General features: G+C 57.5%; 209 protein-coding genes, 1 tRNA gene, 1 other RNA gene, 2 pseudogenes, 1 riboswitch and 1 other annotated feature (1 of these 215 running past the window's edge). Of the genes and pseudogenes, 99 read left to right on the top strand and 114 right to left on the bottom strand.

Annotated elements, in window-relative coordinates; all coding sequences use genetic code 11:
• Together ACEVJL_RS06100 and ACEVJL_RS06095 are read left to right on the top strand one after the other, a co-directional pair.
• On the top strand, positions 1-128 hold the 3' portion of the coding sequence (locus tag ACEVJL_RS06100) for an esterase family protein (RefSeq protein ID WP_110441486.1). The gene continues 739 nt to the left of window position 1, outside the view; 128 of the gene's 867 nt are visible here — the last part of the coding sequence; its start codon lies off the left edge, out of view; its stop codon occupies positions 126-128.
• A gap of 141 nt (positions 129-269) precedes the next feature.
• Entirely contained in the window at positions 270-1,799 is a 1,530-nt protein-coding gene (locus ACEVJL_RS06095) for a hypothetical protein (RefSeq protein WP_374737202.1), read from the top strand.
• On the opposite strand, the gene ACEVJL_RS06090 is transcribed toward ACEVJL_RS06095, so the two are convergent.
• From ACEVJL_RS06090 to ACEVJL_RS06070, 5 genes are all read right to left on the bottom strand, one after another.
• Positions 1,796-2,452, bottom strand: a complete 657-nt coding sequence (locus ACEVJL_RS06090; RefSeq protein WP_374737201.1) for an NUDIX hydrolase — start codon at positions 2,450-2,452, stop codon at positions 1,796-1,798. The two genes, ACEVJL_RS06095 and ACEVJL_RS06090, sit on opposite strands and share 4 nt — an antisense overlap.
• A 275-nt stretch (positions 2,453-2,727) precedes the next feature.
• Positions 2,728-4,152 (bottom strand): alanine/glycine:cation symporter family protein, encoded by a 1,425-nt coding sequence (locus ACEVJL_RS06085; RefSeq protein ID WP_235398723.1) that lies wholly within the window; start codon positions 4,150-4,152, stop codon positions 2,728-2,730.
• Between the two features lie 21 nt (positions 4,153-4,173).
• Positions 4,174-5,103, bottom strand: coding sequence for a glutaminase A (gene glsA, locus ACEVJL_RS06080; RefSeq protein ID WP_110441473.1), 930 nt, complete (start codon positions 5,101-5,103; stop codon positions 4,174-4,176).
• A gap of 133 nt (positions 5,104-5,236) precedes the next feature.
• A complete protein-coding gene (locus tag ACEVJL_RS06075) occupies positions 5,237-6,163 on the bottom strand; it encodes a LysR family transcriptional regulator (RefSeq protein ID WP_020989407.1) in 927 nt (308 codons plus the stop codon).
• A 108-nt stretch (positions 6,164-6,271) separates the two neighbouring features.
• Positions 6,272-7,420, bottom strand: coding sequence for a CdaR family transcriptional regulator (locus ACEVJL_RS06070; protein ID WP_374737200.1), 1,149 nt, complete (start codon positions 7,418-7,420; stop codon positions 6,272-6,274).
• A gap of 122 nt (positions 7,421-7,542) precedes the next feature.
• Here ACEVJL_RS06070 and ACEVJL_RS06065 point away from each other — a divergent pair, with 122 nt between their 5' ends.
• On the top strand, positions 7,543-8,508 hold the full coding sequence (locus ACEVJL_RS06065; RefSeq protein WP_374737199.1) for a D-2-hydroxyacid dehydrogenase: 966 nt from the start codon (positions 7,543-7,545) through the stop codon (positions 8,506-8,508).
• Positions 8,509-8,667: 159 nt separating this feature from the next.
• On the opposite strand, the gene ACEVJL_RS06060 is transcribed toward ACEVJL_RS06065, so the two are convergent.
• From ACEVJL_RS06060 to ACEVJL_RS06045, 4 genes are all read right to left on the bottom strand, one after another.
• On the bottom strand, positions 8,668-9,426 hold the full coding sequence (locus tag ACEVJL_RS06060; protein WP_020989405.1) for a LamB/YcsF family protein: 759 nt from the start codon (positions 9,424-9,426) through the stop codon (positions 8,668-8,670).
• Positions 9,427-9,444: 18 nt separating this feature from the next.
• The gene (locus ACEVJL_RS06055; protein ID WP_374737198.1) at positions 9,445-10,530 is read right to left on the bottom strand and encodes a 5-oxoprolinase subunit C family protein; all 1,086 of its coding nucleotides are present in this window, start codon (positions 10,528-10,530) and stop codon (positions 9,445-9,447) included.
• Between the two features lie 2 nt (positions 10,531-10,532).
• Complete coding sequence (pxpB, locus tag ACEVJL_RS06050; protein WP_235398728.1) at positions 10,533-11,255, bottom strand: 5-oxoprolinase subunit PxpB; 723 nt, start codon at positions 11,253-11,255, stop codon at positions 10,533-10,535.
• An 86-nt stretch (positions 11,256-11,341) separates the two neighbouring features.
• Positions 11,342-12,673 carry a dicarboxylate/amino acid:cation symporter gene (locus tag ACEVJL_RS06045; RefSeq protein ID WP_374737197.1) on the bottom strand — a complete coding sequence of 444 codons (1,332 nt, stop codon included), beginning with the start codon at positions 12,671-12,673 and terminating at the stop codon, positions 11,342-11,344.
• Between the two features lie 428 nt (positions 12,674-13,101).
• On the opposite strand from ACEVJL_RS06045, the gene ACEVJL_RS06040 reads away from it, so the two are divergent.
• Positions 13,102-14,283, top strand: coding sequence for a pyridoxal phosphate-dependent aminotransferase (locus ACEVJL_RS06040; RefSeq protein ID WP_374737196.1), 1,182 nt, complete (start codon positions 13,102-13,104; stop codon positions 14,281-14,283).
• Here ACEVJL_RS06040 and ACEVJL_RS06035 read toward each other — a convergent pair.
• On the bottom strand, positions 14,280-15,203 hold the full coding sequence (locus ACEVJL_RS06035) for a LysR family transcriptional regulator (RefSeq protein ID WP_008982141.1): 924 nt from the start codon (positions 15,201-15,203) through the stop codon (positions 14,280-14,282). The two genes, ACEVJL_RS06040 and ACEVJL_RS06035, sit on opposite strands and share 4 nt — an antisense overlap.
• A gap of 116 nt (positions 15,204-15,319) precedes the next feature.
• Here ACEVJL_RS06035 and ACEVJL_RS06030 point away from each other — a divergent pair, with 116 nt between their 5' ends.
• Entirely contained in the window at positions 15,320-16,000 is a 681-nt protein-coding gene (locus tag ACEVJL_RS06030) for an RraA family protein (protein ID WP_008982140.1), read from the top strand.
• A gap of 142 nt (positions 16,001-16,142) precedes the next feature.
• On the opposite strand, the gene rbr is transcribed toward ACEVJL_RS06030, so the two are convergent.
• The 7 genes from rbr to ACEVJL_RS05995 form a co-directional block, all read right to left on the bottom strand.
• Positions 16,143-18,233, bottom strand: a complete 2,091-nt coding sequence (gene rbr, locus ACEVJL_RS06025) for a rubrerythrin (RefSeq protein ID WP_374737195.1) — start codon at positions 18,231-18,233, stop codon at positions 16,143-16,145.
• A gap of 617 nt (positions 18,234-18,850) precedes the next feature.
• Positions 18,851-19,861 (bottom strand): NHL repeat-containing protein, encoded by a 1,011-nt coding sequence (locus ACEVJL_RS06020; protein ID WP_374737194.1) that lies wholly within the window; start codon positions 19,859-19,861, stop codon positions 18,851-18,853.
• Positions 19,862-19,876: 15 nt separating this feature from the next.
• The gene (locus ACEVJL_RS06015; RefSeq protein WP_374737193.1) at positions 19,877-20,743 is read right to left on the bottom strand and encodes an L-ribulose-5-phosphate 3-epimerase; all 867 of its coding nucleotides are present in this window, start codon (positions 20,741-20,743) and stop codon (positions 19,877-19,879) included.
• Complete coding sequence (locus ACEVJL_RS06010; RefSeq protein ID WP_374737192.1) at positions 20,740-21,780, bottom strand: hypothetical protein; 1,041 nt, start codon at positions 21,778-21,780, stop codon at positions 20,740-20,742. Before ACEVJL_RS06010 ends, ACEVJL_RS06015 begins: the two co-directional genes overlap by 4 nt.
• Before the next feature lie 20 nt (positions 21,781-21,800).
• A complete protein-coding gene (gene araD, locus ACEVJL_RS06005) occupies positions 21,801-22,499 on the bottom strand; it encodes an L-ribulose-5-phosphate 4-epimerase (protein WP_374737191.1) in 699 nt (232 codons plus the stop codon).
• A 24-nt stretch (positions 22,500-22,523) separates the two neighbouring features.
• The gene (locus ACEVJL_RS06000; RefSeq protein ID WP_374737235.1) at positions 22,524-24,035 is read right to left on the bottom strand and encodes an FGGY-family carbohydrate kinase; all 1,512 of its coding nucleotides are present in this window, start codon (positions 24,033-24,035) and stop codon (positions 22,524-22,526) included.
• Positions 24,036-24,141: 106 nt separating this feature from the next.
• Positions 24,142-25,134 carry a phosphoglycerate dehydrogenase gene (locus tag ACEVJL_RS05995; RefSeq protein ID WP_374737190.1) on the bottom strand — a complete coding sequence of 331 codons (993 nt, stop codon included), beginning with the start codon at positions 25,132-25,134 and terminating at the stop codon, positions 24,142-24,144.
• Between the two features lie 148 nt (positions 25,135-25,282).
• Between ACEVJL_RS05995 and ACEVJL_RS05990 the strand changes: the two genes are divergently transcribed.
• From ACEVJL_RS05990 to ACEVJL_RS05950, 9 genes are all read left to right on the top strand, one after another.
• On the top strand, positions 25,283-25,996 hold the full coding sequence (locus tag ACEVJL_RS05990; RefSeq protein WP_374737189.1) for a GntR family transcriptional regulator: 714 nt from the start codon (positions 25,283-25,285) through the stop codon (positions 25,994-25,996).
• Between the two features lie 566 nt (positions 25,997-26,562).
• Positions 26,563-27,354 carry a sugar phosphate isomerase/epimerase family protein gene (locus tag ACEVJL_RS05985; RefSeq protein WP_374737188.1) on the top strand — a complete coding sequence of 264 codons (792 nt, stop codon included), beginning with the start codon at positions 26,563-26,565 and terminating at the stop codon, positions 27,352-27,354.
• A 38-nt stretch (positions 27,355-27,392) separates the two neighbouring features.
• Complete coding sequence (allB, locus tag ACEVJL_RS05980) at positions 27,393-28,751, top strand: allantoinase AllB (RefSeq protein WP_374737187.1); 1,359 nt, start codon at positions 27,393-27,395, stop codon at positions 28,749-28,751.
• Positions 28,752-28,787: 36 nt separating this feature from the next.
• Positions 28,788-30,215, top strand: a complete 1,428-nt coding sequence (locus tag ACEVJL_RS05975; protein ID WP_374737186.1) for an amidohydrolase family protein — start codon at positions 28,788-28,790, stop codon at positions 30,213-30,215.
• A 129-nt stretch (positions 30,216-30,344) separates the two neighbouring features.
• Positions 30,345-31,538, top strand: coding sequence for an ABC transporter substrate-binding protein (locus ACEVJL_RS05970; RefSeq protein WP_374737185.1), 1,194 nt, complete (start codon positions 30,345-30,347; stop codon positions 31,536-31,538).
• 178 nt (positions 31,539-31,716) lie between these two features.
• Positions 31,717-32,595 (top strand): branched-chain amino acid ABC transporter permease, encoded by an 879-nt coding sequence (locus ACEVJL_RS05965; RefSeq protein WP_374737184.1) that lies wholly within the window; start codon positions 31,717-31,719, stop codon positions 32,593-32,595.
• A gap of 12 nt (positions 32,596-32,607) precedes the next feature.
• Positions 32,608-33,495, top strand: coding sequence for a branched-chain amino acid ABC transporter permease (locus ACEVJL_RS05960; protein WP_374737183.1), 888 nt, complete (start codon positions 32,608-32,610; stop codon positions 33,493-33,495).
• Positions 33,485-34,276, top strand: a complete 792-nt coding sequence (locus ACEVJL_RS05955) for an ABC transporter ATP-binding protein (RefSeq protein WP_374737182.1) — start codon at positions 33,485-33,487, stop codon at positions 34,274-34,276. The genes ACEVJL_RS05960 and ACEVJL_RS05955 overlap by 11 nt, the downstream gene beginning before the upstream one ends.
• Positions 34,277-34,283: 7 nt before the next feature.
• Positions 34,284-34,991, top strand: coding sequence for an ABC transporter ATP-binding protein (locus ACEVJL_RS05950; protein ID WP_374737181.1), 708 nt, complete (start codon positions 34,284-34,286; stop codon positions 34,989-34,991).
• Positions 34,992-35,174: 183 nt separating this feature from the next.
• Here the strand turns inward: ACEVJL_RS05950 and ACEVJL_RS05945 are convergent, their stop codons facing one another.
• Positions 35,175-35,375, bottom strand: a complete 201-nt coding sequence (locus ACEVJL_RS05945) for an IS3 family transposase (RefSeq protein WP_374737180.1) — start codon at positions 35,373-35,375, stop codon at positions 35,175-35,177.
• 14 nt (positions 35,376-35,389) lie between these two features.
• On the opposite strand from ACEVJL_RS05945, the pseudogene ACEVJL_RS16825 reads away from it, so the two are divergent.
• Positions 35,390-35,935: pseudogene (locus ACEVJL_RS16825) on the top strand (IS256 family transposase); the annotation flags it as partial.
• Between the two features lie 655 nt (positions 35,936-36,590).
• Here ACEVJL_RS16825 and ACEVJL_RS05935 read toward each other — a convergent pair.
• A tRNA-Ala gene (locus ACEVJL_RS05935) sits at positions 36,591-36,666 on the bottom strand.
• 269 nt (positions 36,667-36,935) lie between these two features.
• Here ACEVJL_RS05935 and ffs point away from each other — a divergent pair.
• The 5 genes from ffs (at position 36,936) to ACEVJL_RS05910 (ending at position 42,422) form a co-directional block, all read left to right on the top strand.
• Positions 36,936-37,200, top strand: an RNA gene (ffs, locus tag ACEVJL_RS05930) — signal recognition particle sRNA large type.
• 45 nt (positions 37,201-37,245) lie between these two features.
• On the top strand, positions 37,246-39,045 hold the full coding sequence (gene dnaX, locus ACEVJL_RS05925; RefSeq protein WP_374737178.1) for a DNA polymerase III subunit gamma/tau: 1,800 nt from the start codon (positions 37,246-37,248) through the stop codon (positions 39,043-39,045).
• A gap of 24 nt (positions 39,046-39,069) precedes the next feature.
• The gene (locus tag ACEVJL_RS05920) at positions 39,070-39,417 is read left to right on the top strand and encodes a YbaB/EbfC family nucleoid-associated protein (RefSeq protein ID WP_008982128.1); all 348 of its coding nucleotides are present in this window, start codon (positions 39,070-39,072) and stop codon (positions 39,415-39,417) included.
• A gap of 402 nt (positions 39,418-39,819) precedes the next feature.
• Complete coding sequence (gene rpsO / locus ACEVJL_RS05915) at positions 39,820-40,086, top strand: 30S ribosomal protein S15 (protein ID WP_008982127.1); 267 nt, start codon at positions 39,820-39,822, stop codon at positions 40,084-40,086.
• A gap of 185 nt (positions 40,087-40,271) precedes the next feature.
• Positions 40,272-42,422: a polyribonucleotide nucleotidyltransferase gene (locus tag ACEVJL_RS05910; protein WP_008982126.1), complete on the top strand. Its 2,151-nt coding sequence runs from the start codon at positions 40,272-40,274 to the stop codon at positions 42,420-42,422.
• 64 nt (positions 42,423-42,486) lie between these two features.
• Here the strand turns inward: ACEVJL_RS05910 and ACEVJL_RS05905 are convergent, their stop codons facing one another.
• Positions 42,487-42,708, bottom strand: coding sequence for a helix-turn-helix domain-containing protein (locus ACEVJL_RS05905; RefSeq protein WP_302667253.1), 222 nt, complete (start codon positions 42,706-42,708; stop codon positions 42,487-42,489).
• A gap of 90 nt (positions 42,709-42,798) precedes the next feature.
• Here ACEVJL_RS05905 and ACEVJL_RS05900 point away from each other — a divergent pair, with 90 nt between their 5' ends.
• From ACEVJL_RS05900 to ACEVJL_RS05875, 6 genes are all read left to right on the top strand, one after another.
• A complete protein-coding gene (locus ACEVJL_RS05900; protein ID WP_151075299.1) occupies positions 42,799-42,990 on the top strand; it encodes a hypothetical protein in 192 nt (63 codons plus the stop codon).
• A gap of 167 nt (positions 42,991-43,157) precedes the next feature.
• Positions 43,158-43,463: a YerC/YecD family TrpR-related protein gene (locus tag ACEVJL_RS05895; protein ID WP_008982125.1), complete on the top strand. Its 306-nt coding sequence runs from the start codon at positions 43,158-43,160 to the stop codon at positions 43,461-43,463.
• A gap of 24 nt (positions 43,464-43,487) precedes the next feature.
• Complete coding sequence (iorA, locus tag ACEVJL_RS05890; protein ID WP_302667255.1) at positions 43,488-45,227, top strand: indolepyruvate ferredoxin oxidoreductase subunit alpha; 1,740 nt, start codon at positions 43,488-43,490, stop codon at positions 45,225-45,227.
• A gap of 4 nt (positions 45,228-45,231) precedes the next feature.
• On the top strand, positions 45,232-45,804 hold the full coding sequence (locus tag ACEVJL_RS05885) for an indolepyruvate oxidoreductase subunit beta (protein WP_151075300.1): 573 nt from the start codon (positions 45,232-45,234) through the stop codon (positions 45,802-45,804).
• A gap of 168 nt (positions 45,805-45,972) precedes the next feature.
• Positions 45,973-47,274, top strand: a complete 1,302-nt coding sequence (locus tag ACEVJL_RS05880) for a phenylacetate--CoA ligase family protein (RefSeq protein ID WP_374737177.1) — start codon at positions 45,973-45,975, stop codon at positions 47,272-47,274.
• Between the two features lie 12 nt (positions 47,275-47,286).
• A complete protein-coding gene (locus ACEVJL_RS05875; protein WP_235398387.1) occupies positions 47,287-47,721 on the top strand; it encodes an ACT domain-containing protein in 435 nt (144 codons plus the stop codon).
• Between the two features lie 90 nt (positions 47,722-47,811).
• Here ACEVJL_RS05875 and pta read toward each other — a convergent pair whose 3' ends face one another.
• Complete coding sequence (pta, locus tag ACEVJL_RS05870; protein WP_374737176.1) at positions 47,812-48,792, bottom strand: phosphate acetyltransferase; 981 nt, start codon at positions 48,790-48,792, stop codon at positions 47,812-47,814.
• Positions 48,793-49,076: 284 nt separating this feature from the next.
• On the opposite strand from pta, the gene ACEVJL_RS05865 reads away from it, so the two are divergent.
• The 3 genes from ACEVJL_RS05865 to ACEVJL_RS05855 all read left to right on the top strand — a co-directional run bounded on the left by ACEVJL_RS05865 (position 49,077) and on the right by ACEVJL_RS05855 (position 52,276).
• A complete protein-coding gene (locus tag ACEVJL_RS05865) occupies positions 49,077-49,790 on the top strand; it encodes a helix-turn-helix domain-containing protein (protein ID WP_374737175.1) in 714 nt (237 codons plus the stop codon).
• Between the two features lie 45 nt (positions 49,791-49,835).
• Positions 49,836-51,644, top strand: a complete 1,809-nt coding sequence (gene lepA / locus ACEVJL_RS05860; RefSeq protein WP_008982116.1) for a translation elongation factor 4 — start codon at positions 49,836-49,838, stop codon at positions 51,642-51,644.
• Positions 51,645-51,907: 263 nt separating this feature from the next.
• Positions 51,908-52,276 carry a VOC family protein gene (locus tag ACEVJL_RS05855; protein ID WP_151075302.1) on the top strand — a complete coding sequence of 123 codons (369 nt, stop codon included), beginning with the start codon at positions 51,908-51,910 and terminating at the stop codon, positions 52,274-52,276.
• A 40-nt stretch (positions 52,277-52,316) separates the two neighbouring features.
• Here ACEVJL_RS05855 and ACEVJL_RS05850 read toward each other — a convergent pair whose 3' ends face one another.
• From ACEVJL_RS05850 to ACEVJL_RS05790, 13 genes are all read right to left on the bottom strand, one after another.
• Positions 52,317-53,012, bottom strand: coding sequence for an ABC transporter ATP-binding protein (locus ACEVJL_RS05850; RefSeq protein WP_008982114.1), 696 nt, complete (start codon positions 53,010-53,012; stop codon positions 52,317-52,319).
• Positions 52,999-53,850, bottom strand: coding sequence for an ABC transporter ATP-binding protein (locus tag ACEVJL_RS05845; RefSeq protein ID WP_302670967.1), 852 nt, complete (start codon positions 53,848-53,850; stop codon positions 52,999-53,001). Before ACEVJL_RS05845 ends, ACEVJL_RS05850 begins: the two co-directional genes overlap by 14 nt.
• The gene (locus ACEVJL_RS05840) at positions 53,847-54,998 is read right to left on the bottom strand and encodes a branched-chain amino acid ABC transporter permease (protein ID WP_110441431.1); all 1,152 of its coding nucleotides are present in this window, start codon (positions 54,996-54,998) and stop codon (positions 53,847-53,849) included. The genes ACEVJL_RS05845 and ACEVJL_RS05840 overlap by 4 nt, the downstream gene beginning before the upstream one ends.
• 12 nt (positions 54,999-55,010) lie before the next feature.
• The gene (locus ACEVJL_RS05835; RefSeq protein ID WP_374737174.1) at positions 55,011-55,895 is read right to left on the bottom strand and encodes a branched-chain amino acid ABC transporter permease; all 885 of its coding nucleotides are present in this window, start codon (positions 55,893-55,895) and stop codon (positions 55,011-55,013) included.
• A gap of 159 nt (positions 55,896-56,054) precedes the next feature.
• A complete protein-coding gene (locus tag ACEVJL_RS05830) occupies positions 56,055-57,257 on the bottom strand; it encodes an ABC transporter substrate-binding protein (protein WP_374737173.1) in 1,203 nt (400 codons plus the stop codon).
• A 240-nt stretch (positions 57,258-57,497) separates the two neighbouring features.
• Positions 57,498-57,938, bottom strand: a complete 441-nt coding sequence (locus ACEVJL_RS05825) for a hypothetical protein (RefSeq protein WP_374737172.1) — start codon at positions 57,936-57,938, stop codon at positions 57,498-57,500.
• Positions 57,939-58,045: 107 nt separating this feature from the next.
• Positions 58,046-60,466, bottom strand: coding sequence for a glycoside hydrolase family 3 C-terminal domain-containing protein (locus tag ACEVJL_RS05820; RefSeq protein WP_374737171.1), 2,421 nt, complete (start codon positions 60,464-60,466; stop codon positions 58,046-58,048).
• Positions 60,467-60,556: 90 nt separating this feature from the next.
• The gene (locus ACEVJL_RS05815; RefSeq protein ID WP_374737170.1) at positions 60,557-61,558 is read right to left on the bottom strand and encodes a glycoside hydrolase family 3 N-terminal domain-containing protein; all 1,002 of its coding nucleotides are present in this window, start codon (positions 61,556-61,558) and stop codon (positions 60,557-60,559) included.
• Positions 61,492-62,253 (bottom strand): glycoside hydrolase family 3 C-terminal domain-containing protein, encoded by a 762-nt coding sequence (locus tag ACEVJL_RS05810; protein ID WP_374737169.1) that lies wholly within the window; start codon positions 62,251-62,253, stop codon positions 61,492-61,494. Before ACEVJL_RS05810 ends, ACEVJL_RS05815 begins: the two co-directional genes overlap by 67 nt.
• Complete coding sequence (locus ACEVJL_RS05805) at positions 62,157-62,618, bottom strand: hypothetical protein (RefSeq protein ID WP_302667260.1); 462 nt, start codon at positions 62,616-62,618, stop codon at positions 62,157-62,159. Before ACEVJL_RS05805 ends, ACEVJL_RS05810 begins: the two co-directional genes overlap by 97 nt.
• Positions 62,619-62,847: 229 nt before the next feature.
• Positions 62,848-64,152, bottom strand: a complete 1,305-nt coding sequence (locus ACEVJL_RS05800) for a GHKL domain-containing protein (RefSeq protein WP_374737168.1) — start codon at positions 64,150-64,152, stop codon at positions 62,848-62,850.
• The gene (locus tag ACEVJL_RS05795) at positions 64,149-64,682 is read right to left on the bottom strand and encodes a LytR/AlgR family response regulator transcription factor (protein WP_325207696.1); all 534 of its coding nucleotides are present in this window, start codon (positions 64,680-64,682) and stop codon (positions 64,149-64,151) included. Before ACEVJL_RS05795 ends, ACEVJL_RS05800 begins: the two co-directional genes overlap by 4 nt.
• Positions 64,683-64,690: 8 nt before the next feature.
• The gene (locus ACEVJL_RS05790) at positions 64,691-64,858 is read right to left on the bottom strand and encodes a hypothetical protein (RefSeq protein WP_325207697.1); all 168 of its coding nucleotides are present in this window, start codon (positions 64,856-64,858) and stop codon (positions 64,691-64,693) included.
• Between the two features lie 203 nt (positions 64,859-65,061).
• Here ACEVJL_RS05790 and ACEVJL_RS05785 point away from each other — a divergent pair, with 203 nt between their 5' ends.
• Entirely contained in the window at positions 65,062-66,138 is a 1,077-nt protein-coding gene (locus tag ACEVJL_RS05785; RefSeq protein WP_008982103.1) for a 6-phosphofructokinase, read from the top strand.
• 115 nt (positions 66,139-66,253) lie between these two features.
• A complete protein-coding gene (locus ACEVJL_RS05780; RefSeq protein ID WP_235398396.1) occupies positions 66,254-67,888 on the top strand; it encodes a class I adenylate-forming enzyme family protein in 1,635 nt (544 codons plus the stop codon).
• 44 nt (positions 67,889-67,932) lie between these two features.
• Here the strand turns inward: ACEVJL_RS05780 and ACEVJL_RS05775 are convergent, their stop codons facing one another.
• Complete coding sequence (locus ACEVJL_RS05775; RefSeq protein ID WP_374737167.1) at positions 67,933-69,162, bottom strand: class I SAM-dependent rRNA methyltransferase; 1,230 nt, start codon at positions 69,160-69,162, stop codon at positions 67,933-67,935.
• Between the two features lie 101 nt (positions 69,163-69,263).
• On the opposite strand from ACEVJL_RS05775, the gene ACEVJL_RS05770 reads away from it, so the two are divergent.
• From ACEVJL_RS05770 to ACEVJL_RS05755, 4 genes are all read left to right on the top strand, one after another.
• Positions 69,264-69,755 carry a CYTH domain-containing protein gene (locus ACEVJL_RS05770; protein WP_374737166.1) on the top strand — a complete coding sequence of 164 codons (492 nt, stop codon included), beginning with the start codon at positions 69,264-69,266 and terminating at the stop codon, positions 69,753-69,755.
• A 112-nt stretch (positions 69,756-69,867) separates the two neighbouring features.
• Positions 69,868-71,013, top strand: a complete 1,146-nt coding sequence (locus tag ACEVJL_RS05765; RefSeq protein WP_374737165.1) for an LCP family protein — start codon at positions 69,868-69,870, stop codon at positions 71,011-71,013.
• A 197-nt stretch (positions 71,014-71,210) separates the two neighbouring features.
• Complete coding sequence (locus tag ACEVJL_RS05760) at positions 71,211-72,353, top strand: LCP family protein (protein WP_235398400.1); 1,143 nt, start codon at positions 71,211-71,213, stop codon at positions 72,351-72,353.
• 121 nt (positions 72,354-72,474) lie between these two features.
• On the top strand, positions 72,475-73,665 hold the full coding sequence (locus tag ACEVJL_RS05755; RefSeq protein WP_374737164.1) for a M20 metallopeptidase family protein: 1,191 nt from the start codon (positions 72,475-72,477) through the stop codon (positions 73,663-73,665).
• Between the two features lie 448 nt (positions 73,666-74,113).
• On the opposite strand, the gene ACEVJL_RS05750 is transcribed toward ACEVJL_RS05755, so the two are convergent.
• The 5 genes from ACEVJL_RS05750 to hemW form a co-directional block, all read right to left on the bottom strand.
• Positions 74,114-75,841 (bottom strand): phospho-sugar mutase, encoded by a 1,728-nt coding sequence (locus ACEVJL_RS05750; protein ID WP_110441421.1) that lies wholly within the window; start codon positions 75,839-75,841, stop codon positions 74,114-74,116.
• Positions 75,842-75,962: 121 nt separating this feature from the next.
• Complete coding sequence (gene rlmH / locus ACEVJL_RS05745; protein ID WP_151075312.1) at positions 75,963-76,445, bottom strand: 23S rRNA (pseudouridine(1915)-N(3))-methyltransferase RlmH; 483 nt, start codon at positions 76,443-76,445, stop codon at positions 75,963-75,965.
• On the bottom strand, positions 76,439-77,263 hold the full coding sequence (locus ACEVJL_RS05740; protein WP_374737163.1) for an MBL fold metallo-hydrolase: 825 nt from the start codon (positions 77,261-77,263) through the stop codon (positions 76,439-76,441). The genes rlmH and ACEVJL_RS05740 overlap by 7 nt, the downstream gene beginning before the upstream one ends.
• 92 nt (positions 77,264-77,355) lie before the next feature.
• Positions 77,356-78,648, bottom strand: a complete 1,293-nt coding sequence (locus tag ACEVJL_RS05735; RefSeq protein WP_040648674.1) for a UDP-N-acetylglucosamine 1-carboxyvinyltransferase — start codon at positions 78,646-78,648, stop codon at positions 77,356-77,358.
• 213 nt (positions 78,649-78,861) lie between these two features.
• Entirely contained in the window at positions 78,862-80,067 is a 1,206-nt protein-coding gene (gene hemW, locus ACEVJL_RS05730) for a radical SAM family heme chaperone HemW (RefSeq protein WP_374737162.1), read from the bottom strand.
• Between the two features lie 247 nt (positions 80,068-80,314).
• Here hemW and ACEVJL_RS05725 point away from each other — a divergent pair, with 247 nt between their 5' ends.
• Genes ACEVJL_RS05725 through ACEVJL_RS05705 form a run of 5 tightly spaced genes read left to right on the top strand, consistent with a single transcriptional unit; the run spans position 80,315 to position 82,780 of the window.
• Positions 80,315-80,518, top strand: a complete 204-nt coding sequence (locus tag ACEVJL_RS05725; protein WP_008982089.1) for a helix-turn-helix transcriptional regulator — start codon at positions 80,315-80,317, stop codon at positions 80,516-80,518.
• Complete coding sequence (locus ACEVJL_RS05720) at positions 80,515-80,946, top strand: hypothetical protein (protein WP_374737161.1); 432 nt, start codon at positions 80,515-80,517, stop codon at positions 80,944-80,946. The genes ACEVJL_RS05725 and ACEVJL_RS05720 overlap by 4 nt, the downstream gene beginning before the upstream one ends.
• A gap of 31 nt (positions 80,947-80,977) precedes the next feature.
• Positions 80,978-81,400, top strand: a complete 423-nt coding sequence (locus ACEVJL_RS05715) for a hypothetical protein (RefSeq protein ID WP_325207873.1) — start codon at positions 80,978-80,980, stop codon at positions 81,398-81,400.
• Between the two features lie 13 nt (positions 81,401-81,413).
• Positions 81,414-81,878 (top strand): hypothetical protein, encoded by a 465-nt coding sequence (locus ACEVJL_RS05710; RefSeq protein WP_302667270.1) that lies wholly within the window; start codon positions 81,414-81,416, stop codon positions 81,876-81,878.
• Positions 81,875-82,780: an RluA family pseudouridine synthase gene (locus ACEVJL_RS05705; protein ID WP_374737160.1), complete on the top strand. Its 906-nt coding sequence runs from the start codon at positions 81,875-81,877 to the stop codon at positions 82,778-82,780. Before ACEVJL_RS05710 ends, ACEVJL_RS05705 begins: the two co-directional genes overlap by 4 nt.
• Positions 82,781-82,827: 47 nt before the next feature.
• Here the strand turns inward: ACEVJL_RS05705 and ACEVJL_RS05700 are convergent, their stop codons facing one another.
• From ACEVJL_RS05700 to ACEVJL_RS05690, 3 genes are read right to left on the bottom strand one after another with little or no spacing between them, the layout of a single operon-like run.
• Complete coding sequence (locus ACEVJL_RS05700; protein ID WP_374737159.1) at positions 82,828-84,687, bottom strand: heavy metal translocating P-type ATPase; 1,860 nt, start codon at positions 84,685-84,687, stop codon at positions 82,828-82,830.
• 30 nt (positions 84,688-84,717) lie between these two features.
• Positions 84,718-84,939 (bottom strand): cation transporter, encoded by a 222-nt coding sequence (locus ACEVJL_RS05695; RefSeq protein ID WP_008982083.1) that lies wholly within the window; start codon positions 84,937-84,939, stop codon positions 84,718-84,720.
• A 3-nt stretch (positions 84,940-84,942) separates the two neighbouring features.
• Positions 84,943-85,311: an ArsR/SmtB family transcription factor gene (locus ACEVJL_RS05690; protein WP_374737158.1), complete on the bottom strand. Its 369-nt coding sequence runs from the start codon at positions 85,309-85,311 to the stop codon at positions 84,943-84,945.
• A 201-nt stretch (positions 85,312-85,512) separates the two neighbouring features.
• On the opposite strand from ACEVJL_RS05690, the gene ACEVJL_RS05685 reads away from it, so the two are divergent.
• The 3 genes from ACEVJL_RS05685 to ACEVJL_RS05675 all read left to right on the top strand — a co-directional run bounded on the left by ACEVJL_RS05685 (position 85,513) and on the right by ACEVJL_RS05675 (position 89,114).
• Positions 85,513-86,484 carry a DUF4358 domain-containing protein gene (locus ACEVJL_RS05685; RefSeq protein WP_374737157.1) on the top strand — a complete coding sequence of 324 codons (972 nt, stop codon included), beginning with the start codon at positions 85,513-85,515 and terminating at the stop codon, positions 86,482-86,484.
• A 93-nt stretch (positions 86,485-86,577) separates the two neighbouring features.
• Complete coding sequence (locus ACEVJL_RS05680) at positions 86,578-87,981, top strand: MBOAT family O-acyltransferase (RefSeq protein ID WP_374737156.1); 1,404 nt, start codon at positions 86,578-86,580, stop codon at positions 87,979-87,981.
• Between the two features lie 11 nt (positions 87,982-87,992).
• Positions 87,993-89,114: a DHHW family protein gene (locus ACEVJL_RS05675; protein WP_374737155.1), complete on the top strand. Its 1,122-nt coding sequence runs from the start codon at positions 87,993-87,995 to the stop codon at positions 89,112-89,114.
• A 117-nt stretch (positions 89,115-89,231) separates the two neighbouring features.
• Here the strand turns inward: ACEVJL_RS05675 and ACEVJL_RS05670 are convergent, their stop codons facing one another.
• From ACEVJL_RS05670 to ACEVJL_RS05555, 24 genes are all read right to left on the bottom strand, one after another.
• Positions 89,232-90,128, bottom strand: a complete 897-nt coding sequence (locus ACEVJL_RS05670) for a radical SAM protein (RefSeq protein ID WP_374737154.1) — start codon at positions 90,126-90,128, stop codon at positions 89,232-89,234.
• A gap of 12 nt (positions 90,129-90,140) precedes the next feature.
• A complete protein-coding gene (gene mutY, locus ACEVJL_RS05665) occupies positions 90,141-91,187 on the bottom strand; it encodes an A/G-specific adenine glycosylase (RefSeq protein WP_374737153.1) in 1,047 nt (348 codons plus the stop codon).
• A 301-nt stretch (positions 91,188-91,488) separates the two neighbouring features.
• Positions 91,489-91,884, bottom strand: a complete 396-nt coding sequence (locus ACEVJL_RS05660) for a C-GCAxxG-C-C family protein (protein WP_374737152.1) — start codon at positions 91,882-91,884, stop codon at positions 91,489-91,491.
• Between the two features lie 19 nt (positions 91,885-91,903).
• Positions 91,904-93,988, bottom strand: a complete 2,085-nt coding sequence (gene recG, locus ACEVJL_RS05655) for an ATP-dependent DNA helicase RecG (protein ID WP_374737151.1) — start codon at positions 93,986-93,988, stop codon at positions 91,904-91,906.
• Between the two features lie 120 nt (positions 93,989-94,108).
• On the bottom strand, positions 94,109-94,690 hold the full coding sequence (locus ACEVJL_RS05650; protein ID WP_235397355.1) for a DUF2313 domain-containing protein: 582 nt from the start codon (positions 94,688-94,690) through the stop codon (positions 94,109-94,111).
• Complete coding sequence (locus tag ACEVJL_RS05645) at positions 94,687-95,739, bottom strand: baseplate J/gp47 family protein (protein ID WP_374737150.1); 1,053 nt, start codon at positions 95,737-95,739, stop codon at positions 94,687-94,689. Before ACEVJL_RS05645 ends, ACEVJL_RS05650 begins: the two co-directional genes overlap by 4 nt.
• A 12-nt stretch (positions 95,740-95,751) precedes the next feature.
• The gene (locus tag ACEVJL_RS05640) at positions 95,752-96,108 is read right to left on the bottom strand and encodes a hypothetical protein (RefSeq protein WP_110441405.1); all 357 of its coding nucleotides are present in this window, start codon (positions 96,106-96,108) and stop codon (positions 95,752-95,754) included.
• 4 nt (positions 96,109-96,112) lie between these two features.
• Positions 96,113-96,520, bottom strand: coding sequence for a hypothetical protein (locus ACEVJL_RS05635; protein WP_151075328.1), 408 nt, complete (start codon positions 96,518-96,520; stop codon positions 96,113-96,115).
• A 10-nt stretch (positions 96,521-96,530) separates the two neighbouring features.
• The gene (locus ACEVJL_RS05630) at positions 96,531-97,481 is read right to left on the bottom strand and encodes a hypothetical protein (protein WP_302668226.1); all 951 of its coding nucleotides are present in this window, start codon (positions 97,479-97,481) and stop codon (positions 96,531-96,533) included.
• Complete coding sequence (locus ACEVJL_RS05625) at positions 97,478-98,038, bottom strand: LysM peptidoglycan-binding domain-containing protein (RefSeq protein WP_374737234.1); 561 nt, start codon at positions 98,036-98,038, stop codon at positions 97,478-97,480. The genes ACEVJL_RS05630 and ACEVJL_RS05625 overlap by 4 nt, the downstream gene beginning before the upstream one ends.
• Before the next feature lie 33 nt (positions 98,039-98,071).
• Positions 98,072-98,659: a hypothetical protein gene (locus ACEVJL_RS05620; protein WP_374737149.1), complete on the bottom strand. Its 588-nt coding sequence runs from the start codon at positions 98,657-98,659 to the stop codon at positions 98,072-98,074.
• Positions 98,656-98,913 carry a molybdopterin oxidoreductase gene (locus tag ACEVJL_RS05615; RefSeq protein WP_374737148.1) on the bottom strand — a complete coding sequence of 86 codons (258 nt, stop codon included), beginning with the start codon at positions 98,911-98,913 and terminating at the stop codon, positions 98,656-98,658. Before ACEVJL_RS05615 ends, ACEVJL_RS05620 begins: the two co-directional genes overlap by 4 nt.
• Positions 98,914-98,945: 32 nt before the next feature.
• The gene (locus tag ACEVJL_RS05610; protein ID WP_235397367.1) at positions 98,946-99,287 is read right to left on the bottom strand and encodes a hypothetical protein; all 342 of its coding nucleotides are present in this window, start codon (positions 99,285-99,287) and stop codon (positions 98,946-98,948) included.
• A 1-nt stretch (position 99,288) separates the two neighbouring features.
• Entirely contained in the window at positions 99,289-99,678 is a 390-nt protein-coding gene (locus tag ACEVJL_RS05605; protein WP_374737147.1) for a hypothetical protein, read from the bottom strand.
• A gap of 12 nt (positions 99,679-99,690) precedes the next feature.
• Positions 99,691-100,752: a phage tail sheath C-terminal domain-containing protein gene (locus ACEVJL_RS05600; protein WP_374737146.1), complete on the bottom strand. Its 1,062-nt coding sequence runs from the start codon at positions 100,750-100,752 to the stop codon at positions 99,691-99,693.
• A complete protein-coding gene (locus ACEVJL_RS05595) occupies positions 100,749-101,255 on the bottom strand; it encodes a hypothetical protein (protein ID WP_374737145.1) in 507 nt (168 codons plus the stop codon). The genes ACEVJL_RS05600 and ACEVJL_RS05595 overlap by 4 nt, the downstream gene beginning before the upstream one ends.
• Positions 101,252-101,590, bottom strand: a complete 339-nt coding sequence (locus ACEVJL_RS05590) for a hypothetical protein (RefSeq protein WP_374737144.1) — start codon at positions 101,588-101,590, stop codon at positions 101,252-101,254. Before ACEVJL_RS05590 ends, ACEVJL_RS05595 begins: the two co-directional genes overlap by 4 nt.
• Complete coding sequence (locus ACEVJL_RS05585) at positions 101,587-101,937, bottom strand: hypothetical protein (protein WP_374737143.1); 351 nt, start codon at positions 101,935-101,937, stop codon at positions 101,587-101,589. Before ACEVJL_RS05585 ends, ACEVJL_RS05590 begins: the two co-directional genes overlap by 4 nt.
• Positions 101,934-102,953, bottom strand: coding sequence for a phage major capsid protein (locus ACEVJL_RS05580; RefSeq protein WP_110441397.1), 1,020 nt, complete (start codon positions 102,951-102,953; stop codon positions 101,934-101,936). Before ACEVJL_RS05580 ends, ACEVJL_RS05585 begins: the two co-directional genes overlap by 4 nt.
• 24 nt (positions 102,954-102,977) lie before the next feature.
• Positions 102,978-103,319 carry a hypothetical protein gene (locus ACEVJL_RS05575; RefSeq protein WP_235397380.1) on the bottom strand — a complete coding sequence of 114 codons (342 nt, stop codon included), beginning with the start codon at positions 103,317-103,319 and terminating at the stop codon, positions 102,978-102,980.
• 33 nt (positions 103,320-103,352) lie between these two features.
• On the bottom strand, positions 103,353-104,285 hold the full coding sequence (locus ACEVJL_RS05570) for a hypothetical protein (RefSeq protein WP_302668217.1): 933 nt from the start codon (positions 104,283-104,285) through the stop codon (positions 103,353-103,355).
• Positions 104,282-105,424 (bottom strand): phage portal protein, encoded by a 1,143-nt coding sequence (locus ACEVJL_RS05565; RefSeq protein ID WP_235397384.1) that lies wholly within the window; start codon positions 105,422-105,424, stop codon positions 104,282-104,284. The genes ACEVJL_RS05570 and ACEVJL_RS05565 overlap by 4 nt, the downstream gene beginning before the upstream one ends.
• Before the next feature lie 67 nt (positions 105,425-105,491).
• On the bottom strand, positions 105,492-106,748 hold the full coding sequence (locus tag ACEVJL_RS05560) for a PBSX family phage terminase large subunit (RefSeq protein ID WP_374737142.1): 1,257 nt from the start codon (positions 106,746-106,748) through the stop codon (positions 105,492-105,494).
• Positions 106,745-107,044 carry a hypothetical protein gene (locus ACEVJL_RS05555; protein ID WP_020989389.1) on the bottom strand — a complete coding sequence of 100 codons (300 nt, stop codon included), beginning with the start codon at positions 107,042-107,044 and terminating at the stop codon, positions 106,745-106,747. The genes ACEVJL_RS05560 and ACEVJL_RS05555 overlap by 4 nt, the downstream gene beginning before the upstream one ends.
• A gap of 168 nt (positions 107,045-107,212) precedes the next feature.
• Here ACEVJL_RS05555 and ACEVJL_RS05550 point away from each other — a divergent pair, with 168 nt between their 5' ends.
• The 7 genes from ACEVJL_RS05550 to rpiB all read left to right on the top strand — a co-directional run bounded on the left by ACEVJL_RS05550 (position 107,213) and on the right by rpiB (position 117,876).
• Complete coding sequence (locus tag ACEVJL_RS05550; RefSeq protein ID WP_235397388.1) at positions 107,213-108,364, top strand: D-alanyl-D-alanine carboxypeptidase family protein; 1,152 nt, start codon at positions 107,213-107,215, stop codon at positions 108,362-108,364.
• Positions 108,365-108,564: 200 nt separating this feature from the next.
• Positions 108,565-110,622 (top strand): 1,4-alpha-glucan branching protein GlgB, encoded by a 2,058-nt coding sequence (gene glgB, locus ACEVJL_RS05545; protein ID WP_374737141.1) that lies wholly within the window; start codon positions 108,565-108,567, stop codon positions 110,620-110,622.
• A 65-nt stretch (positions 110,623-110,687) separates the two neighbouring features.
• The gene (locus ACEVJL_RS05540) at positions 110,688-111,896 is read left to right on the top strand and encodes a glucose-1-phosphate adenylyltransferase (RefSeq protein ID WP_235397392.1); all 1,209 of its coding nucleotides are present in this window, start codon (positions 110,688-110,690) and stop codon (positions 111,894-111,896) included.
• A complete protein-coding gene (gene glgD / locus ACEVJL_RS05535) occupies positions 111,893-113,005 on the top strand; it encodes a glucose-1-phosphate adenylyltransferase subunit GlgD (protein WP_235397394.1) in 1,113 nt (370 codons plus the stop codon). Before ACEVJL_RS05540 ends, glgD begins: the two co-directional genes overlap by 4 nt.
• Before the next feature lie 107 nt (positions 113,006-113,112).
• Entirely contained in the window at positions 113,113-114,549 is a 1,437-nt protein-coding gene (gene glgA / locus ACEVJL_RS05530) for a glycogen synthase GlgA (protein WP_008982050.1), read from the top strand.
• 293 nt (positions 114,550-114,842) lie between these two features.
• Complete coding sequence (locus tag ACEVJL_RS05525) at positions 114,843-117,278, top strand: glycogen/starch/alpha-glucan phosphorylase (RefSeq protein WP_008982049.1); 2,436 nt, start codon at positions 114,843-114,845, stop codon at positions 117,276-117,278.
• A 160-nt stretch (positions 117,279-117,438) separates the two neighbouring features.
• Positions 117,439-117,876: a ribose 5-phosphate isomerase B gene (rpiB, locus tag ACEVJL_RS05520; RefSeq protein ID WP_235397396.1), complete on the top strand. Its 438-nt coding sequence runs from the start codon at positions 117,439-117,441 to the stop codon at positions 117,874-117,876.
• A 69-nt stretch (positions 117,877-117,945) separates the two neighbouring features.
• Here rpiB and ACEVJL_RS05515 read toward each other — a convergent pair whose 3' ends face one another.
• The 4 genes from ACEVJL_RS05515 to ACEVJL_RS05500 all read right to left on the bottom strand — a co-directional run bounded on the left by ACEVJL_RS05515 (position 117,946) and on the right by ACEVJL_RS05500 (position 122,538).
• Positions 117,946-120,924: an S-layer homology domain-containing protein gene (locus tag ACEVJL_RS05515; RefSeq protein ID WP_374737140.1), complete on the bottom strand. Its 2,979-nt coding sequence runs from the start codon at positions 120,922-120,924 to the stop codon at positions 117,946-117,948.
• A gap of 275 nt (positions 120,925-121,199) precedes the next feature.
• Entirely contained in the window at positions 121,200-121,874 is a 675-nt protein-coding gene (locus tag ACEVJL_RS05510) for a response regulator transcription factor (RefSeq protein WP_325207528.1), read from the bottom strand.
• Between the two features lie 128 nt (positions 121,875-122,002).
• A complete protein-coding gene (locus ACEVJL_RS05505) occupies positions 122,003-122,335 on the bottom strand; it encodes an arsenate reductase family protein (protein ID WP_374737139.1) in 333 nt (110 codons plus the stop codon).
• On the bottom strand, positions 122,332-122,538 hold the full coding sequence (locus ACEVJL_RS05500; RefSeq protein WP_374737138.1) for a hypothetical protein: 207 nt from the start codon (positions 122,536-122,538) through the stop codon (positions 122,332-122,334). Before ACEVJL_RS05500 ends, ACEVJL_RS05505 begins: the two co-directional genes overlap by 4 nt.
• Positions 122,539-123,017: 479 nt before the next feature.
• On the opposite strand from ACEVJL_RS05500, the gene ACEVJL_RS05495 reads away from it, so the two are divergent.
• Both ACEVJL_RS05495 and ACEVJL_RS05490 read left to right on the top strand, forming a co-directional pair.
• Positions 123,018-124,676 (top strand): ribonuclease J, encoded by a 1,659-nt coding sequence (locus tag ACEVJL_RS05495; RefSeq protein WP_008981973.1) that lies wholly within the window; start codon positions 123,018-123,020, stop codon positions 124,674-124,676.
• 659 nt (positions 124,677-125,335) lie between these two features.
• Positions 125,336-128,110: an S-layer homology domain-containing protein gene (locus tag ACEVJL_RS05490; protein WP_374737137.1), complete on the top strand. Its 2,775-nt coding sequence runs from the start codon at positions 125,336-125,338 to the stop codon at positions 128,108-128,110.
• A 61-nt stretch (positions 128,111-128,171) separates the two neighbouring features.
• Here the strand turns inward: ACEVJL_RS05490 and ACEVJL_RS05485 are convergent, their stop codons facing one another.
• Positions 128,172-128,657: a hypothetical protein gene (locus ACEVJL_RS05485; protein WP_374737136.1), complete on the bottom strand. Its 486-nt coding sequence runs from the start codon at positions 128,655-128,657 to the stop codon at positions 128,172-128,174.
• Positions 128,658-129,155: 498 nt separating this feature from the next.
• Here ACEVJL_RS05485 and ACEVJL_RS05480 point away from each other — a divergent pair, with 498 nt between their 5' ends.
• The 5 genes from ACEVJL_RS05480 to ACEVJL_RS05460 all read left to right on the top strand — a co-directional run bounded on the left by ACEVJL_RS05480 (position 129,156) and on the right by ACEVJL_RS05460 (position 137,178).
• Complete coding sequence (locus ACEVJL_RS05480) at positions 129,156-130,331, top strand: cation diffusion facilitator family transporter (RefSeq protein WP_374737135.1); 1,176 nt, start codon at positions 129,156-129,158, stop codon at positions 130,329-130,331.
• Positions 130,332-130,417: 86 nt separating this feature from the next.
• Positions 130,418-131,119 (top strand): response regulator transcription factor, encoded by a 702-nt coding sequence (locus tag ACEVJL_RS05475; RefSeq protein WP_235397401.1) that lies wholly within the window; start codon positions 130,418-130,420, stop codon positions 131,117-131,119.
• Positions 131,120-131,137: 18 nt separating this feature from the next.
• Positions 131,138-132,592, top strand: coding sequence for a sensor histidine kinase (locus ACEVJL_RS05470; protein ID WP_020989379.1), 1,455 nt, complete (start codon positions 131,138-131,140; stop codon positions 132,590-132,592).
• Between the two features lie 20 nt (positions 132,593-132,612).
• Positions 132,613-133,830: a S1C family serine protease gene (locus ACEVJL_RS05465; protein WP_374737134.1), complete on the top strand. Its 1,218-nt coding sequence runs from the start codon at positions 132,613-132,615 to the stop codon at positions 133,828-133,830.
• A 294-nt stretch (positions 133,831-134,124) separates the two neighbouring features.
• Positions 134,125-137,178 carry an S-layer homology domain-containing protein gene (locus ACEVJL_RS05460; protein WP_374737133.1) on the top strand — a complete coding sequence of 1,018 codons (3,054 nt, stop codon included), beginning with the start codon at positions 134,125-134,127 and terminating at the stop codon, positions 137,176-137,178.
• A 108-nt stretch (positions 137,179-137,286) separates the two neighbouring features.
• On the opposite strand, the gene ACEVJL_RS05455 is transcribed toward ACEVJL_RS05460, so the two are convergent.
• Positions 137,287-137,832, bottom strand: coding sequence for a hypothetical protein (locus ACEVJL_RS05455; protein ID WP_374737132.1), 546 nt, complete (start codon positions 137,830-137,832; stop codon positions 137,287-137,289).
• Positions 137,833-138,119: 287 nt separating this feature from the next.
• Here ACEVJL_RS05455 and ACEVJL_RS05450 point away from each other — a divergent pair, with 287 nt between their 5' ends.
• From ACEVJL_RS05450 to ACEVJL_RS05440, 3 genes are all read left to right on the top strand, one after another.
• Positions 138,120-138,950, top strand: coding sequence for an AraC family transcriptional regulator (locus tag ACEVJL_RS05450; protein WP_374737131.1), 831 nt, complete (start codon positions 138,120-138,122; stop codon positions 138,948-138,950).
• A gap of 137 nt (positions 138,951-139,087) precedes the next feature.
• Positions 139,088-139,720, top strand: a complete 633-nt coding sequence (locus ACEVJL_RS05445; protein ID WP_008981969.1) for a cytidylate kinase-like family protein — start codon at positions 139,088-139,090, stop codon at positions 139,718-139,720.
• Positions 139,717-140,388 carry a gamma-glutamyl-gamma-aminobutyrate hydrolase family protein gene (locus ACEVJL_RS05440; protein ID WP_374737130.1) on the top strand — a complete coding sequence of 224 codons (672 nt, stop codon included), beginning with the start codon at positions 139,717-139,719 and terminating at the stop codon, positions 140,386-140,388. The genes ACEVJL_RS05445 and ACEVJL_RS05440 overlap by 4 nt, the downstream gene beginning before the upstream one ends.
• Positions 140,389-140,423: 35 nt before the next feature.
• On the opposite strand, the gene ACEVJL_RS05435 is transcribed toward ACEVJL_RS05440, so the two are convergent.
• The 7 genes from ACEVJL_RS05435 to feoB all read right to left on the bottom strand — a co-directional run bounded on the left by ACEVJL_RS05435 (position 140,424) and on the right by feoB (position 150,157).
• The gene (locus tag ACEVJL_RS05435; protein ID WP_374737129.1) at positions 140,424-142,295 is read right to left on the bottom strand and encodes an S-layer homology domain-containing protein; all 1,872 of its coding nucleotides are present in this window, start codon (positions 142,293-142,295) and stop codon (positions 140,424-140,426) included.
• A gap of 18 nt (positions 142,296-142,313) precedes the next feature.
• Entirely contained in the window at positions 142,314-143,561 is a 1,248-nt protein-coding gene (locus tag ACEVJL_RS05430; RefSeq protein WP_151075362.1) for an ABC transporter permease, read from the bottom strand.
• Positions 143,561-144,319 carry an ABC transporter ATP-binding protein gene (locus ACEVJL_RS05425; RefSeq protein WP_040648649.1) on the bottom strand — a complete coding sequence of 253 codons (759 nt, stop codon included), beginning with the start codon at positions 144,317-144,319 and terminating at the stop codon, positions 143,561-143,563. Before ACEVJL_RS05425 ends, ACEVJL_RS05430 begins: the two co-directional genes overlap by 1 nt.
• 3 nt (positions 144,320-144,322) lie before the next feature.
• Positions 144,323-145,978, bottom strand: coding sequence for an efflux RND transporter periplasmic adaptor subunit (locus tag ACEVJL_RS05420; protein WP_374737128.1), 1,656 nt, complete (start codon positions 145,976-145,978; stop codon positions 144,323-144,325).
• Between the two features lie 44 nt (positions 145,979-146,022).
• Positions 146,023-146,634, bottom strand: coding sequence for a TetR/AcrR family transcriptional regulator (locus ACEVJL_RS05415; protein ID WP_191905405.1), 612 nt, complete (start codon positions 146,632-146,634; stop codon positions 146,023-146,025).
• Positions 146,635-146,914: 280 nt separating this feature from the next.
• Positions 146,915-147,718, bottom strand: a complete 804-nt coding sequence (locus ACEVJL_RS05410) for a Cof-type HAD-IIB family hydrolase (protein WP_325208101.1) — start codon at positions 147,716-147,718, stop codon at positions 146,915-146,917.
• A 30-nt stretch (positions 147,719-147,748) separates the two neighbouring features.
• Entirely contained in the window at positions 147,749-150,157 is a 2,409-nt protein-coding gene (feoB, locus tag ACEVJL_RS05405) for a ferrous iron transport protein B (protein WP_235397427.1), read from the bottom strand.
• Positions 150,158-150,390: 233 nt separating this feature from the next.
• Between feoB and ACEVJL_RS05400 the strand changes: the two genes are divergently transcribed.
• Together ACEVJL_RS05400 and ACEVJL_RS05395 are read left to right on the top strand one after the other, a co-directional pair.
• Positions 150,391-150,780, top strand: coding sequence for a ribonuclease Z (locus ACEVJL_RS05400; RefSeq protein WP_374737127.1), 390 nt, complete (start codon positions 150,391-150,393; stop codon positions 150,778-150,780).
• Positions 150,777-151,700: a DNA/RNA non-specific endonuclease gene (locus tag ACEVJL_RS05395; protein WP_374737126.1), complete on the top strand. Its 924-nt coding sequence runs from the start codon at positions 150,777-150,779 to the stop codon at positions 151,698-151,700. The genes ACEVJL_RS05400 and ACEVJL_RS05395 overlap by 4 nt, the downstream gene beginning before the upstream one ends.
• A gap of 164 nt (positions 151,701-151,864) precedes the next feature.
• On the opposite strand, the gene ACEVJL_RS05390 is transcribed toward ACEVJL_RS05395, so the two are convergent.
• The 11 genes from ACEVJL_RS05390 to ACEVJL_RS05340 all read right to left on the bottom strand — a co-directional run bounded on the left by ACEVJL_RS05390 (position 151,865) and on the right by ACEVJL_RS05340 (position 162,950).
• Positions 151,865-152,512, bottom strand: a complete 648-nt coding sequence (locus tag ACEVJL_RS05390) for a precorrin-8X methylmutase (RefSeq protein WP_374737125.1) — start codon at positions 152,510-152,512, stop codon at positions 151,865-151,867.
• Positions 152,509-153,726, bottom strand: coding sequence for a precorrin-6y C5,15-methyltransferase (decarboxylating) subunit CbiE (gene cbiE / locus ACEVJL_RS05385; protein ID WP_302668075.1), 1,218 nt, complete (start codon positions 153,724-153,726; stop codon positions 152,509-152,511). Before cbiE ends, ACEVJL_RS05390 begins: the two co-directional genes overlap by 4 nt.
• A 19-nt stretch (positions 153,727-153,745) precedes the next feature.
• Positions 153,746-154,474 carry a precorrin-6A reductase gene (cobK, locus tag ACEVJL_RS05380; RefSeq protein WP_374737124.1) on the bottom strand — a complete coding sequence of 243 codons (729 nt, stop codon included), beginning with the start codon at positions 154,472-154,474 and terminating at the stop codon, positions 153,746-153,748.
• On the bottom strand, positions 154,471-155,205 hold the full coding sequence (gene cobJ, locus ACEVJL_RS05375) for a precorrin-3B C(17)-methyltransferase (protein WP_110441364.1): 735 nt from the start codon (positions 155,203-155,205) through the stop codon (positions 154,471-154,473). The genes cobK and cobJ overlap by 4 nt, the downstream gene beginning before the upstream one ends.
• Positions 155,202-156,200, bottom strand: coding sequence for a cobalt-precorrin 5A hydrolase (locus ACEVJL_RS05370; RefSeq protein WP_374737123.1), 999 nt, complete (start codon positions 156,198-156,200; stop codon positions 155,202-155,204). Before ACEVJL_RS05370 ends, cobJ begins: the two co-directional genes overlap by 4 nt.
• The gene (gene cobM, locus ACEVJL_RS05365) at positions 156,197-156,973 is read right to left on the bottom strand and encodes a precorrin-4 C(11)-methyltransferase (RefSeq protein ID WP_374737122.1); all 777 of its coding nucleotides are present in this window, start codon (positions 156,971-156,973) and stop codon (positions 156,197-156,199) included. Before cobM ends, ACEVJL_RS05370 begins: the two co-directional genes overlap by 4 nt.
• Before the next feature lie 12 nt (positions 156,974-156,985).
• The gene (cobI, locus tag ACEVJL_RS05360) at positions 156,986-157,678 is read right to left on the bottom strand and encodes a precorrin-2 C(20)-methyltransferase (protein WP_374737121.1); all 693 of its coding nucleotides are present in this window, start codon (positions 157,676-157,678) and stop codon (positions 156,986-156,988) included.
• Positions 157,660-158,802, bottom strand: coding sequence for a cobalt-precorrin-5B (C(1))-methyltransferase CbiD (gene cbiD / locus ACEVJL_RS05355; protein ID WP_374737120.1), 1,143 nt, complete (start codon positions 158,800-158,802; stop codon positions 157,660-157,662). Before cbiD ends, cobI begins: the two co-directional genes overlap by 19 nt.
• Positions 158,792-159,577 (bottom strand): sirohydrochlorin cobaltochelatase, encoded by a 786-nt coding sequence (locus ACEVJL_RS05350; protein ID WP_374737119.1) that lies wholly within the window; start codon positions 159,575-159,577, stop codon positions 158,792-158,794. The genes cbiD and ACEVJL_RS05350 overlap by 11 nt, the downstream gene beginning before the upstream one ends.
• 154 nt (positions 159,578-159,731) lie before the next feature.
• Positions 159,732-159,915: riboswitch (cobalamin riboswitch) on the bottom strand.
• A 72-nt stretch (positions 159,916-159,987) separates the two neighbouring features.
• Positions 159,988-160,839: an aminotransferase class IV gene (locus tag ACEVJL_RS05345; protein ID WP_302668068.1), complete on the bottom strand. Its 852-nt coding sequence runs from the start codon at positions 160,837-160,839 to the stop codon at positions 159,988-159,990.
• Between the two features lie 119 nt (positions 160,840-160,958).
• Entirely contained in the window at positions 160,959-162,950 is a 1,992-nt protein-coding gene (locus tag ACEVJL_RS05340; protein WP_110441358.1) for a fructose-1,6-bisphosphatase, read from the bottom strand.
• A 197-nt stretch (positions 162,951-163,147) separates the two neighbouring features.
• On the opposite strand from ACEVJL_RS05340, the gene ACEVJL_RS05335 reads away from it, so the two are divergent.
• Complete coding sequence (locus tag ACEVJL_RS05335; protein WP_008981951.1) at positions 163,148-164,515, top strand: MATE family efflux transporter; 1,368 nt, start codon at positions 163,148-163,150, stop codon at positions 164,513-164,515.
• A 30-nt stretch (positions 164,516-164,545) separates the two neighbouring features.
• Here the strand turns inward: ACEVJL_RS05335 and ACEVJL_RS05330 are convergent, their stop codons facing one another.
• The 4 genes from ACEVJL_RS05330 to ACEVJL_RS05315 are packed head-to-tail and all read right to left on the bottom strand — an operon-like array spanning position 164,546 to position 167,080.
• The gene (locus tag ACEVJL_RS05330) at positions 164,546-164,788 is read right to left on the bottom strand and encodes a hypothetical protein (RefSeq protein ID WP_008981950.1); all 243 of its coding nucleotides are present in this window, start codon (positions 164,786-164,788) and stop codon (positions 164,546-164,548) included.
• A 14-nt stretch (positions 164,789-164,802) separates the two neighbouring features.
• Positions 164,803-165,684: an aldose 1-epimerase family protein gene (locus ACEVJL_RS05325; protein WP_325208113.1), complete on the bottom strand. Its 882-nt coding sequence runs from the start codon at positions 165,682-165,684 to the stop codon at positions 164,803-164,805.
• Positions 165,681-166,166, bottom strand: coding sequence for an NUDIX hydrolase (locus tag ACEVJL_RS05320; protein ID WP_110441356.1), 486 nt, complete (start codon positions 166,164-166,166; stop codon positions 165,681-165,683). Before ACEVJL_RS05320 ends, ACEVJL_RS05325 begins: the two co-directional genes overlap by 4 nt.
• Positions 166,163-167,080: a ketopantoate reductase family protein gene (locus tag ACEVJL_RS05315; protein ID WP_374737118.1), complete on the bottom strand. Its 918-nt coding sequence runs from the start codon at positions 167,078-167,080 to the stop codon at positions 166,163-166,165. The genes ACEVJL_RS05320 and ACEVJL_RS05315 overlap by 4 nt, the downstream gene beginning before the upstream one ends.
• 153 nt (positions 167,081-167,233) lie before the next feature.
• Positions 167,234-167,471, top strand: a binding site (T-box leader).
• Positions 167,472-167,528: 57 nt separating this feature from the next.
• Here ACEVJL_RS05315 and ilvB (ACEVJL_RS05310) point away from each other — a divergent pair.
• The 5 genes from ilvB (ACEVJL_RS05310) to ilvC all read left to right on the top strand — a co-directional run bounded on the left by ilvB (ACEVJL_RS05310) (position 167,529) and on the right by ilvC (position 173,144).
• Complete coding sequence (gene ilvB / locus ACEVJL_RS05310; RefSeq protein ID WP_302668063.1) at positions 167,529-169,157, top strand: biosynthetic-type acetolactate synthase large subunit; 1,629 nt, start codon at positions 167,529-167,531, stop codon at positions 169,155-169,157.
• 16 nt (positions 169,158-169,173) lie between these two features.
• On the top strand, positions 169,174-169,659 hold the full coding sequence (gene ilvN, locus ACEVJL_RS05305) for an acetolactate synthase small subunit (RefSeq protein ID WP_008981945.1): 486 nt from the start codon (positions 169,174-169,176) through the stop codon (positions 169,657-169,659).
• A 110-nt stretch (positions 169,660-169,769) separates the two neighbouring features.
• Entirely contained in the window at positions 169,770-171,473 is a 1,704-nt protein-coding gene (gene ilvB / locus ACEVJL_RS05300) for a biosynthetic-type acetolactate synthase large subunit (protein ID WP_151075383.1), read from the top strand.
• 12 nt (positions 171,474-171,485) lie between these two features.
• Positions 171,486-172,052: an acetolactate synthase small subunit gene (gene ilvN / locus ACEVJL_RS05295; RefSeq protein WP_008981943.1), complete on the top strand. Its 567-nt coding sequence runs from the start codon at positions 171,486-171,488 to the stop codon at positions 172,050-172,052.
• Between the two features lie 72 nt (positions 172,053-172,124).
• A complete protein-coding gene (gene ilvC, locus ACEVJL_RS05290) occupies positions 172,125-173,144 on the top strand; it encodes a ketol-acid reductoisomerase (RefSeq protein WP_235397460.1) in 1,020 nt (339 codons plus the stop codon).
• 58 nt (positions 173,145-173,202) lie between these two features.
• Here ilvC and ACEVJL_RS05285 read toward each other — a convergent pair whose 3' ends face one another.
• Complete coding sequence (locus tag ACEVJL_RS05285; RefSeq protein WP_374737117.1) at positions 173,203-174,129, bottom strand: CPBP family intramembrane glutamic endopeptidase; 927 nt, start codon at positions 174,127-174,129, stop codon at positions 173,203-173,205.
• A 139-nt stretch (positions 174,130-174,268) separates the two neighbouring features.
• Positions 174,269-174,946, bottom strand: a complete 678-nt coding sequence (locus ACEVJL_RS05280; RefSeq protein WP_302668060.1) for a FadR/GntR family transcriptional regulator — start codon at positions 174,944-174,946, stop codon at positions 174,269-174,271.
• Between the two features lie 117 nt (positions 174,947-175,063).
• Between ACEVJL_RS05280 and ilvD the strand changes: the two genes are divergently transcribed.
• From ilvD to hpf, 7 genes and pseudogenes are all read left to right on the top strand, one after another.
• Entirely contained in the window at positions 175,064-176,725 is a 1,662-nt protein-coding gene (gene ilvD, locus ACEVJL_RS05275; RefSeq protein ID WP_110441350.1) for a dihydroxy-acid dehydratase, read from the top strand.
• Between the two features lie 116 nt (positions 176,726-176,841).
• Positions 176,842-177,126, top strand: coding sequence for a YabP/YqfC family sporulation protein (locus ACEVJL_RS05270; RefSeq protein ID WP_008981938.1), 285 nt, complete (start codon positions 176,842-176,844; stop codon positions 177,124-177,126).
• A pseudogene (gene yabQ, locus ACEVJL_RS05265) lies at positions 177,123-177,377 on the top strand (spore cortex biosynthesis protein YabQ); the annotation flags it as partial. The gene ACEVJL_RS05270 and the pseudogene yabQ, both read left to right, overlap by 4 nt.
• A gap of 238 nt (positions 177,378-177,615) precedes the next feature.
• Positions 177,616-177,891: a septum formation initiator family protein gene (locus ACEVJL_RS05260; protein WP_235397467.1), complete on the top strand. Its 276-nt coding sequence runs from the start codon at positions 177,616-177,618 to the stop codon at positions 177,889-177,891.
• An 89-nt stretch (positions 177,892-177,980) separates the two neighbouring features.
• Positions 177,981-178,448: a S1 RNA-binding domain-containing protein gene (locus tag ACEVJL_RS05255; RefSeq protein WP_008981936.1), complete on the top strand. Its 468-nt coding sequence runs from the start codon at positions 177,981-177,983 to the stop codon at positions 178,446-178,448.
• Between the two features lie 195 nt (positions 178,449-178,643).
• The gene (locus ACEVJL_RS05250) at positions 178,644-179,804 is read left to right on the top strand and encodes an amidohydrolase (protein ID WP_040648639.1); all 1,161 of its coding nucleotides are present in this window, start codon (positions 178,644-178,646) and stop codon (positions 179,802-179,804) included.
• Between the two features lie 151 nt (positions 179,805-179,955).
• Positions 179,956-180,504, top strand: a complete 549-nt coding sequence (gene hpf, locus ACEVJL_RS05245; RefSeq protein WP_302668058.1) for a ribosome hibernation-promoting factor, HPF/YfiA family — start codon at positions 179,956-179,958, stop codon at positions 180,502-180,504.
• A gap of 151 nt (positions 180,505-180,655) precedes the next feature.
• On the opposite strand, the gene ACEVJL_RS05240 is transcribed toward hpf, so the two are convergent.
• Positions 180,656-181,504, bottom strand: coding sequence for a helix-turn-helix domain-containing protein (locus ACEVJL_RS05240; RefSeq protein ID WP_374737116.1), 849 nt, complete (start codon positions 181,502-181,504; stop codon positions 180,656-180,658).
• A gap of 625 nt (positions 181,505-182,129) precedes the next feature.
• Between ACEVJL_RS05240 and ACEVJL_RS05235 the strand changes: the two genes are divergently transcribed.
• From ACEVJL_RS05235 to ACEVJL_RS05155, 17 genes are all read left to right on the top strand, one after another.
• The gene (locus ACEVJL_RS05235; protein ID WP_374737115.1) at positions 182,130-182,354 is read left to right on the top strand and encodes an LLM class flavin-dependent oxidoreductase; all 225 of its coding nucleotides are present in this window, start codon (positions 182,130-182,132) and stop codon (positions 182,352-182,354) included.
• On the top strand, positions 182,311-182,967 hold the full coding sequence (locus ACEVJL_RS05230; protein ID WP_374737114.1) for a recombinase family protein: 657 nt from the start codon (positions 182,311-182,313) through the stop codon (positions 182,965-182,967). The genes ACEVJL_RS05235 and ACEVJL_RS05230 overlap by 44 nt, the downstream gene beginning before the upstream one ends.
• Before the next feature lie 228 nt (positions 182,968-183,195).
• A complete protein-coding gene (locus tag ACEVJL_RS05225; RefSeq protein WP_331868082.1) occupies positions 183,196-183,585 on the top strand; it encodes a TM2 domain-containing protein in 390 nt (129 codons plus the stop codon).
• Between the two features lie 14 nt (positions 183,586-183,599).
• Positions 183,600-184,583 carry an SPFH domain-containing protein gene (locus ACEVJL_RS05220; RefSeq protein WP_374737113.1) on the top strand — a complete coding sequence of 328 codons (984 nt, stop codon included), beginning with the start codon at positions 183,600-183,602 and terminating at the stop codon, positions 184,581-184,583.
• Between the two features lie 23 nt (positions 184,584-184,606).
• Positions 184,607-185,227 carry a DUF6591 domain-containing protein gene (locus ACEVJL_RS05215; protein WP_374737112.1) on the top strand — a complete coding sequence of 207 codons (621 nt, stop codon included), beginning with the start codon at positions 184,607-184,609 and terminating at the stop codon, positions 185,225-185,227.
• A gap of 292 nt (positions 185,228-185,519) precedes the next feature.
• Positions 185,520-185,828, top strand: a complete 309-nt coding sequence (locus ACEVJL_RS05210) for a DUF3847 domain-containing protein (protein ID WP_374737111.1) — start codon at positions 185,520-185,522, stop codon at positions 185,826-185,828.
• Positions 185,829-185,830: 2 nt separating this feature from the next.
• Positions 185,831-187,303: a MobQ family relaxase gene (gene mobQ / locus ACEVJL_RS05205; protein WP_374737233.1), complete on the top strand. Its 1,473-nt coding sequence runs from the start codon at positions 185,831-185,833 to the stop codon at positions 187,301-187,303.
• A 14-nt stretch (positions 187,304-187,317) separates the two neighbouring features.
• Complete coding sequence (locus ACEVJL_RS05200) at positions 187,318-187,548, top strand: hypothetical protein (RefSeq protein WP_374737110.1); 231 nt, start codon at positions 187,318-187,320, stop codon at positions 187,546-187,548.
• Positions 187,549-187,611: 63 nt separating this feature from the next.
• A complete protein-coding gene (locus ACEVJL_RS05195; RefSeq protein ID WP_374737109.1) occupies positions 187,612-187,938 on the top strand; it encodes a hypothetical protein in 327 nt (108 codons plus the stop codon).
• 77 nt (positions 187,939-188,015) lie between these two features.
• Positions 188,016-189,653: a recombinase family protein gene (locus tag ACEVJL_RS05190; protein WP_374737108.1), complete on the top strand. Its 1,638-nt coding sequence runs from the start codon at positions 188,016-188,018 to the stop codon at positions 189,651-189,653.
• A gap of 140 nt (positions 189,654-189,793) precedes the next feature.
• Positions 189,794-190,786: a biotin--[acetyl-CoA-carboxylase] ligase gene (locus ACEVJL_RS05185; protein WP_235397469.1), complete on the top strand. Its 993-nt coding sequence runs from the start codon at positions 189,794-189,796 to the stop codon at positions 190,784-190,786.
• Positions 190,787-191,036: 250 nt separating this feature from the next.
• Complete coding sequence (locus ACEVJL_RS05180; RefSeq protein ID WP_008981932.1) at positions 191,037-192,431, top strand: amidohydrolase; 1,395 nt, start codon at positions 191,037-191,039, stop codon at positions 192,429-192,431.
• Positions 192,432-192,478: 47 nt separating this feature from the next.
• The gene (locus ACEVJL_RS05175) at positions 192,479-193,498 is read left to right on the top strand and encodes a BMP family protein (RefSeq protein ID WP_302668056.1); all 1,020 of its coding nucleotides are present in this window, start codon (positions 192,479-192,481) and stop codon (positions 193,496-193,498) included.
• Positions 193,499-193,574: 76 nt separating this feature from the next.
• Positions 193,575-195,101, top strand: a complete 1,527-nt coding sequence (locus ACEVJL_RS05170; protein WP_374737107.1) for an ABC transporter ATP-binding protein — start codon at positions 193,575-193,577, stop codon at positions 195,099-195,101.
• Complete coding sequence (locus ACEVJL_RS05165) at positions 195,098-196,135, top strand: ABC transporter permease (protein WP_374737106.1); 1,038 nt, start codon at positions 195,098-195,100, stop codon at positions 196,133-196,135. Before ACEVJL_RS05170 ends, ACEVJL_RS05165 begins: the two co-directional genes overlap by 4 nt.
• A gap of 12 nt (positions 196,136-196,147) precedes the next feature.
• On the top strand, positions 196,148-197,089 hold the full coding sequence (locus ACEVJL_RS05160; protein ID WP_008981928.1) for an ABC transporter permease: 942 nt from the start codon (positions 196,148-196,150) through the stop codon (positions 197,087-197,089).
• A gap of 114 nt (positions 197,090-197,203) precedes the next feature.
• Positions 197,204-197,974, top strand: coding sequence for a MerR family transcriptional regulator (locus ACEVJL_RS05155; protein ID WP_302668055.1), 771 nt, complete (start codon positions 197,204-197,206; stop codon positions 197,972-197,974).
• 50 nt (positions 197,975-198,024) lie between these two features.
• Here the strand turns inward: ACEVJL_RS05155 and ACEVJL_RS05150 are convergent, their stop codons facing one another.
• A complete protein-coding gene (locus ACEVJL_RS05150) occupies positions 198,025-198,933 on the bottom strand; it encodes a LysR family transcriptional regulator (RefSeq protein ID WP_008981926.1) in 909 nt (302 codons plus the stop codon).
• Between the two features lie 149 nt (positions 198,934-199,082).
• Here ACEVJL_RS05150 and ACEVJL_RS05145 point away from each other — a divergent pair, with 149 nt between their 5' ends.
• From ACEVJL_RS05145 to ACEVJL_RS05135, 3 genes are all read left to right on the top strand, one after another.
• Positions 199,083-200,498, top strand: a complete 1,416-nt coding sequence (locus ACEVJL_RS05145) for a YfcC family protein (protein WP_374737105.1) — start codon at positions 199,083-199,085, stop codon at positions 200,496-200,498.
• A 43-nt stretch (positions 200,499-200,541) separates the two neighbouring features.
• Positions 200,542-201,708 (top strand): M20 family metallopeptidase, encoded by a 1,167-nt coding sequence (locus ACEVJL_RS05140; protein WP_325208122.1) that lies wholly within the window; start codon positions 200,542-200,544, stop codon positions 201,706-201,708.
• A 562-nt stretch (positions 201,709-202,270) separates the two neighbouring features.
• Entirely contained in the window at positions 202,271-204,916 is a 2,646-nt protein-coding gene (locus ACEVJL_RS05135) for an S-layer homology domain-containing protein (RefSeq protein ID WP_374737104.1), read from the top strand.
• Positions 204,917-204,972: 56 nt separating this feature from the next.
• Here ACEVJL_RS05135 and ACEVJL_RS05130 read toward each other — a convergent pair whose 3' ends face one another.
• A complete protein-coding gene (locus ACEVJL_RS05130) occupies positions 204,973-205,800 on the bottom strand; it encodes a carbon-nitrogen hydrolase family protein (protein WP_020989367.1) in 828 nt (275 codons plus the stop codon).
• A gap of 338 nt (positions 205,801-206,138) precedes the next feature.
• Between ACEVJL_RS05130 and ACEVJL_RS05125 the strand changes: the two genes are divergently transcribed.
• From ACEVJL_RS05125 to glmM, 3 genes are all read left to right on the top strand, one after another.
• On the top strand, positions 206,139-207,227 hold the full coding sequence (locus ACEVJL_RS05125; RefSeq protein ID WP_374737103.1) for a phosphotransferase enzyme family protein: 1,089 nt from the start codon (positions 206,139-206,141) through the stop codon (positions 207,225-207,227).
• Between the two features lie 36 nt (positions 207,228-207,263).
• Positions 207,264-207,926, top strand: a complete 663-nt coding sequence (locus ACEVJL_RS05120) for an acyltransferase (protein ID WP_374737102.1) — start codon at positions 207,264-207,266, stop codon at positions 207,924-207,926.
• 74 nt (positions 207,927-208,000) lie between these two features.
• Positions 208,001-209,365 carry a phosphoglucosamine mutase gene (gene glmM, locus ACEVJL_RS05115; protein ID WP_374737101.1) on the top strand — a complete coding sequence of 455 codons (1,365 nt, stop codon included), beginning with the start codon at positions 208,001-208,003 and terminating at the stop codon, positions 209,363-209,365.
• Between the two features lie 45 nt (positions 209,366-209,410).
• On the opposite strand, the gene ACEVJL_RS05110 is transcribed toward glmM, so the two are convergent.
• Complete coding sequence (locus ACEVJL_RS05110) at positions 209,411-209,989, bottom strand: dipicolinate synthase subunit B (protein WP_008981918.1); 579 nt, start codon at positions 209,987-209,989, stop codon at positions 209,411-209,413.
• Positions 209,986-210,879, bottom strand: coding sequence for a dipicolinate synthase subunit DpsA (gene dpsA / locus ACEVJL_RS05105; RefSeq protein ID WP_374737100.1), 894 nt, complete (start codon positions 210,877-210,879; stop codon positions 209,986-209,988). Before dpsA ends, ACEVJL_RS05110 begins: the two co-directional genes overlap by 4 nt.
• Positions 210,880-211,132: 253 nt before the next feature.
• Between dpsA and ACEVJL_RS05100 the strand changes: the two genes are divergently transcribed.
• Positions 211,133-213,202, top strand: coding sequence for a gamma-glutamyl-gamma-aminobutyrate hydrolase family protein (locus ACEVJL_RS05100; RefSeq protein ID WP_374737099.1), 2,070 nt, complete (start codon positions 211,133-211,135; stop codon positions 213,200-213,202).
• Between the two features lie 103 nt (positions 213,203-213,305).
• On the opposite strand, the gene acrA is transcribed toward ACEVJL_RS05100, so the two are convergent.
• From acrA to metA, 12 genes are all read right to left on the bottom strand, one after another.
• The gene (gene acrA / locus ACEVJL_RS05095; protein WP_008981915.1) at positions 213,306-214,445 is read right to left on the bottom strand and encodes an acryloyl-CoA reductase electron transfer subunit beta; all 1,140 of its coding nucleotides are present in this window, start codon (positions 214,443-214,445) and stop codon (positions 213,306-213,308) included.
• 21 nt (positions 214,446-214,466) lie between these two features.
• The gene (acrB, locus tag ACEVJL_RS05090; protein ID WP_020989365.1) at positions 214,467-215,267 is read right to left on the bottom strand and encodes an acryloyl-CoA reductase electron transfer subunit gamma; all 801 of its coding nucleotides are present in this window, start codon (positions 215,265-215,267) and stop codon (positions 214,467-214,469) included.
• 18 nt (positions 215,268-215,285) lie between these two features.
• Entirely contained in the window at positions 215,286-216,428 is a 1,143-nt protein-coding gene (locus ACEVJL_RS05085; protein ID WP_008981913.1) for an acyl-CoA dehydrogenase, read from the bottom strand.
• A gap of 23 nt (positions 216,429-216,451) precedes the next feature.
• A complete protein-coding gene (locus tag ACEVJL_RS05080; RefSeq protein ID WP_008981912.1) occupies positions 216,452-217,288 on the bottom strand; it encodes a 3-hydroxyacyl-CoA dehydrogenase family protein in 837 nt (278 codons plus the stop codon).
• Positions 217,289-217,719: 431 nt separating this feature from the next.
• The gene (locus ACEVJL_RS05075; protein ID WP_374737098.1) at positions 217,720-219,192 is read right to left on the bottom strand and encodes a hypothetical protein; all 1,473 of its coding nucleotides are present in this window, start codon (positions 219,190-219,192) and stop codon (positions 217,720-217,722) included.
• A gap of 15 nt (positions 219,193-219,207) precedes the next feature.
• The gene (locus tag ACEVJL_RS05070) at positions 219,208-220,617 is read right to left on the bottom strand and encodes a hypothetical protein (RefSeq protein WP_374737096.1); all 1,410 of its coding nucleotides are present in this window, start codon (positions 220,615-220,617) and stop codon (positions 219,208-219,210) included.
• Between the two features lie 10 nt (positions 220,618-220,627).
• Positions 220,628-221,968, bottom strand: coding sequence for a hypothetical protein (locus ACEVJL_RS05065; protein WP_374737095.1), 1,341 nt, complete (start codon positions 221,966-221,968; stop codon positions 220,628-220,630).
• 40 nt (positions 221,969-222,008) lie between these two features.
• On the bottom strand, positions 222,009-223,133 hold the full coding sequence (locus ACEVJL_RS05060; RefSeq protein ID WP_325207654.1) for a hypothetical protein: 1,125 nt from the start codon (positions 223,131-223,133) through the stop codon (positions 222,009-222,011).
• 127 nt (positions 223,134-223,260) lie between these two features.
• On the bottom strand, positions 223,261-224,169 hold the full coding sequence (locus ACEVJL_RS05055; RefSeq protein WP_235397494.1) for a M56 family metallopeptidase: 909 nt from the start codon (positions 224,167-224,169) through the stop codon (positions 223,261-223,263).
• A complete protein-coding gene (locus ACEVJL_RS05050) occupies positions 224,166-224,540 on the bottom strand; it encodes a BlaI/MecI/CopY family transcriptional regulator (protein WP_008981907.1) in 375 nt (124 codons plus the stop codon). The genes ACEVJL_RS05055 and ACEVJL_RS05050 overlap by 4 nt, the downstream gene beginning before the upstream one ends.
• A gap of 140 nt (positions 224,541-224,680) precedes the next feature.
• Positions 224,681-225,343: an HD domain-containing protein gene (locus tag ACEVJL_RS05045; RefSeq protein WP_008981906.1), complete on the bottom strand. Its 663-nt coding sequence runs from the start codon at positions 225,341-225,343 to the stop codon at positions 224,681-224,683.
• A 13-nt stretch (positions 225,344-225,356) separates the two neighbouring features.
• Positions 225,357-226,271, bottom strand: coding sequence for a homoserine O-acetyltransferase MetA (metA, locus tag ACEVJL_RS05040; protein WP_374737094.1), 915 nt, complete (start codon positions 226,269-226,271; stop codon positions 225,357-225,359).
• Positions 226,272-226,847: the final 576 nt, after the last annotated feature.

Genomic DNA, 226,847 nt, shown 5'->3' with positions numbered 1-226,847 from the left:
AAGAGCCTTGGCCGCCCAGAGCCAGAGAGGACCGGGAGGAGCCGGAGCACGCCTATTATCCCTACTATCCTTACTCCCCCTTCCCGCCCAGGGAGCGGCTGCTCTACTTTGAAGAGGACTTTGATTAACGAAAAGCCTTCGTTTCCCGTTGGGAAACGAAGGCTTTTTTACGCTTCATGAGGTCGGGCCTGTCTGAGTCTGCGTTGGCAGAACAGGTGGGATATGGTATGATAGCATCAAACACTTTCTTCTTTGGGGAGGCGGGCCATATGGATGAACTGGTGTATCTGTTTGAGCTGGACTCCGTGCGCAACTCACCCCAGGAGATCCTTCGAGCGCAGTGGGCTATGTTTCGGGAGGTGGCGCTGAAAGGAAACCGGGTGGTGCTCTCCTTCAATCAGCTCACGGACTCAGAGGGCTTTTTGTGCGGCGTGCGGGCCCCCAAACTTTATCCCCATCTGGCGGCTTTGTTTGAGATGGGTGTGCTGAAGTACTCTCGTTTTGCTCCGGGGAGTTATGGAAAGCCGGTGGATGACGCTGCCCTGCGCAGAGAACTGTCCTCCTGCCGCAGCGAACATGCCCCATTGTTTCAAGCCGGTGTACTGAAAGCCTATGATCCGCTGCCCAGTCGTGCCCCGCAGCGCATTTTGCGCACGGCCTCCCACTACATTCAAAACGGGGTAGACCAATGCCTCAGTGATACCAAGGGACGGTTCCTTTTTTCCGCGATCCCGTTCCGCTCAGATAACAAAAGGATGCTTTCTGCCATTCATTATGCGCTGGAGTACAGTGATCCATCGATTCTGGATGAGGTACACCATGCAGCTGCCAACCACAATACCGATGGAGTGGGGGAGAAGGGTGAAGCCTTGAAGCGGGAGAGGCTGGATTTTGCCAAAACCTATGTGGAACTCATCCTTCGCCTGAGCCGGGAGCCGCTGGCAGCCAATCCGCCGCAGCTGGAACCCCATCCGCCTATGACGGAATTCTTGTCTCGTGTGCTGGCACGGTGTGAAGCGGCACAGCCGCCCCAGGCTTTTTCTCTCTGGCCTCAGCTGTGCCGAGGTGCACAAGTAGTTGGGCAGCTTTGGCCCATAGTACAGGAGCGGGGAGCACTGAACCAGCGCAGCGATTGGTACGCTGTTCTTCGTATAGCCCAGGCCAAAGGGTGGGATGTTTCCTCGCTGTGCATGGCCGAGGCCATTGTGGATCTGTGCTATAATTATACCATTGCTGAGAGTATTCAAGGACTGACTCGAAGCTTTCGGGACGAAGAGCTGTTTTGGCAGGATTTCCTTCAGCGTCTGCCGCCCTACTGGAAGGATGGCCAGCAGGGCATCCATAAGTTTCTTAAACCGGACAGTACCGCTCCGGCGCCTGCACCGCCCGCAGGCCGCCTGCCGCGTTGGGATACAGCGTCCCGGTTGGTCCGGCATGCCCCAGGTTGGCATCAGAAGGAAGCGGACGCTCCCGCAAAAGGCAGAAAAAGAGGCTGGGGGCGATATATCGCCCTCAGCCTGTGTCGCCAGATCATCATTGCGCTGTTTTATGGCCTGCTGTTCCTTTTGGTCTCTCGGCTTTTGGAATTGCCCGAGGATATGTTTCTGGATCTGGGGGCGCAGGGCCATGTGAATCCCCACGCCCTGACCGCACTTAGTATCGTGATTTTTGGTGTGGTGGGTTCCTTTATCTCCTGGAAGTTCAATTTGCTGGACATTCTGGAGATTTTTCGCCAGTTTGGTCTGTCCCTGTGGGACGGAGCAGTCTTGCTGCGAGCATGGCTGCGCAAGCCTGATTAAGAATGTTTCTTTCGGCACAGATACTGTAAATAGGCACCCAGAGTAATTCCGTCAGTAATGGTGCCGTCGGCCACCTGCTGAGCCATCTCCTCCGGTGTGACCCAGCGCAAACCGTGGATGCCCTCTCCGTTGTCGGCGGGGATGTCTACTTCCCCTACCTGGGCACAAAATACCTGTACCTTGCCTGCACTGATGCCGGTATCGGTCTGAATTTCCCCCAAAAACTCCAATTCCTCTGGGGCAATGCGGACACCCAGCTCTTCCCAAAGCTCCTTGGCTCCGTTTTCCGCCGGAGTCAGATCCTCCCCAAAGCCTCGGGGAAATTCTCCGCCGCTCTCCATACGGGGGGGATGACGGAAAATGGACAGAAGACCAAAACGGCCATTCCGGCAGGGAATCACGACCACACCATTACTCTTGTGGGGATAGACCACCCGGGCGTAGGTATATAGCTCCCCATTTTCCCGTATGCACAGATCAGCCAGGACAAAATAGTAGGGAGAGTTGTCGTAGACGACCCCTACCGGTTTGCCAGTAGAGGCAGAATAGTTTCGCAGTGTCTCCTCGTCCATGCAAAGAGGAATCTGGTCAGAGGGGGCGAAGAGCTCAGGCCGTCGGGCGGCCAGCTGAAAATACTGGGTGATCGAGTCCATACCGGTCTCCTTTCGCCAAAATATAAGGAAGAAATAAATCTAGATTTTCTATGCCAACATCATAATATATGCAGAAAAAAGCTGCAAGCCTTGTTTCATTTGGCTTGCAGCTTTTTGTGTTTCTCTCTCACACGAGCACCAGTGTAACAAAGCAATGTAAATCTGTCCTGCACAGCGTTGTAAAATGTAAATGAAGTTTCATTGCTGCTCCGCATGAACATAAAAGCGGGAGCGCCCCCGTAGGAGCGCCCCCTTTAGAAAGGAAGAGGAACTATTTAATTCCAGAAATCCACCTTTTCCTTCAGGCCGATGGAAGAGGCCTTGAACTCCGGATTCTTGCCGGACTTCTTTTGCTGAATGTAGTCGTCGAGGCAGCGCAGGGCGGGCTTGAGGAGCAGGACGATTACAGGCACATTGATGAGAGCCATCAGCCCCATGAGCACGTCGGCAGTATCCCAAACCACGGTGAGCTGCATGGTGGCGCCCAGGCACACCACCACGGTGGCGATGGCCCGCTGGACGTACACGGCGGTGCGGGAGGGAGCCTGGTTGAAGAGGTAGGACAGGCCGGTCTCTGCATAGTAGAAGTTGCCCAGCAGGGTGGTGAAGGCGAAGAGGAACAGGGCCACGGTGATGAAAATTACGCCGAACTGACCCAGAGTTCCGGCCATGGCCTGCTGCACGAAGGGCATGCCGGCGGCCTCCGCGGTGGGATCCACGCCGGAGCACAGCAGCAGCATAGCGGTAGCGGTGCAGACCACGATGGTGTCGATGAACACGGACAGAACCTGGACCAGGCCCTGCTTGGCGGGGTGGGACACGCCGGCGGAACCGGCGGCGCAGGCGGCGGCGCCGATGCCGGCCTCGTTTGAGAACAGGCCACGCTTGATGCCCTGCATCAGAGCGGAACCCACAAAGCCGCCGAAGATGGCCTGGAAGTTAAAGGCGTTGTGGAAGATGCTGGCAAACACGGCGGGGATGAGGGAGATGTGGGTAAAGACCACAAAGAGGGTGACGGCCAGGTACAGCACGCCCATCACAGGCACCAGCACGGCGGTGATGTTGGCGATCTGCTTGCCGCCGCCGCTGATGCACACCAGGAACACCACGGCCAGCACGATGCCCACGATCCAGGGGGTGAGGGTGGGATCATAGAAGCTGTAAGCCTTCAGGGAGTCGGCAATGTTGAAGGAGGCCACCAGGTTAAAGCCCACCATGTAGGTGAGGATCATCACCACGGCGAAGAGAACGCCCAGCCAGCGCTGCTTGAGAGCCTGCTCGATGTAGTAGGCGGGGCCGCCGTAGCAGCTGCCGTCCTTGGCACGCTTCTTATAAATCTGAGCCAAAGTACCTTCCACAAAGGCGGTGGCGCTGCCCAGCAGGGCGGTGACCCACATCCAGAACACCGCGCCGGTGCCGCCCAGGCAGATGGCGGTGGAGATGCCGGCGATGTTGCCGGTACCCACGCGGGAGGCGGTGGAGACCATCAGGGTCTTGAAGGCGGAGATGCTGTTCTGGTCCTCGCTGGGCTGCATGACGATGCGGATAGATTCGGGCAGGAACCGGAACTGGACGAACTTGGTGCGTACGGTAAAGTAGATGCCGCCAGCCACCAGCAGGACAATGAGAATGTAGGTATAGAGATAGTTGCTGATGCTGCCGATGAAACCGCTGTATGCGGCTGCGATGGTCTCTAACATGTCGAGGTACCTCCTGTTTGTTTAGTCTGTTTGGCTGTCCGTGTCAAAGATGTGCAGATGCAGCTGCTGGGACAGATGGCGCAGCACACGCTCTCCGGCCACGCTGTTGCCCTTGCCGTCCAGGGCAGGACCGAAGATGCCGATGCCCATTCGCCGGTCCACCACCGACAGGATGCCGCCGCCAACGCCGCTCTTGGAGGGGATGCCCACCTGGACGGCAAAGGTGCCCGAGCCGTCGTACATTCCGCAGGTGAGCATGATGGTCTTGACAACCCGGACGGTGTCGGGGGAGAGCAGGCGCTCTCCGGTAGCAGGGCAGATGCCGCCGCCGGCCAGCAGCAGGCCAAGTCCTGCCAGACTCTCCGCCGTCACGCTCAGAGAGCACATGCGTACGTAAAAGTCCAGTGTGCGTTCCACATCGCTGCGGATGACACCCTTGTTCTCCAGCAGGTAGGCGATGGCACGGTTGCGGGAGATATTGGACATCTCCGAGTGGTAGACCTTTTCGTCCAGAACGATCTCCGGGTCCATACACAGCTTTCGGGTAAAGGCCAGCATTTTGTCAAAGGAGATCTTGGGCTCCAGGTAGCTGTCCACAGCGATGGCTCCGGCGTTGATCATGGGATTGCTGGGGGAGCTGCCCGCCGCCTCCAGCTTGCCCATGGCGTTGAAGGCGTCCCCGGAGGGCTCCATGCCCACTTGAGCAAATACGGTCTCAAAGCCGCACAGCTCCAGGGCGGCGGCCAGGCTGATGACCTTGGAGATACTCTGGATGCTGAAGCGTACCTTGGTGTCGCCGGCGGAGAACCGCCCGCCGTCCGCGGTAAAGACGCAGGCACCCAGCTGGTGCTTGTCCACCTTGCTCAGCTCCGGAATGTACGATGCAGTCTGTCCCAGTTCCGCCGCAGGCCTGGCCGCGGCCACTGCCTGGGCAAGTACGGTCTGGATCATGGTGTTTTCCTCCTTGATGTTGACGCGTTGGCTTTCTGGGCTCAAGCATAGCAGGGACAGGCGCGTTTGTATAATACGAAACTGTTTTGGCGGATATAAATAAAACGGATAGCGGAGACCGCTATCCGTTTGGTTAATTTAGTCTGGCTTTTACATTTTCAATAAATTCCTGGGTGATGTCCGACAGCGGTTCCCCCTCCATTTTCACATAGCCGAACTCGAACATGAAGTCGCAGCCGCTGATGGGGACCGACATGGCCTTGTAGCCGGCATCCTGCATCTCGAAGTCGTGGATGCCGATGCTGTAAAAGTCGCTCACAGAAATCAGGCGCATGAGAGACTGCCGGTTGGAGAGGTAGATCACCTTGGAATTGTTGCTCTCCATGCCCTGGAGCTGCGTTTCAAACAGGTTGTGGGCCAGGTCGTCATACTGGCCAAGGTATCGGATCATGCCGTAGGGAGCCAGGGCCTGCAGGGTAATGGGCTTGTGCTGGCGCACCAGGGGGTGGTTTTTGGAGATGACGATGTGGGGCTCAACATAGGCCAGACTGCGGTAGACCATCCGCTGGGAGGAGAGCAGCTTTTCCATCTCCCGGCGGCGCTTGCTGTCAAAGTGAAATACCCCCACTGTGGCCCGGCCGGAGAGTACGTCGTCGATGACCTCCTCGGCGTTGCCCTCGTAGAGCCGGTGGGAGAAGGAGGGCTGGTCCTGGTGGTTGAGGACCACTTCGATAAAGCTCTCCATTACATGAGAAAACTTGGTCATAGACACGGAAAGATGGTTAAATTCCGCGGTTTTTATGCTGGGTCGCCGCAGACAGTTCATCTCCTCCAGCACCCGGGCGGCATGCTTTAAAAATTCCTCCCCCTCGGGCGTGAGGGTGACCCCCTGGTTGCTGCGGTTGAGCAGAAGATAGCCCATCTCGTTTTCCAGGTCATGGATGATCTTGCCCAGATGGGGCTGGGAAATAAACAGCGCCTGGGCCGCTTTGTTGATGGAGCCCAGCTGGGCCACCTTAATAAAGCACTCCAGATGCTTTAAATTGATATTGTACGGCATCTCGGTCTGACCCCCTTTAAAAAAGGATGACTTATGTTTTATCAGCGAAATTATATCACTTTCCAACAAAGAACTCCAGGTGCTCGCTATTGCTATTTGTGATAAGCGTCATTTCTGTGGGTTATTTCCCCCGGGAAAAGAATTGCGTTCTGCATCCAAAAACTGCATGGCGATATAGAGCATCGCGGCGTCTCTGGGGCGGCGCAGGTCGTAGCCGGTATACTGGGCCAGCTTGCCCATGCGGTAGCGGAAGGTGTTTTTGTGTACGTGGATGCTCTGGGCGGCCCGCTCCACATTGCCCTCACAGCGGAAATAGAGGACCAGACACTCCAGCAGCTCCTCCCGCTCGTCCTCCGGGACCGTTTCAAAAATGGCCCGGCACACATCCGCTTTCACCTTGGGCTCCAGATTCTGCAGCACAAAATCCAGGGAGATGCCGCTGTACTCCAGAATCGCATGATTTTTTGCCGCTGCCCGGGCGGCGATCTTGGCCTCGTTATAGCAGCGGCGGATATCCTCCGCGCCCCGAGACAGGGAGCTCAGCCCGCCGCTGAGGGTGACCTCATAAAAGCTCTCCGCTGCCTGCTGAAACTGTTTGAGTACCTCCAGGGCCTTCTGCTCGGGACCAAACACCAGCAGCAGACGGCGGTTGACCACGGCGCACAGGGTTTGCTCCCCCTGGACATAACGCTGGGCCATCTGCAGAAGCCGCCCGCCGTGAAGCTCCGGAGGCTGGGCGGTGCCGTGGGGCTCATACTCCAGAATGGCGATGCGCTTGGGCTCCCGGATGTCGATGTCCAGCAGCGCGCCCCGCTCGGCAAAGGCGGACCAGTCCAGGTCCTGGGCGAAGAGCCACTCCTCCAAAAACAGGCTCCGGGCCTGCTCCACCAGCAGGCTCTGCTCCTGCTGGCGCATGGTGGTCAGCAGGATCTCGGTCATTTTCTTCACAATGGCACCGAAATCCCGCACCGCATCGGGAGGACCGGTGATGCCGATGACCCCCTCGCAGTTTCCGTCTACATAGATGGGCAGGTTTACCCCCTGCTGAGCGCCCGGTCCCTCCTCTCCGGCGGCCACCTCCAGCACCGGAAGCTGCTGCTCCAGGATCTCCTTGGCGATGGTGTGCAGCTGACCGATCCGCTTGGGGTCAGTGCTGGCCAGAATGGTGCCCGTGCGGTCCATGATGTTCACATCCCGGCCGATGGTCTCCTTGATTTCCTCTACGATCCGCATTCCGTTTTCTTTGGTCAGGAACATGGCATTCGCCCCCGTGATTTGTATTTTATATAAAAATTTTAGCTTACTTTTGGCCCAAATACAAGTGCAGATTTGCTATATTGAGGACAACCAAACCGTATCAATACGAAGGAGGAATTCTTATGAAAATCGTAGTTCTGGATGGCTATACCGAGAACCCCGGCGATCTGAGCTGGGACGAGCTGGCCAAGCTGGGCGATGTGACCGTCTATGACCGTACCTCCTATGTGGAGGACCCCATCATTGCCGAGCGCATCGGCGAAGCCGAGGTGGTCATCACCAACAAGACCCCCATCTCCAAAGAAACCATTGACAAGTGCCCCAACATGAAGCTCATCGCTTTCCTGGCTACCGGCTACAACGTGGCCGACTACAACTACGCCAAGGAGAAGGGCGTGCTGGTGTGCAACGTGCCCACTTACGGCACCGCCTGCGTGGGTCAGTACGCCATCGCTCTGCTGCTGGAGGTGTGCCACCACATCGGCCACCACGATAAGACCGTCCACGAGGGCAAGTGGGCCAATCACATCGACTGGTGCTACTGGGATTACCCCCTCATCGAGCTGGACGGTAAGACTGCCGGTATCATCGGCTTTGGCCGCATCGGCCAGACCACCGGCCGCATTGCCAAGGCTCTGGGCATGAAGGTGCTGGCCTATGACCTGTACCCCAACGACTCTGGCAAGGCCATTGCCGAGTACGTGGATCTGGACACTCTGCTGGCCCAGTCCGACGTGGTCTTCCTGCACTGCAACCTCACTGCCGACAACGAGAAGATGATCAACAAGGCCAACATCGCCAAGATGAAGGACGGCGCCATTCTCATCAACAACTCCCGCGGTCAGCTCATTGACGAGCAGGACGTCACCGACGCTCTGAAGTCCGGCAAGCTGGGCGCCGCCGGCCTGGACGTGGTATACACCGAGCCCATCAAGGCGGACAATCCCCTACTCACCGCCCCCAACTGCATCATCACGCCCCACATGTCCTGGGGTGCCAAGGAAGCCCGCCAGCGTATCATGGATATCACCGTGGACAACGTGAAGGCCTACATCAATGGCAGCCCCATCAACGTGGTGAATAAATAAGCCAGTTTGTTTTCTCTTCCTACGGTACGCCCCCTGAGCCATTCGGCTCAGGGGGCGTACTGCGTTTGTCTAGGTTTGCATCTGGATATGACAGCAGCCCCATTGCAGTGCCGTTCTGCAATGGGGCTGCCGTCATGTTTTACTGGAAAGACCAAAGTGTCACTGGAAGTTGCGGATCTGGATGCCCTCAGCTTCAAACTCCTTGCGGATGCGCTCCACAAAGGCCAGAGCCTTGGCACCGTCGCCATGGACGCACAGGGTGTCGCCCTGGATAGCGACTTCCTTGCCGGTGATGGCGGTTACCTTGTGCTCCTTGATCATCTTGATGCAGCGCTCCACCGCCAGGTCCTCATCGGTGATCATGGAGCCGGGCTGCTTGCGGGGGACCAGGGACAGGTCCTCCATGTAGGCGCGGTCAGCGAAGATCTCAGCCGCGGTCTTCAGGCCGATCTTCTGAGCCTCCTGGCCCAGAACAGCGCCGGCGCAGTAGAAGATGCGGATGGAGGGGTCGATCTCATATACCGCCTCACAGATGGCGCGGGAGACCTCCCGGTCATACTGGCACAGGTTGCCCAGCGCGCCGTGGGGAGCCACATGCTGCAGCTTCAGGCCATAGCTCTGGGTGAAGGCCATCAGAGCGCCGATCTGATACTTCATGTAGTTTTTGACCTCGTCGGTGGACAGGACCATCTTCCGGCGGCCAAAGCCCATCAGATCGGGATAGCCGGGGTGAGCGCCCACGGCCACGCCCCGCTCCTTGGCCATGCGGACCACCTTATCCATGACCATGGGGTCGCCGGCGTGGTAGCCGCAGGCTACGTTGGTGGAGGTGATGTGCTGGATGATGCCCTCGTCGTTTCCGATGCGGTAAGCGCCGAAGCTTTCGCCCATGTCGCTGTTCAAATCGATGGTATACATGAAACGCACCTCTTTCTGTTACTGGGAGACCACCTGGATGGAGGTCTCATAGACTTTTCCGTTGACGGTAATGCGGTAACGGCGCACAGGACCAGGCAGGGTAGTCGCGGGGGAAACGGGAGACTGGTGAGCCTGGACCGAAGGCTGGGCCTGGGGCGCCGGAGCATTCAGATTTTGATCCAAGGTGTTGAGCCGCTGCTGCATCTCCCGCCACAGCTGGTGGGCCTGGGGGACGGTGACCGACTGGAAGCGGATGACGTCGCCGGGGCGGCACTGGCCGATGACGGGCAGGTCGGCGGTGATGACGGTGGCGATCTTGGTGTAGCCGCCCACCGTCTGGCGCTCAGCCAGCATGATAATAGGCAGGCCCGAGGTGGGCACCTGGATGGCGCCGGTGACCATGCCGTCGGAGATGATGTTGCCGTCCACCTTATGCTCGATGACCGGGCCGTCCAGACGGCAGCCCATGCGGTCAAAGTCGTTGGTCACATGGTAGGGCTGGCCCAGGAAGGTTTCGATGCCTTTGGGGGTGAAGGCGTCGTCCTGGGGACCGAGAATGACCCGCAGGACCCGCTCGTTTCCGGCGGGCATGGGGTGGTCGGTGCGGCGGGATTCCATGCGGGGCAGGGTTGTCTTGGGAGCCAGGAAGGAGATCTCATCCCCCTTGGCCAGCTTGCGGCCCTCCAGGCCGCCTACCTTATTCTGCACACCGGTGGCCCGGCTGCCCATCACCTCGGGGACGTCCAGTCCGCCGGCAAAGGCCACGTAGGTCCGGCAGCCGGTGCGGGCGGCCCGCAGCTTCAGCACCGAACCCGCCTTTACCAGAACCGCCTGGTTCATGGGCAGGGGCTTCTCGTCTAGCAGGGGCATCATATCCCCGCCGGTAACGGCGATGATGTTGTCCTGAGTAAAACGCAGGGTGGGACCCAGCATGGTAGCCTCCAGAGCGCTGAGATCTCTGGAATTGCCCACCAGAATATTGGCGATCTGGAAGAACTCCAGATCCATAGGGCCGGAGGGGGAGACGCCGAACTGCTCATAGCCGTACCGGCCTTTATCCTGAATGGTGGTCAGGACTCCGGGATTTTCTACTACGATGCCCATGTTCAGCCCTCCTTTTCATAGGTCTTGGGCTGGTAGCAGCCAAGCTCTACCTGCCGCTTGATATCCATGAATTCCGCCTTATCCACCGGGACATGGCGGATCCACTGGCCCGCCTTGAGCAGGAAGGGGTTCTTCTTGCGGTAGTCACAGGCCAGAATGGGAGTGGTGCCGATGATGTTCCAGCCGCAGGGCTGGTCGAAGGGGATGATGTCGCTCAGGCCCAGCTGCACCACGATGCTGCCGCCGGGAATGCGTACCCGGGGGGTCTCACGCCGCTTGAAGGAGAAGGGGTTCTCGAAGCGGGCGGTGTAGGGGTGGCCGGGCGCAAAGCCCAGCATATACACATAATAATCGCTCTGACTGTGGATGCGGATGATCTCTTCCTCGGTCTTGCCCTCGATGCGGGCGATCTCCTCCAGATCCAGGGCATATTCGCCTTCGTAGAGGACAGGGATCTCGGTGACAATGGACTTGGGGAGGCTGGACAGATCCAGGTGCTTGACGCCCTGGTCAATGGCCTGCTTCAACTGGTCCAGATCTGCGGTGAGAGGGTCATAATGGATGACCAGGGAACGGTAGGTGGGGATGAGTTCTCCGATCCCGGGGAGCCGCCGCTCCTCCAGAGCACGCTTCAGGGCCACCACCTTCCGGTTGACCTCCATGCTGATCTCATTTTCAAATTCCACCAACAGGGCCTGATCGCCCACGTCATGTAAGGTATACATAAAGGTTCCTCCACTTGTCCGGCCGGTCCATGGTTATGGACCGGCCGGATGGATTTATAGGTGCAGAATGACAGGGCGGCAAAGGATCAGCTGTTGTAGATCTCCTTGTCGAACTCCTTCTCGCTGGTGGAGACGATCACGGTGGTAGCCGCGTCGCCCACTACGTTCAGGGTGGTCAGGACCATCTCGCAGGGCTTGTTCATGGCAAGCACCAGAGAGTAGATGAGGGTACAAAGCTCGGTGTTGAAGCCGGCGCCGGTGAGAACCGCGTACAGCATAACAGAACCGGCGGCGGGGATCGCGGGGGTGCCCATAGAGGCGGCGATGGCCAGCAGGGTCATGGTCAGGTAGTTCATGGGGGTGACTTCCAGACCGGCGCAGGTAGCGATGAAGGCGGCGCCGATGATGTGCATGATGGCGGTGCCGTTCATGTTGATGGTCATGCCCACGGGCAGTACGAAGTCGGTGATCTCCTCAGAGCAGCCCAGCTCCTTTACACAGGTCTCGCGGTTGAGGGGCAGGGCGGGGGCAGAGGCGGCAGCGCCGAAGGCGATGATGGCCACCTTGACCATCTTCTTCATAAAGATGAAGGGGTTGCAGCGGGTGGCGGCACCAATGGCGATGGGATAGGCCACCAGCAGATAGATGATCAGGGTGATGATGGTGACGAGGATGTAAGAGAAGATGTTGCTGACTTGGTCGATACCGTAGATGGCGAAGGTGCGAGTGATCATGCAGAACACAGAGAAGGGGCTGCACACGATGATCAGGAAGTCCAGGAACTTCTGCACGATCTGGCTGCACTCGTCGCAGAAGGTCTTGAAGACCGTGATCTTGTCGCCCATGGCGGCGATGCTCACGCCGATGATGACGGAGCAGGTGATGACCGCCAGCATCTTGTTGTTGTTGCCCAGGGCGGAGATCATATTATCGGGCACCGCGTTGACGATGGTGACCAGGATGTTGCTGGTCTCGGCCTCGGTGACGTCGGCGGCCAGATTTTCCACCACGAACTCACGGTACAGGCCCATATTGATGACCAGCTCAGAGATCACAGCGGCGAAGAAGCAGGCCACCAGGTAGAACAGAACGAAGGTGATAATGGTCTTGCCGGCGATGCGGCCCAGCTTTCTCATGTCGTTCATGCCGCACACGGACATGATGATGGAGAAAAAGACCATGGGCACGATGGCCAGCTTCAGTGCGTTGGTAAATACGGTTTGAACAATGTAGAACAGGCCGATGGCGTTGCGCCCCTCGCTGACCGTGATGTCCTGGAAAAAGATCTTATTCAGGATATCCCACATGGCCGGGGACATGGAGGGTTTTAATAAGGAGATGACAATACCCACTATAACACCCAGAATGAGGGCTGTCACCATGCGCTTGACAAAGCTTTTCCGTTTCTTCTCAACCATGATTTCAACTCCCGTATACAACAATTATCAATTATCTCGTATCCCGCTCTTTATGGGATGCGCAAGAGTTGGTTTGGCAGCTATGTTTTGGGTCACCGGTGTCGACAGGAGAAATCCTATCTTAATTGCCCAAAAAACAACGGCCTCACCGTCTGAATTAAGGATAACATCTCCAAAGTTTTTCGACAAATAAATATTCCAAACGTCTTTTATTTATTTTCTTAATATTTAAACGGCGATATCCAGCGCAAAAGCCCGCAGAGTGTGCTCTGACGGGCTTTTATTGTATTTCTAAATAATTCTTATCACAAATATTCATTTTACAAATATAATTTCTGTGCGCTATAATGAGCCCACAAGCAAGAGAACAAGAAAAACTGATGGATCATACAAAAATCAACCTGGATATACAGGAAAGGAGAATCGGTATGTTTGAAACTGCTAAGCGTATGGAGATGCTCCCGTTTTCCGGCATCCGTGTCATGATGGAGAAGGCCACCCAGATGCAGAAGAAGGGTGAGGACGTCATTCATATGGAGATCGGCCGCCCCGACTTCGATACCCCCCAGGTCATTAAGGATGCCGCCTATGACAGCATCCGCCGGGGCAACGTGTTCTATACCTCTAACTATGGTACCCCTGAGCTGCGCAAGGCCATCGCCGAAAAGCTCAAGCGGGACAACAACGTGGACTACACCGCCGACGAGATCCTGGTGACCATCGGCGTGGGCGAGGGCACCTACGCCGCGGTAGCCGCCTTCCTTAACCCCGGCGACCAGGTTCTGGTTCCCGATCCCGTGTGGCTCAACTACATCCACGTGCCCAACTTCTTCGGCGCTGTTCCTGTCAGCTACAAGCTGCGGGAAGAGAACGACTTCCAGATCGACCTCAAGAAGCTGGAGAGCCTCATCACCGATAAGACCCGCATGCTGGTCATCAACACCCCCGGCAACCCCACCGGTGTGGTGCAGTCCTATGAGACCCTGAAGGGCCTGGCCGACATCGCCATCCGCCACGACCTGATCGTGGTCTCCGATGAGATCTATGAGAAGCTGGTCTACGGCGGCGAGAAGCACATCAGCATCGCCTCTCTGCCCGGCATGAAGGAGCGCACCATCACCCTCAACGGCTTCTCCAAGTGCTACTCCATGACCGGCTGGCGTCTGGGCTATGCCGCCGCTCCCGTGGACTTCATCAAGGCTATGGTCCGCGTCCACCAGTACATCAACACCTGCGCCGCTTCCTTTGTCCAGGAGGCCGGTATCACCGCTCTGGAAAAGGCTGAGCCCGACGTGCAGGAGATGGTGAAGGAGTATGCCCGCCGCAGAGACTACATGGTCTCCGCCATCAACAGCATGGACGGCGTGAGCTGCAAGACCCCCGGCGGCGCCTTCTATGTCTTTATGAACATCAAGTCCTTCGGCATGTCCTCCGCCGACATGGCCAACTACCTGCTGGAGGAGGCCAAGATCGCCACCGTGCCCGGCTCCGCCTTCGGTTCTCAGGGCGAGGGCTACGTCCGCTTCTCCTACGCCTGCAGCTATGAGCGCATCGTGGAGGGCATGGAGCGCATGCGCAAGGCTCTGGCCAAGCTGCCCAAGAAGGCTTAAAAACGCTGCCAGGTCTGGCCGATGTGCAGATCGAATTTCAGATTCTGCAGATATTGAGCCAGGTTTCGTTCAAAATAGTCCAGCGCTTTTTCCGTGGTGATCAGAGGATTGCGGTGCTTGATCTTGTAGCAGCAGCGGTTGGGGGGAGGATTCTCCAGCCGGCTGACATACAGGGCGTGGCTGCCGTAGAGCTCATGGATCACCGATTCCGGGGCGATCATCCAGTACTGTTCTCTGGGGTTCCACATTTTGGAGATCACCGTAATGGTGTCGGCGGACAGACAGGGGCGGGAATAACTGGTCAGCCACTGGTCGTGCCAGATCTGATAGGGATCGTCCCACTTTAAAAACAACTCTTTGGCGGGGTCAAGCTCCTCGGTGTGGACCAGGGGCTTCTCCACCGCCGGGTTGGAGGACTGGACCAGGTACATCTGCTCCTCAAAGACACACTCACAGAGAATGTTTTTGTAGTAGAGCTGATAGTACACAAAGGCCAGGTCGATGTCGTGGGCGTCCAGGATGCTGTACAGCTCCGAGGACTGATGGGTGCGGATGTTGAGATCCAGCACCGTCCCACTGTGGATGAGCTGCCGGTAAAAGGGCGCCAGTAGGGCCACGTTCACACTGTCGGTGCAGCCGATGGTGAGCAGTGTCCGCTCCCGCCGCCCCTGAAGCAGGCGGGTCTCCTTCCACAGAGACATCATCCGCTCCGCAATGGGAATAAAGTCGGCCCCCTCTGGGGTGAGCTCGATCTGTTTAAATCCCTTGCTGCGGAGAATCAGCGAGCAGTTCAGTTCCTTTTCCAGCAGCTTAAGCCGGTGGCTTACCGTAGGCTGGGAGAGAAAGAGAGCATCCGCTGTTTTGGAAATGCTCTTGGTACTGACAATGGAGAGAAACATCTCGATATCGGCCAGATCCATACAAACGCCTCCTTGGCACCCGGAAATGAGAGCGTAAAAAGTTACTGACAGTTTACCACACAATCCGCGGTTATTTCAATCGCTTTAAATCATTGTATTGAAAGAAGGATCTTATCATGGCAGTTGGATGCAGAATTAAAAAGAATATCGTTCGTCCCGATCGCAGCCTGGTGGAGGCTTTCCGCGGCATTCCCGTGGCCAACATCGACGACTGCATGAACCGTCTCTCCGCCGTTCAGGCTGAGCTTTGCCCCATGAACTCCTCTCCCCTGCTGGGCACCGCCTTTACCGTAAAGTGCCCCGCCGGTGATAACCTCATGTTCCACAAGGCCCTGGATCTGGCCCAGCCCGGCGACGTGCTGGTCATCGCTGCCGGCGGCAGCATGAGCCGCGCCCTGTGCGGTGAGATCATGGCCACCTATGCCCGCAGCCGCGGCATCGCCGGTTTCATCATCGACGGCTGTGTCCGTGACCGGGACGAGCTGGCTCAGTTCACCGACTTCCCTGTCTATGCCAAGGGCGTTATCCCCAACGGCCCCTATAAGAACGGCCCCGGCGAAATCAACTTCCCCGTCAGCGTGGGCGGCCAGGTCATCTGCCCGGGCGACATCCTGGTGGGCGACGGCGACAGCATCCTGGTGATCAAGCCTGAGGACGCGGAAGAGCTGGCCAAGGCCGCCAAGGCGGTCAAGGTCAAGGAGGAGGGCCAGCTGGAGGGCATCAAGACCGGCAAGGGCTTCCCCCGTCCCTTCGTGGACCAGATCCTGGAGCAGATCGGCGTAGAGTACGTGGACTGATTCCCCTCTCATCAACCATATACCCCCGGCGGCGAAGGACCGGCTTTATGCCGGCCCTTCGCCGCGTTTTTCAAGAATATATATAACAGCACCCCTGTGGGATGACCACAGGGGTGCTGTTGTTAACGGTTTTTTGAAAAAATCAGTAGTTCTCGCAGTGGATCTCGAAGAAGCTCTGGCTGTACCGGCAGGTGGGGCACACCTCGGGGGCAGCGGTGCCCACCACGATGTGGCCGCAGTTGCGGCACTCCCAAACCTTGACCTCGCTCTTCTCAAAGACCTGGGCGGTCTCCACATTGCGCAGCAGGGCGCGGTAGCGCTCCTCGTGGCGCTTCTCAATGGCAGCGACCAGGCGGAATTTGGCGGCCAGCTCGGGGAAACCCTCCTCCTCGGCGGTCTTGGCAAAGCCGTCATACATGTCCGTCCACTCGTAATTTTCACCCTCGGCGGCGTGGAGCAGATTGTGGGCGGTGTCTCCCAGGCCGCCCAGCTCCTCAAACCACAGCTTGGCGTGGGCCATCTCGTTTTCCGCGGTCTGCCGGAACAGGGCCGCGATCTGCTCATATCCCTCCTGCTGGGCTACCGTGGAGAAATAGGTGTACTTGTTGCGGGCCTGAGACTCTCCGGCAAAGGCGGCCTCCAGGTTTTTCTCAGTCTGAGTGCCGGCATACTTGCTGCCGCCCTTGGCAGGGGCCTGCTCCAGCTTTTCAAAGGAGGAGGCGGGCTGCTTGCACAGGGGGCAGGTAAAGTCCTCGGGCAGGGTCTCGCCCTCATAGATATAGCCGCAAATCTTACATTTCCACTTATTCATAGGTTTTTCGTCCTTTCTTTTTCTGATATCGCTGCGGTCGTAGTAGGTCGTATGCAGCATCTGTTCCGCCAGCTCGCTGAGGGGGTGACCATAGAAGGCCTCATAGACAGCCTTGATTTCCGGGTTTTCATGGCTGCTGCGCAGCGTCATGGAGCCGTCCCGCTGATACAGGGCCGAAATGCGGCTCTTGCGGGTCTCGTCGGCATTTTTCATCAGATCCTTGGGCTGTCCGCCGCCGCCGATGCAGCCTCCCGGACAGGCCATGACCTCCACAAAGTGGTACTGCTTTCCGCTTTCCTTCATGTGCTCCAGGAAGCGGCGGGCGTTGGCGGTGCCGTACACCACAGCCACCTGAAGGGTCAGATCACCGATGGTCACCTGAGCCTCACGAACGCCATCGTACCCGCGCACCGGGTCCAGCTGCAGCAGGGACTCCGGGGCGCTCTGGCCGGTGAGGTATGCGTAGGCGGTGCGCAGGGCAGCCTCCATCACGCCGCCGGTGTTGCCGAAGATCACGCCGGCTCCCGAGGCCTTGCCCATCAGGGAGTCGTAGGCGGAGTCCTCCAGAGCGGTCCAGTCGATGCCGGCGGCCTTGGCCCACCGGGCCAGCTCCCGGGTGGTGATGACCTGGTCGGTGTCCCGCATTTCCTGGATGCCGTGGTAGTCGCCGGCGGCGTGCATCTCCTCCCGCCGGACCTCGAATTTCTTGGCCGTACACGGAGTCAGAGTGACGTGGACGATCTGCCGGGGATCCAGTCCCATCTGTTTGGCAAAGTAGGTCTTAACCGTGGGACCCTGCATGCCGATGGGGCTTTTGGCAGTGGAGAGATGGGGCAGCAGTTCCGGGGCATAGATCTCAGTAAAGTGTACCCAGCCGGGACAGCAGCTGGTGAACTGGGGAAGGGGGCGATCCTTTTCCGTGATTCGGCGGATCAGCTCGCTGGCCTCCTCTACGATGGTCAGATCGGCGGCGAAGTTGGTGTCCAGCACATAGTCCACACCTAGAGCGCGGAGCAGGGCTACCATCTTGCCCTCCACAAAGGCGCCGGGTTCCATGCCGAATTCCTCGCCCAGAGCGGCGCGAACCGCCGGAGAGGTGCTGACCACCACCACCTTGTTGGGGTCGGCAATGGCCTGCTGTACCTGGGGACATTCGTCCCGCTCGGTGATGCTATCCACCGGGCAGACATTGGCGCACTGTCCGCAGTAGATACAGACCGCCTTCCCGCCGGTTTCCTCCAGCGAGTAGGTGCCCAGCACGCCCATCAGGTTGGTGCAGGCCTCCTTGCACATGCCGCAGCGGATACACTTTTCTTCCCAGCGCACGATGCTGGGGTTGTCCTCCTCAATGGGGACGCGGACGGATAAGGGTAGATGTTTCAGTTTCCTCACATTCCTTTCTGTTACGATAGGTCCCTGCATGGTTCCAACACGTCATGGGGGCATACCGCGGCTGAAATGCCGCACCCACGACGGATGGAGAACTTCTCTTTGATGTATTCAACAAGGAAATGCTTGTTTTTATAATTATTCTAATTCTATTATAAGAATAAACGATAAGAAGTCAAAACAAAATCAGACCAACCTAAAAAGGCATAGAGAAATTTGCTTCAAGGCTGCAGATTTATCTCAAACGTCTATGGGAAAAAATTATGTAAGCAGCCTTGGAAAACATTGTTCACCGGGGAAGGATGGTCGTTTGGATTCCTTTGTAAAACAGAGAGATAATTGGGCGTCGGGTACAGGCTTTGTATGGCCTGCAGAAAGCGCATAAGATGCTGTTTTAGATAGATGCCTCAGTATATCTAATTGATTCTGCGCGTGTCAATGAAATAGGCTTATCTTATGAAAACTTAAGGTAGAAGTGTCATAAAAGGATGGGATCAGAAAATTTGAAAGTGCTTGCGTATGCGCAGGTGTTTGTTGAGAAAAAATTAGGATAATATTTATACTAATAGACCCTCAAATAGCAAAATACGCGGCAATCAATTTCAATGATTGCCGCGTATTTTGTTGATAAGATGGTAGAAAATGAACGCTTACCGAATGCGAGCCAGCTTCATAAGATAATGGCGGTCGTATGTGGTCAAGGGCATCAAGAATAGGTCACCCTTAGAGTTCCCGCACATGCCATGGGCGCGGATTGGAGAATTATAAAATCCAATCTGTGCCTCTACTTCCAGATCCATATTGACAATGGTCACGCCGCCGCCTCGCTCGGCAATATAGACATAATCGTTGTCTGCCCAGATTTCAGTGGGCTGGTACAGGTTATCCTCCAAATAGGCAAGGAGCTCGCCATTTTCGTTGAACACATGGACTCGGTTCCCTTCACGATCGCCGACCCATAGACGGCCCAGGCGGTCGCACCAAATGCAGTGAGGGATAATAAATTTTCCGGGTTCGTCTCCATGGCCACCCCAGGTCTTTAGAAGAGTACCATCGGGAGAGAAACGATGAATGGAAGCATTTCCGTAGCCGTCGCTGACAAAAATATCACCCTGAGGCCCAACCACCACACCAGTGGGACGGTTAAAGGGTGGTGCGGCGCGCTTAATGCTTTGTAGTCCAAGGCTAAAGGCCCAGTTGTTATCAAACACGACGTCAGTGGGGATCAGCTTGCCTTGGCGCTGCAGCTTGCGCCAGATATTCGGATCATAGCCGCTGTCACTGGGGACGCCCAGGTTGCCCAGGTCTCGCAGCAGCTCTCCGTCCGTTGTCAGCTCCCGAACCACATGCAATGCTGTATCAGGACATAGGAGGGTGTTTTGGGGAGTTACGCAGATTCCATGAGTTTCTTGGAACAATCCTTTGCCAAAATCTTTTACGTAATTTCCCTGGGCATCCAGCATAACAATGGGATGTTGTAAATTGCGGGAGGTCAAAAATAGATTGTCTTCTTTGTCGCAACAGCCGCTGGGGTACATAGTAAATTCATAGCCTTCAGGAAAACGGCCATAATCGGGGATCAATTCATAGGTAAACGAGCCGGAAGTAAATACTGTTTTCGTAGATGCATCACGGTTTGCGATTCCGCGCATTTGTTTCATCAAATTGCCCTCCTTTTATACTAAACACGGCTGCAGTACAGGAGATTCCATATCCAGAGCGCTCCTTAAGAAGCGGTTGTTAGACCGCAAAATTTCTTTCCAATTTTCCTGCCCGGTATACCAAAACTCACCTACGAACATACATGCCCCTAAGCGATGTGTCAAGGGAGCGAGCGTATCGAAGTCTACGTGGCCTGTCCCGAAAGGAACTTCCCGGAACACACCTGGGGTCGTTTCCTTTAGATGAACAGCAATAATGTGACCTGCGCCAAATTGCAGATCCTGGCATACATCGCTTTCGTACTGAACGGCGGCGTTGGTCAGATTTCCAATGTCCGGGTAGACCTGCAAATAAGGAGAATGAATTTGATTGACCCAATACATGGCCTTGGTTACGGTGTTCATAAATGGGGTTTCCATGGTCTCAAAACCCAAGACCACCCCTTCGCGAGCAGCCATCTGAACACAGATATCTAAATTTTTAGCAAAATTTTCACGGGTCTGCGGACTGGAAGGCTCGTAATAGACATCATAACCCGCAAGTTGAATCAGTCGGATACCAAGACGGGAGGCAAGCTGAATGGCTTTTTCCATGATTTGAAGGCTTTGCTTTTGTACCTCGGGGTCAGGGTGGCCAAGAGGGTATTTCCGATGACCACTCAAGCAGATGGAGCCAATAGGGATTCCCTGTTCAATTTGAGCGTTGCAGAGAGCTTCAATTTCTTCCTGTCCCCAGTCCAAACGGGACAGCTTTTCGTCTGACTCGTCAATGGATAGCTCCAAGTAATCGAAGCCTGCTTTTTTTGCCTCTGCTAATTTTTCTGGCAGAGATAACGTATTTGGCATGCTCTTTTCATACAGTCCAAGACGGTAAGCCTTCATGATGTACGCTCCTCCTTTCGCACTGTAAATAAGGCACCCTCATCTTTTTGACGGTTCGCGGTTAGGACATAGTCTGTTTCTCCATCCCCAAAGACCGCGACATTACTGGGACCAAATCCGCGTTCAATGACTACTTCTTTTGGGCCTTGAGAAGTCCATCGGATTAAGAACAATTCCTTGTCCAGCGCCCGGCATCCGGCAAGAAAAACATTTTCTCCGCACAGAGACCCGCCCCAGATGGCGTGGAGAAAGTCAACGGGCGTGGGATAGCGATAAATTTCCTGATAGTGGCCATCGAATTTTTTATAAATAACGAACTCGTTGCCATGGAAGGGCTGAATGACAGCCAACTCCTCCTCGCCATCGTTGTCCAGGTCGCACACGGCTACATCGGAAGCGGGAACATCCAATAGCTTTTCTATTTCCCAAGGCTGGCCCGGATGTAGCGGAGGAGTAATTTGGAAGACGCCCTGATCACAGGCGGTGTAGCACATAGAGTAGTCCTCACGCTCTACACGGAAGTAGCCGTGATTGCGGCTCATACCCACAGCGATGGTTTCCAGTTGAGCCGGTGGAGTGAAATCAGTATTAATAGGAGCAGCGACCAGAGTTCCTGGTTTAGACCAGTCAGCCTGCTCTTGATCTGTGGTAGAAAGAATGCAGCCAAGGAAATAGTTTTGGCCTCCGCGTTGAAGAATGTCAAATCTATGTACATAGGGCAACTGCATCCAAAGCTGCTGCTGCCATTGTCCATTGATCCGCATGACACGCATAATTCTGGCGTGAAGTGCGGAAAAATTAGGAAGAAACAGTTGTGTGGCTAAAAAGTCTCCATTGGTCCCCGGCAGAGGAACGATAGACATGGTTCCACCAGGCTCCTGCCATACGGTTTCACATTCCATACTTTGAGCATCAATACAGTAGCAAGGCCCAATATCATCAGTAGCCAGTACATACTTCAAGCGGCCATCCTGCATCAGCGGCGACACAGCATAACAGCAAGGGAGATGACAAAGATGCTGCTTTTGAAATTTCATGGGTGTTTCCTCCTTGCAGATCAACGCTGTCCATAGTAGGCGCCGGGGCCGTGTTTGCGCAGATAGTGCTTGTCCAGCAGCTCCTGCTGCATGGGAGGCAGCCCGGGAGTCAGGGCCATGGCATGGAAATCCATGAACGCGCACTCCTCCAACACTACCGCATTATGTACCGCGTTGAAGGGATCCGTACCCCAGGTAAAAGGACCATGGCTGTGGACCAAGACCGCCGGAACCTGAGCCGGGTCAATATTTCGGGTATGGAAGGTCTCGATAATGACGTTGCCCGTCTCCAGCTCATACTTGCCGGCAATCTCCTCGGGAGTCATTTTCCGGGTGCAGGGAATCTCCCCATAGAAATAATCCCCCTGGGTGGTGCCCATAGCAGATACCCCCTTGCCTGCCTGGGCAAAGGAGGTAGCCCAGCGGCTGTGGGTGTGGACGATACCGCCCAGAGTGGGGAAGGCGTTATAGAGGGCCACGTGGGTATCGGTGTCGCTGGATGGCTTCCACTTGCCCTCCACCCGCTCGCCAGTTTCCAGACTGACTACCACCATGTCCTCCGGCTTCATGTTGTCGTACTCCACGCCGGAGGGCTTGATGACCATCAAACCCTTCTCCCGGTCTACACCGGACACATTGCCCCAGGTGAAGGTGACCAGGCCGTGCTTGGGCAGAAGCAAATTTGCCTCACACACCTGTTTTTTCAGTTCTTCCAGCATATAAACAACTCCTTATATTTCTAATCAGACAATAAAACGATCCCAAATGGTGTCCAAAGCGGAAGAGATTGCCTGATAAGTTTCAAATTTAGCCTGATAAATTGCATGTCGGTCCGGATCTGGAAGAATAGGTGTTCCCATGCGTACCATTGACTGAGCGGCTTGAGAGTAATCGATGTAGATACCTGCTGCAACTCCGGCGGCCATTGCACAGCCAAGAGCACCCAACTCCCGTACACCGGAAACCTGCTGAATAGGCAGGTTCAGAACATCGGCGAACATTTGAGACCAGACTGCAGAATTTGCTGCGCCGCCGCCCATGCGGATGAATGATGGCGCTTGACGAGCGGTCAGAAGACGATCGATGTGTACCTTGTGTGAGAAGGCAACCCCCTCGAACACAGCTCGCAGCATATGGGCGGCGGTGTGATAGGATGTCAGCCCTAAAAAGCTGGCTTTCGCAAGTGGATGGGCATTAGAACCATAAAGAAATGGAAGATAATAGACTTGGCAGTCCTCTGGCGAGATCGAATACACCAGATGATTAACGCCATCGTAAAGAGACTCTCCCTGGGGCAGATCAAGACCGGCGGCCAGTTGTTTCAGATTCCATTCCAGGTTACCCGCGCTGGTGGGACTACACTCTTCCAGCAGGTAGTAGCCGGGGATAGCGTACAGAGAATTCATGGCTACCTTTGTGCCGAGCTTGGGTTGTGTGGAAATGAATTCGTTGATGCTCCATGTGCCGGTAATGGTGCAGAGCTGATCTGGAGAGGTCACGGCCATAGCGATTGCGCAGGCGTCGATATCGAACATGCCGCCTGCTACTGGTGTGCCAGGGCAAAGGCCGGTCAGAGCGGCGGCCTCTGGCGTGACCTGGCCGCACAGATCAAAGGAGCGACATAGGGGAGGGATCATTTCTGCTGCCTCCTCAATGCCCAGTGTCCGCAGCAGTTGAGAGTCGATACATTGATTTTTTACATCCATCAGTCCGGAGCCGGAGAGATCGGTGCACTCACTTAGGGCGGTGCCGGTGAGACGGAAGCGAATGTAATCTTTAATAGAAAAGACCCATTGGATATTTTGATAAACTGTGGGTTCGTGATCTTTCAGCCAAGCCAGCAGGGCAGAAGGCTGGCAGGCTAATTGCTGCTGGCAGAGTTGGGGGTAAAGCTGGCTGAAAATACCGGATTCTTTCCAACGCCCTGGGTAGGACCATGCTCGGTTATCGGTAGAAGCGATTCCAGGATAGGCAGGGCGCCCATCTTTTCCCCAGAGATACAATCCTTTTCCGTGGCCGCACACAGCAAGGGCGGTTACTTCTTCTGGAGAGATGGCTGCTTGTTTCAAAACCTGGCGGATGCAGGCGCAGTTTTTCTGCCACACTTCTTCCATATCTCGCTGCTGATACCCAGGCTGAGGGGAAAATACAGGGGTGTGTTGGAAGGCGACAGCTATTTCCTTCCCATCCAGCCGGTAGAGAGCAGCTTTGATTACCGTCCCTCCATTATCAATCCCCATTAAATATCGAGCCATCAAATCACTCCTCATGTGAAATTGTTCTCATTGGGTGAGTGGGTATAGGGATTTGGGAACTTGGAAGGAGCTGTGCCCCTTCCAAGTCCACCAAAAGCCGGGAAGGTTACTTTTTAGCAGCCTTGTAGTCAGGGTTAAGAATATGAGGAGAATCCTTGCCATCATAGAAGTCGGCAGTAATGTCGATGGCCATTTTATAGGTGTTCCAGAGGGATTCTACGGTCTGGCTGGAGAAATGGGGACTGAGAATCAAATTATCCAGCTCCAGCAGTTTGCTGTCTGCGGGCAGCGGTTCGACTGCGTAAACATCCAAACCTGCACCGCGGATCTGTCCTGACTTCAGGGCATCGTACAGGGCGTCTTCATCGATGATGTTTCCGCGGGCTGTATTGACAATCACAGAAGTCGGTTTCATCTGAGCCAAACGCTCGGCATTGACCATGTGATGGGTTTCTGCACTATATGGGACATGTACACTGATGGCGTCAGCAGTAGTAAACAGTTCATCCAAATCTACCAGGCGCACACCAAGTTCACGGGCCAAAGCTTCATTGGGATAGGGATCGTAAGCGATTACCGTGCAGCCTAACCCCAGCATCAGTTTGGCCAGCAAGCGGCCGATGGCACCAAAACCAAGGATGCCGATAGTAGCGCCTGCGGTTTCGTTGGCAATATACTTATCCCAGTGGCCAGTTTCAATGCAGCGGTGGCGGTTAGGCTGGAGTTCACGGCGGCAGGCCAGAATCAGAGTCAAGGCCATTTCCGCCACGCCGCTGGCATTGGCACCTGTAGTCCGTGCAACCGCAATCCCATGGCGGCTGGCGGCGGCCAGATCTACCTTGTCAAAGCCGACACCAAAACGAACCAACAGAGGGCACTTGCCTTCAATGGCGCTAAAAATTTCTTCTCCATAGGGTTCGACATCAATAAGTCCCATGTCGGACTCCTGAAGGCAACGGATTACAGCGTCCTGGTCAAAAGGCTTTTGAGGGACCCAGCTGTAATCAAACCCTTTTTGTGCCGCATACTCCTTTGCTTGCTGGTTTAGAGCATCGAATACAGGGGAGGGTTCGCCGAAGAAGGACACAATTTTTTTCATGGTGATCTTCCTTTCTTTATTTCATGCTTTCTGCAAAAAAACTTGAAAAATATTGGAAAATTGCAGCAGAAGCAAATATTGACAAATTGTGTTTTATATTGAATACTATCTTAAGAAATGAACTAAAAGCTGCAGGGAGGTAATGGACATGGCACGGAGAAAAGGACCTCAGTCCAAGCAGGCTTATATATATATCAAATCGAAGATACTCAGCTTTGAACTTCCTCCGGGAGCTGCCGTATCGGACCATGCGCTGGCCCAGGAACTGAATATGAGCCGCTCACCAGTCCGAGAAGCAATTTTTATGCTGACCAGCGATGGCTTGATTGTTCCTACCGACACCGGTGCACAAGTGGCGCCAATGACTTTAACGGACATAGTTGAAATCTGTCAGGTAAGAAAGGCTGTAGAAATAGCGGCGGTCAATATTTTGCTGGATAATGGTGGAGGCACTGCAACTCAAAGAAATAAATTGACCGATATTTATAAAAAGCTGCAGAGCACAACGGATGCGCTTCAGAATTATCAGTACGATGATTTGTTCCATGGAGAGATTATGGAAATGGCTAACAATAGCCGTTTGGCTGAGATTTCAAATCGAATGAGACTTCAAATTTATCGTGCAAGATGGCTGAGCTTTATAGTGCCATCCCGTATGGAAGAGGCGCGGGAGGAGCATAAAAACATTTATCAAGCACTGATGGATAACGATCGTCAAGCCAGTGTGGAGAGTTTGACAATCCATCTGGACCGCAGTGAGAACAATTTCAAGGAAGTACTCTCCAGTCCTCAGTACAATCCGCAGTTTAATCTTGCTATGGCGCATATTACAAATATTTACAAGCAGGAACATCGACTGTGAATTTGTTAGATTTCTTGATTTTAATTTAAAAAAGCACTCACATATAAAATCACAACAAATAAACCTGAATTAGAACGAAATGTAGCTGTATTTAGGGCCGTATTTGCAAATATAACCTTTAAAATGAGGCGAATTTGCTGCGGCCCTAAATTAAACTCAAAATTGAATACAATTTAATATACAATTTTTTGGAGCGAAAAGCAAGAAACAAAGAGGGGACAAAAGCGCCAAATAAACAAGCTGCAATTTATTGAATCTGACATTTTTGGATTAAAGGAGCAATAAAAATATAAAAAGAGCTATGATTTTGTGTAAAGCGACGACAAAATAAAAAGAGGATTTTGCAACATATTTCGCTAAATTCTGCAAATAAAAAAGAAATTAAACGCGAATTTTCAATTTGATTTTCAAATTAGATCAAAAGAGTATATCGAAACCAACAAAAAAAGAAAAAGAGAATTGACATTTCTTATCATTCTGCTACAATGTGGATTGAAAACAAAATTGTATTCAATTAACAATACCGAACTGGAAGAATGTATAATCGTCATGAGGATGTGAGAGCAATGTATATTAGCTGCTGTGCATCCGCCTCCCTGTGTCAGCTTGTTGCAGAATGCGGATTTGACCGCGTGGTACTCTCGGCCAGTGAACTGGAACGCAGCTCACAAGAGCAGATACAGGGATTGTCCCGTACCTTGAATCATTTTCATTTAACTTGTCGGTCCCTAAATGACTTTTGTCCTCCGGAACTGAAGTTGTGTGGACCGGAATACAAACTGGGGCAGGTGGAGCAGTACGTTTCTAACTTGGCCCCACGAGCAGCAGAGCTTGGTATTACGCAAATTGGGATTGGGGCGCCTCTCTCCAGAAAGATTCCCTCTAAATTCCCAAGAAAGTTGGCTGACGAACAGCTGCTGGAATGCATGTGCCGTGCTGCAGAGATTTGCAAGCCGTATCAGATTCGAATTTTGATGGAGCCCATCTGCAGCCAGATGACAAATGTACTTAACAGCACAAAAGATACTTTCCAATTTATTCAGCTTTGCAATGACTTAGGTATGATTTATGATATCTATCATGCGTGGATGATGGGAGAGGATCCGGCAGCGGTGCTGCCTGCCATGGACAAGATAGAGATGGTTCATATTGCACATGCGAGTAACGGACGTTACCCACTGACGAGAGGGAATATCCACTACTATTTGCCCTACCTGCAGATGCTGCAGGAGTTAGGCTATCAAGGTGAGATTGCTATTGAGTGTGGTATGACTCAGATGATCCCAGCTCTGCTGGCGGAAAGTTACCATGTATTAAAGGAAGTCAGTGCACCGAACTATCAAGTTGCAATTTGCTGAGTACCATTTAGGAAGAGGAAAGAAGGAGGATAGCTCACATGGAATCACTTTGGATTCAAAATGGTAATGTTGTTTTACCAGATCGGGTAGTAAAAGCATCTTTGCTGATTCAAGAGGGAAAGATTGCTGGTATTTTTGAGGGCACACCGGCTCCGGAAGGATGCACGATAGTGGATGCAGAAGGGAAAATGGTTCTTCCTGGGCTGATTGATACCCATGTCCATATGACAGATCCAGGTCCCTTCAATTATCGGGAGGACTGGGCTCATGGTTCCCGATGTGCAGCTTCCGGAGGAATTACCACGATCGCAGATATGCCTCTTCCCAGTACTGCTGTGCTGGGGAAAGAGGGGTTTGAAGCAAAGTACAACACTGCGAATGAACACTCGGTGGTGGATTTCGCATTGTGGGGCGGTATTAACCCCAAAAATTTGGACAAGCTGCCTGAGCTGAATGAACTGGGTTGTGTTGGTTATAAGGGCTTTATGTGTTTTGCCACCGAGGAGTATCCCCAGATCACCGACGGGTATCTGGTGGAAGGAATGAAGCTGGTAAAAGAGTTTGACGGACTCATTGGTGTGCACGCAGAAAATGCGGAAGTGGCCGCTATGGGATGCGACCGGTTTTCCCAAATGGGCTGCCAGGATGAGGCGATGTTTGATGAAGCCAGACCTTGGTGGACGGAATATGAGGCAATCCAGCGGGCAGTTCTTTTTTCTAAGGTGACCGGTGCACGGTTGGAAGTGTGCCACACTACCATTCCGCAGGGCATGCAGTTTTTGAAGCAGGCCAAGAGTGAAGGTGTGCACGTCTATGTGGAGAGCTGTCCCCACTATCTGATTTTCGATAAGACGATTCTCAGAGAGAAAAAATCCTTTGCGAAATGCACACCTCCCTTCCGTAGCCGGGAATACGTGGATAAGCTCTGGGATTATGTGCTGGACGGAACGGTAGATGTGCTGGGCTCTGATCACGGACCGTTCACAGATGAAGAAAAGGTTCAGCAGGGTGATTTCTGGAAGGAGTTCTGCGGTTTTGGCTGCTTTGATGCAACGCTGGCGGCCATGATTACCGAGGGCGTACATAAGCGAGGCATGAGCTGGTGTCGTTTGGCGGAGCTTATGTCCACAAATGCCGCTAAAATGTTCCAGCTGTATCCTCGCAAGGGCAATCTGTTGCCTGGAGCAGATGCCGATATCGTTTTGGTAGATCCGAATGTCCAGTGGGTCTACGATGGAGCGAAGTCCTTCTCCAAAACAAAGAGTACGAAGGGCGTATACCAGGGGATGAACTTCCAGGGCAAGGTTGCTGCTACCTATGTGCGGGGGCAGTTGGTGTACAACGGCACAGAAATTGTGGTGCCGGATGGCTACGGAGAGTTTATCCGCCGCCGATAAAAACACCACCCTACAAAAGAAAGCAGGATGGTAGAAATGAATGTTGATGTAATTTTTCACGGTGGTTTTGTCATCACCATGGAAGGTCCGGGAACAGGGATTATCAACAATGGTGCAGTAGCAGTAAAGGGGAACAAGATCGTCGCAGTTGGAGAAAGCGAGGATGTGCTCAAAGAATACACTGCCCACCGATATATCAATGCTGCCGGAAAGGCTATTATGCCTGGGTTTGTAGATGCCCACATTCATACCGGTGATGTAATCGTTCGTAGTTGTGCGCAGGATATTCCGGGCGATATTTGGCGCATCCACGGCATATTGCCATTGCTTGGCCTGGCCCAGGATGAGGACTATGTTATCGGGTCGCGGCTGAATATTATTGAGGCGCTGAAAGCGGGTACTACGACCTTCGGTGATTTTTACAGCCCCATGTCCTCTATTGTTCAGAACTATATTGACTTGGGTGCAAGAGCCTGTGTCAGTGATATGATCAATGAGATGCCCAAGGATACCATTGGGATTTCTCCCGATGAACTGCTTCCGCTGGACAGCACAGTGGGAAATCAGAAGCTGGAAAGTAATATCAAACTGGTGGAACAGTACCATCAGAGCCATGAGGGACGTATCACCTGCAGATTTGGTATGCACACGGTGGAATACTGCACCGTGGAGCTGCTAAAGGAGATCAAGGCTTGTGCAGATAAGTACCAAGTCGGAATTAATACACACCTGTCCCAGAGTAATGGTGAAAACCGGCAGTGTATGATGCGCAACGGCTGCAGGCCGACTCAGTTGCTCCAAGAACTTGGATATCTGGGGCCCAAACTGATTGCCGCTCACCTGACTTGCGCCACCGATGATGAGATACGTACAGTGGCACAGTCTGGTACTGCCATGGTCTTGTGCATGGGAAGCAATATGCTGGTAGATGGCTCGCTGCCGCCGGCAAGAAAGTATGCTGAGTATGGCGGTACAGTTGCTCTGGCTACTGACCAGGCCAATAACAGCACCTGTATGTTCGGAGAAATGAAGTGCGCATCTTTGTCCACCAAGCACGCTACACAAGATGGCACACAGATGCCGGCCTGGAAGGTGCTTCGGATGGCCACCATTGAGGGTGCTAAAGCACTGATGATGGATGACAAAATTGGATCGCTAAAGGCAGGCAAGCTGGCTGACATTATTATGATTGACCTGTCCTATCCAAACTTGAACCCCATTTACACCTTCCCCATCCGCAATCTGATTCCCAATCTGGTGTATTCTGCTCGAGGGCACGAGGTGGAACTGGTCATGGTGAATGGTAAGGTAGTGGTAGAAAATCATGTTCTCTTGACCGAAGACGAAAAGACGGTAATTCAAAAGGCTAACCAGTCGGCGGAGCGCATATCCGGAGAATTGGCCCAAAACGAATGGTCCAAAGATCTTCCGCTGGCTAGGATGACTAGCGAAGGATACTATTAAGTGTTTTTACAGTAGCGGAAAATTCCCGTTACAAAGCAGAACAAAAACCAAATATAAGATCGGGAAATAAGGAACCCCCGCACCCCCGCCTCTCCCGATTTTATAGATACAAAAACAGGAGGGATAAAGATGAAAAAGATCCTAAGCACAGTTCTCGCTCTTGCAATGGTAGTTTCTTTAGGGGCCTGCGGTAGTTCCGGCGGTGGCAGCAGTAGCGGCAGCGGAAGTGGTTCCGGAGATACCATTAAAATCGGCTACTTCAGCGATATGTCCTCTGCCGATGGATACATTGGCATGGCTGGCCGTTACGCCATCGAGGACCGCATCGAAGAGCTGAACGCTCAGGGAGGCCTGCTGGGCAAGCAGCTGGAACTGGTTGCCTATGATAACGCGGGTAAAAACGAAGAGGTCGTTAATATTGTCAACCGGCTGTGCTACAGCGACAAAGTGAATGTTATTCTTGGTCCTACCTCTAGTGCGCACGCGATTGCTGCTGCTCCTGTGGTGAATGAGGCGGGCGTTCCTATGATCTCCCTGTCCGCCACCAACCAGGCGGTCACTGTGGATGACAATGGTAATGTACAGCCCTATGTGTTCCGTGTTTGCTTCATCGATCCGTATCAGGGTACTGCTCTGGCTGACTTCGCTTACAATGATTTGGGTGCTCCCGTAGTTGGTTCTCTGGCTCCTCTGGAAGACAGCTATGCTCAGGGCCTGTCCTCTTACTTTGCTGAGCAGTACGAGAGCCTGGGCGGCGAGATCGCCAAGCAGCTGGGCTACCGTGCTGGCGAGGTGGAGTTCCGTGCTCAGCTGACTGATCTGGCCAATGCCGGCGTAGAGGTCGTATTCGTCCCCTGTACTGCTTATAAGGATGCTGCCTTTATGGTGCAGCAGGCCAGCGATCTGGGGCTGGACTTTACCTGGCTGTTTGGTGATGCCGTGTACTCCAACGAGCTTCTGGAGAATGTGGGCGACCTGCTGGACGGCAAGTGCTATCTCTCCAACGGTGTAAACGACATGGGCGGCCAGTATGATGAGTACTACGCTTCCTTTAATAAGAAGCATACGGATCAGAGTGCTAACATCTATGCTCTGTACGGCATGGACGCCATGATGGCTGCCGAGTATGCCATCACTGCCGGCAACTCTGCAGATCCCGCTTCCATTCGCGATCAGCTGGAAAATATGAAGGATGCACCTCTGTTTACCTTCACGATGACCATGGAGCCTGAAACTCACAACCCCCACAACAAGCCGGTCTCCATCCTGACCATTCAGGACGGTGAGTATCAGTTCTACAAGGAGTACACTCCCGAGGGTTGATTTTGAGACCACATACCCATTGGTAAGTGTCGAGACATGATGAGATGTGCTGCCCTTCCAACGTGGAAGGGCAGCACACTTAAAAAGGAAATTAGACCGATAATGTGTGGAATTTTGTCGTTATACCACAAATCCTGTTTTTGCTGATGAATTTCTTGTCCGGGAGGGGGCTTCTGCAATGGCTTCAATTATACAGCAGCTGATCACCGGTATATCCATTGGCAGTATCTATGCATTGCTGGCCGTAGGATATGCACTGATCTACAGTATTTTCGACTTTACAAACTTTGCATTTGGCTCTTTGATGATGTGCTGTGCCTATGCATCGTTCTTTGCGATTTCTTATTTTGGCTTACCGCTTCCTGTAGCGCTGGCTATTATTTTGGTCTGCGGTATCGTTATTTCTGTCGTAACCGAGTTGGTTGCTTATCGTCCCATGAGAAATAAAAACGCATCCCGGCTGTTTCTGATGATTGCAGCCATGGGTGTGGATTTGATCCTTACCTATACATGCGTCAATCTGTTCAGCACCAACGTTCGTCCGTTGAGTGTTGAGTTCTTGGTAGGATCCGTTAAATTTGGAAATGTGTCCATTGCTAAGCTGGATATCTGCTCCGCGATCGTAGCACTGATCCTGTTGCTTCTGTTGTGGACTCTGCTATACAAGTCCAAGTATGGTATTGCGATTCGAGCTTCTTCTGTGGATACCAAAACTGCTGGGCTGATGGGTATTAACGTAAATGTGATCTCTCTGATTGTATTTGCTTTGTCTGGCGTGATGGCTGCTTTTGCGGGAATGTTTTTCGGACTGAAATATGCCGTATACCCCACATTGGGAACGATCTCCAACAAAGCGTTTATCTCCAGCGTGATCGGCGGCCTGGGAAGCCTGCCCGGTGCCGTAATCGGCGCTTTGCTGCTGGGTGTCCTGGAAACGATGATTACTGGCTTTGTGTCTTCCGCCTGGCGTGATGTGTTTTCCTTCTCCCTGATGATCGTGATTTTGATTTTCCGTCCGTTCGGTCTGATGGGTAAGAGTAAGGGCGAAAAGATTTAAGGGGGGACTGGAATGTATTACGCACTGAGTATTGCCACAGTTGCTGGCATCAATGTTATCTGCGTGTCCGGTCTGACGCTTCTGACTGGCTTTACAGGGATGTTCTCTATGGGACACGCAGGATTTATGGCGGTAGGCGGCTATGTGTCTGCATGCCTAAGCATTTACTTAAATGTTCCCTTTGTGCTGGCTGTATTCCTGGGTGGTGTTGCAGCAGCCCTGTCCAGTTTGATTGTAGGTATTCCTACACTGAGAAACCGACTGACCGGCGACTGTTTTGCCATTGCCATGCTGGGATTCGGTGAAGTGATTCGCCTTTTGTCCAGTAATATCTATCCGTTTATCAACGGTGCCTTAGGTTTGACTGGTATTCCCAAAAAGACCACGTTCACAGTGGTTGTCGTGGCTGTGATTATTGTGATTTATCTGCTGAGAAATTACACCAAGTCACAGTACGGCAAAAACCTGGTTGCCATTCAGCAGCAGGAAGTAGCCGCTGAGATGATGGGAATCAATGTAGTGAACTCCAAGCTGTGGTCTTTGGCGTTGAGTGCGTTCTTCACCGGCGTAGGTGGTGCACTGTTTGGATTCTACATGACTTGTTTGTATCCCTCCAACTTCACCTCCACAAAGTCTACTGACCTGACTGCTGCTGTGGTCTTTGGCGGAACCAACTCCATTACTGGCCCCACGATTGCGGCAATTCTGCTGATTGTATTCCCCGAGGTGCTTCGAGCATTTGATACATGGCGTTTCGTGATTTATGGACTGCTGTTTGTAGTCATTATGCTGTTTAAGCCCGAAGGTCTGCTGGGATATAAGGAATTTTCTTTCCGTGGGATTATTCGTTGGTGCAAAAATTTGCCCAGCAAGTTAGGAGGGAAAAAACATGTCGGATAAAGTTCTTTTTGAACTGAAAGATATTTCTGTACAGTTCGGTGGTTTGCGGGCATCTGATCATGTATCCTTCCAGGTAAAAGAGGGGGAAATTTTTGGCCTGATTGGACCCAATGGCGCTGGTAAGACCACGATCTTCAATGTAATTACCGGAAATGTAACGCCGGTAGAGGGCGATGTTCTGTTGGATGGGAAATCCCTGCTGTCTATGGCACCGGATAAAATTGCGCGTACAGGTATTAGCCGTACATTTCAGAATATCCGGCTTTTTCCCAAGATGACGGTAGCGGAGAATATTTCCATTGGATTTCATTGTGTTCCGATGTATTCTCGCTTGGAGGCGTTGCTGGGACTGCCCAGTGTACGCAGAGCGGAGCGGGAAGTGAATCGGAAGGTAGAAGAAATGCTGGAGATTTTTGGCCTGACTCAATACGCGAACATGCGGGCCGGAAACCTGGCCTATGGCTTGCAGCGAAAGTTGGAAATTGCCCGTGCGTTGGCGACTTCTCCTAAGCTGCTGTTGTTGGATGAGCCGGCGGCTGGTATGAACAATGACGAGTGCGTGGAGCTGGATAAGCTGCTGCGCCAGGTGCAGGAACGTTTCAAAGTAACTATGATCGTGATTGAACACCACATTGATTTGGTCTTTGGCCTGTGTGATCGAATCTGTGTGTTGAATCTGGGCAAAGTGCTGAAAACGGATATTCCTGAGAATATTCAGAATGATGAGCAGGTGATCCAGTCTTATCTGGGCAGCAGAATGGAGATGAGTAACGATGAGTAGTACAAATATGTTAGACGTTGAAAATCTGCATGTATACTACGGCGGAATTCATGCTATCCAAGGTATCTCCATGCACATCAAACCCGGCGAGATTGTGGCCGTAATTGGAAGTAATGGAGCGGGAAAGTCTACCACCATGCGCACCATTGCCGCTGATAAGGAGTATAAAAGCGGAACTATTAACTTCATGGGTGAGCCGTTGCCTACCAAATCCTATTTGGCTGTGGCTAAGGGTATTTCATTGGTTCCTGAAGGGAGACGAATTTTCCCGAACTTAACTGTCCATGAAAACCTGCAGCTGGGTGCTTATCTTCAGAAGTCCAAAACAGAGATCCAGGCGAGCATGGATGAGGTTATGGAACTTTTTCCCCGCTTGAAGGAACGTATTGGACAAATGGCAGGTACCTTATCTGGCGGTGAACAGCAGATGCTGGCGATTGGCCGTGCCTTGATGGCGAAGCCGAAACTGTTGTGTCTGGATGAGCCTTCTCTGGGACTGGCCCCAATCATTATCAATGAAGTGTTCCAAATGATTACTCGAATCAACAAGGAGCTGGGACAGACAATCCTGTTGGTAGAGCAAAACGCTTATTTGGCTCTGGAGGTGTCGGACCGGGCTTATGTTATGAAGACCGGAACGATTATCCGTGAGGGCATCAGCAAGGAACTTCTTGATGATCCGGCAATTCAGGAAGACTATTTGGGAGCTACGTAATTTAATTTTAAGAGGAAGCATAAAATGAGCCGTGGAGGAACCTTATTTTGAAGCTGCGCAGCGGGCTCTTTGTTTGCTCCTTCAGACTAGCGAAAATAGGAAAACACCCCCTGATGTAGTATGGAGTGCCCCAGATTGTACGGACAGCACAAAAAAGCCCCTTGGTAGGAAAATATTGAAGTTTTAAGCGGAGTGGCGCAGCATGAGCGGTGCCACTCCAGTTTTTAACTGGATGCGCTGGTTGTTGTAGAAATAGATGTAGTTATCAATCAGTGTCCTGGCTTCATCGAAGGTAGCCGGAAGATGTCGGTAAATACATTCTGTTTGAGGCTGACCCAAACTTTGTGTAAACCTGCTGTGTGGTGTAGAATAGAAGCAGCACACAGGAGGATTACCATATGGCCAGAAAGAATCGCACCCCGGAAGAAAATGCGCGTCGGGAAAAGATCCGTGAGTTGCTGCAGATGACAAACATCGGCAGCATGGATAACATCCAGAATTTGTTCAAAGAGACCATTGCTGAGTTCATGGAGAATGGTTTGGAGGCAGAGCTGGATGAAGAGCTGGGCTACAGCAGGTACGATTACAAGAACAAAGAAACAGACAACAGCCGCAACGGCTACAGCAGCAAAACGCTGCGCACCAGCTTTGGCGATGTGGATGTGTCGGTCCCTCGAGACCGGAAAGGTGAATTTGAGCCCCAGGTACTGAAAAAGAACCAGACCAGCATCAGCCAGGACATTGAGGAGAAAATCCTGTCCATGTACGCCAAAGGGATGAGTACCGGTGACATCGAGGCCCACATCCAGGACATTTACGGCATTTCCGTTTCAGACAGCACAGTCAGCCGGATCACAGACAAGATCTTGCCCATCGCCAAAGAGTGGCAGCAGCGGCCTCTGGAGTCCATCTACGCTGTGGTTTTTCTGGATGCTATCCGCTATGCCTGCCACTACAAGATCCGCCATCCTCAGAACTGTGATGGTCAGACCGGATACTCCGGCGAGAAATTGGACGGCATTATTGATAAGATCGTCATCCAACTCTTTGAGCGGATGAAGACTGCACCCAGGAGCCAGCTCATTCAAAAGCAGCGGGAAAAAGAACTCCAACTGGCAAACAGTTCGGTGGCGAATCTGGAGAAACTCCATGCCTCCGCAGAACGGGAGCTGGAGAGTTACAAGAAAGAGATCATCAAGACCATCAATGGGACTGGCAGTTTTGGAGCGGACATCCTCAGCGAGATGATAGAGGACACCCGAAGCAAGCTGGCGGCGCTGGCCCAGGAGTTGGAACAGGCCAAGGAAAAAGCGGCTGATCTGAAGAGCTCTGCCGTTGCCGTCCAAAAGGAGTATGACAAGATTATGTCCTGGGCCGACCTGTATGCGGGGAGTAGTATCGAGAGAAAGAAGATGATCCTGCGGCAGCTCATTGAGCGGGTGAATATCGGGAAGAACTTTGAAATCGAAGTGGAATTCAAAATCACTGTCACACAGTTCTTTGACTTCCTGTATCCGGAAGGGGACAAGAGTGTGTACTATCGCGCATCCTGAAGGCATGAAAAAACTCGGGAGATCTCAAAACGAGATCTCCCGAGTGTGGTGGACCTAATCGGGATCGAACCGACGACCTTACGGATGCGAACCGTACGCTCTCCCAGCTGAGCTATAGGCCCAAATCAACAGTTCCAAAAGCGGAACAGAAGAATAAAGCAATATGAAATTATAGATGTGGCAGAAAACCGAACCCTTTGCGCTCCCAACTGCGCTACAGGCCCAGATATTCAATTCAGCTTTTGTATTATACCAGATTTTTAAAAAATGTAAAGCCCAATTTTGAAGATATCTATGAGAAGCGGCCAGATTTGGAAAAATAGGTTGCCATTTTGGGGGAAGTATAGTAAAATACAGTCTAGCTTGTTTTGCACTTCGGCGCAAAGCAAGGCCGCACTAGTTGGGGAGATAGCGGTGCCCTGTACCTGCAACCCGCTACAGCAGGGATGAATCCCGGCCCCCGGACGTGCGATGTGTCGTCTGACCTGGAAAAGCAGTGATGATAGACCGGTCCCGCGCAACGTGGCCCCGTGAACCGTGTCAGGCGGGGAACCGAGCAGCACTAAGCGGCAAGCCGCGTGTGCCGTGGGGTTACTGTTCTTGAGCCGGCTGTCCAGGTAACGGGCATACCGCGCGCTTCAAAGGCCGGTGTGCGGCCTTGCTTTTCGCCGAAGTTTTCTTTTTTTCGAGGTGATTTTAACGTGTATCAGGCCCTGTACCGCAAGTGGCGCCCCCGCACCTTTGACGACGTGGTGGGGCAGGAGCATATCACCCAGACCCTGAAGCAGCAGGTGTCCGGCGGACGGCTGAGCCACGCCTATCTGTTCACCGGAACCCGGGGAACCGGAAAGACCACCTGCGCCAAGATCCTGTCCCGGGCGGTGAACTGCCAAAGCCCGGTCAATGGCAACCCCTGCAACCAGTGCCCGGCCTGCCTGGGTATTGAGAACGGGTCTATCCTGGACGTGCTGGAGCTGGACGCCGCCTCCAACAACGGCGTGGATCAGGTCCGAGCCCTGCGGGACGAGGCGGTATACACCCCCGCGGCGGTGAAAAAGCGGGTCTACATCGTGGACGAGGTGCATATGCTCTCCACCCCCGCCTTCAACGCCTTGCTGAAGATCCTGGAGGAGCCCCCGGCCCACCTGATGTTTATCCTGGCCACCACCGAGCTTCACAAGGTGCCCGCCACCATCAAGTCCCGGTGCCAGCAGTTCTCGTTCAAGCGCATCCTGCCCGGTCAGATTGCCCAGCGTCTGGGCTATGTGGCCCAGCAGGAGGGCATCGACCTGACGGAAGAGGGAGCCGCGCTGCTCTCCCGCCTGGCCGACGGCGGCCTGCGGGATGCCTTGTCCCTGCTGGACCAGTGCGCCGGAGGCGGACAGCGGGTGGACGAGCAGGAGATTCTGGACACCCTGGGCCTGGCAGGCAATCTGGAGACCGCCAAGCTCATGGGCCAGCTGGCCCAGCGGGATACCGCCGCAGCGTTGGAGACCCTGTCCCGCCTGTACCGCAACGGAAAGGATGTAGGCTCGGTGCTCTCCGAGCTGTCCGGCCTGGCCCGGGATCTGCTGCTGCGCAAGACCGCACCCCGGGGTGGAGCCGCCCTGCTTACCGGCGGATATGATGAGTCCACCATGCGAGCCCTGGGCGAACAGTTTACTGCCCAGCGGCTGCTGCAGATTTTGAAAACCTTACAGGAGACACTGCCCGAGCTGAGCCGCAGTGTCAACCGCCGTACCGATGCGGAACTGTGTCTCATTCGGCTCAGTGACGAGGGACTGGACGAGTCCTTTGCAGGCCTGTCCGCCAGGGTAGCCCGGCTGGAGGAACAGCTGGCCAAGGGAGTGCCTGTCCAGGCACAGCCGGTCCAGAGTGCTCCGTCCGCGCCCGCGGCACAGCGGCCTGTCGCCGCTGCTGCGCCTGTGCAGGCGCCGGTCAAGCCGGCGGTTGAGGATACGCCTCCCTGGGAGGAGGAACGTCCGCCTCTGCCTCCGGAACCGGAAGAGGAACCCTCCTGGCCTGAGCCGGAGGTTGTTCCGGCCAGTGCACCCATACCCCAGACCCCGGCTCCCACAGCCCAGGTGCCCCCTGCTCAGGCAGCTCCGGCTGGGGGAATGCAGGGCGGAACCTCTGCCTTCTGGCCCTCCTTTGTGGCCGGACTGCGGGGCAAGGTGCCTGCTTCGGTGCTGCCTTACCTCAATAACCCCGCCAAGGTCACCGGCGTGTGGAAAAACAAGGCGCTGACCCTGTGGACGGATACCGAGTTCACCCGGGCCATGCTGAATAAACCCCCGGTCCTTCAGGGCCTGGCCCAGGCAGCTGATGTCTGCTTTGGTGTAACCGGCGCCCGGGTATCGGTGATCGCAGGAAAACCCCCGGCAGAGGACCTGGCCGCTCCGGCGCCTGCTGCGCAGGCTGTTCCGGCACAGGGGAGCGGGGACGCTCTGGATGCCCTGCTGGCCTTTGGGGAAAAGTTTGACAACATTAAAATACAGTAACACAGAATAAGGAGTGTTTTGGCTATGGCAAAGGGATTTAACAGCCGCGGACTGGGCGGCATGGGCGGCGGCATGAACATGAACATGATCAAGCAGGCCCAGAAGATGCAGCAGGACATGATGAAGATGCAGCAGGAGCTGCAGGAGAAGGAGTACACCGCGGCTGCCGGCGGCGGCGTGGTCACTGCCACCGTCAACGGCAAGCACGAGCTGAAGAATCTGGAGATCGACCCCGAGGCCGTGGATCCCGATGATGTGGAGATGCTCCAGGACCTCATCGTGGCCGCCGTGAACGAGGCCATGCGCAGCGCCGATAACGACGCCTCCAGCTCCATGCAGAAGCTGACCGGCGGACTGGGCCTGCCCTTCTGAAAATGGATCAACAAACGGGACGGTTTCCTTGCTGGGGAGCCGTTCCGTTTTGTATTAAACATACAAAATGTTTAAAAGGGCAGAGAAATTCAAAAAAAGGTGACTTTTTTCTTTACAGACTGGGAAAAATGTGATATAGTATCCCAGCGTAAAATCACGCGCGCCCATCCGCTTCGTTGCGGGGTACGGCCTGTCCAAGAGGACAGGGCTTCACCCGCCCGTTACGCAGCTCTTTGGGCAGAACAGAAGCGCGTAGGATAGGCACACAGGGGAGCTTGGACCGGAGCGACGGATACAAACCAAGCGGGGCAAAGCCCGGCTGTTTGTGTCCGGAGTCGCAGGGAAAGCGACCCGGCCGTGCGCCCAATCCGTAGCGTGACAAAAAGAAAGGTGGAAATTCCCATGATTCGTAAGGACGAAAAGACTGCCGTTATTGAGGCCAACCGCACTCACCCCACTGACACCGGTTCTCCCGAGGTTCAGATCGCCATTCTGACCGCTCGCATCAACGAGCTGACCGAGCACCTGAAGGTCCACAAGCAGGACAACCACTCCCGTCGTGGCCTGCTGAAGATGGTCGGTAAGCGCCGCAAGATGCTGGACTATCTGATGGCTAAGGACATCGAGCGTTACCGTGCTATCATCGCCAAGCTGGGCATCCGTAAGTAATTGTTTCAATATAGGGTGGTGTGGAATTCCATGCCACCCTATCTTCCCATCTGGAAGCTTTCCGTTTTTTGCCTTCCCGCCGCTTTTTTAGCAGTTGAAATTGGGCTTGAGTGCCGCTCAAACCCGGCTTCAAGTGCTAAAAGGCTGGCGGGCGAAAACCAAATTTATTGAAAAGGAGTATCGCAATGTCAACCGTTATTAAGCACAAGCAGTTTAACAACTACAAGAGCTGGACCATGGACCTGTGCGGCCGTCCCCTGACCATCGAGGTGGGCAAGGTGGCCGAGCTGGCCAGCGCTTCCGCTATGGTCAAGTACGGCGAGACCACCGTGCTGGTGGCCGTTACCGTCTCTCCCCGTCCCCGTGACGGCATCGACTTCTTCCCCCTCTCTGTTGAGTTTGAGGAGAAGCTGTACGCTGTGGGCCGCATCCCCGGCTCCTTTATGCGCCGTGAGGGCCGTCCCTCCCTGCCCGCCGTTCTGGCTTCCCGCCTGATCGACCGGCCCATGCGCCCCCTGTTCCCCTACGACTTCCGCAACGACGTGTGCATCCAGTGCACTGTCATGAGCGTGGACTATGACTGCTCCCCCGAGGTGGCTGCCATGATCGGCGCCTCCGCCTGCGTGAGCTACTCCGAGATCCCCTTCGCCGGCCCCATCGGCTGCCTGGAGGTGGGTTACTGCGATGGCCAGATCGTCCTTAACCCCAACCAGGAGCAGCGCAAGACCTCCCGCATGGACGTGACCGTGGCCGCTACCGCTGAGAAGGTGGTCATGATCGAGGCCGGCGCCGACGAGATCCCCGACGAGATCATGTATGCCGGTATCGTGAAGGCTCACGAGGAGATTAAGAAGCAGATCGACTTCATCAACCAGATCGTTGCCGAGATCGGCAAGCCCAAGATGGAGTACGAGCACGCTCAGTTCAACCAGGAGCTGTTTGACAAGATCGTGGACGAGTTCATGGACGAGGCCAAGGCCGCCATGGACACCGACGACAAGAACGTGCGTGAGACCCGCTGGAACGCCATGATCGACAAGTGGCACGAGAAGTATCTGGAAGAGTACCCCGACATGGACCAGTACCTGGAGGAGTTCACCTACAAGTTCCAGAAGAAGATCGTCAAGGCTTGGCTGCTGGAAGGCCACCGCGTGGATGGCCGCGCCAAGAACGAGATCCGTCCTCTGGCTGCCGAGGTTGGCGTGCTGCCCCGCGTCCACGGTTCCGGCCTGTTCACCCGTGGCCAGACTCAGGTTCTGTCCGTGTGTACCCTGAACACCCTGGCTGCCTGCCAGAAGCTGGACACCATCTGGGAAGAGGACGAGAAGCGCTATATGCACCACTACAACTTCCCCCCCTACTCTGTGGGTGAGGCCCGCGCTCCCCGTTCCACCAACCGCCGCGAGTACGGCCACGGCGCTCTGGCTGAGCGCGCTCTGGTGCCCGTGCTGCCCTCCGTGGAGGAGTTCCCCTACGCCATCCGGGTCGTGTCTGAGGTTCTGTCCTCCAACGGTTCTACCTCTCAGGGCTCCATCTGCGGCTCCACTCTGGCTCTAATGGACGCCGGTGTGCCCATCAAGGCCCCCGTGGCCGGCATTTCCTGCGGCCTCATTCAGGACGACAACGGCGGCTTCACCACCTTCATCGACATCCAGGGCGTGGAGGACTTCCACGGCGAGATGGACTTCAAGGTTGCCGGTACCAAGGCCGGTATCACCGCCATCCAGATGGACCTGAAGAACGACGGTCTGACCCACGAGATCATCAAGGAGGCCCTGGAGATTACCCGGGATGCCCGTTACGCCATCCTGGACGAGATCATGCTGCCCTGCATCTCCGCGCCCCGCGCTGAGGTGAGCAAGTATGCTCCCAAGATGATCACCATGAAGATCGATCCCGACAAGATCCGCGAGGTCATTGGTAAGGGCGGCTCCGTGATCCAGAAGATCACCGCCGAGTCCGGCGCTACCGTGGACATCGAGGACGACGGCACCATCCACATCGCCTCCCCCAACGCCGAGGCCTGCGACGCTGCCAAGAAGATGATCGAGACCATCGTGTTCGTTCCCCAGGTGGGCGAGCTGTACTACGGCAAGGTCGTTCGCATCCTGCAGTTCGGCGCCTTCGTGGAGCTGGCTCCCGGCAAGGACGGCATGGTCCACATCTCCAAGCTGGCTGACCGCCGCGTGGAGAAGGTGGAGGACGTGGTCAACATCGGCGATATGATCTGGGTCAAGGTCACCGACATCGACGACAAGGGCCGCGTGAACCTGAGCTACCGCGACGCCATCAAGGAGATCAAGGCCAAGAAGGCCGCCGGCGAGAGCGTGAAGTAAGGTTTTTGCCTGAATAAGAAATATAAAGTGGCTGCCTGTGAGGCAGCCACTTTTTTATGTCGCTTTATTTGGCGGTAGGATAAGGGGAGGAAACTGGGGTCAAGCCCAGAAGATAATCCACACTGGTATGATAGAATGTGGATAATTTGATCAGGACAGCGGTGGGAATATCATTTTCCCCTGTCTCGTATTTGGAATAGCCGGTTTGGGACATACCCAGCATTTCAGCCACCTGCCGCTGGCTCAGGTCATGGTCCTCACGCAGGGCGCGGATTCTGGGATACATATTGCATCACCTCGGACTCAGTATAGGTTAACCTAAAACAGAGTATTTACTTTCAACCTGAAACAGGTTAAAATATAGGGGGTGAGAGGCATGGATAGACAAAAAAGAAAAATCTTGCGGATTTCAATTCCGGAAAAAGAGTATGAGCAGCTGCGCATATTGGCGGAGCAGGGCATACGCACCGTGCCAGCATATAGCCAACAAATTATTCTGCGATATTTAAGAAAAGTAAAGCGCGGCGAATTAGAAGATGGCTGGGGACTGAATGAAAGAATCGATTGAGCGAATGCTCTATATGGATAAAGTAGCGGCTGTCCGTTAGGACAGCCGCTTCAATTGTGTAAACCGTAAAATTTTTTTGAAAAACCTGTTTACCTTCACACTTTAATGTGTTAATATAATTGGAAAGCCGGGAACTTCCGTCCGTCCCGGAGGAAAGGAGATGCCCTATGGCGAAAACGGAGCGTAAAGAGCGCAGCCAGGCCCTGTATGAGACCATTTTGAAGTTGAAGGACCTGGACGAGTGCCGGAAATTTTTTGAGGATCTCTGTACCCCCACGGAGCTGCAGTCTATGGAGCAGCGCTTTGATGTGGCCGTCTACCTCCAGCAGGGTCTGGTCTATCTGGACATCCTGGAGAAGACCGGAGCCAGCAGCGCTACCATCAGCCGGGTCCGCCGGTCCATGCTGGAAGGCGGCGCGGGCGGTGTGGTACGGGACATCATCATCCGGGAAGGCCTGGACAAAAAAGACTGAATCAGGAAGAAAGCAGGGAAGACTATGAAACAACTGATGTTGGGCAACGCGGCTGTTGCCCGTGGACTGTATGAGGCGGGGTGCTCTGTGGCCTCCAGCTACCCCGGTACCCCCAGTACCGAGATCACCGAAGAGGCCGCCAAGTACGACGCCATCTACTGTGAGTGGGCTCCCAATGAGAAGGTGGCTATGGAGACCGCCTTTGGCGCTTGTCTGGCCGGCAAGCGCTCCTTCTGCGGTATGAAGCACGTGGGCCTCAACGTGGCTGCCGACCCGCTGTTCACCATTTCCTACACCGGTGTGAATGCGGGCATGGTCATCGCCGTGGCCGACGATGCGGGCATGCACTCCTCTCAGAACGAGCAGGACTCCCGCCACTATGCCATTGCCGCCAAGGTGCCTATGCTGGAGCCCTCTGACTCCGCCGAGGCCCTGGCCTTTGCCAAGCGGGCCTATGAGATTTCCGAGGAGTTTGACACCCCGGTCATCCTGAAGATGTGTACCCGCGTGTCCCACTCCCAGTCGCTGGTGGAGCTGGGGGAGCGCACCGAGGTGGAGAAGCCCTATGAGAAGAACATCGCCAAGTACGTGATGATGCCGGGCAACGCCATCCGCCGCCACCCTGTGGTAGAGGAGCGCACCCGCAAGCTCACCGAGTTTGCCGAGACCTGTGACCTCAACCGGGTAGAGATGGGTGGCACTTCCATGGGCGTGATCACCTCTTCCACCTCCTATCAGTATGTGAAGGAGGTCTTTGGGGACAGCGTTTCGGTGCTCAAGCTGGGCATGGTCAATCCCCTGCCTGTAAAGCTGATTCTGGACTTTGCCAGCAAGGTGGACAAGCTGGTGGTGGTTGAGGAGCTGGACTCCATCATCGAGGACCACTGCCGTAAGCTGGGCCTGAAGGTGTGGGGCAAGAACGTGCTGCCTCTGGAGGGCGAGTTCTCCCAGAACCTGGTGGCCTCCAAGCTGGGCGGCACCGTACATACCGGCAAGGCGCTGGAGGATGTCATTCCTCCCCGTCCCCCTGTTATGTGCGCCGGCTGTCCCCACCGCGGCCTGTTCTACACCCTGAACAAGAATAAGTGCACTGTCTTGGGCGACATCGGCTGCTACACCCTGGGTGCGGTGGCTCCCCTGTCCGCCATGGACATGACCCTGTGCATGGGCGGCTCCATCTCCGGCATCCACGGCTTCAACAAGGCCCGTGGGGAGGAGACTGAGGGCAAGACCGTGGCCGTCATCGGCGACTCCACCTTCATGCACTCTGGTATGACTGGTCTGGCCAACATCGCCTACAACCAGTCCAATTCTACCGTCATCATCCTGGACAACTCCATCACCGGCATGACCGGCCACCAGCAGAACCCCACCACCGGCTACAACATTAAGGGCGACCCCGCCGGTAAGATCGATCTGGAGTCCCTGTGCAAGGCCATGGGCTTCAACCGCGTCCGGGTAGTGGATCCCTACGACCTGAAGGCCTGTGACCAGGCGGTGAAGGAGGAGCTGGCCGCCAAAGAGCCCTCCGTCATCATCTCCCGCCGTCCCTGCGCTCTCTTGAAGTACGTCAAGCACAACGCGCCTCTGGCGGTGAACAAGGACAAGTGCATCGGCTGTAAGAGCTGCATGAAGATCGGCTGCCCCGCCATCTCAATCAAGGAGGGCAAGGCCTGGGTGGACAACACCCTGTGCGTGGGCTGCGGCGTGTGCGAGCAGCTGTGCCCCGTGGGGGCCTTTGAGAGCACCGGCAAGGAGGGTTAAGGCAATGGAAACCAAGAATATTATGATCGTAGGCGTGGGTGGCCAGGGCTCCCTGCTGGCCAGTAAGCTGCTGGGCCACCTGCTCATGGAGCAGGGATATGACGTGAAGGTGTCCGAGGTCCACGGCATGTCCCAGCGCGGCGGCAGCGTGGTTACCTATGTGCGCTACGGCGACAAGGTAAATTCTCCTGTCATTGATAAGGGCGAGGCGGACTTTATTGTCTCCTTCGAGCTGCTGGAGGCCGCCCGTTGGCTGGAGTATCTCAAGCCCGACGGACAGATCGTCACCTCCACTCAGCAGATCGATCCCATGCCTGTTATTACCGGGGCCGCCAAGTACCCCGAGAATCTGGTGGAGAAGATGAAGGCCACCGGAGCCAAGGTGGACGCGCTGGACTGTCTGGCTCTGGCTGAGCAGGCTGGCTCCTCTAAGGCAGTGAATATTGTGCTCATGGGCCGGCTGTCTCACTACTTTGACTTGCCGGAGGAGGCGTGGCAGGCTTCTCTGGAGGCCATGGTGCCCCCCAAGTTCCTGGAGCTGAACAAGAAGGCCTTCGAGCTGGGGAAGCTTTCTTAAAAGAAAGCTTAGCAAAGAACGTTGTGCAAAGCTGCGCTTTGCCTCTGTGCCCGCTCGAAGAGATGCCTTCCATAAGGCGAAAGCCCGCCGGGAAGGCAGACGGGATGGGCTTTACTTACCAGAAACAGCAAGATCACGATACACACAAGTTAGAGAGGGATGAATCCATTGGAACGGTATTATCAGCCCGAGATTGAATGCGCCTCTCGGGAGCAAATTCGTGCCTGGCAGGATGAGCGCCTGGTCAAGCAGGTGCGCCATGCCTATGACCACGTGCCTTATTACAAGAAGCTGATGGACGAAAAGGGAGTGCGTCCGGAGGACATTGAGTCGGTGGACGACCTGCACAAGCTGCCCTTTACCTATAAAAAGGACCTGCGGGATACCTATCCCTATGGGCTGTTTGCCGTTCCCATGAAGGATGTGGTGCGGCTGCATGCCTCCTCCGGAACCACCGGAAAGCAGATCGTGGTAGGCTATACCCGGGAGGACCTGGATATCTGGGACGATATTGTGGCCCGTCAGCTGGTGGCCGTGGGTGCCACCGAGGAGGATAAGGTACATATCTCCTATGGTTATGGCCTGTTTACCGGCGGTCTGGGACTGCACGGCGGCGCTACCAAGCTGGGCGCCACGGTCATTCCCGTCTCCTCCGGAAACACCCAGCGGCAGATCACCATTCTCCGGGACTTTGGCTCTACCGTTCTGTGCTGCACCCCCTCCTACGCCGCCTTTATCGGCGAGACCCTCCACGAGATGGGACTCACCGGCAAGGACATTCCCCTGAAGGCGGGCATCTTCGGTGCCGAGGCCTGGAGTGAGGAGATGCGCCAGGATATCCAGGAGAAGCTGGGCATCAAGGCCTATGACATCTATGGCCTGACCGAGATCATGGGTCCCGGCGTGGCTTACGAGTGCTCCGAGCAGAACGGAATGCACGTCAACGAGGACCACTTTATCATCGAGATCATCGATCCCGAGACCGGAGAGGTGCTGCCCGAGGGTCAGCAGGGTGAGATCGTCTTCTCCTGCATCACCCGCCAGGCCTTCCCCCTGCTGCGCTACCGCACCCGGGACATCGGCGTGATCCGTCACGAAAAGTGTTCCTGCGGACGTACCTTCGTGAAGATGAGCAAGCCCATGGGCCGCAGCGATGATATGCTCATCATCCGCGGCGTCAACGTCTTCCCCTCCCAGATTGAGACTGTGCTCCTCAACCACGGCTATCCCGCCAACTACCAGATCATCGTGGATCGGGTCAAGTCTACCGACACGCTGGATATCCAGGTGGAGATGACCCCCGAGATGTTTACCGATAACCTGGGCGAGATCGACCGTCGGCAGAAGGAACTGGTGGAGGGCCTGCGCTCTCTGCTGGGTCTGGCCGCTAAGGTTACCCTGGTGGCCCCCAAGTCCATTGTCCGCAGCGAGGGCAAGGCGGTCCGGGTCATCGACAAGCGGAAAATTTAAGGAGGGTTCGCCATGAGCATCAAGCAGATCTCCATTTTCGTGGAAAATAAGCCGGGAGCCCTGTACGGCCTGACCGGTGTTCTGGCTCAGAACAAGGTGGACCTGCGGGCCCTTTCCCTGGCTGAGACCAGTGAATTCGGCATCGTGCGCATCATTGTCAACGATGTATACAAGGCAACCACCGTTCTGAAGGATGCGGGCTATGTCCACTCCATCACCCCTGTGGTGGGCGTGGCTATCCCCGACGTGCCCGGAGGACTCAACCGGGTACTCCAGGTACTCTCCAACGCCAAGATCAACGTGGAGTACATGTACGCCTTTCTGGGCGGTAAGCAGGCCAACTCCGCCTACATGATCTTCCGGGTCCAGGACGTGGACGCCGCGGAGCAGGCGTTGGCCCAGCGGGATATCAAGGTGCTGGATCAGGACCAGATGGCTGGGGTGTAAATCAACAGAAAAAAATGACCGCCTGCGGGCGGTCATTTTTTTGTAGCAAAAAGAAAGGACCGCCCGAAAGCGGTCCTTAGTAGGAGAAGCTTAGTTCTCGGCCAGAGCGGCAGTGATGATAGCCATGGAGTAGACCTCCTGGGCGTTACAGCCGCGGCTCAGGTCGTTGATGGGGGCGTTCAGGCCCAGCAGGATGGGGCCGTAAGCCTCGAAGGAGCCCAGACGCTGAGCGATCTTGTAGCCGATGTTGCCGGCGTTGATGTCGGGGAAGATGAAGGTGTTGGCATAACCGGCCACCTTGGAGTCGGGGCACTTGGTGTGAGCCACGCGGGGAGACACAGCGGCGTCAAACTGCAGCTCGCCGTCCACGGGGATCTCGGGCATAGCAGCCTTGGCCTTCTCGCAGGCGTTGCGCATCTTGTCCACGTCCTCGCCCTTGCCGGAGCCAAAGGTGGAGTAGCTCAGGAAAGCAACCTTGGGGTCAATGCCGAAGATCTTGGCGCACTTGGCAGTCTCCAAGGCGATCTCAACCAGCTCGTCCTCGTTGGGCTTGATGTTGATGGCGCAGTCGCCCATGGCCAGCACGTCGTTGTCGCCGGTGGCGGAAGGACGAACCAGGATGAAGCAGGAGGAGACGATCTTGTTGCCGGGCTTGGTCTTGACCAGCTGCAGAGCGGGACGGACGGTGTCGGCGGTGGAGTAGGTAGCGCCGCCCAGCAGAGCGTCGGCCTCACCCATAGCCACCAGCATGGTGCCGAAGTAGTTGCCCTTCTTCAGAGCAGCGCGGCACTCTTCCTCGGTCATCTTGCCCTTGCGCAGCTCGACCATCTTGGCAACCATAGCGTCCATGTTCTCGTAGGTCTCGGGGTCTACGATGATGGCGCCGCGGATGTTAAAGCCGGCGTCCTCAGCGGCAGCGCGGACTTCCTCCTCCTTGCCCACCAGCACGGGGGTCAGGAAAGTACCGGACAGCAGACGGGCAGAGGCCTCCAGAATACGGGGATCGGTGCCCTCGGTGAATACGATCTTACGGGGATGAGCCTTCAGGATGTCGATGAGTTTCTTGAACATGTGAACCATTCCTTCCAAAACAGAAACTTGGGTGCGGGAGACGAAAAAAACGCCTCACGTCATGCACTCTTTTCTGGGACTATGGTAGCATTTTCCCGTGGAAAATGCAAGAGTTACTGCACTTTCATTTTGCCGGATTTCTCGAAAAGGATACAAAAAAACCCACAAAAATATGAAATTTCTCTTTACGAAAGGTATTGGGTCGTTTATACTATACCAAGTGTATTGATTTTTAGGGCGGCAGCCGGATCGAGTAATCGGCAGGCCTGGCCGCTCGGATAGAGGTGAACGATTTGAACGCAGAATTTGCCCGTACCCTGTCCCTGCTGCGTCAGGAAAAAGGAGTCAGTCAGCGCGCAGCCGCCGCGGAGCTGGGTATCTCTCAGGCCCTCATGTCTCACTACGAAAACGGCATCCGTGAGCCCGGTCTGTCTTTTGTGGTCAAGGCCTGTGATTATTATGGTGTGTCCGCCGATTACCTGTTGGGCCGCACTCTGACCCGGGATGGCACCACCATTGGAGCTGAGGAGCTCTACGACGTCAGCGAAGAGAAAAACAATTCCATGCGGGGCTCTGTGCTGGCCCTGCTGTCCAAGAAGCTGCTGGTGAACTCGGTGGGAATGCTCTTCGACCTGCTGGGGAAGACCGGCAGCCGGGAGGCCATCCGTGCCGCCTCCAACTACCTGTCCTCGGCGGTCTACTCAGTGTACCGCCAGCTTTACCACGCCAATCCGGCCAACAACCCCGATTTCTTCTCTGTGTCCCAGCGGCATGCCCAGGCTGGCCTGGCCCAGGCGGATATGGATCTGTCCCGGGTGGAGCTGGAGGATGCGCTGGCCCAGCATGTGAAGGACAAGGGCCAGATGCCTGAGATGGACCACGCCGCTCTGGCTCGGGATTACCCCGTGCTCTATCAGTCCATGCTGCAGCTCATCCACAACTCCGGCGAGCGGATGAACAAGCTCTTTGGCGGCCGGGATAATAAAGATAATAAATAAGCGCCGCCTGTTTATGAATCTGAATCTCATCTTTGGAGGGTATCTATGACCGATCAATCCAAAATCCGCAATTTTTCTATCATTGCCCACATCGACCACGGCAAGTCCACCTTGTCTGACCGTCTCATTGAGCAGTGCCATGCAGTGACTGAGCGGCAGATGGAGTCTCAGCTGCTGGACAACATGGATCTGGAGAAGGAGCGCGGCATCACCATCAAGGCCCGTGCCGTCCGTCTGGAGTACCAGGCTCAGGATGGGGAGACCTACCACCTCAACCTCATCGACACCCCGGGCCACGTGGACTTCAACTACGAGGTGTCCCGGTCTCTGGCCGCCTGTGAGGGTGCGGTGCTGGTAGTTGACTCCACCCAGGGCGTGGAGGCCCAGACGCTGGCCAACACCTACCTGGCCCTGGAGCATGATCTGGAGATCCTGCCCGTGTTCAACAAGATCGACCTGCCCGCCGCCAATCCCCAGAAGGCCAAGGAGGAGGTAGAGGCTATCATCGGCCTGCCCGCCATGGAGGCCCCGGAGATCTCCGCGAAAATGGGCATCAACATTCCCGCCGTGCTGGAGGACATTGTACAGAACGTGCCTGCCCCCACCGGCGACGCCAGCGCCCCTCTGAAGGCTCTGGTCTTTGACAGCCAGTACGACCCCTATGTGGGTGTTATCGTCTACTTCCGTGTGATGGAGGGCACCCTGAAGAAGGGCATGAATGTAAAGATGATGGCCTCCGGCGCCTCCTACCAGGTGCTGGACTGCGGCTATCTGCGTCCTCTGGGTATGGACTCCTGCCCGGAGCTCACCGCCGGCGAGGTAGGCTGGTTTACCGCCTCCATCAAGAACGTGAAGGACACCCGGGTGGGCGACACCATCACCGGAACCGATCAGCCCGCCGCCGAAGCTCTGCCCGGCTACCGGCCCGCCCAGGCCATGGTTTACTGCGGTATCTACACCCAGGACGGCAGTAAATATCCTGACCTGCGGGACGCGCTGGAAAAGCTCCAGCTCAACGACGCTTCCCTGTCCTTCGAGCCCGAATCCTCCATCGCCCTGGGCTTTGGCTTCCGCTGCGGCTTCCTGGGCATGCTCCATATGGAGATCATCCAGGAGCGTCTGGAGCGTGAGTTCGATCTGGACCTGGTTACCACACTACCCTCTGTAATCTACGAGGTAGATAAAACTGACGGGACTACCGTGAAGGTGGATAACCCCCACAACTATCCCGATCCCGGCCTGATCACCGAGGCCCGGGAGCCCTATGCCAAGGTGTCCATCATCGCGCCCCCCGACTACGTAGGCAACATCATGCCCATGTGTCAGGACCGCCGGGGCATTTTTAAGGACATGCAGTATCTGGACACCAACCTGGTGGAGCTGCACTACTCCATGCCTCTGGGCGAGATCATCTACGACTTCTTCGACGCCTTGAAGGCCCGCACCAAGGGCTACGCCAGCCTGGACTACGAGCTGGAGGGCTATCAGCCCAGCCAGCTGGTGAAGGTGGACCTGCTCCTCAACGGCGACCAGGTGGACGCTCTGAGCTTCATTGCCCACAAGGACAAGGCTTACGGCCGGGCCCGGAAGATCTGCGAGAAGCTCAAGGAGAACATCCCCCGTCAGCTCTTTGAGGTGCCCATCCAGGCGGCCATCGGCGGCAAGATCATTGCCCGTGAGACCGTCAAGGCCATGCGTAAGGACGTGCTGGCCAAGTGCTACGGCGGCGATATCACCCGTAAGAAGAAGCTGCTGGAGAAGCAGAAGGAAGGCAAGAAGAAAATGCGCTCTTTGGGTACGGTGCAGATGCCCACGGAAGCATTTATGGCAGTGCTTAAACTCGACGAGGAATAAGAAGCATTTTCTTCTGCCTTCCTGGGGCCCCGCAGCGCGGGGCGGCGCTTTGCGCCGGACAAGCGTTTTGCCCTCTGGGCAAAACCTTGGCGGAGGGCGGATTTACTCCGCCCGAGCATGGAAAGCGCCCTTGGGGGCCCCGGCGGATGAATCCGCTGGGGAGCAGGCAAGAAGAAAATGCGCTCTCTGGGTACCGTGCAGATGCCCACGGAAGCATTTATGGCAGTGCTTAAATTGGACGAGGAATAAAAGGAGAACTATTTATGATCAAATTCAACCACTTCAACTTCAATGTCCTGGATCTGGACAAGAGCCTGGACTTCTATAAAAAGGCCCTGGGCCTGGAGCCTGTGCGGGTGAAGGATGCCGAGGACGGCTCCTTCCGTCTGGTGTACCTGGGGGACGGCCTCACCGAGTTTCAGCTGGAGCTGACCTGGCTGCGGGACCGCAAGGAGCCCTACAACCTGGGCGAGTGTGAGTTCCACCTGGCCTTCCACACCGATGAGTACGAGCAGCTGCACCAGAAGCACCAGGACATGGGCTGCATCTGCTTTGAAAACCCGGCCATGGGGATCTACTTCATCTCCGATCCCGATGGCTATTGGATCGAGATCGTGCCCGAGCATAAATAAGAAAACGGACCTGACGGAGCAATCCGCCAGGTCCATTTTTTTAGCCCAGATAGGCCTTCTTGACTTGTTCGTTGTTGAGCAGCTCTCGCCCGGAACCCGACAGGGTGATTTTGCCGGTCTCCAGCACGTAGGCTACATCGGCGATGCGCAGAGCCATGTTGGCGTTCTGCTCGATGAGCAGGACCGTGACGCCCTGGCGGTTGATTTCCTTGATGATGTCAAAGATGCCCTTGACCACGATGGGGGCCAGGCCCAAGGAGGGCTCATCCATCATGATGATCTTGGGGCGGGACATGAGGGCGCGGCCCACAGCCAGCATCTGCTGCTCGCCGCCGGACAGGGTGCCCGCCGCCTGCCAGGAGCGCTCCTTCAAGCGGGGGAAGAGCTCGTAGACCCAGTTGAGGTCGTCGTCCAGGCTGTCCCGGCGCAGGTAGGCGCCGATCTTCAGGTTCTCCAGCACGGTGAGGTCCGGGAAGACGTGGCGTCCCTCGGGCACCAGGGTGATGCCCTTGGAAACGATGCGGTCGGGGCTGAGGGCGGTGATATCCTCGCCCTGGAGGTGGATACGGCCATGGGCGGGTTTCACCAGTCCGGCAATGGTGCGCAGCGTGGTGGATTTGCCCGCGCCGTTGGCGCCGATGAGGGTGACGATCTTCCGCTCGGGTACCTCAAAGGTGATGCCCTTCACGGCCTCAATGCCGCCGTAGCTTACCTTCAATTCATCAATCTTCAGCATCGTCTGCCACCCCCAAATATGCCTCGATGACCCGAGGATTGTTTTGAATCTCCGCCGGTGTACCCTGGGCAATGAGCTTGCCGAAGTCCAGCACGTAGATGCGGTCGGAGATCTGCATGACCAGATCCATATGGTGCTCAATGATGAGGATGGTCAGATTGTATTCGTCCCGGATGTGGTGGATGAACTGGGAGAGCTCCTGGGTCTCCTGGGGGTTCATGCCGGCCGCCGGCTCGTCCAGCAGCAGGAGCTTGGGCTGGGTGGCCAGGGCGCGGGCGATCTCCAGGTGGCGCTGCAGGCCATAGGGCAGAGAACCGGCCACTTCGTCCTTCAGATGCAGCAGGTTCTGCTCCTCCAGCAGGGCCAGGGACTCCTCCCGCATCCGCTTCTCCTCCGCGGCGTTGAGGCGGAAGGTGGCGGAGAATACGTTCTGCTTGGCACGCATGTGCTTGGCGATGAGTACGTTGTCCAGCACCGACAGCTTGGAGAACAGGCGGATGTTCTGGAAGGTACGGGCGATGCCCAGCTGGGTAATTTTATCCGGGGTGGGGTTGAGGGTATGGGTATACTTGCCCTTGTTTTCCCCGGCGTACAGCTTCTGCATTTTGCCCTTGGGGAAGTTCTCCACCATGGGCTGATCCAGGAAGGAGATCCGGCCGTTGGTAGGCTCATAGACTCCGGTGATGCAGTTGAAGGCGGTGGTCTTGCCGGCGCCGTTGGGGCCGATGAGAGCCACGATCTCTCCCTTGTTTACCTCCAGGGACAGGTCATTAACGGCCACCACGCCGCCAAACTGCATGGTGATGTGTTCCAGCTGGAGGACATGTTCCAGGCTCATTTCGCCACCTCCTTGGTTTTCTTACGGGGTTTGAGCAGGTCTGTGATCTCCTTGTTGCCCATGATGCCCTGACGGAAGAAGAGCACCACGATCATGATGACCACGGAGAAGACCACCATGCGGAAGCCGTTACGGAACAGGCCCAGCTTGATGCCCAGGAAGGAGCCCATGTCCAGGCCGCGCAGCCACCACTCGGAGCAGGCCACATACAGGAAGGTGGACAGGACAGAACCGGAGATGGAGCCAATGCCGCCGATGACCACGATGAGCAGGATCTCATAGGTCATGGTGGAGGTGTACACCTTGGCCTGGGCGTTGTTGGCGAACATGGCAAACAGCGCGCCGCCCACGCCGGAGAAGAAGGAGCTGATGACGAAGGAGAGCATCTTGTGCTTGGCCAGGTTGATGCCCATGGCCTCCGCGGCGATCTCGTCCTCCCGGATGGCCTTGAAGGCCCGGCCGTAGGAGGAGTTGATGAGCATGACAATGATGGCCACACAGATGATCATGATGAGCATGGGGAAGAAGGAGGACAGGTAGAACACCACTTTGCCGCTGGAGTCGGTGATGTTGAAGTTGTTGAAGGTGGGGATCTGGGTGATCATGTTGGCACCGTTGGTGATGGGACCCAGAGCCTGCCACTGGAAGATGGCCCGGATGATCTCGGCAAAGCCCAGGGTGGCAATGGCCAGATAGTCACTCTTGAGGCGCAGCACCGGCAGGCCGATCAGGTAGGCAAAGAAAGCTGCCACGCAGCCACCCAGAATGATGGCCAGCAGCACGCCCAGAATGAGGCCGGCCGGGGTGTCCACCCCGCCGAACAGGTCAGGCAGGGAGAATTTTACCGCCGAGCCGCCGAACAGGTAGTACACCGTGTCCTTGGCGGAGACAGGGACCGTGAGGATGGCGTAGGTGTAGGCACCCAGCAGCATAAAGCCCGCCTGGCCCAGGGAGAACAGGCCGGTAAAGCCGTTGACCAGGTTCATGGACACGGCCACCAGGGAGTACACCGCGCCCTTTTTCAGGACCACAAACAGCTGGCTGGTGGAGGGGAGGGTGTTCTCCAGTACAGTCACCAGAACCAGCACCAGAATCGCGGCGGCCAGCCCCAGCAGGGCGCCCCGTTTGCTTCGTTTCTCTTGAATCATAGTGCTACCTCCTTACACCTTATCCGTGGCCTTTTCACCGAACAGGCCGGTGGGCTTAAAGACCAGAATGACGATCAGCAGGGCAAAGGTAAAGGCGTCCACAAAGGTGGTGGCACCCTCAAAGGGCAGGATCTTCACGAAGTTCTCGCAGATGCCGATGAGGAACGCGCCGATCACCGCGCCGGGGATGGAGCCGATGCCGCCAAACACCGCGGCCACGAAGGCCTTCAGACCGGGCATGGAGCCCACCGTGGGGACCACGGAGGAGTAGGTGGTGAAGTAGAGCATGGAGCCAATGGCCGCCAGAGCCGAGCCGATGATAAAGGTGATGGAAATGACGGAGTTGATTTTGATGCCCATGAGCTGGCTGGTCTCAAAGTCCTTGGCCACCGCCCGCATGGCCATGCCCACCTTGGTGCGGTTGATAAGCAGGGTGAGCAGGATGACCAGGGCCACCACCAGAACGGGAGTGAGCAGCACCACCCACTTGATGGAGGTGCCGGCCACGGTGATGGTGTCAGACAGGAAGGGGAGAGAGGGGTAGATCATGGGCTGACCGCCGGTGACGTAGGTGGCGGTGTTCTGGAGCAGGTAGCTCACGCCGATGGCGGAGATCATCACGCTCATACGGGGGGCGGAGCGCAGGGGCTTGTAGGCCACACGCTCAATGCAGAAGCCAAGAACCACCGTCAGGATGACCACCAGGGGCATAGCCACATATAGGGGGAAGGTGGCGCTCAGGTAGATGCCCAAGAGGCCGGCCACCATGAACACGTCGCCGTGGGCGAAGTTGATCAGGCGCAAAATGCCGTAGACCATGGTGTAGCCGATGGCGATGAGGGCGTATTGTCCGCCCACCGAGATGCCGAACAGCAGGGTGGAGATAAAAAATTCCATGGAATTTCCTCCTCAGTCAAAGTTTTGCTGGACAGTCCCAAAAAGAGGGGGAGACCGCCTCCTTTTGGGGCGGCCCAGCGGGAGGTGGATACAGAATTGGCGGGGACCCGAGGGGGCCCCCGCCAAACCGTAAATCAAATCAATTGCGGGGCGGGGAGCTTACTTCGCTACCGTCTGCTGAGTTTCCAGCTCCCAGGCACCGTCGTTGGTGGAGTGCTTGATATAGGCGGTGTCACGCACGGCATCGCCGTTGGTGTCGTCAAAGGCGATGTGGCCGGACACGCCGTCATACTCCACATCCCACAGGGCGGCCTTGATGGCGGCGGGGTCCACGCTGTCGGCCTTTTTGATGGCCTCGAGAGCCACATAGTAGGCGTCATAGCCCATGGCGGTGACCGCGGCTACGGTGTCGTTGCCGCCGTTGGACTCCAGAGCGCCGGAGGCGGTGTTGATGTAGTTCTTGATGCCCGCGTCGAAGTCAGGGCTGCCGCCCTCCTGATAGAAGGTGGACACGTACAGCTGAATGTTGGTGCCCTTGGCGGCCTCCAGGACCATGTTGTCGTCCAGGGTGTCAGAGCCCACGAAGGGGATCTCCAGGCCCAGAGAAGCGGCCTGAGTGATGATCTGGGTGGCGTAGGCGATGGACACGGGGGTAAAGATAACGTCGGCGCCCTGGTCCTTGGCCTTGTTCAGGTAGGAGTTGAAGTCGGAGTTGTTGGTGGGGAAGGAGTCGGTGATGACCTTGCCGCCGGCGGCCTCAAAGGCCTGCTTGAAGAAGGCGATCAGGCCCTGGTCGTACTCGTTGCCCGCCTCGCCCAGGCAGTAGGCGGTTTTGGCCTGGAACTTATCCATGGAGAAGTTAGCCAGAACAGTGCCCTGGAAGGGATCCAGGAAGCAGATGCGGAAGTAGTAGTCGTTGCCGGCGGTGACGTTGGGGTTGGTGCAGGTCACGCCGATGGCGGGGATGCCAGCGTTGCCGAAGGTGGGGCCGGCGGCGATGGACACGCCGGAACCGTAGGAGCCCAGCACCATGGCCACGCCCTCACTGACCAGCTGGGAAGCGGCGGTGGGGGCCTTGTCGGTGGAGGAGCCGTTGTCAGCATAGACCAACTCGACCTTGTACTCCTCGCCGCCCACAGTGACGGTAGGAGTCTCAGAGTTAGCATACTGCATGCCCAGCATTTCCTTCTTGCCGCCGGAGGCGGAGTCGCCGGAAGCGGGCTCAAACACGCCGATCTTGATTACCTTGTCGCCGGAAGCGGAGCCGCCGCCGGAACCAGAGCCGGAGCCGGAGCTGCCGCAGCCAGCCAGAGCGGCGATCATCAGGGCGCAGGACGTAGCCAAAGCCAGAAATCGTTTCATGTTCTTTCCTCCAATCTTTTTCGGGCAAATTCCCGAATGTCCACAACAAAAAGACAAATGTCCATGCGAACTTGTGGTTTATTATAGCAAAGTGAAAAAGAAAATGCAAGGGCAATTCAGGAAAGTTTCAGATTCAGCGATTTTAAGACGGAGGGATAAAAATAGGGCAGAAAAAAGGGAAAAATAAACAAAAGACGCCTCTGGCTTTTGCCAGAGACGCCTTTATGGGAAGGAAGAGTATTACTTCTTCTGGGCCTCGCCCTCGGGGAAGATGATCTTATTGACAAAGAAGATCACCATGGAGATACCGCCGTTGAGCACCACGGTACCGATGTTGTAGATGAAAGCGGGCACGAACAGACCGGCCACCGCCATCCAGATGCAGTTGATGGAGTTGACGATGCAGGTGATGATGCAGAAGGCGATGACGTACCACAGGATCTGGTAGGCCAGGTTGCCCTTGCTGCGGAAGACCAGGTTGCGCTGGAGGGGGAAGTTGATGCACTCGCCGATGACCATGGCGACCATGTAGGCGCAGAAGTAAGGCAGGCCGCCGTGGTCCACGTCGTAGCCAAGGATGTTCCACTGGAAGGTCTCACCAAACAGGGTGATGGGGATCCCCGGCCAGCCGAAGTCCACCATGGGCAGACCGGCGAAGGCGGCGGGCAGGAAGGTCAGCAAAATGTACTTAAAAACAGTAATGACGTTGCTGACAATGACGAACAGGCCGCCTTCCCGGATCCACTTGGCGGCTCCGGGATGCTTGGCCGCAAAATTATTCTAAAAACTCACAGTTTTTTGCTCCTCTCCTTCTTGACCTTCCCGTTGGCAAAGAAGCCGGCGATGGTCTTGCCAATGCCGCGGAAGAAGTGGCCGTTGCAGGCCTCCAGAATGGAGGCTGTCATCTCAGTGGTCACCAGTCCGTTGCTCATCTTGGCCAGGCCGCGGAAAGGCATGCTGTGGATAAAGAGAACGTTCAGGTTGGGCTGGTCCTTCTCTTCGCTCTTGCGCTGGATAGCGGCCAGACGGCCGGCAGCGAAGCGGGCCACGAAGCCCTTGGCGTAAATCATCTGGGACAGGCTGTCGTTGTAGCCCAGAGGCTGGGAGCGGTCCCACTTGTCCTGGGGGATGGGACGGCCCAGCAGGGTCTCAAACTGGTCGTCGGGGACGGCCTGGACCTGGGCGGAGTAGTAGCAGGACAGCTTCTCCCGGTCGTAGGGGATGGGAGCGCCGGTGCCCTCCACCTCCACGGAAGCGGTGAGCAGGATGTCGGCGGCGCTGGCGCCCACCTCCAGGCAGTACTCGCCGCCCTCGATCTCCCAGCGGTTGGTCTTCACGTTGAAGTAGCGGAAGGCCTTGTCATCCAGGGGGATGGTAACGGTGCGGCTCTCCCCGGGCTGGAGGAAGACCTTGGCAAAGCCCTTGAGCTCCCGCAGGGGAGTGGAGAGCTGGCTGTTGGGCCGGGAGACATACAGCTGGGCCACCTCCGCGCCGGCGCGTTTGCCGGTGTTGGTGAGGGTAAAGGTGACCTTCTCCTTGTCGGCCTTCAGGTCCGAGTAGGCGAAGGTGGTGTAGCTCAGACCAAAGCCGAAGGGGAAGCGCACGGCCTTCTGGGCGGTGAGATAGTAGCGGTAGCCCACAAAGATGGACTCCCGGTACTGGGCGGTGAGCTCCCGGCCGGGGAAGAAGTCCCGGTTGGGGGTATCGTCATAGACCAGGGGATAGGTCTCGGCCAGCTTGCCGGAGGGGTTCACCTTGCCGGTGAGGATGTCGGCCATGGCACCGGCGCCAGCCTGGCCGCCCAGATAGCCGTGGACGATGGCGGCGGCCTTGTCGTACCAGGGCAGCTCCACAGGAGAGCCGCCGGAGAGGACCACAACTACCTTGGGGTTGGCGGCGGCCACCGCCTCCAGCAGACGGTTCTGATTGGCGGGCAGGCGCATGTGGCTGCGGTCCATACCCTCGCTCTCGAAGATCTCAGGCAGACCCAGATAGAGCAGCACCACATCGGCCTGGGCGGCCAGCTGGACCGCGGCCTGCTGAAGGCCTGTGTCATCCTTGCCGTTGCGCAGGTAGCCCTGGGCGTGGCCCACTACGTCCAGACCGCTGGCCTTCAGGCAGTCCAGAGGTTTGTCCAGACGGGTGGGATTGACCAGAGAGGAACCGGCGCCCTGATACCGGGGCTCCAGAGCCATGTCGCCGATAACGGCCACCCGGGTGTTGGGAGCCAGAGGCAGCAGATCATTCTCATTCTTCAGCAGCACAGCGGTCTGGGCAGCGGCCTGACGGGCCACGGCGTGGTGGGCCTCCTGATCGAAGTCCCGCTTACCGCCGGCGGTGGCCTCATGGGTGGCCAGGATCACGTCCAGCAGCTGGTCTACCCGCAGGTCGATTTCGCCTTCGGTGATCTTGCCCTCTTTCAGGGAGGCCATCAGCTCCCGGTCGCTGTCGCCGATGGTGCCGGGCATCTCCAGGTTGCTGCCCGCCTTGATGCCGGCGGTCTGGCTGTTGCAGCCGCCCCAGTCGGTGACCACAAAGCCGTCAAAGCCCCACTCGTCCCGGAGGATCTCGGTGAGCAGGTGGGCGTTCTCGTTGGCGTAGGTGCCGTTTACCTTGTTGTAGGAGGACATGATGGACTTGGGATGGCCCTCCTTGACGGCGATCTCAAAGTTGGTGAGGTACAGCTCCCGCAGGGTGCGCTCATCCACCACGCTGTCGCTGGTCATGCGCAGCAGCTCCTGAGAGTTGGCGGCAAAGTGCTTGGGACAGGCGGAGATGCCGTTTTCCTGCACGCCCCGGATGAAGGCGGCGGCCATTTTGCCGCCCAGGTAGGGGTCCTCGGAGTAGTACTCAAAGTCGCGCCCGTCCAGAGGGCTGCGCTTGGTGTTCAGGCCGGGACCCAGCAGGACGTTGACCTGCTGGCAGGCGGCCTCCTTGCCGATGGTGCGGCCGCACAGGGTGGCCAGCTCCTCATCCCAGCTGTTGGCGATGCCGGCGGCGGTGGGGAAGCAGGTGGCAGGCTGACTGGCATTGATGCCTAAATGGTCGCCCTCTCCCAACTGCTTACGCACCCCGTGAGGGCCGTCGGACAGAAACATGCTGGGCACACCCGCCTTGGGAAAGGGGTAGGTGCTCCACACGTCCCGGCCGGAGAGCAGGGCGATCTTTTGTTCCAGGGTCAGCTTATCCAGAATGTCTTGGTGTTTCACAGTCTATCTCCCTTTCATTCAGCGGTATGGATGCAAATGTGGATGTAAGGGGGAATCCCCCCGGGGCAGCCGGGGGGATCTCCTAGGTAGTTAAGCCTGAGTGGAGGCGTCCTCCATCTTCTTGGACTTCTTGATGATCATCACAGCGCCGGCCACCAGGATCACACCCACCACCACGTCGATGGCGATGGCAGCGATCTGCCAGCCCTGCAGGCCGCCGCCGGACAGGTTGGCGGGGTCATAGGCGCGGGAATTGACCGTGGTGTACAGGATGTTCTTACAAGCCTGACGCATAGCCAGCACGGAGGTAGCGCTGGTGGTGTCGGTTACATGGTTGGTCTCGGTGTCATAGGCGACCAGCATGCAGTCGGTGCCGCCGCGAATAGCCTGGTCGGAATCCATGTAGCCGTACACACCGAAGTAGTCGGTGAGCACGAAGCCCTGGAAGCCCCACTCGTCACGCAGGACGTTGTTGAGCAGTTCGTCACAGGCGCCGGCCCAGGTGGTGCCGATGTAGTTGAAGGAGGACATGACCGCCTGGCAGCCGCCGTCCTTCACAGCAATCTCGAAGGGCTTGAGGTAGATCTCACGGATGGACTGCTCGTTGGCCCAGGTGCACAGCATGCCGCAGCGGTTGGTCTCCTGGTCGTTGAGAGCGAAGTGCTTCATGTAGGCGTACACGCCGTGCTCCTGAGCGCCCAGGATGGCGTTGGCAGCCATGTTGCCGCCCAGAACGCCGTCCTCGGAGTAGTACTCGAAGTTACGGCCGGCGAAAGCGGAGCGGTGGGTGTTCATAGCGGGAGCGTACCAGCCGGATACGCCCATCTCGTCGGCCATCTTGCCGATGCGCTCGCCGAAGTCATTGGCCAGATCCACATTCCAGGTGGCGGCGATCATGACAGCGGCGGGGAAGCCGATGGAACCCTTGCCGGTGAAGTTGTTGTTGATGGAGGCAGGACCGTCGCAGTCGATGAGGCCCTCTGCAGCGGCGGTCTCATAGAACTTGTAGCCCACATAGATGCCCTCTACGTAGTTGACAAAGAAGGGAACAGCGCCGTCCACGGCAAACTCGTCCATGTTGTCGTAGAACATGCTGCCAAAGTTGTTCCAGGTGGGGTCTGGGTCAGGTCGTAGACATAGGTGTCCACCATCTTGGCGGAGGGGTTCACCTCGCCGGTGAGGATCTCGCCCAGAGCGTTGAAGCCGGTCTGACCGGGGCCGGCCATAACCAGAGCGCCCTTAATGGAATCATACTGGTCCAGCCAGCCAAGCTCCATGGGGTTGGCGGCGTTGATGACCACGATAACGTTGTCAAACTCGCTGGTGACGCGCTCCACCATGGCGATCTCGCGGTTGCTCAGCTCCAGGTAGTGCTTGCTGGCGTCGCGGTCGTCGGTCTGGGAGCTGATACGCACACCGGAGGCACCCCAGGTGCCGCCCTCTTCAAAGGTGTCCTCGCCGTCATAGCTGGTGGGCAGGTCGGCGCCCTCGCCGCCGGAGCGGGAGATCACGATCAGAGCGGTGTCGGAGAACTCCTTGGCATTCTCAAAGATGCCGGCGGCGTCATACTCCTCCATGGTGGGCTCGGGGATGGTCCAGTCCTGGCCCCACATACCCACGGTGGGACGGGACTCACGATACTCGGTGTAGAAGTCAGTGATGGTGGTGTTGTACTCGATGCCGGCGTTGCTCAGGCCCTCCAGCAGGGAGACAGTGGGATAGGAGTCGGACAGGCCGCCGGAACCGGTGCCGCCGTAGACAGGGTTGGTGGAGGACCAGCCGAACACGTTGAGCTTGGTGTTGCCAGGGGCAGGGCGCCCTCGTTCTTCACCATGACGATGCCTTCTTCGGCGATGGTCTGGCACAGCTCATTGGCGGAAGCGGCAGTCTCGTCGGTGACGGAGCCGTCACCCATGGCCAGGGAGATGAGGCTGCTCATGGGGCCAAAGCAGATGAGGTTCACGGTGACGGCGATGGCCAGCACCATGGCCAGGGCGGCCTCGCCCCGGATCAGGAACTTCTTGGACCGGGCCATCTTGCGGCAGGCGACCATGGCCACGATGGCCAGGACCAGCACGACGGCAAGCCCGATCAGGTAGGGTTTGCAGGTGTTCAACACGGAGATTACGTCTTCAATGTTGATGGCAAGCATTCTATTCTTCCTCCTGTCGTGTTTTTGGGAAGGACGCACACAGAACAGCCCTTCCCGAATCTGAGAGGAGTTTATCACAACTTAACCTCGTTTTTTCATGAAAGGCACAAACTGCTGCCTTTTGGGCGCAAACTGTAAAAAATATTGTGAAAGTACAAAAAACAAAACCCCGCTTGTTTGGCAGTATAAACAAGCGGGGGTGGCCGCAAGGGGAAAGTTTTTCCGCAACTTAATGGTGCTCCAGCGGGAAGAGCAGGGTGAGCTGAAACCACTCGTCCTTGGCCTGAACCGTCATGGTGCCGCCGTATTTTTGGGCGGTGTAGCGCATGCTTTTCAGGCCGTAGCCGTGGTACTCCCGGTCGGCTTTGGTGGTCATGGGCAGACCGTCCTGAAAGACGGGGGGAGCGGGACAGTAGTTTTCACACCGAATGACCAGAAAGTCCTTTTTGGTATAGACCTCCAGGTGAATAAGCCGCTTTTCCTTATCCGGAATGGACAGTTCGCACTCAATGGCGTTATCCAGAGCATTGCCGAACAGGGTGCAGATGTCCATCACGTCCATAAAGGACAGCCGGGCTCCGTCGGCCACGCAGGTGAGCTTGATTTGGTGCTTGGCACAGTAGAGGCTCTTGCCGGTGAGCACCGTGTCCAGCACCGAGTTGCCCGTCTTGTTCTGGGCCTCGTAGTGCTGAATTTCCTCCTCCATCTGGTCCAGAAAGGCGGAGCGGCGGGCGGGGTCCTCCTCCGCCCGGAGCACGGCGATCTGGTGTTTGAGGTCGTGGTATTTGCGGTTGATGACGTCGATGGACTCCCGGGACTGGCGGTACTGTACATACTGGTTTTGCAGAATGTTCTTGATGGCGTCCAGTTCCCGTCGGGTGTGCAGCTCAAAGAACTGGATGTGGTAGGCGTAGAGAATGACGACACCGGCCAGATCCACCAGGGTGCGGATATTGGCGATCTCCTGCTCCACCGAGCTGGTGAAGGGGGTGTTGGCGGTGACAAAGCTCATATTGCTGATGAGAAAGGCGGCCAGGCCCATGGAGGCGGCGGACAGCAGCTCCCGTCCGGTCATCCGGGGCAGGTTGCCCCCCTGGGACACCCGCTGCTCCAGGTGGTAGGCCAGCAGAAAGACGGCGCCGTATATCACAACAAGAAAGACGGTCGCCGGAACAAAACCATCGATCTTGGTTTCCCACACAAAGAAGGCGTACAGCTGCCACTCCAGTGAGGCGGTGAATTCCGCCAGCAGGAAGGCGCGCACCGTACAGTAGCCCGCACCCAGCAGGTCGCTGCGGCCGCAGAACGCCAGGAACAAAAACATGAGCCCCACAGCTACCGCCATGGCGGGCATCCAGAAAGCCACGGGGAGGGAGCCGGTTCCCTCCAGCCACAGAACCTGCACCACCAGTGCGCCCGCTGCAGTCAGCCAGAACCGGGGGCCGCGGAGCCTGCGGGAGTACTGGAGCAGAAAGAGCATACAGGCTCCCCACTCGGCCAGAGCAGTAAACAGGCGGGGCATGGTCTCACTCAACGGGTGCCACCTCCCATGTAGGCGGTGAGGGCCTCCAGGAAGGGGGCCTTGCGGGAACGGCTGATGAGCAGCTTATGCTCTCCCACCAGGGCGCAGTCGTCCTGGATTCCGTCCACATGTGCCAGGTTCAGGAGATAGCCCTTGTTGCTGCGGAAGAAGTGGTAGCCCTCCAGCTTCTCCTCCGCGTCCTTGATGGTCCCGGCGCTGACATACTCATCCTCCGCGGTGTGGTAAATGAGGCGGTGGCCCTGGCTCTCCACAAAGGTAATGTCCTCCACCGCCAGCTTCATGGCCCCTCCTTTGATGGGGACGGTGATATAGGTGCGCTCCCGGCGGCGCATCCGGCTCAGCGCCCGGCTCAACCGCTGGGAGAAGGTGGTGTAGCCCACCGGCTTGAGCATGTAGTCCAGCGCGTCCACCTCATAGCCTCGGATGGCGTATTGGGCCATGTTGGTAATAAAGATGATGATGACCTCCGGGTCGGTGCGGCGGATCAGCTCCGCGGTGGCCATTCCATCCAGAAAGCGCATCTGGACATCTAAAAAACCAGATCAAACTGGCCATGATACTGCTCCAGCAGATCCTCTCCATCTGCAAACAGAGACACCTCAAAGCTTTTACCCGATTCCCGGGCGTATTGGTCCACATAGGTTTGCAGTTGATAAGCCCAGGACAGATCGTCCTCAGCCACAGCGATTCGGATCATCCGGGCACCTCCCTTCCGAAAAAATCTTTCTGGATCATACGGCCGGCATTTTTTCATATTTACTATACCAAAGAAAGCTACCTGGGTAAAGAGAAATGCAAAAAATGATGCAGGAACAACACCATACCTGGGACAGGAGGATATTGACAATCCATGCGGGAAAAAGTACTCTTGTACCAGATTGTAATGAAGGGGGAACTCTTATGAAAAAGCGAGTGGGTATCCTGACCTCCGGCGGTGACTGCCCGGGACTCAACGCGACCATCCGCGGTGTGGCCAAGGCCCTGTATCAGCGCTTTGGGGAGGACGTGACCATCGTCGGCATTTCCAACGGCTTCTCCGGTCTCATCAACGGCGAGTGGCGGGAGATGAAGCCCTATGAATTTTCCGGTATCCTTACCGTAGGCGGCACCATCCTGGGCACCAAGCGCACGCCCTTCAAGCTCATGCGGGTCGTGGGCGAGGACGATGTGGACAAGGTGGCTGAGATGAAGAAGAACTACGCCGCCATGAAGCTGGACTGCCTTCTCTGTCTGGGCGGCAACGGCACCCATAAGACGGCCAATCTTCTGGCTGAGGAGGGCCTCAACATCATCGGCCTGCCCAAGACCATCGACAATGACATCTACGGCACCGACGTGACCTTTGGCTTCCACTCTGCCGTTGATATTGCCACCGAGGCCATCGACCGGGTCCACACCACCGCCGGCAGCCACAGCCGCTGCATGCTGGTGGAGCTGATGGGCAACAAGGCGGGCTGGCTCACCCTGTACGCAGGCATCGCCGGCGGCGCGGACATCATCCTCATTCCCGAGCGTCCCTACACCATTGAAAAGGTGTGCGCCGCCATTGAGAACCGGGCCAAGCAGGGCAAGCACTTCTCCATCCTGGCCGTGGCCGAGGGCGTCTACGACGTCAAGGAGTCCCGCATGAAGAAGAAGGAGCGTCTGGCCAAGCGTAAGGAGGAGGGCATCACCACCGCCACCAACCGCATTGCCCGCCAGATCGAGGAGATGACCGGCTTTGAGACCCGCACCTGTGTCCCCGGACACACCCAGCGGGGCGGCAGTCCCTCTCCCTACGACCGGGTGCTGGCCACCCAGTTCGGCTCCTACGCGGCCAAGATGGTGGAGGACGGCAACTTCGGTATCACCGTGGCCATGAAGAACAACCACGTGGGAGAAAACAAGCTCGCCGACATCGCCGGCAAGAGCCGCCTGGTCCCCGACGGCCACGGCATGCTGGAGGTGGCCCGGCGCATGGGCATTTCCCTGGGATAAAAGGGAATCCAGGGGTTGACTTTTGATTGGTTCTGGGTTATGATACTTTAACGGTTTAAAGATTGAAACCGCAAAAGTATCCGGGCCTCGCCCGGTTTTGAAAGGAACGAGCGCCATGCCTATCACCGATCTGCTGGAGCGCAACAGCAAGCTCTACGGCGACGAGGTCGCCCTGGTAGAGATCAACCCCGAGGTTCAGGAGACCCAGCGGGTCACCTGGAAGGAGTATGCGCTCATTCAGCCCACCTCCACCGCACCCTACCGCCGGGAGATCACCTGGTCCGTCTTTGATGAGAAGGCCAACCGGGTGGCCAACCTGCTGTTGGGCCGAGGGCTGAAAAAGGGCCAGAAGGTGGCCATTTTGCTGATGAACTGCCTGGAGTGGCTGCCCATCTACTTCGGCATCCTCAAGGCCGGAGCGGTGGCGGTGCCCCTGAACTTCCGCTATACTGCCCAGGAGATCGAGTACTGTGTGAAGCTGGCCGACGCCGACGTGCTGTTCTTCGGCCCGGAGTTTATCGGCCGTGTGGAGGACATTGTCCCCTCTATCGGACGGGAGCGCCTCCTGTTCTTTGTGGGTGAGACCTGCCCCTCCTTTGCCGAGGACTACCACCGCGCCACTGCCAACTGCTCCTCCGCCGCGCCCAAGGTGCTGGTGGACGACGAGGATGACGGCGCCATCTACTACTCCTCCGGCACCACCGGCTTCCCTAAGGCCATCCTGCTCAGCCACCGGTGTCTCCTGCAGGCGGCCCGGATGGAGGCCATCCACCACGAGACTACCCATGAGGACGTGTTCCTGTGCATCCCGCCTCTCTATCACACCGGCGCCAAGATGCACTGGTTCGGTTCCTTGTTTACCGGCAGCAAGGGAGTCCTGCTGAAGGGCAACAGCCCCAAGGCCATCTTTGATGCCGTCTCCCAGGAGCGGTGCACCATCGTGTGGCTGCTGGTGCCCTGGTGTCAGGATATCCTGGCCGCGCTGGACCGGGGCGACCTGAAGCTGGAGGACTACCAGCTCAGCCAGTGGCGGCTGATGCACATCGGCGCACAGCCGGTTCCGCCCTCCCTTATCAAGCACTGGATGGAGTATTTCCCCCACCACAAATACGATACCAACTACGGCCTGTCCGAGTCCACCGGCCCGGGCTGTGTCCACCTGGGGATGGATCACATCCACAAGGTGGGTGCCATTGGCGTTCCCGGCTACGGCTGGAAGGTGAAGATCGTGGACGAGCAGGGCCAGACCGTGCCCCAGGGCGAGGTGGGCGAGCTGTGCGTCAAGGGTCCCGGCGTGATGCGGTGCTACTACCACGACCCCGAGGCCACCGCCGCCGTGCTCCACGGGGAGTGGCTCCACACCGGCGACATGGCCAAGCAGGATGCGGACGGTTTCTACTTCCTGGTAGACCGGAAGAAGGACGTCATCATCTCCGGCGGCGAGAACCTCTACCCTGTCCAGATCGAGGACTTCCTGTCCGCCTACCCCAAGATCCACGATGTGGCCGTCATCGGCCTGCCCGACAAGCGCCTGGGCGAGATTGCGGCCGCCATTATCCAGGTGAAGGATGGCATGACCTGCACCGAGAGCGAGATCAATCAGTTCTGCACCGACCTGCCCCGGTACAAGCGGCCCCGGAAGATCATCTTCGCCGACGTGCCCCGCAACCCCACCGGCAAGATCGAAAAGCCCAAGCTGCGGGAGAAGTACTGCGGCGTGCGCCTGGTGGAGGCCCAGAACCAAGCCTGATATGCCAACAGCCCGTCCCTTTGTGGGACGGGCTGTTTTTGTGCTTAAATGACCTGGAAGAGGAAGAACTTCAGGTAGTTGGTCTCCTCCACGTTCCAGAGGATGGGGTGGTCGGGAGCCTGCTGGCGCACCTCGATCTGCCGCAGCTGCCGCCCGGCATCGGCGGCGGCGGAGCGGAGCATTTTAATAAACATCTCCTCGGTGGCAAAGTGGCTGCAGCTGGCGGTGGCCAGATAGCCGCCGCGGGGCAGCAGTTTCATGGCCCGGTAGTTGATCTCCTTGTAGCCGCGCATGGCGTTGCGGGCGGTCTTGCGGGACTTGGTGAAGGCGGGCGGATCCAGAATGATGAAGTCGTAGTCCGGCTGGTGCTCCAGAGTAGGCAGCAGGTCAAAGACGTCGGCGCAGAGGAAGTCCATGCGCCCCTCCAGGCCGTTGCGTACCGCGTTGTCCCGGGCCAGGTCTACCGCCGCCTGGCTCACATCCACGGCGGTGACGTGCTCGGCACCGCCCAAAGCGGCGTTGAGGGCGAAGCTCCCCGTGTGGGTAAAGCAGTCCAGTACCCGCTTGCCCCGGGCCAGCTTGGCCACCTCCCGGCGGTTGTACTTCTGGTCCAGGAAGAAGCCGGTTTTCTGGCCGTTTTCAAAGTCTACCCGGTAGCGCACGCCGTTCTCGCAGATCTCGGTCCAGGTTTCCTGGGGATGCTGGAGCCCCTCCAGGGGGAACCAGCCCTTGTTCTCCTCCAGGCCCTCACGCTGGCGCAGCGCCACATCGTTGCGCTCGAAAATGCCCTGGATATCCTGACCGTCCTGGCGCAGCACGTCCACCAGAATGGGGAAAAGGACGGACTTCAGCTGCTCCATGCCGTAGGACAGGGTCTGGGTCACCAGCACCGGGCCGAAGCGGTCCACCGTCAGGCCGGGGAACTGGTCGGCCTCGCCGAAGATGACCCGGCAGCAGCTGAGATCCTCCGGCCCCATCACCGTTTTGCGGTAGGCCCAGGCGTATTCCACACGGCGGCGCCAGAAGTTCTCGTCAAAGCGGTCGTTGGCGTTGCGGCTGAGAAGCCGTACCCGGATCTTGCTGTGCTGGCTCAAAAGGCCCGTGCCCAGGTAGCGGCCTTTGGCGCTGACCACGTCCACCAGCCCGCCGTTGGCGGGGGCGGGATCGGGCTGGTCGGTGAGCTCTTCTGCGTACACCCAGGGGTGGCCGGACAGAATGGCCCGCTCTCCCTTGGGAGTGATGGTATAGACGGGATAGGGGCGGCTTTGTTTCATAAAACAAGTTCCTCTCTGGTAAAAAATGAATTCGTAATCTTCATTATAGCATGGATCGGCCCTGTGTGCTAGAATGAAGAAAAGCGAAAGGAGCGAATCCGATGGAAATTGAACGCAAGTGGCTCACCAACAGGTGGCCCCAGGGGTTGGAGGAGCAGCGGCGTATCCTCATGCGCCAGGGGTACATCACCACCCGGCCCACCGTGCGCATCCGCAGTGAGGCGAGCGGAGACGTGACCGAGTATGTGCTGTGCTTCAAGGGAGCGGCAGGGCCGGACGGCCTGGCCCGGGAGGAGATCGAGACCAACATCGCCCCGGAGCTGTTTGCCAAGCTGGAGGCGTTCATCGGCCGTCCCCTCATCGAAAAGGAACAGCGGCGCTACGCCCTTCCCGGCGGTCTGACCCTGGAGGTCAACCAGGTAGACCGGGGACGGCCGGGGGAGTTCTTTTATGCCGAGGTGGAGTTTCCCACCAGAGAAGCCGCTCTGGCCTGGCAGCCCGGTGAGCTGGGAGAGTATCTCAGCGACGAGGTCACCGGCAAGCCCGGGCAGAGTATGGCGGCCTACTGGACCGAGACGCGGGGAGAACTTTAACAGTATATTTTGGAAAGGCAAAAAGCGGGTGAATTCACCATTTAGGGCTTGCCGAACCCAGGAAAACTGAGTATACTAATACAAGATTTACATAAGATGAGGGATAGCCACCATGGAGCAGACACCAACCCGCCGCCGCAGGAGCAGTTCCGCTTCCTCCGGCGGCCGACGGCAGCAGCCGCAGACCCGACGTCCCGCACCCAAAAAACGCAAGCGCCGCAGCATTGGCTGGACGTTGTACGCAATCCTGGTGGTCATTTCCGCCATCATCGTGGGCGTGTATGCCGCAGGGCACTTTTTTATCAAGGCCCCTCCCATCGAAGGAACTGAGGGTGATGTCTCCAAGGCACCGGTGGTGGATGAAAGTACCCAGGAGCCGGAGGATCCCAACGCGCTGATCCGAAAAGAAGGGGTCTATAACTTCCTTCTGCTGGGCAAGGACGTGGACAGCAGCAACACCGATACCCTGATCGTGGTCAGCTACGACACGGTGAATCAGAAGATCGGCATGGTGTCCATCCCCCGTGATACCGCAGTGGCCCGTGAGTGGAGCAGTATGCCCAAGATCAACGCCGCCTTCCACAGCAAAAAGGCCGGTCCCGAGGTGCTGAAGCAAGAGATCAAGAACACCTTTGGTATTCCCATCGACTACTACGTTCATGTGGATCTGCAGGGCTTTATCGCCCTGGTAGATGAGCTGGACGGCGTGGATATTGAGGTCCCCCTGGATATGAACTACGACGACCCCTATCAGGACCTGCACATCCACCTGAATGCCGGTATGCAGCACCTGAATGGGCAGCAGACCATGCAGGCGGTGCGTTACCGCCATGACAACTCGGACAGCCCCAATTACCAAGCCAACCAGTGGTACAGCGACGTGCAGCGCGGCGAGTTCCAGCGCCAGGTGCTGGTGGAGCTGGCCAAGAAGGTGATCTCCTGGAACTCCATCCCCAAGGTGACATCCTTCCTGGAACTGTTCAATACCTATGTGAAGACCGACCTGAGCATGCAGGACATGCTCTACTTTGCCACCAAGGCCATGGAGGTGGATGTATCCACCGCCATCCAGCAGGGCAACCTGGAGGGCCGGGGCGAGGGTGTGGTCAACGGATACAAGTACTGCTTTGTCTATGAGGCGGAAGATATCCTGCCCACCATCAACTCCCTTATCAATCCCTACACCCGGGATCTGACCGCGGACGATTTGAACCTGCCTGTGCCGGAATACTACTGGAACGGCGGCATCATTGATTAAGAGACGAGGACCCGTACAGCGCTGCGCTGTATGGGTCCTTTTTTATAAAAAGAGCGCCGGGATTTCTGAAGAGAAAGAAAGATACTGGAAGGGGAGAGACTCAGCCTGCATGATTCCTTAAGAAATCATAAAACAACCTTTAGAAGGCTTGTCGAAGAAAGGGGAATGAGCTATACTGGGGGACATCTCAAACAAGATTGGAGGGAGCTCCCCTGGCTCAGACACAGATACCAAACCGACGCTCGTCCTCCGGCGGCCGACGGCAGCAGCCGGTCAAGCGATATAAGCGCCGCCGCCGCGGCGCCATTTGGGCCCTTTACACCTTTGTGGCCGTACTGGCCGTTTTAGTGGTAGGTGCGTATGCCGCCGGAACTTTTTTCATCACGCCTCCGCCGGTAAAAGAGGCGAGAACCCAGGTCACCGCCCCAGCGGCCGGAAAGACCGAGAAGGAAGAACAGACTGAGGCCGGGGGTGAGGCACCTCAGGTGGCCGGGACCGGTGCGCTGAAACGGAAGGAAGGCGTTTATAACTTCCTGCTGCTGGGCAGCGATAAGGGCGGCGGAAACGCCGACACCATCATCGTGGCCAGCTATGACACCAAGTCCCAGAAGGTGGGCGTGCTCTCTGTCCCCCGGGATACCATGGTGGACCGGGACTGGAGCCGCAACGGCAAAATCAACGCTGCTCTGGGGCACGGCGGACCGGAGCTGCTGGCCGAAGAGATCACCAAGACTCTGGGCGTGCCCATCGACTACTACTTCCACATCAACCTCCAGGGCTTTGTGGCGCTGGTGGATGAGCTGGGCGGGGTGGATGTGGATATCCCCGTGGATATGAACTATGACGACCCCTACCAGAACCTGCACATCCACTTCAAGAAAGGTCCCCAGCATCTGGACGGCCAGGCGGCTATGGAGGCGGTACGCTACCGCCATGACAACAAGACCACCGTCAATTCCAATTACAGCGACCTGGACCGCACCAAGCTGCAGCAGCAGGTGCTCACCGGGCTGGCGGACAAGGTGATTTCCTGGGGCAGCATCACCAAGGTGCAGTCCTTCCTGAATATCTTCAACACCTACGTCAAGACCGATATGGGACTGAAGGATATGCTCTACTTTGCCACCCAGGGCATGAAGCTGAATACGTCCAGCGGCGTCAGCTCGGCCACCCTGGAGGGCCGTGGAGACGCCTACTACCGGGCCTCTGCCTGGTGTATGGAGCTCAACCAGGAGTCTACGGTAAAGCTGGTCAACGAGCTGGTAAACCCCTATACCCGGGATCTTACTTTAAAGGATATGAACCTGCCCCGGGCTGAGCGCTACTACTTCAATTATTGACCGGACGGCCGTCCGGCGGAGAACTCTCGTGTCTCCGCCGGGCGGTTTTTTGTTGGGGTTGACAGAGTGGGCAAAATGGGCCATGATGGGAGAGAAAAACGCCGGAAAGGACCGATGAAGGATGGAAAACTGGAAGGGCTGGCTGGAGGACTGGTATGAGGAGCAGGTGGAGGTACGTCATATGCTGCACCGAAATCCGGAGCTGCCCTATGAGGAGCGGGAGACCACCCGTTTTTTAAAGCAGCAGATGAAAAAGTGGGGCATCCGGGTGGAGGAACTGCCCGGCCTGGAGACCGGCGTGTCCGCGGTCATTGAAGGGGCACACCCCGGTCCTATGCTGGTGCTGCGGGAGGACATTGACGCTCTGCCAATCCTGGAGAACACCGGCCTGGACTTCGCTTCCCAGAAGCCCGGCGTGTGCCACGCCTGCGGCCATGATGTGCATACTGCCGCCCTGCTGTACGCAGCCCGGGCGCTGCAGCAGCTGCGGGAAGAACTCCACGGCAGTGTGAAGCTCATCTTCCAGTGTGCCGAGGAGGTGGGCAGCGGCGCCTATAAGATGCTGGAGGCCGGTGCCTTGAAAGACTGCCAGCCCCAGGCGGTGGTGGGCTTTCACTGCGCGCCTCTGCTGGAGCTGGGCAAGATCGGTGTGCGCCGGGGACCCAGCAATGCCAGCTTTGATATCTTCACTTGGACCATCACCGGACGGGGCGGCCACGGAGCCTATCCTCAACGGTGCGTGGACCCGGTGGTGGTGAGCGCCCACCTTATTACCCAACTCCAAACGGTGGTCAGCCGCTTCAATAACCCCACCCACCCGGCCGTGCTTACCGTGGGAGAGATTCACGGAGGCACCGCCCCCAACATCATCCCCGACCAAGTGACTATGCGGGGCGCTATGCGGGCCTTTGACGAGAAGCTGCGCCAGGAGATGCTGGAGCAGATCCGGCAGATCACCCGGGATTGCTGCGCCGCCCTGGGGGCAAAGGGAGAGGTCAGCCGGGATGTGGGCATCCCTTCCATCATCAGCGACCCGGAGATCGCCGACGGAGTGGCCCGGGCGGTGGAGGAGAGCCTGGGGCAGGAGCACCTGCACTGGGTGCCGGAGGCGTCCATGGGCTCGGACGATTTCTCCGTGTGGATGGAGGCCTGCGGAGGCCGGGGAGTGCAGTTCCAGGTGGGTACCCACGATCCTGCCTGTCCCAACAGCGGGCTGGGGATCCATGTGGCGGAGAATATCTTCCCGGATGAGGCGCTCCGCTATGCTGCGCCGGTGCTGGTGCAGTTTGCGGTGGATTATTTGAAAAAATAATTTGCCTTTTGTGGGAAGACGGTGTTACTTTGCCCGCGGCGGCAAAGTAACCAAAGCGCCGCCGGGGGACGGCTCCGATGAGCGCCTTCGCGCAGCGGGCGCTCATAGTCACCTTTCCCCCGGGCCCCCGTTTACGGGGGACGCCCTCCTGTTTCCTGGGCACGTGCGTCCGGCGGCCCTAAGACAAGATCGTCTGGTCCTGCTTGCCTCGGCCCACTGGGGCCTATCCAGTGCAAATATTTCAGTGCCTGCGCTGTACGAATGCCGCCTAATCCGGCATAGCCATGGCAGCTGGGCGGGCAGACGGCAGACAATATACCAATCCACAAAAAACGAGGGAGCGACCGGAATGGTCACTCCCTCGTATGCTGTTTCAGAACGGGCGCAGAGGCGAAACGAAGTTTCGCAGAAAGCTTTTTTGCTTACTTTTTTCTCCGAAAAAAGTAAGTTAGCCCTTCAGGGTCTCAGCCCAGGCGGCGTACTTGGCCACCTTCTCGTCGCACTCGGCCTTGGTGACGCCGTTGGCCAGGATGTAGACCTTGACCTTGGGCTCGGTGCCGGAGGGACGGACGATGAGGCTGGTGCCGTCGGCCATCTCGTAGCGCAGCACGTTGGAGCCGGAGAGCTCCATGGTGCTCTTGCAGCCGTCGGCCACGTTGACCACGCTGCCGTCCTTGTAGTCCTTCTGCTCCTTGACCGCCACACCGGCAATCTCCACAGGGGGCTTCTCACGCAGATTGGCCATCAGGTCGGCCATCTTCTTCAGACCGTCCAGGCCGGGCATGACCAGGTTCAGAGTCTTCTCGCCGTAGTAGCCGTACTTCTCAAACAGAGCCTGGAGGGCGTCATACAGGGTCATGCCCTGGCTGGCGTACCAGGCGGCCATCTCAGTGAGCTCCACGCTGGCGGAGACGGCGTCCTTGTCCCGGACGTAGTCGCCCAGCATGTAGCCGTAGCTCTCCTCGTAGGACATAATGACGTTGCCCTCGCCGCTGTTCTCCAGCTGGTCCTTCTTCTGGGCCAGGAACTTAAAGCCGGTGAAGGTGTCGTAGCACTGCAGGCCGTTGACCTCAGCCACCTTGCGGGCCATCTCAGTGGTGACAATAGTCTTGAGGGCCACGGGCTTCTCAGGCATCTTGCCGGTGCGGCGCTTGGCACCGATCAGGTAGTCCAGCAGCAGCACGCCGGTCTGGTTGCCGGAGATGACCACAAAGTCGTCGTCCTTGGTGCGCACCATAATGCCCACGCGGTCGGCGTCGGGGTCGGAGCCCAGGATAAAGTCGGCGTTGTTCTTCTTGGCCAGGTCCACCGCCAGATAGAAGCCCTCGGGGTTCTCGGGGTTGGGAGAGACCACGGTGGGGAAGTCGCCGTCAATGACCATCTGCTCAGGCACGCAGATAACGTGCTTCATGCCCAGGCGCTTGAGAGCCTCGGGGATGAGCTTATAGCCGGTGCCGTGGAAGGGGGTGTACACCATCTTGAAGGTGTCGGCCATCTTCTCCACCACGGCCTTGTCGTTGACCTGCTCCATGACGTTGGCCAGGAACTTCTCGTCGGTCTCAGCGCCCATGAGGACGATCTTGCCCTCGGCCACGGCCTTGTCGTAGTCCATGGTCTTGACGCAGTCGAACACGTCCAGCTCCTTCATCTTCTTGGCCACCTCGTCGGCGTGCTTGGGGGGCAGCTGGGCACCGTCCTCCCAGTACACCTTGTAGCCGTTGTACTCCTTGGGGTTGTGGCTGGCTGTGACGTTGATGCCGGCGATGCAGCCGTACTCACGCACAGCAAAGCTGAGCTCGGGGGTGGGGCGCAGGGACTCAAACAGACGCACGGGGATGCCGTTGCCCGCCATGACGCAGGCGGCCTCCCGGGCAAAGGTGTCGGAGTTGTTGCGGCAGTCAAAGCACACGGCCACGCCCCGCTTTACCGCCTCGGGACCCTCCTCCAGGATGACCTGGGCAAAGGCCTGGGTGGCGTGACGGATGACATGCACGTTCATACGGTACAGGCCCACGCCCATGGTGCCGCGCAGACCGGCGGTGCCGAAGGACAGCTGGTCAAAGAAGCGGGACTCGATCTCCTTCTCATCGTTCTTGATCGCCTCCAGCTCGGCCTTTTCGTCGGCGGACAGAGCGGGGCTGTTAAGCCATTTCTCGTAATTCTCTCGATAAGACATAGGTACATAACCTCCTGTAAAGATAAAAACTCCGCTGGGATTGGCTGTTGTGGTAAGTGTACCACAACCAGGCGCAAATTTCCAGCGGAGTTTCGTCAAATTTGTGGAAAAACATGGGATTCTACTTGTGGTAGCTGGAGCCCTCGTTGATCTTAAAGGCCCGGTAGACCTGCTCTAAAAGCATCACCCGTGCCAGGTGGTGGGGGAAGGTCATGGGGGACATGGAGAGCTTGAGCCAGGCCTGCTGCTTGATGGAGGGGTGCAGGCCATAGGAGCCGCCGATGAGAAAGACCAGGTGTTTGGCGGAGGACTGCTGCCAATCGGCCACGATCTTGGCCAGTTCCTCACTGGAGCGCAGCTTTCCCTCCACACAGAGGGCCACCAGACTGGCGCTGGGAGGGAGTTTGGCGCGGATAGCGTCGGCCTCCTTGGCCAGAGCCTGGTCAATCTGGCCCTGGGTGGGGTTCTGGGGCAACTTCTCCTCGGGCAACTCGGTGAGGGTGAGCTTACAGTAGCCGCCCAGCCGCTTTTCGTACTCCTTGCAGGCCTCCAGATAGAACTTCTCCTTTAGCTTTCCCACGCAGATGAGATGAACGCTCAGCATACGGCGGCCTCCTGTCTGACTCCCTGACGGGAGAGATGGTATACCCGGCCCGGCTCCTTCCGGGGAGCGGCCTCCAGGGTCACCCCGTCCTCAAAGCCCGCCTGACGCAGGGTGCGGCCCACCACCTCCAGGGCGTGGGCGGGGGTGTTGTTCTCCTCGGACAGATGGGCCAGCAAAATGGTGTGGGCGCCGTTTTGTGCAGCCAGCAGAGCCAGCTGAGCCCCGGCCTCGTTGGACAGATGGCCCCGGCGGCCCAGGACCCGCTGCTTAAGGTAATAGGGGTAGGGACCGGTGCGCACCCACTCCTCGTCGTGGTTGGCCTCGCACACCAGCAGGTCGCATCCGGCCACCGCGCGCTCCACCTGGGGAGATATGTAGCCTAGGTCGGTACACAGTACCATACGGCTGTCGCCGCCGGTAATGGCGTAGCCTACGCTGCAGGCGGCGTCGTGGGAGGTGGCAAAGGGCTCGATCCACAGTTCCCCCAGGGGGAAAGACTCTCCGGGGGCAAAGAAGCGCCCCAGCCGTTTTTCGGGAATGGCGGGTACTTTCATGGCCAGGGCGTCCAGGGTGGGAGCAGTGGCATACACCGGCAGGCCCAGCTGCTTGGTGAGGGTGGCAAGGCCGGAAATGTGGTCGGTGTGCTCATGAGTGATGAGAACTCCGGACAGGAATGCCGGGTCCACCCCAAGGCCGCGCAGGGCGGTGGTGATGCGCCGGGCGGAGATACCCGCGTCCAGCAGGATATGAGTCTGGCCGCAGGAGACCAGGGCGGCGTTGCCGCTGGACCCGCTGGCCAGGGTGACAAATGACAGCAATGAAGGCGCTCCTTTCCGCGTACAGGCGAAAAAAGCGGGAGCCGGAGCGGGACAGTCGTCCCGGACCTGCGCTCCCGCTTTTTATCATTCGTTTAGCCCACCTGGGACTTGGCGTCCTCGTCGGGGACGGTGATCATTTTAATGTTGGCGCCTACGCCGGACAGCTTGCCCACCAGGTCCTCGTAGCCGCGCTCGATGTGGTGGATATCGCCCACCTCGGTGATGCCCTGAGCAGCCAGACCGGCGATGACCATGGCAGCGCCCGCCCGCAGGTCGCAGGCATTCACCGGTGCGCCGGTGAGCTGGGGCACGCCCTCGATGACGGCCACCTTGCCGTCCACCTGGATGTGAGCACCCATGCGGCGGAACTCATCCACATAGCGGTAGCGGCTGTCCCACACGCCCTCGGTGAGTACGCTGGTGCCGGTGGCAAGGCAGAGTACTGCGGCGATCTGAGGCTGCATGTCGGTGGGGAAACCGGGGTAGGGCATGGTCTTCACGTTGGTGCGGCTGATGGGGCCAAAGCGGCGCACCCGTACTGCGTCGTCCAGCTCCTCCACATCCACGCCCATCTCTACCAGCTTGGCGGTGATGCAGTCCAGATGCTTGGGGATGACGTTCTGAATGAGCACGTCGCCGCCGGCAGCGGCCACGGCAGCCATATAGGTGCCGGCCTCGATCTGGTCAGGGATAATGGAATAAGTGCCGCCCTTGAGACGCTTGACGCCGCGGATCTTAATCACGTCGGTGCCTGCGCCCATGATGTTGGCGCCCATGGAGTTGAGGAAGTTGGCCAGGTCCACGATGTGGGGCTCCTTGGCGGCATTTTCAATGATGGTCATGCCGTCGGCCAGCACACCGGCCAGCATGATGTTCATGGTGGCGCCCACAGACACCATGTCCAGGTAGATCTGTCCGCCGGACAGACGTCCGCCGGGGACCTTGGCGCAGATCAAGCCGTTGCGCACATCCACGTCCGCACCCATGGCCACAAAGCCCTTGATGTGCTGGTCAATAGGACGTCCGCCCAGATCACAGCCGCCGGGCAGGGGCACCTCGGCCCAGCCGAAGCGGCCCAGCAGAGCGCCCACCAGGTAGTAGCTGGCGCGGATCTTGCGGGCCAGCTCATAGGGGACCTGACGGTTGCGGATGTGAGAGCAGTCAATGTCCACCGTGGTGCGGTTGACGGTGCGCACGTCAGCCCCCAGCTCCTGAAGGATCTGGAGGATCAGAGTGACGTCGCTGATCTGGGGAATGTTCTCGATTCGGCACACCCCGTCCACCAGCAGGGCAGCGGGGATGATAGCGACAGCGGCGTTTTTGGCGCCGCTGATGGTGATGGTTCCGTGAAGGGGCTTACCGCCCTGAATCTGATACTTATTCAAACTTGTCTGCACCCTCTCGAAGGAAATAAACATGGGGTTTATATGAACATACGGCGCAAAGCGCCATAAGTAGCCGCAAAAGCGATCCAAAAAAGGCTTCTCCCACAGGGAGACGCTCTAAAACGCATATATTATACCATCAGTATATCCAAAAGGCAATGAATTTTACACCGCGGGCACAAAATTGTGCAAAAAGTAAGAAGCATCGAAAAATCAAGGACAGCCTTGGTCGAGATGATAATGGCGGGATCTGGAAACCAGATCCTCCCAGTGCGCCTGTTCCTGCCGATCCAGCAGGTCGCCGATGAGCTGGTTGGACAGCAGGAAGCCTTTTGGGGTGAAATGCCAGCGCCCGTCGGTCTGCTCCGCCCAGCCCTGAGCGCGGAATTGCTCCAGCCGGGCCTGGAGAGGAGCGAAGTCCATAAAATAGGTGCTGCGGTACTCCTGCTCGTTGATGCCCTGCACGGTGCGCAGGCGCAGCATCAGATATTCTCCGCACCGCTCCCGCTTGGGAATGATCTCCGATTCGTCAATGATATCGCCGCCCTGGAGTACGCCCTGGATGTAGGCGTCCAGATCCCGTACAAAGGAGTAGCGCCGCCCGCCGAAATCGGAGTGGGCGCCGGGGCCAAAGCCGATGTAGGGCTGGGTGAGCCAGTAGCGCAGGTTGTGCCGGGAGGCAAAGCCGGGCTTGGCAAAGTTGGAGATCTCATACTGGGGGTAGCCCGCCCGCTCCAGCCGTCCCACCGTCCACAGGTAGAGGTCGGCCTGCTGGTCGTCATCGGGCAGTACCTCGCCCTGCGCCACCCGGGCGGCCAGGGGGGTACCCTCCTCCACCTTTAATCCATAGCAGGACAGGTGCTGAGGAATGAGAGACAGGGCGTGCTCCACGGTGGCTTTCCAGCTGTCCATGGTCTGGCCGGGCAGACCGTAGATGAGGTCCAGGGACAGGTTGGTAAAGCCAGCCTTCCGGGCGGCGGTGGCCGCTTCGTTGACCTGCTGGGGGGTGTGGATGCGGTGGATACGCTCCAGTTCGCAGGCGTTGGCGGACTGCATTCCCATGGACAGGCGGTTGACCCCTGCCTTGCGCAGGATCTTCAGGGACTTCACGTCCACACTGTCGGGATTACACTCCACGGTGACCTCGGCATCCTTCTCTACCTGATAGAGCTTGCGGATCACACCCAGCAGCTCTTTGAGCCGCTTGGCCCCATAGTAGCTGGGGGTGCCGCCGCCGATGTAGATGGTATCCACCGGAAAGTCCTGGGCCAGGGGGGCGGTCTCCTTAATGTGGGAGAGCAGCGCCTTTTGATATTGGTCCATCCGGTCGTCCCGACCGGCCAGGGAATAGAAGTCGCAGTAGTCGCACTTACTGCGGCAGAAGGGAATATGGATATAGATGCCCAGCTTGTCCGCCATGGATACACACCTCATAAAATCATGAAAAATATTGTCTGGAACAAACCGGGGTTTGCTCCCACGCATTATATACCACAGTCTTTGGGAGTGCAAGGGAGGGAAAAGAGAGAGAATGCTGTTTTTTTGAGGAGAAAATTGGCAAAATATGCCGAGACGCAAAAAAGATGTAAAGCCTACTTGACATGTAATGTAAAGCAAGCTATACTATTTTTGTAAAGGAAGCTTTACATAGAAAGGAGGCGGCGATGTGACCAACCGCATTGCCCAGCTGCGCAAGGAGCGGCGCATTTCCCAGGCGGAGCTGGCCGACGCCGTGGACGTGACCCGGCAGACCATCATCTCCCTGGAGAACGGACGCTACAACGCCTCTTTGCTGCTGGCCCATAAGATCGCCAAATATTTTGGGATGACCATTGAAGAAGTATTCCTGTTTGAGGAGGAAGAGGCATGAAAAAGATTCATCGAAAGTACTGCATCGCCCTGGCGCTGCTGATTATCTTCGCGCTGCTGAAGGTGACCCTGGTGCCCAACCTCCAGCACACCGCCCTGTACCGCCCGTTAAAGGATGGCATCACTGCCTTAGGCTGGGTACTGGTGGCCTATATGGGATATTGGTATCTGGAGCGGAGACGGTGGGAGAAGGCCTCACCGGAGGAGCGGCGGGATATGGAGCGCTCCGGCCAGGACGAGCGCAACCAGTTCCTCTGGGGCCAGGCGGCCTACTTCTCCTGGCAGGTCACCATGGCGGCCATTGCAGCCATGGCCGTGGTGATGTCGGTGCTGGACTGTACGGCGGGGATCCTGGCCGCGGCGGTCCTGTTCGGGGTACATGTGCTGTCCTATCTCGTCCAGCTGTCCCGGCTGAGTCAGAAGTTTTAACGGTGTTTTCTGCGTGGAAAGGAGTTCTGCTATGAAAGAGCGTTTGAAGAAAATATTGCCCATTCTGGGTATTCTATGCGGAGCCTGTCTGGTTCTGGCCGCCGTAGTGCTGGGGGAGCAGGTGCCCAAGGGGATGGGCGGAGCCCTGTTCGGCACAGGCGGTGCGTTGATGGGCCTGGGTGTGTCCGGCATCGCCATGGATGTGATTTGGCGTCGGATGAGCGAGGACGAGCGCCGGGAGGCGGAGCGGGGCGAGCGGGATGAGCGCAACGTGGCCATCCGGGAGAAGGCAGCTTACTCCAGCTGGTATTGGACCCTGTATCTCCTGTGGGGGGCCTTCTTTGTGACCCTGTTTCTGGGCAGCGGATTTCCCACCGCCCTGGTGTCGGTGCTGATTGTGCTGCACTGTGTGTTCCTGATGGTCAATATGGGCCGCTGGGCCAAACGGATGTGAGGGGGAGAGGAACATGATCCTGAAAATGATGACAAACTATGCCGGGGACTATGGGAAAAATCTGCGCCAGCGCCGCTGGGCCTTTCTGGCCATCCTGGCCATTGGGCTGGTGGGCCTGGGGTGCTATGTGTGGCTGGTGCCGGACAGCGGTCTCGGTGACTACGCCCAGGGGTTCTACCTGGGGGGCGCCTGCGGCATCACCGGGGCCGGTCTGGGTCTGCTGATGCGCAACGAGTGGATGCTCCGCCACCCGGAGAAATGGAAGCGGGCCCGCATCCAGGAGACCGACGAGCGCAGCCAGCGCATTGTGGCCCAGGCCGCCCAGTTGGCGGGGGTGGGAGTGTTCTTCCTTCAGGCCCTGGCTGCCTTTGTGCTGGTGGCGGTGGACCGGCGGCTGGTGACCGTGCTGCTGTGCTCCATGGCGGTGTACGTGCTGCTGTTCCTGGGGGGCCAGTTCGGACTGTCCCGGAAGCTATGAGTGCGCGGAGGTTGGAGCTGCCCATCACCGGGGCGCTGGCGGGAATCAAGGTGGATACCCTGCTCAAGCGTCATTTGGGGCTGTCCGGGACGGTGGTGCGGCGGATCAAATGGTTAGAGGACGGCATCCTGGTGGACGGGGCGCGGGTGAACACCCGGTTCTGTCCCCAAGAGGGGCAGGTGCTGTCGGTGCGGTTGTCTGACCCGGAGCGGCGCAGCGGCATTCTGCCTGAACCAGGACCCTTGGATGTCGTCTATGAGGATGGGGACGTGGTGGTGCTCAATAAAGCGCCCGGCGTGCCTGTCCACCCCGGACCGGGGCATTATTCCGATACTGTGGGGAATTATCTTCTCTATTATTACGATCAGGAGGGAACAGAGGGGGATTTTCACCCCGTCCACCGCCTGGACCGGGGGACCTCCGGCCTGCTGGTGGTGGCCCGCCACCCCCATGCCCAGGAGGTGCTCAAGGAGCAGCTCCACACCGACGGCTTCCACCGGGAGTATCTGGCGGTGTGTGAAGGGATTCTGGAGCCGCCTGTGGGAACCATCGAGGAGCCCCTGGGGCCAAAGCCCGGCTCCCTGGTGGAGCAGATGGTCCGCCCGGACGGGAAATTTGCCCGCACCCACTATGAAGTGTTGAAAGCGGGGGAGAGCTGCACCCTGGTGCGCCTGGTGCTGGACACCGGCCGGACTCATCAGATCCGGGTCCATCTGGCCCACCTGGGCCACCCGTTAGTGGGGGACTTCCTGTACGGAAAGGAGGAGCCGGAACGCATCCCACGGCCCGCCCTCCACTCCCACAGCCTCACCTTCCGCCACCCCATCACGGGACAGGAGATGACCTTTACCGCCCCGGTGCCGCAGGACATGAAGCGGCTTCTGGAGCAGGAAGGATTATAGAAAAAGCCCTTTGGCTGCCATTTGGCAGCCAAAGGGCTTTTGTATGCTTAGTACGCTTTTAGCATCCGGCTGGCGTTCAAAATGGCGATCACCGACACGCCTACGTCGGCAAACACCGCCCACCACAGGCCCACCAGGCCCGCGGCGGACAGAGCCAGCACCGCCAGCTTGACTCCGATGGCAAAGATGGTGTTTTCCTTCACGATGGTCATGGTCTTGCGGGCAATGGCCACCGCCCGGGAGAGTTTCTTCAGGTCGTCGTCCATGAGCACCACGTCGGCGGCCTCGATGGCGGCGTCGGAGCCCATGGCTCCCATGGCCACTCCAACGTCTGCCCGGGACAGTACCGGCGCGTCGTTGATGCCGTCGCCCACATAGACCAGGGTGCGGCCGGGGGCTTTTTCCTTTAAAAGAGCTTCCACACGGTCCACCTTATCTCCGGGGAGCAGCTGGGCGTACACCTGATCCAGGCCCAGTTCTTTTGCGGCGGCCTGCCCGGCGGCTTCGCTGTCGCCGGTGAGCATCACCGTGCGGCCCACCCCGGCGGCCTTCAGAGCCTGGATGGCCTCCTTGGCTCCGGGTTTAAGCTGGTCGGCAATGACCAGCCGCCCGGCGTATTGGCCCTCCAACGCCAGATAGATCACCGTGCCGGGAGCTGCCGGCTGCTCGGGGAGGACGATGCCATTCTCAGTCATCAGCCGCTCATTGCCTGCCAGCACGGTCTTGCCATCCACCTGGACCCGCAGACCACGGCCTGCCAGCTCCTCAACCTGGGCCACCCGGTCCCGGTCAGGGGTCCCGCCCCAGGCGGTGAGGATGGAGCGGGCAATGGGGTGGGTGGAGAACTGCTCGGCCTGGGCGGCCAGTTCCAGCAGTTCCTGCCCACTCATCCCCACAGGGGAGACTTCGGTGACGGCAAAGCGGCCCTGGGTCAGGGTGCCCGTCTTGTCAAAGACCACCGTGTCCGCCTTGGCCAGGGCTTCCAGATAGTTGCCGCCCTTGACCAGGATGCCCTGGCGGGAGGCTCCGCCGATACCGCCGAAGAAGCTGAGGGGGATGGAGATGACCAGCGCGCAGGGGCAGGACACCACCAGGAAGTTCAGCGCCCGCAGTACCCAGGTGCGCCAGGTACCCAGCCCCACCAGGGGGGGCAGCACGGCAAGGGCCACGGCGCACAGCACCACGGCGGGGGTGTAATACCGGGCAAATTTCGTAATAAAGTGCTCCGCCTTGGCCTTTTTGGCGGCGGAGTTTTCCACCAGGTCCAGAATTTTGGCCACAGTGGACTGGCCGAAGGGGCGGCTCACCTTCACCCGCAGCAGACCGCTGAGGTTGACACAGCCGCTGACCACCTCGTCCCCGGCCGCCACGTCCCGGGGCATGGACTCGCCGGTGAGGGCGGCGGTATCCAAGGCGGAGGCGCCCTCCACCACGGTGCCGTCCAGGGGCACCCGCTCTCCGGCACGGATGACGATGATCTCGTCCACCGCCACCTCCTCCGGGTCCACGGTGACCACCTGGCCATCCCGCTCCACGTTGGCGCTGTCGGGGCGGATGTCCATGAGCTGGGCGATGGAGGTGCGGCTGCGGCTGACGGCCACACTCTGGAACAGCTCGCCCACCTGGTAGAAGAGCATGACGGCCACGCCTTCCCGGTATTCTCCACAGCCGAAGGCGCCGATGGTGGCCAGAGCCATGAGAAAGTTTTCGTCAAATACCTGGCCGTTTTTGATGTTCCGGACTGCCTTCCACAAGATGTCCCAGCCGATGAGGGCGTAGGGCAGCAGATAGAGAAGAAATTCCCACCAGGGAGGCAGGGAAGCCAGAGCGGTCACCGCCCAAACCACGGCAAACAGCACTGTGCTGCCTAAAATGCAACGGAGGGTCTTTTTCTGCTTTTTAGTCATGGCCAGCGGCCTCCTTTTCTTCCTCAGATCTTACTTGACCACGATCTCGCAGTCGGGCTCCACCTTCTTGCAGGCCTTCACCGCTTCCTTTACGATCTGATCAAAACGCGCGTCGTCCGCCTCCAGGGTGAGCTTCTGGGTCATAAAGCTGACGGTGGCGTGGGTGACGCCGTCAATGTTCTGGATGGCACGCTCCATCTTGGCGGCACAGTTGGCACAGTCCAGGTCGATCATCTGAAAGGTCTTTTTCATGGTTTATTCCTCCTCAATATGTTCCATTCCTTGATTCAAAATACTTACCACGTGGTTATCGGCCAGGGAGTAGTAGATAGTCTTGCCCTCCCGGCGGAATTTTACCAGCTTGCTGGCCTTCAAGACCCGCAACTGATGGGAGACGGCAGACTGGCTCACATCCATGAGCTTTGCGATGTCGCACACGCACAGCTCCGACTCCAGCAGAGCATAGAGAATTTTCACCCGGGTGCTGTCCCCGAAGATCTTGAACAACTCCGCCAGGTCGTAAAGCGTCTCGTCCCGGGGCAGCTGGGCGCGGACATGTTCCACCGCGTCGGTGTGTACCTGGGTGATGGCACAGCACAGATCCTGGTCCCGCTCCTGCTCCATGGGTCATTCCTCCTTCAAATTATCATATGAATAACTGTTCATATATTGCACCATCAAGATACACCCAACACAGCCCACTGTCAAGGGCGGGCAAAAAATTTTTTTAAAAAAGTTGGGAACCTTTTTTTCCAAAGACCGTCCAACCCACTGAAAACAAAAAATACCGCTGAAATACAGCGCAGAAAAAAGGAGTAATCGACTATGAAACACCGCACTTATGCTCTGCTTCTTGCCGCGACCCTCTCCGTCTCTCTGCTGGCCGGCTGCGGCTCCAGCAATGGCGCCAACAGCAGCCAGAGCTCTGATAACAGCAGCATCTCCTCCAGCCAGGGCAGCCAGTCTTCTTCCGGCTCCGATGTGAGCACCCCTGACGCCTCCGGCTCCGGCTCTGACGTGAGCACTTCCGCCTCTGGCAGCACCAGCACCCCCGACGGTTCCCAGGGCGAGACTCAGGAGCAGGCCAAGCTGACCCTGAGCCGCACCGGCTTTACCCTCTTCTCCGCCGGTTCCAGCTACACCCTGAAGGTGGACGGCGTGGCCGAGGGGACCAAGGTGACCTTCAAGTCCGGCAATCCCGACGTGGCCACTGTGGATGAGAACGGCAAGGTGGTAGCCGTCAAGCCCGGCAACACCAAGATCACCGTCACTGCCGGCGACCAGACTGCTACCTGCGTGGTTGCCTGCAAGTGGGAGGAGAGCAAGCCCTCCACCGGCGGCGGCTCCAGCTCCGACAGCGGTTCCAGCTCCAGCGGCGGCGGTACCACCACCCCGGATCCCGAGCCCAGCAAGGTGGACCTGGCGGCTTTCTGCACAACGGTTACCACGAACTACTCTCTGCCTCACTTGAGCCTGGCTGATTCCACCATGCTGGACAACTACTACGCCGGCCTGAGCAGCGTGGCTACCGAGCAGAGCCAGGTATACATCAATATGATGTCCATGAACATGGGCGAGCTGGCCGTGGTCCAGGTGAAGGACAGCAAGGACGTGGCCACTGTGAAGGCCATCTTCCAGGCTCGCATTGATTCCATGGTCAATGGCGGCGCTTGGTATCCCGAGCCCACCCGCATCTGGACTGAGCAGTCCCGCGTGGTTTCCAACGGCAACTATGTGATGATGGTGGTCGGCGAGGACTGCGATTCCATCGTGAAGGATTTTAATGCTCTTTTTTGATTGATTCTCCCCCGCGGAATGTGATATTATGGGGCGGACGGTCTGTGCCGTCCGCCTTTCATTCTGTTTCGTTTTACCCAGGAGGATAACCATATGGTTTTTTCGACCCCAATCTTTCTATTCTATTTTCTGGCTTTGACCTTACTGGTCTATTACCTGGTGCCCCGGAAGGGACGCAACGTGGTACTGCTCATTTCGTCCCTGTTCTTCTATTACTGGGGCGAGCGAGAGTATGTAGCCATCATGTTCCTGTCTACCGCCATCGACTATACCCACGGTATGTTGGTGGAGCGGTGCAAGAACAAAGGCAATGACAAAGGAGCCCGGCTGGCGGTGGCCTCGTCCATCATCTTCAACCTGGCGCTGCTGCTGTTCTTTAAGTACTGGGACTTCCTGGCCGGTTCGCTGCAGGCCATGGGTCTGACCTTCATGCCGGTGCTGGGTATCCATCTGCCAATCGGTATCTCCTTCTATACCTTCCAGACCATGAGCTACACCATCGACGTGTATCGCGGAGATACCCGTGCCCAGCGCAGCATCATCAACTTCGGTACCTTCGTTACCCTGTTCCCCCAGCTCATCGCCGGTCCTATTATCAAATATAAGGACCTGGGCGATCAGATCAACGAGCGCACTACCTCTACCGAGAAGTTTGCCTCCGGCGTGCAGATGTTTATGGTCGGCATGGCAAAGAAGGTACTGGTGGCCAACAACGTGGGCATGCTGTGGGAGGCCTATAAGGCCATGACCGCCGGAGATCTCACTGTTTTGGGTGCGTGGCTGGGCGTGATCGCCTTTACCTTCCAGATCTACTTCGACTTCTCCGGTTACTCCGATATGGCTATCGGCCTTGGCCGGATGCTGGGCTTTGAATTCCTGCCCAACTTCAACTATCCCTATATCTCCAAAAGCATCACCGAGTTCTGGCGGCGCTGGCACATCTCCTTGTCCACCTGGTTCCGGGAATACCTGTATATCCCCCTGGGAGGCAACCGCTGCTCCAAGCCCCGGTGGATGTTCAACCTGCTGGTGGTGTGGGCCGCCACCGGTATCTGGCACGGCGCCAGCTGGAACTACCTTATCTGGGGCCTGTACTTCTTTGTGCTGCTGATGCTGGAGAAGTTCTTCCTGCTCAAGGTGCTGAACAAGGCTCCCGCTGTGGTGGGCCATATCTACACCCTGTTCTTTGTGGTGGTCAGCTGGGCTATCTTCGCCATTGAGGACTTTGCTCAGCTGGGCGCCTACCTGAAGGTGATGTTCGGCTTGGGCGGCGTGCCTCTGGTGGATGCTCAGCTGGGCTACTACGTGACCAGCTACCTGCCCATTCTGCTGGTGGCCGCTGTGGCCTCCACTCCCTTGGGCGCCAAGCTGTACCACAAGCTCAAGCCCCGGGCGGCTGAGGTTGTGTGTACGGTGCTGGTGCTGGCGGGACTGGTTGTGTGCACCGCCTATCTGGTGGACGGCACCTACAACCCCTTCCTGTATTTCCGCTTCTAAGGAGGGTATCCATGAATAAAAAGTATTGCATCTTTTTGACGATCCTGTTTTCCCTGTTCATCGGCGGGATTTTAGTGGGCAGTCTGCTGGCTCCGGACAAAGAGTTCTCCGAGCTGGAAAACCGCTATCTGCAGACGCCCCCTAAGCTGAGCCTGGAGAACCTGGAGGACGGCAAGTTTATGGAGGATGCGGAAGACTACGTCAATGACCACGTGATCGGCCGAGACTTCTGGGTGGCCCTGAAGGCCTGGAGCGAGCGGCTGAGCGGCAAACAGGAGAACAACGGGGTCTACTTCGGCAAGGAGGACACCCTGCTCAACCGCCTGGACGAGCCGGATTACGACACGCTGATGACCAGCGCCGGATACGTCAACGACCTGGTATACAATTTGAACGTGCCCGTCTATTTCGGCATTATCCCCTCCTCCACGGAGATTTGGTCGGACCGGCTGCCCGCCGGAGCGCCCACTGCCGATGAGAAGGCCATCATTGACGATCTCTACGACACGGTGCAGACGTTCACCATTGACATGTACTCCGCTCTGGAAGAGCACAAGGACGAGGAGATCTACTACCGCACCGACCACCACTGGACCAGCCTGGGCGCCTACTACGGTTACACAGCCCTGATGGAGGCCATGGGGATGGAGGCGGCCCCTCTGGACGAGAGCGCCAAGGTAACGGTGTCCGACTCCTTCTATGGTACCACCTTCTCCACCTCCGGCGTGCGGTGGGTGGCTCCTGACCACATCGACCGGTATATCTCCGGCGACGGCGTGAAGGTGACCGGCTATCCCGAGGGAACCCCGGTGGAGAGCAGCCTGTATGTGGACAGCTATCTGGATAAGAAGGACAAATATTCCTCGTTCCTGGGCGGCAACCAGCCTTTGTGCGTCATCGAGACCGAGCACACCGACGCCCCCAAGGTGCTGGTGATCCGGGACTCCTACTCCGACTCTCTGGCTCCCTTCCTGACCCAGAGTTTTTCTGAGATCCACCTCTTTGATACCCGTATGAACAAGACCAGTATCAAAGCTTACGTGGAGGAAAACGACATCGACCAGGTGGTGGTGCTGTACAGCATCTCCAACTTCATCTCCTCCAGCAAGGACATGTTCCTGCTGGGCCGATAAGCATAAAAAATCCCGTGGATTGCTGTGAATCCACGGGATTTTTCGATCTCATAGGAAGAGGCGAAACGCAGTTTCGCAGGAAGTTCTTTGCTAAGCTTTCTTTCAAGAAAGCGTTGTCTACTTTTCTTTCGAGAAAATTAGACCTGTTAAGTCGAAGGGCGGGGTGTACTCCTCCTTGGCGCTGGTGCGCTCCTGACAAAAGCCGTCCAGCCCTAAATTCTGCATATACTGGATCGCAGAGTTCATCTCCCCCCGGCGCAGGCAGCGGTCGATCTCCGGCACATTGGAGAGGTCGCCCCAGGGAGTGTACTGGCTCATCAGGGAAAAGAGCACCGTCCCCTTGGGGAAGGTGTCCGCCACCCAGTCCATGACCGCCTTGGCCCCGTCCACCTGTCCGGGCAAAATCAAGTGGCGGATGATAACTCCTTTTTTCATTAAGCCGTTCTCATCAAACTGGCATGGGCCTACCTGGCGCACCATCTCCTGAATGGCTTGCACCGCGTATTGTGGATAATCCGGGGCGGCAGAGTAGCGCTCGGCGGCGTTTCCGTCCAGATACTTTAAATCCGGGAGGTAAATATCCACAAGTCCGTCCAAACTGTGCAAAGTTTCCAGGCGCTCATACCCGCCTGTGTTCCACACCACCGGAACGGTGGGGCGGTACCGGGTCAACAGCGCACGGAGCACGTGGGCATAATGGGTGGGGGTGACAAAGTTGAGGTTGTGGGCTCCCTGGGCAATGAGGTTTTCACACACCTGCTCCAGCTCCGCCAGAGTGAGGGCCTTCCCGAAGTGCTCGTGGCTGATCTTCTCGTTCTGGCAGAACACGCAGCCCAGAGGACAGCCGGAGAAGAACACGGTGCCGGAGCCGCGGGTGCCGGAAATGGGGGGTTCCTCCCACATGTGGAGAGCCGCCCGGGCCACCATAGGGCCTTCCGGCATCCCGCACAGCCCGTCTCCGCGTTCAGAGGTGCGCAGGGCATGGCATTGCCGGGGACAGAGATCGCAGATCATAATCGTCCCTCCTTAAAAATAACCCAGGTGCTGGGCGACTGCATCAGAAAAGACAGAGAAGGCGTTGGGGACCGCGTAGTCCCGTTCCAGCGCGCCCCGGTCGGCCCACACCCAGCCATCGGGCAGGGCCTCCGGTTCCACCTGGGCGGTGCAGGCAGTCATGTGCCACTCAATGTGGGAAAAGATGTGCTTGCCGGTGGTCACTCTCTTGCATTCGTCCGGAGAGAGTCCCAGCTGCGCCGGGATGGCGGTCTCTCCCTCCAGCTCGTTGGGGTATTCCCAAAGTCCCGCTAACAGGCCCCGCTCCGGACGGCGGCGGAGAGCCACGCCCCGGTCGGAGAAGATCAGGTACACCCGCCGCTTTTCGATCCGCCGGGGTTTTTTAGGGGCTTTTACCGGAAACTCCCCGGTGCGGCCCTGCTGAAAGGCCTGACAAAACTCGGCGGCCGGGCATTTCTCACACAGGGGCGCTCCGTTAGGCAGGCAGACGGTGGCACCCAGCTCCATCATAGCTTGGTTGAACTGCCCGGGCTGGGCGGTGGGGATGACCTGCTGAAGGGCGGCGGTGATGCGCTTTTTGGTGGAAGCGGCGAGAATATCCGAAGGATCAGCAGTGAGACGGGTCACCACCCGCAGCACATTCCCGTCCACCGCAGGCACCGGAATGCCGAAGGCGATGGATGCAATGGCCCCGGCAGTATAATCCCCCACACCGGCCAGAGAGCGGATGCCCTCATAAGTATTCGGAAATACCCCGCCCCAGTCCTCTACGATCTGCCGGGCGGCCTTTTGCAGGTTGCGGGCCCGGCTGTAATAGCCCAGTCCCTGCCACAGCTTCATCAGGGCATCCTCGGGCAGAGCGGCCAGATCCTGCACGGTGGGTGCGGCCTGCAAAAAACGGCGATAATAGTCCAGCACCGCCGCTACCCGGGTCTGTTGGAGCATGATTTCTGACACCCACACCCGATAGGGGGTAGGGTCCTGCCGCCAGGGCAGAACCCGGGCGTGCTCCCGGTACCACAGAAGCAGAGGGATGGGCAGTTGTTCCAATGGCTGCATGGAGATCCTCCTTGGAGAAATGGATTTTTTGATTATAGCCTATTTCCTTTTCCCGCGCAAGGAAGCAGAGAATATAAGCAATCAGCAATATAAACTATAATGAAATTGGGAATGGTGTTTTTCCAGGAAGGGTGGTAAAGTTTGTATCGGCAAAAGGTTAAAAATTTAACAAGAATTTGGTTACCGCTCTTACCAGGTTCTTGAAAAAACCTTTGCAGCTCGATTTTCCATTCCTTCCTTCTCACAAAACAGTCAAAACGGGAAGCCCGGCGGGGCTTCCCGTTTTGGCGTTTTCCGGGGATTACTCGCCCTTGGAGGCAAAAATCTCCTCCAGCAGCTCAGCCATCTCAAAGACCAGCGCGTCGCAGTGGTCCTTGCGGGGGATGCCCTGCTCCTTGGCCAGTGTCAGAAGGGTGGTGCAGTCGGTGGCCTGGTGGCGCTGGCGGAAATCGTGGATGATTTGGCGGGCCTGCTGGCTGTCATACCCGGCCATACCCAGGAGCATCAGGGTGGCGCTCAGCGCGCCGCAGGCGGAGCCGTGGAGCATGCCGGAGCCAAAGAAGCTGCCCAGCTTGTCCGCCTGCTCCTTGTCCAGGCCAACCTGCTCGGCAAAGGGGACCAGCAGGGACTGGGCGCAGTTATAGTGGCGGCCGTTGGGCTCGGTGCGCAGGTGCTTGACTTCTTCCATACGGGTCATATTGGGGTTCCTCCTCAAGTTAATTAAAAATATCCGGGGTGTCGGCAAACATCTGCCGCACCCGGTCCAGAACCGGCCGGTTTTCCGGCCGGGAGAGGGTGGGGTCATTTTGGAGCAGCTGCCGGGCAGACTGCTGGGCCTGCTGCAAAAGACGCATGTCTCCGCTGAGATCGGCCAGAGCCAGCTGGGGCAGGCCGTGCTGGCGGCTTCCAAAGAAGTCGCCGGGGCCGCGCAGCTTCAGATCCTCCTCGGAGATCTTGAATCCGTCAGTGGTGGAGGCCAGAGTTTTCAGCCGGGTCATGGCGTCCTGGGCGTGGGAATTAGTAATGAGTACGCAGTAGGACTGGTGCTTGCCGCGGCCTACCCGTCCCCGGAGCTGGTGGAGCTGGCTGAGACCAAAGCGCTCCGCGTTCTCCACGATGATGAGGGCGGCGTTGGGTACGTCTACGCCAACCTCTACTACCGTGGTGGACACCAGCACGTCCACGTCCCCGGCGGCAAAAGCGGCCATGACGGCGTCCTTTTCCTTGGGGCGCATTTTGCCGTGGAGCAGGGCCAGGCGCAGGTCCGGGAACACCTCGTCCTGGAGGTGCTGGGCGTAGCTCTTCACAGCCTTTAAGTCAGCAAAGGGGGAGGGCTCTCCGTCGGGGGTGTCCTCGGCGGTGCGGTCCTCCACAGCGGGACAGATGATGTAGGCCTGCCGCCCCTTGCCCACCAGCTTGCGGACAAAGTTGTACATCCGCTGCCGCTTGTCCTCGTGGACCACGTAGGTCTCCACCGGGGTGCGGCCGGGGGGCAGCTGGTCGATGACGGACACGTCCAGATCCCCGTAGATGATGAGGGCCAGGGTGCGGGGGATGGGGGTGGCGGACATGACCAGCACGTGGGGGGCATGGCCCTTGGCGGCTAGGGCGGAGCGCTGGGCCACACCGAAGCGGTGCTGCTCGTCGGCTACCATCAGGCCAAGATCGTGAAATTCCACGTCCTGAGAGATGAGGGCGTGGGTCCCCACCACCAGGTCAACGTCTCCCTGGGCGATGGCCTGGCGCAATCTCTTTTTTTGTGTCGGGGTGAAGGAGCCGGTGAGGAGTCCCACCCGCACGCCTGCCGGTTCCAGCAGGGCGGAGAGGGAGCGGGCATGCTGCTGAGCCAGAACTTCGGTGGGAGCCATAAGGGCGGTCTGCATCCCGGCCTTGGCGGCCAGATAGGCTCCCCAGGCGGCCACCACCGTTTTACCGGAACCCACGTCGCCCTGAACCAGCCGATTCATGGACCGGCCGGAGCCGAGGTCAGCGGCCACTTCGCCCATCACCCGGCGCTGGGCCTGGGTGGGGGGGAAGGGGAGCAGAGAGAGAAATTCCTCCAGCGGGCGGGAGGGCACCACCCGGCCTGCCGCATCTCCCCGGCGGTGCTTGAGCATGGCCAGACCGGTGGACAGGTAGAAGAGCTCTTCGAAGGTGAGCCGCCGCCGGGCCAGGTCCAGACTCTCGGGGGAGTCGGGAAAGTGGATGTTGCGGAAGGAAAATTCCGTCTGGGCCAGCTCGTGCTCCAGCCGCACCGACCGGGGGAGAGACTCAGGCATCTGGGCGGCGCAGGCCTCCACCGCCGGACGGATGAGAGAGCAGAGCAGGTGGTTGGAGATGCCTGCTGTCAGGGGGTAGACCGGAAGGATACAGCCGGTGACCGCCTGGCGGTCGGTGCGCTCAAAGATGGGGTTGACCATGGTTCGGCGGCTGCCCTGCTCCTCCACCACGCCCCAAAAGACGTACTCCTCTCCAGCCTGGATGGCTCGCTCCACATAGGACTGGTTAAAGAAGGTGATGTGCAGGGCACCGGCGTGGTCCACCGCCTTTACCTTTACCAGCTCCATGCCCTTGCGGATGCGGCTGAGCCGGGGATGCTCGGCGGCCATGGCCTGGACGCACACCTTTACCCCCAGGGGAGCGGAGCGGATGGACCAGATCTTCCGCCGGTCCTCATGGTCCCGGGGAAAGTAGGTCATCAGATCCCGGACCCGGGTAAGCCCCAGCTTTTCCAGCTTGGCGCTCCGGGCAGGCCCCACGCCGGGAAAGTCGGTGAGCGGGGTGTTCAGGGTGATATCCAAGGTGTGCGCCTCCCTTCTGAGATAAGTTTAGACCCCCATTTTAACACAACCGACGGGGTGCGTAAAGCGGCAGAAAAAGGGCCGCCGGGAGCGGTGTGCTCCCGGCGGCCTTGAAATTTGTTATGTCTGAGTTCCCGGTTCCACATAAGACTGCAGCTGTTCCCAGGTGAGATGCTTCTCTTCGATGTCCTGCCAAGTGGGCAGCCGCTGCTCCAGCTGCTCCCAGGTGATAAACCAGAAGCGGTAGCGGATGAGCAGGTGGGCGGGAATGATGTCGGAGATGATTTTATCGATCTCCTCAAAGGCGGGTGGGATGCCTGGAATTTCAGGAAACCAGACCTCCACAGTGCCCGGCTCGTCGGTCTCATCCACCCGGGCAATCACTCCGCAGCCGGCAATGGTGTCGTTGATAGCCTCCAGGGTAAAGCTGTCTCCGCTGATGCGCAGCAGAGCGGCCAGAGCCTCCCGCATGGCCTTGGTGGTGGAGGCGGGAGGACGGCGGCGCAGCAGGCCGGCAATGCGTTCCAAACCCCAGTCCTCGGCGGTGGCTAGATTGGCCTCCCGCTGCAGTTCGTCCAGAACGCTCTCCACCCCATCCAGGGCAAGACCTTCCGCCTCCAACTCGCCGCTGAGATAGCGGCCCTCTACATCGTAGACGCCCAGGGGGCGCAGCAGCTGGCGGAGATACTGGGCGTAGCTCATACCATCGCCTCCACCGTCAGAGTGCCCAGGGTGGGCAGCTGATCCAGCTCCACAGTCTGGTCGGCCGCAGGGGAGAGAATGGCGTAGTTTTCCACGTTCTCACAGCTGTAAATCACGCTGCCCAGCTGGGCCAGCAGCACATTGCGGCCCAGCCGTTCTCCGGAGAACCACCGGCGCACTTCCTCCTCCACGGCTTGCTCTACCGTCTCTTGGTCAGCCCCTTCCTTGGCCTTTACCTGGATGGAGACATTGACGGTGAGGGCCTCAGGGGCCAGGACCGTCACATCCACAGCGATCTCCCGCCGGGACTGGAAGTACTCCTGCAGCTGGCCAAGCAGCTCCTCATCGGGCTGTCCGCTGAGGGTGGCTACCACAACATCCACGGTCCCGATGCCTCGGCTGCGGGGCAGGACGGACACCGCCGCCACTTGGTCAAAGGACAGCGCACCCTGCTCGTAGAAGGCGATGTTGGCTCCGTTGGGCAGGCGCTGGTAGGTGTCCAGAATTCGGGCGCGGAAGGCCTCATCCCCCTCCGCGTCGCTGCCTCCGGTAAAGGGCAGGGGATTGGTGCAGGCGGACACCCCCACCGGAGCCACCGCCATGGCGGTGATGGCCCGGGCAGATACGTTGCCCGCCGCGCCGGGGAGCAAGGCCTGGGCAGGAACGTCCACTTCCGTCTCGCCGGGGGCGATGATCCCGTCCTCTGTGGTCTCAAAGCGCACCATATCCGCCGTCAGGCACACGGTGCCCTGGGGGATGGTGCGGGCAGTGTCAGAGCTCTGGGCAGTAAAACGGATGGAGCCCAACGCCTGGGTGGCCTGCTTGCGGGTAAGTCCCCGCAGCTGACCGTGGAGATCCAGATAGTCGCTCTCTGCCGTCTGGGGAAAGGCCTGGCGGGTGACCCACTGGGCCTGGATGTACAGGGCGTAGACCTGGGCAGCCACAGCATACATCCGCACCGACAGGTCGCACCCGGGTTCCGGCTCCAGACCGGTCTGCTCCTCCAGGCAGGAGAGCATCTCCCCGAAAATTTCGTCAATGGTTTTCATGTCGATCCCTCCTTACCCGGTAATGTCCAGGGACACGGACAGGGGTTCTCCCTGCCATTCCAGATAGACCTGCAAATGTCCCCGGCTGCCCTCCAGCTGAGTCCACTGCACATCGGTGACGGTCAGATCCTCCTCACTCTCCAGCGCCTGGACGGTATACTGCCGGGCCAGGGCGGAGCGGGCGGAGGGCTTTCCGTCCCGACACAGCTGGTAGAGCCGACTGCCCATCTCGGGCAGGAAGGGGAACTGGCCCCGCCGGGCGGTGAGCCGGAACAGCACCCGCTGCAGCAGGGCCTGAGCCCCATCCAGGGACTGTACGCCTCCCTGCGAACCGGGGAGATAGTCCCCTCCACTGAGTTTTCGTTCCAAGCGGTCAGCCTCCTCCCAAAATTTCCAGGGTCACCTCCCGGGCGATGGCGGCCACATAGTCCTCCAGCGTCTGCTCCCCGATCCATACCTGCCCGGTGAGACGGATGCCGTCTTTGCACAGGTCGATCTGTCCCTCGCCGCCGCTGAGCCGTACCCCGCCGGGCTCCAGCTGTTGTTCCGACTGGCGCACACCCACCAGACAGGGGGACTCCTGATGGTCCCCTGCCTTCAAAACCAATACCTTTTCGCCCACGGCAGGCCGCCACTGGTAGCCGCCGGGGGCGTACACCGCCACCCAGCGCCGCTCTCCGCTGAGATACACGCCTGCGGGGTCGCCTCCCAGGGTGACCACTCCCACGTCACCGGGAGCCTCCTGGGTCCTGCCATCCTGTTTTCGATTGGATGTCCACATAACCTTCACCTCACACCAAAACTTCGGGGGACATGAGCTCCAGACGGGTCCAGCCCCCGCTCTCGTCCACCCCGACCTGAGCCTGGTTGACCCGGTAGAGCCCGTCACGCCCCCAGTCGGAGCGCTGCAGCTGTACCAGGTCTCCCGGCTTTCCGTAAAAGAGCACCGGAATGGTCACCTCCAGTACCAATTGTTCGGTGGCGGACTGGTCCAGCTGGAACTGCCCCGAGTAGCGCATGGCCTGGTACTGGCTTTTGCCAGGCATGGTAAGTACCTGACGGCGGCTGCCCCCTAGGACCTGAAAATCCATGTTGTTCACCACTTGAGTGAGCTGCTGATACCGGTCCCGCACCACCACCTGGGACAGCACGCCGTAGCGCTTGTCCCGGCATACCAGCTTTGTTACCGGGGTGGCGTCATCCAGCAGCAGCCGGGTGTTGTCCTCCCAGGGGGTGAGCACCAGCCGTCCCTCCCGGTCAAAACGGGGGGAGATGCTGTGGTAGTAGCGCACAAAGTCGTACAGGACGGACCACTCGCTGCTGCCCACTGCCACAGAGAACTGGCTCACCGGGGCCATGTAGGCCTGGCTGGCCACCGTGATGCCGTAGGGGCTTACATGGTCCCGGAGAATGTCGGCCAGAGTGGCCACCTGGTAGTCCTGGCCCAGGGCCTCGTTGTCCAGCAGCCGGGCGGCCATTCCCCGGCCGGACACATCGATCCAGGCCCCCTGTGGGGTGAGGGCGGTCTCGCACTCATCGACCACCCCGGTAAAGACTACCTGGTCCTCATCCAGAGCCTGAAAGGTACACCACTGTCTGGGGTCCACGGTGTTGGTGCCCTCCCAGAGACAGCGGATCTGAAAGCTGTCACAGGGGACTCCGGAGGTGTATTGAAACGTCCAGGACAGGGGAGCAGGCAGTGCCGTGGCATCCCCTTGGGCGGAAATCACATATCCGGTCACGATACCCTCACCTCATCTCCGATGTGAATGAGGTTGGGGTTTTTGATCTGGGGATTGAGCGCAATGAGATCGCTCAGTGCCATGCCGTAGCGCATGGCGATGGACCACAGGGTATCTCCCTTTACCACCTGGTAATAGACCGGGATGGTCTGAGTAGCCTGGTCCGAGCCGGAGCTCTGGCTGGTCTGGGCAGTCCAGGTGCGCACCTGGCCGCTGTAATAGTTGGCCTCCTCCCAAAATTCAAAGGAGTAGCGCACATAGTCCCGCATCGGTTCCTGCTCCAGCCGCAGGGAGACAAAATAGGCGTTGGCGGTCTGCCACAGGGGATGGATAAGCTGGCCGGGACCGCCGGAATAAAACACGTTGGCCAACTGGCCAAACTGGGTATAGGCGTCCTCGCCGATGAATTCGCCCTCTCCCTTCATAACCCGCCGGGTCCGTCCCAGATCCTGCAGGTAGTAAAGGCCAAAGGGCACCTTGTTTACCGCCATGATCCGTTCATAGTCGATGGAGTACACCCTGGGATTGTGGGGCCAGACGTACTCCTTGTAGCGCATGGGGGTCAAAAGCAACGCCCCATCCCTCCTTCCTCAGTACAGAGAGAAGCCCCGGTCATACCGGCGGCTGTCCCGCTGAAAGGCCCGGTCCACCGCCCGGGCGTCCTCCTGCTGCTGAGCCGCGGCCGCGGCGGCGGCCAGAGGAGAGTCCCTCAGGGCGGCGGGGTCATACTGCAGCCCGGAGCTGCCCTGCCCGGAAAAGGCGCGGGAGGGCAGGCTACCGCCGCTCTCTTGACTGCGGCCCAGGGCCTCTGCACCGGCCTGGATGTCCTCCAGAGTCCGCAGCTGCTCCAGCAGAGCGGGGGAGGAGAGCTGAACGGCGATGTCCTTGGAAAGGTCCTGGGGATTACTGCCGCTTGATCCGGGTGTCTGCGAGTTATCCTCCCCGGCCCGCTGAAAACGGGGCAGAGTCTGCTGATTCTCCAGAGCGGAGAAATTTGCCAGAGCATCCGATGGGCCTGCATACGCTCCGGCCTGGCTGTCCTGCGGATCTGCCTTGGGCTGGTCCTCCCGGGCCTGGGGCAGCACAAGCGAGGTGAGGTCAGGCTGCCACAGTGCGCTCCCGTCCTCCTCCAGAACATCCTCTACCTGCTCCAGCAGGTTGTCCAAATCGTTGGTCATCTCGTCTCCCCCTTCCCAAGAGCTGCAAACCGCTGGAGGTCAAAGTTGGGATTTACCCCACCCTCCCCGGCTGCGATGGGCCGGCCGCAGCCGGGGCACAGGCCCTGCTGGCTCTGAGCCCGGCAGCTGGGGCACAGGCGCTCCAGATCTTCCTCCCGGTCCAATACCATGTGGGTGAGACACCACAGGTAGTCCCGGTCTCGCATCTGCCGGGCCCGCGCCTCGGTGGGCAGAGCGCCAAAGGCCCGCAGCACTTTCCAGCGCAGCCGGTCAGCGCCGTCCGCGGCTACTTTTTTTTTACCTGCTCCGCCTGTTCCCGGCTCAGGGTGAGAGGCGGATTTTCCTCCCGGTTAAATTGGCTCCAGGTCCGGGCCAGGGCGGAGATCTCCTCCACCCGCAGCCCGGAGAGCACCGCCTCACCGCTGGAAAAGACGGGCTTGCCCTCCTGGGTTTCCAGTGCCCGGGCCAGCAGACAGGCGTTAGAACACAGGGCACGCTCGCTGCTGCTGCGGCATAGGCCGTCAGCCTCCCGCCGGGCCTGGAGCACTTCCAGGGCGGACAGCAGCCGCAGGTTCATGCCGTTGTCCAGCGCCATCCGATCCCGGCCGGCTAAGATGGAAGGGCTCATCTCACGCCTCCATTTCCAGCCGCTTGGAGGCCACAATGGTCACCTTCTCTAGTACCATGTTGCCCAGGGTGCCGTTCTCCTGGATGGAGGACCACTGGCAGCCGGAGTAGACGATCTTCCGGTCGGGTTTACAGATGACCAGGGAGAAGTCGGACAGGCTGTAGAAATCGATGCCGTCCTGTACCGCCTCTTCGGTGGCGTAGAGACGGCTCAGCTCCAGCACGTGGCTGGTCTGGCCGGGAATGGTAGCTACGGGTTCCTCCTCGCCGAAGGCCTCCACCGCCCGACTGGTCTTGTCGGAGCGGGCGGAGTAGCTCTGTACCACGGCAACCTTGGTGCCGTCTACCTCCAGGTAGATGTCGCTGCTGGTGGGAAATCCTTCAATGCTCAAACTGATCCCTCCTTAAATGACGATGTGGGCGGTCAGCCAGATCTGGTTGAGACCGTGGGTGACGGTGAAGGTAAAGTCCACCAGACACACAGTAGGGTCATCGGGGTGGGCGGAGACGGTGACCTGGTCATAGTCGGTGATGATCTCCCGGCTCTTCTTGTTCTCCAGCTCCAGCACTACCTGGGTGCGGATGGCGCCCCGGCTCTGCTCGGTGTTCTTGGCCCGGCGGAACTTGCTGCGCAGGCTGTCACGCAGGGTGGGGATCACATCGTCCACAATAAGAATGGTGGACAGCTCACGCCAGGTGGAGTCCTCCACCTCACCGCTGGAGGTGCGGGTAGTGACGCCGCGCACCACACCCACCTGACCGCTGATGCTTTCCAGGGGGGTCACGCCGCCCCGCACCAGCAGATCGATGTCGTTGTCGCTGTACTGCGCACTCAGCCCCTTCAGGCCCAGCAGCTCCGCACCGCCCAGAGGAATGGCGGGGTCAGACTGGGCGGCAATGGCTCCGGCTACGGCGGCCGCGGCGCTCAGTCCGTCCTGAGCGGCATCCTCGCCGTCCACACTGCCGGGAGCAACCAGTACCATACGCTCGCAGTTGAGCCCCTTGGCCCGCTCCACCAGGGCGGACACCTCCTCGCCTGCGGCGGCGCCAACCACAGCAATGCGCTCCCGGCGGGCGGCGCTGGCGGACAGTACACTGTCCCGCAGGGCCTGCTGTACCGTCAGGGTCGTGCTGTCACACAGCATCACGCTGATATTTTCCAGGCCGCCCAGGGTGTCAAACGCGGCCTGGTAGCCCTCCTCATTGGCGACCGGAACGGCTACCACCGCGGCCGCGCCGTTGAGCAGAGCAATGCGGATGAGCTCAGCCATGTCCTGCTTGCCCTCCTGGCTGCCGAAAGCGGCCACCGCCGCCTCGTAGCTGGTCACGGTGATGGGCACCCCGGCGGAAGCTGTGGAATTGATGGCCGCCAGGCCCACCGTCTTGTGTCCTCCACTGCCCCGCACCAGGGTGGAGGCGTCATAGGAGGAGTAGACGCCGGGGCGCTCGTGAGTGGTCAAATTCATAAGGTTCTCTCCCCTCTGATCTCAAAGTCCAGGAACTCGCCCTGCTCCTGAGTGCTGCCGGACACCAGCAGGGCGGTGCAAACCAGCTGGGCCGGGCGCTTGAGCAGCCGGGCCTGCTGGTCATAATCGGTCTCGCCGCAGGAAAAGGTCCCCACGGTCAGCCCTTTGGGGCCGGGGGGCAGACAGGCCTGGGCCAGAGCGGCCCAAATCTGCTCCAGGGCAGCGGGATCGGTGCCGGGGGCGGCATACAGGTCCAGCCCAAAGGTTAGGGTGACCGTCTTGCCATACCGCTCCTCCCATGCCTGGGTGTCGGGATTGAGCCGCTGTCCCAGATAGCCGGAAAAGCCCGCCGGGGCGCTCTCGCACCCCCGCAGGGAGACCGCAATCACCGGAGCCTCCAACTGGGGCCTGGCTTCGGTGCTCCAGGCGGTGCGGGCAGGCAGCTCCTGGTCCCGGAGGTGCTGGCACAGCAGCTCCACCGCCTGCTCCATGGGTGTGCTCATGCTCCTGCCTCCTCTCCCGTGTCTTTGGGCCGCAAAACCGCCCAGATGTGGGACACGCTGTTTCCTACGTGCACCGGGTGGGCGGAGACGACGGCGTAACCGGTCCCCTCAAACTCCACCCAGTCGCCGTGGTCGGACAGAGGATGATTGGGGTCGCCCAGATATAAAAACCGGTCCTCCCGCTGCCAGCCCAAGGGAGAGGGCAGGCTTTGAGCCTGCCCCTTCTCCCGGATGGGCTGGAGAAAGGCACGGGCGTCCACCGTGCTGTCCCCCTGGTGGAGGACCACCCGCTGGCCGTACTTGGCCAGCAGGGCGGCCCAGGCTGCATCCATCATCCCGTCACCCCCTGAAAATAAAAGCCGCCGTCCCGCAGGTAGGGGGCCATCAGCCGCTGGATCTGCGCGGTCAGCCCGCCGGAATCCCCGCTGCCTTCCGTCTGGATGGATACATCCCCGGCGGTGAAGGAGGTCACATCCCCGCCGCCGCCCGCAGCGGACAGACCGTCCAGAGCCATCCAGGCCGCGCACACTGTAAAGGCATCGGCACAGCTTTCCGGCGTGACTCTGGGCCGCAGCTGGGCGGTCAGGGTCTGCTCCGCCGCGGTGCACAGGGGCTCCAGTACCTCCCGCTGGGATTCGGAAGCGCCCATGGCGATGGCTAAGGCAATGATCTGCTCGGTCATGCCTGCACCTTCAGCACATGGGAGGCCTCCTGGAAGATCTTCGCAAAGCCGCTGATGGTGGTGATAGCCGCCCGCTCCAGCTGGCGGTCAATGAGCTTGTCGTACTCCACCATCACATCACTGCCCTGAATGAGCTCCAGAGCGTAACGCTTGTCCAGACCCACCGCCGTCTTCTCGGGCAGCACGCTGGTGCGCAGCAGGTTAGCGCCCAGGGGGGTGGACAGCTTGCCGGTGCCCTGGAAGTTAAGACCGGTGAGGGGATTCTGGAACTCGGGGAGCTTCAGCAGCTTCACCATCACGTCGGGACTCACCAGCAGGGTGTTCATCTCGTAGGGCTCAAACTTGGCCCAGAAGTCCACCAGATCGTCGTAGGTCAGGGTGTCGGAGGCGGCGGTGGTGAACACGTCGGCGGCGTTGTTGTTGCCGTCGCCGTTGATCAGCACATCCACGCCGTCGGCCAGCAGCATCTGGGCGATGTGGGAGCCGATCTGACGCAGGGTGACGGAGAACAGGTCCAGCTTGCGGTAGCGTACGGACTCGTAAGAGGCCACTAGCATGCGGCCGCGCTTGTGCAGCTTAATGAGGTTGGCCTGCACCTTGATGGTGGTGCTGGGGATGGCGGCGCCCTCGTCTACCGCCCGCAGCTCCTTCTCCTCGCCGCCGGCCTGGGCGGCAATGGAGCGGTAGTCCATGCCGTCAAAGTTGGTGGTGGCGGCGGTGATGGAGGGGATAAGGTTGCTCTCGTCCATGCCCTGACGTACGGAACGGGCAATGTACTCAGGGAAGAGGACGGCGGCGTCGGAGGTGCGGAAGAACTTCTCCACCGCGTCGCAGCCCGCGCCCTTTACCTTGATGTCAAAGCGCTTGAGCTGACGCTGAAAGGCGTCCAGACCCTCCAGACTGGTGCCCTTGTACTGCTCGGAGGGGTCCAGGCGCTCCAGCACCTGGGTAAAGGTGCTGCCAGCCTCCTGATACATGCCCTTCTCCAGCTTCAAAGTGTCATAACGATTGGCCATCGCGATCCACGCTCCTTTCTTAAATTACAGGCACACCACAGCGGTGTGGGCGGCGTCATCCACCGAGATCACCAGGGCGGTCACACCTGCCTCGGCGCTCTTTACCTTGCCGGTGCCGTCAGCGGCCAAAATGACCTGGCCCAGGCTCACCGAGCCGGAGATGGGCAGAGTCATAAAGCCCTTCACCTGCACACCGGCAAAGCCCTTGCGGTTGGACAGAGCCAGACCGCAGAACGCGTCGTTGTCGCTGCACGCGCCCACCTGGCCGTCGTCGGTGATCTTTACCACCTGGCCGGGGACTACGTCCTCCTTGGCCAGGAAGGTGGCAGTCACGGCGCCGATCTCTTCAAACGAAACCTGATTCATTCTTGTTCCTCCTTAAGTCATGAAGTATCTGGATCAAATCAGAAAGGCCCCGTCCTCCTGGGACAGGGACTGGGGCTTTTGGGCATAGGGCAGCTGAAGGGGATAGCTCTTGGCCGCCTTCTGGCCGTAGAGGCGCTGAAGCTGACGCAGTTCGGGTTCCTCCAGGTGCTGGGCCATGCTCTGCAAGACCTTCATCTCCGCCTGGGGGTCGGCCAGAGCGGCCAGCCGCACCACATCCTCCCGCAGTTCTTTGAGCGCCCGCTCTCCCAGCTCTGCCTGGGCCTTCAGTTTCTCCACCTCTCCGGCAAAGCGGGGATAGTCTGCCAGCAGCTCCTTGAGTGTCTCGTAGTGTTTGACGCCCATGGCCTTCACCACGCCGGCCTGAGGCTGGGCGGGCACGGCCACAAAGGAGAACTCATAGGCGTCGGCAGGCTCCTCCAGACTGAGGTAGCACAGCTTCCCATCGTAGACCTGTCCGGGCTGGTGACCGCAGCTTGCCCCGGCCTCCTCGCCGCAGATGGAGCATACCCGGCGCTTCACCGCGCAGCCCACACTCACTTCCTTTTTGATGCCGCCGTCGATCTCGGCGATCAGGCCCCGGTTGTCGTCGGTGCGCACCATGTAGGCCCTGGCTTTCAGCCAGCAGTAGGGATCCCCTGCCTGGGTGACACGCTCCGGCTCCTGAACGACCTGGATGGAGAAAATCCGGGCAGCCTGTCCCCGCGCCGACCAATTGTGGTCAAAAATGCCGCTCTTGCCCAAAAACAGAGGGGCCAGAGCCTCCAGAGTCTGGGCGGGGAACCGCTCAAAATCCCGGTCTACCTCGTTATCGCACAGCCGAACGGAGAAGACGTACACCTCCTGGGCGGTGAGGGGCTTTTTGCTCCAGGTGTTGATGAGTTCCAGCTCCTCGGGGCTTACCCCTTCGGCCTGCTGTAAGGCCAGGGCGGTTTTGGTAATGTTCAACTTGCTTCCCTCCCAATCTCTTCGGCCTGGGCATGGAGCAGCTGCGCCCGGGCCTCCTCTACAATGTCCTGGAGGTTAATGTCCTCCCACTCAATGCTCACCTGGTCGTCATAGCCACCCAGGCGCAGCCAAAGTCGGCAGATCCGCCGGAGCATAGGTTCCAGGCTGCGGCGAATGGCGGTGATCTCGCTGGTGAGAAGGTCGGCCTGCTGGGCGCTCATGCGCTCGGTGGACGACCAGGACAGCCCCAGCAGGAAGGGGGGGATGCCCGTCTTGGCCACCAGCTGCTCCAGTATTTGACGCACCGGTACCTCACTGTCCAAGATCTGGTTGTCCGCCCCGATGACCTTGATGTCCACATCACCCACTGCCACAAAGTCCCGCACCGCACCCTGGCGGGAGGACTGCATGGCCTGTGACCACTGGCTGGCCACCTGTTCGCCACGTTCCTGGGCGGAGAGGGGGCTGTTCTCGTCAGGTTTGCACACTACGGCAAAGCGCAGGTTGCCCACCCGCTCCCAGTTCTGGCCCAGAGCCTGGTAGATTTTCAGCAGTACCCCAGTGAGAAAAGGCATGGAGCGCAGCATGGATACGCCGTAGGGATGCTCCGCCTCCGGCTGGAAGGGAGTGAAGAGCAGCAGCTGCTGCCAGGGCAGCTCTTTGGGCTCACCCCCGTTTTCCCGCACGCACAGGCGAAAGTCCAGAGGGGAGTCCCCCTCCCGAATCTCCACCAGGGCGGGGTCGGCGCACAGCACAGCGGCAATGGATTTTCCCTGGGGGTCCAGCACCATCTCGCCCACGCCCTGGCCGCAGGTGATCATGCAGTCCAGGTATTGGTCCAAAAAGGACTGGATGCCCTGCTGTCCCCGGCCGGTGTCCACGGTGGCCAAGAAACGGCTCAGTCCCTGCTGAGCCCGGGGATCCCCACAACGGATCTGTACCCCGCCGCACAGCCGCACCAGCTTCCAGATGGCTGCGTCCAGAATGGGGACCGCCTCTCGGATGGAGCGGTAGAGGGCAATCTCTCCGCTGCGCAAAGGCACGTACTGATCCAGCAGCCCGAAGGGGTGGTGTTCCCAATCCCGCAGCTGGACCTGAGGGGGTTTCCCTGCTGGCTTTTTCTTCTCAAACCATTTCAAGTATCTTCCTCCTTTTCAAGCCATTCCCGGTTGTATTGCCGGGACCTGTCCCATAAACTGGAGTAGGCTAAAATCCGGTTCGCTCCACACTTCCCGCGAAAAAACCGCCGGAGTTTCCGGCGGCAATGGTAGAAGCGAAGTATCGAATGTCATCCATGGCATGGTCATGTTCTTTTACCACCCGGTCGCCGCCGCTGCCGCTGGTGTCCCAGCGGTATAGGCCAAACTCCCAGATGGCGTCCCGGCAGGGGGAGCAGATGACCAGCTTTCCCTCTTTGAGAAGCTGGGCGGTGAGCCGGATTCCGGAAAGCACATCGTTATTGGCTTTCCGCACCGGAAACCCCCGCCGCCGCAGTACCTCCATGAAACTGGCAGCGGAAGGGTCCACCACCACCACCCCCAGAGGACGGCCCTTGACCAGGGCCTCCAGGTCGTCGGCGTACTCCTGGTCGGTCTTTTGCCTGCGTGCCTGGCGGGAGTTGTAGTAGTACTCCTCCAGCCGGTACCACACCCCGTTTTTCCTCCCCCAAAGTCCCATGGAAGTTGGGTTCACCGTTCCGTAGTCGCAGGAGACGTAGAAGGGGCCGCTCACATCCAGGGGTGGTTCCCGCACCAGGTCCTGAGAGAAGAAGTCGTACACCAGACCCTCTGCGTTTACCCACTCTCCCAGCACAAACCGGCGGTAGAAGGCTCCCTGGAACATAGTCCGGTAGCGCTCCAGCATAGCGGGGGAGAGGCTGGGGTTGTCTGTCATGGCAAAGGACAGGCGTAACGCCTTCTTTTCCTCAGCTTTCTGGATCCATTCCTGGTAAAACCAGTGGGCGGGGCTCTCCGGGTTGCAGGAGAACCACAGCTTGCTTCCCTCTACCGAGCACCGGGCGCACACCTGCTCCACAAAGGAGCGGGGCATCAGAGCTACCTCATCCAGCAGTGCCCCGGCCAGGGTGATGCCCTGTACCAGGGCGGCGGAGCGCTCATCCAGGCCGCCGAACAGATAGAAGGTGTTGCTGCGGCGGCCCATGGTGACGGTGAGCTGATTGCGGGAGGCGCGTTCCCGGCAGGAAAAACCAAGCTGTCTTAAGATAGGCAGCAGGTCGCTGAGAAGGTTGCGCCGCACCGAGGGGATGGACTTGCCGCACAGGGCAAAGGTTTTGTCCTGATAGCAGCTCATGGCCCAGCAGAAAAAGGAAAGACCGGTGCACAGAGTCTTGCCGCTGCGCACGGCACCGTCGCAGATAATGGCCTGGTAATTTCGGAAGGGAGAGCTGGGCCGCCACCAGGTGAGCACCCGCCGCTGTTTTTTGGAGAAGATGAGAGGTTTCATTCCTCCTCATCCTCCATGCGCCGGAAGAGAGAGTCCAGCTGCTCCTCTCCGCTGGGGCCGCTCAGCTCCAGCAGCCGCTCCAGGGCCTTCATCCGGTCGGCGAATTTCAGTTCTACCGTTCCGGCACCGCTGCGCCGAAATTCGATCAGGGCGGACAGGTCCAGCTTTCCGATGGCCTCCCGTTCCTCCTCAGGCAGGTAGGCCAGCTTCACCGCGTCGTTCACCTTGGCGCAGGCCAGGGCGCGCATCTGCTCCAGCAGCTGCTCCCGATCCAGCGGTTTCTTGTTTCGTTTCACCACATCCCTCCTCTACCCCAGGGGGGAAGGAGCAAAAAGTTGTACACTTCACGTCACATATGAAAAAACTGAAAAATTTACCGCCATGCTCTGCGGTATAGAAGCCTCTCCGTTGTCACATCCTGTCATCGCATACCACTTGAAACAAAGATAGGGAGGCACAGCGATATGAAACGAATCGGTTCCCTGGTGCTGGCGGTGCTTTTGCTCACCGGCACGGCGTCGGCCCAGGAGGCCGCCGCCCAGTCTCCGTTGGAACTGAGTGCGCCGTCAGCGGTGCTTATGGAGAAGGAGACCGGGACGATCCTATATGAGAAAGAGGCCAAACGGCAGATGGAGCCGGCCAGCGTCACCAAGGTCATGACTTTGCTGCTCATCATGGAGGCGCTGGACAGCGGCCGCATCAGCCGGGAGGACGTGGTCACCGTCTCTGCCCGGGCCTCGGGCATGGGAGGCTCCCAGGTCTATTTGAAGGAAGGCGAGCAGATGACGGTGGGAGAGCTCATCAAGTGCATCACCGTGGTCTCAGGCAATGACGCCACCGTGGCCATGGCGGAATATCTGGCGGGAAGTGAGAGCGCCTTTGTCCAGCAGATGAACCAGCGGGCCCAGGAGCTGGGTATGGGGGACACTAACTTTGTTAACTGTACCGGCCTGCCCGCATCCGGCCACGTGACCACGGCCTACGATATTGCCCTCATGTCCCGGGAGCTCATTCTCAACCATCCGAGCATCCGGGAGTACACCACCATCTGGATGGACTCCATCCGGGACGGGGCCTTCGGCCTGACCAACACCAACCGCTTGGTGCGTTTTTATGAGGGAGCAACCGGTCTGAAGACGGGTTCCACCGACTCGGCCCTGTACTGTATGTCGGCCACCGCGGAGCGGGACGGCATGGAGCTTATCGCCGTTGTGATGGCTGCTCCCACAGCGGCAGACCGCTTTGAGGACGCCAAGGCCATGCTGGATTACGGCTTTGGGGCGTATACACTTATGCAGGTGTATCCAGAAAGTCCTCTGGCTCCCATCCCGGTGCTGCTGGGCACGGTGGGACAGATCCAGCCTGAGCTGGAGCGGGAATGCCGGGTGCTGGTGCGCAAGGGAGAAGAGGGCAGCGTTACCACCAAGCTGACCCTGGCCCAGGACCTGGAGGCCCCGGTGGAAGCGGGGCAGAAGGTGGGTGAACTGGAAATTTTGGTCAATGGAGAGACACGGGATACCCTGGCCATAATTTCCAGCCAGGAGGTGCAGCGGCTGACCACCGGCGGGATTTTTCAGCGGATGCTGCGCGGTCTGCTGATGGCAGAACAACGATAAAAAACCCCTGGGGCGGAAGGTTTTTGGGCCTTTCGCCCCAGGGAAACAGGGGTGGGAACAAAATTCCAATTAACACCCTTTTGACTTGACGGTGTACAGATAGTGTTGTATAATTTATATAAATATCGGGGGTTCCGATTTAGAGAGGTTGTCGTTTTTGTTGGGAAAATAGCGAAAAAGACGAGATTGAGGTGATTACTATGGTCAAATATGATACAAAACTATCAGATTATGACCTGTTTTTGGAGCTGGAGGCCTTCTCAGAAGGCCGCAGCTGCCACGCGTGGAGATGCTTCGGCTCCCACCCGGGGCAGAAGGACGGCCAGGACGGATATGTGTTCCGTGTCTGGGCGCCCAACGCCAAGCAGGTTTGCGTCTTTGGTGATTTCAACGGATGGGATGAGAATGCCGCTCCGCTGGAAAAACTGGAAGGCGGAATCTGGCAGGGCTTTGTTCCTGGCTTAAAGCGTTTTGATACATATAAGTACGCGGTACACGGTGCCGACGGCAAGGTGGTGGCCAAGGCTGACCCCTATGCGTTCCACGCCGAGACCCGTCCGGGCAACGCCTCCAAGATCTATGATCTGGAGGAGTATCCCTGGGGAGATCAGGGCTGGCTGGACCACCGGGCGAAAAACGCTCCTTACCGCCGTCCCATGAATATTTATGAATGCCACCTAGGCTCCTGGCGGCGTACCGGGGAGGGGGAGTTCCTCTCCTACCGGGATACTGCCCAGTATCTGGTGCCCTATGTGAAAGAGATGGGCTACACCCATGTGGAGCTGCTCCCCGTGATGGAGCACCCCCTGGATGCTTCCTGGGGCTATCAGGTCACCGGCTACTTTGCCGCCACCAGCCGCTTCGGTACCCCTGATGATTTGAAGTACCTCATTGACCAGCTGCATCAGGCCGGCGTGGGTGTCATCCTGGACTGGGTGCCCGCCCACTTCCCCCGGGACGCCTTTGGCCTGTACCACTTTGACGGCGGACCCACCTATGAGTACGCCGACGCCCGTAAGGGTGAGCACCCCGACTGGGGCACCCAGGTCTTTGATTTGGGCCGCAGTGAGGTGCGTTCCTTCCTGTTCTCCAACGCCATGTTCTGGCTGGAGGAGTACCACGCCGACGGCCTGCGGGTGGACGCGGTGTCCTCCATGCTCTATCTGGACTATGGCCGGCAGAACGGGGCCTGGATGCCCAACATCCACGGCGGCAAGGAGAACCTGGAGGCCATCGAGTTCTTCCAGAAGCTGAATACCGCCATTTTTGCCGCCCATCCCGATGTGCTGATGATCGCCGAGGAGTCCACCGCCTGGCCCAAGGTGACCCATCCGGTGAGCGACGGCGGCCTGGGCTTCAACTTCAAGTGGAATATGGGCTGGATGAACGACATCTGCCATTACATCAAGCTGGACCCCTACTTCCGGCAGTTTAATCATCGGGATATCACCTTCTCCCTGATGTACGCCTTCTCGGAAAACTACATTCTGCCTCTGTCTCATGACGAAGTGGTCCATATGAAGGGCTCTTTCCTGGGCAAGATGCCTGGGGACAACGCGGAGAAATTCGCCGGTGTTCGGGCCTTCTATACCTACATGCTCACTCACCCCGGCAAGAAGCTCACCATCATGGGCACCGAGCTGGGTCAGTGGAATGAGTGGCACTATGAGTATTCGCTGGACTGGCACCTGCTCCAGTATGAGCCCCACCGCCAGATCCACCAGTTCTTCAAGGCGGCCAACGCCATGTACCTGGAACATACCGCGCTTTGGGAGCAGGATGACTCCTGGCAGGGCTTCCAGTGGCTGTGTGCCGACGACAACACCGCCAATACTGTGGCCTTCCTGCGCTGGGATCGGGAAGGAAGACCCCTGGTGGTGGTGGCAAACTTCTCTCCCATCCATCGAAAGGGTTATCAGGTAGGCCTGCCCTTCCCGGGCACCTGGGCGCCGGTGTTCAACACCGATGCCGAGGAGTTCGGCGGCGCGGGCCTGGGCGACACCGCCCCCATCAAGAGTGTGGACATCCCCTGCCACAATCAGGAGCAGTCCATGACCATTGATCTGCCGCCCATGTCGGTGATGATCTATCGCTGCACTCGCCGCGCTCCCGTGCGCAAGAAGAAGGACAGCGAGAAGGCGGGAGAGAAGAAAACTTCGGGAAAGGTTAAGAAGCCGGAAGGCGCAAAGGACGCGGGGACCGCCGCCAAAAAGACCCAGGCGATCAAGACCGTGAAAAAGAAAGACGATCAGGCGTAAGCCTCTCGCCTGCGCTTCTTTCGCAGAAGGCGGACCTTTAAAATATAACAGAGGTGAATGAGAGTATGAAAAAAGAAGTCGTGGCCATGCTTTTGGCTGGCGGTCAGGGCAGCCGTCTGTATGCCCTTACCAGCCATGTGGCCAAGCCTGCCGTCCCTTTTGGCGGCAAGTACCGCATCATCGATTTTCCCCTGTCTAACTGCGTCAATTCCGGTATTGATACCGTTGGCGTGCTGACCCAGTACCGTCCTCTGGAGCTCAACAGCTACATTGGCTCCGGTCAGCCCTGGGACCTGGACCGGTCCGACGGCGGCGTGCACATCCTGCCCCCTTACATGCGTGAGGGCGACCAGGGCACCTGGTATAAGGGCACGGCCAACGCCATCTATCAGAATATCGGATTCCTGGATATGTATGATCCCGAGTATGTGGTCATCCTCTCCGGCGACCATATCTATAAGATGGACTACTCCGACATGGTGTACTTCCACAAGAAGACCCAGGCGGCCTGTACCATCTCCGTGCTGGAGGTCACCCTGGAGGAGGCCACCCGCTTCGGCATCATGAACGTGGATGAGAACGATCAGGTCTACGAGTTTGAGGAGAAGCCCAAGCATCCCAAGAGCACTCTGGCCTCCATGGGCATCTATGTGTTCACCTGGAAGAAGCTGCGTCAGTACCTCATCGATGACGAGGCCGATCCCAACTCCTCCAACGACTTTGGTAAGAACATCATCCCCAACATGCTCGCCGCCGGCGAGAAGCTGATGACCTACCGCTTCCATGGTTACTGGAAGGACGTGGGCACCATCAACTCCCTGTGGGATGCCAACATGGATATGCTGGCCATCAACAGCGGCATCAGCATGTACGACAACAGCTGGCCCATCTATGCCCGTACTCCCGTTAAGCCTCCCCATGTCACCGGTCCTAACGCTCAGGTGTCCCACTCTCTGGTCACCGGCGGCTGCCGCGTGGACGGCGTGGTGGAGAACTCGGTGCTCTTCAACTCCGTCACCGTGGAGGAGGGAGCCGATATCCAGTACTCCATCCTGATGCCCGGCGCCGTGGTCAAGAAGGGCGCTGTGGTGTCCTACGCCATCGTTGCGGAGGGCGCGGTCATTGAGGAGGAGGCCACCGTGGGCGCGCCGCCCTCGGACGACCCCGATTGGGGCATTGCCGTGGTGGCCGGTGGAGTCACCGTTGGCCCCAAGGCCGTGATCAAACCAAGCGCTATGATTCGTGAAGATGTGAAAGGAGGTGAGCAGGCGTGAACGATCTGCACGGAATTGTCTTCGCTTGCCGCTCTGATGCCAATCTGGGGGAGCTGACCCGTCCCCGCAACACCTGCTCCCTGCCCTTCGGCGGCCGTTACCGCCTGATTGATTTCATGCTCTCCAACTACGTCAACGCCGGTATCCCCGACGTGGGCATTATTGTTCACCAGAGTTATCAGTCCCTGCTGGACCACGTGGGTTCCGGTAAGGATTGGGACCTGAGCCGCAAGCACGGCGGCCTGCGCATCCTGCCTCCCTTCGGCTATGCTGAGCGGGGCGGCGAGTATAAGGGCAACATGGACGCCCTAGCCGGTGTGGCTGACTATCTGGAGAATATCCGCCAGGATTACGTGATCCTGGCCTGGGGCGACATGGCGGTGAACCTGCCTGTGGCCGAGGTCTTCCAGCAGCACCTGGATTCCGGTGCCGATGTGACCATGGTCTGCACCCCCACCCTGAAGGGTGCTCCCCGCTTCTCCGAGTACGTGGAAGTGGACGAGACTGGCCGTGTCACCGATCTGTCGGTCCACCCTGTGGCCGCCGACAAGACTCTGGAGAGCCTGGGGGTCTACATCCTCTCCAAGAAGCTGCTCATGGATATGGTGGACTACTGCGCCGCCCATGACATCTACAATTTCAGCCGCGGTGTGCTCCAGCCCCGCCTGAAGACCCTGAAGCTCATGTCCTATGTGCATAAGGGTTATGTGGCCCGCTTCCAGTCGGTGAGCGGCTACTTTGAGCGCTCCATGGATCTGCTGGATCCAGAGGTACGGGATGAGCTGTTCAACCCCGCCCGTCCTATCCGGACCAAGGACCGCTCCAACCCCTCTACTTACTATGGCCCCGAGGCCAAGTCCAACCACTCTCTGGTGGCCGACGGCTGCCGCATTGAGGGTGAGGTGGAGAATTCCATCATCTTCCGCGGCGTGACCATTGAAAAGGGCGCCCGGGTGTCCAACAGCGTGCTGATGCAGGGTACCGTGGTTAAGAGCGGCGCCTCGCTGGCTTACGTCATCGCGGACAAAAACGTTACCGTCAATCAGGACCGCATGCTGATGGGCCACTTTACCTATCCTCTGGCCATCGCGAAGGAATCGGTCGTGTAAGCTGAGTAAAACTCCATCACGCCGGGGGCCGGGCGGAGTACCGCCCGGCTTTCCGGGGATGGAGTTTGCTTGTTCTTAATATCTGGAACTGGGAAAGGGGAACTGATATGAAAATTTTGTTTGCCTCCTCCGAGGTGGCCCCGTTTATTAAAACCGGCGGTCTGGCCGATGTGGCCGGCTCTCTGCCCAAGGCTCTGGCCCAGGCGGGTCATGAGGTCAAGGTAATTCTCCCCCTGTATGAAGGCATCGGCGGCGAGTGGCGCAGCCAGATGACCTTCCTGAAGTATTTCAACGTCACCCTGTCCTGGCGGCAGGTTTACTGCGGCGTGTTCTCTCTGGAGCGCGACGGCGTGACCTACTGGTTCGTGGACAACGAGTACTATTTCAAGCGCTGGCAGCTCTACGGTCACTTCGATGACTGTGAGCGCTTCGCTTACTTCTCCCGGGCTGTCATCGAGACTCCCGGTCAGCTGGACTTCTGGCCCGATGTGATCCACTGCAACGACTGGCAGACCGCTCTGGTGCCCATCTATCTGCTGGAGGAGAAGTACCGTATTCCTCAGCTGGGCCGGGCCAAGAGCGTGTTCACCATCCACAACATCGAGTATCAGGGCCGCTACGGCGACCAGGTGCTGGAGGATGTCATCGGTCTGGACAAGAGCTACTTCAATGAGGGTATGCTGGCCTACCACGACGACGTGAACCTGATGAAGGGTGCCATCATGGCCTCTAACTTCGTCACCACCGTCTCTCCCACCTACGCCAATGAGCTGAAGATCCCCTTCTATGCCCACGGCATGGACGGTGTCATCAACCAGCAGAGCGGCAAGGTCCAGGGTATCCTCAACGGCATCGACATGGACCTGTACAACCCTGCCACCAACCCCGGTCTGGCCTCCAACTTTACCGCGGATGATCCCGTGGAGGGCAAGCTGGCCTGCAAGCTGGCTTTGCAGCGTGCAGTGGGCCTGCAGGAGAACGCAGATGTGCCTATCATTGCCTGTATCTCCCGTCTGGTGGGCCACAAGGGCTTCTCCCTGGTCACTGACGTGCTCCACCAGATCATGGGCATGAACGTGCAGATGGTGGTGCTGGGCACCGGCGACTGGCAGTTTGAGGAGGCCTTCCGCAATGCTCAGCAGCAGTATCCCGGTCGTTTCTCCGCGCAGATCACCTATTCCGGACCTCTGTCCACCATGATCTACGCCGGCGCGGATCTGTTCCTCATGCCCTCGGTGAGCGAGCCCTGCGGTCTGAGCCAGATGATCGCCATGCGCTACGGCACTGTGCCCATCGTTCGTGAGACCGGCGGCCTGAAGGATACCGTGTTCCCCTATAACAAGTTCACCGGCGAGGGCCGCGGCTTTACCTTCACCGATATCAACGCCAATGACATGCTCTGGGTCATTCGCGAGGCCGTGGACCTCTATTACAACAATAAGGAAGCCTGGCGCGGCCTTCAAAAGGAAGGCATGACCGCCGACTTCAGCTGGGATCATTCGGCCCAGCAGTATCTGGATATCTATCAGCGCATCCAGGGCTGAACAAGCAGTTCGGTTAGCCGGGCGGACAGAAATGTCCGCCCGGTTTTTTTGCCTGCACACAGAAAAAAGCACCGGTTTTCCACCGAATTTTGCACAAGCAAAATCACCGTTTCCAAGGCGGCAAACCCTTCTCCCATAAGCATTTCCGCCAAACTTTTCGGAATCGCTGGCATTTTTAGGGAAGGAGCGCTCTGCGCATTTGACGTGGGTACGGGAGTATGGTAAAATATGTCCCGTGCCGCACCTGCGGCAGGAAAAATGCTATTAAGAATTTTGATACGGGAGGCAACATCATGGCTGAATATACTAAGGCCCAGCTTACCGAACTGATTATCGGGAAACTTCACCGCAATTTTGGACGGGACGTAGAAGACGCCACCCCTAACCATATGTTTAAGGCCTGTGCTCTGGTGCTGCGGGATATCATGTCCGGCCACCAGATGAATACCAGCAACCAGGTGTGGGAGGGCCAGGAGCGCCAGGTCCACTACCTGTCCCTGGAGTTCCTGATGGGCCGCTCTCTGGAGAAGAACGCCTACAACCTGGGCATTCTGGATACACTGAAGGAGGCTCTGGAGGGGCTTGGCTTCTCTGCCTCTGATCTGTTCGAGATCGAGCCCGATGCCGGTCTGGGCAACGGCGGCCTGGGCCGTCTGGCTGCCTGCTACCTGGACTCCATGACCACCCTGGAGATCCCCGCCACCGGCTATTCCATCTGCTATGAGCTGGGTATCTTCAAGCAGAAGATCGTGGACGGCAAGCAGGTGGAGCAGGCCGACAACTGGCTGGGCCTGGGCGACGCCTGGCTCATCCCCAAGATGGATGAGACCGAGGAGGTCCGGTTCGGCGGCAAGATCGTGGACCACTGGGATGACAAGGGCCACAACCACCCCGAGCATGTGGGCTACACCACCGTGCTGGCCATTCCCCGCGATATGGAGATCGCCGGCTACAAGACCAACCACACCAACGTGCTGCGCCTGTGGGACGCCAAGAGCCCGGTGCCCGTGGATATGTCCCTGTACTCCCGCGGCGAGTATCTGAAGGCGGTAGAGCAGCAGGCCATGGCCGAGGTTATTGCCAAGGTGCTGTATCCTGACGACAACCACTACGAGGGCAAGTCTCTGCGTCTGAAGCAGCAGTACTTCTTCGTTTCCGCCACCGTACAGTCCATCGTGCGCAAGCACCGTGCCCAGTACGGCACTCTGCGTAACTTCCACGAGAAGCACGTCATCCAGATCAACGACACCCATCCCACTCTGGTCATCCCCGAGCTCATGCGCATTCTGCTGGACGTGGAGGGCTACAGCTGGGACGAGGCCTGGAATATTGTCACTCACACCGTGGCCTACACCAACCACACCGTGCTGGCCGAGGCTCTGGAGCGCTGGCCTCAGGGGCTCATCGAGACCCTGCTGCCCCGTATCTGGCAGATCCTCAAGGAGATCGCTGCCCGCTATCAGCGTCAGCTGGAGCAGCACTTCGGCGGCGACATGAACAAGGTCTCCAAGATGGCCATCATCTGGAACGGCGAGGTCCGTATGGCCAACCTGTGCATCTGCGCCTGCTATGCCGTCAACGGCGTGTCCGCGCTGCACTCTGAGATCCTGAAGAAGGACGTGTTCCACGACGCGTACACCATGCATCCCGAGCAGTTCAAGAACGTGACCAACGGCATTGACCACCGCCGCTGGCTGTCCCAGATCAACCCCAAGCTGGACGCTCTGGTGCGTGAGTGCACCGGCGGCGATGACTATCTCCTCCACCCCGATGCGATCCTGGGCTTGGAGAAGTACAAGAACGACAAGGCTGTTCTGGAGCGCCTGGAGGCCATCAAGAAGGAGAATAAGCGCCGCTTTGCCTCTTATCTGGCCCGGGAGAGCGGTGTCATGCTCAATACTGACGCCATCTTCGATGTTCAGGTCAAGCGTCTGCACGAGTATAAGCGTCAGCTGCTGAATGTGCTGCACATCGTACACCTCTATAATCAGCTGCGGGATAACCCCAACATGGAGTTTACTCCCCAGACCTTTCTGTTTGGCGCCAAGGCGGCTCCCGGCTACCATGTTGCCAAGCGGATCATCCAGCTCATCAACTCCCTGTCTGCTCAGATCAATGCCGATCCCATCTGCAAGGATAAGCTGCAGGTGGTCTTCCTGGAGAACTACCGCGTCTCCCTGGCTGAGAAGCTGATGCCCGCCAGCGAGCTGTCTGAGCAGATCTCTACCGCCGGCAAGGAGGCCAGCGGCACCGGCAACATGAAGTTCATGATGAACGGCGCGCTAACCATCGGTACCCTGGACGGTGCCAATGTAGAGATGCACCAGAAGCTGGGCGACGAGAACATCTTCCTGTTCGGTCTCACTGCTGACCAGGTGACCTCCATGAAGGCCAATGGCTATCATCCTCAGGACTACTACCACCAGAACGGCGACCTGAAGCGGGTCATCGACCAGATCTCCGCCGGTTTTGCCGACAAGGAGTCCTATGCCGATCTGATGGACCGTCTGCTGCGCAGCGCCGGAGGCAGCCCCGCCGACGACTATATGCTGCTGGCCGACTTCGACAGCTATCGTCAGGCCCACTGCCGCGCTCTGGAGACCTACGCTGACCAGCAGCGCTGGAATCAGATGTCCCTCATCAACATCGCGCGCTCCGGCATCTTTGCTGCCGACCGCTCTATCCGCGACTATGCCCGGGATATCTGGCACGTGCCCACCCGCGACTGATTCATTTCCCATCGATAAAAATAAGGTCCGCTTTTGCGGACCTTATTTTTTGTCTGCTCTTGCCAAAATGGGGGAAATGCACTACAATAAAGTAGAAAAGAAGCGGACTGCCAGCTAGAAATAGCTGTCAGAATAGAATCATTTGCAGGAGGAAAAGGTTATGGTTTCCATTGCTTCCGATCATGGCGGCTATCGCCTGAAAGAACATATCAAAGCGTATTTGACGGCCAAGGGCATCAGCGTGCTGGACTGCGGCTGTGACAGCCTGGACAGCTGTGACTATCCCATTTTCGGAAAGGCAGCGGCCCAGGCGGTGGCTGACGGCCGCTGCGAAAAGGGTATTGTGATTTGCACCACCGGCATCGGCATCTCCATCTGTGCCAATAAGGTCAAGGGAATCCGCTGCGGCTTGTGCAGCGATCCTTTATCGGCTGAATTAACGCGCAAGCATAACAATGCCAACATGCTGGCCATGGGTGCGGGAATCATTGGCCCCAATATGGCTGAGCGCATCGTGGATGTGTTCCTCTCCACTGAATTTGAGGGAGGCCGCCACGCTCGCCGTGTTGGCCTGATGATGGACATCGAAAAAGAGTAAAAGAAAAAATCCTGGCGACCTCGGTCGCCAGGATTTTTTTATGTTGGGGAAATTGCAATCGCTGGAGTGTTAGGACCAGTCGTAGGTGACGGTAAACTCCTTGGAGCCGCCGTCCTCAAAGGTGACGGTCACAGTGATCTCCATGCTGTCGCCGCTGGTGCAGCTGGCCAGAGTCTCAGACTTATCAAAGGTCAGCTCCAGGTTGGGGTCAGAGTAGGAGACAGTCGCTTCGGTGTCAGTGCCCACGGCGGACTCGGCATAGGTGCCGGTGCCGGTAGCCTTGACGGAGGAGATCTTAGAGGAGATATCCAGACCAGCGGGATCGATGGTCAGCTTCACGCCGGCAGCAGCCAGGCCGCTGGAGGAAGTGGCATCATCCACGGTCACAGTGTCGCTGAGGTAAACAGCAGTCAGGGTGATGTTGCCCTGCACGTTGGCAATCACGTCGCCGGCGGCGTACAGGTTGCCCTCGCCGTCAGACCAACCCAGGAACTGGTGGCTGCCGTAGGTGGGCTCAGTGCCGCTGATGGTAAAGTCCTTGCCCTGAACAGCGGTAGCCTCCTGGGGAGCACCGGAGCCGGAGCCGGCGGAGTAGGTCACCTTGTAGTTGGCGGGAGCCACGTTGCCGGAAACCTCCTGGATAAACACGGCCTTCACAGCGCCGTCCTTCAGGATAACGGTGGCCAAGTCGTTGGCGTCGGTCTTGATGCCGTTGATGGTGCCCACGGTCAGGTCCTTGCCGTCGTACTTCACGACCAGAGCGTTATCCTGGAAGCTGTAGTAGGTGAAGCCCTGGTTCTCGTTACCAAAGCCAACCACGCCGTTCTCCGCGCGCTTGGTACCGTCGTTGACGGAAGCGATCTCGCTGGTGTACAGGTTGACCTTGGTGACCAGGCCATTGGCGTCCATGGAGTAGCTCTTCACGGAGAAGATGCCCTCAGCCTTCAAGGTGGAGGCAGCAGCAGAGCTCTTCTTCACGTCCAGAGTGGTGACCTTGCCGTCGACCACAGCGTCAAAGGTGTAGTACTCGCCGCGGTTGTCCTTGTTCTCGGCGGCGGAAGCATCGCCCACCACGAAGGTAACCTGCTCGGCCGTGTTGCTCTCCAGCACGGCGGACTCAATGTAAACCACCTTGGCCATGTTGGAGGAACTCTTAAAGACGACAGTCTTGGTGGTGCTGTTGTCGTCGCTGATGTTGGGTACGTTCTGGATACCGGTGTAGATCACGTAGTCATCGCCGTCCTTGACCTGGAAGATGGTCTGGCTGTTGGCGTAGACAGTGGCGCCGTTGATGGTCATAGCGGCCTTACCGGTCTCGATGTTCAGGTTGTTGTCGGAAGAAGCGGCAGCGCTGCTCTTGTCAGCCAGAGTGTAGACGTTGTCGCTGTCCTTGGTGTAGGCAACAATGTGCTTGTCCAGAGAAGAAGCGGAAGACTCGGTCTCCACCTCGATCACCTTGCCCTCGGTGAGCAGCAGCTTGGCGTAGTGGGTGGTGGTACCGAACTTGGTGTCATCCTGATAGCCCACCACGAAGGCGTAGTCGCTGGAGGACTCAGCCTCGCCGATGGCAATCACGTAGCCCTGAGCGTCCAGATAGAACACTACGTCTTTATCCACGGAGCCAGTGGTGATGTAATCGCTGGTCTTAAACTGAGCAGAATACTTATAGGTCTGGCCATCCACCACAAAGCTCTCATTGGCGGTGACCTTGGTCACCTCACCGGAGACCTTGCGGGCGGCAGTCATGGACTCGATCTCAGAGGTCTTCTTGCTGTAGGTGAAGAGGACCACGTCGTCCACATCATAGCCGGTAGCCTCAAACTTCTTGCCGTCGGCCACAGGAGTCTGGGACAGGTCGGAGACGATCACATAGGGCTCCTCGTCCTCATTCACGTCGACCTGACCCATCACAGAGGAGATCTGGCCGGCGTAGGTGTTTACGATGGAGACGACCACGGAACCCCTCTCGCTGGAGGAGACATACTCCTTGGTGACAAAGATCTCCATCACGGTGCCGTTGCCGGTACCCAGCAGAGCGTTGTCGTTGCTCTTGGACACATTGCTCTGGGAGAAGGTGCTGCCGGTGGTGCCGTCCAGGTTGATGGTCCAGGTGTACTTGTTGGAGTCAGCCAGGGTCTCACCCACGGTGTTGAACAGTTCCTTGCCGGTGACCTCGCCGCTCAGTACGTAGTCGGCCTCATCGGCGGCAACCACGACCTGCTCACCCTTGTAGTTCCAGGTGCGGGCGGGACGGGCAAAGGCATCGGAAGTGACGGCGGTGTCGATCTTCAGGCTGCCGTCAAAGAGCTTCTCGCCCAGCTGAACGGCATACTTGCCATCGTCCAGCACCTTGTCGGCCATAGCCTTGGCGTAGTCGGCGGAGCTGGTGATGTCCTTGTACTCCACATCGCCGGTAATGGTGATGTCGCCTACAATGATGGTAGAGCCGTTCTTGGTAGGCTGAACCATGGTGGCCTCCAGGGTGTTCAGAGCCAGCTGAGCCACATTGTTGCGGGACAGAGCGTCGTTGGCGCCAGTGTTGATGTCCTTAAACAGGTCAATGGAAGAGGCCTGCTTAATGGTGGCGATCTGCCAGTCGCTGCCGAAGTCGGAGCTGTACTGGAAGTAGCCCAGAGCCTTCATCATCATCAGGCTGGCCTGCACGGCGGTAACGGGATCGTTGGAGCCGTAGGTGGTGGCGCTGGTACCGCTGGTCACGCCGGCGGCGTAGCAGGCGGCCACATAGGGACGGGCCCACTCAGGCACATCAGTGAAGGGGATGGAAGCGTTCTTGAAGTCCTCCACCTTCAGACCCAGCAGATTGGACATCACAACGGCCATCTCGGCGCGGGTGACCTGCTTGTCGGGGTTGAAGTTTCCATTCTGATCGCCGACCATCACGCCAACGGCCTGCATTACGGCAATGGCCTCCTGGTGGTGGTTGGATGATACGTCAGCATAGCTTGCAGCGCCGGCGCCCGCGACCATCATGCTGGAGAGCATAGTGGCGGAGAGAGCCAGGCTCAGAGTCCGCTTTAGGTTTCTCATTGAGAGTTCCTCCTTATAAAATTTGGTCAAAGAAAGTTGGCTACCAAGTACAGGAAATGCATAACGACCCTTACATACATAAAATGGTTTCATATTCCAACGAAAAATCCAATAAAGTAATAAAATTGGATTAAAAAAGTTGATATGGTAGACATTTGGTAGACACAAGAAGAAAGAGAAAAAAAGAACTGCTTTGAAACCCTTGTGTCGCAAGGGTTTCAAAGCAGTTCTTGGTAGACCTTTGGTAGACGATTGGTAGACGGTGTTGGAAAACTTTAGGTTTTTTCAAAGCGATATCCTACACCGCGCAGAGTAACAATACGGTCGCTGTACGGAGAAATTGCGTGACGTACCTGCTTGATATGCGTATCCAATGTGCGGGTATCCTTAGGCAATTCGCCGCCCCAGACTGTATCCAGTAATTTTTTTCGCGAAAATACCACATCTGGGTGGCTGGCCAGCAGGGTCAGAAGATCAAATTCTTTTGGGGTAAGGCTGACCAGCGTGCCGTCTACAAGGACACGGCGGGCGGTCAGGTCGATGTAAATTCCATCTCGTTCAATGGATTGGGGCTCTAAGGAATCCAAGGACTTGCCCCGCTTTAAGATAGCAGAAATGCGCAGCATCAATTCTCTGGGGGAAAAGGGTTTCGTCATATAATCATCGGCGCCCAGTTCCAAGCCGTGAATACGGTCTTGTTCGCTGGTGCGCTCGGTAAGCATTAAAATAGGGACCTGAGAAAAGCTGCGGATCGTTTGACATACCGAAAATCCATCCATTTCCGGTAAAAGAATAGCCAAAATAATAATATCAAACGCATTTTGGCGGCACATGGAAACCGCGGTGTAGCCATCACCGGCCTCCGCGACCTCGTATCCCTCCAGGCGTGCGTGGCGGCCGATTTGGCCGCGGACAGCCATATCACTGTCTACAATCAGGATACGTTTCATGGGGGACCTCCTCTCTCTCCTGGGGAAAGGCGGGCGGCAGTGTTTTGGGGCAGTACAAGCAGACACCCCGAACCCGCCTGTTAGCGCGGGGGAAGAAAAATCCGATAAACGATGGGAAACCGGGCCTGTCAGGACCAGGATTCCCAGATTTGCGGGCAGTAGCCCACAGTGGCCTCTGTTCCGTTGCGGACAATGGGGAGATTAAGCAGCGTGGGATCTTCGTAAAGCTTATCCAGCTTGGCCTGATCCGAAACCAGGTATTCCAGCAGGGTATAATCTGGATGTTTGGGATCTATCATTGCCTCCAGACCCACCGCTTGCCGTACGCTGGACAATTCTCCGCGGCTCATACCGTACTTCCGCACATCGATGGCCTGAAACTTAATGCGCCGTTCTTTAAACCAGCGCTCCGCCTTTTTGGTATCGAAGCTTTTGGAAGCGCCGAAGATCTGAATATTCATTCATCAACCTCCCATACGGGCAAAAACGGCAAAGTTCGGGAAGATACCGCCACAGCGGTTATTGAAGATGGAGCAGTAAAAGAATAACCGATTTGACGGAGCAAAATGCGGAATTTTTCGCATAATATGCGCCATAAGCATATTTTTTGCCCATACTGTCCAAAGATGGCGAAGTGCGGCGGAGCTAGCTCAAACCGATCCATGGGAGTCCCTCCTTCCGACTGTATATTTTGTAGGAAAAGTATACCATATTTCCAGGGAGGGGACAAGAGGTGGACCAAAATTAACCGCAGAAATGGCCCAATCATGGTCACAATCACAAACTTTTTGGCAGATCCGCCCTGGGTGGTATACATTTTGGGAGAGTTGTGCTATACTAAAACAACCATTGCAGCGCAGTTCGGAGAAAAAACGGGCGAATGCTGCAGACAGTGTGCTAGAGTTGCGGATAAAAGCGGCTCTGGGTTTGATTGGTGACGCGCTGGCGGTGACAGGACGAAAGGCGCGTACAAAAAGAAAACAGGACGTAAGAGGCGAAAGAATCTCTCACCTCCCGCGGCGAAGCAGGGCCGGGGCAGAGGGACCTTCCGTCTGTTTTCCGTGCGCGGGCACGGTCTTTCGCCATGCGTCCAGAGATACAAAAAGTATTAAAGTTCACTTATATTACAGTAAAGGAGTTATTATGGCTGAAAAACTGAAAATTATTTCTCTGGGCGGTCTCAATGAGATCGGTAAGAACCTGACTGTTTACGAGTATGGCAACGACATTATTGTCGTAGATTGCGGTATGGGCTTCCCGGACGATGACATGTACGGTATCGACGTGGTCATTCCAGATGTCAGCTACCTTATTAAAAATCAGAGCAAGATCCGGGGTATTTTTATCACCCATGGACACGAGGACCACATCGGTGCTCTGCCCTATGTCCTGCGCTCGGTGAATGCCCCCATCTATGCCACCCGTATGAGCGCGGGCCTTATTAAATTAAAGCTGGAGGAGCACCGTCTGCTCTCCAAGACCAAGCTCATTACCTGCGAGGCGGGCAACGTCATCCAGGCGGGCAAATTCTCCGTGGAGTTCATCCACGTCAACCACTCCATTGCCGATGCAGTGGCCTTTGCTATCCGCTGCCCTCTGGGTGTCTGCGTGCATACCGGCGACTTCAAGATCGATGCTACCCCCATCCAGGGCGGCATGATCGACCTGGCCCGACTAGGCCAGCTGGGCAACGAGGGAGTGCTGGCGCTGTTGGCCGACTCCACCAATGTGGAGCGTCCCGGCTTTACCCGTACCGAGCGCAGTGTAGGCGCCTCCTTTGACGCCCTGTTCCGTGGCTGTGAGGAGCGCATTATCGTCACCACCTTTGCCTCCAACGTGGACCGCATCCAGCAGATCATCGATGTAGCCTCCCGCTATGGCCGGAAGGTAGCGGTCACTGGCCGTTCTATGGAGAATATTATGAAGGTCTCCACGGAACTGGGCTATATGAATATTCCCGACGGAGTCCTGATGGATCTCAACCACATTAAATCTCTGCCGAAGAACAAGGTATGTATCATTACCACCGGCAGCCAGGGCGAGACCATGTCGGCTCTGAGCCGTATGGCTTTCTCCACCCACCGCCAGGTAGATATCCAGCCCGGCGACCGGATCATTATCTCTGCCTCTGCCATTCCGGGCAATGAGAACTCCATTGGCAACGTCATTAACGAGCTCTACCGCAAGGGCGCGGAGGTCCTCAATGAGCGGGAGCGCGCCCTGCACGTCTCCGGCCACGCCTGCCAGGAGGAGCTGAAGATCATCCACGCTCTGGTCAAGCCCAAGTACTTTATTCCCGTCCACGGCGAGCAGCGTATGCTGCAGATCCACGCCAAGCTGGCCTGTGAAGTGGGCATGGATCCCCGCAACGTGATCATCAGCGACATTGGCCGGGTTATTGAGTTTACTGCCAAGGGCTGCAAGCTGGCTGGTACCGTCACCGCGGGCAAGGTGTTCGTGGATGGTTCCGGCGTAGGCGATGTGGGCAGCGTGGTTCTGCGTGACCGCCGTCATCTGGCCGAGGACGGTATGGTAGTGGTAGTGGCCGCCATGTCCGGGGAGGACGGCGCTCTGGTATCCGGTCCGGATATCATCACCCGTGGCTTTGTATATGTAAAGGAGTCCGAGGGACTGATGGAGGAGCTGCGCCAGGTGGCGTTGGACTCCATTCTCAGCGTAGATATCCGCTACGCCACCGACTGGTCGGCCATCAAGCAGACCATCAAGGGCGACCTGTCCAACTACCTTTATAAAAAGACAAAGCGTTCTCCCATGATCCTGCCTGTGATCATGGAAGTCTAACCTACTTTTTTCGAGAAAAAAGTAGGCAAAAAAGCTTCCTGCGAAACTTCGTTTCGCCTCGGAAAGCCCTCCTGCAAGGAGTTCCTCCGCCCGAAAGCGGAGGAATAAAATGAAATTCCGTCATTTCCGGCGACATGTGCGTCGGAAATGACACATCTCATGAAAGGTGGGCCGACTTTTCCGTAAGGAATCGAGGCTCACCTTTCATGTATCCCCTCTCGAAAAAGTGGCGCAGCCATTTTTTCGAAAAAAAGCCCCTGGGTGTACGCGTACGAGCAACACCCAGGGGCTTTTTGCCATATTTGAAGGGGTATGTCCACCAAAACTTCTACCAATTTGGGCCGATTTTACCCCTCCGCAAAAAAAGCAGGTATAAAACCGGAAAAGCTGGGCACTGTGCCCAAAAGGAAAAATCCTCCAAGAACATTTTCGGGGAAAAAGCCCATGGAAATCCTCAAAAGGCCGTATTGTAACAATTCTGACGCAATGTTACGGTTGTGTTACACTTGATCAAAACCCGTTGACGAACCGGGTTCGATGGAGTATGATACGTGTACAGGCAAGGGGAGTTATGCTTTGCAAATTCGGTTAAAAAGTCGCATTTTTGACCGAGATTTGCTAAAAAACGCCTCTTCCTGAATAAAAAAGGAGGAATTCCAATGAGAAACCTGAAGCGTGCTCTCAGCCTGCTCCTGTCCTCTACCATGGTTCTTGGTATGCTGGTCATGGGTTCCAGCGCTGCGAGCTATCAGGACGTCAAGACTTCCCACAATACGGAAGCCATTGAGGTCCTGCAGGCCGTCGGCATCATGACCGGCGACCAGAACGGCAAGTTCAACCCCGATGCCAAGGTCACTCGTAACGAGATGGCCGTCATCATGTGCAACCTGCTGGACTACACCGTAGCCAGCTACAAGGGCACTGCTCCCTTTACCGATGTGCCCGCTTGGGCTGAGCCCTATGTGGCCGCCTGCTATACCAACGGTATCACTGCCGGTATCAGCGCCACTCAGTATGGCGGTAATCAGACCGTTACCACTGGTGAGGCTGCTCTGATGCTGCTGAAGGCCCTGGGCTACTTCCAGTATAGCGGCGACTTCGGCCAGGATTGGCTGGTCGAGACCACCAAGACCGGCAGCACCGCTGGCCTGTTTGGTGGCGTGAAAAACGGCGCCCGCGAGGCTCTGACCCGCAACGATGTGGCTCAGATGGTGCTCAACACTCTGAAGGCCGATGTTGTGGTTGCTGAGAAGAACGGCAGCGACATTACCGTGGGTAATATTGTCATCTCCGGCGGTAAGGCTACCTACACCGCCCGCGTCAGCACCGACTCCGACTACAAGGCCATCAGCGATGCCAAGGTGGACGGCAAGTACACCGTTCAGCTGGGTGAGGAGCTGTATGACGGCAAGCTGGTGAAGGCTGACAGCGCTGAGGACGATTTCGGCCGTCCCTCCGTCAAGTGGACCTACAAGAGCCAGGAAGTTGGCGTTTACTCTGACAAGGCCGAGGCCGTTTACACCGCTTCTGTTGAGAAGCAGGATCTGTATGATCTGATCGGCAGCGAGGTCTACAATGACCTGAAGAACGACAAGGCTGACTTCTCCGTCTATGTGGACGGTGATCTGCAGAAGGACGCCAAGCTGAGCGACTACATTGTCAAGAACAGCAGCACCGATATCAAGAACGCTCAGAAGGGTGCTACCACTGAGGTCTTCGTGGATGACGACAACAATGTTGTGATCACTGTCATCAACACCTATGTGGCCCAGGTCGACGGCGACTATGACAAGGACGACAAGGAGCTGGATCTGAAACCTCTGGATGGTACTAAGCTTCCTGCCGTGAAGAACATGACCCTGTCTGCGGATGATTTTGACTATCTGGATGCCTACTCTGATGAGGACTATGTCCTGGTCACTGTGGCTGGCGACGAGATCCAGACCATTCAGTCTGCTGAGGTTATCAACGGCACTGTGAACTCTTACACCGAGAAGAAGAGCGTCACTGTGGATGGCACCAAGTATGAGTACAGCATGAACTACACTGATGCTCAGAATGCGAAGGTCACCTATGACCTGGGCGACAAGTATATTGTGGTTCTGGACACCAACGGCTATGTTCTGTTCACCGACGGCGCTGAGGCCTCTAACAATTATGTCTATGTGGCTGATGTTCAGACTACCGGCGGCGTGAAGAAGGATAAGGAAGCCGATGCCTACTTCATGGATGGCACCAACAAGGTCATTGTGATTGATAACGATGAAAAGTTCAATAATGGAGACAAGGGTTGGTTCACCTACGACGAGAAGAACAACGGCAAGTTTGAGCTGAATAAGGTTGACAAGAAGAATGTCACTGAGGATAAGACTGGTGTTACTAAGGGTAATGTAATTACCAAGAACGGTAGCAGCTACGTTTACTACTCTGATTCTAAGAAGTTCTCTGCCAACACCGCTACCACCTTCGTAGTGAACGATGATGGAAAGATCACCGTTTACAACGGCATCAAGAACGTGCCCGACATCACCGTGAATGGCAAGGATAAAGCTGTTGTAACGGCTGTTATGGACGGCAAGTATGCTGAGGTTGTTTACATCTCCTGCGACAATCTGTCCATCTCCGGCGACAGCGGCGACCGCGTCTACATCCTGAGTGAGGACTACGACGCCAGCGTTGATAAGGATGATAACAAGTACTATGAGTACGACGCCATTGTCAACGGCAAGATCGGTACCATCAAGGCTACCACCAAGGACCTGAAGGTTGGCCTGTACATGAACGTCTCCTATGATGAGGACGGCTACATGAACGACCAGAAGAAGGTCAACAACGCCAAGGACGATGACTTCAAGGCCTATACCCTGAACGACGGCAAGATTGCCTACTCTGACGGTGTGCTGTCTCTGGGCAAGAATGATCTGGTTCTGGCCGACGACTACACCATCTTCCTGAACGACGACGGCACCGGCAAGACCAGCTCTGCCAGCAAGCTGGCCCGCGACTATGAGAAGGGCTACACTGGTGTCATCTATGTCTTTGAGAACGACAAGGATGAGGCTGTTGAGGTCTATGTTATGGCCAAGGCCGAGACTGAGAAGCCTGAGACTCCTGATTCCGATTACAACATGACCAGCAAGACTCTGAGTGCAACTGAGGACAAGACCAACTTTGTGGTTACCTTTGCTACTGTAGATGCGCTGACTGCTAATGATCAGATTCAGGTGACTATCACCAAGAAGAATGCTTCTGAGGGCGATGCTCTGGTTAGAACCAGTGCTATGATTAGTGCCCAGGCAGCAAAGACCCAGAATGTGGACACTCAGATTGCTATTCCCGGTGCTGGCAACTATGTAGCCGAGATTACCGTGTACAGCGCTTCTGGTGAAGTTCTGGCTACTGGTACTACTGCTACCACTTATATTGCTAAGTAACAATTATAGTTGGATAGCTTAAAAGAAAGGAGAAGCAACGCTTCTCCTTTCTTTTTTATTATTATTTCCATGCCAAATAATAAAATTCTGTTTCACTTGCGTTGGAAAAAATAGTATCACTGCGGTCATAGTAGACCCTGAATCCCTGTTCCTCTATGCTTAAAACGGTTTTTTGACTGTACTTTCCCTGCACTGTTACGGGTTTTTCCGGCAGAGCCAGACCGCCGTAATAATAATCAGTGTAAGGGTCGGCAGAATACCCTCTGGACACAAATACCAAAACCGCCTTGGGGGTAAAGCCCAACGAGATCAGCCGGCTCTCCTTGTTGTTGCCGGTATAGCTGCCGATCACCAGTTGGGGCATCCCCTCCAGCTGCTCCAGCCGCTGGCCCAACTGCTGCATGGCCGATTGCTCGGCCTTCTTTTCCTCCAGATTGGACAGGGCTGCATCTACTTTCGTATTATCCTGATTAAATTCCTCCCTCAATACCTGGTCTGTGGCCTCCCACTGGCACAGTCCGTAGTTTTCTGTGTAATTGCTCGCCATAAAGGTTCCTCCTTAAAAAGTAGCGTTCACCTATAGCGGGAATCCGTCTGCAAGTGCATAATATTATACAAATACTGGTAATTGCGCCCTGTCATACCCATTGTTGAGTGCAAATAAATGACAACAGGCCCCGGTCAATGACCGGGGCCTGTTGCCTGTGTGTGTTGTAAAGGAGAGGGAGAAATGGGAGATATTATTATGATTACTTGGTACGCTCATAGAATAACCGATAATTAAGGCAAAACCATGACGGGGATGTGAACTTTCTGTAAACACTCCGGAGAGATTACAATCTTTTTTTGCGCAAAAGTTCTCATAGAAGGGAAAGTGCGGCCATCTTAAAACAAAATTAATATTTTCTTAACGGCTTGTCCATATTTCGGACGAAGAAGAAAAAGCTGTCGGAGCGTGCTTGACGCACTCCCTGCATGCGTGCGATAATATAATAATATTTTACATTGACGGGCCTGGGCCCGCCCTGAATAGGGGGAACCTTTTTTGATTCAGTATTTGATTCGGCGTTGGTTGGACGGCCGGGACCCTAAGTCGCCTGAGGTGCGTCAGATGTGCGGTACCCGGGCCGGCGGAGTGGGTATCGTGCTCAATACCCTGTTGTGTCTGGGCAAGCTGCTGGCCGGTGTGATCACTGGCTCCATTGCAATCGTGGGTGACGCATTAAATAACCTGTCTGATGCTGCCTCGTCTGTGATTACCCTTATAGGGTTCCGTTTGGCCGGACAGGAGGCGGATGAGGAGCATCCCTTTGGTCATGGCCGCATGGAGTATCTGGCCGGCCTGGTGGTATCTATGGCGATTCTGCTCATGGGATTTGAGCTGGGAAAATCCTCGGTGGAGAAGCTGCTCCATCCGGAAGAACTGGACTTCTCCTGGCTGGCTGTGGTCATTCTGGCTGTGTCTGTGGCAGTCAAGGTATGGATGTACTTTTTTAACCGTACGCTATCTCAGAAGATCGGCTCAGAGACGATGGCAGCCACCGCAGCCGACTCTCTCTCCGATTCAGCGGCCACCAGTGTGGTTTTGCTGGCTACATTAGTCGGACATTTCTTCCATTGGAAGATCGACGGCTTTGCCGGGTTGCTTGTGGCCCTGTTCATTTTGAAAACCGGCTGGGAGGCTGCAAAAGATACACTGGATCCTCTTCTGGGCCGGCCGATGGACCCGGAGCTGGCGGCAGATATCGACCAGCTGGTCCTCTCCCACGAGAATATCCTGGGCATTCACGACTTGGTCTATCATGACTATGGACCCGGACGGGCTATGATGTCTTTTCATGCCGAGGTTCCTGCCGATGCGGATCTGCTGGAGATGCACGATCTCATTGACCACATCGAACGGGAGTTGAAGGAGAAACACCACATTGAGACCGTCATCCATATGGACCCGGTGGTCAACGACGGGCGCACCGCAGCTCTGCGGGAGCAGGTAGCCTATCTGGCTCAGCAGCTGGATCCCTGTCTCACCATTCACGACCTGCGTATTACTGCCGGTCCCCACCATACCAATGTGCTGTTTGACGTGATGGTACCCTATGGTTTCCGCCTTACCGATCATCAGGTGGTCTCACAGCTGCGGAAGGACGTGGAGGCGCTGTCTCCCAAGTATTCTGCCGTTATTCAGGTGGATCATTCCTATGTAGAGCGCCGGGAAAAGTAATTTACAAAATATTCACCTCACTTGGGGGATTTTCCACTATAATATGACTAAACTGAGAATCCACATAGAAACGGAGGAAGTTATCTATGGCGCAGAAGGTTTTGATCGTAGAGGATGACAGCAACATTGCTGAGCTGCTCCATCTGTATCTGGAAAAGGAAGGTTTTGAGACCAAGGTAGCCAAAGACGGAGGCAAGGGCGTAGAGTATTTCCGTTCCTTCCAGCCTGCTTTGGTTCTGCTTGATATTATGCTGCCGGTGATGGATGGCTGGACCGTGTTGAAGAAGATCCGGGAGGAGAGTGCCACACCGGTCATTATGCTTACAGCGAAAGGTGAGACAGAGGATAAAGTCACCGGGCTGGAGAGCGGGGCAGACGACTATATTGTAAAGCCCTTTGAGATGAAAGAGGTTCTGGCCCGCATCCACGCGGTGATGCGCCGCACCGGCCAGGAGGAGGAACAGGAGAACAAGAAGCTCAGCTTTGATAAGCTGGTGATCAACCTGGATTCCTACGAGCTGCTGGTGGATGGCAAGCGGGTGGATACGCCGCCGAAGGAGTTGGAGCTTTTGTACCACCTGGCCTCTGCGCCCAACCGGGTATTTACCCGCAACCAGCTGCTGGATGAGGTGTGGGGCTTTGACTACTTTGGTGACAGCCGTACGGTAGATGTGCACATCAAGCGTCTGAGAGAGAAGCTGGAGGGCGTGAGCGATCAGTGGCGGCTGAAAACCGTATGGGGCGTGGGCTACAAATTTGAAGTGGCTCCCGCCGGTACAAACAGCTGATTTGAAGGGGGTGATCCCTTGAAAAGCTTATATAAGCGACAGCTCATCATGATGGTAGGGATCGTGGCCCTGTCTTTTACCTTGCTGTCTACCGCATTTATGCTGCTGTCCTATCGGTATATTATTTCAGAGACCCGGGATCGCCTGGAGCGGAATGCGGGGTATATTGCCTCGTTTACCTCGGAGTATTTTACCTCGGACTACTATTTAAAAACCCAGGGAACCATTTTGGAGGAGGCTGGAGAAGATTTTTACCGGGCCAATGTGGAGACACTGACCGCCATGTCGGACTCCTCCATTATCGTGGCTGATTCAAACGGGGAAATTATCTATGCCTCTGAGAGCGAGCTGTACACGAAGAAGATCCCGCAGAATGTTGTGGATCAGATCCAGGAGCGGGGCAGCTATACCGGGATTACCACGCTGAATGGTCTGTACTCCAGCGGACGTTATTTTGCCGGCCTGCCCATCAATGTAAAGATCGGCGATTTGGAGATCAGCCAAGGTTTGGTGCTGGTTTCTGGAGATACCAGCGGACTGTCCGAAATGTGGCGTGCCACAGCGACGATCTTCTTCTTTGCCGCCGTAGTAGTGCTTCTAATCGCTGTGATCGCCAGCTCCATTACTTCTGCCCATCAGACCCGGCCTCTTACCGAGATGGCCGAGGCGGCACGGAAATTTGGACGCGGGGAATTTGATGTACGAGTCAATAACTATAAAGACCGATGTGATGAGATCGGAGAGCTGGCCGACGCCTTTAACTCCATGGCGAACTCACTGGCTAAAGTGGAAAATCAGCGCGCTGACTTTATCGCCAATGTGTCCCATGAGCTGAAGACCCCCATGACTACCATTTCCGGCTTTGCGGAAGGTATCCTGGACGGTACCATTCCTCCGGAAAAGGAGCAGGACGCGCTGAAAATCGTGGTCTCTGAGACCCGTCGGCTCAGCCGTCTGGTCCGGAGGATGCTGGATCTCTCCCGTCTCAACGCTCTGGCGGAGAACAGTATTACCGCACAGGAGCAGTTTGATCTGGTGGAAGTAGTCTCTCAGGTTATTATCAGCCTGGAGGGAAAGATCACAGACCGAAATCTGGATATGGATGTTCAGATGCCGGAGGACAAGCTGATGGTGTGGGGTGACCCGGACTCGGTCACTCAGGTCTGCTACAACTTGATAGATAATGCGGCCAAATTTGCCGCCGCTGGGACCAGCATTACACTTCGCATCACAAAGAAGGATGGCAAAGCATATACTTCCATCAGCAATCTGGGTGCTACCATTCCCCAGGATGAGCTGCCCCTTCTGTTTGAACGTTTTCATAAGGCGGACTACTCCCGCAGTATGGATCGGGATGGCGTGGGTCTGGGCCTGTATATCGTCAAGACCATTTTGGGCAACCTAAAAGAAAATATTACCGTCACCAGCGAAGATGGTCTGACCACCTTTACCTTTACGCTCACGCTGGCCTGACGAAAGACTGGAGTTATCCTATGACGCAGCAACCGCAAGATCTCTGGCAGGGCGGCCCCTGGGAGCAGCCCTCTCCGCACTATCCAACTCCACCGGCCGTGGTGATTCCGCCTCGCGCTCCCGATATTTTGCGGCCCAAGCGCCGCCGCCCCAGGCGGGCACTGCTGATTTTCCTTTTGGTGTTTGTCCTGCTGCTGGGATTGGCGGTAGGTATGCTTGTAGTGCGCTACCTCTTGCCGCAGACGGGTGGAGGAAACGATCCCCAGATTTCTCAAACTTCCCAGTCGGAGGATCCCTTTGGTAAGCTGGAGCGGGCTCAAACAGGGACAGGCGTAACTGTGCCGATCAGCCAAGCCTCGGGTCCGGCTCTGACCGCCACAGAGATCTATGAAAAAAATGTAAATTCCATTGTTTCCATTGAAGGCGAAGGAGAAGAAAGTTATGGGTCAGGTACCGGGGTGGTCATGACTCAGGACGGCTATATTATTACCAACGCCCATGTCGTGGCGGATATGCGCCGAGTACGAGTGATTTTCTCCGATGACTCTATCTTACCTGCCAGACTGGTGGGTGCTGACGCGGAGGAGGATATCGCAGTTCTCAAAGTGGAGGCAGAGGGACTGACTCCGGCAGAGTTCGGCGATTCCGATCAGCTGCGCTGCGGAGATATGGTGGTTGCCATTGGTGACCCCTTGGGGTACCGGACCTCCATTACCCAAGGGATCGTATCCGCCCTAAACCGGACTGTAGAGGTGGATGGGATCCTGATGGACCTCATTCAAACCAGTGCCCCCATCAATTTTGGCAATTCCGGCGGCGCACTCATCAATGACCACGGTCAGGTGGTAGGGATCACCACCATCAAGATTGTTTCGGATGATGGTACCGTGGAAGGGCTGGGCTTTGCGATTCCTATGGCCCGGGTTAAGCTGGTGGCTGATCGCCTGATTGCCGGTCGTCCGGCGGCTATGCTGGGCATCACAGTGCTCACACAGCCAGAAGAATCTGGCGGACTGAGAGTCTATGAGGTTGTGCAAGATAGTAACGCCTGGCAGGCCGGCGTTCGCGAGGATGATATCCTGCTGAGCGTGAACGGTGTCAGTGTGGATAGCCTCGATCGCTTAAAGCATATTGTAGCCAGTCTGGTTGTGGGAAATGAAGCCACCGTGCGTATTTTACGGGATGGTCAAGAACTGGAGTTTTCCTTTGTTATTCAGAGCCGGGAAGCTCTGGGGTAACACCTTCGTCTACCACAGGTCTACCAAATGTCTACCACAAAACCTCCGGAAACCGTTGTCTCTCAACGGTTTCCGGAGGTTTCTTTTTTTAGGTAGAAAGATTTGTCTACCAAATGTCTACCAAACAAACTTTTTTATTCTATTTTTGCCATTAAATAAGATTTTAATCTTGAATATGCAACTATTTTTAACGTGTAAGGGTCGTTATGCTTTGCGATTTTGGCTAAAAAGTTATCTTTTTGGCCAATATTCAGGCAAAAACAAGCCTTCCTGAATAAAAAAGGAGGAATTCCAATGAGAAACCTGAAGCGTGCTCTCAGCCTGCTCCTGTCCTCTACCATGGTTCTTGGTATGCTGGTCATGGGCTCCAGCGCTGCGAGCTATGCCGACGTGACTTCCAAGCAGCACGAGGAAGCCATTGAGGTCCTGAAGACCGTCGGCATCATGACCGGCGATGAGAACGGCAAGTTCAATCCCGAGGCCAAGGTCACCCGTAACGAGATGGCCGTTGTCATGTCCAACCTGATGGCCTACAACGTCAAGACCTATGCCAACACCAGCCCCTTCACCGACGTGCCCGAGTGGGCTGAGCCCTATGTGGCCGCCTGCTACACCAACGGCATCACCAGCGGCTATGACAAGGTGACCTACGGCGGCAACGATTCCGTCACCACCGGCCAGGCCGCCCTGATGGTCATGAAGGCTCTGGGCTACTTCCAGTATCAGTCCGACTTCGGCGCTGACTGGCAGCTGTCCACCGTCGCCCAGGGCAACAAGATCGACCTGTTCGACGATGTTGACTCCGGCGTCAAGGAGGCCATGACCCGCAATGACGTGGCTCAGCTGGTGCTGAACGCTCTGGAGGCTGGCACCGTTGAGGCCGAGAAGAACGGCCAGGACATCAATGTGGGCGACATCTCCATCACCAGCGGCGTCACCTATAAGTATGTCACCAGCGGCAAGGACTATGCCAAGGCCATCAACGACAACCAGTCCACCTCCGCCAACAGCATCAATGGCGTCACCGCCCCCATCGTGGAGCTGGGCGAGAAGCTGTATCAGGGCGACCTGACCAAGGCCAGCGAGGAGGACGATTTCGGCCGTCCCGCCACCAAGTGGGAGTACCAGGCCAAGGAGATCGGCACCTTCGCCGACAAGGCTGACCATGTCTTCACCGCCAGCGTCACCAGCAAGGAGCTGTACGATGCGGTGGGCAAGACTGCCACTGGCGCGAAGTACGACTGGTCCGTCGCGGTGAACGGTGACTACGTCGATTATGACGGCGCCGACCTGTACGCCAACCGCAACGACAATGACGCTGACTTCTACAACAAGGCTACCGGCGAGGATGACGTGACCGGCAACGGCGTCATCACCGAGGTCTTCGTGGACGGCACCGCCGGCGAGGAGAGCGTCCACATCGCCGTCATCAACCAGTACGCCGCTGAGGTGCTGAAGGTTGACAAGGACGACAAGACCATCACCCTGTCCGACCTGGACAACGGCCCCGCCAAGACCAGCGATACCTTCGATACCGCTGACTTCGAGGAGGACGACATCGTCGTCTACACCTATGCTGAGGGCGAGATCCAGTCCGTCTATGCCGCTGAGAAGCTGGAGGGCGAGGTTACCCGCGTCCGCTCCAACACCACCGTGGGCGTCACCGGCAACGGCGACAACTTCGTCGTGGACGGCACCACCTACAAGTACAACATGACCGTTTCCGGCGCTGAGCGCCTGACCTCCGACGCCGTTTCCAACGACGTGGTGGCCTATCTGGATGCCCAGGGCTATGTGGTCTACATTGACGAGTCCGCTGTCTCCTATGACTATGCCTACGTCCTGACCATGGGCACCGACGGCGACAAGTTCGATAACAGCCAGAACAACAACAAGAGCGAGACCGTGTATGCCCGCCTGGTCCTCACCGACGGCACCATCGTCAAGGTTGAGACCGACGCCAAGAAGAGCGAGATCGCCAATCTGCGCAACCAGCTGGTCGCCTACTCCGTGGACAAGAACGACGTCTACACCCTGAACGTGAAGGGCGTGGCGAAGGCTGACGTGGCCGATGCCGTTTCTGATGTGAAGATCGAGAACGGCAAGGCCGGCTTCAAGGCTTATAAGGCTGGCAACAGCTACTCCGCCAATAGCAACACCGTGTTCATCGTGGTGGACTCTGATGACAAGTACGACGATTACGATGTGACCGTCTACACCGGCATCAAGAACGTCCCCGACATCGACGCCATCGCCAACAAGACCGTCTCCGCCGTCGCTCTGGACAACAAGGGCGCTGTGGCCAAGGTGGTCTACATTGAGGACGGCGACGTCTCCGGCACCGAGCAGGTGATCTACGCCATCGCCAATACGAACGCCAAGATCCAGAAGGACAAGGAGAACGGCGAGTACTATGAGATCACCGCTGTGGTCAACGGCGAGATCAAGACTCTGAACGTCAAGGCTGGCAGCAACTCCGCCGTGAACGCTCTGGTCAAGAACGTCGATACCACCAATGCTGCCAAGATCAGCGGCACGAAGTATGTGGTCGCTCTGAAGAGCATCACCGAGAACGCTGACGGCTTTATCACCAGCGCCAAGGTCTATGCAAAGCTGGATGCCGACAATGATGGCGTGCTGGACACCAGCAACAAGCTGTATGTCACCGGCACCATGAAGGCCGAGAACGGCACCGTGGGTCTGGCCAACAAGTACTATGCTTACAGCGACGACGTGATCGTGGCCCGCTGGGACCTGGACGACCAGGACGTGGAGCTGAGCCGCATCAACTCCGTGAAGAACGACTCCAACGACGTGGCCGTTGCCGTCATGGACGGCAACACCGTCATCGGCCTGTTCATCATTGAGGTCAAGGGCGGCGAAGGCGAGAACAACACTCCTGTTGTGGACACCGAGGTCAATGTTGACGGCCGCTATGAGGCTATCTACAAGGACGCCGGCATCACCACCACCGTGAAGGGCGACAAGATCACCTTCAACGTGAACCGCAAGGCTCTGAAGGAGTTCATCAACAACCCCGCCAACAAGACCGATGTGGCCGAGATGATCGGCGGTGAGCATGGCCGTGAGAACAATCTGTGGGTCGGCGCCAGCTTCAAGGCTCCTGAGGGCGCTACGACCGCTGAGTTCAAGGGCGATGTGACCGGTACCGATAACGTGGAGAGCGGCTATGTCTACCTCTGGTCTGCCGTGGCCGATGGCAGCAAGGACGCTGGCTGGACTGTAAAGACCCAGGATGCCAGCCGCACCTTTACCATCACCTGGAAGAACACTCAGGGTAAGGAGATCTCCAAGGATACCTTCACTGTGGCCGTTGACATCCAGTAATCAAAAAACATTGAAAATTTGAGTCGATCAGGTTTTCAAAAGAGGACGCCCCAGACAGCTGTCTGGGGCGTCCCCGTTTATCCTCTCATTTCTAATGTGACCTATCGTTCAGCCAATTGCAAAATAAATGTAAAGGACACCGCTCTCATTCATCTGGACCGATGCGCTCTCTCCGTACCAGCTGACCCGTTTGTCCGTCCAGGTAAGGAGATTTGCAGTGTCCACCAGTATGTCGTGGGCGTTGTAGCAGTCGGCCGCAGCTGCTCCACGGATCAGCGTCAGGCATTTGGTCCGGCCAGCGGAGTCAGTCTGCTGGCGCACCAGGACCAGTTGAGGCTCCCGCCCCAGTGCATGGGTAAGATCCAGTGTGCATGGCTTGCTGTCTCCGTACGTTCCCGTCCCGGTGTAGGTCCCCACCGCGATCTTGGGCATCGCCGCCCGGACGGCCTCCAGCGCCGCCGTGGTGGCTTTCTTTTCCACCTCCGCGGCCAGCGCGTCCAGGGCCGCCTGACCGGCCTTTTCCGCCAGCCCGCCCGAGAGCGCGTCCAGCGCGGCGTCAAGCTTGGCGTTGTCCTCGTTGAAATCGGTGCGTTTTACCTGGTCGTCCGCCTGCCATTGACATAATTGATAGTTCGTCGTGTGGTTGCTTGCCATAAAAACACCTCCACCTACCTGGGGCAGAGGTCAAAAGTGGTACATTATCATACATTTTATGGTAATCAAGCCCCGCCATGCCTGTTTCCATGTGCGGGGTTACTGTTTTCTTCCAGGAAACTTGTTTGGTAGCACAAATCTCTCCCCTAGAAAGAATTGTGCAAATGCAATAAAAATATTGAAAAGCATATGGAAAGTTTATGGTCAATATGATATAATATCCACAACAAATAGAAAGAAGGTCCTAGCTTTATAACTGGTTATGGTTCAAAAAGGAGGGGCGTAGGATGGGTGGATCCTGGTTCGCGCACGGAGCAGATGAAGTTCGAGAGTTGTCGTTCTTGTTTTGCGGCCGCCAGAATTGTCAACCTGGAGAGGCGGTTGGCCCCGCAGTGCGGGAGCACTATGTGATGCACTATTGCTTGTCGGGACGGGGAGTATACCGGGCCCAGGGAGTAAAGTATGAGATCGGTCCGGGAGATGGATTTTTGATTCTGCCCGGTGAGCTCAGCTCCTATCAGGCAGATTCCCAGCAGCCCTGGAACCATATTTGGGTAGGCTTTACCGGAAGCCGGGCGGCGGACTATCTCAAGTGCTGCGGCTTGGGAAAGGAGCGGCGTACCTTCCAGTGCGCCCAGTCCCAACAACTGGAGGACTGTGTGCAGGCCATGCTGGGCTTTGATACTGCCGGAGCGGGCAACGAATTGCTGCTGTTGGGAGAGCTGTATGTATTTTTGGGTTGGATTGCCCAGTCGGCGCAGAGTTCCGTCCGGCGCAGTCGGGAGACAGCGTCGGAGTATGTGGAGCTGGCCATGGAGTATATCCGCAACCATTTCCAGGAGGACCTCACGGTGGCTAAGCTGGCCCGGTATGTGGGGCTTAACCGCAGCTATCTGACCACAGTATTCCAAAACACCATTAACATGTCGCCCCAGCAGTATCTGATGCGGTTCCGCATGGAATGGGCAGCCAACATGCTGAGTGAAAACAAACTGACGGTAGGTGAGATCGCACGCTCCTGCGGCTATCCCGATCCTCTTACCTTCTCCAAGGCGTTTAAGCGCACTTTGGGAGTCACCCCCACCCAGTATCGCCGGGAGCATGAAGAACAGCCCTAGAACGGCTTATTGTGCGGGGACAGGTTTTCATTGTCATTTTCCGGAAGAGTCGCTATAATATGAAATATACCCTGCATGAAGGGCCGGCCTCCGCCGGTCCCCCCGCGAGGGAACAGTCCAGACAGGAGGCGCGCCATATGAGCAACTATGTTATTTCCATCAGCCGTGAATTTGGAAGCGGCGGAAGATTGATCGGGAAGAGGTTGGCCGCCCGGCTGGGAATCCCGTGTTATGACCGTACTTTGATCCAGAAGACCTCGGAGAAGAGCGGCCTTTCCCCGGAATTCATTGCTCGGGCAGAGGAACGGGCAAGAAGCCGCTTCCATCTTACCTTTACGCCCATTGGTATCGGAATTCCCACCTACACCCAGCAGGGAGTGCCGGTAAGCCTCCAGGCCTTTTTTGCCCAGGCCGAAGTGATTCGGGAGCTGGCCGACCAGGGACCATGTGTCATTGTGGGCCGCTGCAGCGACTATGTGCTGGGAGAGCGTCCGGAGTGCCTGAAAGTGTTTGTCCATGCACCCCTGGAGGACCGGGTGGTGCGGTGTGTGGAGGAATACCACATCCCTACCAGCAACATGTCCGAACGGATTCGGGATATGGACCGGGGCCGGTCGAACTACTATAACTACTACACCGGTCACACCTGGGGCGAGATGCGCCGGTATGACCTGACCATCAACTCCAGCGTGACCGGCATTGAGGGAGCGGTGGATCTGATCGCCGCACTGGTTCGTCTGCGTACCGCCCAGGCGGAGATGGCCGAGTGAGTTTTCAGAACTACCAAGGAGAAAAGCATATCCCAAAGGTCCAGATTTCCGGCCAAGCGGGCGGACTGGAACGCTATATCCGCGCGGTAGAGCGAGTAGGAGCGATTCCGGTGCCTGGGATTTGTCCCATACCTGATCCCAGCTGCGATGCTTTGGTGCTGTGCGGCGGAGGCGATATGGACCCGGTCCTGTTTGGACAGGAGAACCGGGGGTCTAATCCACCGGACCGGGAGCGGGACCGGGCGGAGCTGGCTCTGGCGGAGGCTTTCCTTACCTGGGAACGCCCAGTGCTGGGAATTTGCCGGGGGATGCAGGTGCTCAACGTGTTTCTGGGAGGCACGCTGATCCAGGATCTGCAGCCCGCTTGGCGGGTGTGCCACCAGGGAGAGGAAGATGTCTACCACCCGATCCATTGTCAGCCGGGAAGCCTGCTGGAGAGGCTTCTGGGGCCTTGTCCCGTGGTCAACAGTGCCCACCATCAGGCGGTGGACCGTCTGGGACATGACCTGACAGCCACCGCTTGGGCGCCGGAGGGATTTACAGAAGGGCTCGAACATGGCAGCCTGCCTATGCTGGGGGTGCAGTTTCATCCGGAGCGTCTGTATGGTCCGGGGCGGGGCGAGGGAAGCGCCCTGTTTCAATGGCTCATTTCTTGTATTGAAGCATAAAAATGGAGGAAACCATTTGGTTTCCTCCATTTTTCTTATTTTGCAACCACAATGCGGATGCGTCCGCCGTTGCTTTCTGCCTTGTCGTACCAACCGGTGAGGCTCAGTCCCTTCTCCTGGACCCGCTGGGCGGAGGAGAGGTAGTAGGAGCCGTTGCGGTATTCGTAGACCACCACGTTGTCTGCCATGGTGTAGGAGCGGTTGCTGGCGATGAGCTGATTTCCGCTGATGCTGGTGGCAGTCACCTTGGTGAGGTTGTAGATCTTGTCGGGGTTGGTAAGGTCGCCCTTGATCATCACGCCGCCGGTGCTGACGGGGAAGCCGGTGGTGATGTTGGGCAGGGTGTAGGTGGTGCCGCCCACATCATACACATAGGTATAATAGTTGATCAGGCCGCCGGAGGGGAGTACATCCATCCGGGTCAGCAGGCCGTAGCTGTAGTTATCGCCGGTAACATCGTTCAGAATCAGACGGTCGATCTCACCGCTGCCGTTCATGGTGTAGTAGCTGACCATATCCTGGGTGAGATTGATGCCGGCCAGGCGGCTGGCAAAGACCCGGGTTCCAGAGTTCTCGTATACGTCCAGAATTTCCACGCTGTCAGCCAGAGGGGTGGAGCCGATTTTGCTGCCATCGCTGCTGACCTTGCCGGAGAGCTTTGCAGCCTGCAGACGCTTGAGGGAGACGGTGCCGTCTGCGGCAATGTTTACTCCTACCAGATCGCCTACCTCGTAGGTGTGGGTGGTGCACTCGTAGTTGTAAGAGTTGCCGTCAGTAGCCAAAAGGGTAATGGTATCGGAGGTGTAGGAGGAGTGATAGCCGTCGGAGTAAGACTCCCGGGTGACCTTGGTGACCACACCGCAGCGCTCTGAGGTGGTGGCAATGGGGTCGGTGACAGCGGCTACCTTGCCCTGACGGCCGAGGAGCAGAGAGACTGTGTCACCCAGGTCATAGGTACCCAGATCGGACAGAGCATAGACGGCAGCCGCGCTGTCCAGCTCATAGGAGTGTCCGCCGATGGTCACTGCAGTGGGAGCAGCGGTATTGGGGGTGATGGCCTGAATGGTGCCCACCACCTTGTCCGAGTAGACCCACAGGGTGCGCATGGACTGGCACCAGTAGACCACATCGTACTCCTGTACCTTGCTCAGGGAAGAGGCTTCGCCGTCCCGGGTCACGGTAACGCCCGAGAGGGAGAAGGGAATGGAGGACTGCCAGTTGCCGGTGGCTACCAGGGGACCGTCCATCACGCCGTTGATCAGAGCAACCAGATCCACCTCACCGGCGGCATTGAGGGAGTGTCCCAGAGAATTGATGTATGGGGTGCCGGATTTGGTGTTGGTGGAGAGCATGTTGTAGAAGAGATACATGGCGTCGTAGCGGGTGAGCACGTCGCTGCTGTTCTGGGCTTTGAGACCCCGGTCCAGCTTCAGGCTGTGGTAGAGAGCCATCTGCGGGGTGGGGTAGGCGCCGGAAAAGTCCTCGTTGCTGTATCCCAGCAGCTGCAGGACAATGGTCACGCCCTCGGCCAGGGTGATCTGATTGGAGGGGCGGAAGGTGCCGTCCGAGTATCCGGTAATAAGCCCGGCAGCCACACCGGCCTCTACAAAGCCAGCCGCCCAATGGGTATAGGGTACGTCAGGGTAGGGGGATGTGGAAGCCTCTCCCACCTGGTCTCCGTTGGGGGAGGCCTTGACCGCCATAGTGATAAACTCGGCCCGGGTGACGGTGCGGTCCAGCTGCATGTTGCCCTGACTGTCGCCCACCATAATACCCAGGGCGTTGACCACCTGGGTCACCTCCTGCTGGGCAGGGACCGTGGCGGAGCGGGCGCCGGCCGGCAGTACCAGCATCCCCACAAGCAGGGCAGCGGCAGTGCCGGCGGCGAGAATGGATTTTAATTTCATAAGAGGTCTACCTCCTTGTTATTCATAGCGCAGCGCGTCGATGGGGTTGAGCTTGGCGGCCTTGTTGGCGGGCAGGTAGCCAAACAGGATGCCCACGCCCACCGATACGCCAAAGGCCACGGCAATGGCACCCAGAGAGACCACGGCGGTAAACTCTGTGGAGCCAGAGCTCATCATACCATCGATGAGGGTGCCCGCTAGCTTAGCCAGTACGATGCCAAGCACGATGCCGATCAGGCCGCCGATGGCAGAGGTGGTGCCAGCCTCGATGATGAACTGTCCGCGGATGTCCCGGCGCTTGGCGCCCAGGGATTTGCGGATGCCGATTTCCCGGGTGCGCTCCGAGACGGATACCAGCATGATGTTCATGATACCGATGCCGCCTACCAGCAGGGAGATGCCTGCAATGGCCACCAGTACCACCATCATGGTGTCCATCATGGTATTCATCATATCCAGCATCTCAGCCGAGGTGACCACCATGTAGTTGCCGTCCTCGCCATACACTTTATCCAAAAAGGTTTCGATGATGCCGCGGGAGGCGGTGGCGGTGTCCTTGCTGGTGCCGCTGAACATGTAGTTGTCCATGCTGAAGGACATGCCGCCTGCTCCGGCGCCGGCAGTGTCACTGCTCAAGGCGCTGTTAAGCTGCTGGGCGTTGGTGTAGGGAATGATGATCACATCATCCGCAGAGCTCTTGCGGGACTCCGCGCTCTCGGACAGGATGCCTACAATGGTGTAGTTATAGCCGCTCAGGCCGATGGTCTTGCCCAGCGCATTGCCGTTATAGTACTCCTTGCTGATGTAGGAGCCTATCACGCATACCTTCTGAGAGCGGAGTACGTCCACATACTGAAGGAAGCGTCCCTGCTCCACCGTGAGCGCCCGAATTTCGTCATAGTCCTCGCTGACACCTACCACGCTGTAGGGGGTGAAGGTGTCGCCCGGGGTACGGGCAGAGGCGGAAGAGACCGTGATATAGGGGCTGACGGCGGTGAGGTATTTGGGGTTTTTCTCCACCAGGTCATACATGTCGTCCGTGTCTACCTCACGGGAGGAGCCGCTGGACTGAACGGTGACCTGAATGAGGTTGGCGCCCAGCTCGTCAAAGGAGTCGCTCATCAGCTTCTGCATGCCGTCACCCAGAGAGATGATGATAATGACTGCGGCCACGCCAATGATGATGCCCAGCATGGTGAGCAGAGCACGCATCTTGCTGGTGGCCAGAGACTTCAGGGCCAGGAAGAAGGATTGCTTCACACCCATCAGGCGTTCACCTCCTCGTCCAGATCCTCGTCCTCATCCTCGTCCAGTTTGGGCTGGACCACAGCCTGAGGATCGCTGGAGTCGCCGTCGTAGATGATTTTTCCATCCTGAAGGCGGATAATGCGTTTGGCCCGCACGGCGATGGAGTTGTCGTGGGTAATGAGTACCACGGTGTCGCCCTCCCGGTTGAGCTTTTTCAGGAAGGAGAGGACCTCACGGCTGGTGTGGGAGTCCAGTGCGCCGGTGGGCTCGTCGGCCAGGATGACCGAAGGGTTGCCTGCCAAAGCCCGGGCAATGGATACACGCTGCTGCTGGCCGCCGGAGAGCTGGTTGGGACGGTTTTTGTATTTCGATGCCAATCCAACCCGGTCCAGCGCGCTGAGGGCCCGTTCCCGCCGCTCCCGTTCCGGAACTCCGGCATACAGAAGGGGAAGTTCTACATTTTCCAGCACGTTGAGCTTGGGAATCAGATTGTACTGCTGGAAGATAAAGCCCAGCATCTTGTTGCGGATCACCGCCTGCTGGTCGTCGTCCATGGTGGATACATCCACGCCGCCCAGGAAGTAATGTCCGCTGGTGGGCACGTCCAGACAGCCAATGATGTTCATGGCAGTGGATTTACCGGAGCCGGACTGGCCTACGATGGCCACAAACTCGCCCTTGTCGATGGAGAAGCTTACCCCATCCAAAGCGCGCACCTGGGTATCGCCCATGGGATAGATCTTATAGACCTGCTGAAATTCGATCAGGTGTCCCATGGCTTACATCCCCATCATAGCGGCAAAGGGATTGGAGACCTCGTTGACCCACACAACGATTTCTCCCTCGCTGAGACCGCTGGTAATCTCGATGTTGTCGTTATCATTGCGGCCCAGCGTGACCTCGCGGGTCTCCAGCTTGGAGGGATCGACCACGTTGCCGTTTTCATCCAGAGCGCCCTCCTGGGCCACCTGGACGGTGGGCTTATCGCTGCCCCGGTTCACAGCGTCCACCGGCACGCACAAAACCGTGCCGGCCCGCTCCACAATGATGTCGGCGGAGACGTTCATTCCCGGCTTGAGGTCCTGAGGATCGTTGATGACCACCGTAACGGGATAGTTGGTCTGGCCGCTGACGGTGGTGCCGTTGATGTTGACGGTGTCCACCACACCGGAGAAGGTGACGCCTTCCACCGCATCGGCGGTAATGGTGACCTCCTGGCCGACCTGGACCTTGTTGATATCCTTCTCGTCGATCTTCATTTCAAAGGTCAGGGTAGACATATCATAGAGAACGGCCAGGGTGCCGCCGGCGGCGGTGAGGCTGTTGTTGTCAATGGTGTCACCGGCCTTGAAGTTCTTTTCGATCACGGTGCCGGAGATGGGGGCGGTGATGGTGTAGTTGTCCAGCGCATCCTGGGCGTTCTGCAGAGAGAGCTGCGCATTCTGCAGGGAGATGGAGGCGTTCTCCAGAGAGGTTTGTGCGGAGGAGCCGCCCAGCGTGGCCAGCACCTGACCGGCGGACACCCGGCTGCCCGCGGAGACGTTCAGGCTGACCACCTCGCCGCTGCCGGTAGCGACGACAGTCTGGGTGAGATTGGCCTCAAAGGTGCCGCTGCCGGCGCAGGCGATGCTGCCCACCTTGGCGGTGGCTGTGGTAGAGGTGGTGAGAGCGCCGGGGTTCTGTACCCGGATTTTTACCTGGCGTACCAGAGCGCCGCCGTTGCCCACCAGATCAGCGTTGGCCACCGATTCCACCGTGCCGGTGAGTGTCTCCAGCGTACCGGCCAGCGTGACCTGAGAGGAGGAGCCCACGGCGATGCGCTGAGCATCGGCAGACTGGAAGGGGACGGTAAGGGTCATGGTAGAGGTATCCGAGATATCCGCGATGGGGGAGCCGGCAGATACCAGATCGCCCTTCTTCACGTGCAGCTTCTGCACAACTCCGGCGCCGGAGGCCTTGGGGTTGAGACCGTCTACGATGGAGTCGTAGTTGAGCTGGGCCTGCTGCACCGACAGCTGGGCCTGCTGCAGAGCGGTCTCGGCACTGCCGGGATCGATGCGGTAGAGGACGTCGCCCTTTTCCACCTGGTCGCCCACCTCAAAGGGGGCCTCCAGAACCTCGCCGGTGACCATGCCGCTGACGTTGTAGGAGTCGATGGGCTGGATGGTGCCGGTGCTGGAGACAGATACGGTCATCTCCTGCATCTGGGCAGTGCTGGTCAGGTAGGTGCCCGCCAGCAGTTCTTTTCCCGCACCCAGCATGGGCCGGATGACGAAGAAGAACAGGGCGGCCAGCACCAGGAGCACAGCGATGACCACTTTAGGCCAGCGGCGCTTTTTCTTGGGGGCTTTCCAGGTCGGGGTGCTGTCCTGCTCGGGAGCATCCGCGATGACGGGGACCTCGGGAGCGGTTTGCAGTTGTTCTTTTGTTTCCATTGCAGTGAACTCCTTGCTGTATGTTAAATTGAAGGGGTGACGGGTCAGGTAGCCTCATGGCGGGCCAGCATTCCCCGGCGGAGAATGTCCAGCTGGGCGCAGAAGCGGGTCCATACAGGCTGAGGGTCTGTATGGGACAGTGCGGCGCACAGTGCCGGCGCGGTCACGCTGATGAGAATATGGAACATGTCCTCCAGGTCCTTCTCTTGGCGGATGGACAGCCGGGAGGCATCGATGTGGTCAGACAGGGCGGCAAACAGTGAGTGGGTGCCTGCCGAGCGCAGCAGTGCTCCCTGCTGGACACCGGCATTGCGGTGCAGGATAGCCTGAAACTGCTGAGCAGCCAAATCCTCTCTCCGCTCTACCAGGGCTTGGAACAGGGACTCAAAGGCGGCAAAGAGATCGCCCTGTTCCCGGTCCAGCAGCTGGACCATCAGCTGGGTCAGATCGTCCAGATAGCACTGAAGCAAATAGCGGAACAGGTCCGCTTTGTCTGTGAAGTACATATAAAAGCTGCCCCGGGAGATCTCGGCCTGATGGACGATGCGGTTGATAGAGGCCTCATCAAAGGGGACCCGGGAGAACTCATCCCGGGCACATTGAAGGAGCTTTTCCCGCTTGGCCTGGGGCAGATGGAAAAATGTTGTGCTGGGCACGGTGTACATACCCCCAAAAAACACAAATATGACAAGTTGTCATATAGTATAATCGCCTGTGTTTTCCCGGTCAAGAGGCAACGGAGCAATTCATAGTTTGTTCATACTTCCAAGCTGTCGTGCTCCGTCTCAGTGTAGCGTAGGCAGGTGAGAAATTTCAAAAAATTTCCTTAAAATTTCATAAAATCTTAGCTCAGCATATACCCTCCACCAGGGGGAAGGTCAAGGGAAAAAAGAAGACGGCGCGGAATTTTCCGCGCCGTCTGGGGATCGCATTTGGTTAAGGCTGTTCCATGGCCCAGCGGATGGCATGAGCCACGCCCTCGTGGGCGTTATCGGGGGCAACATGGCGGGCAGCCGCTTTCACAGCCTCGCAGCCGTTGCCCATGGCGATGGGGGTTCCTACCGCCTGGAGCATAGCCAGGTCGTTTTCACTGTCGCCTACCGCGGCGCACTGGTCCAGAGGAATCCCCCACAGCAGAGCCAGCAGGGCCAGGGTGCGGCCTTTGTTGACTCCGGCGGGTACCAATTCAAAGTCGTGATCGTTGGAGGAGGTGAGTTCTACGCCCTGGAGCTGTGAGAGCTCCTCCAGGGGGTAGGCCGGCCGATTCCAGTCTCCGTGGATCTTGGTCAGCGGAAGGTCGTGCTCCTCCAGATAGGCGATGGGATCCTCGGATACCACCGCCGCGTTATGAAAGACCGGATAGGGGAAGGTCTTGGAGAGGGACTGCTGAGAGAAGGGGTCCAGTACGATCTGCTCCCCGGCAAAGATCATCAGTTCAATGTCCCGATTCAGACAAAGCTCCAGGGCCTTTCGGCTGACGTCCGCCGGAATATCCCAGCGCCGCAGGTGGGCGCCGGTTGCATTATCCGACAGCACGGCGCCTCCCAGGCAGACAGACAAATTGTCACACCCGGCCTGGGCGGAAAAGTCGGCAGCTTCTTGTACGGAGCGTCCGGTGGACAGCACCACCTTGATACCCGCTTGGCGGGCCTGAGCAATCGCGGCTTTTGTCTCGTCGGTGATCTGGCCTGCCGGGTCCAGCAGGGTTCCGTCCAGGTCCAGGGCGATGAGTCGGATCATGATAAGGTCCTCCTTAATATGGTGTGTATCTCAGCCCAGTCCAAGCAGCACACCGATGGTGTGCACCAGCAGGGAGGCCACATAGGCCACGCCAAGCTGCCAGGCGATGGAGAAGAGGGTCCACTTGGTGCTCTGCATCTCCCGGGCCAGGGTGGACACCGCGGCTACACAGGGGACATAGAGCAGGATGAATACCAGCATAGAGAAGGCAGCCAGGGGGGTAAAGCCGGTCATAGCCGCGGCCACCTGGGCGCTGGTAGCGGTCAGGGCAAAGCCGTAGAACATAGACAGGGAGGAGACCACCATCTCTTTGGCGATAAGGCCGGTGAGCAGGGCCACTGCCGCCTGCCAGAAACCAAAGCCCATGGGAGCAAAGATGGGGGCGATCCACCCGCCGATCACGCCCAGCATGGAGGCGGAGGCGTCATCCACCATGTGCAGGGAGAAGTCGAAGGACTGCAGCAGCCACAAAATCATGCTCATCAGCAGGATGAGGGTACCCGCCTTGATGAGGAAGCCCTTTACCTTCTGCCACACATGGGTGGCGATGTTTTCCATAGAGGGCAGGCGGTAGGGGGGCAGCTCCAGTACGAAGGGAGCGGGTTCTCCGGCAAAGAGGGTGTGCTTGAAGAAGATGCCGGAAAGAATGCCTACCAACATGCCGATGACATACAGGCCAAAGACCACCAGACCTGCCCAGGGGCCGAAGAACGCTCCGGCGATCATGCCGTATACCGGCAGCTTGGCGGAACAGGACATGAAGGGGATGAGTAGGATGGTCATGCGCCGGTCCTTCTCATTTTCCATGGTCCGCGCGCCCATAATGGCGGGCACTGAGCAGCCAAACCCCATCAGCATGGGGATAAAGGCCTTGCCGCTCAGACCAAACCGCCGCAGCAGCCGGTCCATGATAAAGGCGGCCCGGGACATGTAGCCCGAGTCCTCCAGAAAGCTCAGGAAGAAGAACAGCAGGGCGATCTGGGGCAGGAAGGAGAGCACTCCGCCTACGCCGGCGATGATGCCGTCACACACCAGGCTGATGAGCACGGGGGAGACATTTCCGGCGGTCATAGTGTCCCGCAAAAAGCCGGAGAACAGATCAATGAGGGCGCTCACTCCGTCCTGAAGCCAGGAACCGAAGGGGCCGAAAGTGATGACAAACATCACCAGCATAGCGCACAGGAAGAGGGGAAGGGCGGTGTATTTTCCGGTGACGATGCGGTCGATGCGCTGACTGAGGGTGGGCTGGCCGCTGGCCTGGCCTCTGACCACAGAAGCTTTGACCACCCGTTCGATGTACTGGTAGCGGCTGTCGGCGATGAGAGTCTCCCGGTCGCCCAGATCGCTGGAGGCCTCATATTCGGCGATGATCTGGTCCAGCTTTTTCTGGGTATCCTGAGGCAGATTCAGGGCCTTAGAGACAATCTCGTCGCCCTCCAGCAGCTTGATGGATGCCCAGTGGGCGGGGAGATTGGCGGCATAGGCCGCGTCGTGGATGAGTTCGCCCATCCGGTGGTGGATGTCGTGGGTGAATTCATCATAGAGGTCGTCCGGCTCAAAGGTGTAGCCCAGGTGCATCTGCCGGTGGGCCACCTCCAGCAGCTCGTCCAGACCTTCACCGGTGCGGGCGGTGATGGGGACTACCGGCACACCCAGTTCTCGGGACAGGCGCTCGATGTCGATTTTGTCGCCGTGGGCGTGGACCTCATCCATAAAGTTCAAAGCCAGCACCATGGGGCGCTCCAGCTCCAGCAGCTGTACGGTGAGGTAGAGGTTTCGCTCCAAGTTGGTGGCGTCTACAATGTCGATGATGGCGTCAGGGCCTTCGCCGATGATAAAGTCCCGGGCCACGATTTCCTCCATGGAGTAGGGAGACAGGGAGTAGATGCCGGGCAGGTCCACCACGGTCAGTTCCCGGTCGCCCAGATGGGCGATGCCCTCTTTTTTCTCCACGGTCACTCCGGGCCAGTTGCCCACGTACTGGTTGGAACCGGTGAGGGCATTAAACAAGGTGGTCTTGCCGCAGTTGGGGTTGCCCGCCAGAGCCACTTTCATGGGGCGGTTGTCGTGGGCGTTGTGGTCGTAGTCCCGGCCGTGATGTTCCAGCTCGTGGACGTGATCCCGCAGCTGACGGCGGATGGCCTCCGGGTCCTGGCTGCGGTTTGAAGGCTTGGGGGGCGTCATGCGCCGGGGCGCGCCCATCTGAATTTGGGCCGCGTCGTCCTTGCGCAAAGACAGCTCATAACCACGCAAAGATACCTCCAGCGGGTCACCCAGGGGGGCGATCTTGGTTACCTTCACCATCGTACCGGGGGTCAGGCCCATATCCACCAGCCGCCGCTTCACAGCGCCCGACTGGTTGCCCACCGACAGGATCATACCGCTCTCACCGGGGGAGAGCTCCTGAAGGGTGCGTGGGGCGTTTTTCTTATCTTCCATATTCTCGGTCCTCTCTGCTTGCAACAAAAACATAATTGTTTCGACCATATATTTTACCCAAGGAAAGGGCACTTTTCAAGGGAAGCGGGGCATTTTCTGGCCAATCAGCGGAATAGAAAGAGAGAAAATTGTGCTCAGTTACCCACTGGAAACTAGAAGAGGAATGTGGTATAATCACTCCTAACCCGCAATTTTGCCCGCATGTCAGGATGGGCTGAGAGGAGGCGCAGGCCGTGATCTTGATCTTATGTGTCGACGACCGGGGCGGACTGATGTTCAACCGCCGCCGCCAGAGCCAGGATCGCTTGGTGCGCCAGGATATGCTTCATCTGTGCGGAGCGCAGCTCTTGGCTGTCAGCCCCTATACAGCCCGGCAGTTTGCTCCGAAGGACGGGGTGAAGGTGGTGGAGCAGCCTGGAGAGGAAGATATCTTCTTCCTGGAGGACCTGTCCCCCCAGCCCTTTCTAGAGCAGGCGGACAAACTCATTTTGTACCACTGGAACCGGGCGTATCCCGGAGATGTCCGCATCCAGCTGCCTCCCGAGGGGTGGAAGCTGGCTGAGCGCACGGAATTTCCCGGCTATTCCCATGAGAAGATCACAAGAGAGGTCTATACCCGATGAAACGTCTGAATACAGCCCTGCTTTCCCTTCTTTTGCTGATGAGCGTGCTGCTCTCCGCCTGCGGAGCCCTGCCACAAAGCGGCGGCAGCAGTGCCACGCTGGACAGCATCCCGGCCTATTCCGGCCAAGCCTATGTAGAGCTCAATGGCAACCAGCCCACCTTCACCGAAGATGAGTTGGTCACCGAAAGCTTTGAAACTTACAGTCCCCTGGACAGCCTGGGCCGCTGCGGCGTGGCCTACGCCAATGTGGGGCTGGACACTATGCCCACCGAGGAGCGGGGCAGCATCGGCCAGGTGAAGCCCTCCGGCTGGCAGACGGTGAAATACGACTGCGTGGATGGCAAGTATCTCTATAACCGCTGTCACCTCATTGGCTATCAGCTCACCGCCGAGAATGCCAATAAGGAGAACCTCATTACCGGCACCCGGTACTTAAATGTGGAGGGCATGCTTCCCTTTGAAAATCTGGTGGCTGACTACGTAAAAGAGACGGAAAACCACGTTCTCTACCGGGTTACCCCCATCTTTGAGGGGGACAATCTGGTGGCTAGCGGCGTGCAGATGGAGGCCATGTCTGTGGAGGACAAGGGCGAGGGTGTGTGCTTCAATGTCTACTGCTATAACGTCCAGCCCGGCGTGGCCATTGACTACGCCACCGGCGACAGCTGGCTGGAAGGGGATGCGCCCGCTAGTAGCGGAAGCGACAGCAGTACGGCGCCGGAGGAGACCTCCGGCGGTGATGCTTCCACGGCAGAGCAGGAGCAGGAGTATGTTTTGAACATCAACTCCAAGAAGTTCCACCTGCCTGATTGCTCCGGAGTCACCAGCATGAGCCCGGAGAACCGCCAGGACTACACCGGCACCCGTCAGTCTCTCATTGACCAGGGATATTCCCCCTGCGGCACCTGCAAACCCTGACCCGCTTTCTTGAAAGAAAGCTTGGCAAAGAACTTCCGGCGAAGCTCCGCTTCGCCCCTTGCCCGCCCTAAGCATGTTTGGGGTAGGCGAGATTGGTGACACGCCGGAAACCTTTCAGGAAACAGAAAAAACGCGAAGTCTGAATAGCCAGACTTCGCGTTTTTTTATCGTTCAAAGGTTCGGTAGAGCAGGGCGTTGCAGATGGCCGCTGCCACCGTAGAGCCGCCCTTACGGCCCATGGCCACAATGGCGGGCACTTCCAGTTTTCGGCACAGCTCCAGCATGGCCTCCTTGCTCTCCACCACATTTACAAAACCAACCGGGACCGCAATCACCAGGGAGGGACGGAGCTTGCCCGCCTCCATCAGCTCGCACATGCGCAGCAGCGCTGTGGGGGCGTTGCCTACGGCGAAGATGGCGTTGGGGTGCTCCTGAGCCCAGCGGTCTACCGCTGCCACCGCCCGGGTGGTGCCGTGCTCTTTGGCGGCTTGAGCCACCTCTGGATCAGCCATATAGCAGAACCGTTCCACCCCAAACTGGATGCAGGCCTTCTGATTGATACCGGAGCGGGCCATGTTCGTGTCGGTAACGATGGGCGTACCGGAGCGCAGGGCGGCTGCGCCTGCCGACGCTGCTCCGGGAGTGAATATCAGGTTTTTTGCGTAGTCAAAGTCGGCGGTGGTGTGGATGGCACGCCGTACCACGTCGGCGCAGTCGGGGTCCAGGGTGATGCCCATCTCGTCCAGCTCCTGCTGGATGATGCGCATGCTCTCTCCTTCGATGCCTCCGGGGGTATGAAAGGTCAAATTCAAACCAGGGCCTCCTTTCGCCCAGTGATGATCCAAACCGGGTTTTGTCCCATCATCAGATGAAGTTCACCCGCTGCGCGGCTTCGTGCCACGGTGACCTGGCTGATCTGGGGCTCCATCCCAAGCTGGGTCATGGCAGCTACCGCCGTGCCCAGGGTTTCCACCGCAATGGCGGTGATGCAGAACCGGGCAGCAGGATTTTTCCGCAGAGCCGCTTCCAGAATCGCGGGCAGCTCGCCGCCGCTGCCGCCAATAAAGACCGCATCCGGGGCGGGCAGCTGGGCCAGAACCTCCGGGGCGCGCCCATGTGTCAGCTCCAGATTGTAGACACCGAGCTTTTCCCGGTTGGCCCGGATGAGAGAACAGGCCTCGCCCCCGCACTCTACAGCGCACACGGTGCTGTGGGGAGCCAACAGGGCCAACTCCACCGATACCGAACCGGTGCCTGCCCCCACATCCCAGTAGGTCTCGCCGTCCCGCACCGCCAGCTTTCCGATGGCGGCGGCCCGGATCTCCTGCTTGGTCATGGGGACGTCGCCCCGCAGGAAAACCTCGTCGGGTAAGCCCTGGGAGCCGGCCGGACGGCAGCTGGTGTATCCCTCCACAAGCAGAACGGTGAGGGGAGCAAAGGCGTGTCCCGCCAGACGGGAGACAGAGTCAGAAAGAATTTGCTCCTGGGGGTAGGAGAGAGACTGTCCCACCGTGGCAGTCAGGTGGCCCAGCCCCGCCTGAGTGAGGCGTTCACACAGGGAGCCGGCTCCTTCCGCACCGCTGGTGAGGAAAAATACCGGCTTGCCGTGAGCGGCAAGAATTTCCCCCACCGGGTCGCAGTTAAGGCCGTGAGCAGACACCACCGACCACTCCTGCCAGGAGCGGCCCAGCCGGGCGGCAAAATATTGCAGACTGGAGATGCCCGGCAGCACCTGGAAGGGAATGTGCTCTGCCTCCAAAAGAGGAACCAGCGTGCGGGCGCCGGAGTAAAATCCGGTGTCCCCGCTGTACAGCACGCAGGGGTTCTGCCAGGATTGCTTCTTCAAAATTTCCACAATCTCCGCCGATTTGGTGGAAAACTTTCGGGGTACCGACTGGGGCAGGGGACATTCCTCCAACAGCCGCCGGGAGCCGATCAGCCCGTCCGCCTGCTTCAAGGCGGCGGCCGCACCCGCCGTCAAGGTGGAGGGATTCCCAAGTCCAACGCCCACCAGCGTCACTTCCATCCAAGCTCGCTCCTTCCAATCACTCCTGGGTCAGCCAGGACAAAATTTCTTCCAATGTGCAGCCCGTTTCTGTGGGCCGGCCAATGACCACTAATTCCGCACCGGCCTCCCGGGCGGCAGCGGCTTTCTCTTCAAAGCCTCCGGCCCGGCCGCCGTCCTTGGTCACCAGATACCGGATTTGGTACTGCTCCAACATGGCCCGGTTCAGATCGCGGGAGAACGGCCCGTGGAGAGCAATGATATTCCGGGTGGGGATACCGGCCTGCTGACAGGCTAAGATGCTCTCCACCACCGGGAGTACCCGGGGATAAAGACGCTCTCGGTCCAGATCCTGGAACGCGCCAATCCCCTTGGCGCCAATGGCCAGCAGTACATTACCGCTGCGTTCCCTCAGCCACCGGGCAGCTTCCTCTGGGCTTTCCACCCAGTGGCCTGTCTCGTGGGAACTCTCTGCCCGGAGAAGGCGCCGCAGGGGTACTTCCGCTGCCTGGCAGGCGGTCCGGATATTCCGGGACGCCTCCACCGCGTAGGGGTGGGTGGCGTCCACACAGCGGTCAAAACTTTTTAGAAGTTCTGCCATTTCCTGTGCTGTCTTCCGGCCCACCAGAGGGGTGATGCCGGGCAGACCGGACAGCTCCTGTGCCCCCAGAGGGGTGGCCACGCTCACCGTGGCAGGCAGTCCTAGCTGGGAGAGGGCCTGGGCCAGCAACCGTCCTTCGGTGGTGCCGCCGAAAATTAGAATCTTCATTTCTTCCCCTCGTAGCCTCGGGGAGTCACCAAGTTTTCCCCAATCTGACGGGTGGAGGTGGAACCAATAAACACGGTGGTGAACATATCCACCTCAGCATCCCGAAGCTGGGCCAGGGTGAGCAGCCGCTTTTCCTGGCCGTCCCGGCCAATGTTCCGCACCCAGCCGCAGGGGGTGTCGGGGGTGCGGTGCTTCAGGAGAATGTCGCAGGCCCTGCGCAGGTGGTCCCGCCGCTTTTTGCTCATGGGGTTATAGAGGCACACGGAAAAGTCTCCCGCCCCGGCGCAGTCCAGCCGTTTTTCAATGACATCCCAGGGAGTGAGCAGGTCAGAAAGAGAGATCACCGCGAAGTCGTGCATCAGGGGAGCGCCCAGCACCGCCGCGCCGGACAGAGCTGCCGTCACCCCGGGAATCACCTCGATCTCTACCTCCGGGAACTGGACCGACAACTCCAGCACCGGACCCGCCATGCCGTACACTCCCGCGTCGCCGCTGCAGATCATAGCGGTGGTTTTTCCCTCGTTGGCCTTCTCCAAGGCCAGACGGCAGCGCTCCAGCTCCTGAGTCATGGGGGTGGTGACCAGTTCTTTCCCAGCGGTAAAGTTGGCCGCCAGGTCCATATAGGTGGTGTAGCCGCACAGCACCTCACAGTCCTCCAGCGCCTTTCTGGCCTGGGGGGTGAGATAGTCCGTTCCGCCGGGGCCAAGCCCAACCACATACAACCGTTTCATAGGTGCTCCTTCCAAGTCAAATGAAGTTCTTCCATGGCCAGGGCCACTGTGACCCCGTCCTTGGCCGTCTTTTTCCGCAGCAGAGTTCCGCCGGAGGCCAATGCCGCCCGTTCGCACACATTGTCCACTCCGGTAACCTGCTCCACAAAGGGAGAGGGGGTGAAGTCTCCGGGGACTTGCGCCAGCTCCTGGGCGGAGTAGGTGAGCAGCGGCACGTTCAACTCCCTGGCCAGTTCCTGGAGTCCGGGTTCATCCTTCTTTAAATCAATGGTACATAAGGCGCAGACTGCTTTTTCAGGAATACCCTCTTGGGTAAGTACTTCCTCCAGCAGAGTGCGGAGAGCCGCCGCCGGAGTTCCTCTCCGGCAGCCCATGCCTACCCGCACACCCTTGGGGCACAGCCACAGGGCGTCATCCTCCGGGCGGTGCAGGTCCAGCACCACCTGGGCGTCTTCCCGGGAGACCGGACACAGTCCCGCAGGTACTTCCCCGGCAATGGGCCAGGCGGAGAAAAATCCCACCGTCTCTCCAGCCAGCAGCCGGGAAGAGACGGACAAAATTCGCTCCGGATTGCACACCATCAGCCCCTGCCGCCGGGCCCATTGGTCCACGGCGAACACTCCGTTTACGTCGGTGGCCGTGGTAATGACCAGGACAGCACCGATCAAAGCAGCAATCTCCCGGGCCAGATCGTTGGCTCCGCCCAGATGGCCGGAGAGAATGGGGATGACAAACTGTCCTCCCTCGTCCACCACGACCACCGCTGGGTCGGTGCTCTTATGGCGCAGGTGAGGGGCAATAGAACGAACCGCAATGCCCGTTGCCCCCACAAAAATGAGTCCCTCAGAGCGGGAGAAAGCCCGCTCTGCCCATTCCTCTGCCTTCAGCCCATCCCGGGTGCAGGCAGCCTGGTGTCCGTGGTCGGACAGAGTTTTGGCCAACTGCTCTGACAAGGCATTGCCACGCTGGGTAAAGGCGATCAGTTCCAGCTTCATAGTGCCGCTCCATCCAGGGAGCCATCCCCCTGCCGGAATTCGGTGGTAAAGCCGGGGTGGTAGAGAAGGCTGCGCTGGTAGCTGTGGGACAAAAAGTCCCCCACCAGCACCAGGGCAGTTTTGGAGATCTGGTGTTCCCGTCCCGCCTGGGCCAGCGTGCCTACGGTACAGCGCACCACCTTCTCCTCTGGCCAGGTTGCCTTGTACACCAGGGCGGCGGGGGTGTCCGGGGTATAGGCGCCTTTGAGCAGTTCGGAGGATAGTCCCTCCAGCATGCCCGCGGACAGGAAAATCACCATGGTAGCTCCGTGGGCGGCCAGAGCGGCAATAGATTCCCGCTCGGGCACCGGAGTGCGCCCCGCCATGCGGGTGATGATGACGCTCTGGCTCACCCCGGGCAGGGTGTACTCGGTCCCTACCGCCGCCGCGGCCCCGCAGAAGGAGGACACACCGGGGGTCACATCCCAGGAGATGCCCAGCTCGTCCAGCTGGTCCATCTGTTCCTGGATGGCACCGTACAGACAGGGGTCGCCGGTGTGGAGCCGGACCGTGGTCTTGCCGCTTTGTTCCATCTCTCTGATGACGGCCAGCACCTGCTCCAGGGTCATCTGGGCGCTGTTATAAATGGAGGCGCCCTCACGGGTCATAGCCAGCAGAGTGGGGTTTACCAGGCTACCCGCGTAGATGACGCAGTCGGCCTCACCCAGCAGCTGAGCCCCTCGCAGGGTGATGAGATCGGGCCCGCCGGGGCCGGCACCCACAAAATGGACCATGGATTTCCCTCCTTACGGTATAATAATCGTAGTAAAATACCCACTGGATTTGGGTTTCTCCTCCAGAGAGGGGCAGATCCGCTCTCCGGGCAGGCCGCAGTTTTCCACCATGGCCGCCTGTTCCAGCAGGCCCCGCGCTTCCAGAGCGTCCAGAACCTGGGGAAAGTTGCGCCCCGACTTCATCAGTACCTTGGCTCCGGGCAGGTCCAACGTCTCCCCGGGACCTTCGCCGCCTCCGGGCAGGATGTGCAGGGGACTGTTCATGGTGGTCAGGCTCCGGCCAAGCCGGGCGGCCACCGCGCAGAAGGCGGGCACCCCCGGTACCATGACACAGGGGAACTCATCCTTTAATAGATCCATCAAATAGCAGTAGGTGGAGTACACCGACACATCTCCCAGCACCGCCATGGCCACGTCCTGACCCTGCTCCAGATAAGAGCGCACCGCCTGGGCGGCCTCCACATGGGTCTGGTGCTGCTTGGCCTTGTCTCGGGACATGGTGAAGTGGAGGGGCAGGAGAGTCTTGCCCTCCAGATTGGCGGCCTGCTTGGCGATGTTCAGAGCTGTCATCTCTCCGGAGGCCGTCTGAGGTGCGGCCAGCACAGGACAGGCTTCTAATGTGCGGATGGCCTTTACCGTGAGCAGCTCCGGGTCGCCGGGGCCAACTCCCACGCCGTAAAAGGTTCCTAATTTCTGTTGTTCCATCGATCTGTTAACTCCTTCCCCTTGGGGGTCAGGCCGAGAAGGCCATATTGATTGCTAAACGGGACGGCACCCACCGTCCCTTCCGGGCCGAAGCGCCGGTCCAGGTGTCCCTGAATGGCCTCCAGCAGGGAGGACAAAACTTCCTCCCGCAGCCCTGCCTGGTCCAGAACCTCCAGACAGCCGTCGGTGGTGGGGCAGTCCATAAGAGCCCGGGCAGTGTTTCGGTCCGCGCCCGCCAGAGCGGCGTGGGCACAGAATAACTCCCGGCGGCCGTCCGCCCAGCGGGAGTGAGTGTTCATGATGCCTCCGGCCAGCTTGACCAGCTTGCCGATGTGGCCCACAAGCAGAACTTCCCGAAAGCCCTCCAGACGGGCCTGATCCAGAGCCTCGCCAATAAAATTGGAGCACCGGACCACCGGGATGCTCTCGGGAATCAGGTCATGCTGGGCTAAAAAGTCCAGGCCATAGTTACCGGGCACCAGCACCAGGCGGCCGTCGCTGTGAAGCGCCGCCTGCCGCAGCTCCAGAGCCATGGTGTCCACCAGGGCCTGGACGCTCATGGGCTCCACAATGCCGGAGGTGCCCAAAATGGAGATGCCGCCTTCGATGCCCAGATGGGGGTTGAAGGTGCGCTGAGCGGCCTCTTCCCCGCCGGGGACGGAGATAGTTACCAAAAATCCATCGGTGCAGCCCAGTGCCTTCCGCTCCCGGTCCACCGCCTGGGTGATCATCTGGCGGGGCACCCGGTTAATGGCCCACTCGCCCACCGGCTGGTCGAGACCCGGCCGTGTCACCCGGCCTACACCTTCTCCGCCGCGGATGGTAATGGTATCGCCACCCTGCCGCGCTACCCGGGCCACAATGGGCAGACCATGGGTGGCGTCGATATCGTCCCCGCCGTCCTTGATGACGGCGCACTGGGCCCAGCCCTCTCCCAGCTGAGGCTGGGTGAGAGACACCTCCACCCGCCAGCCCTTGGGGGTGTCAATAGCCACCAGATCGGGCGGGCGGCCTGTGAGCAGCAACCGTACCGCTCCGGCAGCGGCCAGTGCGGCACAGGTGCCGGTGGTGTAGCCGCAGCGCAGGCGTTTTCCACCGGCGGTGACGTAGTGCTCAAAGGCCATGGTTCTCCTCCACAAGCATCTTGAGACGGTGGACGTACATCTCCTGCACCTGGGGCAGGCGGCCCAGCCCCTCAAAGATGGGGGTCACTTCATAGCCGCTGGCCTCCAGGCGGTTTTTCCAGCTTTCGGGTTCGGGGCCGGCCATGTCCTCCACGGCGTGGGTGCCCGCCACCAGCATCAGGGGAGCCAGCAGGACCCGGCGGCAGTTTTGGCGGCTCAGCTGCTCCAGCACGTCCTCCGCCTGGGGCCAGCCCTCCACCGTTCCGATGAGAATGTCCTCCCGGCCCAGCCAGTCCAGCACGCCCTGGAGGGCGGGATAGACCAGGTTGCCCGGGTGCTCAGTGCCGTGGCCCAGCAGCACCACGGCTTGGCCCTCCTGGCAAGGGAAACGGTCACACAGAATTTGCGCCAGAGCCCGCACACCCCAGGTGTCTCCCAGCAGAGGGGGGGCCATACGCAGCTGCTGAAACTGGGAACGCATCTGCCCGGATGCCTCCAGCAGGTCGTCATACTCATAGCCGGGGAGCAGGTGGGTGGGCAGAACATAGACCCGCTCCACGCCGTCCTGGGCCAGCTGCTCCAGAGCAGGCACAAAGCCGGGGATGTCCACGCCGCGCCGGGCCAGAATGCGGCGGATGGTGGGGCTGGTGTAGGCCTGATAGGCGGGCAGGTGGGGGAGAGCCTGAGCGGCGGCGCGCTCCACGGCGCAGATATCCGCCTGACGGGCCTGCTCCACTGCGGTGCCGAAGCTCACCGTCAACAGCGCTTCCTTCATGGTAAAATCCTCCTTGGAACAAGCCAGCGCGCCCCTCCTCCTGAGGGGAGAAGGGGCGCAAAAGACAACACAAAAGACGGGCCGCATAGCGGTCCGTGGTCTTCCGCCTCTCCGTTTGGTCCGTCCGGAGCGGCAGGCCCTGCCTTCAGCCTCAGGCAGTGTGGGTCAGTGGGCAGGTCTTCCGGCTTGGGTTCCCCGGCCCGCTCCCCCTTCCCGCAAGCATTGCAGTGGCGCTGGAGCGGTCCTCCCCCTTACGGCGGCGGTCCCGCGCGGGCGTTGCACCCGCTTCCCTATTCTCCCGGCCTTTTCTTCCGGGCACCCGCTGGCGATTTTTTTCTTATTGTACCCAACCTTGGCCCCTCTGTCAACGAAAAGGCCCGGCGCAGAGTGCGCCGGGCCAAAGAACCGGATTACTTGGGCTGGGTCTCCCGCTGGAACTTCTCCAGATAGGCGTCCTGGAGGAGCTTGAGACGCTGGGGATCCTTGCCGCCTACGGGGATGCCGTCAATGGACTCCGCCTTCATGCACAGGGCGCTGGAGCTGGTGACGATGACCTCGTCGGCGTTCATCAGCTCTACCATGGAGAAGGGCTTCTCCAAAACGGAGATGCCGTGCTCCTTGGCCAGGGCCAGCAGGTGCTTGCGGGTGATGCCGGGGAGGATGAGCTCGTCGGTGGGGGCAGTCTGGAGCACCCCATCCTTCAGAATGGAGATGTTGCTGTGGGCGCACTCGGTGACCCTGCTGCCCCGATGGAGGACGGCCTCGTCGCAGCCCTGCTCCACGGCGCGCTGGTTAGCCAGTACGCTGGGAATGAGGTTCAGAGTCTTGATGTTGCACAGCTTGAAGCGGATGTCCTCCATGGAGATGAGCTTATAGGGCTTGTCCATGGACTTCATGGTATGGGGCTTCACATAGATGAGCAGAGTGGGCTCCGTATTGGCGGGGAAGGGGTGGTTGCGCATGGCAACACCACGGGAGATCTGCCAGTACAGGAAGTGGATGGGGGAGTCCTCCGCGGCGTCGATGACCTTCTGCAGCTCGGCCTTGACCTGGTCGCGCTCCATGGTGAAGGGGATCTCCAGCAGGCGCAGGCTGTTGTACATCCGATCCAGGTGATCGTCCAGGGCGAAGGGAATACGGTTTGCCACGCAGGTGGCCTCGTAGATACCGTCGCCGAAGTAGAGGGCGCGGTCCCCCATGGGGACGGTCATCTCCTCCAGAGGACCCATGGTTCCGTTATAATATCCTACATTTTTCCACATGGTTTCTCGATCCTTTCCAATGTGTCCTGATATGTACCCGGAGCAGAGTGTTCCAGGGGCTATCGCAGGCCAGTTCCTTCTGCCCCTAGCATAGCAGACCTGGCGGGCAAAGTAAAGCGTTATTCCCGGTGGTCCTCGGGGACGGCGCCGGCTTTGTAGGCGCTGAGCAGATCCCGCAGGGCATCAGCCTGAGCTTGGAGTTTGGCGCCGATGTCAGTTTGCGCGATTTTGATGCGTGTGTCCATACGCTCAAAGACCCGGGAGCTGTTGGCAATGTCCATGTTTTTCTCGATGGCGGTTTTCCGACCGCAGAAGGGCTCGTGGGAGACGATGCGCAGCACCCAGGAGTTGTAGATGAGGGTGTAGCCGGCGATGCCGGTGGTGGGCTGGTAGGCTTTGCAGAAGCCGCCGTCGATGACGATAAGCTTGCCGCCGCCCTTGATGGGACTCTCGCCCTTCTTGGATTTGACGGGGATGTGGCCGTTGATGATGTGGCAGTGGGGGCCTTCCAGGCCAAATTCCTTGAGGAGCATATCGCACACGGCGGGGTCTTGATAATAGGTGTAGTAGGGGTTCTTGGGCTCGGTCCAGGCGCTCTCGTCCTTGATGAGACGGCGCTCAAAGGTGGTCATCCGGTCCCGGCCGAAGATGGGGCTGTTGCGCCCGGCCCAGAGGAACCAGAGAAAGTCCATGCCCAGCTGCCGCTCCGGGGTGCCCAGCTTGTGGTAGTAGGCCTGGCGGGCGGCGGTGTCGGCGTAGTCCAGGAACTCCTGTCCTTTCCGCTCCTTGCCGCCGATCTGGAAGGAGAGCAGCTCCCCATCCGCCGTCATGGGGATACAGCCGTGGAAGAGAAGGTTTCCGTTGAAGACCTTATAGAGGCTGCCCTTGGAGTAGAGGAAGCGGATGTGCTTTTGCAGCTTCTCACTGCGCAGGAAGGAGGCGGTGAGCTGATTGATGACCGTATCTTCTTCGGGGGTGAGGGCGTAGGGGTCTTTGGGGTCCACGGTGGGGAAGTCCACGTCCTCCAGGGGATAGGTAGTGTCTCCAATGGTGATGCACTTGTTGGCGTAGTCGATCTTGTCCAGCAGCAGGCGGTCGCTCATGCCATACTCGGGATGGCGCAGCAGCTTCTGGCCCTCCAGCTTGAAGAGGATGATGGTGATGGCCTTGTGCATCCGGGCGGAGAGGAGCTTGTCCTTCTCGCTGTACTGGTCGGCGTCGGGGCCGGTGAGCTTGACGGCAAAGCGGTGGACGTCGCAGTCCTTATATACCTCGTTGGCAAAGACGGACAGGGGGCGCAGGGAGATGCCGTAGCCCGTCTCGATTACTTCCAGATTGTTGTAGTGGATGGAGTTGGCCAGCACAGTGGCTACCAGGGTGCGGGAGCCGGAGGCGGCGCCCATCCAGAGAATGTCGTGGTTGCCCCACTGGATGTCCACGCTGTGGTAATCCAGCAGAGAGTCCATGATGATGTCCGCCCGGGGACCGCGGTCAAAGATATCGCCTACGATGTGCATGTGATCCACGGCCATGCGCTTGATGACGGCGGAGACCGCCTCGATAAAGCCGTCGGCCTGCTCCAGGTCGATGATGGTGGAGATGATATTTTCAAAGTAGTCCCGCTTGTCGGCCTCGGCGTAGTTGGTGTGGATGAGTTCGTCAATGATGTAGGCGTAATCCTTGGGCAGGGCTTTGCGCACCTTGGAGCGGGTATATTTGGAGGTGACAAAGCGGCACACCTCGATGAGGCGGTGGAGGGTAATGCGGTACCACTCATCCATGTCCTTCATCTGGCGGTGGAGCTGTTCCAGCTTCTCCTCCGGATAGTAGATGAGGGTGGCCAGCTCGTCCCGCTCTCCCTTGGAGATGGTGGAGGCAAACAGGTCGTCTACCTTCTCCCGGATGACACCGGAACAGGAGTTGAGAATATGTAAAAAGGCCTCGTGCTCTCCGTGGACGTCGGAGATGAAGTGCTCGGTGCCTTTCGGCAGGTTCAAAATGGCCTGAAGGTTAATAATCTCGCTGCTGGCGGCCTGTACGGTGGGGTACTGCTGAGCCAACAATTTCAGATAACGTAGTTCTTCCTGAGAAAATGACTTTTTCCGCTTCATTTCAAAACCTCCTTCAAGTGCGAGAATTAGACGCGAACACATTATTTCACATTTAGTCGATGCTTGCAAGTGTGTTGGCGCTCTTTAACAAAAAATTAAATAGGATAAAGAGGTGCTAAGAGAAAAGATATGCGCTATCTTTTCACTCTGAGAATTTTGTGCTATAATGAACCATCTTAAAAAAGGAGTGAGTTCCCTTGGCGCAGACCCGTGACGAAGAACGCCTGGCCAATGCCCCCATCGGCCCGTTGATGCTGAAATTGGCGGTACCGGCGGTAGCGGCTCAGGTCATCAATATGCTTTATAATATTGTGGACCGAATCTACATCGGCCACATCCCGGAGGTGGGAGACATCGCGCTCACCGGCGTGGGCGTCACCTTCCCCATTATTATGCTGGTATCTGCCTTTGCCGCCTTTGCCGGCCAGGGCGGCGCGCCCTTGGCCTCGATCCAGCTGGGTGCGGGCAACCGGGAGAAGGCGGAAAAAATCCTGGGCAACTCTCTGACTTTGCTGCTGATTGCCGCGGTAGCTCTTACGGTGGGATTCAGCATCTTCAAAGAACCCATTCTCTATGCCTTCGGCGCCTCGGAAAATACCATCGGCTATGCCATGGATTACATCGGCATCTACCTCATCGGTACCATCTTTGTCCAGCTGGCTCTGGGACTGAATACCTTTATCAGTGCCCAGGGTAAGGCCCTGGTGGCTATGCTCAGCGTGCTCATCGGCGCGGTCTTGAATATTTGCCTGGACCCGGTATTTATCTTTGGTCTGCATATGGGAGTGAAGGGTGCAGCTCTTGCCACTATTCTCTCTCAGGCGGTAAGTGCAGCCTGGGTGGTAGGCTTCCTGTGCAGCCGCCGCAGCGGCCTGCGGATCCGGAAGAAAAATATGCGCCTGGAGCCCAAGGTAGTAGGCCGGGTGGCCGGTTTGGGCGTGGCTCCCTTTATTATGCAGTCTACGGAGAGCCTGGTGACCGTGGTTCTGAACACCGGTATGCAGACCTACGGCGGTGACCTGTATGTAGGTACCATTACCATCATGCAGTCCATCATGCAGATGATCGTTCTGCCCACTCAGGGTATTACCCAGGGCACCCAGCCCATCATGAGCTACAACTACGGAGCGGGGAACTATCTGCGGGTGCGCCAGACCTTCAAGCGGCTACTCACCGTTACCTTGACTGTGACCTGTGTTTCCTTTGTGGTGGTGGCTCTGTTCCCGGGAATGCTGGCCCGGATCTTTACCCCTCAGCAGGAACTCATTGACCTGGTAAGCCGGGTCATGCCCATCTTCTTTGGCGGCATCTGGGCCTTTGGCGCTCAGCTGGCCTGCCAGACCACCTTTATGGCTCTGGGCCAGGCCCGTACCAGCTTGTTCCTGGCCCTGCTGCGTAAAGTCATCCTGCTGGTTCCCCTGGCTATTATTCTGCCCCGGGTGACGGGCAGCGTCATGGGAATCTACGCCGCTGAGCCCATTGCGGATGCTCTGGCCAGTGCGACGACCCTGACCCTGTTTTTGAGCCGGCGCAAAAAGCTGCTTCCTACCGCAAAAGATCAATAAAAAATGGGACCGCCGAGGCGGTCCCATTTTTTAGTTTTCTCCGTCCAGAGTCTGAATGAGCAGATTACGCAAGGAAATGGCGCTCTGGCGGTTCATCACCATGGAGGCCACCTGCTCGGTGTTGGGGGTGGCGATGTTCTCCAGTCCGTTTGTGGTAACTGTCACCGTATTTTCCATATATTTATAGGAGGCGTCCAGAGTGATCTCCAAAATCTCACCCTGCTTGTCGCTGACCTTGCGCAGGCCGAAGGTGTTGACATATTCCGGTTTCATCCACAGGACTCCTTTCAGGTAAAGGTAGCGGTGTAGGACAGCTCTTCCCAGGCGCCGGGCTGCAGGCTGCGGATACCTGCCTTGTCTTTCAGTTCACGGCCCACAAAGGTGGCATCGGGGAGGGTGGACCAGGGCTCAATGCACACGTAGTTGGTGTCAAAGGGCTTGGCCTGGGTCCAGATTCCCAGATAGGGAAAATCGGCGAAGTCCGCAGTGACCCGGGGACGGTCCTGTCCGTCCACCAGGACGGCTCTGGCCTGAGGAGGCTGATCCAGAATCACGGTATCCAGATGATACGTGGTGGGGTCAAGAGCGATGCGTCCGTTTTCCAGAGAAATGGCGCCATTTTTAGGCGTGACCAGGGACTGCTCATTGAGTCCATAGGGCTCGATGGTATCCTCCAGACCGGGCAGGCGGATGGCATACTGTCCCATGGTCTCCCCCTCCTCCAGGGGAGCACGGAAGCCGTCGTGGACGCCCAGTTCGTAGTACATCACCTGCTCCGAGCGGTTTTCCACCCGGTGGCATTTGATCAAACGGTTCTCTTCCAGTGTATAGGTGACCGTGAGCGTGAAGGAGAAGGGATACATGCGCCGGGTCTCCTCGTTGTCGGTCAAGCGGAAGGAGACCTTGGTGTCTGTGTGTTCCACGACCTCAAACACGCAGTCCCGGGCAAAGCCGTGCTTGTTCATGTGATAGGGGACGCCATCCAGCAGGTAGGTGTTGTCTTTCAGACCGCACAGCACGGGAAAGAGGATGGGAGCGCGCCGAGCCCAGATGTCTGCGTCTCCCTGCCACAGGTACTCCGTGCCGTGGTGGTTGCGTACCGAGGCAAGCTGAGCGCCCAGGTCCTCGATGTCTACGGTGAGACATTCATTTTGAATGGTGACGATCATAGAGAAGGTCCTCCTTTGATATAGGTTCCGTTGAGAATAGCTTCCATCAGCTCCTCCCCACGGTAGCATAGTTTCAAAGAGAAGAAGGGGGTGTCCTCTTGGGCGATGAGATCCAGAAAGATAGCGTCTCCCTCCCAGTGGGGCAGCTCCAACAGTTTTTTGCGGGGAATCCACTCCAGCACGCCCTCGTCGCACTCCTTCAGCGTGCCGGTGAAGCCGTCGGCAGTAAACAGGTGCATGTACTCGGTGGGCCAGCGGTCAGAGACAAAGGTGACGATCCCCCGGTAGCGGTAGGAGGTGAGGGTCAGGCCGGTTTCCTCCTTTGCCTCCCGCAGCACGCAGTCCTCGGGGCTCTCCTTGTCCTCGAACTTTCCCCCGATGCCGATCCACTTGTCGTGGTTGAGGTCGTTTTCCTTTTTCACCCGGTGGAGCATGAGGTAGTCCTCGCCCCGGGATATGTAGCATAAAGTGGTATTGATCATTGTGCGGCCTCCACGTAGCCCAGCTTGGCGGCTACCGCGTCATACCGGGGGGTGGGCACGCCGTACTGCCGGCCCAGGCGCACCACCTGAAAAATGAGACCGTCCACCTCAGAGGGCTTTCCGGCATCCAGATCCCGCTTAAGGGAGGTGGAGGCGTCGGGGTCCAGGGCGTCCTGAATGGCCAGGTTGCGCTCTGCCAAGTCGTCTCCCAGAGGAAAACCCATGGCAGCAGCCAGAGCGCCGATCTCATTGACAAAGGCCGCAAAATCGTCCCGGACAGGGCCGGGGTGCTGCATAGCGCCCACCTTCACATCATGGAAGATCCCGCAGGCAGCCATGGAGGAGACCACCGAGAACTTCATCCAAGCATCCCGCTGGATGTTGTCCGAGAGAATGGCCTCCACGCCGCACTCGTTGAGGTCCTGCGCCACCTGCTCCAGCTCCGGGCGGTACTCCTCAGGAGTGCGGGGGCCAAAGACCACACGGAAGATGTCTCCGCTCATGTGCACCACTCCGGGAGCTTTGATCTCGGCGGCAATGTACACGCATCCGTCGGTGACCAGAGACTGGGGCAGGCGAGGCTGCATGGCGCCGCCGGTCCCTACCACATTCAAAATAGGGATCACGATGGTCTCCGGGCGGCACAGCCGCTCCAGGGTGGGGAAGATGCCCTCCAGAGAGTAGCCCTTGACACAGACAAAAATAACGTCGGGCTGCTGCTCATAGTGTTCCTGTTCAAATGCGGGAATGGGGACGGCAAAGGTACCGTGGCCGGTTTCCAGCACCAGGCCGTTTTCTTCAATGGCATCCCGGTGGGCGCCCCGGGCAATGAGGGAGACATCCTTTCCGCTCATGGCCAAGAAGGCGGCCAGACAGCCTCCCGTGCCGCCGGCGCCGTATACAAGGTACTTCATAAAAGCCTCCAAGCAGTGTATAATTTATTTCCAGTATACCACGCTGAGGCGGCCAGGTGCAACACAGCCCGCCCGGGAAAAAAAGAATTGACAAACGGCAGGAATGGAGGTAAGATGAAAATCACTTACACAAATTAAAGTGTTGAAGAACTTAAAATGGCAATGACCGGGTAGTAGGCGAGTCCAAAACGCGCAGAGAGGGAGCGGCTGGTGTAAGCTCTCGGGGAGGACTCAGGACCGAAGCTCGCCCGCGAGCTATCTCGCTGAACGGCTTTTTGGCTGAGTAGGCGGGGTCGGATGCCCACCGTTATCGGGGTTTTGAGTGCGCGTCGCACACAGCAGCGGCGCGAAGTTAGGTGGTACCACGGAGTTTAGCGGCTTCGTCCTATCGTTTGATAGGATGTGGCCGCTTTTGCTTTTTGGAAAGGAATGCGGAGGTGACGGTGAAATGAATGGAGCGCAGGCACTGATTGAAAGTTTGCTGCGAGAGGGCGTAACCCATATGTTTGGCTACGCCGGAGCAACGATCTGTCCGGCGGTAGACGCCCTGAAGGAACACCCGGAGATTGAATATACTCTGGTACGGACCGAGCAGAACGCGGGCCATATGGCTTCCGGCTATGCACGCATCAGCGGCAAGGTGGGCGTGTGCATGGTGACCAGCGGCCCGGGAGCGACCAACCTTATTACCGGTATCGCCACTGCCTATATGGACTCCATCCCCATGGTGGCCATCACCGGCCAGGTGCCCAGCCATCTGCTGGGTCGAGATATCTTCCAGGAAGTGGACATCACCGGCGCGGTGGCTCCCTTCTCCAAGCACAGCTATCTGGTCAAGAACGCCAACGACATCCCCCGGGTGATTAAGGAGGCCTTCCACATTGCCTCCACCGGCCGTCCCGGTCCGGTTCTCATTGATATTCCCATTGACGTGCAGGAGCAGCACCTGAGAAGCTTCCATTATCCGGAGCAGGTGGATATCCGGGGCTACAAGCCCAGCGTCAAGGGCAACGATCTGCAGATCAAGCGTGTGGTAGAGGCCATTGCCCGTTCCCGTCAGCCCCTCATCTGCGCCGGCGGCGGTGTTTGGCTGGCCGACGCCCGTGCCGAACTGCTGGAGCTGGCTGAGAGCTGTGCCATCCCCGTGGTCAAGACCATGATGGGTATTGGCCTTATCCCCACCGACCACCCCTTGAATATGGGTATGATCGGCGCTCACGGAAACCACTGTGCCAACCAGGCTCTGGCCCGGGCGGACCTGCTGATTATGGTGGGCACCCGCGCCGCCGACCGGGCGGTCGTGGATCCCCGGGAGATCCAGCGGCGTATGGCAACCATCCACATCGACGTAGACCCGGCGGAGATCGGCAAAAACATGCAGGCCGCGGTTCCCCTGGTGGGCGATGTGAAGGTAATTTTGCAGCAGATTCTGGAGCGGGGCGCTCCGGTGACCGATTCGGCCGCCTGGCTGGAGCAGCTGAAGGACTACCGGAAAGCGGAGCTAAGCCGGACCTTCCCCCAGCGGGAGGGCTACGTCTTCCCCGGTACGGTCATGCGCAAGCTGGGCCGAAAGCTGGATGAAGATGCGGTGGTCTGCGTAGACGTGGGTCAGAACCAGATCTTTGCCTGTAAGTACCTGCCTCAGAAGCAGGGACGGTTGCTGACCAGCGGCGGCCTGGGCACCATGGGCTACGCCCTGCCCGCCGCCATTGGAGCCAAAGTGGCGGCGCCGGAGAAGCAGACGGTCGTTGTGTGCGGCGACGGCTCCTTCCAGATGGCTATGAATGAACTCTCCGCCATCCGCTGTGCCGACATGGACGTAAAGATCGTCCTGCTGCGCAACCATATGCTGGGTTTGGTCCATCAGATCCAGTGCAGCGCCCCCTACCACGGTCCCTTCGGCGTGGCTCTGGACGGCTCCCCGGACTTTGAGACCATTGCTGCCGCCTACGGCATTCCCAGCCTGCTGGCCAACGACGAGGAGAAGCTGGATGAGGTCTTGGATCAGTTCCTGAACACCAAGGGGTGCTGCCTGCTGATCTGTGAGGTCCACCCCGACGTGGGCACCAACGACTGAGAAAGGGGGAGAGGATATGAAACAGACCATTTCCGTTCTGGTAGAAAACCGGGCAGGTGTGCTGAACCGAATTACTGGGCTGTTCTCCCGCCGGGCGTTTAATATCGACTCCCTGGCTGTGGGTGTCACCGATGACCCCACCATCTCCCGCATTACCATTATTGTGGACAGCGGAAACAACGTGGTGGAGCAGGTGGAAAAGCAGCTCAACAAGCTCATTGAAGTTATCAAGGTCCGGACTCTGGAGGAGAACAACCTTATTGGTCGGGAACTGATGATTTTAAAGGTAAATGCCAACAACAAGACCCGCCAGGACATCATGACCATCTGCGAGATCATGGGGGCTAAGGTGGCGGATATTTCTCCCACCTCCCTGACCATGGAGCTGTCCGACACTCCTGACCGTCTGGACACCTTCCAGTCCATGATGCGCCCCTTCTCCATCCTGGAGGTGGCCCGCACCGGTGTGATTGCAGTACAAAAAGGTGGAGGAAAAATTTAAGTTCCTTTTCTCGTGAGAAAAGGAACCAAAAGAGCTTTATGTAAAACCTTGTTTTGCCTCTTCCGCTTTGAAGAAGAAAAACACGTTCCTGTATATTAGGAGTTGAATCTATGAAAATCAGAGCCACTCAGGCCATCATGGAGTGCCTGCTGGAGCAGGAGGTGGACACCGTCTTCGGCTATCCCGGCGGAACCATCCTGAATCTCTATGATGAACTGTATAACTATCAAGATAAAATACGTCATGTATTGACTGCTCACGAGCAGGGAGCCTCCCATGCCGCCGACGGCTACGCCCGTTCCACCGGAAAGGTTGGTGTGTGCTTTGCCACCAGCGGCCCCGGAGCCACCAACCTGACCACCGGCATCGCCACCGCCTACATGGACTCCTCCCCTGTGGTGTTCATTACCTGCAACGTCAGTGAGAACCTGCTGGGCAAGGACTCCTTCCAGGAGGTAGACATCACCGGTATTGCAATGCCCATCACCAAGGCCACCTATCTGGTCCGGGATCCCCAGACCATCCCCGACGTGATGCGCCAGGCCTTTGCTGTGGCGGCCACCGGTCGGCCCGGCCCGGTGCTCATCGACTTTTTGAAGAATGTCACCTTCCTCAACGCCATGATTGACTATGAGTTCATCCCCTGGACCAAGAACCGCTCCACCAACAGCATCCGGGAACTGGCGGTGAACCACGGTCTGAAGGCGCCTGAGCCCGACCTGGGAGATATCGACAAGCTGGTGGATATGATTGCCCAGGCGGAGCGCCCGCTGATCATCTGCGGCGGCGGCGTGGTTCGGGGCCGGGCGGACAAACAGTTCCGGGAATTTGCCGAGAAGCTGGACGCGCCGGTGGCCATTACAGTCATGGGCGGCGGTGGCTTCCCCGGAGCCCATCCCCTCACCACCGGTATGATCGGCATGCACGGCTCCCAGGCCAGCAATGTGGCCTGCAATGAGTGCGACCTGCTTATCGCGGTGGGCTGCCGGTTCTCCGATCGAGTGGCTCTCCAGCCCGAGAGCTTCGCCAGCCAGGCCAAGATCGTACATATCGATATTGACCGCTCTGAGATCGATAAAAACGTACTTACCGACCACCACATCGTGGGTTCTGCCAAGCGGGTGCTGGAGCTGCTCAATGAGCGTCTGCCCCAGTACAGCCATCCGGAGTGGAAGGCGCATATTCTCCCCCTGCGGGAGAAGCAGCCGGTGGAAGACGGCGATAAGCTTACCCCCGGTCAGATCCTGGACGCCATCCAGAAGGCGGTGCCCCACGATACCATCGTGGCCACCGACGTGGGCCAGCATCAGATGTGGTCCATCCAGCACTTCCACTTTGAGTATCCCGGCCAGCTGCTGACTTCCGGCGGATTTGGTACCATGGGCTTTGGCCTGGGCGCGGCTATCGGCGCCAAGATGGGCAACCCCGACAAGGTAGTGGTCCACACCACCGGCGACGGCTGCTTCCGTATGAACTGCCATGAGCTGGCCACCGTGCAGCACTATAACCTGCCCATTATCACCGTTGTCTTCAATAACGGAACTCTGGGCATGGTTCGTCAGTGGCAGCACCTCATTTATAACGAGCATTATTCCCAGACCACCCTGGACCGGGGCCCCGACTTTGTCAAGCTGGCCGAGGCCTATGGGTTGAAGGGTAAGCGGGTCACAAACCGTGCCGAGATGGAGGCCGCCCTTCAGGAGGCCCTCTCCTGCGGTTGCGGCTATGTGATCGACTGCCAGATCGATATGGACGAGATGGTACGGCCCATGGTGGCCGGCGGCGCCCACATCACCGACTTTTTGCTTAAGTAAGGAGGCGGGGACATGAAAAAGACCTTTGATACTGAAAAGAAGCTCTATACCCTGTCCCTGCTGGTCCAGGACATTCCCGGTGTGCTGAGCCAGGTGGCCCGGCTGTTCTCCCGCAAGGGTTATAACATCGAGTCCATCGTCTCCGGCGAGACCAGCCAGCCCGGGGTGACCCGTATTACCATCGTCATCCTAGGGGATGAGCTGATGGTCAATCAGATCGCCGCCCAGTGCCGCAAGCTGATCCCTGTTATGGTGGTAAAGATCCTGGACGAGGAAACCTCCATCCAGCGGGAATTCGCCATGATCAAGGTCAAGGCGGTGGACCGCAACGCCCGGGACGAGGTGATCCAGATGGCCAACATCTTCCGCGCCAACATCATTGATGTCAGCCGGGAGACCCTCACTGTGGCTATCTTTGGAGATAAGAACAAGACCAGCGCCCTCATTGACCTGCTGGATGACTTCGGCATCCTGGAAATGGCCAAGACCGGTACCCTTGCCATCGAGCGGGGCCGCAGCTCTATCTATGATGACAACAAGCTGCGGGAAGAGTATAACTACGGCAAAAACGTACTGTAACGTCAATTCCACAGGCCGGACGGTCTGTTTGAAATTGGAATATATTTTATTTATAAAAAGGAGTGTACGATCATGGCTAAGATGTATTATGCCAAGGACTGTGACATCAACTATCTCAACGGGAAGAAGATTGCCATTATCGGCTACGGTTCCCAGGGCCACGCCCACGCGATGAACCTGAAGGATTCCGGCTGCGATGTGTGCGTGGGTCTGCGCGCCGGCTCCAAGAACTGGGCCAACGCTGAGAACGCCGGTCTGAAGGTAATGACCGTGCCCGAGGCCGCCAAGTGGGGCGACATCGTGATGATCCTCATCAACGACGAGGTCCAGGCCGACGTCTATAAGAAGGACATCGCTCCCAATCTGGAGGAGGGCAACCTGCTGATGTTCGCCCACGGCTTCAACATCCACTTCAAGCAGATCGTGCCTCCTGCCAACGTGGACGTGGCTATGATCGCTCCCAAGGGCCCCGGCCACACCGTGCGCAGCCAGTATGTGGCTGGCAAGGGCGTGCCCTGCCTGATCGCTGTGGAGCAGAATCCCTCCGGCGACGCCTATAAGCTGGCTCTGGCCTATGCTGCCGGCATCGGCGGCGCTCGCGGCGGCGTGATGGAGACCACCTTCCAGGACGAGACCGAGACCGACCTGTTCGGCGAGCAGGCTGTCCTGTGCGGCGGCGTGGTGGAGCTGATGAAGCTGGGCTTCGAGACCCTGGTCGAGGCCGGCTATGCTCCCGAGAACGCCTACTTCGAGTGCATCCACGAGATGAAGCTGATCATCGACCTGATCAACAAGGGCGGCGTGGCCATGATGAACTACTCCATCTCCGACACTGCCGAGTACGGCGAGTATGTCTCCGGCACCCGCATCCTGCCCTATGAGGAGACCAAGAAGAACATGAAGGCTGTCCTCACCGACATCCAGGACGGCGTGTTCGCCGGCAAGTGGATCGCCGAGAACAAGAACGGTCGCACCTTCTTCAACGCCAAGCGTGCCCAGCTGGCCAAGCACCAGATGGAGACCGTGGGCGCCGAGCTGCGTAAGAACATGCTCTGGGGCGACGACACCGATCCCGACACCGCTTCTAATTAATTGAATTAGATACGATAAATGGCCCCCGGCGTAAAGCCGGGGGACCATTTTTTATCCGTTACCAACCGTGGGTCAATGCTATCATAGCGCCCAAAGACACCAAACAGCTGACTGCAAACCAAGCATGGACCAGCAGCATCCCGCCGGAAGCAAAGGCGGCCTTGTAATCTGCTTTTTGAGCACTAATGCGGCGCAGAACCTGTCGAATCTGGAAGAGGGGAGAAGGTCCACCCTCCCGCCTGCGGCACAGGCGCAGATACAGAAGGGGGAGAAAAATGAGGGTCAGGGAGCAAAGGAAGAATCCTTGTCCATAGGGCAATCCAGTCCAAGCCAGCAGAAGGGCATGCAGGCGCAGGGACTGTTGAAACAGAACGTTGTCCAACAGATGGACCAGAAAGGGAAGTGCGATCGTTCCAGTTTTCAGGTAGAGGTATCCGGTGAGAATACCAAAGGGAAATGCATAGAGTGCCTGTGGAAGATTCCCATGAAAGAAGGCAAACAGATAGGCGGAGACCAGGATGGCAAAGGTGTGGCCGTAGGGGGCCAAATAGGCGCAGTAAAAGCGGCGAAACATGAATTCTTCCCCAAGCGCGGCGGGGATAAGCAGCCAGAGATTCGGAAGAAAATCCGGCGGAGAATCTTGCGCAAGGGTTTGGAAGGTTGGTCCGCCCAGACCAACAGACAGAACCGCTGTTGTGATCAGCAGGCAGATGCCATAGCCCAGCACGGCCCAGGCAATCCAGTGTTCTGGGGTGCCAGATGGACGCATAGGATTCGGCTTCTTTGGGAGCGGGCCCAGCAGGAGCCGTGCAGGCAGGAGAAATGCCAGCAGCCGCAGGGCATAGATCAGGGGCGTGGAGAGAAAATAGAAAACATTTTGTTCCATCCAATTGCAGATGGGCGAACATGCGGCCATCAGGATGATGCAAAGGAGCAGAACCGCTCCCATGCGGCTGGTTACTTGGGAAATGGGACGCAGTTTCATGGAACGCACCTCCGGGTTTATAAAAATAAATCTACCACTCGATTGAAGTTTATCATAATAAACCTACTGCGTCAATGAGAACAGGCGCCAAAGAAATCCTTCTTTGGCGCCTGTTCCATGTATATTCCTTTTTGGAGGATTACTCCTCTAACTCCATCTCATCCATGGCGTGACGCATGTGGATGGCCATGGCGTACTCCGCGCCCTGTGCATCCCCCTTGCGGAAAAAGTCCATGAGCATGGCGTGATCCTGCAAAGTGACTTGGGCCAGCTCCTCGGCGTGTTCTCCGGCAGAGATGGCCTCCTCCACCGCCTGGTTGATGATGGGCAGCAGGCGCACCATGAACTCGTTGTGGGTGGAGCGGACAATGGCGGTGTGGAAGGTCCGGTCGGCCCGGGTGCGGTCCTCACCCGAGCGGATGCAGGCGGCCACCGCTTCCCCCTTGGCCAGGATGTCAGCGCGCTCCTCCTGGGTGGCCCGACGGCAGGCCAGTGCGGCGGCCTGAGGCTCAAAGATGGCCCGCAGTTCAAATAGATCACGCAGGCGGCCCTTTACGCCATTTAGCCGGTCAAACCCAAAGTCCTCGATCTCCTCCACCTGGGGGGAGACAAAGGTGCCTTTGCCCCGGCGTACCTCCAGCACGCCCTGGGCACACAGGGAGCGGATGGCCTCCCGTAGAGTGGCCCGGCTCACCCCCAACTCTTGGGACAGCTCCACTTCGTTAGGCAGCTTATCTCCAGGCTGGAGGCGCTTTTCCGCCACAATCTGGTCATAGAGTGCGGCAGCAGCCTGCTGCCAGCGATTTTTTCGTTCCATAGGGCCCTCCTGAATCCAAAATGGTCCTTGACATTCGTATCCCTATCTTATACTATATAGTCAGACAATGCAATAGAAATCAGACAACTGATTTTGTTTTTGAGGAGGTACTTCATTATGCGCTCTGACGTCATCAAGAAAGGGGCTCCCGCCGCCCCCAACCGTTCCCTGCTTTACGCCCTGGGCTATACCAAGGAGGAGCTGGAGCGGCCCCTCATCGGCGTGGTCTGTTCCTATAACGAGATCGTTCCCGGTCACATGAACCTGGACAAGATCGCCGAGGCCGTCAAGGCCGGCATCCGGGCCGCCGGCGGTACTCCCGTGGAGTTTCCCGCCATCGCCGTGTGTGACGGCATCGCCATGGGCCATGTAGGCATGAAGTACTCCCTGGTTACCCGTGATCTGATTGCTGACTCCACCGAGGCCATGGCCATGGCCCACCAGTTTGACGGACTGGTCATGATCCCCAACTGCGACAAGAACGTGCCAGGCCTGCTCATGGCCGCCGCCCGGGTGAACATCCCCACCATTTTCGTCTCCGGCGGTCCTATGATGGCCGGTACCATGAACGATGGCCGCCGCACCTGCCTGAGCCATATGTTTGAGGCGGTAGGCTCCTACTACGCCGGCAAGCTGGACGAGGCGGGCCTGGAGGAGTACGAGAACAATGCCTGCCCCACCTGCGGCTCCTGCTCCGGCATGTATACCGCAAACTCCATGAACTGCCTCACCGAGGCCATCGGCATGGGTCTGCGGGGCAACGGTACTATTCCCGCCGTTTGGTCTGCCCGGCTGCGCCTGGCCAAGCACGCGGGTATGCAGATCATGGAGCTGGTGAAGAAGGACATCCGTCCCCGGGATATCATGACCGAGGCTGCCTTCCATAACGCCGAGACCATCGACATGGCTCTGGGCTGCTCCACCAATACCATGCTCCACCTGCCCGCTATCGCCCATGAGTGCGGCATTGAGCTGAGCTTTGATATGGCCAACGAGATTTCTGACAAGACTCCCAACCTGTGCCACCTGGCTCCCGCCGGCGACACCTACATGGAGGACCTGGAGCGGGCCGGCGGCGTGTACGCGGTCATGGCCGAGCTGGCCAAAGCCGGTCTGCTGGATACCAGCCTGATGACCTGCACCGGCAAGACCATTGCCGAAAACCTGGAGGGCGTGGTCAACCGGAACCCCGAGCTCATCCGTCCCATTGAGAATCCCTACTCCAAGACAGGCGGCATCGCGGTGCTGAAGGGCAATCTGGCTCCCGACGGCTGTGTGGTGAAGCAGTCCGCCGTGGCCCCGGAGATGATGGTCCACGAGGGTCCCGCCCGGGTGTTTGACTCTGAGGAGGATGCCATCCAGGCCATCTATGCCGGTAAGATCGTGGCCGGTGATGTGGTAGTGATCCGCTACGAGGGCCCCAAGGGCGGCCCCGGCATGCGTGAGATGCTCAACCCCACCTCCGCCATTGCGGGCATGGGTCTGGATAAGGACGTGGCCCTCATCACCGACGGCCGTTTCTCCGGCGCCACCCGCGGCGCATCCATCGGCCATGTCTCTCCTGAGGCGGCCTCCGGCGGCCCCATCGGCCTGGTGGAGGAGGGCGATCTCATCGCCATCGATATCCCCGCCCATACCATTACTCTGAAGGTAGACGAGGCCACCCTGGCTGCCCGGAAGGCCAAGTGGGTCTGCCCCGAGCCCAAGATCAAGACCGGTTACCTGGCCCGGTATGCCAAGCTGGTCTCCTCTGCGGATAAGGGAGCCATTCTGGAGTAATCCTTTCAGCCCCGCTGTTTTGTCGAAACAGCGGGGCTTTTCTGTGCATTGGGACGACCTGTCATAAGCGTGCCATCCCCCTCGTATACTGGCAAAAAGGAAATGAGGTGGCGCGTATGGAATACAGTGGACTGCCCAATCAGGTGGCCCACCACATTCTTCTGGAGGGACGGGAACAGCTTACCGTCTCCGGTGTGGAGGAAGTGGAGAGCTTTGATGAAAATACCATCGTCATGCTCACGGTCAAAGGAACCCTGGTAGTGCGGGGAGAGGATTTGCATATTGAAAAGCTGTCTCTGGACGGGGGAGACCTGAAGGTGGAAGGAACGGTGGACTCCCTGTCCTATGAGGACGCAGGCCGGGAGCGGGTGGGGCTGTTTGCCCGGCTGCTGGGCGGATGACGGCGGATGTGACGGCCCAGGCCTGGGCGGTAGTCCAGGCGGTCGGACTGGGACTGGCCGCCGGACTGCTGTACGATCTGTTCCGGGTGCTGCGGGTTCGGGTCCATGTGCCCCTATTGGGGCCGCTTCTGGATCTGCTGTTCTGGATCACGCTGACCGCAGTCTTGTTTGTCTGGTCCCAGTGGGCCTGGGGCGGGATGGTGCGGCTGTATGGAGCGGTATTTTTGTTCTTTGGGGGCTGCGTCTATTTTTGGCTGCTCAGTTCCGGTGTGCTCTGGGTGGGCTACCGTTTGGCAGATCTGGTCACTTTTGTACTAAAAATCTTAGTTCTCCCGTTGATTGTACTAAATCAGCTCCGGAAAAAAATCAAAAAACTTGCAAAAAATATCTTCCTTTCTGGGGCAAAATGGGGTAGAATAAATCAGATAACTCAGGAAATGGAGCGCTCGGCCCGCCGCCGGCGGGAACGTGAGAGAGGGGGAGAAGACCATGCGCCTCAAACGAACCGGGATTTTAACCAAGGTAGTGATCGTGGTATTGCTGGTCTATCTGGCTACCTCTCTTCTGGATCTGCGTGGACAGATTCAGAGCACCAAAGAGCAGCAGCAGACGGTGAGCCAGCAGGTAGAGGATCAGCGCCTGGCCAACCAGGAGCTTCAGGAGGCCATCGACAACAGCGATGACCCCGAAACTCTGGAGCGGGTGGCCCGGGAGCGGGGCTATGTCAAGCAGGGAGAGACCCTGTACAGCGACGTAGCCGGCTGAGACGCTGATGTGCGGGCGGAGGTGCGGGCTTCCGCCAGGCCGACGCACAGTTTCAGGGGGAAATTTACAAGGAGGATATTTCAGTCAGTATGGAGTTTGGTGTTGGGTCCATTTTGGACGGTAAGGTAACGGGAATCACGAAGTTTGGTGCGTTTGTGGCGCTGCCGGAGGGCCGCTCCGGATTGGTGCACATCTCCGAGATCGCCTATTCCTATGTCAATGAGGTCAGCGATTATCTGAAGGAGGGTCAGGAGGTCAAGGTCAAGGTCATCGGCATCGACCAGGCCAACCGGATCAATCTCTCCATTAAGAAGGTCAATGATCCGCCTCAGCGCGCCGCCGGGGGAGCTCAGGGAGGCAGACCTCCTCGTCAGGGCGGACCTCGCTCCAACGCGCCCCGTTCCGGGGGCTATGTGCCCCGTCCCGCCGCCCCCAAGGAGCCCACGGACTTTGAGGATCGTCTGAGACAGTTTATGCAGGCTTCCGACAGCAAACTCTCTGAGCTGCGCTATCTGGAGAAGAAGGGCGGAAACCGCCGTGGCGGCGGCCGCCGGTAATCTTACATCAAACCGTGCGGACCAAAGTCCGCACGGTTTTCTTTTTCCGCAAAAGAAAAGCGCCTCCCGAAGGAGGCGCCCAGTGTGCGGGGGAGAAATGTGCAGATTGGTGAGCTGCAACCAAAAGGTACCATAATATTCCACTTCAGTCAACGGGAAGGAGGTCGAATCCTGCCTCCCGAGAAAGGAAATCCTATGCTGATCATCAACGGAACGGTCCATACCATGGACGGACTGACCATCCCCGGAGGATATGTAGCCATTCGCGGCGATAAGATCGCCCAGGTTGGCCCCATGGAGGAGTGTCCCAAGGATTGGGAGGGACGGATCTTTGACGCCCGCGGCGGCCACATCACCCCCGGCTTTATTGACGCCCACTGCCATTTGGGTATGTTCGGCGACGGTGTGGGCATCGAAGGGGACGACGGCAATGAGGCCACCGATCCCTGTACCCCTCATCTGAGAGCTGTGGACGCGGTGAATCCTCTGGACCGCTGCTTCCAGGAGGCCCGGGAGGCGGGCGTGACCACGGTGCTCACCGGCCCCGGCTCTGCCAATCCCATCAGCGGACAGTTTGCCGCCCTGAAGACCAACGGCAAGTGGGTGGACGCCATGGTGCTCAAAGCTCCTGCCGCCATGAAGATGGCTCTGGGCGAGAACCCCAAGCTCACCTATAACGAGCGCCACGAGACCCCCTCCACCCGTATGGCTACCGCCGCAGTGATCCGGGAAAATCTGGCCAAGGCGGTGGAGTACCGGGAGAAGCTGGAGCGGGCGGCCCAGGATGAGGACGAGGACAAGCCGGACTATGACGCCAAGCTGGAGGCGCTGCTGCCGGTGATCAACGGGGAACTGCCCGTCCAGATCCACGCTCACCGGGCTGACGACATTGCCACCGGCATCCGGATCTGCAAGGAATTTGGGCTGAAGTATGTCATTGTCCACGGCACCGAGGGACATCTCATCCCCGAACTGCTGGCTCAGGAGGGGGCCGGTGTGATCACCGGACCCTGTCTGGGAGACCGATCCAAGCCCGAGCTGGCCAACATGACTATTGAGACACCCGCCATCCTGCGGATGTTCGGAGTGAAAACCGCGGTGTGTACCGACCACCCCGAGACCCCCATCCAGTATCTGCCCCTGTGTGCCGCCATGGCCATCCGGGGCGGCATGGACCCGGAGGGCGCCCTGGCCTGTATCACCATCAATGCCGCTCAGCTGGCTGGCATTGATGACCGGGTGGGTTCCCTCACCCCCGGCAAGGACGCCGACGTGGTGGTCACCAGCGCCCACCCCCTCAACTGGCTCAGCCGGGTGCGTCTGGTGGTCATGGACGGTAAGGTGATCAAGGAATAAGCCCATGTAAAAGCGGCACGAAAAAATTTCATAAATATTTCATAAAAATCGGTGGTATTTTTCCTTATCTATGGTATAATGCTGACATAGGGAGAGAACCCTCTCCCCCTGTCACACAGATCCCCCTTCGGGGGTGAAAGGAGCGACCGATATGAAGTTTGTGTTTACAGACAAAAAGGTGAACATACCCAACTACATCCACAACTATGCGGAGAAGAAAGTGGGTAAGCTCGACCGTTATTTTAAGGAGGATGCAACCGCCGCAATTACGTTCAGCATCGAGAAGGACCGTAACCAGGTGGAGGTCACCATTCGGTCCAGCGGCACCATCTTCCGTGTGTCTGAAAGCTCCTCTGATATGCGTGCTTCCATCGACGCGGCTGTAGCTTCTCTGGAGCGCCAGTTCCGTAAAAATAAGTCCCGTCTGGAGAAGCGTCTGCGCCAGGGCGCCTTTGAGCGGACCATTGATGAGGCGGAAGTGGCTTCTTTCGTTCCTGACGGACCGGAAGAGGGCGAGTACCGCATCGTGCGCACCAAGACCTTCCCCATCAAGCCCATGACTCAGGAGGAGGCTATCCTGCAGATGAATCTGCTGGGCCACAGCTTCTTCGCCTTCCGCAATGAGGACGCCAACGGCTCCTTCGCTGTGGTATACCGCCGCAACGACGGGGACTACGGAATCATCGAGGACGAGACCTGATATCGCTTTACAACGCCCGCCCCACTTAGGCGGGTGCTCGTAAGAAAGTAATTCACTCAAAATTACACTTACGGCATCTGTCAGACGGGATTGGGTAAATGAAATATGCTGGACATGGTTGAAATCAACCGTGTCCAGCATATTTTTTTGCCTATTTGCGTTTTCTTTTCCTTTTCCCGTTTCCATGGGTCATGTTGGTTTTTCCCCGCTGGTTAATAGAGGATTTCAGGTGTTTGGACAGTTTCAAGACCTCTATGATATTGACAAACTGCTCCATCGTGATCGCATCATAGTCAATACCAAAGGTTGCGAGGAAAATGCGGGCCTGTTTTTCCGCATTGCTGCCCTTGTAGTTCATGGCTTCCTGTAAACTCTGCTGCACATCCAGCGCCGGAGAAGGGCTGTCCGCAGTGGTAGCATCATTTTGATGGGCTTCCCGAATATCTCGAAGGATCAGCTTCAAATCGTCAGAAATAACATGGCCGAAATACTCGTCCTCTTGCACTTGTGCAAGTTCCAGCGTCCGCAAATACAGATCGTTTTCCGTTTCTCCCTGCTGCATCAGCACCATCTGGCGGACGGCTTGCAGCACAGCGTTCATATCGTTGATCCGCATATCAGCGATTCGATCCACATAAATCTCCGCATCCAGCATCATTTTCTGAAAATCATGGTGACAGAGAATTTCCGACAGCAGCCGGGGGTTGAATTTCCCGGTTTTCAGAACATCAATCGCATCATCACTCAGGTGCAGAGCACTCAGCTCTGTGTCTGAGTGATTTTTTTGCTCTGACACACCCAACAGATAATCCGTGGTCACATGATAAAACTTTGCCAGTGTGACGATGGCAAAAGGGCTGATGTCCTTATAATCGTCATTCTCGTATTTGCCGAGTGCAGATTTGGAAAGCCCGGTCTGGTCGGCCAGTTGTTCCAAGGTAAGTCCGTGCTCCACCCGCAAATCCTTCAATTTTTCCTGAATCGTTAAGGTCGTATTCATGCCAACCCTCCCCACCGCTCCATTTCTTTTATTATAACACAGCTTGTCCATAAGCGTGGAAATTGCTGCTTTTTCAGAGCCTTTTCCATCCTTTTGGATATACGGGAATGGTCATGTTTTTTCGCTAAAATGTACTTGTCGCAAGACTCCGCAGCTTGAAAAGTACATGACCGTCCGAATGGGATATGCCGGTTGGCGAAGCAGCGCCAGAACCAACTTCGGGACAATTTGTCCCGAAGCTGCGAGCGTGCCAAGGCTGGGGATACGCCGGGGTGAGAGTCCCGGGCAGGAACGGCATTCGGGAAAAACGGCGCTTAAAAACACAGGCAAAAATCAATCCATGTGAAATCAGCAAACAAACTGCAATTTTAGTATTGCTAACCACACCAGAGAGCGTTGCACCGTACAGCATACACAGTACATCGTTTCATGTGGATATTCGCTGTTTGGCTTGATTTCACACAAACCAGCAAAACGGGAAAGCGAGTGCTGTGAACAGGGCATCACAAGCAAAAATTCCAGTTTGAAATTGAGTTTTAGCAAAACAAAGCCTTGCAGCAAATGGAATTTAGCACGGAACAGATTCTGTTCGCCGCAGAGCCAACAAAACAGGAGGATTTTTTCTATGAACAATCACGAGAATTACAGGAACGAGATCAAAGCCTACATTGTCAGGGCTGGCATGACCATGAGCGAGGTAGTGGAGGTTTTGGCTGACGAATACGGATGGAGCAGCAGTGTCCCCAACCTGTCCGGGAAACTAAAGCGTGGCTCTTTACGCTATGGCGAGGCGGTGGAGCTGGCGGATGTGCTGGGGTACGACATTGTGTGGCAGAAACGGAGGAAATAAGATCGAGCAGAAAATTTATGGGTACATCCGTGTTTCTACCAGAGAGCAAAATGAAGATCGACAGGTCATTGCCCTCCGGGAAGTGGGCGTACCTGAGAGAAATGTTTATATTGACAAGCAATCCGGCAAGGATTTCGAGCGTCCGCAGTATAAGAAGCTGCTGCGAAAAATGAAAAAAGACGATCTGCTCTATATCAAGAGCATCGACCGTCTGGGACGCAATTACGCCGAAATATTGGAGCAATGGCGCTTTCTCACAAAGGAAAAAGGCATTGACATTGTGGTTCTGGATATGCCGCTTCTGGATACACGGAGAGGCAAGGATTTGCTGGGAACCTTCCTCAGTGACATTGTGCTGCAAGTACTGTCTTTTGTGGCAGAGAACGAGCGCACCAACATCCGGCAGCGGCAGGCTGAGGGAATCGCAGCGGCAAAAGCCAAGGGCATTCGGTTCGGGCGGCCACCCAAACCGTTGCCCGAGAATTTCCACGCCGTTTACCAGCGTTGGAAAATGGGAGAAATCACCGGAACGGCAGCAGCAAAGGAATGTGGGATGCCCCTTGCTACCTTCCGTTACCGGGCAGAGATTTACGAAAAAGCCAAGTTGTTGTAAAAGGGGTGTTTTTACAGAAATGTGTACCTTTCTGTAAAAGGTGCAAAAGCTTATACAAATTTATTATATCATGCAGCAGAAAAATTTTCCATACTGTTTTGGCGAAAAGCCCCGCAAATCAGCGAACCAAAAACTGGTCATGTTTTCTTTACAGAAAAGTACACGATTTTGCATTTGTAATCCCAGCGAGAGCTTTTATCAATTTTAAGACAGGGAGAGGAATCAATTATGGCAGCAAAATGTCCGGTGTGTGGAGCACCAATGGAAAACAACAGCTGCGGATATTGCGGATACAAAGAAGAAACCATCCCCAATTCTGCAACTGTACCGCCTCAGCCGGGGCAGCCCTTTGTTCAATCGCAGGTTATTATCAACAATCAAAACATTCCCAATTCGGGGGTAGTGCCGGGAGTCAGCAAGAAAAATAAGATGGTCGCACTGTTGCTTTGCATCTTCTTGGGGGTACTTGGCGTACACAGGTTTTATGTAGGTAAGATTGGTACCGGTCTCCTCTACCTGTTTACAGGCGGTTTGTTTGGAATTGGATGGATTATTGACATCATCTTGATTGCGGTTGGCTCCTTCAAAGATCAGTTTGATTTGCCGCTGCGTCAGTAAGAGGCGGTGATTATATGGGACTGTTAGATGCAGTAAAAGACCAGTTTCTTGATGTAATCGAGTATGTAGATCAGAGTAACAAACTCATTGTTTCCAAATACCAGCGTGAAAGCGGAAATAATGAATTGAAACAAGGTTCCAAGGTAATCGTGCGGGAAAGTCAGAACGCCGTTTTTTTGAAGGGCGGAAAGCTTGCCGATATTCTGCCGCCCGGAACCTATTCGCTGACAACGGATAACTTTCCGGTGCTGTCCAGCCTCAAGGCATTCCCTTATTTATTCGTTTCTCCGGTAATTGCCGATGTGTACTTTGTGAGCACCAGACAATTCATCGACAATAAGTGGGCGACCAAGAATCCGATTATGAAGCGTGATAAGGACTTTAATATGGTTCGTATCCGTTCCTTTGGAAAATTTGCTTTTCGCATCACCGATGTTCCAGCTTTTATGAGGGAGATCTTTGGAACAAAGGGAATTGTGATGACCTATGATATTGTCGAATACCTTTCTTCTATGGTCACAGAAGCTTTCTCAATCGTAGTAGCGGAAAGCGAGATGTCCGTGCTTGATCTGGCCACAGAATATCGAAAACTATCTGGTGAGCTTCAACAGAGACTAAATGCACAAGCTGCTACAATGGGTGTGCAGTTCAGCGATGTTCTCATTGAAAATATCTCCCTGCCCGATGAGGTTGAAAAACTGATTGACGAGCAATCCGGGATTGGCATGGCAAAACAGGATATGACAACCTTTATGCAGTATCAAACCGCCAGAGCTATGCGGGATGCCTCCAAGCAGAGAGGCGGATTGGCTGGACTGGGGGCTGGCATGGCTTTGGGTAACACAATGGCACAAGGGATTCAGGCAACTGTAAATCCTGCCGCTTCCAAGAGCATGGTCGAACAACTGCGGGAATTGAAGGAACTGCTGGACGAAGGCATACTGACACAGGACGAGTTTGATGCACAAAAGAAAGCAATTTTAGAAAAGCGGTCATAACCGTTAAGAAAGAGGAGAGAGAAATGGCGAAACAACCTAAAAATCGAGTGTGTAAAAATTGCAACAACCCACTTCCGGAGAAAGCGACTGTATGTCCGTCATGCGGGGCCAAAAACAAAAAGCCAATTTATAAGAAATGGTGGTTCTGGCTGATTATTGCCCTGATTGTGATTGGCGCAGCCTCAAGCGGTGGTACTGAGTCTGATCCTTCCGATAATCAGCCTTCTTCTTCGGTTTCTTCTGGAATCAAAAATGATGCAGCTTCTGGTGGTGTTTCTTCTGGCGAGACAGAGGATACTTCTTCAAATGAATCTTCTGAAACTGGTGTTTCTTCTAATGAATCGAATTCAAGTACCAATGAGGAAACAGATCTAATTGACGGTATGCGACCCGAGTTCAAAGAGGCAATGGATAGCTATGAAGCCTTCTTTGATGAATACGTTGCATTTATGGAAAAGTATGCCGCATCTGATGGAAACGACCTTTCTTTGCTGTCTGACTACGCTTCTTATATGAGCAAATATGCAGATATGATGGCAGATTTGGAGGCATGGGACAGCGCAGATATGAACACAGCAGAAACAGCCTATTACATTGAGGTACAGTCCCGCATCAGCCAAAAACTGCTTGAAGTCGCTGAATAAATCCCTTGGTAACAAGGGCGCACTTCTATACAGGGTAACCCCTGTATGCGTGCGCTCTGCGAGGCAGACAGCCCGGACAATGATTGTCCGGGCTGTTTTGCGTCACTGCGTTCCGTACAAGGGACTGCACCCCTTGCGCCGCTTATGCGGCTATCCCCGCCCGCTTCGGATGGGAAACAATCCGTTTGCACAGACAGTTTCCCATCCAAAGCCTAAAACTCAAGACGCAAATTTTACCGCTTGTCCGAAAGACAGGCGGTATTTTTATCTGCAAGTAAAGGAGGAATCTACGATGCCAACAACCGAGAAGCTGAAACAGGAGATCGCAGATGCAGAAAAGAGGCTAGCACAGGAGCGCAGCAGGCTCCAGCGGCTGGAAAACCGGAAATTCTATTATGAGAAGGGAGACAGGAAGAAACGGGCGCACCGCCTCATTACCAGAGGGGCTGCCGTGGAGAGCATCGCACCGCTGGCAAAGGCTTTGAGCGAAACGGAGTTCTATGCTTTTACGGAAAAGATTTTTGCTTTACCGGAAGCCAGGGCTTTGCTGATGGAGGCAGTCAATGCACACAATCAGGCAAGCCAGAAAGGAAAGGGATAAGTATCGCACTATTTCACTTCCATGTTACCCAGATCAAACGCAGCGCAGGGCAATCCGCTGTTGCGTCCGCTGCCTACCGGTCCGGTGAAAAGCTGCACAGCAAGTATTACGGAGAGGACAGCGACTACACCCGGAAAGGCGGTGTCCTCTGTTCTGAAATCCTGCTGCCGCCCCACGCTCCGCCTTCCTTCGCAGACCGGCAAACCCTGTGGAACGAAGTGGAAAAGGCAGAACGGGGCAAGAAAGCCCAGCTTGCATACAGTTTCGACATTGCCTTGCAGAACGAGTTTTCCATGCAGGAGAACATCGACCTTGCAAGGCAATTTTTATTGGAGCAATTTGTGAGCCGGGGGATGGTGGTGGATTTCTCTGTTCACGCCCCCGACAAGGGAGACGGCGGCATTGCGAACCCGCATTTTCATGTCATGTGTCCCATCCGTCCCCTGCTGCCGGATGGGACATGGGGCAACAAGCAGCGGCGGGAATATCTCGTGGATGAAAATGGGGAGCGCATACGGGATGAAGCAGGAAACTATGTGTTCAACGCTGTTCCCACCACGGACTGGGGCAAACCGGAAACGCTGGAACATTGGCGGGAACAGTGGGCGACAATGTGCAATGCTCGATTTTCTGAAAAGGGTCTGGAATGCCGCATCGACCACCGCAGCTACGAGCGTCAGGGCGTGGAGCAGCTGCCTACTGTCCATGAGGGTCCGGCGATCCGCCAGATGGAGGCCAGAGGCATCTGTACCGATAAGGGCGATTTCAACCGCTGGGTCAAGGCGACCAATGCGTTGATCGGCAAACTGAAAAAGAAAATTGCGGCGCTGCTTGACTGGCTGAAAGAAGCGCATGAGGAATTGACCAAACCGCAAGCACCCAATCTGGCGCAGCTGCTCAGCGAGTATTACACCAACCGTAGCACAGGGGCATGGAGCCGGAAAGCGAAGATCGGAAATCTCAAAGAGTTCAATGAGATTTGCAATTATCTCATGCAGAACAATTTGACAACGCCGGAACAGTTGCAGGAGCGTGTATCTGCGTTGAGTGACCGCATTGACACTTTGAAAAGTACCTTGTCTGGCAAATCTGACCGCAGGAAAGAGTTAGATGAGCTTCTCCGCATGGTACAGTTTTACGCTGACGGAAAACCTGTTGCTGACAAACTGGCAGCCATCAAGTGGAAAGGTAGGCGTGAGCAATTCATGTCTGAAAATGAAAATGCACTCCGCCTGTATCACATGGCAGAGCGCAAATTAAAGCCGCATTTTAAGGATGGGAAATTGCCGGTCACTGGATGGCGCAAGGAGCATGACCGTCTGGAACAGGAATACGCAACCGGGCAGGCAGAACTTTCACCCATCTATGCGGAGGTGAAAAAACTCTGGCAGATCAAATACAAGGTAGAACAGGTTGTTCGTGCTCAGGAAAATCCCGAACAGAGCCGCAGGAAACAGCATCAGATCGACCATTAAGGAGGATTTCAAAAATGGAACTCAACTGGAAAGAGGATAGCAACCTCATAAGGAAACTTGCAAAAATACTTCTTGAAGATACGCTGCCCAATGGTAAACCTGTAAGTTCAATCATATTGCTTGATGATACTTCACGGGCTGAATTGCAGCGGTGGGCAAATATGAGTGATGCAGAATTTGCAGCCGCACAACGCAGCGGCGATTCCGTCCGCATTGATGTGGATGATGTCATCAGGCAGCTGTAAGAAAAATATGCTCTTGACCCACAGTTACTTGATGATTTGCTTTCGCTTTTTGATGCAGATGATTTGGATATTTGGGAAGAAATCAGTCAATGGGAAGATTCTGACCATGACGAACCAACAGAATATTTTTTCTCCAATCCTGATCCCTATTTCAAGCCTGAACCGCTGCCGCCTGACCACCTCAAACACAATTTCTGGTTCGACGAAGCTGGACATATCTGTGTGAAAAATCCATCTGCGTTCTGGCTGCCAGAGTTCACTTTACAGCGTGAGATCGGCGGCACAATTTACACCATCATGGGCAGCTATGACGGGACAGAAACGCTGGACAGAAAGATGGAGCGCATTCTGACTGAAAAGTTTACAGAAAAGACGGAGGATGATGAATGACAAATACCGGGAATCTTGGTACAATAGAAGCAACCAATCCTGTACTGACAGTTGCCCCTTTGAAGGAGGATACAGAAATGTTACGGGCAACTGATAAAATCACCGCACTCTATTGCCGCCTCTCCCAAGAGGATGCCAACGAGGGCGACAGTAATTCGATCACCAATCAAAACGACATCCTGCTCCGATATGCAAAAGAGCACCGTTTCCCGAATCCAACATTTTTTGTGGATGACGGATACAGCGGCACGAACTATGACCGCCCCGGATTTCAGCAGATGCTGTCAGAAATCGAGGCAGGAAAAGTGGCTGTTGTGCTGTCGAAAGACCTGTCCCGGCTGGGGCGAAATTCTTCCCTGACGGGCTTGTATATCAACTTCACTTTCCCGAAATATGGTGTGCGCTATATTGCCATCAACGACCACTTTGACACCATTGACCCCAATAGTACCGACAACGATGTTGCGGGAATCAAAAACTGGTTCAATGAGTTTTTTGCCAAGGATACCAGCCGCAAAATCCGTGCGGTACAGAAGGCCAAGGGCGAGCAGGGCATCCCGTTGACAACCAATGTCCCCTTTGGCTACCGGAAAGACCCGGAGGATCGGACAAAGTGGGTTGTGGACGAGGCAGCCGCTCCTGTGGTCAAGCGCATCTTCAAGCTGTGTATGGAGGGCCGGGGGCCGATGCAGATTGCTAAACTCCTGCAAGCGGAACAGGTGCTCAACCCTACCGCCTATAAGCGGAGAGAGGGCATTAACACCCCAAGCCCTGAAACCGCCGATCCGTACCACTGGAACCCCAATACCGTTGTTCATATTCTGGAACGGCGGGAATACACCGGCTGTACGGTTAATTTCAAGACCTACACCAATTCCATCTGGGACAAGAAACAGCGGGAAACGCCCATTGAGAAGCAGGCGGTATTCTACAGCACCCATCCGGCGATCATTGAGCAGGAAGTCTTTGACAAGGTGCAGGAAATCCGCAAGCAGCGCCACCGAAGGACAAAAACAGGAAAAAGCAGCCTGTTCTCCGGCATGGTTTACTGTGCTGATTGCGGGGCCAAAATGCGCTACTGCACCACCAACTACTTTGAGAAGCGGCAAGACCATTTTGTATGCGCCAGCTACCGCAGCAACACGGGAACCTGTTCCGCTCACTTCATCCGGGCGGTTGTACTGGAAGAATTGGTCTGGATGCACATGAAAACGGTTATCTCCTATGTAACCCGGCATGAAGCCCATTTTCGGACAGTGATGGAGCATAGACTCCGGCTGTCCAGCGAAGAAGCTGTCCGGGGATACAAGAAGCGTCTGGCACAGGCAGAACGCCGTCTTGGGGAACTTGACCGGCTGTTCATCCGTATCTATGAGGATAATGTGGCCGGAAAACTCTCTGATGAACGGTTTGCGCTGATGAGCAAGACCTATGAGGATGAGCAGGCACAGCTTAAAGTGGAAATCCAGACCTTGCAGCAGGAAATCGAAGTACAGGAACGACAGATTGAAAATTTGGAGCAGTTCATCCAGCGGGTACACAAATACGAGGATTTGCAGGAGATGACCCCTTACGCCTTGCGGGAGCTTGTCAAAGGCATCTACATCGAAGCGCCTGACAAGAGCAGCGGGAAGCGCAGACAGGGTATCCGCATCTCCTATGACCTTGTGGGCTTTATCCCCGTGGACGAACTGATGAAACAGGAAACGGCATGACCGAAGCCATGCCGTTCCTGCAAAAAGCAATATTACTTTCTTATGACCCCCGGCCATTTGGGGCGGGCGTTTTTTGCCCTTGCTACGGGGGCTTGCGGCGGGTATAATGAAAGAAAATCAGAAATTTGGAGGACAAACGGATGAGCCGGGAACAGGTGCTCTCCCTGCTGCTGCAGCAGGAGAATCAATATGTATCCGGGGAGGCCATGAGCCGTACCCTGGGGATCAGCCGCGCGGCGGTATGGAAGGCCATTGAAGCTCTGCGCCAGGAGGGGTATACCATTCAGTCCGCGCCCAACCGCGGGTATCGGCTGGACAGCGCGCCCGACCGGGTGCGGGAGGGCGAATTGACCGGACCTCTGGCCGGATGCCATCTGGGCGGGAAACTCCTGTGCCTGGACACCGTAGATTCCACCAACACCGAGTGCAAGCGCCAGGCCATGGCAGGAGCGCCGGATGGGTTGGTGGTTATCAGTGAGGAGCAGACCGGCGGCCGGGGACGGCTGGGACGGACCTTCCAGTCCCCCAAGGGCCGGGGCCTGTATGTATCTGCCCTGCTGCGCCCCCAGCTGCCCCCCGCAGAGGTGACCGACTTTACCGCCTGGGTGGCGGTGGCGGTGTGCGACGGCATTGAGGCCGCCTGCGGTCTGCGTCCCCAGATCAAGTGGACCAATGATATCATTCTCAACGGGAAAAAAGTGTGCGGCATCCTTACCGAGATGGGGCTGGAGAGCGAGAGCAACGCTCTGCAATACCTGATCCCGGGCATCGGCATCAACGCCAACCACGCCCCGGAGGATTTCAGTGAAGATGTGCGCCCCATGGCCACCTCTCTGGCCCAGGAGCTGGGCCATCCGGTGCGCCGCTCCGAACTGGCCGTCCAGGTCATCCGTGCCCTGGACCGGATGTACGCCGCCTTCCCCCAGGGGAAGCAGGAGTATTTGGATAAGTACCGCGCCGACTGCCTCACCCCGGGCAACCAGGTGCAGCTCATCACCCCCGTCTCCCGCCGGGAGGCCAAGGCTGTGGCCATCGACGACGAATTCCGCCTGGTGGTGGAGTATCCCGATGGCAGCCGGGAGGCCCTGTCGGCCGGAGAAGTTTCGGTGCGGGGCATGTATGGATATGTTTAAAGTGTAGCCTCTGCCGGACGGCTTGTAAGAGCCGTCCGGTTTTTTTGTGCCGATTTGGAAGGAAATTGGAAACGACTTCTGTCAAAACTCCACGAAAACAGGCAAAAAGGTCAGAAAAAAGGAAAGAGGTTTTGTGCCTTTCGCTTAAATTGCAAAAAAGATAAAATTGGGGCTTGAACCTATAGTTACTATACCTATTATGATGGGTTCATCGAAAACGAGAGCAAGTGGAGTGTAAGGAGGAAGCAGTATGGAATCCACCATTTTGATCCGCAACGCACGGGCCATTGTGACCTGCGACGGACAGGACCGGGTGTACTACGACTCGGACATGCTGATCCAGGGCCCCAAGATCGTTAAGATCGGAAAGAATCTCACGGACCCTCACGATCAGGAGATCGATGCTACCGACAAGTTTGTCTATCCCGGCCTTATCAACACGCACCACCACTTTTTCCAGACCTTTGTACGAAACCTCAAAACCATTGATTATCCCAACATGACGGTGCCTCAGTGGCTGGACAAGATCTACCGCATCTTCCAGATGGTGGACGACCAGGTGATCTATTACTCCTCCCTCACCGCCATGGCCGACCTGCTTAAGCACGGCTGCACCTGTGCCTTTGACCACCAGTACTGCTTTACCAAGGCCACCGGCAAGGCTCCGGTGGACCGGCAGATGGAGGCGGCCTCCCAGCTGGGCATCCGCTACCACGCAGGCCGCGGCGTGAACACCCTGCCCCGTGAGGAGGGCAGCACCATTCCCGCCAACATGCTGGAGACCACCGACGAGTATCTGAAGGACTGCGAGCGCATCATCAAGCTCTATCACGATCCCAAGCCCTACTCCATGTCCCAGATCGTCATGGCTCCCTGCCAGCCCATCAACAGCTACCCCGAGACCTTTACTGAGACCGTGACCTTTGCTCGAGAGAAGGGCGTGCGGATGCACACCCATCTGGGCGAGGGCGAAAACGAGATCATGGTGGAGCGCTGGGGCAAGCGCACCCTGGACTGGTGCGGCGAGATTGGCTTCCTGGGTCCCGACGTGTGGATCGCCCACGGCTGGGAGCTGACTCCCAAGGAGTACGAGGTGCTGGCCAAGGCGGGCACCGGCGTATCCCACTGTCCCGGCCCCGCCATCCTGGGCGGCTTCCCCATCCTCCCCATCGGCCAGATGCAGGAGATGGGCGTGTGCGTCAGCCTGGGCTGCGACGGCTCGGCCACCAACGACAGCTCCAGCCTGCTGGACTCCATGCGCACCGCTTGGATGATGCAGGCCTGGCACAGCAAGCAGCGGGGCGGCTGCATCTCCCCCTATGAGATGCTGAAGATCGCCACCGTCAACGGTGCCAAGACTCTGGGCCGCAACGACCTGGGCTCTCTGGAGCCGGAGAAGGGCGCCGACCTGTTTATGGTGGACGCCGGGGTGCTGGAACTCACCGGTACCCTCCACGATCCCAGAAACCTGCTGGCCCGCACTGGCGTCACCGGAAACGTGTGGCTGACCATGGTCAACGGCCAGGTGGTTTTCCAGGACGGGCATCTGACCCGGGTGGACGAAGGGAAATTGGCCCGGGAGGGCGAGGCCGTGTGCACCAAGGTGCTGCGGGAGCCCTGCGAGGCCTTCCACAATTTGGGCTGAGCATTGCTTGGTTCCATGGGATATGATTTGAAAAAGGAGAAGATACGATGAAAAAGCTGATCACTCTTGTGCTGGCCATGGCTATGGCCCTGTCTCTCGTCGCCTGCGGCGGGGGTTCCGGCTCCAATTCTGCTTCCAATTCCGGCTCCAACAGCCAGAGCGGCACCCAGGAGGGCGCTCTGAAGGTGGCCCTGTGCATGTCCGGCGCGGTCAACGACCAGGGCTGGAACCAGTCCGCTTATGACGGCGCCAAGGCTGCCTGCGACAAGTACGGCTACGAGCTGGCCTACACCGAGAACCTGAATGCCGCCGACATTGCCGCTGCCTTTGCTGACTATGCCGCCGCCGGCTACGATGTGATCATCGGCCACGGCTTTGAGTTCGGCGATCCCGCTCTGGAGGTCGCTTCCACCTACCCCGACGTTACCTTTATCTGCACCGAGGCCAGCGCCTCTGCCGACAACGTGGCCTCCTATGTGATGGCCTGTGAGCAGACCGCCTATGTGGAGGGCGTCATCGCCGCCAGCATGAGCCAGACCGGCACCATCGGTGCCATCGGCCCCATCCAGGGCGACTCCCTGGTGAAGATCGTCAACGGCTACATTGAGGGTGCTAAGTCCGTCAACCCCGACATTGATGTGAAGACCGCTTGGACCAACTCCTACGTGGATACCCAGCTGGCTCAGGAGTCCGCCTCCGCCATGATCGAGGGCGGCGCCGACGTCATCAAGCACTGCGCCAACGCCTGCGGCAACGGTGCCATCAGCGCCGCTGTGACCGCCGATATCTGGTGCCAGGGCGACTCCTATGACCAGAGCTCTCTGGCTCCTGAGAACATCCTGGACTCCGCCATCTACAACCTGGACGTGGTGCTGGACATCGCCCTGGGCACCGTGGCTGACGGCTCCTTCGAGGGCGGCGTGTACAACCTGGGCATGGCCGACGGCGCTGTGGAGGTTCTGATCTCCGACAACGTGCCTCAGGAGGTCGCTGACAAGGCTCAGGCCACCATCGACGCCATTGTCTCCGGCGAGCTGGTCATCACCCCCAACTACACCGTAGAGTAAATTTTATCTGAACAAACATCCACAGCGCCGCGGTACAGCCTGTACTGCGGCGCTGTACGGGATAGGAGAGATCGATATGGCCCTGCTTGAAATGCAACAGATCTGCAAGGCCTTTTCCGGGGTCTACGCCAACGACCATGTAGACCTGACGGTGGAAAAGGGCGAGATCCACGCGCTGCTGGGAGAAAACGGCGCGGGCAAAACCACCCTCATGAATATCCTCTTCGGCATCTACAGCGCAGACAGCGGACAGATCCTGTGGAAGGGCGAGCCGGTGCGCTTTGCCTCCCCCAAGGACGCCATTGCCGCGGGCATTGGGATGGTGCAGCAGCACTTCTCCCTGGTGCGCAAGATGACGGTGCTGGACAACATCATCCTGAATCTGCGGGACAACCGCTTTGTGCTGGACCGCAAGCAGGCCCGGCAGCGGGTGTGCGCTCTGGCGGAGAAGTACGGCCTCACCGTGGACCCGGATGCCCAGGTGGGCAGCCTGTCGGTGGGCGAGCAGCAGCGGGTGGAGATCCTGAAGGCCCTGTACCGGGATGTGGAGCTGCTCATCCTGGACGAGCCCACCGGCGTGCTTACTCCCCAGGAGACGGCCCAGTTCTTTGAGGTGCTCCGGGCGCTGCAGAAGGAGGGCTACGGCATCATCATCATCACCCACCGCATGAGTGAGATCATGGCCATCAGCGACCGGGTCACCATTCTGCGGGACGGGAAGAAGGTGGCCCAGCTGATCACGGCCGAGACCCAGCCTGATGAGCTGTCCCGGCACATGATCGGCCGGGAGCTCAATGAGAGCTACGATGTGGACACTCCGCCGGGAGAGGAGACGCTGCTGTCTCTGGAGGCCATCTCTCTGCCCCGGAAAAAGAAGGGCCATCCCCTCCACGATATCACCCTGGAGCTGCGCCGGGGAGAGATCCTTGGTGTGGCCGGCGTTGAGGGCAACGGCCAGAAGGAACTGGCCGAGATCATCACCGGCATCCAGCACCCCTCTCAGGGCCGCGTGGTCCTGGACGGACAGGAGATCCAGCGGGAGAATGTCCGGCAGCGGTATGAGCGGGGTGTGGTTTATATCTCCGACGACCGCCTCAACGATAGTCTGGTCACCGACATGGACATGACGGAAAACCTGATGCTTCGGGACTACTGCCGCGCTCCCTTCTCCCACAAGGGACTGCTGGACCGCAAGGCCATGCTCCAGACAGCCAAGGAAAAGATCCAGCGCTACCAAGTGCGCTCCTCCGGGACTTCCGGAGAGGCCACGCCGGTGCGTCTGCTCTCCGGCGGCAACCAGCAAAAGCTGATCGTGGCCCGTGAAATCCATGACCGGGCTCAGGTGGTGGTAGCCAGCCAGCCCACCCGTGGTCTGGATATCGGCGCCACGGAATTTGTCCGGGATCGGCTGGTGGAGCAGCGCAATGCCGGAAAGGGCGTGCTGCTTATCTCTGCCGACCTGGAGGAGATCATGGCTCTGAGCGACCGCATCGCTGTGCTGTTTGGCGGGCGGATCGTAGGTGTGCTTACCCGTCAGGAGGCCACCGTGGAAAAGATCGGCCTTCTCATGGGCGGTATCACAGGAAAGGAGGCGGTGAGATGACCGCGCTTACCAACCGGAAACAGACCCTGCTGGATGTGCTGACCATCTGCCTGCTTACCCTGGTGATCAGTGCTCTGCTGATTTTGGCCTGCGATGCCAGCCCGGTGGAGGCGGCAAGCCTCTTCGTCAAAGGAATCTTCGGAACCAAGGCCAGCTTTGCCGAGATCTTTGTCAAAGCCTGTCCCCTGATCCTCACCGGCCTTGGCTGTGCGGTGGCTTTCCGCACCGGCTTTTTCAACATCGGTGCCGAGGGACAGTTCTACGTGGGCGCCATTTCTGCCACCTTGGTGGCTCTGGGCCTGCCTCAGGTGCCCGGCGTGGTGCGCATCGTCTTGTGCATGGTGGTCGCCTTTGTGTGCGGCGGTATCTGGGCGCTGATTGCGGCGGTGTTCAAGACTCGCTTCAACATCTCCGAGATCATCGTCACCATCATGCTCAACTACATCGTCATCAACTTCCTGGGCTATGCGGTGCGCTCCTTCCTGATGGATCCCGCCGGCAATGTGCCTCAGTCGGCCAAGATCGACCAGGCGGCCCAGCTTCCCAACCTGATCACCTCCACCCGCTTCCACGCCGGCATTGTGCTGGCCTTTGTGCTGGCGGCTGTGGTTTGGTTTTTGATGGAAAAGACCACCGTGGGCTATGAACTCAAGGCGGTGGGGCTCAACCAGCGTGCCGCCGCCTGCAACGGTGTGCCGGTGGTGCGCAGCATCATCTTCTCCGCCTTCCTCAGCGGCGGTCTGGCCGCCATTGCGGGAAGCATCGAGGTGCTGGCCATCCAGAAAAAGCTGATGGAGGGCATCTCCGGCGACTGCGGCTATACTGCCGTACTGATTGCCCTGGTGGCCTTCAACCGTCCTCTTGGCGTGGTGGCGGTGGCCATTCTCTACGCCGCCATGGAGGTGGGGGCCAGCTCCATGCAGCGGCAGCTGGGTGTTCCCTCCGCCATCGTCAGTATCATCATCGGCGTGGTGGTCGTTCTGATCCTGGCCAAAGAGCTGCTGCGCTGGTATAACCTGAGAAAGAAAGGGTAAGGGGGGAGCACGATGCTGCAAGAGATTTTGACGGTTGGTTTCTTCACTGCGTTTTTGTCCGCAGCAGTGCGCCTGGCCATGCCCTTGATGTATGGCGGCCTGGGCGAAATGATCGCAGAGCGGGCCGGTATCCTGAATATCGGCATGGAGGGCGTGATGCTCTCCGGTGCGTTCTTCTCCTTCGCAGGCGCCTGGTATTTTCACAGTATCCCTGTGGGCCTGCTGTGCGGTATGTTAGGCGGCATGGCAGTGAGCCTGCTGCACGGCCTGCTTACCATCCGTCTGGCCAAGGACCAGTCGGTGAGCGGCCTGGCGCTGAATATGCTGATGCTGGGTGTGACCAGCTTCCTGTATAAGCTGGTATCCAGCGGGCAGAGCTATCAGCAGGTGGAGACCCTGCCCTCCCTGCCCATTCCCGGACTGTCCGCCATCCCCGTGATCGGAGAGGCCTTCTTTAACCGGGACATCCTCACGTATCTTCTCTATGTGCTGATTGTGGTTGCCTTTTTCTTCTACCGCAATACCAACTGGGGCCTCAATTTCATTGCCGTGGGTGAGCATCCCCGGGCAGCGGAGTCGGCGGGTATCCCGGTCAACCGCTACCGCTGGATCGCTATGGTGCTCAACGGCGTGCTGGGCGGAATCGGCGGAGCCTATCTGGTGCTGGTGCAGCTGGGTGTGTTCACCGAGAATATGCTCTCGGGACGCGGCTATATCGCCCTGGCTACGGTCATTCTGGGCCGGTACACCTCTTTTGGTGTGTTTGGCGCGGCGCTGCTGTTCGGCGCGGCCAACGCCCTGCAGATTCGCCTGCAGACCATCGGAGTGGAGATCTCTCCCTATCTGCTGGCCATGCTGCCCTATGTGATTACCCTGGCGGCAATGCTGGGTGCCATCGGCAAGAACAGTCAGCCCGAGGGACTGAGCAAGCCCTACGTCAAGGGCATGCGCTGATACAAAGGAAATCCCCGCACAGAATGTTCTGTGCGGGGATCTTTGCGTTTTGGGGCTGCCCTTTGCGCGGGAGGAAAAAGTATGTTATGATGGGGCACGACAGGAGGGAGCGAAATGAAAGCATATCTCACCGTGGGCGAGATGGGCCGGATGTTTGGCCTGAACGTACAGACGCTGCATTACTATGATAAGATCGGCCTGTTCTGCCCCCAGCTTCGAAATCCGGAGACCGGGCGGCGTAGGTATAAGTTTGACCAGGTCTATCAGCTGGCCACCATCCGCTACCTGCGTAAGCTGGGCTATCCGCTGGAGGATGTCCGGGTCTACCTCAATTCCCGCTCCCCCGTGCACACCATGGATCTGCTGCGGGAGCGCTCGGCAGCGCTGCGTGCCCAGTGGCAGGAACTGATGCGCATTGACGAGGCCATTCTGCGAAAACTCCAGTTTATGGAGGAAAAGCAGGAGCACATCTTCTGGGACGGAGTGCGGCGGGTGCCCTTCCCCGAGCGGCGGTACATCCCCATTGGCAGTGAGGAGATCCTGTATATGAAGGACTCCTTCTATTTCTATCCTACCATCGCGTTCTACGAGGAAAATCTGAAATATTTTGGTGCGTATGTGGTAGGGCCGGATATGGGCGGGGAGAAGGAAGAACTGCCCGAGGAGTCGCAGGCCACCCTCCCTATTCCGAAGGGAGACTATCTGGTGGCATTTCATAAGGGCAGCTACGATGAGATCCCCCAGCATATTGCCCAGATGCGCCGGGAGAATGCTGATCTGAACCTCAGTCCCCTGACCGTTACCTTTAATATCATTGACCAATTCGTGGAAAATAAGGTAGACAACTATATCACTGAGCTTCAGATCCAAATTTTAGAGCCCTGATGAGACACCCCGCCGAAGCGGGGTGTCTTTCTTGTCTAAGGACTATCGGATCAGGCAAACTGTTTGAGCAGATGGATAAAGTCCTCCATGTAGGTGGAGCGGAAGGCCTCCTCACGCCAAATCAGATTCCAGGTGAGATAGTAGTTGGGATCGCCCACCCGGAAATAGCTCACCGGATGGGGATAGTTATGTTCCCGGCGGTAGCTCTCCATGGTGAAGGCCACGCCTAACCCCTCTGCTGCCATCTGGCACCCCAGCTCAATATTGCTGACCAGATAGATTTTGCGCGGCTCCACTCCGGCGTAGCGCAGAGCGGCATCTGCTACCACGCGCACGCTGCGGCCCTCTTCCAGCATGTAGAAGGCTTCCTGTTCCACATGGTGCAGATCCAAGTAGGGGTAGTGACAGCCCTCCAGCCAGCGGCCGCGCCGGACAGCGGGATGATCGGCAGGCAGTACCATCAGCATGTGGTCCTGACGTACGTGTTCTACATGCAGGCCGCTGTGGGTAGGGGGCTGATTGATGTAGATAAGATCCAATTCACCAGCACACAGCGCATGTTCTAAATTTTCGGCGGTGTCTTCGTGCAAAATTACATCCACTCCCGGATAGTCCATACGAAAGCGGCGTATGAGCCGGGGCATCAAAAACAGGTTTCCTTTTCGCAGTCCGCCCACATGGAGCGTACCCTGCCGCCCGCTGGTCAGGTCGCTCATTTCCATCTCAAAGTCATACTTCAGCGCCACAATCTGCTGTGCCCGGCGCAGGTAGGCCTCTCCCACCTGAGTGGGCACTAATTTCTTGCCCAGACGATGGAAGAGAGGGGTTCCCAGCCGCTTTTCCAGGTTGGTCAGAAACAGGCTCAGCGTGGGTTGGGTAACATGGAGCTGCTCTGCGGCACGAGTGATGCTGCGGGTCTTGTCCAGAGCCAGCATATATTCCTGTTCTCGGGTATTCATAGCGGCACCTCCACAACATTGAAAAAACCAATGATTAGAATAAAAATAATAAATTTGTTTTTTGAATGTTACTTTATTATACTAAATACAACAGGAAGAGGTCAACACCCCATGACGTCTTCCAAGTCAAGAATGAGGAGAGGAAAACTATGCCAGAGAAAGCAATCTCCGCAAAGAAAAAGGGCTTTACCATGCCCCACACCTTTGTGATCCTGTTTGTCATCATTGCCATTGCCGTGGCTCTGACCTGGATCATCCCCAGCGGTGAGTATGCCCGTATTGAGGACCCTGTGTCGGGCAGCACCGTGGTAGACGCCACCTCCTTCCAGTATGTAGAGGATGTCAGCGTCAATCCCCTCAGTGTCCCCATGATGATCGTGGAAGCGTTTGTGGATAACGCGGACCTGATCACTCTGATCCTGCTCAGCGGCGGCGCCATCTATATGCTCACTGCCGCGGGAGCGCTCCAGGCGCTGGTGGCAGTAATCGTGCGCCGCTTCAGTAACCGTGTGGAGGTCTTTATCCCCCTGCTGATGCTGGTGTTTGCTCTGATCTGTACCACGCAGGGTGTGAACACCTTTATCGGATTTGCACCCATTACAGTCATGCTGGCCCTAAGCTTAGGACTGGACTCCATCGTAGGCGTGGGCATTATCCTGCTGGGCGGCGCCGTGGGCTTTGCAACCGGTACTCTGAATGTGAGCACCACCCTGGTGGCCCAAAAAATTGCGGAGCTGCCCAACTACTCCGGCATCGGCTACCGCTGGGTGTGCTTTGCAGTGTTCTATGTAGTCACCTGCTTCTGGCTGGTGCGCTACGCCAAGAAGATCCAGAAGAATCCTCAGCTGAGCCCCATGTATGACCTGGATCAGAACAGCGAGTTCAAGAGCGGCTCTCTGGATGATTTTGGCCACCTGGATACCCGCAAGACCCTGTGCATCGTGGCCCTGGTTGTTGCTCTGGTAATCATTGTCTACGGCTGCATTGAGAAGGGCTGGGACTTTGCCGAGCAGAGCGCCGTGTTCCTGGTGCTCTCCATCGTGGTTGGCCTCATCGCTGGATTTGACCTCAACAAGATCTGTGCTGAATTTCTGAAGGGCACCAAGAAGATGCTGGGCGCTGCCTTCATCATCATGTTTGCCCGTGCCATCGGCAGCGTGCTCAGCGCCGGTCTGATCACCGACACCATCGTGCACGCCATGGCCGAGGTTCTGACAGGTCTGCCCGCCGCTCTGCTGGGCGTGGGTATGCTGGCCGCCAACACCCTCATCAATGTGGTGCTCACCTCCGGTTCCGGCCAGGCTGCTGCCGTTATGCCCATTATGATCCCCCTGAGCGATCTGCTGGGTGTGACCCGTCAGACTTGTATCCTCAGCTTCAACTTCGGCGACGGTTTCTGTAACTACATCCTGCCCACCTCCACCGCCCTCATGGGCATCCTCAGCGCCGGTAACGTGCCCTATGACCGCTGGATGCGCTTTATGTGGAAGCTGTTCCTGGTGTGGTTTGTGGTAGGCGCTGTGCTGGTAGTGATCGCCCAGCTGATGAACTACGGTCCTATGTAACAACAAACTCCCGCTGCGGAAGGAATATGTGAGGTAGACGAAGATGAAAGAGAAGCTGTATGAATTGATCCAGAAGCAGCAGGAGACCCTGTTTGCCATGGCCGACCAGATCCACGACGACCCGGAGTATGACGGGGAGGAGTATCATGCCTCTGCGATGCTGGAGGACTATCTGGAGCAGCACGGATTTCAGGTAGAGCGGGGACTGGAGAACTGGCCTACTGCGTTCCGGGCCACCTGGGGCAAGGGGGATGGTGGTCCCCGCATTGGCCTTCTGTGCGAATACGATGCCCTGCGGGGCCTGGGCCACGGCTGCGGCCATCACATGCAGGGCCCCTGCATCTGCGCCACAGCCATTGCGCTGAAAGAGGCGGGCTTTGAGAATCCCTTCCAGCTGGTGGTGTACGGCACTCCGGCGGAGGAGACCCGCAGCGCCAAAGTTTCCATGTGGGAGTCGGGGTACTTCCGGGACATGGATGTGGCTCTGATGATGCACGGCGGACCGGATACCTGCGTGGATGAGAAGAGCCTGGCTCTGACCAACTACCTGGTTGTCTTTAAAGGCCAGGGCGCTCACGCCGCTCTGGCTCCCGAGAAGGGGCGCAGCGCTCTGGATGCTCTGCTGCTGGCCTTCAACGGAATGGAATTTTTGCGGGAGCATGTGCGGGAGGATACCCGGATGCACTACACCATTAAGGAGACTCCCGGCCCCACCAATGTAGTCCCTGCCCGGGCGGTGGGTGAGTTCTCCCTGCGCAGCTATTCACGGGAAGTGCTCAATGACGTGTGCCGTCGGTTTGAGCAGATCATTCAGGGAGCGGCTCTGATGGCTGATGTGGAGTATGAGATCACCAAGGAGAAGAGCCTGGACAATAAGGTGCCCTGCTATCCTCTCAATGAGATCATCATGGACAATGCTGCCGCCTGTGGCGCGCCCGGTCTGGCTCCGGTCCGGAAGAAGACGGGCAGCACGGACTTCGGCAACGTGACCAACCACATGCCCGGCTGCTGTATCCGGGTGAAGTTTGTGCCCACCGGTACCTCCAGCCATACCCAGGCATTTGTGGATGCAGGCAAGAGCCAGGAGGCTCACGACGCCATCCTGTACGGTGCCAAGACTCTGGCCGGAACGGCCTGCGACCTGATCTGCCAGCCGGAACGGGTCAAGGAGCTTTGGGATGCGTTTGAGCAGGCCAAGGCCAACGCGTAAACGAATCGAGAAACAAAATGACCAGCCCCAGCGGAAATTCTTCCGCCGGGGCTGATTTTTTATGCGTGAGAAAGGGAAGGAGGGGGTAGTCTCTGCGCGATGCAGAAAGATGTTGGATGCGCGCATTCAGACAAGTCAATGTCCCACGGTATCTCAGCTGCACCGGCCTGGAACAGTAAAGACAGGCAGGGAGGTTCCTCCATGGGGAATAACGAGGTGTTATCTGACATTTTTCACTAATTTAATGGAAAAATTCGGACAGGAAAAATATTTCAGATTTCTTTCAGAAATGTTTTTTTAACAATCCACCAATAAACACCCCAGATTTCCTTAAAATAAGCTGAAAAGGTTAATATTTATAAAAACCGTTAAAAATAACATTGACTTTTAGTTTATATATACAAAAAGATTGACGTTAGAAGAAAAACAAAGATATAATAAACGTACCGATCCAGAGGAAATTTGTTGTGCACAGAAGTTTGCTTCACAGGGGATGACCCAGATCACAAAGCACAAAATTTCTCCTGGAATGCTTCGGAGGGAAAGAAAAGGAGGTCTCAACATGAACGTCTCTGGTAAACGGACATCAAAATGGATCAGTATGCTCCTTGCGCTTGCTATGCTGTTCAGCCTGCTGACAGTAGGCGTATCGGCTCAGACTGTGGCGGATGGAACAGCAGAGAATATGGTTGTTCTGGCTGCCGAGGAGAAGGGAAATGTAACCTTTACATATCCCAAAGACATTGATCCCGAAAAGACTGAACTAGAATTTTATGCTGGCTTCCCCACCTCTTCCAGCCGCACCTTGGAGGAAATGATCTCCCGGGGTGAGCTGAAAGAAATCAAAGCGAATGCTGATGGAAGCTACACGGCTGCAGAGCCGGGCGTGTATAGCTATCACATCTCCGGCAATGGATATTATAACATCCTGAAGATCGTCAACATCCCCCAGAACGATGTGGACAAGGGCATCACGATTGAAGTGGTCGGCGGTCCCTTGGGTGAAAATGATGATGAGTTCGGCGACGGCTATCAGCCCACGGTAAAGCCTTCTCAGGCTCCTGACTCCTATGTGATGGACGCCCGGGATGCCATGCTGTGCATCTGGCCCGACGAGATCCTGGAGCACTTCACCACCGAGAATACCACCCACGACAAGGAGTATAACACGCCCGCCTTTGACGGAACGGACGCCGCCCATGAGTTCACCACTCAGGACGAGATGGTAGAGTTCATGCAGGATCGGGATAAGAAGTGCGACTATATGTACCTCTATTCCGCCGGCGAGACTCCCAACTACCACTTTGATATTCCTCTGGCTATCTTCACCAACACCAAGATCCCTGCCAATGCCACTCTGGAAGAGGCTGCTAAGCTGGTGAAGGAGAATGGAAAGACCACCGTTTGGTATCAGACTCAGATCCATCCCAATGAGCCCGCCTCCGGCGAGGGTGCTCTGGTCGTCGTGGACAACTTTGTCAATGACCCTGAGGCCAAAGCTCTGCTGGATGATATCAACGTCGTGATCGTTCCCCGTATCAATCCGGACGGTTCTTATCTCTTCAGCCGCGCAACTTATGACGGCTTTGACATGAACCGGGATCATATGGCCCTGAAGGCTGCGGAGCTGGCTCAGCTGCATACGGCATACCGCCTGTTTATGGCTGAGGTCGTTCTGGACGGCCACGAGTTTACTTTCTATGGAGCCAGCTCCGGAGAAGAGACCGGCAAGGCTTACATGAGCAATGCCTATGACCTGGAGACTACTCCTGCTACCAGCCTGAACAACGATCCGGAAGTGACCGAGATCGCGCTGGAAATGTGCGGCGAGGCCTTCGAGGACGCCAGAGATGCCGGCCTGCGGGTATACCACTACGGTACCACCGTCAATAATCCCATCGGCCGCGCCTACTTTGGCCTGTATGACTGCGTCTCCTTCCTGATCGAGACCCGCGGCATCGGTGCCGGCAAGACCAATTTTGAGCGCCGGGTATTCTCTCAGGAGACTGCCATCATGTCCTACATTGAGCAGACTGCTGAGCGGGCTGACGAGATCAAGAAGGCGGTAGCCGACGCCCGTGCCGAGACCATTGAGAATGGTAAGACTTACGACGAAGATGATCTGCTGTATCTGTATCAGACTTCTTCCGGCAACACCAAGACCGAGTATTATGCTCTGAATACCCAGTACTATTTCGACGGCACCCTGAAGCGTGAGGAGAAGGTCTATCTGGACCTGAACGACACCGGTGCACGTACCCGTGTGCGTCCCACTGCTTATGTGATCCCTGCGGATGTGGAAAACATCGATAAGATTCTCTACATCATGGATAACCAGGGCGCGGAGTATTACAAGGTAGGCAAGGGCACCGAAATCGAGCTGCAGCAGTATTACTTTGTGGAAGAGGACGGCAGCAACAGCTGCATTGCCGATCTGCGAGAGGCGGAAAAGGTCTCCTTCCCCAACGGTGCGTATGTGTTCCCCATGGACCAGGTGGCCGCTGACGTGATCGCCATGCTGGTGGAGCCCGATGTCACCGACTCCAAGGGCTATGACGGCACACTGTATCAGTACGGTGTGGTGGACTATGACAAGGAAACCCTGAACTTCCCCCTGTACCGCTATATTGGCGACAACCCCAGAAATCTCTCTTCCTTCCCCTTCACCGACGTGAGCGATAGCGCCTGGTACTATGAGGCGGTGAGCTATGCCTATCAGAACAACCTGTTCAACGGCACCAGCGCCACTACCTTCGGCCCCGACGTTACCATGAACCGCGCCATGCTGGTCACCGTGCTGTACAGCATGGAGGGCAATCCCGCTGTGTCCGGCGAGCTGACCTTCAAGGATGTTTCCAAGGACGCTTGGTACTACAACGCAGTTCTGTGGGCGACCCAGAAGGGAATCATCAGCGGATACTCCGCGGATAAGTTTGGCTCCAACGACACTCTGACCCGGGAGCAGATGGCCCTGATCCTCAACGGCTATGCCAAGAATAAGGGGTATGACGTGAGTGCCAAGGGCGATGTGAGCGGCTTTACAGATGTGAAGTCCATCTCCGATTGGGCGCTGTCCTCTGTGGAGTGGGCCGTGGGCGAGACTCTGCTGTCCGGTAAGGACGGCGGCAAGCTGGCTCCCACCAGCGGCGCCACCCGCGCAGAAGTGGCTCAGATCCTGATGCGTTTTTGTGAGAATGTTGCCAAATAAATATTCTTAGAGCAGAAAACCGCGCGGCCAATTGGCCGCGCGGTTTTTTGTTGGGATCAGAGGCGCTGAAGGATATACCGGTCACTGCGGCGGTTTTCCAGCGTGAAGATCTGCTGGCGCACCGTCTGGACATAATCCAAATCGATCTCTGCCGTAATAAAGCAGGGTTTATCAGAGGCACAGGCAATCACATTGCCCCAGGGGTCAATGACCATGGAATGGCCATAGGCCTGGAAACGGGGTTTTCTGCCGATCTGGCCCGGTGCGATCACATAGCATCCGTTTTCAATGGCACGGGCCTTGAGCAGAGGCAGCCAGTGATCTTTGCCGGTGTTCAGGGTAAAGTTGGCCGGGCACAGGAGAATATTGGCTCCCTCCAGAGCCATGATGCGAAACAGTTCACCAAAGCGCATGTCATAGCAGATGGACAGACCCAGATGACCAACTTCTTTGGTGTCCACTGTAACGATGTTCTGGCCGGGGCAGATCCGGTCGGATTCCCGGACTGTGGGACCGCCGTTGCCGATGGACACGTCAAAGGGATGGAGCTTTTCGTAGTGGGCAGCCAGCTCTCCCTGGGGATTGATGACCATGGTGCAGTTGTAGGGGCGTTCCTCGCCGCTCTGGGCGTAGATACTGCCGCAGTGCAGCCACACATTCAGTTCTTTGGCCAACGCGGAGAAGCGCTGGAAGGTAGGTCCACCGGGGACCGCTTCTGCAATGTCCCGGATTCCGGGTCCCACATAATTGACGCTCTCAGGCATACAGATGAGCTTAGCGCCTTGGGCGGCAGCCCCGCGGATCAGTTCTTCCGCAGCAGCCAGATTGGCCTGCACATCGTCCTGGGAATCCAGTTGGATCACGCCGGCAAGAAATTTGTTCATAAGCGCTCGTCCTTTCTCTGAAATACAAAGTCCTGGGGCGCGGCCCCGTTTTCCTTATTGTAGCATATCCTCAGCCGAATGGAAGAAAAAAGTTTTCAAAAAAAGAGAAAATAACAAAGATTACCGCAGGAAATATATATTTTTTAAGAGAAAAGCAGGATAAATTTATGGAAAAACCGGAAGAAAGCGATTATAATATGTTCCATTGGAGAAGCTGCTCGGGAAACTGCCTGATATGATGCTTGCTCCACCGCTCCAGAGGCATTATAATAGGAGTGTTAAGCTAAAATACCCGCCGAGCCAAGTGCGCGGGATCTTACATAGAGGAGTACAAACACATGGAAGAAAAGCTTCAGCAGGTTTGTCAGGCCTTCTGTATTGAGGGGGCCTTTCAGTCCTACGAGGAGATCAAGGTGGGGAATGTAAACCGCACCTATAAGGTCAATTATCTGCGGCCGGATGGACGGCCCAAGTCCTATATCATCCAGGCGGTGAATACCTTTGTATTCAAAAAGCCGGTGGAGGTTATGGAGAACATCGATAAGGTGACCGAGTACATCCACGCCAAGCAGCCCCAGCGTACCGTTCTGCACTTTCACCATACGCCGGACCGGAAGATCTATCTCTTTGATGACAACGGGTTCTGGCGCCTGTTCAACTACATTCCTTCCAGCACTTATAATACCTGCTCCGACCTGGAGGTAGTGCGCAGCGCCGGCGAGGCCTTTGGTGAGTTCCAAATGCTGCTGGCCGACTTTGATGCCCAGCAGCTCTACGTGACCATTCCCGACTTCCACGACACCCGCAAGCGCTATCAGAAGCTGCTTGCCGATGTGGCGGAGGATCCTATGGGCATGGCTGCCCAGGTGGCCGAGGAGGTGGAGTGGCTCAAGTCTGTGCAGCAGCAGGCCTGTCGTCTTACCGACCTCTATGAGGCAGGACAGCTGCCTCTGCGGGTGACCCATAACGACACCAAGATCAACAATGTCCTCTTTCAGCCCAACGGAAACCAGGCCATCGTAGTTATTGACCTGGATACCGTAATGCCTGGCCTGGTGGGCCACGACTTTGGCGATGCCATCCGCTTTGCGGCCAACTACGTGGAGGAGGATTCCCCCGAGGCGGAGAAGGCTGGGGTGGATATGGAAGTGTTCCGGGCCTTCACCCAGGGCTTCCTGAAGCACACTGCTGCCACCCTCACCCAGCAAGAGGTAGATACCCTGGCCCTGAGCTGTTTTGCTCTGACCTGTGAGTTGGCTACCCGCTTCCTGGATGATTATATTCTGGGCAGCCCCTACTTTAAGATCCAGTATCCGGAGCACAATCTGGTGCGTGCGCGCTGTCAGATTGCTCTGGCGAAGGATATGCTCCAAAAATTGGACGAGATGGACGCAGTGGTACACCAGTGCATGGAGCAGTACCGCTGACGCCTCAAGCTGCATTTGACAAGGAGGCAATGAACCATGAATTTGGAAATCAGTAATCTTCTGGACCTTTGCCATACTTTGGCGGGGGACTATCTCAAGCAGTTCCAGTACCCTTGGCAGGCTTTGGACGGCATCAAGGAGCTGATCCTTACCCTGGGAGCAGGATTGTCCCCCGAGGAATATGACCAGCCCCAGCCCAACGTCTGGGTCCATAAGACCGCCACCGTGGCCCCCACTGCGTTTCTGGGTGCGCCCTGCATCATCGGTCCGGAGACCGAGGTGCGGCACTGCGCCTTTATCCGGGGCTCTGCCCTGGTGGGAGCTCACTGCGTGGTGGGCAACTCGGTGGAACTGAAAAACGTCATCCTCTTTGACAACGTCCAGACCCCCCACTATAACTACGTGGGCGACTCCATCCTGGGCTATAAGAGCCACATGGGTGCCGGTTCCATTACCTCCAATGTAAAGTCGGATAAGACCCTGGTGGTGGTCAAGAACGGCGAGGAGAAGATCGAGACCGGCCGCAAGAAGATGGGCACCATCCTGGGCGACTTTGTGGAAGTGGGCTGCAACTCGGTGCTCAACCCCGGTACCATCCTGGGCCGCCGCAGCAGCGTCTATCCCACCTCCTGTGTACGAGGCACGGTGGAGGCAGACCACATCTATAAGGATAAGGACCATATTATCCCCCGCACCTGAACCGCATTCTCCTATCCGGTCCTTTCACCGGTGTAATTAGCTACATTTAGTATAGAAAGCGAGTGTGAATACATATGGGAAAGTATTTTGGCACGGACGGGTTCCGTGGTAAGGCCGGCGAGGGCCTGACTGCTGACCACGCCTATCAGATCGGCCGCTTCCTGGGCTGGTACTTCGGCCGCACCCACCGAGCTCAGATCGTGGTGGGCAAGGATACCCGCCGCTCCAGCTATATGCTGGAGTACGCCATCAGCGCGGGTATGGCCGCCTCCGGCGCCGACGTCCACCTGCTCCATGTCACCACCACCCCCTCTGTCTCCTATGTGGCCCGTACCGACGGCTTTGACTGCGGCGTGATGATCAGCGCCTCCCATAACCCCTTCTATGATAACGGCATCAAGCTCATCAACGGCGAAGGCGAGAAGATGGAGGAGAGCGTCATTTCCCTGGTAGAGGACTATCTGGACGGCAAGCTGGAGCTGGACGGACAGCCCTGGAAGGAACTGCCCATGGCCACCGAGGCCCAGGTGGGCAGCATCGTGGACGACACTGCCGGCCGTAACCGCTACATGGGTTACCTCATCTCCCTGGCCGTGTATTCCTTCAAGGGCAAGCGGGTGGCTCTGGACTGTGCCAACGGCAGCGCCTGGCACATTGCCCCCCGGATCTTTGAGGCTCTGGGCGCCCAGGTATTCACCATCAACACCAACCCCGACGGCACTAACATTAACCTCAACGCCGGTTCCACCCACATCGAGGGCCTTCAGCGCTACGTAGTGGAGAACAAGATGGACGTGGGCTTTGCCTATGACGGCGATGCTGACCGCTGCCTGGCCGTGGATGAGAACGGCAAGCTGGTGGACGGCGATCAGATCATGTACCTGTATGCCTGCTACATGAAGGAGCGGGGCAAGCTGGTCACCAACAAGGTGGTTACTACCGTCATGTCCAACTTCGGCCTGTACAAGGCTCTGGAGAAGGCGGGTATCGGTTATGAGAAGACCGCCGTGGGCGACAAGTATGTCTATGAGAACATGGTGCAGAACGGCCACCGCATCGGCGGCGAGCAGTCCGGCCACATCATCTTCACCAAGTACGCCCGTACCGGCGACGGTATCCTCACCTCCCTGAAGATCATGGAGGCCATGCTGGCCAAGAAGCTGCCTCTGAGTAAGCTGGCTGAGCCGGTGACCATCTATCCTCAGGTGCTCATCAACGTGCGGGTAAAGGATAAGAAGGCTGCCCAGGCTGACGCCGATGTTCAAGCCGCTGTGGAGGCGGTGGCTGCCGAGCTGGGCAACACCGGCCGCATCCTGGTCCGTGAGTCCGGCACTGAGCCTCTCGTACGCGTGATGGTGGAGGCTCCCGATCAGGAGCTGTGCCAGGCTCTGGCCCAGCGCGTGGTGGATATGATCAAGCAGAAGGGTCACGCGATCTAATCAGAATACAAAAATTCCCCGGCCTGGGCCGGGGAATTTTTTTGCCTAAACCACCCGCAGCAGAGGCTGCAGCTGGCGACCCTCCAGGGCTGCCTGAGCCGCGTCGGCCACCAGAGAAAAGTCGGCCACCAGGGAGGTAGGCTTTTTCACCGGGTCGTCCTGTCCGAAGGGGACGAAATAGATGTATTTGCGGCTAAGCAGAGCGCCCAGATTGGGAGCGGAGGCAGTCAGACCGTCGTTGGTAGAGGGGGCAATGAGAAGGGGGCGCTGGTTGCGCAGATGGGCTTTGGCGGCCATGGTGACCGCCGTGTCCGTAATGCCGCAGGCCAGCTTGCCCAGCGTGTTTCCGGTACAGGGAGCAATGATGAGCAGATCCAGCAGCTTCTTGGGGCCGATGGGTTCTGCCTCGCGGATGGAGGAGATGACCCGCCGGTCGCAGATCCGCTCCATCTCCCGCATCAGCTCATGGGCAGGGCCAAAGCGGGTGTCGGTGGCGGCGGTACACTCCGAGACGATGGGGATCACCGTGGAGAAGCGGGCTTTTACCTGCTCCAGGGCCTCCATGGCCTTGGCGTGGGTGCAGAAGGAGCCGCACACGGCAAAGCCGACCGTTTGGTCGATCATGTAGCATCTTCCTTTCCTGGCTGCTCCAATTCCTGGAGCATATGATATATGGTGGTTTGAAGGATGGCTGCCGCAGTTACGGGGGCCACCTTGCCCGGCAGGGAGAGGGCATGGATCACGGGCAGACCAAGTTCTTGGGCGGCGGTGCGGTCCACGCCGCCTGGTTTGCTGGCCAGATCCAGAATAAGGCAGCCGGCAGGCAGAGCTTTCAGGACCTCCCGTCCCAGGACCAGGGCGGGGACGGTGTTGACCACCAGATGGAAGGGGCAGGGGTTTTCCGTAAGCTGGGACAAAAGTACGCCCTTGCAGCCTACGGCTTTCGCCCAGGCAAGGGCTTCCCAGCGACGGGCGGCTACCGTCACCTCAGCGCCTAGAGCGGCCAGACGCAGAGCGGTAGCCTGCCCGATCCGCCCAAAGCCCAACACCAGCACCTGGGCGCCGTGGAGGGTGATGGGCAGCTGCTCCATGGCGATCTGGATCGCTCCCTCGGCTGTGGGTACTGCGTTGGCCACAGCCAGTTCCTCCCGGGCAAAGTAGTCCAGCAGGCATACCCCGCGCTCCTGAGCCAATGCTTTCAAGCCTGGATCTGCCATCCCCGCCAGCACCAGCTGGCCGGGCGCCAGGGCGTCGAAGACCTGCCGCAGACTGGGGTGGAACTGGGACAGGGGACTATGTAGTGCCGTCCCATCTGCTGCCGGCAGCGGCAGGATCACGCAGTCTGCCTGAGAAAGGCCGTCGGGAGGCTGGCGGGCGCAGCCTGGCTCCTCGGCGGGCAGCCCCTCCTCTAAAGCCCAGGTGTGGACTGTATGCCCGTCCATAGCCAGCAGCCGGGCCAGCTCTGCCTGCCGCCGGTCTCCTCCCAATAGCCAAATTGTTTTTGCACATGCCATAGTTGATCTCCTCCCTCTCCGTGCTGTTCCAGCCTATGCGCGGCAGAGAAGGGCGGTCACAGAAGAAAAAGGGAAAGAATGCGTTGTATTTATTGACAAAAACAATGCGCTATATTATATTATTCTTAGAAGTAATGCTTAAAATAATCTGAAAAAGCATTGCGAATGGATGGGCTCTCTGCCGTTCCGTTACTTTGAGGGGAGCATGGGAAAGGCAGCATCCCATAGCGGCAAAAAGAAAGGAGTTCAAGAAATGAAGAAGGGGATCTTTCGTAAATTCTTGTCCTTGTGTACGGCTGGTGCCCTGACTGCGGGACTGGTAGTAACAGCCTCCGCAGCACCAGACACCATGACCAGAGGAGAAATGGCGGCACTGCTGGTAGAAAGTGCCGGCCTGTCCGGTCAGTTGGCAGAGTACCAGGCGAAACCCAGCGCGTTTTCTGATGTGGCTGAGAACAGCACCTATGAGGGGGCCATCAACCTGGTTTATGCAAAGGGCCTGATGAGTGGTACGAGTGGTGATACCTTCTCTCCCAATGCGGCAGCGACCCAGGTAGAGGCGGCGGCGATCCTGCTGCGGTATGCGGATGTACCCGATGGCGTCTTGACTGCCTGGCCTGCCAGCTATAACACTGCGGCATCCAGCACTGGCTTAACTCAGGGAGTGGAGTACAGCCCGAACAGCGCAGTGAACAAGACTGTGTTCGTTCAGATGATGTCCAATGCTAAGGCCATGGAAGGCAAGCCTTTTATCGGTATCAGCTGGAAGAGCAATACGCAGGATTATGCAGCATTTGCCACCGTGATCCGTGCAGCGGGCGGTGTGGCGGTGGAGCTGCCCCAGATCACTTCCTCTGCTGTGGAGTATGACAGCAGCAACAAGGTGACCGGCGCCTATCTGGAGGAGAGTGGCATGCTTAAGCAGGCCTACGCGGACCAGATCAAGGCAAAGAACTTTGCCAATACCAATGTAGCTCAGGTCATGGCTGAGGTGGATGGCGTGTTCTTTACCGGCGGCGAGGATATCAGCCCCTCGCTCTTTGCAGAGCCTCAGAAGGAAGCCAATCACGGGGAAGAGATCAACGCGACCCGGGATATTTCCGACTATACGCTGATGGCTTACTGCATCCAGCAGGACATCCCCTCCTTTGCAGCCTGCCGTGGTATGCAGATGATGAGCATCGTCTCCGGCGCCGACTTTATCCAGGACATTCCCGACTACTTCGCCGCCCAGGGCGCGGAGTACAATGACCTGCACCGGATGCCCGCCGATGCTCCCAATCGGGACTATGCCCGCCACGATGTGGATATTATCGATAAGGACTCCCTGCTGTACGACGTGGTAAACGCCGATGTGCTGCAGAACGTCTCCTCCTGGCACCACCAGGCGGTAAAGAGCGTGGAGGGTACTGGCCTGACCGTCACCGCCAAGACCACGCTGAATGGTGTTGATATCATTGAAGCTGTGGAAAATAAGGATAAGACCTTCTGCGTAGGTGTGCAGTTCCATCCGGAGAATGACTGCAGCTTGGTGCTCTATCAGGGCAAGGAAGCTCCCTGTGACTTTGATACCTGCCTGACCTTCTTTGAGAATCTGGTGGCCTATGCCTCTGAGAAGCCGGTCATCGGCATCTCCTGGGGCGGTGATCCGGTGGACTATACCGACATTCAGGATATTATCCGTGAGGCGGGCGGCGTAGTGACCCATCTGCCTCAGATCACCCGCTATGAGCAGGCAGTCTCCGCGCTGAAGAGCGTGGACGGCATCGTAGTTACCGGCGGCGAGGATATCAACCCCGACCTGTACGGCGATGAGCACAGCCCCCTGCTGGAGGACAACACTGAGTACCGGGACATCCGGGATACCTCGGACTACAATCTGATCCAGGCAGCGGTCCAGACCGACGAACCTATGCTGGCGATTTGCCGCGGAATGCAGATGCTGAATGTGGTGTGCGGCGGCGGTCTGATCCAGGATCTGCCCACCTATCTGGGCAAGGACGACAGCTATCGCGTCCACCGCAATAAGCCCGATTGGGCCCGTCACGACATTACCGTTACCGATACCGACTCCCTGCTGTACTCCATTGTAGGCGGCACGAGCTTGGCTGACGTAGCATCCTGGCACCACCAGGTGGCAAATCCCCAGCGTGTGGGGCAGGGCCTGACCGTGGTAGCCTACGGACCGGACGAGGTGATTGAGGCTCTGGAGTACCAGGCTAACGACTTCACCTTGGGCGTGCAGTTCCATCCCGAGGCCGACGCCCTGGACCATGATGCATACATGGACTTCTTTGAGGCGCTCCTGGCCCATGCGGCATAACTTCTATCCATAGGAAAAGGGAGGTCCCGAGTATTCGGGACCTCCCTTTTTGCCAATAAAAACGCCCCGCTTCTCCAAGAAGCGGGGCGTAGAACGTTTACTCTTACTGAGCAGCCTTAGCAGCCTTGATAGCCTCGATCAGCATGGGGGTAACCTTGAACAGGTCGCCGCAGATGCCGTAGTCAGCGATCTCAAAGATGGGGGCGTTCTCGTTCTTGTTCACAGCGATGATGCACTCGGAATCCTGCATGCCAGCCTTGTGCTGGATGGCGCCGGAGATGCCCAGAGCAACATAGATCTTGGGGTGAACGGTCTTGCCGGTCTGACCAACCTGGTGGTCAGCGGACAGCCAGCCGGAGTCGATGGTGGCACGGGAGCCGCCCACGACGCCGCCGAGAACCTCAGCCAGCTCCTCAGCCAGCTTGATGCCGCCCTCGACGTCCTTGGAGATACCACGGCCCACGGAGACGACCACGTCAGCGCCGATCAGGTCGACCAGCTTCTTAGCGGCCTTGACAACCTCGATGACCTGGGTCTGCATGTCAGCCTCGGTCAGGGAGAAGTTGGGCTTAATCAGCTCGCAGGCGTCAGCCTTGGCCTGATCGAAGGGAGCCTTCTTCATAACGCCGGGACGCACGGTAGCCATAGCGGGACGGAAACGGGGGCAGATGATGGAAGCCATCAGGTGGCCGCCGAAAGCAGGACGGGTCATCTTCAGGTCGCGGGACACGTCGTGCTTCTCACCCAGCACCATAGCGGTGTTCAGGCCGTCGATCTTCTCGGCGGGCAGAGTGGAGGCCTCACGCAGGAAGTCCTTGTAGATGCCCATATCCACGTCCAGGTGAGTACAGTCGGCGCACAGACCGGTGTGCAGACGAGCGGCGCAGCGGGGGCCCAGATCGCGGCCGATGTTGGTGGCGCCGATCAGCATCATCTCAGGCTTGTACTCCTCGATCACGTCGCAGATGACCTTGGTGTAGCCGTCGGTGGTGTAGTTCTCCAGCAGGGGGTGGTCGCAGACGTACACGCCGTCAGCACCGTAGCCGCCCAGCTCCTTGGCAATGCCCTCGATGTTGTGGCCCAGCAGAATGCCGTACAGCTTGGTGCCCAGCTCGTCAGCCAGCTTGCGGCCCTCGGAAATCAGCTCAAAGGAGGTAGGCATCATGGTGCCCTGACGCTGCTCGCAGAATACCCACACGCCGCCGTTGAAGGCAGCGATATCAGCACTGTTGAAAGTAGACATATTCTTCAATTCTCCCTTCTATCAGATCAAATGCTTGCCAGCCAGGATGCCGGCCAGCTTCTCACAGGTCGCCTTGTCGGCGCCCTCCAGCATCATGCCGGCGCCCTTCTGAGGAGGAGTGAAGGAGGTCAGGATGTTGGTGGGAGAACCCTTCAGGCCGATGGTAGCGGGATCGATCAGGGGATCGTCCTTCAGAGCGTTGTAGTCCAGGACCTCGTAGGGCTTCTCATAGCACTCGAAGATGCCGCCCACGCTCATGTAACGGGGCTCGTTGAGCTCCTTGATGCAGGTGATCAGGCAGGGGGTGTTGACCTTGATGGTCATGTAGCCGTCTTCCAGCATACGCTTGATGGTGAGGGTCTTGCCCTCCTTGGTGATCTCAGCAGCGTAGGAAACCTGGGGGATGCCCAGCTTCTCAGCGATCTGGGGACCAACCTGAGCGGTGTCGCCGTCGATAGCCTGACGGCCGCAGAACACCACGTCGTCCTCGTCCAGGCCGATCTTGTTGATAGCAGCGGCCAGGATCTGAGAGGTAGCATAAGTATCGGAACCGCCGAACTCACGGCCGGAAACCAGAACAGCACGGTCCACGCCGCGAGCCATAACCTCACGCAGCATGCCCTCGGCAGGAGGAGGACCCATGGAGACGACAACGACCTCGGCGCCGGTCTGCTCCTTCAGGACCAGAGCGGCCTCGACGGCGTTCAGGTCGTCGGGGTTGGTGATGGTCGCCATGGAGGCGCGGTTCAGAGTACCATCGGGATTCACGGCCACCTTACCGGAGGTATCGGGGACCTGCTTAACACAAACAATGATTTTCATTTCCATCTGCCTCCTATCTTATTTCACACCCATCGCACGGGAAATGACCATGCGCTGGACCTCGGAAGTACCCTCATAGATCTCGGTGATCTTGGCGTCACGCATCATGCGCTCCACGGGATACTCACGGGTGTAGCCGTAACCACCGAACAGCTGAACAGCGCGGCGGGTCACATCGGAAGCGGCCTCGGCGGCAAACAGCTTAGCCATGGCGGCGTCCACGGAGTAAGGCTCGTGGTTCTCCTTCTTGCAGGCAGCGGCGTACACCAGGTACTGAGCAGCCTTCATGCGGGTGTGCATGTCAGCCAGCTGGAACTGGGTGTTCTGGAACTGAGACAGACGCTTCTTAAACTGGATACGCTCCTGGGTGTACTTGACGGCCTCGTCAATGGCACCCTCGCCCAGACCCAGAGCCTGAGCAGCGATGCCGATACGGCCGCCGTCCAGAGTCTGCATGGCGATCTTGAAGCCCTGGCCTTCCTTGCCCAGCAGGTTCTCCTTGGGAACGATGCAGTCCTCAAAGATCAGGTCGCAGGTGGAAGAACCGCGGATACCCATCTTCTTCTCCTTCTTACCAACGGAGAAGCCGGGGAAGGAGCTCTCCACGATGAAAGCGGAGATGCCGTGGTTGCCGGCCTTGGGGTCGGTCATAGCGAAGACGACCATGGTGCTGGCCACAGTGCCGTTGGTGATGAAGCACTTGGAGCCGTTGAGCACATAGTGGTCACCCTCCAGAACAGCGGTGGTCTGCTGGCCGGAGGCGTCGGTGCCGGCGTTGGGCTCGGTCAGGCCAAAAGCGCCGATCTTCTTGCCGCTGAGCAGGTCGGGCAGATACTTCATCTTCTGCTCCTCGGTGCCGTGCTCATAGATGGGGGCGCAGCACAGAGAGGTGTGGGCAGACACGATAACACCAGTGGTGCCGCAGACCTTGGACAGCTCCTCAACGCACATAGCGTAGGACAGCACATCGCCGCCGGCGCCGCCGTACTTCTTGGGGAAGTAGATGCCCATCATGCCCAGCTTGCCCATCTTCTCGACGGTCTCCATGGGGAAGCGCTCTTCCTCATCGAGCTCCTCGGCTAGGGGCTTGACCTCGTTCTCCGCAAACTCACGGTACATCTTGCGGACCATCTCTTGCTCTCTAGTCAGATGAAAATCCATTTTCCAGTCCTCCTAAAACTTTTTTACTTGGAATAATCGTAGAAGCCCTTGCCGGATTTGACGCCCAGCAGACCACCGCGGACCATCTTCTTCAGCAGCAGGGCAGGACGATACTTAGAATCGCCTGTCTCATCGTACAGGGTGTTCATAATGGCCAGGCAGATATCCAGGCCGATAAAGTCGCCCAGGGCCAGAGGACCCATGGGGTGGTTGGCGCCCAGGCGCATAGCCTTGTCGATGTCCTCGACGGAGGCGGTGCCGGACTCAACCAGGCCGATGGCGTCGTTGATCATGGGGATCAGCAGCTTGTTGACCACGAAGCCGGGGCCTTCTGCCACCTCAACGGGCTCCTTGCCGATATCCTGAGCCAGCTTGTACACAAAGTCGAAGGTCTCCTGGGGAGTGTTCACGCCGCGGATGACCTCGATGAGCTTCATGCTGGGCACGGGGTTGAAGAAGTGCATACCGATGAGGGGGTGCTTCAGACCATTGCCCATCTCAGTGATAGACAAAGAGGAGGTGTTGGAAGCAAACACGGTCTCCGGCTTGCACAGCTCGTCCAGGCGATGGAACAGCTCCTTCTTGGGACCCATCTCCTCGGCGATGCACTCGATCACCAGATCAGCATCAGCAGCGGCGGACTCTTCCTCGACCAGCACATTGGCCATGAGAGCGTCCTTGGTGCCCTGAGACATTTTGCCCTTGGCGACCCGCTTTTGCAGAGAAGCGTCCAGCTGTTCCTTATGGCGCTGGGCGGAGGCGATGCTGCTGGCGTACATCAGGGCAGTATGCCCGTTTGCGGCAAAGACCTGGGCAATACCACGACCCATGGTGCCGGCGCCGAAAATTGCAACCTTCATAGTGTTTCCTCCTAAAAAGTTGATTTCTAACGGTCAAATCTAAAACAATTTGACGGGTTCTAAACAGTTTTGTTAGAAAATTAACAAACCAAGACCAGAAAAAGCGCAACACAGGAAAAATACCTGTTGTTGCGAAGGCCGGAAAAGGCATAACTGTTTATGTACCTTACAAATTATATCGTTTTTTCAGGGCGGAAGCAAGGGGGAAGCTACCTGGCAAAATACACAGTTTTTACAATGGAATTTTGATAAAAATGTTAAAATCACAGAGAGCTCACAGAGGCAGCGGAAAGGATGGGAAATGGGATGAAAAAATGGAATTTCTCAATGAAGAAGATGGAATAGAAGGGGAGATTTGGAGGGGAGAAAAAGGGCGCGGCGGAACCAAGTCCGCCGCGCGTGAGAGGGAAGAACGAGATGAGGAAAAAGGCTTATTTCTCTGCCTGGTCAACGGCCAGGTGGACGATTTCATATGCCGACATGTTCTCATGATAGGAAGAAGGCTCCCCCAGCACCGATGAGAAAGAACCATCTTCATTTCGAAGCAGAACCAGATACTGAATGCGGGGCGATGCCCACTCTCCGGAACGGTATCTGGTGAAGCTTACGGTGTAAGCAGAGCCGATGCCTTCGGGAAGATGGCAGGATCCATTATAGCTCACCGATCCCAAACGCAGATCTCCTTCTTGAGGCACTTCGGGCTGGTCTACGGCAAAGTAGTAGGTTTGTCCCTGGTATTTCTGGCTGTAGTATTGGTGGGCCAGTGTATAGAACTCCTGGGAATCGATCCCGGAGATCAGGGTAACCAGACTTTCGATGTATTCTGTGACCTCTTCCAGAGAGCCTGTGGTATAGTCATAGACCTCCAAGAAGTTCTCGTCCCTGTCATAGATGAGGCAGGCGGTAAACCAGAGTGTGTCATCCGTGTCTGCCCGGGCCAGTACCGTGTAGGCAGTCTGGGTGTCTTTCAGCTCCACGGATGTTAATTCAGTCTGTGTCAGAGACTGGATGGACCAAAGAGCAGAGGTATTGTTGGCATTCAGCGGGTTGTTATCTTGACGGGTAAAGGTTTCCAACCAATTGCGGACCTGCCAGGGAACCGGGATGGGGAGAGCGTCCTCCGGCGCAGGGTAAAAGGTCTTGTTGTGGTCGGGTACCCACTGAGGTCCGTCTCCGTTGATGACTGCGTTGTCAGTCTGTGCAAAGATATCTACGCCGCCGGGAGCCATAAGGGCCTTGTACTCCTGCCAGTAGGCCTCATAGTCCTTCCGTGCTTGAGAGTCCTCCTCTCGCACGTCCCCATCCACCGGCCAGACCCAGGTGAAGTCAGTTCCGTCATAGCGGATGAGGCCGGCTTCTCCATACGTAAGCCCCAGGTGGATACTGTTGGCCACATAGAGAAGGTAGCTTTCTCCGTCCTTATTAAAAGTTACCACATGGGGTTGGCTTCCGGTGCATATGGTGGCGAAGACCGGAGCGGTCAGCTGGCCGGTTAGCTGGTCTTGTACGCCCAAGGCGAGCAGTGATTCGGAACGGTCGGTTTGTACACAAACCGCTCCCAGGGCAACATTTCCGTCATCACCGGGGGTGAAAGCCATTAGTTCCACAGAAGTGGGTTGAATAACGCCAGAGGGGAAAAGGGTTTGAGCAGCTTCAGCCAGATCATCCTTCAGAGACATCTGGTCCACCCGACCGGAGGCAACGTTGGAGACAAAGGTGGTTCCCTCCTGACAGGATACCAGCGAGCCGCACAAAACAATGACTAAAGCAGCCAGAGCCAGTACCAGTGCCGGCGGGCGCTTCTTTTTCCACTGGAAGATATTGCGAATGCGATTTTCCGTCTCTCGCGCCGAGCCGGACAGCCGGGTGGTCAGCGGAGAGTGGGGCGTACAGCGCTTGTCCATAAGCAAAGCCTCCGATCAGTCAAACATATTGGTGAGTGTGATCTGGTGCAGGGTATCCCCATTGAAGAAGAACAAAATAGCAGGGCCAAAGTCGTTGGAATCGCGGCAGTACCACAGATAGTCCTGGCCTGGATACTTTCCCCAATAATCTTCTGATACTGCTTCGGGATAGGCTGTCAGCACGTCTTCGCGGCTGGCACCCACTCGGATACCTCGGGGAGTGTAGAGATCGGGCATCGTAACATCCAGAGTATTGATGGACTCCCGGTCCTCGGTGCTGTTGTAGTAACTCAGAGCGGTAAAGCTTGCGGTACCTGTCGTACCACTGCTGCGCAGCCAGTAGTCTCCCGGGTTGTAGATAGGCTCATACTCCTCCAGACGCTGGGTGTCGATATGCGTAGAGTCCAGACAGGAGAAGGAGAGAGAAGAACCTGGACCGATGGGATTGGGAAAACCATCCCGGTAGAGACAGACCTCCGGATCCTGCAGACTTAAGCTGGCAGACACCGAAAATCCTCCCTCCGGTTCTCCGCCGCTGAAATTCCACTGCCGCCACAGAGGCGGATTCAGATCGATGCACTCCTGCGCCGGAACCAGAGGTTGAAGATCTGTGACGGTATATTGATCATAGAGGGTAAAGGTGCCGCCCGACCAGATATAGAGGTTGTCCGAACCGCTGACAAAGTCGGATGCTGTGTCATCCCGGTCATCGACCCGGGCAGTGAGATAGAAAATAGGCTGACCATCCGCTCCCATGCGGAAGCCTTCCACGGTCTGGTTCTGGATGCACAGGTCGGCACCGGGGATATCCTGGTCCAGAGTGGGGTCGTACTGGTCAGCCAGGGCCTGGCAGAGATCGTCCGCGGTTTGCCCGGCTAACTCCAGAGCCTCCTCCAGGGTCACCTGCTGGCCTGTTTCTTTGTCATAGACCAACGAGGTGATATGCCCGGTGTTCAGGTCCGTATGAAATTCCTCCCGGAAGAAGATCAGATTCCAATAGCGCTGAGTTTCGGTGGGGTAGAGCAGACAGTGATTTTCGGTGGCTGACAGGGAAGCGCTATCGACGACCCCATCCAGGATATCCTGGTACTCCTGCTTCAACTGCCTTAGGGCCTGGTTGATGGCGGTGACTCCGGCAGTAGGTTGAGTATCGGCAGACATGGCCAGGGCGGGAATCTCAATATAGTTGCCCTGTGTGTCGTAATACTGGGTATCCATGACCAGAGTGACTGGTTCTGTCCGCTCCTGGCAGGAAACCAATCCTCCGCACAGGGCGATCAGCACGGCAGCCAGGACCAGCACCAGCACAGGCGGGCGCTTCTTTTTCCACAGAAATATGTTGCGGATGCGGCGCTCCGTCTCCCGGGCCGAGCCGGAGAGGGCGGTGGAAAATGGTGTGCGGAATATGTTTTCTACCTTTTTCATGGCGGTCTCCTTATGGCTGAGTGGCTTTGTTTATGATCTCTTCGATAGACATCCCCTGCGGTTCAAAGTCTGCCCGGCCCAGCAGGGAAATAAAGTCGCCGGTGTGGGTGTCGAAGCCCAGGACCACCACCTCAAAATTGGTGTGCCACTCCAGCCCCCGGGAGCCGTTAGTATAAAAGGTGTAGCACACCTGATAAGCAATGGCGGTGGTGGTTTCGTCCGGATAGGTCTCACCCAGATAGGTGGCGGGCCCCACCCGCAGGTCGCCGGCCTGGTCACTGTCCGACTGGAAATCGGCGTAGTAGATGTTCCACTGGTCCTGATAGTCCGCGTAGCAGCTCAGCAGGGCGGGGTAAAGGTTTGCGTTGTAGGGGGATAGGTCCTTGACGGGGAGAACGATGGAATGTGGCACATCCGGCCTGGAGTTGTCCACAAAGCCCCCAGCCGGCGCTTCCCCGGCGAAGTACCACTGGTTCCACAGGGGCGGGTCAAGCTGGTCAGTCTCCTCCGCCGTGATCAGGGGATATCGGTCGTACGGGGGACCGTCCGGGACAAAGACCATACAGTAGTAGCGGGTAAAAACTCCATTATCCCAGACATAAAGGCGGCTCCACTCGTCCAGAAAGCCGTCGTCCCCCATGTCCCGGCAGTCCACCACGGCGGTGAGATAGAACGCCGGCTTGCCGTCTGCCTTGATGCGAAAGCCCTCAAGGCTGATGGGGTCAGCCGTCTGGTACAGATCCCGGGGATCCTCCGGGTCGGCAGCGATGTCCGCTTCCAGGTCGGCAAACAGGGTTTCCTGGTCTGTCCCGGCCAGGGCGAGGGCATCCTCCGCCGTGACCTGGACGCCCTCCTTCTTATCGTAGACCCAGGAGGCGATGTAGCCGTCGTTGCCATAGTCGGCAGCCTTTTGGAAAAAAACCAGGTTCAGATAGCGGTCTGTTGTGGAGGGGTAGAACAGGCACTGGCTGCCGTACTCTGTGCCGGACAGGGAAAGGCGGTATTCCTCCCGCAGTTCGTCCAGAGCGGCGTTGATGGCATCCACCGACTCATTTTGCTCCCCGGTGGGGAGGGAGAGCGCAGGGATCTCGATGTAAGTGCCTAGATTGTCGTAGTACTGGGTCTCCATGATGATGGAGGGTACAGAGGGCCGCTTCTGACAGGACACCAGCGAGCCGCACAGCGCAATGATCACAGCAGCCAGGACCAGCACCAGCACAGGCGGACGCTTCTTTTTCCATTGGAAGATATTACGGATACGGTGCTCCGTCTCCCGGGCGGAGCCGGAGAGACGGGTAGTGAGAGGGGAGCGGGGAAGATGATTGATGTGAGGCCAGCTACATTGGTTCATAAGACTCACCCTTTAAAAAATAGCGTGTAGCGTGTGTTGTTTATGAGATTTCGGGTTGTAAGAGTACAAACTGGTCTTCAGACCAAGATAAGGTATACCAGAGCGTATAAGCTTTGTCATCGGATAAAACAGGCAGATAAAGATCACTCAGTCCGTCGGGCCTCTCCTGCGTGTAAGCACCAGAGATCCATGCCGGACCCTCTCCCTCCTTAAGACGGTACAGTTCCTTCAGCGTACCATTTTCCACGGAAAGGACGACGTAATCGGTGTAGCGAGGGACAGAGTACGGCTGAACCAGATCCAACACCAGAGACTGGTGGTCTGGTGTAGTTAGATACGCGGAGAGGCAGTTGGGAAAGACGGTAGTTTCCTCTTCCCATCGAAGCGTCTCTCCTGTACCGAGAGTGACCTCCACTACGGTGAGAGGCCCGGGAGGAACGTCGGAACCATAACTGAATATGGTTACCGAATCGTCCATGTCCCCCATACCGTCCAGATCCATATGTTCAAAGAAAGCGATGGAAAGATACTCCTCTGGGTTTGTTCCGTGAGAAATCAAGGGAGCAGTGTCGTCGGAGGTTGGATAGACCTGAATGGTGCCGGAGTAGCTGTGCGCCAAGAGGGTTGCTATGGAATAGGTTTCCTCACGGCCGGTGGAGGTACCCACCGTTACGGTCTGATCTGCTTCATGGAAAAGAAGGGTAGTGATATCATCGGTGGAACAGCTCATGACCTCTGCGGCGGCAGGAGCTAAAGACTGAATGCGTATGGAGCCGTCGGGCCATTTCCGCCAGACTTTTAAATAATGATCTCCAGGGGCAGAGAGCAGGTCGAGTTGTCCGTCGCCGTCTAAATCCGCATATACCGGGTCAATGAGACTTGCCAAGAGGAATGAAGTACCACCAGGAAGGTCGGCCTGAAACTCGTAATCATACGTATGGCCGTCATCGGTACGGATGTCGGAACGGGTGACCGTACCGCTGTACCCTAGGATATTAGAGAAGGGGACCGTTTCTTCTTCCGGCCAGGAAGAAGAAAACTGGGGTGCGTTCAACGGAGTGGCGGCGTGAGGATCAAAGTCAGCAGGCGTATTGTCGCGCTCCTGGCAGGACACTAATCCTCCGCACATAGCGATCAGCACAGCAGCCAGCGCCAGCACCAGCATGGGCGGACGCTTCTTTTTCCACTGGAAGATGTTACGGATGCGGTGCTCCGTTTCCCGGGTAGATCCGGACAGACGGGTGGTGAGAGGGGAGCGGGGGAGTCTTGGTGCCATATTTGAACTCCTTTCGTCAGGAGCGGGCCTTCAGCCGCTCCACCGCAGACAAGATAGTCTTGCCATAGGCGGCATGTTCCTCTGGTGGAAGACGCCGCAGAACCGCCTCGTCGCAGGATAGCTCGGTATCTTGTTCAATGGCCCGGGCCATGAGCCATACCAGAGGATTGAACCAGTGCACGGCCCGCACCCACAGAGCCAGGGCTTTGAGCCAGATATCCCGGCGGCGGTAGTGGGTCAGTTCGTGGAGCAGAGCGTATTCCAGTTCTTTCGGGGCAAGGGGCTGCTCCGGCAGCAGAAGCACAGGATGGAACAGCCCAGCCAGCATAGGAGCGGCCAACCCAGGACAGGTCATCAGCCGGGGACGGCGGTCCAGCTCCAATTGGTCGCCCATGGCATTATAGAGCGGGAGGATCGTAGCATCCCTTACCGGGACGGCCCAGCGCGTCAGGAAACGCCGCAGTCGAAGGTGAGCGATGAGGTTCCAAATGAGAATCCCTGCTGCGACCAAAAGCCAGACCGCAGTGACAATTTGGGAAACATAGATCGTAGGCTTTGTTTCTGGCTGGGGTTCAGGGGTGTTCTGAGAAGAAGATGTAGAGGAAGAGGTATTCTCTTCATTGGAAGAACCGGTGGGTGAGACCGGAGATGGCACCGCCTCTTGAAAGGGACGTCCGGCGGTAAAAGGCAACTCTGAGGGGCGCTCCAAACTGGGGGAGTGAAGCTGAATGGGGGCGTGGACTTGAACATTTGGAAAAGAGAAGGGTAAGGGGATGGCCAGACGCAGGCAGAGCAGCAGCCAGCCCCAGCAGCGCCACCGGGCGGCGTACCGGGAGCGGGTGAGCAGTCCGGTAGCCATCAGGATCAGCCCAACCAGACCGCCGCCCAGGGACAGAGCACCTAAATAAAATAGAAAATCTGTCATGCCTTGGTGTCCTCCTCCAGCTGGTCCAGCAGGGAGCGCAGCTCATCCAGGTCCTGGCGCTTCAGCCCGGTTCGGGCCAGAGCCGCCACAAAATTTCGGGGAGAGCTGCCGTACAGGCGGGAGAGCACGCTGCGGCTGTCAAAGGCCAAATAATCCTCCTGAGAAACTAAAGGAGTGTAGCGGTTGCTTTTTCCTTCCCGGCGCACCGAGACAAAGCCTTTTTCAGCCAATCGGGCCAGATAGGTGTTTACCGTGTTGCTGGCCCAGCCAAAGTCCTCCAGCGCTTGGTCCAAAGCGGCACGAGGGGTATCGGCGCCCAGCTTCCACAGGGCTTTCATGACTTCCAATTCGGTGTCGGGCAGACGTTTCATGGTATCATCTCCAATTTACTTCAAATGTAGTTGATAATTATATACTACACTTGTGGTAGATCACAGTCAAGTTACAGAGCGGTGACAGAAAAAAACAAGCCCTGGGCGATACCCAGGACTTGTAAAAAGAACATATTGGTTTAAAGCAGAAGCTGGCCGTTGATCTCCAGACGGAAACTCAGACCCAACTGTTCCGCAGCACGGCGGCACAACAGCATCCGCTGCAGGAAGATCTCAAAATAGTCCATGACCGCGCACATCTCTGTGTTAATGGACAGGGAGAGGGTGATGGTCTTGGACTCCACATCCAGCAAAACTTCCGAGCGCTCTACCGAGTAGTTGACCCGGTCGTGAATATCAAAGGTGGACATGTCTTTGTTGCGCACACGGCTGCGGCGCACATCGGTCTTGTCCGCCAGAATCAGGGCCGCGGCAATGGCGTTGACCGGAAATGCGGTAGAGTCATCGTGATGGCCGATGGCGGTAATGACGGCTGCCACATCGGAAGGGTCCATGCCCATGTTATCCAGAATGCGGAAAGCCATCGTGGCGCCGCTGATGGCGTGGTCGTGGCGGTTGACCACGTTGCCGATGTCGTGCATGTAGGCGGCGATTTGAGCCAGCTCCACCTCGCGGGGAGTGTACCCAAGCTCAGTCAGGATCTGAGCGGCCACATGAGCGCACTTGCCTACATGGGCAAAGGAGTGCTCCGTAAAGCCCAAAGCTGTGAGAGAAGCGTCGGCCTGTGTGATGTAAGTCCGGATCTCCGGAGAGGAGCGGATCATATCAAAGGTTACTTCCATGGTATCGCTCCTTTTAAATATCGCGGATATCGTAAGGCGTGGTCTGATACACGTAATAGTTCAGCCAGTTGGTATAGAACAGCTGGGCAGCGGAGCGCCAGCGTACCAGGGGAGGCTGTGTGGGATCGTCGTTGGGGAAGTAGTTGTCCGGAACATTGATGTCGATGCCCTTGTTTACATCCCGGAAGTACTCATTGGCCAGGGTGTCGGGATCGTATTCGGGGTGTCCGGTAATAAAGAAGCGGCGGTTATCCTGGCTCTTTACTGCAAAGACACCAGCCTGTTCCGAGACAGCCAGCAGCTGCAGTTCCGGGACGGCCAGAACATCCTCCAGCTTGTTTTCGGTATAGCGGGAGTGAGGAACATAGAAAATATCATCAAAGCCGCGGAACAGGGGACTGCGCTTGCGTACCACCGTATGGGGGAAGACACCAAAGAGCTTTTTACCCAGGTCATACTTAGGAATATTATAATGGTAGTAGAGACCGGCCTGGGCACCCCAGCAGATATGCAGGGTAGAGTGAACGTGGGTCTTGGTCCATTCCATGATCTCGCACAGCTCATCCCAGTAGTCCACATCGGTAAAGTCCAGATTCTCTACCGGAGCTCCGGTAATGATCATACCGTCATACTTCCGGTCTTTGATCTGATCAAAGGTAGTATAGAAGGAAAAGAGGTGGCTGGCATCTGTATTCTGAGATACATGGCTGAGGGTGTGCAACAGCTCTACCTGGACCTGAAGAGGAGAGTTGGAGAGCTTACGCAGCAGCTGGGTCTCAGTCACGATCTTAGTGGGCATCAGATTTAAGATGAGGAGGTTCAGAGGGCGGATATCCTGGTGCATAGCCCGGTACTCCGTCATAACAAAGATGTTTTCTCCCTCCAATGTAGTAGTAGCAGGAAGGGAATCGGGAATTTTAATGGGCATGGGAATGACCTACCTTATAATATAGAATTCGTAAAAATAGGGTATCATAACTGGGAAGGATGCGCAAGGCGTATTTCTGAGGATAAATGTAGCTCACTGGTGGACAAAATAGGGGAAAAAGGCCTTATTTCGGGAAGAGAAGAAAAAATTCGAAAAATATGAAAAAACCTGTTGACAAATGGAGGGAGCGGTGGTATTCTATCAAAGCTGTCCGCGAGACAGCGGTTTCCAAGTCAAAAGCGAACTTGAATGAGAGAACAAAAACCACCTGACGGTGCGAAAAAAGTTCTTGACAAGCGAACTGAGATATGGTAAACTAATCGAGTCGCCTGTGAGGGCGACGAAAAAAGGAGAAGCCTGCCGAGCTGACCTGAAGAGCTGAAAAAAGTTTGAAAAAACTTTAAAAAAGCTCTTGACAAGGTCGAAACGGTGTGGTAAAATAACTCCTGCCGCTGCTAAGCGGTGTGTACCTTGTAAATTAAACAACGTGACAAACACGAAGCACCAAATTGGATTTGGTTGTTCAAACAAGCTTAGCTTGAAGGACAATCGTTAAATTTCTTTGAAGCTAGTTTT

Source organism: Flintibacter porci (assembly GCF_041925195.1).
Classification (GTDB): Bacteria; Bacillota; Clostridia; order Oscillospirales; family Oscillospiraceae; genus Lawsonibacter; species Lawsonibacter porci.
Note: the sequence above shows the minus strand (reverse complement) of the source record. Positions and strands in the feature narration are given on the sequence as shown.

What these genes read in the sequence shown, in the direction of transcription:
- ACEVJL_RS06095 (WP_374737202.1), top strand. Translation starts at nt 270, where the DNA reads ATGGATGAACTGGTGTATCTGTTTGAGCTGGACTCCGTGCGCAACTCA.
- ACEVJL_RS06090 (WP_374737201.1), bottom strand. Translation starts at nt 2,452, where the DNA reads ATGGACTCGATCACCCAGTATTTTCAGCTGGCCGCCCGACGGCCTGAG.
- ACEVJL_RS06085 (WP_235398723.1), bottom strand. Translation starts at nt 4,152, where the DNA reads ATGTTAGAGACCATCGCAGCCGCATACAGCGGTTTCATCGGCAGCATC.
- glsA (WP_110441473.1), bottom strand. Translation starts at nt 5,103, where the DNA reads ATGATCCAGACCGTACTTGCCCAGGCAGTGGCCGCGGCCAGGCCTGCG.
- ACEVJL_RS06075 (WP_020989407.1), bottom strand. Translation starts at nt 6,163, where the DNA reads ATGCCGTACAATATCAATTTAAAGCATCTGGAGTGCTTTATTAAGGTG.
- ACEVJL_RS06070 (WP_374737200.1), bottom strand. Translation starts at nt 7,420, where the DNA reads ATGTTCCTGACCAAAGAAAACGGAATGCGGATCGTAGAGGAAATCAAG.
- ACEVJL_RS06065 (WP_374737199.1), top strand. Translation starts at nt 7,543, where the DNA reads ATGAAAATCGTAGTTCTGGATGGCTATACCGAGAACCCCGGCGATCTG.
- ACEVJL_RS06060 (WP_020989405.1), bottom strand. Translation starts at nt 9,426, where the DNA reads ATGTATACCATCGATTTGAACAGCGACATGGGCGAAAGCTTCGGCGCT.
- ACEVJL_RS06055 (WP_374737198.1), bottom strand. Translation starts at nt 10,530, where the DNA reads ATGGGCATCGTAGTAGAAAATCCCGGAGTCCTGACCACCATTCAGGAT.
- pxpB (WP_235398728.1), bottom strand. Translation starts at nt 11,255, where the DNA reads ATGTATACCTTACATGACGTGGGCGATCAGGCCCTGTTGGTGGAATTT.
- ACEVJL_RS06045 (WP_374737197.1), bottom strand. Translation starts at nt 12,673, where the DNA reads ATGGTTGAGAAGAAACGGAAAAGCTTTGTCAAGCGCATGGTGACAGCC.
- ACEVJL_RS06040 (WP_374737196.1), top strand. Translation starts at nt 13,102, where the DNA reads ATGTTTGAAACTGCTAAGCGTATGGAGATGCTCCCGTTTTCCGGCATC.
- ACEVJL_RS06035 (WP_008982141.1), bottom strand. Translation starts at nt 15,203, where the DNA reads ATGGATCTGGCCGATATCGAGATGTTTCTCTCCATTGTCAGTACCAAG.
- ACEVJL_RS06030 (WP_008982140.1), top strand. Translation starts at nt 15,320, where the DNA reads ATGGCAGTTGGATGCAGAATTAAAAAGAATATCGTTCGTCCCGATCGC.
- rbr (WP_374737195.1), bottom strand. Translation starts at nt 18,233, where the DNA reads ATGCAGGGACCTATCGTAACAGAAAGGAATGTGAGGAAACTGAAACAT.
- ACEVJL_RS06020 (WP_374737194.1), bottom strand. Translation starts at nt 19,861, where the DNA reads ATGAAACAAATGCGCGGAATCGCAAACCGTGATGCATCTACGAAAACA.
- ACEVJL_RS06015 (WP_374737193.1), bottom strand. Translation starts at nt 20,743, where the DNA reads ATGAAGGCTTACCGTCTTGGACTGTATGAAAAGAGCATGCCAAATACG.
- ACEVJL_RS06010 (WP_374737192.1), bottom strand. Translation starts at nt 21,780, where the DNA reads ATGAAATTTCAAAAGCAGCATCTTTGTCATCTCCCTTGCTGTTATGCT.
- araD (WP_374737191.1), bottom strand. Translation starts at nt 22,499, where the DNA reads ATGCTGGAAGAACTGAAAAAACAGGTGTGTGAGGCAAATTTGCTTCTG.
- ACEVJL_RS06000 (WP_374737235.1), bottom strand. Translation starts at nt 24,035, where the DNA reads ATGGCTCGATATTTAATGGGGATTGATAATGGAGGGACGGTAATCAAA.
- ACEVJL_RS05995 (WP_374737190.1), bottom strand. Translation starts at nt 25,134, where the DNA reads ATGAAAAAAATTGTGTCCTTCTTCGGCGAACCCTCCCCTGTATTCGAT.
- ACEVJL_RS05990 (WP_374737189.1), top strand. Translation starts at nt 25,283, where the DNA reads ATGGCACGGAGAAAAGGACCTCAGTCCAAGCAGGCTTATATATATATC.
- ACEVJL_RS05985 (WP_374737188.1), top strand. Translation starts at nt 26,563, where the DNA reads ATGTATATTAGCTGCTGTGCATCCGCCTCCCTGTGTCAGCTTGTTGCA.
- allB (WP_374737187.1), top strand. Translation starts at nt 27,393, where the DNA reads ATGGAATCACTTTGGATTCAAAATGGTAATGTTGTTTTACCAGATCGG.
- ACEVJL_RS05975 (WP_374737186.1), top strand. Translation starts at nt 28,788, where the DNA reads ATGAATGTTGATGTAATTTTTCACGGTGGTTTTGTCATCACCATGGAA.
- ACEVJL_RS05970 (WP_374737185.1), top strand. Translation starts at nt 30,345, where the DNA reads ATGAAAAAGATCCTAAGCACAGTTCTCGCTCTTGCAATGGTAGTTTCT.
- ACEVJL_RS05965 (WP_374737184.1), top strand. Translation starts at nt 31,717, where the DNA reads ATGGCTTCAATTATACAGCAGCTGATCACCGGTATATCCATTGGCAGT.
- ACEVJL_RS05960 (WP_374737183.1), top strand. Translation starts at nt 32,608, where the DNA reads ATGTATTACGCACTGAGTATTGCCACAGTTGCTGGCATCAATGTTATC.
- ACEVJL_RS05955 (WP_374737182.1), top strand. Translation starts at nt 33,485, where the DNA reads ATGTCGGATAAAGTTCTTTTTGAACTGAAAGATATTTCTGTACAGTTC.
- ACEVJL_RS05950 (WP_374737181.1), top strand. Translation starts at nt 34,284, where the DNA reads ATGTTAGACGTTGAAAATCTGCATGTATACTACGGCGGAATTCATGCT.
- ACEVJL_RS05920 (WP_008982128.1), top strand. Translation starts at nt 39,070, where the DNA reads ATGGCAAAGGGATTTAACAGCCGCGGACTGGGCGGCATGGGCGGCGGC.
- rpsO (WP_008982127.1), top strand. Translation starts at nt 39,820, where the DNA reads ATGATTCGTAAGGACGAAAAGACTGCCGTTATTGAGGCCAACCGCACT.
- ACEVJL_RS05910 (WP_008982126.1), top strand. Translation starts at nt 40,272, where the DNA reads ATGTCAACCGTTATTAAGCACAAGCAGTTTAACAACTACAAGAGCTGG.
- ACEVJL_RS05905 (WP_302667253.1), bottom strand. Translation starts at nt 42,708, where the DNA reads ATGTATCCCAGAATCCGCGCCCTGCGTGAGGACCATGACCTGAGCCAG.
- ACEVJL_RS05900 (WP_151075299.1), top strand. Translation starts at nt 42,799, where the DNA reads ATGGATAGACAAAAAAGAAAAATCTTGCGGATTTCAATTCCGGAAAAA.
- ACEVJL_RS05895 (WP_008982125.1), top strand. Translation starts at nt 43,158, where the DNA reads ATGGCGAAAACGGAGCGTAAAGAGCGCAGCCAGGCCCTGTATGAGACC.
- iorA (WP_302667255.1), top strand. Translation starts at nt 43,488, where the DNA reads ATGAAACAACTGATGTTGGGCAACGCGGCTGTTGCCCGTGGACTGTAT.
- ACEVJL_RS05885 (WP_151075300.1), top strand. Translation starts at nt 45,232, where the DNA reads ATGGAAACCAAGAATATTATGATCGTAGGCGTGGGTGGCCAGGGCTCC.
- ACEVJL_RS05875 (WP_235398387.1), top strand. Translation starts at nt 47,287, where the DNA reads ATGAGCATCAAGCAGATCTCCATTTTCGTGGAAAATAAGCCGGGAGCC.
- pta (WP_374737176.1), bottom strand. Translation starts at nt 48,792, where the DNA reads ATGTTCAAGAAACTCATCGACATCCTGAAGGCTCATCCCCGTAAGATC.
- lepA (WP_008982116.1), top strand. Translation starts at nt 49,836, where the DNA reads ATGACCGATCAATCCAAAATCCGCAATTTTTCTATCATTGCCCACATC.
- ACEVJL_RS05855 (WP_151075302.1), top strand. Translation starts at nt 51,908, where the DNA reads ATGATCAAATTCAACCACTTCAACTTCAATGTCCTGGATCTGGACAAG.
- ACEVJL_RS05850 (WP_008982114.1), bottom strand. Translation starts at nt 53,012, where the DNA reads ATGCTGAAGATTGATGAATTGAAGGTAAGCTACGGCGGCATTGAGGCC.
- ACEVJL_RS05845 (WP_302670967.1), bottom strand. Translation starts at nt 53,850, where the DNA reads ATGAGCCTGGAACATGTCCTCCAGCTGGAACACATCACCATGCAGTTT.
- ACEVJL_RS05840 (WP_110441431.1), bottom strand. Translation starts at nt 54,998, where the DNA reads ATGATTCAAGAGAAACGAAGCAAACGGGGCGCCCTGCTGGGGCTGGCC.
- ACEVJL_RS05835 (WP_374737174.1), bottom strand. Translation starts at nt 55,895, where the DNA reads ATGGAATTTTTTATCTCCACCCTGCTGTTCGGCATCTCGGTGGGCGGA.
- ACEVJL_RS05830 (WP_374737173.1), bottom strand. Translation starts at nt 57,257, where the DNA reads ATGAAACGATTTCTGGCTTTGGCTACGTCCTGCGCCCTGATGATCGCC.
- ACEVJL_RS05815 (WP_374737170.1), bottom strand. Translation starts at nt 61,558, where the DNA reads ATGTTCTACGACAACATGGACGAGTTTGCCGTGGACGGCGCTGTTCCC.
- ACEVJL_RS05805 (WP_302667260.1), bottom strand. Translation starts at nt 62,618, where the DNA reads ATGCTTGCCATCAACATTGAAGACGTAATCTCCGTGTTGAACACCTGC.
- ACEVJL_RS05795 (WP_325207696.1), bottom strand. Translation starts at nt 64,682, where the DNA reads ATGCGCTTTCTGGATGGAATGGCCACCGCGGAGCTGATCCGCCGCACC.
- ACEVJL_RS05790 (WP_325207697.1), bottom strand. Translation starts at nt 64,858, where the DNA reads ATGATCCGAATCGCTGTGGCTGAGGACGATCTGTCCTGGGCTTATCAA.
- ACEVJL_RS05785 (WP_008982103.1), top strand. Translation starts at nt 65,062, where the DNA reads ATGAAAAAGCGAGTGGGTATCCTGACCTCCGGCGGTGACTGCCCGGGA.
- ACEVJL_RS05780 (WP_235398396.1), top strand. Translation starts at nt 66,254, where the DNA reads ATGCCTATCACCGATCTGCTGGAGCGCAACAGCAAGCTCTACGGCGAC.
- ACEVJL_RS05775 (WP_374737167.1), bottom strand. Translation starts at nt 69,162, where the DNA reads ATGAAACAAAGCCGCCCCTATCCCGTCTATACCATCACTCCCAAGGGA.
- ACEVJL_RS05770 (WP_374737166.1), top strand. Translation starts at nt 69,264, where the DNA reads ATGGAAATTGAACGCAAGTGGCTCACCAACAGGTGGCCCCAGGGGTTG.
- ACEVJL_RS05765 (WP_374737165.1), top strand. Translation starts at nt 69,868, where the DNA reads ATGGAGCAGACACCAACCCGCCGCCGCAGGAGCAGTTCCGCTTCCTCC.
- ACEVJL_RS05755 (WP_374737164.1), top strand. Translation starts at nt 72,475, where the DNA reads ATGGAAAACTGGAAGGGCTGGCTGGAGGACTGGTATGAGGAGCAGGTG.
- ACEVJL_RS05750 (WP_110441421.1), bottom strand. Translation starts at nt 75,841, where the DNA reads ATGTCTTATCGAGAGAATTACGAGAAATGGCTTAACAGCCCCGCTCTG.
- rlmH (WP_151075312.1), bottom strand. Translation starts at nt 76,445, where the DNA reads ATGCTGAGCGTTCATCTCATCTGCGTGGGAAAGCTAAAGGAGAAGTTC.
- hemW (WP_374737162.1), bottom strand. Translation starts at nt 80,067, where the DNA reads ATGGCGGACAAGCTGGGCATCTATATCCATATTCCCTTCTGCCGCAGT.
- ACEVJL_RS05720 (WP_374737161.1), top strand. Translation starts at nt 80,515, where the DNA reads ATGAAAAAGATTCATCGAAAGTACTGCATCGCCCTGGCGCTGCTGATT.
- ACEVJL_RS05715 (WP_325207873.1), top strand. Translation starts at nt 80,978, where the DNA reads ATGAAAGAGCGTTTGAAGAAAATATTGCCCATTCTGGGTATTCTATGC.
- ACEVJL_RS05710 (WP_302667270.1), top strand. Translation starts at nt 81,414, where the DNA reads ATGATCCTGAAAATGATGACAAACTATGCCGGGGACTATGGGAAAAAT.
- ACEVJL_RS05705 (WP_374737160.1), top strand. Translation starts at nt 81,875, where the DNA reads ATGAGTGCGCGGAGGTTGGAGCTGCCCATCACCGGGGCGCTGGCGGGA.
- ACEVJL_RS05700 (WP_374737159.1), bottom strand. Translation starts at nt 84,687, where the DNA reads ATGACTAAAAAGCAGAAAAAGACCCTCCGTTGCATTTTAGGCAGCACA.
- ACEVJL_RS05695 (WP_008982083.1), bottom strand. Translation starts at nt 84,939, where the DNA reads ATGAAAAAGACCTTTCAGATGATCGACCTGGACTGTGCCAACTGTGCC.
- ACEVJL_RS05690 (WP_374737158.1), bottom strand. Translation starts at nt 85,311, where the DNA reads ATGGAGCAGGAGCGGGACCAGGATCTGTGCTGTGCCATCACCCAGGTA.
- ACEVJL_RS05685 (WP_374737157.1), top strand. Translation starts at nt 85,513, where the DNA reads ATGAAACACCGCACTTATGCTCTGCTTCTTGCCGCGACCCTCTCCGTC.
- ACEVJL_RS05680 (WP_374737156.1), top strand. Translation starts at nt 86,578, where the DNA reads ATGGTTTTTTCGACCCCAATCTTTCTATTCTATTTTCTGGCTTTGACC.
- ACEVJL_RS05675 (WP_374737155.1), top strand. Translation starts at nt 87,993, where the DNA reads ATGAATAAAAAGTATTGCATCTTTTTGACGATCCTGTTTTCCCTGTTC.
- ACEVJL_RS05670 (WP_374737154.1), bottom strand. Translation starts at nt 90,128, where the DNA reads ATGATCTGCGATCTCTGTCCCCGGCAATGCCATGCCCTGCGCACCTCT.
- mutY (WP_374737153.1), bottom strand. Translation starts at nt 91,187, where the DNA reads ATGCAGCCATTGGAACAACTGCCCATCCCTCTGCTTCTGTGGTACCGG.
- ACEVJL_RS05660 (WP_374737152.1), bottom strand. Translation starts at nt 91,884, where the DNA reads ATGACCCGTATGGAAGAAGTCAAGCACCTGCGCACCGAGCCCAACGGC.
- ACEVJL_RS05650 (WP_235397355.1), bottom strand. Translation starts at nt 94,690, where the DNA reads ATGAGCTACGCCCAGTATCTCCGCCAGCTGCTGCGCCCCCTGGGCGTC.
- ACEVJL_RS05645 (WP_374737150.1), bottom strand. Translation starts at nt 95,739, where the DNA reads ATGAAAACCATTGACGAAATTTTCGGGGAGATGCTCTCCTGCCTGGAG.
- ACEVJL_RS05635 (WP_151075328.1), bottom strand. Translation starts at nt 96,520, where the DNA reads ATGTGGACATCCAATCGAAAACAGGATGGCAGGACCCAGGAGGCTCCC.
- ACEVJL_RS05625 (WP_374737234.1), bottom strand. Translation starts at nt 98,038, where the DNA reads ATGCGCTACAAGGAGTACGTCTGGCCCCACAATCCCAGGGTGTACTCC.
- ACEVJL_RS05620 (WP_374737149.1), bottom strand. Translation starts at nt 98,659, where the DNA reads ATGACCAACGATTTGGACAACCTGCTGGAGCAGGTAGAGGATGTTCTG.
- ACEVJL_RS05610 (WP_235397367.1), bottom strand. Translation starts at nt 99,287, where the DNA reads ATGAGCCCTTCCATCTTAGCCGGCCGGGATCGGATGGCGCTGGACAAC.
- ACEVJL_RS05600 (WP_374737146.1), bottom strand. Translation starts at nt 100,752, where the DNA reads ATGAATTTGACCACTCACGAGCGCCCCGGCGTCTACTCCTCCTATGAC.
- ACEVJL_RS05595 (WP_374737145.1), bottom strand. Translation starts at nt 101,255, where the DNA reads ATGAGCACACCCATGGAGCAGGCGGTGGAGCTGCTGTGCCAGCACCTC.
- ACEVJL_RS05590 (WP_374737144.1), bottom strand. Translation starts at nt 101,590, where the DNA reads ATGATGGATGCAGCCTGGGCCGCCCTGCTGGCCAAGTACGGCCAGCGG.
- ACEVJL_RS05585 (WP_374737143.1), bottom strand. Translation starts at nt 101,937, where the DNA reads ATGACCGAGCAGATCATTGCCTTAGCCATCGCCATGGGCGCTTCCGAA.
- ACEVJL_RS05580 (WP_110441397.1), bottom strand. Translation starts at nt 102,953, where the DNA reads ATGGCCAATCGTTATGACACTTTGAAGCTGGAGAAGGGCATGTATCAG.
- ACEVJL_RS05575 (WP_235397380.1), bottom strand. Translation starts at nt 103,319, where the DNA reads ATGAATCAGGTTTCGTTTGAAGAGATCGGCGCCGTGACTGCCACCTTC.
- ACEVJL_RS05560 (WP_374737142.1), bottom strand. Translation starts at nt 106,748, where the DNA reads ATGAAACCTCTCATCTTCTCCAAAAAACAGCGGCGGGTGCTCACCTGG.
- ACEVJL_RS05550 (WP_235397388.1), top strand. Translation starts at nt 107,213, where the DNA reads ATGAAACGAATCGGTTCCCTGGTGCTGGCGGTGCTTTTGCTCACCGGC.
- glgB (WP_374737141.1), top strand. Translation starts at nt 108,565, where the DNA reads ATGGTCAAATATGATACAAAACTATCAGATTATGACCTGTTTTTGGAG.
- ACEVJL_RS05540 (WP_235397392.1), top strand. Translation starts at nt 110,688, where the DNA reads ATGAAAAAAGAAGTCGTGGCCATGCTTTTGGCTGGCGGTCAGGGCAGC.
- glgA (WP_008982050.1), top strand. Translation starts at nt 113,113, where the DNA reads ATGAAAATTTTGTTTGCCTCCTCCGAGGTGGCCCCGTTTATTAAAACC.
- ACEVJL_RS05525 (WP_008982049.1), top strand. Translation starts at nt 114,843, where the DNA reads ATGGCTGAATATACTAAGGCCCAGCTTACCGAACTGATTATCGGGAAA.
- rpiB (WP_235397396.1), top strand. Translation starts at nt 117,439, where the DNA reads ATGGTTTCCATTGCTTCCGATCATGGCGGCTATCGCCTGAAAGAACAT.
- ACEVJL_RS05515 (WP_374737140.1), bottom strand. Translation starts at nt 120,924, where the DNA reads ATGAGAAACCTAAAGCGGACTCTGAGCCTGGCTCTCTCCGCCACTATG.
- ACEVJL_RS05510 (WP_325207528.1), bottom strand. Translation starts at nt 121,874, where the DNA reads ATGAAACGTATCCTGATTGTAGACAGTGATATGGCTGTCCGCGGCCAA.
- ACEVJL_RS05505 (WP_374737139.1), bottom strand. Translation starts at nt 122,335, where the DNA reads ATGAATATTCAGATCTTCGGCGCTTCCAAAAGCTTCGATACCAAAAAG.
- ACEVJL_RS05500 (WP_374737138.1), bottom strand. Translation starts at nt 122,538, where the DNA reads ATGGATCGGTTTGAGCTAGCTCCGCCGCACTTCGCCATCTTTGGACAG.
- ACEVJL_RS05495 (WP_008981973.1), top strand. Translation starts at nt 123,018, where the DNA reads ATGGCTGAAAAACTGAAAATTATTTCTCTGGGCGGTCTCAATGAGATC.
- ACEVJL_RS05490 (WP_374737137.1), top strand. Translation starts at nt 125,336, where the DNA reads ATGAGAAACCTGAAGCGTGCTCTCAGCCTGCTCCTGTCCTCTACCATG.
- ACEVJL_RS05485 (WP_374737136.1), bottom strand. Translation starts at nt 128,657, where the DNA reads ATGGCGAGCAATTACACAGAAAACTACGGACTGTGCCAGTGGGAGGCC.
- ACEVJL_RS05475 (WP_235397401.1), top strand. Translation starts at nt 130,418, where the DNA reads ATGGCGCAGAAGGTTTTGATCGTAGAGGATGACAGCAACATTGCTGAG.
- ACEVJL_RS05465 (WP_374737134.1), top strand. Translation starts at nt 132,613, where the DNA reads ATGACGCAGCAACCGCAAGATCTCTGGCAGGGCGGCCCCTGGGAGCAG.
- ACEVJL_RS05460 (WP_374737133.1), top strand. Translation starts at nt 134,125, where the DNA reads ATGAGAAACCTGAAGCGTGCTCTCAGCCTGCTCCTGTCCTCTACCATG.
- ACEVJL_RS05455 (WP_374737132.1), bottom strand. Translation starts at nt 137,832, where the DNA reads ATGGCAAGCAACCACACGACGAACTATCAATTATGTCAATGGCAGGCG.
- ACEVJL_RS05450 (WP_374737131.1), top strand. Translation starts at nt 138,120, where the DNA reads ATGGGTGGATCCTGGTTCGCGCACGGAGCAGATGAAGTTCGAGAGTTG.
- ACEVJL_RS05445 (WP_008981969.1), top strand. Translation starts at nt 139,088, where the DNA reads ATGAGCAACTATGTTATTTCCATCAGCCGTGAATTTGGAAGCGGCGGA.
- ACEVJL_RS05435 (WP_374737129.1), bottom strand. Translation starts at nt 142,295, where the DNA reads ATGAAATTAAAATCCATTCTCGCCGCCGGCACTGCCGCTGCCCTGCTT.
- ACEVJL_RS05430 (WP_151075362.1), bottom strand. Translation starts at nt 143,561, where the DNA reads ATGGGTGTGAAGCAATCCTTCTTCCTGGCCCTGAAGTCTCTGGCCACC.
- ACEVJL_RS05425 (WP_040648649.1), bottom strand. Translation starts at nt 144,319, where the DNA reads ATGGGACACCTGATCGAATTTCAGCAGGTCTATAAGATCTATCCCATG.
- ACEVJL_RS05420 (WP_374737128.1), bottom strand. Translation starts at nt 145,978, where the DNA reads ATGGAAACAAAAGAACAACTGCAAACCGCTCCCGAGGTCCCCGTCATC.
- ACEVJL_RS05410 (WP_325208101.1), bottom strand. Translation starts at nt 147,718, where the DNA reads ATGATCCGACTCATCGCCCTGGACCTGGACGGAACCCTGCTGGACCCG.
- feoB (WP_235397427.1), bottom strand. Translation starts at nt 150,157, where the DNA reads ATGGAAGATAAGAAAAACGCCCCACGCACCCTTCAGGAGCTCTCCCCC.
- ACEVJL_RS05395 (WP_374737126.1), top strand. Translation starts at nt 150,777, where the DNA reads ATGAAACGTCTGAATACAGCCCTGCTTTCCCTTCTTTTGCTGATGAGC.
- cbiE (WP_302668075.1), bottom strand. Translation starts at nt 153,726, where the DNA reads ATGGAAGTGACGCTGGTGGGCGTTGGACTTGGGAATCCCTCCACCTTG.
- cobK (WP_374737124.1), bottom strand. Translation starts at nt 154,474, where the DNA reads ATGAAGATTCTAATTTTCGGCGGCACCACCGAAGGACGGTTGCTGGCC.
- cobJ (WP_110441364.1), bottom strand. Translation starts at nt 155,205, where the DNA reads ATGAAACGGTTGTATGTGGTTGGGCTTGGCCCCGGCGGAACGGACTAT.
- ACEVJL_RS05370 (WP_374737123.1), bottom strand. Translation starts at nt 156,200, where the DNA reads ATGAAGCTGGAACTGATCGCCTTTACCCAGCGTGGCAATGCCTTGTCA.
- cobM (WP_374737122.1), bottom strand. Translation starts at nt 156,973, where the DNA reads ATGGTCCATTTTGTGGGTGCCGGCCCCGGCGGGCCCGATCTCATCACC.
- cobI (WP_374737121.1), bottom strand. Translation starts at nt 157,678, where the DNA reads ATGGAACAACAGAAATTAGGAACCTTTTACGGCGTGGGAGTTGGCCCC.
- cbiD (WP_374737120.1), bottom strand. Translation starts at nt 158,802, where the DNA reads ATGGCCTTTGAGCACTACGTCACCGCCGGTGGAAAACGCCTGCGCTGC.
- ACEVJL_RS05350 (WP_374737119.1), bottom strand. Translation starts at nt 159,577, where the DNA reads ATGAAGGAAGCGCTGTTGACGGTGAGCTTCGGCACCGCAGTGGAGCAG.
- ACEVJL_RS05345 (WP_302668068.1), bottom strand. Translation starts at nt 160,839, where the DNA reads ATGTGGAAAAATGTAGGATATTATAACGGAACCATGGGTCCTCTGGAG.
- ACEVJL_RS05340 (WP_110441358.1), bottom strand. Translation starts at nt 162,950, where the DNA reads ATGAAGCGGAAAAAGTCATTTTCTCAGGAAGAACTACGTTATCTGAAA.
- ACEVJL_RS05330 (WP_008981950.1), bottom strand. Translation starts at nt 164,788, where the DNA reads ATGAAACCGGAATATGTCAACACCTTCGGCCTGCGCAAGGTCAGCGAC.
- ACEVJL_RS05325 (WP_325208113.1), bottom strand. Translation starts at nt 165,684, where the DNA reads ATGATCGTCACCATTCAAAATGAATGTCTCACCGTAGACATCGAGGAC.
- ACEVJL_RS05320 (WP_110441356.1), bottom strand. Translation starts at nt 166,166, where the DNA reads ATGATCAATACCACTTTATGCTACATATCCCGGGGCGAGGACTACCTC.
- ACEVJL_RS05315 (WP_374737118.1), bottom strand. Translation starts at nt 167,080, where the DNA reads ATGAAGTACCTTGTATACGGCGCCGGCGGCACGGGAGGCTGTCTGGCC.
- ilvB (WP_302668063.1), top strand. Translation starts at nt 167,529, where the DNA reads ATGAATGGAGCGCAGGCACTGATTGAAAGTTTGCTGCGAGAGGGCGTA.
- ilvN (WP_008981945.1), top strand. Translation starts at nt 169,174, where the DNA reads ATGAAACAGACCATTTCCGTTCTGGTAGAAAACCGGGCAGGTGTGCTG.
- ilvB (WP_151075383.1), top strand. Translation starts at nt 169,770, where the DNA reads ATGAAAATCAGAGCCACTCAGGCCATCATGGAGTGCCTGCTGGAGCAG.
- ilvN (WP_008981943.1), top strand. Translation starts at nt 171,486, where the DNA reads ATGAAAAAGACCTTTGATACTGAAAAGAAGCTCTATACCCTGTCCCTG.
- ilvC (WP_235397460.1), top strand. Translation starts at nt 172,125, where the DNA reads ATGGCTAAGATGTATTATGCCAAGGACTGTGACATCAACTATCTCAAC.
- ACEVJL_RS05285 (WP_374737117.1), bottom strand. Translation starts at nt 174,129, where the DNA reads ATGAAACTGCGTCCCATTTCCCAAGTAACCAGCCGCATGGGAGCGGTT.
- ACEVJL_RS05280 (WP_302668060.1), bottom strand. Translation starts at nt 174,946, where the DNA reads ATGGAACGAAAAAATCGCTGGCAGCAGGCTGCTGCCGCACTCTATGAC.
- ilvD (WP_110441350.1), top strand. Translation starts at nt 175,064, where the DNA reads ATGCGCTCTGACGTCATCAAGAAAGGGGCTCCCGCCGCCCCCAACCGT.
- ACEVJL_RS05270 (WP_008981938.1), top strand. Translation starts at nt 176,842, where the DNA reads ATGGAATACAGTGGACTGCCCAATCAGGTGGCCCACCACATTCTTCTG.
- ACEVJL_RS05260 (WP_235397467.1), top strand. Translation starts at nt 177,616, where the DNA reads ATGCGCCTCAAACGAACCGGGATTTTAACCAAGGTAGTGATCGTGGTA.
- ACEVJL_RS05255 (WP_008981936.1), top strand. Translation starts at nt 177,981, where the DNA reads ATGGAGTTTGGTGTTGGGTCCATTTTGGACGGTAAGGTAACGGGAATC.
- ACEVJL_RS05250 (WP_040648639.1), top strand. Translation starts at nt 178,644, where the DNA reads ATGCTGATCATCAACGGAACGGTCCATACCATGGACGGACTGACCATC.
- hpf (WP_302668058.1), top strand. Translation starts at nt 179,956, where the DNA reads ATGAAGTTTGTGTTTACAGACAAAAAGGTGAACATACCCAACTACATC.
- ACEVJL_RS05240 (WP_374737116.1), bottom strand. Translation starts at nt 181,504, where the DNA reads ATGAATACGACCTTAACGATTCAGGAAAAATTGAAGGATTTGCGGGTG.
- ACEVJL_RS05235 (WP_374737115.1), top strand. Translation starts at nt 182,130, where the DNA reads ATGAACAATCACGAGAATTACAGGAACGAGATCAAAGCCTACATTGTC.
- ACEVJL_RS05230 (WP_374737114.1), top strand. Translation starts at nt 182,311, where the DNA reads ATGTGCTGGGGTACGACATTGTGTGGCAGAAACGGAGGAAATAAGATC.
- ACEVJL_RS05225 (WP_331868082.1), top strand. Translation starts at nt 183,196, where the DNA reads ATGGCAGCAAAATGTCCGGTGTGTGGAGCACCAATGGAAAACAACAGC.
- ACEVJL_RS05220 (WP_374737113.1), top strand. Translation starts at nt 183,600, where the DNA reads ATGGGACTGTTAGATGCAGTAAAAGACCAGTTTCTTGATGTAATCGAG.
- ACEVJL_RS05215 (WP_374737112.1), top strand. Translation starts at nt 184,607, where the DNA reads ATGGCGAAACAACCTAAAAATCGAGTGTGTAAAAATTGCAACAACCCA.
- ACEVJL_RS05210 (WP_374737111.1), top strand. Translation starts at nt 185,520, where the DNA reads ATGCCAACAACCGAGAAGCTGAAACAGGAGATCGCAGATGCAGAAAAG.
- ACEVJL_RS05200 (WP_374737110.1), top strand. Translation starts at nt 187,318, where the DNA reads ATGGAACTCAACTGGAAAGAGGATAGCAACCTCATAAGGAAACTTGCA.
- ACEVJL_RS05190 (WP_374737108.1), top strand. Translation starts at nt 188,016, where the DNA reads ATGTTACGGGCAACTGATAAAATCACCGCACTCTATTGCCGCCTCTCC.
- ACEVJL_RS05185 (WP_235397469.1), top strand. Translation starts at nt 189,794, where the DNA reads ATGAGCCGGGAACAGGTGCTCTCCCTGCTGCTGCAGCAGGAGAATCAA.
- ACEVJL_RS05180 (WP_008981932.1), top strand. Translation starts at nt 191,037, where the DNA reads ATGGAATCCACCATTTTGATCCGCAACGCACGGGCCATTGTGACCTGC.
- ACEVJL_RS05175 (WP_302668056.1), top strand. Translation starts at nt 192,479, where the DNA reads ATGAAAAAGCTGATCACTCTTGTGCTGGCCATGGCTATGGCCCTGTCT.
- ACEVJL_RS05170 (WP_374737107.1), top strand. Translation starts at nt 193,575, where the DNA reads ATGGCCCTGCTTGAAATGCAACAGATCTGCAAGGCCTTTTCCGGGGTC.
- ACEVJL_RS05165 (WP_374737106.1), top strand. Translation starts at nt 195,098, where the DNA reads ATGACCGCGCTTACCAACCGGAAACAGACCCTGCTGGATGTGCTGACC.
- ACEVJL_RS05160 (WP_008981928.1), top strand. Translation starts at nt 196,148, where the DNA reads ATGCTGCAAGAGATTTTGACGGTTGGTTTCTTCACTGCGTTTTTGTCC.
- ACEVJL_RS05155 (WP_302668055.1), top strand. Translation starts at nt 197,204, where the DNA reads ATGAAAGCATATCTCACCGTGGGCGAGATGGGCCGGATGTTTGGCCTG.
- ACEVJL_RS05150 (WP_008981926.1), bottom strand. Translation starts at nt 198,933, where the DNA reads ATGAATACCCGAGAACAGGAATATATGCTGGCTCTGGACAAGACCCGC.
- ACEVJL_RS05145 (WP_374737105.1), top strand. Translation starts at nt 199,083, where the DNA reads ATGCCAGAGAAAGCAATCTCCGCAAAGAAAAAGGGCTTTACCATGCCC.
- ACEVJL_RS05140 (WP_325208122.1), top strand. Translation starts at nt 200,542, where the DNA reads ATGAAAGAGAAGCTGTATGAATTGATCCAGAAGCAGCAGGAGACCCTG.
- ACEVJL_RS05135 (WP_374737104.1), top strand. Translation starts at nt 202,271, where the DNA reads ATGAACGTCTCTGGTAAACGGACATCAAAATGGATCAGTATGCTCCTT.
- ACEVJL_RS05130 (WP_020989367.1), bottom strand. Translation starts at nt 205,800, where the DNA reads ATGAACAAATTTCTTGCCGGCGTGATCCAACTGGATTCCCAGGACGAT.
- ACEVJL_RS05125 (WP_374737103.1), top strand. Translation starts at nt 206,139, where the DNA reads ATGGAAGAAAAGCTTCAGCAGGTTTGTCAGGCCTTCTGTATTGAGGGG.
- ACEVJL_RS05120 (WP_374737102.1), top strand. Translation starts at nt 207,264, where the DNA reads ATGAATTTGGAAATCAGTAATCTTCTGGACCTTTGCCATACTTTGGCG.
- glmM (WP_374737101.1), top strand. Translation starts at nt 208,001, where the DNA reads ATGGGAAAGTATTTTGGCACGGACGGGTTCCGTGGTAAGGCCGGCGAG.
- ACEVJL_RS05110 (WP_008981918.1), bottom strand. Translation starts at nt 209,989, where the DNA reads ATGATCGACCAAACGGTCGGCTTTGCCGTGTGCGGCTCCTTCTGCACC.
- dpsA (WP_374737100.1), bottom strand. Translation starts at nt 210,879, where the DNA reads ATGGCATGTGCAAAAACAATTTGGCTATTGGGAGGAGACCGGCGGCAG.
- ACEVJL_RS05100 (WP_374737099.1), top strand. Translation starts at nt 211,133, where the DNA reads ATGAAGAAGGGGATCTTTCGTAAATTCTTGTCCTTGTGTACGGCTGGT.
- acrA (WP_008981915.1), bottom strand. Translation starts at nt 214,445, where the DNA reads ATGTCTACTTTCAACAGTGCTGATATCGCTGCCTTCAACGGCGGCGTG.
- acrB (WP_020989365.1), bottom strand. Translation starts at nt 215,267, where the DNA reads ATGAAAATCATTGTTTGTGTTAAGCAGGTCCCCGATACCTCCGGTAAG.
- ACEVJL_RS05085 (WP_008981913.1), bottom strand. Translation starts at nt 216,428, where the DNA reads ATGGATTTTCATCTGACTAGAGAGCAAGAGATGGTCCGCAAGATGTAC.
- ACEVJL_RS05080 (WP_008981912.1), bottom strand. Translation starts at nt 217,288, where the DNA reads ATGAAGGTTGCAATTTTCGGCGCCGGCACCATGGGTCGTGGTATTGCC.
- ACEVJL_RS05075 (WP_374737098.1), bottom strand. Translation starts at nt 219,192, where the DNA reads ATGGACAAGCGCTGTACGCCCCACTCTCCGCTGACCACCCGGCTGTCC.
- ACEVJL_RS05070 (WP_374737096.1), bottom strand. Translation starts at nt 220,617, where the DNA reads ATGAAAAAGGTAGAAAACATATTCCGCACACCATTTTCCACCGCCCTC.
- ACEVJL_RS05065 (WP_374737095.1), bottom strand. Translation starts at nt 221,968, where the DNA reads ATGAACCAATGTAGCTGGCCTCACATCAATCATCTTCCCCGCTCCCCT.
- ACEVJL_RS05060 (WP_325207654.1), bottom strand. Translation starts at nt 223,133, where the DNA reads ATGCTGGTGCTGGCGCTGGCTGCTGTGCTGATCGCTATGTGCGGAGGA.
- ACEVJL_RS05055 (WP_235397494.1), bottom strand. Translation starts at nt 224,169, where the DNA reads ATGACAGATTTTCTATTTTATTTAGGTGCTCTGTCCCTGGGCGGCGGT.
- ACEVJL_RS05050 (WP_008981907.1), bottom strand. Translation starts at nt 224,540, where the DNA reads ATGAAACGTCTGCCCGACACCGAATTGGAAGTCATGAAAGCCCTGTGG.
- ACEVJL_RS05045 (WP_008981906.1), bottom strand. Translation starts at nt 225,343, where the DNA reads ATGGAAGTAACCTTTGATATGATCCGCTCCTCTCCGGAGATCCGGACT.
- metA (WP_374737094.1), bottom strand. Translation starts at nt 226,271, where the DNA reads ATGCCCATTAAAATTCCCGATTCCCTTCCTGCTACTACTACATTGGAG.